185 protein-coding genes, 3 tRNA genes and 4 pseudogenes (1 of these 192 cut by a window edge) are annotated in these 197,046 nt (G+C 64.4%); 98 read left to right on the plus strand and 94 right to left on the minus strand.

Translation table 11 applies throughout. The features are described from left to right. Together G455_RS0106595 and G455_RS0106600 are read left to right on the plus strand one after the other, a co-directional pair. Window positions 1-852, plus strand: the 3' portion of a protein-coding gene (locus G455_RS0106595) for an acyl-CoA carboxylase subunit beta (RefSeq protein WP_028092966.1). It extends 765 nt beyond the left edge of the window; 852 of the gene's 1,617 nt are visible here — the last part of the coding sequence; its start codon lies off the left edge, out of view; the stop codon is at window positions 850-852. Window positions 853-871: 19 nt separating this feature from the next. Then, window positions 872-2,827, plus strand: coding sequence for an acetyl/propionyl/methylcrotonyl-CoA carboxylase subunit alpha (locus G455_RS0106600; RefSeq protein WP_028092967.1), 1,956 nt, complete (start codon window positions 872-874; stop codon window positions 2,825-2,827). Window positions 2,828-2,849: 22 nt separating this feature from the next. Here the strand turns inward: G455_RS0106600 and G455_RS0106605 are convergent, their stop codons facing one another. Both G455_RS0106605 and G455_RS0106610 read right to left on the minus strand, forming a co-directional pair. Further along, window positions 2,850-3,521: a GntR family transcriptional regulator gene (locus G455_RS0106605; protein WP_028092968.1), complete on the minus strand. Its 672-nt coding sequence runs from the start codon at window positions 3,519-3,521 to the stop codon at window positions 2,850-2,852. A gap of 115 nt (window positions 3,522-3,636) precedes the next feature. Then, complete coding sequence (locus G455_RS0106610) at window positions 3,637-4,677, minus strand: MBL fold metallo-hydrolase (protein ID WP_028092969.1); 1,041 nt, start codon at window positions 4,675-4,677, stop codon at window positions 3,637-3,639. 555 nt (window positions 4,678-5,232) lie between these two features. Here G455_RS0106610 and G455_RS0106615 point away from each other — a divergent pair. After that, entirely contained in the window at window positions 5,233-5,682 is a 450-nt protein-coding gene (locus G455_RS0106615; RefSeq protein ID WP_028092970.1) for an MmcB family DNA repair protein, read from the plus strand. Here the strand turns inward: G455_RS0106615 and G455_RS0106620 are convergent. After that, complete coding sequence (locus tag G455_RS0106620) at window positions 5,672-5,860, minus strand: DUF6324 family protein (protein WP_028092971.1); 189 nt, start codon at window positions 5,858-5,860, stop codon at window positions 5,672-5,674. The two genes, G455_RS0106615 and G455_RS0106620, sit on opposite strands and share 11 nt — an antisense overlap. Before the next feature lie 78 nt (window positions 5,861-5,938). Here G455_RS0106620 and G455_RS23530 point away from each other — a divergent pair. After that, a pseudogene (locus G455_RS23530) lies at window positions 5,939-6,371 on the plus strand (N-acetyltransferase family protein). Between the two features lie 46 nt (window positions 6,372-6,417). After that, window positions 6,418-6,494 (plus strand) — tRNA-His (locus G455_RS0106630). Window positions 6,495-6,815: 321 nt separating this feature from the next. Here G455_RS0106630 and G455_RS0106635 read toward each other — a convergent pair. Further along, complete coding sequence (locus G455_RS0106635; RefSeq protein ID WP_028092972.1) at window positions 6,816-7,145, minus strand: DUF6476 family protein; 330 nt, start codon at window positions 7,143-7,145, stop codon at window positions 6,816-6,818. Between G455_RS0106635 and G455_RS0106640 the strand changes: the two genes are divergently transcribed. Continuing rightward, entirely contained in the window at window positions 7,144-8,190 is a 1,047-nt protein-coding gene (locus G455_RS0106640; RefSeq protein WP_028092973.1) for an RluA family pseudouridine synthase, read from the plus strand. The genes G455_RS0106635 and G455_RS0106640 overlap by 2 nt on opposite strands. Here the strand turns inward: G455_RS0106640 and G455_RS0106645 are convergent. Next, window positions 8,141-8,812 (minus strand): DUF4386 domain-containing protein, encoded by a 672-nt coding sequence (locus G455_RS0106645; RefSeq protein WP_035366294.1) that lies wholly within the window; start codon window positions 8,810-8,812, stop codon window positions 8,141-8,143. The genes G455_RS0106640 and G455_RS0106645 overlap by 50 nt on opposite strands. Before the next feature lie 336 nt (window positions 8,813-9,148). On the opposite strand from G455_RS0106645, the gene rpoH reads away from it, so the two are divergent. The 3 genes from rpoH to G455_RS0106660 all read left to right on the plus strand — a co-directional run bounded on the left by rpoH (window position 9,149) and on the right by G455_RS0106660 (window position 10,961). Next, window positions 9,149-10,045 carry an RNA polymerase sigma factor RpoH gene (rpoH, locus tag G455_RS0106650; RefSeq protein ID WP_028092975.1) on the plus strand — a complete coding sequence of 299 codons (897 nt, stop codon included), beginning with the start codon at window positions 9,149-9,151 and terminating at the stop codon, window positions 10,043-10,045. Window positions 10,046-10,284: 239 nt separating this feature from the next. After that, window positions 10,285-10,449 carry a hypothetical protein gene (locus tag G455_RS26665; RefSeq protein WP_028092976.1) on the plus strand — a complete coding sequence of 55 codons (165 nt, stop codon included), beginning with the start codon at window positions 10,285-10,287 and terminating at the stop codon, window positions 10,447-10,449. A 242-nt stretch (window positions 10,450-10,691) separates the two neighbouring features. Beyond that, window positions 10,692-10,961 carry a DksA/TraR family C4-type zinc finger protein gene (locus G455_RS0106660; RefSeq protein ID WP_028092977.1) on the plus strand — a complete coding sequence of 90 codons (270 nt, stop codon included), beginning with the start codon at window positions 10,692-10,694 and terminating at the stop codon, window positions 10,959-10,961. A gap of 4 nt (window positions 10,962-10,965) precedes the next feature. Here the strand turns inward: G455_RS0106660 and G455_RS23535 are convergent, their stop codons facing one another. From G455_RS23535 to G455_RS0106690, 6 genes are all read right to left on the minus strand, one after another. Continuing rightward, on the minus strand, window positions 10,966-11,193 hold the full coding sequence (locus G455_RS23535) for a hypothetical protein (protein WP_035366297.1): 228 nt from the start codon (window positions 11,191-11,193) through the stop codon (window positions 10,966-10,968). After that, the gene (locus tag G455_RS0106670; protein WP_028092978.1) at window positions 11,190-11,678 is read right to left on the minus strand and encodes a GNAT family N-acetyltransferase; all 489 of its coding nucleotides are present in this window, start codon (window positions 11,676-11,678) and stop codon (window positions 11,190-11,192) included. The genes G455_RS23535 and G455_RS0106670 overlap by 4 nt, the downstream gene beginning before the upstream one ends. Window positions 11,679-11,701: 23 nt before the next feature. Beyond that, window positions 11,702-12,100 carry a hypothetical protein gene (locus G455_RS0106675; protein WP_028092979.1) on the minus strand — a complete coding sequence of 133 codons (399 nt, stop codon included), beginning with the start codon at window positions 12,098-12,100 and terminating at the stop codon, window positions 11,702-11,704. Continuing rightward, entirely contained in the window at window positions 12,097-13,932 is a 1,836-nt protein-coding gene (locus tag G455_RS0106680; RefSeq protein ID WP_028092980.1) for a M3 family oligoendopeptidase, read from the minus strand. Before G455_RS0106680 ends, G455_RS0106675 begins: the two co-directional genes overlap by 4 nt. A gap of 311 nt (window positions 13,933-14,243) precedes the next feature. Next, a complete protein-coding gene (locus tag G455_RS0106685; protein WP_028092981.1) occupies window positions 14,244-15,188 on the minus strand; it encodes an alpha/beta hydrolase in 945 nt (314 codons plus the stop codon). Beyond that, window positions 15,188-15,475, minus strand: a complete 288-nt coding sequence (locus G455_RS0106690) for an SCP2 sterol-binding domain-containing protein (RefSeq protein WP_028092982.1) — start codon at window positions 15,473-15,475, stop codon at window positions 15,188-15,190. Before G455_RS0106690 ends, G455_RS0106685 begins: the two co-directional genes overlap by 1 nt. A 73-nt stretch (window positions 15,476-15,548) precedes the next feature. Here G455_RS0106690 and G455_RS0106695 point away from each other — a divergent pair, with 73 nt between their 5' ends. The 6 genes from G455_RS0106695 to G455_RS0106720 all read left to right on the plus strand — a co-directional run bounded on the left by G455_RS0106695 (window position 15,549) and on the right by G455_RS0106720 (window position 21,621). After that, window positions 15,549-16,118, plus strand: coding sequence for a tetratricopeptide repeat protein (locus G455_RS0106695; RefSeq protein WP_028092983.1), 570 nt, complete (start codon window positions 15,549-15,551; stop codon window positions 16,116-16,118). A gap of 36 nt (window positions 16,119-16,154) precedes the next feature. Beyond that, the gene (locus G455_RS0106700) at window positions 16,155-19,094 is read left to right on the plus strand and encodes a helicase-related protein (protein ID WP_028092984.1); all 2,940 of its coding nucleotides are present in this window, start codon (window positions 16,155-16,157) and stop codon (window positions 19,092-19,094) included. Window positions 19,095-19,099: 5 nt separating this feature from the next. Next, window positions 19,100-19,486, plus strand: coding sequence for an RNA-binding S4 domain-containing protein (locus G455_RS0106705; RefSeq protein WP_028092985.1), 387 nt, complete (start codon window positions 19,100-19,102; stop codon window positions 19,484-19,486). Window positions 19,487-19,550: 64 nt separating this feature from the next. After that, the gene (gene fdxA, locus G455_RS0106710) at window positions 19,551-19,889 is read left to right on the plus strand and encodes a ferredoxin FdxA (RefSeq protein WP_028092986.1); all 339 of its coding nucleotides are present in this window, start codon (window positions 19,551-19,553) and stop codon (window positions 19,887-19,889) included. Window positions 19,890-20,165: 276 nt separating this feature from the next. Next, window positions 20,166-20,675: a CarD family transcriptional regulator gene (locus G455_RS0106715; RefSeq protein ID WP_028092987.1), complete on the plus strand. Its 510-nt coding sequence runs from the start codon at window positions 20,166-20,168 to the stop codon at window positions 20,673-20,675. A gap of 169 nt (window positions 20,676-20,844) precedes the next feature. Next, entirely contained in the window at window positions 20,845-21,621 is a 777-nt protein-coding gene (locus G455_RS0106720) for a potassium channel family protein (protein ID WP_028092988.1), read from the plus strand. Here the strand turns inward: G455_RS0106720 and cobS are convergent. Continuing rightward, a complete protein-coding gene (gene cobS / locus G455_RS0106725) occupies window positions 21,618-22,391 on the minus strand; it encodes an adenosylcobinamide-GDP ribazoletransferase (protein WP_035366299.1) in 774 nt (257 codons plus the stop codon). The two genes, G455_RS0106720 and cobS, sit on opposite strands and share 4 nt — an antisense overlap. 80 nt (window positions 22,392-22,471) lie before the next feature. Between cobS and cobT the strand changes: the two genes are divergently transcribed. Next, window positions 22,472-23,488, plus strand: coding sequence for a nicotinate-nucleotide--dimethylbenzimidazole phosphoribosyltransferase (gene cobT / locus G455_RS0106730; protein ID WP_028092990.1), 1,017 nt, complete (start codon window positions 22,472-22,474; stop codon window positions 23,486-23,488). Between the two features lie 176 nt (window positions 23,489-23,664). Here the strand turns inward: cobT and G455_RS0106735 are convergent, their stop codons facing one another. The 10 genes from G455_RS0106735 to G455_RS0106780 form a co-directional block, all read right to left on the minus strand. Further along, window positions 23,665-25,548, minus strand: a complete 1,884-nt coding sequence (locus G455_RS0106735) for a cation:proton antiporter domain-containing protein (protein ID WP_028092991.1) — start codon at window positions 25,546-25,548, stop codon at window positions 23,665-23,667. A gap of 21 nt (window positions 25,549-25,569) precedes the next feature. Beyond that, window positions 25,570-26,025, minus strand: a complete 456-nt coding sequence (locus G455_RS0106740) for an Lrp/AsnC family transcriptional regulator (RefSeq protein ID WP_028092992.1) — start codon at window positions 26,023-26,025, stop codon at window positions 25,570-25,572. A 242-nt stretch (window positions 26,026-26,267) separates the two neighbouring features. After that, the gene (gene tpiA / locus G455_RS0106745; protein ID WP_028092993.1) at window positions 26,268-27,017 is read right to left on the minus strand and encodes a triose-phosphate isomerase; all 750 of its coding nucleotides are present in this window, start codon (window positions 27,015-27,017) and stop codon (window positions 26,268-26,270) included. Window positions 27,018-27,315: 298 nt separating this feature from the next. Further along, a complete protein-coding gene (locus G455_RS23540; protein WP_051312246.1) occupies window positions 27,316-27,711 on the minus strand; it encodes a HesB/IscA family protein in 396 nt (131 codons plus the stop codon). A gap of 147 nt (window positions 27,712-27,858) precedes the next feature. Next, a complete protein-coding gene (locus G455_RS0106755; protein ID WP_028092994.1) occupies window positions 27,859-29,064 on the minus strand; it encodes a glycerophosphodiester phosphodiesterase family protein in 1,206 nt (401 codons plus the stop codon). 128 nt (window positions 29,065-29,192) lie between these two features. After that, a complete protein-coding gene (locus G455_RS0106760; protein ID WP_028092995.1) occupies window positions 29,193-29,555 on the minus strand; it encodes an SUF system Fe-S cluster assembly protein in 363 nt (120 codons plus the stop codon). A gap of 134 nt (window positions 29,556-29,689) precedes the next feature. Then, the gene (locus G455_RS0106765) at window positions 29,690-29,962 is read right to left on the minus strand and encodes an NfeD family protein (protein ID WP_028092996.1); all 273 of its coding nucleotides are present in this window, start codon (window positions 29,960-29,962) and stop codon (window positions 29,690-29,692) included. Continuing rightward, window positions 29,962-30,852, minus strand: a complete 891-nt coding sequence (locus G455_RS0106770) for an SPFH domain-containing protein (protein ID WP_028092997.1) — start codon at window positions 30,850-30,852, stop codon at window positions 29,962-29,964. Before G455_RS0106770 ends, G455_RS0106765 begins: the two co-directional genes overlap by 1 nt. 98 nt (window positions 30,853-30,950) lie before the next feature. Beyond that, window positions 30,951-32,357 carry a 30S ribosomal protein S6--L-glutamate ligase gene (gene rimK / locus G455_RS0106775; RefSeq protein ID WP_028092998.1) on the minus strand — a complete coding sequence of 469 codons (1,407 nt, stop codon included), beginning with the start codon at window positions 32,355-32,357 and terminating at the stop codon, window positions 30,951-30,953. Window positions 32,358-32,472: 115 nt separating this feature from the next. Further along, a complete protein-coding gene (locus G455_RS0106780; RefSeq protein WP_028092999.1) occupies window positions 32,473-33,645 on the minus strand; it encodes an MFS transporter in 1,173 nt (390 codons plus the stop codon). A gap of 133 nt (window positions 33,646-33,778) precedes the next feature. Here G455_RS0106780 and tgt point away from each other — a divergent pair, with 133 nt between their 5' ends. The 5 genes from tgt (at window position 33,779) to G455_RS0106805 (ending at window position 39,492) form a co-directional block, all read left to right on the plus strand. Then, window positions 33,779-34,909, plus strand: a complete 1,131-nt coding sequence (tgt, locus tag G455_RS0106785; protein WP_028093000.1) for a tRNA guanosine(34) transglycosylase Tgt — start codon at window positions 33,779-33,781, stop codon at window positions 34,907-34,909. A gap of 108 nt (window positions 34,910-35,017) precedes the next feature. Continuing rightward, window positions 35,018-36,106 (plus strand): alkene reductase, encoded by a 1,089-nt coding sequence (locus G455_RS0106790; RefSeq protein ID WP_028093001.1) that lies wholly within the window; start codon window positions 35,018-35,020, stop codon window positions 36,104-36,106. Between the two features lie 238 nt (window positions 36,107-36,344). After that, window positions 36,345-38,756 carry an endopeptidase La gene (gene lon, locus G455_RS0106795; protein ID WP_028093002.1) on the plus strand — a complete coding sequence of 804 codons (2,412 nt, stop codon included), beginning with the start codon at window positions 36,345-36,347 and terminating at the stop codon, window positions 38,754-38,756. Window positions 38,757-38,893: 137 nt separating this feature from the next. After that, window positions 38,894-39,316, plus strand: a complete 423-nt coding sequence (locus G455_RS23545) for an HU family DNA-binding protein (RefSeq protein ID WP_084437017.1) — start codon at window positions 38,894-38,896, stop codon at window positions 39,314-39,316. Between the two features lie 101 nt (window positions 39,317-39,417). Continuing rightward, window positions 39,418-39,492: transfer RNA gene (locus tag G455_RS0106805), tRNA-Val, on the plus strand. Between the two features lie 548 nt (window positions 39,493-40,040). On the opposite strand, the gene G455_RS25540 is transcribed toward G455_RS0106805, so the two are convergent. The 5 genes from G455_RS25540 to pepT form a co-directional block, all read right to left on the minus strand. Continuing rightward, the gene (locus G455_RS25540; RefSeq protein WP_028093003.1) at window positions 40,041-41,465 is read right to left on the minus strand and encodes a calcium-binding protein; all 1,425 of its coding nucleotides are present in this window, start codon (window positions 41,463-41,465) and stop codon (window positions 40,041-40,043) included. 221 nt (window positions 41,466-41,686) lie between these two features. Further along, the gene (gene pyrC / locus G455_RS0106815; protein ID WP_028093004.1) at window positions 41,687-42,727 is read right to left on the minus strand and encodes a dihydroorotase; all 1,041 of its coding nucleotides are present in this window, start codon (window positions 42,725-42,727) and stop codon (window positions 41,687-41,689) included. Between the two features lie 57 nt (window positions 42,728-42,784). Next, window positions 42,785-43,768, minus strand: coding sequence for a phosphoadenosine phosphosulfate reductase (locus G455_RS0106820; RefSeq protein ID WP_229861738.1), 984 nt, complete (start codon window positions 43,766-43,768; stop codon window positions 42,785-42,787). A gap of 166 nt (window positions 43,769-43,934) precedes the next feature. Continuing rightward, the gene (locus G455_RS25545) at window positions 43,935-45,299 is read right to left on the minus strand and encodes a M10 family metallopeptidase (RefSeq protein ID WP_051312248.1); all 1,365 of its coding nucleotides are present in this window, start codon (window positions 45,297-45,299) and stop codon (window positions 43,935-43,937) included. A gap of 161 nt (window positions 45,300-45,460) precedes the next feature. Beyond that, window positions 45,461-46,699, minus strand: a complete 1,239-nt coding sequence (pepT, locus tag G455_RS0106830) for a peptidase T (protein WP_028093006.1) — start codon at window positions 46,697-46,699, stop codon at window positions 45,461-45,463. Window positions 46,700-46,874: 175 nt separating this feature from the next. Here pepT and G455_RS0106835 point away from each other — a divergent pair, with 175 nt between their 5' ends. The 3 genes from G455_RS0106835 (at window position 46,875) to G455_RS0106845 (ending at window position 50,373) form a co-directional block, all read left to right on the plus strand. Beyond that, window positions 46,875-48,476, plus strand: coding sequence for a tetratricopeptide repeat-containing sulfotransferase family protein (locus G455_RS0106835; protein WP_028093007.1), 1,602 nt, complete (start codon window positions 46,875-46,877; stop codon window positions 48,474-48,476). A gap of 3 nt (window positions 48,477-48,479) precedes the next feature. After that, window positions 48,480-48,905 (plus strand): nucleoside triphosphatase NudI, encoded by a 426-nt coding sequence (nudI, locus tag G455_RS0106840; protein WP_028093008.1) that lies wholly within the window; start codon window positions 48,480-48,482, stop codon window positions 48,903-48,905. Window positions 48,906-49,005: 100 nt separating this feature from the next. Further along, entirely contained in the window at window positions 49,006-50,373 is a 1,368-nt protein-coding gene (locus G455_RS0106845) for an FAD-dependent oxidoreductase (protein ID WP_028093009.1), read from the plus strand. A gap of 62 nt (window positions 50,374-50,435) precedes the next feature. On the opposite strand, the gene G455_RS0106850 is transcribed toward G455_RS0106845, so the two are convergent. The 6 genes from G455_RS0106850 to G455_RS0106875 form a co-directional block, all read right to left on the minus strand. Continuing rightward, window positions 50,436-51,296, minus strand: a complete 861-nt coding sequence (locus G455_RS0106850; protein ID WP_028093010.1) for a 3-hydroxyacyl-CoA dehydrogenase — start codon at window positions 51,294-51,296, stop codon at window positions 50,436-50,438. Next, the gene (locus G455_RS23560; protein ID WP_035366303.1) at window positions 51,293-51,928 is read right to left on the minus strand and encodes a TetR/AcrR family transcriptional regulator; all 636 of its coding nucleotides are present in this window, start codon (window positions 51,926-51,928) and stop codon (window positions 51,293-51,295) included. The genes G455_RS0106850 and G455_RS23560 overlap by 4 nt, the downstream gene beginning before the upstream one ends. 248 nt (window positions 51,929-52,176) lie before the next feature. Beyond that, window positions 52,177-53,259, minus strand: coding sequence for a glycosyltransferase family 2 protein (locus G455_RS0106860; protein ID WP_028093011.1), 1,083 nt, complete (start codon window positions 53,257-53,259; stop codon window positions 52,177-52,179). Between the two features lie 3 nt (window positions 53,260-53,262). Further along, a complete protein-coding gene (locus tag G455_RS0106865; RefSeq protein WP_028093012.1) occupies window positions 53,263-53,973 on the minus strand; it encodes an FkbM family methyltransferase in 711 nt (236 codons plus the stop codon). Next, complete coding sequence (locus G455_RS0106870; RefSeq protein WP_028093013.1) at window positions 53,974-56,340, minus strand: glycosyltransferase family 2 protein; 2,367 nt, start codon at window positions 56,338-56,340, stop codon at window positions 53,974-53,976. Continuing rightward, window positions 56,340-57,368, minus strand: coding sequence for a glycosyltransferase family 2 protein (locus G455_RS0106875; RefSeq protein WP_028093014.1), 1,029 nt, complete (start codon window positions 57,366-57,368; stop codon window positions 56,340-56,342). The genes G455_RS0106870 and G455_RS0106875 overlap by 1 nt, the downstream gene beginning before the upstream one ends. Window positions 57,369-57,560: 192 nt before the next feature. Here G455_RS0106875 and G455_RS0106880 point away from each other — a divergent pair, with 192 nt between their 5' ends. The 9 genes from G455_RS0106880 (at window position 57,561) to G455_RS0106920 (ending at window position 68,199) form a co-directional block, all read left to right on the plus strand. Next, on the plus strand, window positions 57,561-58,469 hold the full coding sequence (locus G455_RS0106880) for an AAA family ATPase (RefSeq protein WP_028093015.1): 909 nt from the start codon (window positions 57,561-57,563) through the stop codon (window positions 58,467-58,469). Window positions 58,470-58,895: 426 nt separating this feature from the next. Beyond that, window positions 58,896-60,149 (plus strand): vWA domain-containing protein, encoded by a 1,254-nt coding sequence (locus tag G455_RS0106885; protein ID WP_028093016.1) that lies wholly within the window; start codon window positions 58,896-58,898, stop codon window positions 60,147-60,149. Window positions 60,150-60,975: 826 nt separating this feature from the next. Next, a complete protein-coding gene (locus tag G455_RS0106890; RefSeq protein WP_035366306.1) occupies window positions 60,976-61,446 on the plus strand; it encodes a DUF1203 domain-containing protein in 471 nt (156 codons plus the stop codon). After that, a complete protein-coding gene (locus G455_RS0106895) occupies window positions 61,443-62,417 on the plus strand; it encodes an XdhC family protein (RefSeq protein ID WP_028093018.1) in 975 nt (324 codons plus the stop codon). The genes G455_RS0106890 and G455_RS0106895 overlap by 4 nt, the downstream gene beginning before the upstream one ends. Next, window positions 62,414-63,424 carry a molybdopterin-binding protein gene (locus tag G455_RS0106900; protein ID WP_028093019.1) on the plus strand — a complete coding sequence of 337 codons (1,011 nt, stop codon included), beginning with the start codon at window positions 62,414-62,416 and terminating at the stop codon, window positions 63,422-63,424. Before G455_RS0106895 ends, G455_RS0106900 begins: the two co-directional genes overlap by 4 nt. 210 nt (window positions 63,425-63,634) lie before the next feature. After that, window positions 63,635-64,120: a (2Fe-2S)-binding protein gene (locus tag G455_RS0106905; protein WP_028093020.1), complete on the plus strand. Its 486-nt coding sequence runs from the start codon at window positions 63,635-63,637 to the stop codon at window positions 64,118-64,120. An 85-nt stretch (window positions 64,121-64,205) separates the two neighbouring features. Beyond that, window positions 64,206-66,569 (plus strand): xanthine dehydrogenase family protein molybdopterin-binding subunit, encoded by a 2,364-nt coding sequence (locus G455_RS0106910; RefSeq protein ID WP_028093021.1) that lies wholly within the window; start codon window positions 64,206-64,208, stop codon window positions 66,567-66,569. Window positions 66,570-66,663: 94 nt separating this feature from the next. Continuing rightward, window positions 66,664-67,455: an FAD binding domain-containing protein gene (locus G455_RS0106915; protein ID WP_028093022.1), complete on the plus strand. Its 792-nt coding sequence runs from the start codon at window positions 66,664-66,666 to the stop codon at window positions 67,453-67,455. Between the two features lie 384 nt (window positions 67,456-67,839). Further along, a complete protein-coding gene (locus G455_RS0106920) occupies window positions 67,840-68,199 on the plus strand; it encodes a phasin family protein (protein WP_028093023.1) in 360 nt (119 codons plus the stop codon). 75 nt (window positions 68,200-68,274) lie between these two features. On the opposite strand, the gene infC is transcribed toward G455_RS0106920, so the two are convergent. Continuing rightward, on the minus strand, window positions 68,275-68,895 hold the full coding sequence (infC, locus tag G455_RS0106925) for a translation initiation factor IF-3 (protein WP_322786460.1): 621 nt from the start codon (window positions 68,893-68,895) through the stop codon (window positions 68,275-68,277). Window positions 68,896-69,030: 135 nt separating this feature from the next. On the opposite strand from infC, the gene G455_RS0106930 reads away from it, so the two are divergent. Beyond that, a complete protein-coding gene (locus G455_RS0106930; RefSeq protein WP_028093025.1) occupies window positions 69,031-69,717 on the plus strand; it encodes a hypothetical protein in 687 nt (228 codons plus the stop codon). 92 nt (window positions 69,718-69,809) lie between these two features. Here G455_RS0106930 and G455_RS0106935 read toward each other — a convergent pair whose 3' ends face one another. The 6 genes from G455_RS0106935 to cobA all read right to left on the minus strand — a co-directional run bounded on the left by G455_RS0106935 (window position 69,810) and on the right by cobA (window position 74,732). Then, window positions 69,810-70,670: a ferredoxin--NADP reductase gene (locus tag G455_RS0106935; protein WP_028093026.1), complete on the minus strand. Its 861-nt coding sequence runs from the start codon at window positions 70,668-70,670 to the stop codon at window positions 69,810-69,812. Between the two features lie 69 nt (window positions 70,671-70,739). Next, window positions 70,740-71,120: a DUF934 domain-containing protein gene (locus tag G455_RS0106940; protein ID WP_028093027.1), complete on the minus strand. Its 381-nt coding sequence runs from the start codon at window positions 71,118-71,120 to the stop codon at window positions 70,740-70,742. Further along, window positions 71,117-71,884, minus strand: coding sequence for a phosphoadenylyl-sulfate reductase (locus G455_RS0106945; RefSeq protein WP_028093028.1), 768 nt, complete (start codon window positions 71,882-71,884; stop codon window positions 71,117-71,119). Before G455_RS0106945 ends, G455_RS0106940 begins: the two co-directional genes overlap by 4 nt. Before the next feature lie 4 nt (window positions 71,885-71,888). Continuing rightward, on the minus strand, window positions 71,889-73,556 hold the full coding sequence (locus tag G455_RS0106950; RefSeq protein ID WP_028093029.1) for a nitrite/sulfite reductase: 1,668 nt from the start codon (window positions 73,554-73,556) through the stop codon (window positions 71,889-71,891). A gap of 91 nt (window positions 73,557-73,647) precedes the next feature. After that, the gene (locus G455_RS0106955; RefSeq protein WP_028093030.1) at window positions 73,648-73,947 is read right to left on the minus strand and encodes a DUF2849 domain-containing protein; all 300 of its coding nucleotides are present in this window, start codon (window positions 73,945-73,947) and stop codon (window positions 73,648-73,650) included. Next, window positions 73,947-74,732: a uroporphyrinogen-III C-methyltransferase gene (cobA, locus tag G455_RS0106960; RefSeq protein ID WP_028093031.1), complete on the minus strand. Its 786-nt coding sequence runs from the start codon at window positions 74,730-74,732 to the stop codon at window positions 73,947-73,949. Before cobA ends, G455_RS0106955 begins: the two co-directional genes overlap by 1 nt. Before the next feature lie 145 nt (window positions 74,733-74,877). Here cobA and G455_RS0106965 point away from each other — a divergent pair, with 145 nt between their 5' ends. The 7 genes from G455_RS0106965 to G455_RS0106990 all read left to right on the plus strand — a co-directional run bounded on the left by G455_RS0106965 (window position 74,878) and on the right by G455_RS0106990 (window position 82,223). Next, window positions 74,878-75,345 carry an Lrp/AsnC family transcriptional regulator gene (locus G455_RS0106965; RefSeq protein ID WP_028093032.1) on the plus strand — a complete coding sequence of 156 codons (468 nt, stop codon included), beginning with the start codon at window positions 74,878-74,880 and terminating at the stop codon, window positions 75,343-75,345. Window positions 75,346-75,668: 323 nt separating this feature from the next. Continuing rightward, window positions 75,669-77,426 (plus strand): ATP-binding protein, encoded by a 1,758-nt coding sequence (locus G455_RS0106970; protein ID WP_028093033.1) that lies wholly within the window; start codon window positions 75,669-75,671, stop codon window positions 77,424-77,426. After that, window positions 77,423-78,652, plus strand: coding sequence for a sigma-54-dependent transcriptional regulator (locus G455_RS0106975; protein WP_028093034.1), 1,230 nt, complete (start codon window positions 77,423-77,425; stop codon window positions 78,650-78,652). The genes G455_RS0106970 and G455_RS0106975 overlap by 4 nt, the downstream gene beginning before the upstream one ends. 93 nt (window positions 78,653-78,745) lie before the next feature. Continuing rightward, window positions 78,746-79,057, plus strand: a complete 312-nt coding sequence (locus G455_RS26365) for a hypothetical protein (RefSeq protein WP_154664354.1) — start codon at window positions 78,746-78,748, stop codon at window positions 79,055-79,057. Then, the gene (locus tag G455_RS0106980; protein ID WP_028093035.1) at window positions 79,054-80,058 is read left to right on the plus strand and encodes a DctP family TRAP transporter solute-binding subunit; all 1,005 of its coding nucleotides are present in this window, start codon (window positions 79,054-79,056) and stop codon (window positions 80,056-80,058) included. The genes G455_RS26365 and G455_RS0106980 overlap by 4 nt, the downstream gene beginning before the upstream one ends. Before the next feature lie 94 nt (window positions 80,059-80,152). Then, the gene (locus G455_RS0106985; RefSeq protein ID WP_028093036.1) at window positions 80,153-80,842 is read left to right on the plus strand and encodes a TRAP transporter small permease; all 690 of its coding nucleotides are present in this window, start codon (window positions 80,153-80,155) and stop codon (window positions 80,840-80,842) included. A gap of 4 nt (window positions 80,843-80,846) precedes the next feature. Continuing rightward, window positions 80,847-82,223 carry a TRAP transporter large permease gene (locus tag G455_RS0106990; protein WP_028093037.1) on the plus strand — a complete coding sequence of 459 codons (1,377 nt, stop codon included), beginning with the start codon at window positions 80,847-80,849 and terminating at the stop codon, window positions 82,221-82,223. A 211-nt stretch (window positions 82,224-82,434) separates the two neighbouring features. On the opposite strand, the gene G455_RS0106995 is transcribed toward G455_RS0106990, so the two are convergent. Next, window positions 82,435-84,819 carry a hypothetical protein gene (locus tag G455_RS0106995; RefSeq protein ID WP_028093038.1) on the minus strand — a complete coding sequence of 795 codons (2,385 nt, stop codon included), beginning with the start codon at window positions 84,817-84,819 and terminating at the stop codon, window positions 82,435-82,437. Window positions 84,820-85,030: 211 nt separating this feature from the next. Between G455_RS0106995 and G455_RS0107000 the strand changes: the two genes are divergently transcribed. Further along, window positions 85,031-85,732 (plus strand): SIMPL domain-containing protein, encoded by a 702-nt coding sequence (locus tag G455_RS0107000; RefSeq protein WP_229861739.1) that lies wholly within the window; start codon window positions 85,031-85,033, stop codon window positions 85,730-85,732. Between the two features lie 134 nt (window positions 85,733-85,866). On the opposite strand, the gene G455_RS0107005 is transcribed toward G455_RS0107000, so the two are convergent. Continuing rightward, window positions 85,867-87,159, minus strand: coding sequence for an O-acetylhomoserine aminocarboxypropyltransferase/cysteine synthase family protein (locus G455_RS0107005; RefSeq protein ID WP_028093040.1), 1,293 nt, complete (start codon window positions 87,157-87,159; stop codon window positions 85,867-85,869). Window positions 87,160-87,345: 186 nt separating this feature from the next. Here G455_RS0107005 and G455_RS0107010 point away from each other — a divergent pair, with 186 nt between their 5' ends. The 18 genes from G455_RS0107010 (at window position 87,346) to cysE (ending at window position 101,704) form a co-directional block, all read left to right on the plus strand. Continuing rightward, entirely contained in the window at window positions 87,346-88,002 is a 657-nt protein-coding gene (locus G455_RS0107010; RefSeq protein ID WP_028093041.1) for a hypothetical protein, read from the plus strand. Between the two features lie 203 nt (window positions 88,003-88,205). Further along, window positions 88,206-89,414 carry a phage portal protein gene (locus G455_RS0107015; RefSeq protein ID WP_028093042.1) on the plus strand — a complete coding sequence of 403 codons (1,209 nt, stop codon included), beginning with the start codon at window positions 88,206-88,208 and terminating at the stop codon, window positions 89,412-89,414. Beyond that, complete coding sequence (locus tag G455_RS0107020; protein WP_028093043.1) at window positions 89,407-89,631, plus strand: GTA head formation protein, RCAP_rcc01685 family; 225 nt, start codon at window positions 89,407-89,409, stop codon at window positions 89,629-89,631. The genes G455_RS0107015 and G455_RS0107020 overlap by 8 nt, the downstream gene beginning before the upstream one ends. 29 nt (window positions 89,632-89,660) lie before the next feature. Continuing rightward, window positions 89,661-90,263, plus strand: a complete 603-nt coding sequence (locus G455_RS23565) for an HK97 family phage prohead protease (RefSeq protein WP_035366312.1) — start codon at window positions 89,661-89,663, stop codon at window positions 90,261-90,263. 53 nt (window positions 90,264-90,316) lie between these two features. Further along, window positions 90,317-91,441 (plus strand): phage major capsid protein, encoded by a 1,125-nt coding sequence (locus tag G455_RS0107030; protein WP_407636240.1) that lies wholly within the window; start codon window positions 90,317-90,319, stop codon window positions 91,439-91,441. 161 nt (window positions 91,442-91,602) lie between these two features. After that, window positions 91,603-92,196: a head-tail connector protein gene (locus G455_RS0107035; RefSeq protein WP_028093045.1), complete on the plus strand. Its 594-nt coding sequence runs from the start codon at window positions 91,603-91,605 to the stop codon at window positions 92,194-92,196. Beyond that, window positions 92,193-92,531 carry a phage head closure protein gene (locus tag G455_RS0107040; protein WP_028093046.1) on the plus strand — a complete coding sequence of 113 codons (339 nt, stop codon included), beginning with the start codon at window positions 92,193-92,195 and terminating at the stop codon, window positions 92,529-92,531. Before G455_RS0107035 ends, G455_RS0107040 begins: the two co-directional genes overlap by 4 nt. After that, the gene (locus G455_RS0107045; protein ID WP_028093047.1) at window positions 92,528-92,941 is read left to right on the plus strand and encodes a DUF3168 domain-containing protein; all 414 of its coding nucleotides are present in this window, start codon (window positions 92,528-92,530) and stop codon (window positions 92,939-92,941) included. The genes G455_RS0107040 and G455_RS0107045 overlap by 4 nt, the downstream gene beginning before the upstream one ends. A gap of 25 nt (window positions 92,942-92,966) precedes the next feature. Then, window positions 92,967-93,380, plus strand: coding sequence for a phage major tail protein, TP901-1 family (locus G455_RS0107050; RefSeq protein WP_028093048.1), 414 nt, complete (start codon window positions 92,967-92,969; stop codon window positions 93,378-93,380). 3 nt (window positions 93,381-93,383) lie between these two features. Further along, on the plus strand, window positions 93,384-93,704 hold the full coding sequence (locus tag G455_RS0107055) for a gene transfer agent family protein (RefSeq protein ID WP_028093049.1): 321 nt from the start codon (window positions 93,384-93,386) through the stop codon (window positions 93,702-93,704). Further along, entirely contained in the window at window positions 93,701-93,907 is a 207-nt protein-coding gene (locus tag G455_RS0107060; RefSeq protein ID WP_028093050.1) for a rcc01693 family protein, read from the plus strand. Before G455_RS0107055 ends, G455_RS0107060 begins: the two co-directional genes overlap by 4 nt. Next, complete coding sequence (locus G455_RS0107065; protein WP_028093051.1) at window positions 93,897-94,556, plus strand: phage tail tape measure protein; 660 nt, start codon at window positions 93,897-93,899, stop codon at window positions 94,554-94,556. Before G455_RS0107060 ends, G455_RS0107065 begins: the two co-directional genes overlap by 11 nt. Before the next feature lie 10 nt (window positions 94,557-94,566). Further along, window positions 94,567-95,199, plus strand: a complete 633-nt coding sequence (locus G455_RS0107070; RefSeq protein WP_028093052.1) for a DUF2460 domain-containing protein — start codon at window positions 94,567-94,569, stop codon at window positions 95,197-95,199. A 2-nt stretch (window positions 95,200-95,201) separates the two neighbouring features. After that, window positions 95,202-96,080, plus strand: a complete 879-nt coding sequence (locus G455_RS0107075) for a DUF2163 domain-containing protein (RefSeq protein WP_028093053.1) — start codon at window positions 95,202-95,204, stop codon at window positions 96,078-96,080. 14 nt (window positions 96,081-96,094) lie between these two features. Beyond that, window positions 96,095-96,544, plus strand: coding sequence for an NlpC/P60 family protein (locus tag G455_RS0107080; protein ID WP_028093054.1), 450 nt, complete (start codon window positions 96,095-96,097; stop codon window positions 96,542-96,544). After that, window positions 96,544-100,473: a baseplate multidomain protein megatron gene (locus G455_RS0107085; RefSeq protein WP_028093055.1), complete on the plus strand. Its 3,930-nt coding sequence runs from the start codon at window positions 96,544-96,546 to the stop codon at window positions 100,471-100,473. The genes G455_RS0107080 and G455_RS0107085 overlap by 1 nt, the downstream gene beginning before the upstream one ends. 17 nt (window positions 100,474-100,490) lie before the next feature. After that, entirely contained in the window at window positions 100,491-100,808 is a 318-nt protein-coding gene (locus tag G455_RS27235) for a DUF7742 family protein (RefSeq protein ID WP_456153978.1), read from the plus strand. A gap of 77 nt (window positions 100,809-100,885) precedes the next feature. After that, window positions 100,886-101,704, plus strand: coding sequence for a serine O-acetyltransferase (gene cysE / locus G455_RS0107095; RefSeq protein ID WP_028093056.1), 819 nt, complete (start codon window positions 100,886-100,888; stop codon window positions 101,702-101,704). Window positions 101,705-101,898: 194 nt separating this feature from the next. Here cysE and G455_RS0107100 read toward each other — a convergent pair whose 3' ends face one another. From G455_RS0107100 to G455_RS0107120, 5 genes are all read right to left on the minus strand, one after another. After that, window positions 101,899-103,107, minus strand: coding sequence for an MFS transporter (locus G455_RS0107100; protein ID WP_028093057.1), 1,209 nt, complete (start codon window positions 103,105-103,107; stop codon window positions 101,899-101,901). Window positions 103,108-103,401: 294 nt separating this feature from the next. Beyond that, window positions 103,402-104,712 (minus strand): pyruvate dehydrogenase complex dihydrolipoamide acetyltransferase, encoded by a 1,311-nt coding sequence (locus G455_RS0107105; RefSeq protein ID WP_028093058.1) that lies wholly within the window; start codon window positions 104,710-104,712, stop codon window positions 103,402-103,404. 11 nt (window positions 104,713-104,723) lie between these two features. Next, complete coding sequence (locus G455_RS0107110) at window positions 104,724-106,109, minus strand: pyruvate dehydrogenase complex E1 component subunit beta (RefSeq protein WP_028093059.1); 1,386 nt, start codon at window positions 106,107-106,109, stop codon at window positions 104,724-104,726. Window positions 106,110-106,123: 14 nt separating this feature from the next. Beyond that, window positions 106,124-107,113, minus strand: a complete 990-nt coding sequence (pdhA, locus tag G455_RS0107115; RefSeq protein ID WP_028093060.1) for a pyruvate dehydrogenase (acetyl-transferring) E1 component subunit alpha — start codon at window positions 107,111-107,113, stop codon at window positions 106,124-106,126. 108 nt (window positions 107,114-107,221) lie between these two features. Continuing rightward, window positions 107,222-107,521, minus strand: coding sequence for an FtsB family cell division protein (locus G455_RS0107120; protein ID WP_028093061.1), 300 nt, complete (start codon window positions 107,519-107,521; stop codon window positions 107,222-107,224). 240 nt (window positions 107,522-107,761) lie between these two features. Between G455_RS0107120 and G455_RS0107125 the strand changes: the two genes are divergently transcribed. After that, on the plus strand, window positions 107,762-108,244 hold the full coding sequence (locus G455_RS0107125) for a bacterioferritin (RefSeq protein ID WP_028093062.1): 483 nt from the start codon (window positions 107,762-107,764) through the stop codon (window positions 108,242-108,244). Window positions 108,245-108,412: 168 nt separating this feature from the next. Here the strand turns inward: G455_RS0107125 and G455_RS0107130 are convergent, their stop codons facing one another. After that, window positions 108,413-109,306, minus strand: coding sequence for a fructose bisphosphate aldolase (locus G455_RS0107130; RefSeq protein WP_028093063.1), 894 nt, complete (start codon window positions 109,304-109,306; stop codon window positions 108,413-108,415). A gap of 154 nt (window positions 109,307-109,460) precedes the next feature. After that, a complete protein-coding gene (locus G455_RS0107135) occupies window positions 109,461-110,654 on the minus strand; it encodes a phosphoglycerate kinase (RefSeq protein ID WP_028093064.1) in 1,194 nt (397 codons plus the stop codon). Window positions 110,655-110,787: 133 nt separating this feature from the next. On the opposite strand from G455_RS0107135, the gene G455_RS0107140 reads away from it, so the two are divergent. The 3 genes from G455_RS0107140 to G455_RS0107150 are packed head-to-tail and all read left to right on the plus strand — an operon-like array spanning window position 110,788 to window position 112,587. Further along, entirely contained in the window at window positions 110,788-111,303 is a 516-nt protein-coding gene (locus G455_RS0107140; RefSeq protein WP_028093065.1) for a peptidylprolyl isomerase, read from the plus strand. Further along, complete coding sequence (locus tag G455_RS0107145; RefSeq protein WP_028093066.1) at window positions 111,296-111,853, plus strand: peptidylprolyl isomerase; 558 nt, start codon at window positions 111,296-111,298, stop codon at window positions 111,851-111,853. Before G455_RS0107140 ends, G455_RS0107145 begins: the two co-directional genes overlap by 8 nt. Further along, on the plus strand, window positions 111,850-112,587 hold the full coding sequence (locus G455_RS0107150) for a DUF4336 domain-containing protein (RefSeq protein ID WP_028093067.1): 738 nt from the start codon (window positions 111,850-111,852) through the stop codon (window positions 112,585-112,587). The genes G455_RS0107145 and G455_RS0107150 overlap by 4 nt, the downstream gene beginning before the upstream one ends. A 171-nt stretch (window positions 112,588-112,758) precedes the next feature. Here G455_RS0107150 and G455_RS0107155 read toward each other — a convergent pair whose 3' ends face one another. From G455_RS0107155 to G455_RS0107170, 4 genes are all read right to left on the minus strand, one after another. Further along, the gene (locus tag G455_RS0107155; RefSeq protein WP_028093068.1) at window positions 112,759-113,247 is read right to left on the minus strand and encodes a bactofilin family protein; all 489 of its coding nucleotides are present in this window, start codon (window positions 113,245-113,247) and stop codon (window positions 112,759-112,761) included. Continuing rightward, window positions 113,237-114,556: a M23 family metallopeptidase gene (locus tag G455_RS0107160; RefSeq protein WP_028093069.1), complete on the minus strand. Its 1,320-nt coding sequence runs from the start codon at window positions 114,554-114,556 to the stop codon at window positions 113,237-113,239. The genes G455_RS0107155 and G455_RS0107160 overlap by 11 nt, the downstream gene beginning before the upstream one ends. Window positions 114,557-114,741: 185 nt before the next feature. Continuing rightward, window positions 114,742-115,575 (minus strand): ferritin-like domain-containing protein, encoded by an 834-nt coding sequence (locus G455_RS0107165; RefSeq protein WP_028093070.1) that lies wholly within the window; start codon window positions 115,573-115,575, stop codon window positions 114,742-114,744. 88 nt (window positions 115,576-115,663) lie between these two features. Further along, window positions 115,664-116,143: a peroxiredoxin gene (locus tag G455_RS0107170; RefSeq protein ID WP_028093071.1), complete on the minus strand. Its 480-nt coding sequence runs from the start codon at window positions 116,141-116,143 to the stop codon at window positions 115,664-115,666. Between the two features lie 100 nt (window positions 116,144-116,243). Between G455_RS0107170 and G455_RS23570 the strand changes: the two genes are divergently transcribed. The 5 genes from G455_RS23570 (at window position 116,244) to G455_RS0107195 (ending at window position 123,795) form a co-directional block, all read left to right on the plus strand. Then, window positions 116,244-119,651: an AsmA family protein gene (locus tag G455_RS23570; protein ID WP_051312250.1), complete on the plus strand. Its 3,408-nt coding sequence runs from the start codon at window positions 116,244-116,246 to the stop codon at window positions 119,649-119,651. A gap of 91 nt (window positions 119,652-119,742) precedes the next feature. Beyond that, complete coding sequence (locus G455_RS0107180) at window positions 119,743-120,549, plus strand: class I SAM-dependent methyltransferase (protein WP_035366315.1); 807 nt, start codon at window positions 119,743-119,745, stop codon at window positions 120,547-120,549. Window positions 120,550-120,607: 58 nt separating this feature from the next. After that, window positions 120,608-121,687, plus strand: a complete 1,080-nt coding sequence (gene queA / locus G455_RS0107185; protein WP_028093073.1) for a tRNA preQ1(34) S-adenosylmethionine ribosyltransferase-isomerase QueA — start codon at window positions 120,608-120,610, stop codon at window positions 121,685-121,687. A gap of 104 nt (window positions 121,688-121,791) precedes the next feature. Further along, the gene (locus tag G455_RS23575; protein ID WP_051312252.1) at window positions 121,792-123,102 is read left to right on the plus strand and encodes an MFS transporter; all 1,311 of its coding nucleotides are present in this window, start codon (window positions 121,792-121,794) and stop codon (window positions 123,100-123,102) included. A 108-nt stretch (window positions 123,103-123,210) separates the two neighbouring features. Continuing rightward, window positions 123,211-123,795 (plus strand): DUF924 family protein, encoded by a 585-nt coding sequence (locus tag G455_RS0107195; protein WP_028093074.1) that lies wholly within the window; start codon window positions 123,211-123,213, stop codon window positions 123,793-123,795. Between the two features lie 6 nt (window positions 123,796-123,801). Here the strand turns inward: G455_RS0107195 and G455_RS0107200 are convergent, their stop codons facing one another. Next, on the minus strand, window positions 123,802-124,239 hold the full coding sequence (locus G455_RS0107200; RefSeq protein WP_028093075.1) for a hypothetical protein: 438 nt from the start codon (window positions 124,237-124,239) through the stop codon (window positions 123,802-123,804). Window positions 124,240-124,490: 251 nt separating this feature from the next. Between G455_RS0107200 and lpdA the strand changes: the two genes are divergently transcribed. After that, window positions 124,491-125,885, plus strand: a complete 1,395-nt coding sequence (lpdA, locus tag G455_RS0107205) for a dihydrolipoyl dehydrogenase (protein WP_028093076.1) — start codon at window positions 124,491-124,493, stop codon at window positions 125,883-125,885. 69 nt (window positions 125,886-125,954) lie between these two features. Here the strand turns inward: lpdA and G455_RS23580 are convergent, their stop codons facing one another. Beyond that, on the minus strand, window positions 125,955-127,676 hold the full coding sequence (locus G455_RS23580; RefSeq protein ID WP_051312254.1) for a vWA domain-containing protein: 1,722 nt from the start codon (window positions 127,674-127,676) through the stop codon (window positions 125,955-125,957). 161 nt (window positions 127,677-127,837) lie between these two features. Beyond that, window positions 127,838-128,194, minus strand: a complete 357-nt coding sequence (locus G455_RS0107215) for a rhodanese-like domain-containing protein (RefSeq protein WP_028093077.1) — start codon at window positions 128,192-128,194, stop codon at window positions 127,838-127,840. A gap of 180 nt (window positions 128,195-128,374) precedes the next feature. Here G455_RS0107215 and uvrA point away from each other — a divergent pair, with 180 nt between their 5' ends. Then, window positions 128,375-131,239 carry an excinuclease ABC subunit UvrA gene (gene uvrA / locus G455_RS0107220; protein WP_028093078.1) on the plus strand — a complete coding sequence of 955 codons (2,865 nt, stop codon included), beginning with the start codon at window positions 128,375-128,377 and terminating at the stop codon, window positions 131,237-131,239. Then, complete coding sequence (locus tag G455_RS0107225) at window positions 131,236-132,129, plus strand: patatin-like phospholipase family protein (RefSeq protein ID WP_028093079.1); 894 nt, start codon at window positions 131,236-131,238, stop codon at window positions 132,127-132,129. The genes uvrA and G455_RS0107225 overlap by 4 nt, the downstream gene beginning before the upstream one ends. A 3-nt stretch (window positions 132,130-132,132) precedes the next feature. On the opposite strand, the gene G455_RS0107230 is transcribed toward G455_RS0107225, so the two are convergent. From G455_RS0107230 to G455_RS0107255, 7 genes and pseudogenes are all read right to left on the minus strand, one after another. Next, window positions 132,133-132,333 (minus strand): YgaP family membrane protein, encoded by a 201-nt coding sequence (locus tag G455_RS0107230; protein ID WP_028093080.1) that lies wholly within the window; start codon window positions 132,331-132,333, stop codon window positions 132,133-132,135. 307 nt (window positions 132,334-132,640) lie between these two features. Continuing rightward, entirely contained in the window at window positions 132,641-133,276 is a 636-nt protein-coding gene (gene catB, locus G455_RS0107235; protein WP_028093081.1) for a type B chloramphenicol O-acetyltransferase, read from the minus strand. A gap of 280 nt (window positions 133,277-133,556) precedes the next feature. After that, window positions 133,557-133,883 carry a hypothetical protein gene (locus G455_RS0107240; protein WP_028093082.1) on the minus strand — a complete coding sequence of 109 codons (327 nt, stop codon included), beginning with the start codon at window positions 133,881-133,883 and terminating at the stop codon, window positions 133,557-133,559. A 174-nt stretch (window positions 133,884-134,057) separates the two neighbouring features. Further along, window positions 134,058-134,930, minus strand: a complete 873-nt coding sequence (gene mmsB / locus G455_RS27155; RefSeq protein ID WP_028093083.1) for a 3-hydroxyisobutyrate dehydrogenase — start codon at window positions 134,928-134,930, stop codon at window positions 134,058-134,060. 42 nt (window positions 134,931-134,972) lie between these two features. Further along, window positions 134,973-135,980 (minus strand): annotated as a pseudogene (locus tag G455_RS27160) (enoyl-CoA hydratase/isomerase family protein); the annotation flags it as partial. Between the two features lie 11 nt (window positions 135,981-135,991). Beyond that, the gene (locus G455_RS0107250) at window positions 135,992-137,134 is read right to left on the minus strand and encodes an acyl-CoA dehydrogenase family protein (RefSeq protein ID WP_028093084.1); all 1,143 of its coding nucleotides are present in this window, start codon (window positions 137,132-137,134) and stop codon (window positions 135,992-135,994) included. A gap of 203 nt (window positions 137,135-137,337) precedes the next feature. Next, window positions 137,338-138,453 (minus strand): carboxylate-amine ligase, encoded by a 1,116-nt coding sequence (locus tag G455_RS0107255; RefSeq protein ID WP_028093085.1) that lies wholly within the window; start codon window positions 138,451-138,453, stop codon window positions 137,338-137,340. Window positions 138,454-138,611: 158 nt separating this feature from the next. Here G455_RS0107255 and G455_RS0107260 point away from each other — a divergent pair, with 158 nt between their 5' ends. Next, window positions 138,612-139,472 carry a class I SAM-dependent methyltransferase gene (locus G455_RS0107260; protein ID WP_084437020.1) on the plus strand — a complete coding sequence of 287 codons (861 nt, stop codon included), beginning with the start codon at window positions 138,612-138,614 and terminating at the stop codon, window positions 139,470-139,472. A 281-nt stretch (window positions 139,473-139,753) separates the two neighbouring features. Here G455_RS0107260 and G455_RS0107265 read toward each other — a convergent pair whose 3' ends face one another. The 3 genes from G455_RS0107265 to G455_RS0107275 all read right to left on the minus strand — a co-directional run bounded on the left by G455_RS0107265 (window position 139,754) and on the right by G455_RS0107275 (window position 142,523). Next, window positions 139,754-140,353 carry a L,D-transpeptidase gene (locus tag G455_RS0107265; protein ID WP_028093087.1) on the minus strand — a complete coding sequence of 200 codons (600 nt, stop codon included), beginning with the start codon at window positions 140,351-140,353 and terminating at the stop codon, window positions 139,754-139,756. A 170-nt stretch (window positions 140,354-140,523) separates the two neighbouring features. Beyond that, window positions 140,524-140,940 carry a hypothetical protein gene (locus G455_RS0107270; protein WP_028093088.1) on the minus strand — a complete coding sequence of 139 codons (417 nt, stop codon included), beginning with the start codon at window positions 140,938-140,940 and terminating at the stop codon, window positions 140,524-140,526. An 83-nt stretch (window positions 140,941-141,023) separates the two neighbouring features. Then, window positions 141,024-142,523, minus strand: coding sequence for a CoA-acylating methylmalonate-semialdehyde dehydrogenase (locus G455_RS0107275; RefSeq protein WP_028093089.1), 1,500 nt, complete (start codon window positions 142,521-142,523; stop codon window positions 141,024-141,026). 109 nt (window positions 142,524-142,632) lie between these two features. On the opposite strand from G455_RS0107275, the gene G455_RS0107280 reads away from it, so the two are divergent. The 3 genes from G455_RS0107280 to coaD all read left to right on the plus strand — a co-directional run bounded on the left by G455_RS0107280 (window position 142,633) and on the right by coaD (window position 144,696). After that, window positions 142,633-143,529, plus strand: a complete 897-nt coding sequence (locus G455_RS0107280) for a LysR family transcriptional regulator (RefSeq protein WP_028093090.1) — start codon at window positions 142,633-142,635, stop codon at window positions 143,527-143,529. A 137-nt stretch (window positions 143,530-143,666) separates the two neighbouring features. Then, complete coding sequence (locus tag G455_RS0107285) at window positions 143,667-144,101, plus strand: CBS domain-containing protein (protein WP_028093091.1); 435 nt, start codon at window positions 143,667-143,669, stop codon at window positions 144,099-144,101. Between the two features lie 97 nt (window positions 144,102-144,198). After that, window positions 144,199-144,696, plus strand: a complete 498-nt coding sequence (gene coaD / locus G455_RS0107290; protein WP_028093092.1) for a pantetheine-phosphate adenylyltransferase — start codon at window positions 144,199-144,201, stop codon at window positions 144,694-144,696. 70 nt (window positions 144,697-144,766) lie between these two features. On the opposite strand, the gene G455_RS26670 is transcribed toward coaD, so the two are convergent. Both G455_RS26670 and gap read right to left on the minus strand, forming a co-directional pair. Continuing rightward, window positions 144,767-144,910, minus strand: coding sequence for a hypothetical protein (locus G455_RS26670; RefSeq protein WP_028093093.1), 144 nt, complete (start codon window positions 144,908-144,910; stop codon window positions 144,767-144,769). Between the two features lie 80 nt (window positions 144,911-144,990). Next, a complete protein-coding gene (gene gap, locus G455_RS0107300; RefSeq protein ID WP_028093094.1) occupies window positions 144,991-145,992 on the minus strand; it encodes a type I glyceraldehyde-3-phosphate dehydrogenase in 1,002 nt (333 codons plus the stop codon). Between the two features lie 188 nt (window positions 145,993-146,180). Here gap and G455_RS0107305 point away from each other — a divergent pair, with 188 nt between their 5' ends. Beyond that, window positions 146,181-147,152, plus strand: a complete 972-nt coding sequence (locus tag G455_RS0107305; protein WP_028093095.1) for a DUF808 domain-containing protein — start codon at window positions 146,181-146,183, stop codon at window positions 147,150-147,152. A gap of 191 nt (window positions 147,153-147,343) precedes the next feature. On the opposite strand, the gene gltA is transcribed toward G455_RS0107305, so the two are convergent. Together gltA and gltX are read right to left on the minus strand one after the other, a co-directional pair. Continuing rightward, window positions 147,344-148,639, minus strand: a complete 1,296-nt coding sequence (gene gltA, locus G455_RS0107310) for a citrate synthase (RefSeq protein WP_028093096.1) — start codon at window positions 148,637-148,639, stop codon at window positions 147,344-147,346. Between the two features lie 112 nt (window positions 148,640-148,751). Further along, complete coding sequence (gene gltX, locus G455_RS0107315; protein WP_028093097.1) at window positions 148,752-150,170, minus strand: glutamate--tRNA ligase; 1,419 nt, start codon at window positions 150,168-150,170, stop codon at window positions 148,752-148,754. A gap of 78 nt (window positions 150,171-150,248) precedes the next feature. On the opposite strand from gltX, the gene G455_RS23585 reads away from it, so the two are divergent. After that, entirely contained in the window at window positions 150,249-152,318 is a 2,070-nt protein-coding gene (locus G455_RS23585; RefSeq protein WP_051312256.1) for a ComEC/Rec2 family competence protein, read from the plus strand. Here the strand turns inward: G455_RS23585 and lexA are convergent. The 7 genes from lexA to G455_RS0107355 form a co-directional block, all read right to left on the minus strand. Next, on the minus strand, window positions 152,312-153,016 hold the full coding sequence (gene lexA / locus G455_RS0107325; protein WP_028093098.1) for a transcriptional repressor LexA: 705 nt from the start codon (window positions 153,014-153,016) through the stop codon (window positions 152,312-152,314). The genes G455_RS23585 and lexA overlap by 7 nt on opposite strands. 115 nt (window positions 153,017-153,131) lie before the next feature. Next, on the minus strand, window positions 153,132-154,307 hold the full coding sequence (locus tag G455_RS0107330) for a molybdopterin molybdotransferase MoeA (protein ID WP_028093099.1): 1,176 nt from the start codon (window positions 154,305-154,307) through the stop codon (window positions 153,132-153,134). Further along, a complete protein-coding gene (gene moaC / locus G455_RS0107335; protein WP_028093100.1) occupies window positions 154,304-154,780 on the minus strand; it encodes a cyclic pyranopterin monophosphate synthase MoaC in 477 nt (158 codons plus the stop codon). Before moaC ends, G455_RS0107330 begins: the two co-directional genes overlap by 4 nt. Continuing rightward, window positions 154,777-155,595, minus strand: a complete 819-nt coding sequence (gene trpC / locus G455_RS0107340) for an indole-3-glycerol phosphate synthase TrpC (RefSeq protein ID WP_028093101.1) — start codon at window positions 155,593-155,595, stop codon at window positions 154,777-154,779. Before trpC ends, moaC begins: the two co-directional genes overlap by 4 nt. Then, window positions 155,592-156,257, minus strand: a complete 666-nt coding sequence (locus tag G455_RS0107345; RefSeq protein ID WP_028093102.1) for a uracil-DNA glycosylase — start codon at window positions 156,255-156,257, stop codon at window positions 155,592-155,594. The genes trpC and G455_RS0107345 overlap by 4 nt, the downstream gene beginning before the upstream one ends. After that, window positions 156,254-157,276: an anthranilate phosphoribosyltransferase gene (trpD, locus tag G455_RS0107350; RefSeq protein WP_028093103.1), complete on the minus strand. Its 1,023-nt coding sequence runs from the start codon at window positions 157,274-157,276 to the stop codon at window positions 156,254-156,256. The genes G455_RS0107345 and trpD overlap by 4 nt, the downstream gene beginning before the upstream one ends. Continuing rightward, window positions 157,273-157,854, minus strand: coding sequence for an anthranilate synthase component II (locus G455_RS0107355; RefSeq protein WP_028093104.1), 582 nt, complete (start codon window positions 157,852-157,854; stop codon window positions 157,273-157,275). Before G455_RS0107355 ends, trpD begins: the two co-directional genes overlap by 4 nt. Before the next feature lie 191 nt (window positions 157,855-158,045). Between G455_RS0107355 and G455_RS0107360 the strand changes: the two genes are divergently transcribed. From G455_RS0107360 to G455_RS0107370, 3 genes are all read left to right on the plus strand, one after another. Then, window positions 158,046-159,491, plus strand: coding sequence for a divergent polysaccharide deacteylase family protein (locus G455_RS0107360; RefSeq protein ID WP_308434068.1), 1,446 nt, complete (start codon window positions 158,046-158,048; stop codon window positions 159,489-159,491). A gap of 82 nt (window positions 159,492-159,573) precedes the next feature. Then, on the plus strand, window positions 159,574-160,398 hold the full coding sequence (locus tag G455_RS0107365) for a helix-turn-helix transcriptional regulator (RefSeq protein WP_035366320.1): 825 nt from the start codon (window positions 159,574-159,576) through the stop codon (window positions 160,396-160,398). 97 nt (window positions 160,399-160,495) lie between these two features. Beyond that, on the plus strand, window positions 160,496-161,044 hold the full coding sequence (locus tag G455_RS0107370) for a YbhB/YbcL family Raf kinase inhibitor-like protein (protein ID WP_028093107.1): 549 nt from the start codon (window positions 160,496-160,498) through the stop codon (window positions 161,042-161,044). A 78-nt stretch (window positions 161,045-161,122) separates the two neighbouring features. On the opposite strand, the gene G455_RS0107375 is transcribed toward G455_RS0107370, so the two are convergent. From G455_RS0107375 to G455_RS0107395, 5 genes are all read right to left on the minus strand, one after another. Then, window positions 161,123-162,616 carry an inorganic phosphate transporter gene (locus G455_RS0107375; protein WP_028093108.1) on the minus strand — a complete coding sequence of 498 codons (1,494 nt, stop codon included), beginning with the start codon at window positions 162,614-162,616 and terminating at the stop codon, window positions 161,123-161,125. A 93-nt stretch (window positions 162,617-162,709) separates the two neighbouring features. Beyond that, entirely contained in the window at window positions 162,710-163,195 is a 486-nt protein-coding gene (locus G455_RS0107380) for an NUDIX hydrolase (protein WP_028093109.1), read from the minus strand. A 98-nt stretch (window positions 163,196-163,293) separates the two neighbouring features. Next, window positions 163,294-164,103: a glycoside hydrolase family 25 protein gene (locus G455_RS0107385; protein WP_035366357.1), complete on the minus strand. Its 810-nt coding sequence runs from the start codon at window positions 164,101-164,103 to the stop codon at window positions 163,294-163,296. A 247-nt stretch (window positions 164,104-164,350) separates the two neighbouring features. Next, window positions 164,351-164,881, minus strand: a complete 531-nt coding sequence (locus G455_RS0107390; RefSeq protein ID WP_028093111.1) for a hypothetical protein — start codon at window positions 164,879-164,881, stop codon at window positions 164,351-164,353. Between the two features lie 362 nt (window positions 164,882-165,243). Next, window positions 165,244-165,621: a winged helix-turn-helix transcriptional regulator gene (locus G455_RS0107395; protein ID WP_028093112.1), complete on the minus strand. Its 378-nt coding sequence runs from the start codon at window positions 165,619-165,621 to the stop codon at window positions 165,244-165,246. A 124-nt stretch (window positions 165,622-165,745) separates the two neighbouring features. On the opposite strand from G455_RS0107395, the gene G455_RS0107400 reads away from it, so the two are divergent. Beyond that, window positions 165,746-166,657, plus strand: coding sequence for a PLP-dependent cysteine synthase family protein (locus G455_RS0107400; RefSeq protein ID WP_028093113.1), 912 nt, complete (start codon window positions 165,746-165,748; stop codon window positions 166,655-166,657). A 295-nt stretch (window positions 166,658-166,952) separates the two neighbouring features. Here the strand turns inward: G455_RS0107400 and trpE are convergent, their stop codons facing one another. From trpE to fabI, 5 genes are all read right to left on the minus strand, one after another. Beyond that, the gene (gene trpE / locus G455_RS0107410; protein WP_028093115.1) at window positions 166,953-168,464 is read right to left on the minus strand and encodes an anthranilate synthase component I; all 1,512 of its coding nucleotides are present in this window, start codon (window positions 168,462-168,464) and stop codon (window positions 166,953-166,955) included. A gap of 9 nt (window positions 168,465-168,473) precedes the next feature. Further along, entirely contained in the window at window positions 168,474-170,318 is a 1,845-nt protein-coding gene (locus G455_RS0107415; protein ID WP_028093116.1) for a peptidyl-prolyl cis-trans isomerase, read from the minus strand. Between the two features lie 84 nt (window positions 170,319-170,402). After that, complete coding sequence (locus tag G455_RS0107420; RefSeq protein WP_028093117.1) at window positions 170,403-171,578, minus strand: aminotransferase; 1,176 nt, start codon at window positions 171,576-171,578, stop codon at window positions 170,403-170,405. 119 nt (window positions 171,579-171,697) lie between these two features. Beyond that, window positions 171,698-172,198 (minus strand): xanthine phosphoribosyltransferase, encoded by a 501-nt coding sequence (gene gpt, locus G455_RS0107425; RefSeq protein WP_028093118.1) that lies wholly within the window; start codon window positions 172,196-172,198, stop codon window positions 171,698-171,700. 25 nt (window positions 172,199-172,223) lie between these two features. Next, window positions 172,224-173,030 carry an enoyl-ACP reductase FabI gene (fabI, locus tag G455_RS0107430; RefSeq protein WP_028093119.1) on the minus strand — a complete coding sequence of 269 codons (807 nt, stop codon included), beginning with the start codon at window positions 173,028-173,030 and terminating at the stop codon, window positions 172,224-172,226. A gap of 178 nt (window positions 173,031-173,208) precedes the next feature. Between fabI and pdxH the strand changes: the two genes are divergently transcribed. The 9 genes from pdxH (at window position 173,209) to G455_RS0107475 (ending at window position 181,821) form a co-directional block, all read left to right on the plus strand. Further along, window positions 173,209-173,814, plus strand: coding sequence for a pyridoxamine 5'-phosphate oxidase (gene pdxH, locus G455_RS0107435; RefSeq protein WP_028093120.1), 606 nt, complete (start codon window positions 173,209-173,211; stop codon window positions 173,812-173,814). Window positions 173,815-173,968: 154 nt separating this feature from the next. Then, window positions 173,969-174,559, plus strand: a complete 591-nt coding sequence (locus G455_RS23590) for a cold-shock protein (protein WP_051312258.1) — start codon at window positions 173,969-173,971, stop codon at window positions 174,557-174,559. Then, window positions 174,556-175,020, plus strand: a complete 465-nt coding sequence (locus tag G455_RS0107445) for a DUF192 domain-containing protein (protein ID WP_028093121.1) — start codon at window positions 174,556-174,558, stop codon at window positions 175,018-175,020. Before G455_RS23590 ends, G455_RS0107445 begins: the two co-directional genes overlap by 4 nt. A 43-nt stretch (window positions 175,021-175,063) precedes the next feature. Further along, window positions 175,064-175,140 (plus strand) — tRNA-Pro (locus G455_RS0107450). A 547-nt stretch (window positions 175,141-175,687) separates the two neighbouring features. After that, a complete protein-coding gene (locus G455_RS0107455; protein ID WP_028093122.1) occupies window positions 175,688-179,356 on the plus strand; it encodes a vitamin B12-dependent ribonucleotide reductase in 3,669 nt (1,222 codons plus the stop codon). Window positions 179,357-179,728: 372 nt separating this feature from the next. After that, window positions 179,729-180,691, plus strand: coding sequence for a calcium-binding protein (locus tag G455_RS25970; protein WP_051312260.1), 963 nt, complete (start codon window positions 179,729-179,731; stop codon window positions 180,689-180,691). Window positions 180,692-181,024: 333 nt separating this feature from the next. Beyond that, the gene (locus tag G455_RS0107465; protein ID WP_028093124.1) at window positions 181,025-181,273 is read left to right on the plus strand and encodes an EF-hand domain-containing protein; all 249 of its coding nucleotides are present in this window, start codon (window positions 181,025-181,027) and stop codon (window positions 181,271-181,273) included. Between the two features lie 39 nt (window positions 181,274-181,312). Then, complete coding sequence (locus tag G455_RS0107470) at window positions 181,313-181,555, plus strand: EF-hand domain-containing protein (protein WP_028093125.1); 243 nt, start codon at window positions 181,313-181,315, stop codon at window positions 181,553-181,555. Window positions 181,556-181,569: 14 nt separating this feature from the next. After that, window positions 181,570-181,821, plus strand: a complete 252-nt coding sequence (locus G455_RS0107475; protein WP_028093126.1) for an EF-hand domain-containing protein — start codon at window positions 181,570-181,572, stop codon at window positions 181,819-181,821. Between the two features lie 160 nt (window positions 181,822-181,981). Here the strand turns inward: G455_RS0107475 and G455_RS0107480 are convergent, their stop codons facing one another. Beyond that, complete coding sequence (locus G455_RS0107480) at window positions 181,982-183,169, minus strand: pyridoxal phosphate-dependent aminotransferase (RefSeq protein WP_028093127.1); 1,188 nt, start codon at window positions 183,167-183,169, stop codon at window positions 181,982-181,984. 449 nt (window positions 183,170-183,618) lie between these two features. Here G455_RS0107480 and cysS point away from each other — a divergent pair, with 449 nt between their 5' ends. The 3 genes from cysS to G455_RS0107495 all read left to right on the plus strand — a co-directional run bounded on the left by cysS (window position 183,619) and on the right by G455_RS0107495 (window position 187,615). Beyond that, window positions 183,619-184,986: a cysteine--tRNA ligase gene (gene cysS, locus G455_RS0107485; RefSeq protein ID WP_028093128.1), complete on the plus strand. Its 1,368-nt coding sequence runs from the start codon at window positions 183,619-183,621 to the stop codon at window positions 184,984-184,986. Between the two features lie 193 nt (window positions 184,987-185,179). After that, entirely contained in the window at window positions 185,180-186,829 is a 1,650-nt protein-coding gene (cimA, locus tag G455_RS23595; RefSeq protein WP_035366321.1) for a citramalate synthase, read from the plus strand. Window positions 186,830-186,832: 3 nt separating this feature from the next. Then, window positions 186,833-187,615, plus strand: a complete 783-nt coding sequence (locus G455_RS0107495) for a squalene/phytoene synthase family protein (RefSeq protein ID WP_028093129.1) — start codon at window positions 186,833-186,835, stop codon at window positions 187,613-187,615. Window positions 187,616-187,680: 65 nt separating this feature from the next. Here the strand turns inward: G455_RS0107495 and G455_RS0107500 are convergent, their stop codons facing one another. After that, window positions 187,681-188,901: an MFS transporter gene (locus G455_RS0107500; protein ID WP_028093130.1), complete on the minus strand. Its 1,221-nt coding sequence runs from the start codon at window positions 188,899-188,901 to the stop codon at window positions 187,681-187,683. Window positions 188,902-188,977: 76 nt separating this feature from the next. Here G455_RS0107500 and G455_RS0107505 point away from each other — a divergent pair, with 76 nt between their 5' ends. Then, window positions 188,978-189,610: a DNA-3-methyladenine glycosylase family protein gene (locus G455_RS0107505; RefSeq protein ID WP_028093131.1), complete on the plus strand. Its 633-nt coding sequence runs from the start codon at window positions 188,978-188,980 to the stop codon at window positions 189,608-189,610. After that, window positions 189,607-190,272, plus strand: a complete 666-nt coding sequence (locus tag G455_RS0107510) for an alpha/beta hydrolase (protein WP_028093132.1) — start codon at window positions 189,607-189,609, stop codon at window positions 190,270-190,272. The genes G455_RS0107505 and G455_RS0107510 overlap by 4 nt, the downstream gene beginning before the upstream one ends. A 28-nt stretch (window positions 190,273-190,300) precedes the next feature. Here G455_RS0107510 and G455_RS0107515 read toward each other — a convergent pair whose 3' ends face one another. From G455_RS0107515 to G455_RS0107525, 3 genes are all read right to left on the minus strand, one after another. Next, window positions 190,301-191,869 (minus strand): oleate hydratase, encoded by a 1,569-nt coding sequence (locus tag G455_RS0107515; RefSeq protein WP_028093133.1) that lies wholly within the window; start codon window positions 191,867-191,869, stop codon window positions 190,301-190,303. 67 nt (window positions 191,870-191,936) lie between these two features. Next, complete coding sequence (locus G455_RS0107520; protein WP_028093134.1) at window positions 191,937-192,365, minus strand: VOC family protein; 429 nt, start codon at window positions 192,363-192,365, stop codon at window positions 191,937-191,939. A 13-nt stretch (window positions 192,366-192,378) separates the two neighbouring features. Beyond that, complete coding sequence (locus G455_RS0107525) at window positions 192,379-192,960, minus strand: pseudouridine synthase (protein WP_028093135.1); 582 nt, start codon at window positions 192,958-192,960, stop codon at window positions 192,379-192,381. Window positions 192,961-193,177: 217 nt separating this feature from the next. Between G455_RS0107525 and G455_RS0107530 the strand changes: the two genes are divergently transcribed. After that, complete coding sequence (locus tag G455_RS0107530; RefSeq protein WP_028093136.1) at window positions 193,178-193,762, plus strand: HNH endonuclease; 585 nt, start codon at window positions 193,178-193,180, stop codon at window positions 193,760-193,762. A gap of 390 nt (window positions 193,763-194,152) precedes the next feature. Then, window positions 194,153-195,213 (plus strand): annotated as a pseudogene (locus G455_RS23600) (IS110 family RNA-guided transposase). Window positions 195,214-195,602: 389 nt separating this feature from the next. On the opposite strand, the gene G455_RS0107545 reads toward G455_RS23600, so the two are convergent. Both G455_RS0107545 and G455_RS23605 read right to left on the minus strand, forming a co-directional pair. Beyond that, window positions 195,603-196,133 (minus strand): RNA 2'-phosphotransferase, encoded by a 531-nt coding sequence (locus tag G455_RS0107545; protein WP_028093138.1) that lies wholly within the window; start codon window positions 196,131-196,133, stop codon window positions 195,603-195,605. A 70-nt stretch (window positions 196,134-196,203) separates the two neighbouring features. Further along, a pseudogene (locus G455_RS23605) lies at window positions 196,204-196,849 on the minus strand (IS3 family transposase); the annotation flags it as partial. Window positions 196,850-197,046: the final 197 nt, after the last annotated feature.

Raw genomic sequence — 197,046 nt, forward strand, 5'->3', positions numbered from 1 at the left:
GCCATCGGCCTGGCCCGCGCCATCCTGTCGAACATCGACTGGCTCGGCCCGGCAGAGGCGCCGCGCGATGTGGTGCCGCCGGCCTATGCCCCCGATGATCTGCTGGGCATCATGCCGATGGATCATCGTCACCCGGTCGACATGCGCGAGGTGATCGCGCGGATCGTCGACGGATCGGATTTCGTCGAGTTCGGCGAACGCTACGGCAGCGCCACGGTCTGCGGCACCGCACGGATCGGCGGCTGGCCGATCGGCATCCTGACGAACAACGGCCCGATCGACCCGAATGGCGCCGCCAAGGCCACCCATTTCATCCAGAGCTGCTGCCAGGCGGGCACGCCGCTTCTCTACCTCAACAATACCACTGGTTTCATGGTTGGCCGCAGCTATGAGGAGGCGGGGATCATCAAGCACGGATCGAAGATGATCCAGGCGGTGACCAATGCCACCGTGCCGCAATTCACCATCTATTGCGGCGCTTCCTTCGGGGCGGGGAACTATGGGATGTGCGGCCGCGGGTTCCATCCGCGGTTCTGCTTTTCCTGGCCCAATGCCCGCACCGCAGTGATGGGCGGCGAACAGGCCGCCGGCACCATGGCCGTGGTGCAGGAAGCCCGGGCCGCCCGGATGGGGGAGGAGGTCGACCAGGCCAGATTGGAGGCGATGAAGGCCAAGATCGTCGAGACCTTCAACAGCCAGATGGGGGCGACCCATACCTCGGCCCGGCTGCTGGACGACGGGGTGATCGACCCGCGCGATACCCGCGAGCTGCTGATCGAGCTGATGGCCATCACCCGGGACGAGGCCGCGCGCCAGCCCAATGCCATCCAGTTCGCCGTCGCGCGCGCCTGAGATCGGAGAGCTGAGAACCATGGACAAGAGCACCCCTTTCACCAAGCTGCTGGTCGCCAACCGCAGCGAGATTGCCCTGCGCGTCATGCGCACCGCCAAGGCGATGGGTTATGCCACCGTCGCGGTCTATTCCGAGGCTGATGCCGGGGCCGAACATCTGCGCGCCGCCGATCAGGCCATCTGCATCGGTGGCGCGGCGCCGTCGGAGTCCTATTTGCGGATCGACCGGATCATCGCGGCGGCGCGGGCCACCGGCGCTGACGCGATCCACCCGGGCTATGGGTTTCTGGCGGAAAACCCGGACTTCCCCGAGGCTTGCGCTGAGGCGGGCATCGTCTTTGTCGGCCCCTCTGCCGCGGCGATCCGGGCCATGGGGGACAAGGCCGGGGCCAAGGCGCTGATGATCGAGGCGGGCGTGCCTTGTGTGCCCGGCTATCAGGGCGCGGATCAGGCGGCGGAGAGGTTGCTGGCCGAGGCGCGGCGGATCGGTTTCCCGGTGATGATCAAGGCCACCGCCGGCGGCGGCGGGCGCGGCATGCGGCTGGTCGCACGGGAGGAGGAGTTCCCCGAGGCGCTGCGGTCGGCGACCTCCGAGGCGAAATCGGCCTTCGGCAGCGATGTGGTGTTGCTGGAAAAGGCGATCCTCAATCCCCGGCATGTGGAAATCCAGGTGATGGCGGATCGCCACGGCAATGCCATCCATCTGGGCGAACGCGACTGTTCGGTGCAGCGCCGTCACCAGAAGCTGATCGAAGAGGCGCCGTCACCCGCCGTCGATGTCGATCTGCGGGCGCGGATGGGGGCGGCCTCGCTCGCCGCCGTGCGGGCCATTGGGTACGAGGGGGCGGGGACGTTCGAATATCTGCTCGATGCCTCCGGCGCGTTCTATTTCATGGAAATGAACACGCGGTTGCAGGTCGAACACCCGGTGACCGAGGCGATCACCGGCCTCGATCTGGTGGCGCTGCAATTGCGCGTCGCCGCCGGCGAGGCGCTGCCGTTGCGGCAGGAGGATGTCACTTTCTCCGGTCACGCGATCGAGGTGCGGCTTTGCGCCGAGGACCCGCAGGCCGGCTTCATGCCGCAAAGCGGGGCGATGGCGCGCTGGGCGCCGGCGCCGGGCATTCGCGCCGATCACGCGCTGAGGGATGGGGCCCCGGTGCCGCAGTTCTACGATTCGATGATCGCCAAGCTGATCGCCCATGGTCCGGATCGCGAGGCGGCGCGGCGGCGTCTGATTGCCGGGCTGGAGGGGACGGTGGCGCTGGGGCTGCGCAGCAATCAGGACTTTCTGACGGCTTGCCTGGTTCAATCGTCGTTTCAAGAAGGGGCTGCAACTACGGGATTCATTGAGGAAAATCGTGATGACCTCTTGCCGGAAACCGATCCTGCTGAGGCGCGCGCCGCAATGATCCTGGCGGCGTTGCTGCGCGCAGGTCCCAGGACCGGGCTCGCCCATAGTTTCCCGACACCGCTGCGGCTTGAGCGCAATGGCACCCTCTATGACCCGCAGGTGCGGGCGTTGAAGGCGGGGGCCTGCCACGTCACCATGACCGGTCAGGAGTCGCTGGAGCTGACCGTTCTTTGCCGCGACCGGCACGCGGCGCTGATCGAATGCGACGGCATCCGCGAAGAGGTGGCGCTGCTGTCCGAGGCGGCCACCCCGGCGCTGCGGTTTGGCGGGCGCAGCTTCGATTTCCGCGATCTCAGCTTTGTGCCGACGGTGCAGGGGGCGGCACAGGGCGACGGCCGCGTGCGGGCGACGATGAACGGATCGGTGGTCTCGGTCGATGTGGCGGTGGGGGACCGGGTCGAAGCCGGGCAGAAGGTTCTGGTGCTGGAGGCGATGAAGATGGAGCATAGCCACACTGCCGCAGTTTCGGGCACGGTGTCGGCGGTCCACATCGCGGCCGGCGCGCAGGTGACAGCCCATGCGGTGGTGATCGAGATCGCCCCGGAGGCTGCCCCGGCCTGAGTCCGGGGTGCGCCTTTCCAGATCACTCGGGGAAATGCGGCAGCAGATAGGAGGCGGTCATCTGCACATAGGCACGGGCGGTCTTTTCGGCCTTGGCGCTGTCACCGCCCAGGATCGCCTGCGTCATCTTGCGATAGCCTTCCACGCGGTCCTTCACCGGCACCGCCAGACGGTTGCGGATCAGATGAACTTGCAGTCGGGGCAGTAGGCTGGCGATTTCGGGATTGCGGCTGATTTCGATCAGCGCGCGGAAATAGCGGTCACGGCGGCGGATGAATTCGAAACGGTCGCTCAGATCCTCATGGGAGGCGATGGCGTCGAAATGCGCCTGCAGTTTTTCGCGCGCGCCCGGCGCGTCGATATGTTGTGCCGCTTGCCGTGCGGCGAGGCCCAGCACCACCTCCATGATGGCAAAGTTGTTTTCGGCATCGCGGCGGGTCATCCGCCGGATGCTGGAGCCGCGATAGGGGTGGGACACGACGATACCGTCTGCCGTCAGTTGCTTGAGCGCCTCGCGCACAGTGCTGCGGCTGACCGAATACTGTTGCATCAGGTCGGGTTCGACCAGCCGCTGGCCGGCGACATAGCGCCCCTCGTAGAGGCCGCGGACAATGTCGCGCACGATCACGGTCGAGGAACTGATCGCACCGTCGCCCTTGCTGCCGCCCTCTGTGCCGCCCTGCGTCTTGTTCATAACCTGGTTTCGCGCCCTCTGGATGATCTTGCGGATATCCGTTCTAGAAGGATTGACGGCATTCGGCCAGACAGCTTGCGAAACAGGGTTCCGCACCGTGGGATTTCTGCACGGATCATGGTGCGGCCAGCCGGCGGTGGCCGGCGGTATCGATTTGCCAGACCAATTCTCCATCGGCGGCGAGGGAATTCATATGGGCCAGAACCTCGCTGAAGGCGAAGCTCATCTCATGCGGGCTCAGTGTCTGGGGGAACATCACCGGCAGCAGATCGGCCGCCGAAACCGGGCGCATCGCCGCCTCGTCGCGGATCTGATCACAACGATAGCCATGATGCGCGATCAACTCGCGGCAACGTTGATGCAGGCCGACGAACGGCAGCCGATGGCCGGCGAGCACCAGCGCATCCTCGGGGATATCCCGGATCAACCGCTGCAGCGAGCCGATGAAATCGCCCAAGGGATTGCCGTCCGGCTCGAAGGCCATGACCGAGATGTTCGGGCTGATCTTCTCGATCACCTGATCGGCGGCGAGCAGGATGTTGTCCTCGGCCGCGTAGAACATGAGCTGTTCGGGGCAATGGCCATCGCCTGACAGGATATCGAAGTGCCGCGCGCCGGCCTGCAGCCTGTCGCCGGCGCTGAGCCGGCGGTAGGTGAAGGGCGGTTTCGACAACATTCGCATGTATTGATGCCCCTGCACGCTGACGAGAGCGGCGAGTTCGTCGCTCATCCCGTGGCTGATGAAGAAATCGCTATAGGCGCTGGCGGCAAGGAGTTCGGGGGAATTGAAAAATGTGGTGGTCGACAGGAAGCCGGTGCGGCTGGTCAACAGCGGGATGTTCAGGGTTTCGCATAGCCAGCCGGCCAGCCCGATATGATCGGGGTGGTGATGGGTGACGATCAGCCCGGCGATCCTTTCGCCCCGCATCGCGCCCGACAGCATGGTGCGCCAGGCTTCGCGGGTTTCGGAATTGTCGATGCCGGTGTCGACGATCAGCCAGCCGTCATCGGTCTGGAGGAAATAGACATTCACGTGATCGAGCCGGAAGGGCAGCGCGAAGCGGGCCCAGAGCAGGCCGGGGGCGATCTGGATGAGCTCTCCCGGTGCGGGGGGCGCGTCGAAAGGGTGGTCGAGTGGGGCGCTGCTGGGGGACATTGGTCTTGCTTCCTTTGGGTCCGGCCATGGTGGGGCAGCCTGGCTGTCCGCGCAACAGTGTCGGGCGTGGTGTGGAGGCCGATGCGGGTAGGCGACGGAACGTCAGGACAGGACAGCGCTGGCTGTGGGAAGGGCGCGGCCCGGCGCGCTGCGCCGTGGGGCGCAAGATATGTGGCGGGACCACCGCAAACGTGCGGTGTGATTCCCGAGGACCTGTATATACAGGTGGGCGCCAGGTAATCAGGCCAGGACCTGAACAGAGCCAGCCCCCTCGGAAATGTTTAAGGCCGCCGGAATGCTACCAATCACAGGAAGGGCAGAACCCGCCACGCCGCAGAGGTAGGGCGCCGGACCGGTCTGCGCAAGGGGGAACCGTCATTTCCCGACCCCGACGGTGGCAGGGGGCTCTGCCCCCGTCTCCTGCGGAGCCTCCCCCGGGATATTTTCAGCCAGAAAAAGACCTGGGTAAAAGGATCGGGGCGCCTTTTCGTTTTTTCGGGCGGTGTGGCGCAGGGTGGGCTTGATTTTTGTTCTTGTAATGTTCACATTCGGTTCATGCTTGAGGACCTGCAACCAGGACAGCGATTGGCCCGGGGGGTGGCGCGTCATCTGACGCGGCTGGGGTTCGTGTCGGTCGAGGAATTCGTGCCGGCGCGCGGCCTGCGTGTCGATGTTATGGGGCTGGGCCCGAAGGGCGAGCTTTGGGTGATCGAATGCAAGTCCAGCCGGGCGGATTTCCAGTCGGATGCCAAATGGCAGGGCTATCTGGAGTGGTGCGACCGGTATTTCTGGGCGGTGGATCTGGCGTTCCCGACCGAGCTTTTGCCACAGGAGACCGGGTTGATCATTGCCGATCCCTATGATGCAGAGGTCATCCGCATGGCGCCGGAAGACCGGCTGCCGGCGGCGCGGCGCAAGGTCTTGATCCAGAAATTCGCCACCCATGCGGCGCGGCGCCTGCAGGCGCTGCGCGATCCGGGGGTGCTGGGGTTGGTCAGCCCGTGACGGCGCGCGCGGCTTGGGCGGCGGCGCGGATTTCCTCTGCGATCTCTTCGGCTTCTTCGGGGTCGAAATCCATCGGGATTTCCACTCCGGGGGCTTCGATGAACAGCCGCACCATGCCCTTGTCGGTGGGGCCGATCTGCAGGTTCGCTTCGATATCGCGTTCGGTGTTGATGCTCATGGCGGCCTCCTGTCTCAAGGCGCTTCTGCTAGCCTTTCGGGGATTGAGAATCAAGCGCCATCCAAGGCCATATAGGGAATGAGCGATGTGATCTTGCGCCCCTTCCACCCCGAGGATGCCACCTGGCTGGTGGCCCGTCATCAAGAGCTTTACGCCCGCGATGAGGGATTCGACGCGAGTTTCGGCCCGCTGGTGGCCGGGATTCTCGACGAGTTCATCGCCGATCACGACCCTGAACGCGAGCGCGGTTGGATCGCCGAGGAGGCGGGGACACGGTTGGGCAGCATCTTTTGCGTCGATGCGGGGCAAGGGGCTGGGCAAGCGGCTTCTTTCGACGTGCATGGCCTATGCGCGCGAGGCGGGCTATCGCGACATGGTGCTGTGGACCCATGAAAGCCACCAGGCGGCCTGCGCGCTTTATGCCGCCGCCGGCTGGACCTTGGAGCGCAGCGAGCCGGTTCGGTCCTTCGGTATCGACCTGGTCGAACAAAGCTGGAGAATAGTTTTGTAAAGCGCTTGCAATCCCCGGAGGGGTTGGATAAATCCCCCTCCACAGTGCCGCCTTAGCTCAGTTGGTTAGAGCGCTGGATTGTGGATCCAGAGGTCCCCCGTTCAAGCCGGGGAGGCGGTACCATCACCCAAGGCAAGCCTGAATAGACGTGTTGCGTGCATTGTCATGCGGGCAAGGCACTTGGTTTTCCTGTCAGCTCAGGTCGTCTTACTCGGCGGATGTGCCGGAGGAATGTCCGTGGGGTGCGGTGCCGCTGCTGAGATCCCGGCGCGGGTTTCCCGTCATTCCGGGGCGTCATGATCTGGGTGTCATATATTCGCGGCAGTGGGCGCAGGCAGGAGATATCCCAGCCCGTTCCCGGTCATTCCCCCTTTGATCGTCCGGGATCATCCGGAGGCAATGGGCGCGGTCAAATCTGCTTGACCTGTGATCCGTGACGGTGGGTCAGTCCAGTTGGATGGTCTGGCGCAGCTTTCCGCTATTGGCGTCATAGATCAGGATTTGCCGATCCCCGGTCACCACCGCGATCCAGCCCTTGCCCAGGGTCACCGCTTCGGGGGGGGCGCCTGCGGGCAGGGCGAGGTTGTCGGGCAGGGTTTCGGGCAGGGTGGGGGCGCGATCCGCAGAGAGCCGGGTGACAAGCAGGCCGACGATCACTAAAACCCCGAGGATCATCACCACCATCAGCGTGGCGACCAGACGGCGCAGCACCCTCAGCGAGGCGGGCTCGGTCTGGGGATCGGTATCGGAAGAATCGGGCGGGAAAGCGTTCATGGACAGCCGTTCAGTCGAGTTTGAAATCGCGGCCGACCCGCCGCCCCGCCTTGATAAGGCGCTTTCGCGCGATGTGCCAGCAGAGGCTGCGTTGTCGCGCACCCGTCTGGCCCGGCTGATCGCCGGCGGTGCGGTGCGGGTCAATGGTGCGGAGGTCGTGGATCCGAAGGCGAAGGTGGCCGCGGGTGCAAGGATCACAATCGTTCTCGAACCGGCGGAAGACAGTCACATCGGCCCAGAGGCGATACCGCTCGAGGTGGTCTATGAAGATGATGATCTGATCGTCGTCAACAAACCTGCCGGCATGGTGGTGCATCCGGCGCCGGGGTCGCCATCGGGTACGCTGGTCAATGCGCTGCTGCATCATTGCGGTGATGACCTGTCCGGCGTGGGTGGGGTCAAGCGGCCCGGCATCGTGCATCGGATCGACAAGGAAACCAGTGGCCTTCTGGTGGTGGCAAAAAGCGATGCGGCGCATCATGGGCTTGCCGCGCAATTCGAGGCTCACAGCGCCGAGCGACACTACAAGGCGATCTGCTACGGTGTGCCGGAGGCCAACGATCCACGTCTGCGCGGCGTCAAGGGCGTGAGTTTCGAGCCCGGCAACATCATGAAGATCACCACTCAGCTGGCGCGCCACAAGACCGACCGGCAGAAACAGGCGGTGCTGTTTCAGGGGGGGCGTCATGCGGTGACCCGGGTGCGGGTGGAGGAGACCTTTGGCACTCCGCCGGTGGTGGCGCTGGTCGATTGCTGGCTGGAGACCGGGCGCACTCATCAGATCCGGGTGCATATGGCCCACGCCGGCCATGGGCTGATCGGAGATCCCACCTATGGTGGCCGGCGCAAGTTGGCGGCGAAGGCGCTGCCCGACGCGACGCAGGCCGCGGTGCGTGATTTCCCGCGTCAGGCGCTCCATGCCGCGGTTCTGGGGTTCGATCATCCGGTGACGGGGACGCATCTGCGCTTCGAGGCACCTTTGCCGGAAGACATGGTCAGGTTGATCGCGTTGCTGCGCGGGCAGGTCGTAACGCCTGAAGGATGAACCAAAGGCACAGTGCGGTTTCCGCCACGAGCGGCAACAGATAGGCCGGTTGCAGCGTTGTGGCTAGCCTGGGGGCGATGAGCGCGGTGAGGCTGCCGGCCAGATAGACCAGGCCGGAGCCTACCAGCGCCAGCGGCAGGACCGGGCCCATCAGCCAGCGCAGCATCACCGCCATGATCAGGCAGTTCACACCGAAGAAGACCAGTGCGATATCATAGCCCAGCCGGTGCAATGCGACGGCTTGCATCAGTGCCTCTGGTCGGTCCAGCAGGGCAGGCACCAGAGCCAGCGGCATCAGCGCCGCTGCGATCACCGCCGCCTGGGCCAGCCGGAAGCCGAAGGCCATCGGGGCGAGCAGGGCGAAACGGGCGGCGAACAGGCGCAGGAACACCGCACCGATTGCCACATCGGCCAGGATCATCGCCAGATCTGCCGCCAATCCCAGCCGCCACCACGGCAGCGCCGCGCCGATGGCCCGGGCGGTCTGTTCCGCCTGATCGGGGAAGATCAGGCCGCCGCGCAGGGCTCCTTCGGACCAGACGCCGCAGAGAATGATGACAAGATAGAGCAGCCCGGCAGAGGCCTGAAGCGGGCGCGAGGGCAGGGGGGGGGAGCAGGGCATGACGGCTCTTTCAACGCTGGGGAGAGGGCCCACGCGGGCGGCTGATTTCACACTATCGTGTGTTCGGGAAATTGAAACGGGCGGAAGATACCGAAAAAACACGAGAAAATGCGGGAATATGGCGCTTCGTGCCGCAGTGAGGCCCATGTTACATGTTCTTGGCAGCAGACCACATGCGCGTGAGCGCGCCGTTGTCCGGGTTTCGTTGCGACGGAACCGGACGCATATTGCGTATTACCTTGTGAACAGCCCCTCTTGAAATGGCAGGGGCGCTTACCTACCTCGATGTTAAGTTGATAAACATAACACGACGTACAGACGGAGAGACAGAGGATCATGGCGAATTATGCTAACCTGCCGGCACCGACCCCTGAAGGGGGGCTCAATCGGTATTTGCAGGAAATACGCAAATTCCCCCTCCTGGAGCCGGAAGAGGAATATATGCTGGCCAAGCGCTGGGTCGAGGAGCAGGACGCTCAGGCGGCGCATAAGATGGTGACCAGCCACCTGCGGCTGGCGGCCAAGATTGCCATGGGCTATCGCGGCTATGGTTTGCCGCAGGCCGAGGTGATTTCCGAGGCCAATGTCGGCCTGATGCAGGCGGTGAAGCGCTTCGACCCGGAAAAGGGGTTCCGCCTTGCGACCTATGCGATGTGGTGGATCCGTGCCTCGATCCAGGAATATATCCTGCGGTCCTGGTCGCTGGTGAAGCTGGGTACCACCTCGGCGCAGAAGAAGCTGTTCTTCAACCTGCGCAAGGCCAAGGCCCGTATCGGCGCGCTGGAAGAGGGCGATCTGCATCCCGATCACGTCAAGCAAATCGCGCATGATCTGGGGGTGACCGAGGACGAGGTGACCTCGATGAACCGGCGGATGTCGGGCGGCGATGCCTCGCTGAACGCCACCGTCGGGAGCGATGGCGAAGGCACCATGCAATGGCAGGACTGGCTGGAGGACGAAGACGCCGACCAAGCCACCGACTTCGAGGAACGTGATGAGCTCGAAGCACGGCGCGAATTGCTGGCGCAGGCGCTTGATGTACTGAACGACCGCGAAAAGGATATCCTGACCCAACGCCGCCTGGCCGATCAGCCGGTGACGCTGGAGGAGTTGAGCGGCCAGTATAACGTCAGCCGGGAACGCATCCGCCAGATCGAGGTGCGCGCCTTCGAGAAGCTGCAAAAGAAGATGTGCGATCTGGCCAAGGAAAAGGGCATGTTGGCCACGGCCTGACATGGGCAGGCAATTGCGGCCTCTTGATGCCGGTCTATGCCGATCTTTATCACCCCGCCCTTGAAACAGGGCGGGGCTTTGTCGTGACAAGGGGCTTTTGCCGATCTTGTCTGCCGGCGTGAGCTGTCAGTCTGGCATGCCGGGGCCGCGATGTGGCATTGAGCGGCGCTCTGGCTTGTGCCAGCCTGTCATTTCGGGCATGAGCGCCCGCAAACCCCACCAGTGTCGAGAGAATGACCATGGATTACGGAAAATCCGGAGTACCGAAGCTGGGCACCAACGCACCGCGCCACAAGGAACATGACGCGGTCGGGCCCGGCAAGAAACCATCTGACGGGCGTGCCACCAAGGCCGAGCTTCTGGCCCGGATGAAAGCGGCGGCGGAGGCCAAGAAGAAGGGATAAGGACCTGTCTCATCAGGTCTTTCCGTCTTGCGATGCGGCGGAAATGGCTGGATGCCCGGGGCCGGCACGCGAAAGACGCCGCCCCGGCGCATGCGCCCGGTTCTGAGACGGCGCGTCGGCTATGGCGCCGCGCGCTGGTTCACCACCGCCTCTTGCCGGTCGGGTGGCCAGGGAAAGACAGGGGCACCCCCTAGGCAGGACGCTTTCCCGTCCCTAGATTTATAGGATCAGGAGGGTTGCCGATGGCTGGCGGATGGTCGCGCGATGGCGCGGTAAGTGAACAGATCGAAGCCTCGATCAGCGATGAACTGGCGCGGATGAAGACGCGCCGCGCGCCTGTGGGGGAAAGCCTGACCCATTGCGCCGAATGCGATGAACCGATCACCGAGGCGCGCCGGCAGGCGATCCCCGGCGTCAAGCTGTGCATCGAGTGCCAGCAGGAGCGGGACGGCGCCTATAAGCTGCGCGGTGGGATCAACCGGCGCGGATCGAAGGACAGCCAGTTGAAATAGGGACTTAGCGGCCTTTCTTCTGGCGCCGCCAGCGCAGGAAAAGCCGCACATCGAAGGCCGCGATCATCAGCCCCAGCGGGATCATCCAGAAACCCAGCACCGGCAGGAAGCCGAAGGTGCCGCCGATCATCAACAAAACCCCCAGTCCGAACCGCGCCCCGCGCGGGACGCGGCGGGCGATCCGCATCATCAGCGGGGACAGCCGGGCGCGGATATCGGCCCAGCGGGTCATCCCGCCGGGGCGTCCGCCAGCGTAAGCCGCAGGATATGCTGCGGCCCGACGCCGCCGCCGAGGTAATCGGCGCCGGTGTCAAGGAACCCGCCCGACAGATAGGCGGCGCGTGCCCGCGGGTTGCGGTGGTTGACGGTCAGATAACAGGCATGGGCCTGCAGATACTCTTGGCGCAGGTAATCGCGCAACAGCCGGCAGGCGGCGCTGGCGACGCCCCGGCCCTGGTGGCGGTAATCGACCGAGAACATGCGCAGCCCGATACTGCCGGCCTCGGCGAAATCATGCGCCTCCGGGTAATCCGGATCGATGGCGAAGAAGCCGACGACCTGGCCTCCATCCTGAATCAGATGCCCGTCCCGCCGCCCGCGCGCCTCGGCCAGCGCCTGCGCCGGCGGGGCGGAGAATTCATGTTGCTCGGGCGGTAGGGACAGATCGGCGATCAGATCGACGCGACCGGGCGGGAGGGGGGAGAGGGTGATGGTCATAGGGCTGTCCAATTTGCTTGGGGTCAGGGGGAGGACGGAACCGTGAAGGTGCGGTGCTTGCGCGGATCGGTCCCGCTCCAGTTTCTTGGCCCATTTTTCGGGCCGAACGACAGGCAATAGGCCTCCCAGGCGGCGAAGGTCCTGTCGAAGCCTGGAGAGCCTTCGCGCTCGATGCTCCAGCCCTGCGCCTGCAGCTCGGGCTCAAGCCGGCTGAAGGGCACCGGATCCTTCTGGGCAATCGGAAAGTCCAGGCCCGTGCCCAGTTCCCGCAACAGCCGGACGGGCGCGAAACGCGTGCCGTCCGGCGTCAGGAAATGCTGCGGCTGCCGCAGCAGGCGGCGAAACTCCTCCGGATGGGTGGACTGGAGGCGTTGAAACGCCTCCCAGCCCTGGATCAGCACCCATGAGGAGATCAGACTCATTCCTCCATCGCTTCCAGCTCGTCGATGAAGCCGGAGATCATGTCGAGTCCCTTGTTCCAGAACGCCGGGTCGCTGGCGTCGAGCCCGAAGGGCGCCAGAAGCTCCTTGTGGTGCTTCGATCCGCCGGCCTTCAGCATGTCGAAATACTTGTCCTGGAAGCCCGGCGCGCCCTCGGCGTAGACCGAATAGAGCGCATTCACCAACCCGTCGCCAAAGGCGTAGGCATAGACGTAGAAGGGCGAATGGATGAAGTGGGGGATATAGGCCCAGAAGGTTTCGTATCCGTCCATATATTCGAAGGCGTCGCCCAGCGATTCCGCCTGTACCGACATCCATAGCGCGTTGATGTCGTCCGGCGTCAGCTCACCGCCGCGCCGGGCCGCGTGCAACTTGCATTCGAAATCATAAAAGGCGATCTGGCGGACCACCGTGTTGATCATATCCTCGACCTTGCCGGCCAGCAGTACCTTGCGTTCAGCCTGATCCTTGGCACCGTCGAGCATCTTGCGGAAGGTCAGCATCTCGCCGAAGACGCTGGCGGTCTCGGCCAGGGTCAGTGGCGTCTGGCTGAGCATTTCACCTTGGCCAGCGGCCAGAACCTGGTGGACGCCATGGCCCAGCTCATGCGCCAGGGTCATCACGTCGCGCGGTTTGCCGAGATAGTTCAGCAGCACATAGGGATGCACGTCGGTGACGGTGGGATGGGCAAAGGCGCCGGGCGCCTTGCCGGGCTTCACGCCGGCGTCGATCCAGCCCTTGGCGAAGAAGGGAGCGGCGATGTCGCCCATGCGCGGGTCGAAGGCGTTATAGGCGGCCATCACGGTCTGTTCGGCCTCTGCCCAGGGCACCAGGCGGGTCGCCTCCATCGGCAGCGGCGCGTTGCGATCCCAGATCTGCAGCTTGTCGAGACCGAGCCACTTGCGTTTCAGCTCGTAATAGCGGTGGCTGAGGCGGGGATAGGCGGCGACCACGGCGCTGCGCAGCGCCTCGACGACCTCGGGTTCCACATCGTTCGACAGGTGCCGCGCGGTCTGGGCGGTGGGCATGCCGCGCCAACGGTCGATGATTTCCTTCTCTTTCGCCTGGGTGTTGTGGACGCGGGCGAAGGTCTTGATGTTCTTCTCGAACACCTCGGCCAGGGCGCGGGCGCCGGCCTCGCGCTGGCCGCGATCCTGTTCGGTCATCAGGTTCAGCGTCGCCTCGATACCGAGCGTTTCGCCATCGACCTCGAATTCCAGCCCGGCGATGGTTTCGTCGAACAGACGTTCCCAGGCATCGCCCACCACGCCCATGTCGTGGAGGAATTTCTCCATCTCGTCAGACAGCTGATAGGGTTTCATCGCCCGGATGCGGCGGAACACCGGGGCGTAGCGGGCCAGATCGGTATTGGCGGCGAAGAGCGTCTGCAGCTTGTCCTCGGCGATCCGGTTCAGCTCCAAGCTGAAGAAGACCAGCGGCGTGGTGAAATTGGTGATCTTCTCCTGACAATCGGAGAGGAACTTGGCGCGGCTCGCATCGGTGGTCTGCTGGTAATAGCGCAGCCCGGCATAGGACATGATGCGCCCGGCGATCTGGCTGATCTTCTCGTCGCGCAGCACGCAGGTGAGCAGCCCGTCGGCGTCAAGCGTATCGAGTTTACCTTCGTAATCTTCGGCGAAGCTGGCGCAGGCCTGTTCCAGCCAGTCGAGATCGCGTTTCAGCTCGGGCGCGTCCTGGCTGGCATAGAGGTCGCTCAGGTCCCAGTCGGGCAGATTGCCCAGCGGCGCGGCGGCGGTGTCGGTCTTGTCGAAAGCGGGGCGCGGCGCGAAGGGCAGGGCGGCGAAGGGTGTCATCGGGAACCTCTGTGTCTGTTCATACAAAGGATTAGGGGCGCGGGGCGGCAGGTTCAAGGCCGGGGCCTGGTCTTGGCTTCAGGTTTGGGGAGCGCCATGGGGGATCCGAAGGTGGAGAAGCTACGGGGTTGGGCAAGGATGGCTGGGGCGCTGCCCCTCTGCGCCTTGCGGCGCATTCACCCCGGGATATTTTTAGCCAGAAAAAGGGGGGTGAGCGGCGCCCGGAAAACGGGCGGAGCCCCTGGGAGGCGCCCGGAAAACGGTCCGGTGGACCGTTCGGCGGGGGCGGGCGCCTCCGGGGCCTGTGCGGTTCAGCTTGCGGCGTCGAACAGCGCTGCAATGCGGTCGAAGGTGCGGGCACGGGTGGCGGCGTCTTCCATCAATACCTCGTGGCGGCCGGCCTCGACCAGATCGAGTTCCCCCTTCGGCCAATGCTCCATGCGCGTCTCGATCGCGGTGCGTGAGACGATGGCGTCGGCGGTGCCTAAGAAGGTGAGGCAGGGCAGGTCGGGTGAGGGCTGGTGGGCGAGCCGGGCGGTTTCGCGCAGCGCCTCGCGCAGCCATTGCAGGCTGGGGCCGCCGATGCCGAGTTCGGGATGGGCGGCAAGCTGGTTCTGAAGGAAGCGGTACATTTCTGGATCATTGGTCAGCCCATTGCCCTCGAAGGGCTGGACCTGGACGTAATTCGCGCCCTTGGTGCCGGGGCTGAGACGGTGGGACAGGCCGAAAAAGGTGCTGAGCGCGGTGACCCCATGGGCGAAGGTGCGCTGCGCCATGGAGAGGGAGATCGCCCACATCGGCCCGCTGAAGGCGGCGGCGGCGACCGGCAGCCCCTCGATCAGGGCGCGCAGCCCGATGCAGCCGCCCATCGAATGGGCGATCAGGAACCAGGGTTTCGGCAGATCGAGCGCGGAGGCGGCCTGCACCACGGCGGCGACATCGCGCTGGTAATCGGGAAAGTTGACGACATGGCCCGGGCGCGGATCGGGTAGCAGACGGTCGGCCAGCCCCTGACCGCGCCAGTCGACCACCAGGGTGGCAAAGCCGCGTGCCGTCAGATCGCCAGCGGCGGGGCCGTATTTTTCGATATATTCGGTGCGGCCTGGAAACAGCAGCACGGTGCCCTTGGCTGTACCTGTCGGGGACCAGTGGGCGATGCGCAGGCGCAGACCGTCTTCGGTGGCCAGCCAATGCGCCGCACCGCCCGCGGGGGCGCCGGCCACATCGGTGAAGAGCGGGGCCGGCGACAGCTCCATCAGGCCAGGGCCGAGGCCAGTTTCATCGCCAGGCCCATGTCGCCGTCGATGCTGAGCTTGCCGGTCATGAAGGCCGAGGTCGGGTTCAGCTCGCCGGTGACGATGGCCTGCAGGGTCTCCGAATCGGCGGAGAGGGTGACGTCGGCCTCTTCGTCGGCGATGCGGGCGCCGGAGGCGTCCAGCATGATCGCACCCAGGTCGGTGATCGTGAGTTTGGCCGAGCCATCGAAGCCGCTCGCCAGTTTTTCGTTCAGTTCGGCAACGGCCGTTTCCAGAAAGTCGCTCATCTGATGTCTCTCCCGTCTCTGTCTTGGGCGGCCTCTGGTATTCGGCGCGCGCGACGTTACATTAAGGCCTGTTATGGCCATGAAACACCGCAATCTCAAAGGTATCGTGACGGCAACCGTGATCTTCACGGCGATTTGCGCGCCTGCGACCGCGCAGACGGCGGATTCGACCGACGAAAAGGCGCTGTTGGCCAGATTGGCGGAGGCCAGCGCCGCAGAGGCGCCGCAGCTGGACCGGCAATTGCAGGCGATCTGGAATCGCAGCGGATCGCCGGCGATGGATTTTCTGCTGACGCGTGGACGCGATGCGCTGGAGCGGGGCGACACCGCCGCGGCGATCGAACATCTCACCGCGCTGACCGATCATGCGCCCGAGTTCGCCGAAGGCTGGTTTCTGCGTGCAACCGCTTATTACACGGCTGGGCTTTACGGGCCGGCGCTGTCGGATCTGGAGCGGGCGCTGACGATCAATCCGAATAATTACGACGCGATCTTCGGATTGGGCACCTTGCTGGAGGCTTTCGGCAATCCAAAGCTGGCCTTCGAGGCCTATGGGCGTGCGCTGGCCTTGAATCCCCATCACGAAGAGACCATCAAGGCGATGGACCGGCTGAAGCCGGAGGTCGAGGGCAAGGCGCTCTGACCGCCGTTGTGGCGCGCGCAGGCAAGGGAATTCCAAGTGAGCAGTGCATCCCGCATCGTGGCCGTTCTCGGCCCGACCAATACCGGCAAGACGCATTACGCCATCGAACGCATGTTGGGGCACCGCACCGGGGTGATCGGCCTGCCGCTGCGTCTTTTGGCACGCGAGGTCTATGACCGCATCGTCGCGGCGCGCGGGCCCTCGGTGGTGGCGCTCGTCACCGGCGAGGAACGGATCGTGCCGCCGCGCAGCCAGTATTGGGTCTGCACGGTGGAGGCGATGCCAGAGGGCATGGGCGTCGATTTCGTCGCGGTCGATGAAATCCAGCTTTGTGCCGATCCCGAGCGCGGTCATGTCTTTACCGACCGGCTGCTGCGGGCGCGCGGGCAGCACGAGACGTTGTTTCTGGGCTCGGACACTATGCGGGGGCCGATCGCGGCGCTGGTGCCCGGGGTGCAGTTCATGCGCCGTGAGCGGATGAGTCAACTGGTCTATACGGGTTCGAAAAAGATAAGCCGGATGCCGCCACGCAGCGCGATCGTCGGGTTCTCGGTCGAGAATGTCTATGCCATCGCCGAGCTGATCCGGCGCCAGAAGGGCGGGGCGGCCGTGGTGATGGGGGCGCTGTCGCCGCGCACACGCAACGCTCAGGTGGCGCTTTATCAGAATGGCGAGGTCGATTATCTGGTCGCAACCGATGCCATCGGCATGGGCTTGAACCTCGATATTGACCACGTTGCGTTCTCGTCGCTTTCTAAGTTCGACGGCCGGCGGATGCGGCCCTTGCAACCGAATGAGCTGGCACAGATCGCCGGGCGGGCCGGGCGGGGGATGTCGAACGGCACCTTCGGGGTGACGGGGGACGCGCGGCCGCTGGACGAGGATGTCGCCCAAGCGATCATGGAACACCGCTTCACGCCGCTGAAAAAGCTCAACTGGCGCAATGCGGCGCTGGAGTTCGGTTCGATCGACCGGCTGATCCAGGCGCTGGAACAGAGTCCGAAGGACGAACATCTGGTCCGCGCCCGCGAGGCTGACGACCTGAGCGTGTTGAAGACCTTGGCGCAAGTCCCTGAAATCCGGGCACGGGCCAGTGACGGGCGCAGCATTCGGCTGTTGTGGGATATCTGTCGGATTCCGGATTTCCGCGGGATCAGCCATGCCGAGCATGCCGGCCTTCTTGAGGTGATTTTTAATCATCTGCATGAACGCGGTGCGATTCCGGATGACTTCATCGCGCGCCAGATCAAGCGAATTGACCGCACTGATGGCGATATCGACACATTAAGTAAAAGATTGGCGTATATTCGCACTTGGACCTATGTGGCTCAACGCAACGGGTGGCTGCGTGACGAAACCCATTGGCGGGAGGAAACGCGCGCTGTAGAAGACAGGGTGTCCGACGCGTTGCACGAACGTTTGACGCAGAGATTTGTGGACCGGCGTACCAGCGTGTTGTTACGGCGGCTCAAGCAGAAGGAGGCCCTTTTGGCCGAAGTGAACGACAAGGGTGAAGTGACCGTCGAAGGCGAATTCGTCGGTCGGCTGGAAGGGTTCCGGTTCTCTCCGGACAAGGCTGCTGCCGCAGGGGCTGAGGCCAAGGCGGTGAAAACCGTGGCGCTGCAGGCATTGGCGCCGCAGTTCCATCTGCGCGCGGACCGCTTTTATAACGCACCGGATACCGAGATTGATTTCACCGATCAGGGTGGTCTGATGTGGGGTGAACATGCGGTTGGCAAGCTGGTCGCCGGCGCCGATCCGCTGAAACCCCGGATCGAGGTCTTCGTCGACGAGGTCGCCGGCCCCGATGTGGCGCAGAAGGTTGAACGACGTCTGCAGCATTTCATCGACCGCAAGATCGCGGCGCTGTTCGAACCGCTGTTGAACCTTCAGCGCGATGAGACATTGACCGGTCTGGCCCGAGGCTTTGCCTTCCAGACGGTCGAGGCGCTGGGGATCCTGCCGCGCGCGCAGGTGGCGCAGGACGTCAAGGCGCTGGATCAGGAGGCCCGAGGCGCCCTGCGCAAGCATGGCATTCGCTTCGGTCAGTTCACCATCTTCATGCCGCTGCTGCTGAAGCCGGCGCCGACGCGGTTGCGGCTGCTGCTGTGGTCGTTGGCGAAGGGGCTTGATGATTTCCCCACGGCGCCGCCGCCGGGGCTGGTGACCGTGCCGGTCGCCACCGATGTGCCGGAAGGCTATGACACCATGTGCGGTTATCGCAACGCCGGCGAGCGGGCGATTCGGATCGACATGCTGGAACGGCTGGCCGATCTGCTGCGCGGTCAGGACAGCCGCGCCGGCTTCGAGGCAACGCCGGACATGCTGTCGATCACCGGCATGACGCTGGAACAATTCGCCACCTTGATGGAGGGGCTGGGCTATCGCGCCGAGAAGGGCGAGCGGGTCAAGGTGAAGGCGGCGGCAGAGCCGGCGCCTGCTGCCGAAGCCGCCCCGGTCGAAACCGCTGCCGAAGCTGCCCCCGAGGCGTCTGAGGCAACCGATGTCGCCGAGACGGTGGAGCCGGTCGTGGAGGCAGAAGCCGCCGAATCGCCGGCAGATGCCGCTCCAGCCACCGAAGTGGCTGAAATTTCCGAAGCTGCGGAGCCGGTAATCGAACCTGTTGCCGAGGCACCGGTGGCTGAGCCCGCGGCGGAAGATGCCGCTCCGGTCGCCGCCGATGCGGAGGGAGAGCCCGAGATGGAGGTGTATTACAGCTTCACCTGGGCCCGCACTCCGCGTCCGCGCCAAGGGGGGCAGGGCCGTGGCAAACCGTCAGCCGCCGGCGGCAAACCCGCAGGCAAGGGCCGGGGCGACAAACCGCGTGGCAAGAAACCGCAGGGCGGCAAGCCGCGCGGCGAGCGCGGTGGTCAGGGCGGGAAAAGCTTCAGCGCCCATTCGCCGAAGAAGGACAAGCCGATCGACCCCGATAACCCCTTCGCCGCTGCGCTGATGGGGCTGAAAACCGGCAAGTGACGCCGGTGCCGGACGAAAACGGTCCAGTCGCCGCCAAGCTGCGGCTGGACAAATGGCTGGTCCACGCGCGGTTCTGCAAGACCCGCAGCGTGGCCGCTGCACTTGTCACCGCAGGGCATGTCCGGGTCAATGGCGCCCGGGCCGAGAAGCCGTCCCATGCGGTGGCTCCGGGCGATGTCCTCACCCTGGTTCAGCCGCGCGTGGTGCGGGTGATCCGGGTCGAGGCGCTTGGCCTCAGGCGGGGGCCGGCGACCGAGGCGCGGACGCTTTACACCGAATTGCAGGAAACCCGGGAGGAAAGCCCGCCCAATCCTGCCTATGAGGGAAAAGGGCGCCCGTCCAAGCGCGATCGGCGGGCGCTTGATCTTTCCCGACACCCCGTGGACGATTGACGCCTTGAAGTGGCGCCGGCTCTGATTTAGCTAAGAGCCCGAACGCTCAGACGGAAGCCTGCCCATGACCTATGTTGTGACCGACAACTGCATTGCCTGCAAATACACCGATTGTGTTGAGGTCTGCCCCGTGGATTGTTTCTACGAGGGCGAGAATATGCTGGTCATCCACCCCGACGAATGTATCGACTGCGGTGTTTGCGAACCGGAATGCCCCGCGGATGCGATCCGCCCGGATACCGAGCCGGATATGGACGATTGGGTGGAGTTCAACCGGAAGTATTCCGAGCTCTGGCCGGTGATCATCTCCAAGAAGGATCAGCTTCCCGAGGCGGAAGAGCGCGACGGCGAGACCGGCAAGCGCGAGAAGTACTTTTCTGAGGCGCCGGGCGAGGGCGGCTGACTGATTCGACGTCCAGACGCTGAATTTCACATGAGTGAAATATTCTAGCGCATTGAAACTCCAGTGGTTTTTCTGGAGGTCTTCGGGTGCCCCTTTCAGAAGGGGCATTTTTGTGCTATATAGTCTCTTCAGATGGTATGAACGCCCGGATCCCCCTGTGAGGTAACATTGGGGTAAGTGTAATTTATCGGAAAACGCAGCTTGACGGGGCAGACAGTTTGGCCCGCCGCTGTGTTTTTGTCGCCTGAGATCCCGGCGAAAACAAGGAAAGCCTGAATGACCAAGTCCAAGAAACTCGAATTCCGCCCGAATGAGTATGTGGTTTACCCGGCCCATGGTGTCGGCCAGATCATGTCGATCGAGGAGCAGGAGGTTGCCGGCATCAAGCTGGAGCTGTTCGTGATTTCTTTCGAAAAGGACAAGATGACCCTGCGGGTGCCGACCAACAAGGCGACCGAGGTGGGGATGCGCTCGCTCAGCACGCCGGACGTGATCGACCAGGCGATGAAGACGCTGAAGGGCAAGGCCAAGGTCAAGCGCGCCATGTGGTCGCGTCGCGCCCAGGAATATGAACAGAAGATCAACTCGGGCGATCTGATTTCCATCGCCGAGGTGGTCCGCGACCTGCACCGCACCGACGATCAGCGGGAGCAGAGTTATTCCGAACGTCAGCTCTATGAAGCTGCGCTCGAACGTCTGACCCGCGAAGTCGCCGCCGTCTCCGGCGGGGATGAGGTGCTGGCCGCCAAGCAGGTCGATGACGTGCTGATGTCGCGCGCTGCCTGAGGCACCTATCCGGCAAATTTCAACTGCGCTCTTCATCCCGAAGGGCGCGGTTTTTCATGGCCGCTGCTCTGATGGTGCTGGCTTTGCAAGCTTCCGCTTGCCTGCACGACGGGCTTTGCAGTTAGCTTGCCTCAGCCGATGACACCTTCCGACAGCCCGCAGCCACGCCATGACCGACAGTTTCAAATTGCGCCTCGATCAGCTCTATACCAGCGATACCCGCTTGTCGGTCCGGTTCCGCTATGCGCTGATCCTGTTTGACGCAGTGAGCATCCTCTATTTCATCGTGACCGCCCCCTTCTCGGAAACGCTGGCGGTGCATCTGGTCAACTCGGTCTTTGGCGCGGTGATCCTGCTGGATTTCGCCGCGCGGTTCTGGCTTGCGCGCGATCGCTGGCACCTGCTGCGGCAGCTTTACACGCTGGCCGATATCGTGGTGATCGCGGTATTGATCCTCGATCCCTTCCTGTCTCACAGCCTGGCATTCCTGCGTATCCTGCGGGGGTTGCGGCTGATCCACTCCTATCACCTGCTGGGCGATCTGCGCCGCGACAGCGAATTCTTCCGCCGGCGCGAGGATGCGGTGATCGCGGCGATCAATCTGGTGGTCTTCCTCTTCACCACCGCCTCGGCCGCTTATGTGATGTTCTTCGATCACAGACCCGGGTTCAGCGCCTACATCGACGCGCTCTATTTCACCGTGGCGACGCTGACCACCACGGGCTTCGGCGACATCACCCTGGTGACGCCCGCCGGCAAGCTTTTCTCGATCTTCGTGATGGTTTTCGGCGTGGCGCTTTTCGTCAATCTGGCCCGCGCCCTGTTTCAACCGCAGAAGGTACGCTTCACCTGTCCCGATTGCGGCCTGCTGCGGCACGACCCGGACGCGGTGCATTGCAAGCATTGCGGCCGTCTGCTGAACATCCCGACCGAAGGGGCGGATTAACCGGGGCTCAGCACCAGAAAGGCCGCAAGCGCGGCGATTTCGGCCAATTGCTGGCTGGCGCCCAGAATGTCGCCGGTCTGGCCGCCGATCTTGGCCCGTGCCAGCATGGCCAGGCCCCAGACCATGGCCCCGGCGCAGAGCGCGGCGATCATTGCCGCGCCCCCGGCGCTCAGCAGCCCGAGGGCCAGTGCCAGACCGATGCCGCAGGCAGCCACCGCCGCCGGAGGGCGCCCGACTGATCGCGACAACCCGCCGGCACGCGCCGGGGGCAGGGTGGCCATCAGCCCGGCCATTCCAGCCCGCGACAGGATCGCAGCCCCGATGACCGCTCCCCACCAGCCCTCTTGCGCGACCAGCGCGGCCAGCGCGCTCCAGCGCAGCCCGGTGGCAAGGATCAGCGCCAGCACCCCATAGCTGCCGATGCGGCTGTCCTTCATGATCTCCAGCCGCCGCTCCGCCGTCAGCCCGCCCCAAAGCCCGTCAGCGGTGTCGGCCAGCCCATCCTCATGCATCGCGCCGGTCAGCATTACCTGCACCGCCAAGATCAGCCCGGCCGCCACCGTGGTGGGCACCCCCAGCGCCAGCGCTGCCGCCCCCAGCACGCAGGCCGGCAGCCCCACCGCCAGCCCGGCCAGCGGAAACGCCCAGGCGGCCTGCGCCTGACGGGCAAAGGCCGATGACGGAAGTCGGGGCAGCGGCAGCCGCGTCAGCAGCACCAGAGCCACGACGCCATCCAGCACGACCTGCCTGATCCAATCGGTTTTTCGCATCATCCGGCCCTTTCCGGGGTTGCCGCAGGGGGTCATCGGGTTAAACACCTTGGCCAGACCCGATGCAATGAGACTGGCCCATGCTTCCCGATTTTCAGACGCTCGATCAGTTCCGTGCCCTCCTGGCCGGAGCCCCCGGACCCGACACTGCCGCGCTGGCCCAGGCCAGGGCGCGCAATGGCCAGTTGACCAAGCCGCCCGGCGCGTTGGGGCGGCTCGAGGAGCTGGCGATCTGGTATGCCGGCTGGCGCGCCGATCCGAGGCCAAGCATCGCGGCGCCGCAATCCATCGTCTTCGCCGGCAACCACGGGGTGGTGGCGCAGGGCATCTCGGCCTTCCCGTCCGAGGTGACGGTGCAGATGGTCGCCAATTTCCGGGTCGGCGGCGCCGCCATCAACCAGCTTGCCGGGGCCGCCGGTGCGCAGATGCAGATCATCGAACTCGACCTTGATCGCCCCACCGCAGATTTCACCCAGGGCCCGGCGATGACCGAGGCCGAAACCGTGGCCGCGCTGCGCGCCGGCTGGCAGGCGGTCGACCCGCAGGCCGATCTTCTGGTGGTCGGCGAAATGGGGATTGGCAATACCACTGCCGCCGCAGCGTTGTCGCTGGCGCTTTACGGTGGCGATGCCGGCGATTGGACCGGGCGCGGCACCGGGCTGGACGATGCCGGTCTGGCCAATAAGACCGAGGTGGTCGCCCGCGCCGTGGCGCTGCATGCGCCGACGATCACCGACGGGCTCGATGCGCTGGCCCGCCTCGGCGGCCGCGAGATCGCCGCGATGGCCGGGGCGATGGCGGCGGCGCGGCAGCTTCGCATCCCGGTGATCCTCGACGGTTTCATCTGCTGCGCCGCGGGCGCCTGTCTGGCCTCGACCCAACCCGGCGCACTGGATCATGCCGTCGCGGGCCACTGCGGCGCGGAGCCGGGCCACGCAGGCCTTCTGGCGCGGCTCGGCAAGGAGCCGCTCCTGACGCTTGGCCTGCGGCTCGGCGAGGGGACGGGCGCCGCCCTGGCAATTCCGCTGCTCAAGGGGGCGGTTGCCTGCCTTTCCGGCATGGCGACCTTCGCCGAAGCCGGCGTCTCCGGTGGCTGACGCGTCGGGGCCTGGCCGGTCATGGGCCTTCGATCTGGCTCAAATATCCCGGGGTGAATGCGCCGCAGGCGCAGAGGGGCAGCGCCCCTGTTCTCGCCCCGGGGGCAAGCGCGGATCGGCCCGGTTCCGCAGCCCTCTCCTGCGCCGATATTGGGCCCAGCCGAGCGGCGTGGGGGTCAGGCGGACTTGCGCGCCTTTTCCTCCTCGCTCAGGGCAAGAAGCGCCGATTCCAGCTCTTTCTCCAGCTCCTTGGTACGCTGAATATAGGCGGCGTTCTGGCTTGCCGGTATCCCGGGTTGCCAGAGCTTGGCCAGCTCTCGCACGCTATAGCGGTCATGCGCATAGAAGGTCTGTTCGGCCTGCGCCGCCTCGTATTCGCTGAGCCCGACATTCTCCAGAACATAGCGTCCGGCGCGTAGCGAGCTGTCGAACATCTCACGCACGATATCATTGGCGCCGGCCTGATAGAGGTCGAACACATGGTTGCGATCGCGGGCGCGCACGATGATGTGCAGATCGGGCCGTTCGCGCCGGGCATAGGTCACCAGCTTGGTGGCGCTTGCCGGATCGTCCAGCGCCACCACCAGCACTCGCGCCTTGCCGAGCCCCGCGGCCTTCAGCAACTCGGGCCGGGTCGGATCGCCCAGAAATCCCTTCACGCCGAACCGCCGCATCAGCTGGATCGTTTCCATGTCGTGATCGAGCACGATGGTCTTGAAGCCGCTGGCGCGCACCAGACGGTTGACGATCTGGCCGAAACGGCCGATGCCGGCGATGATCACCGGGCCCTGATCGTCGATCTCATCGGCCTGTTGGGCGGGGTTCGCCTCTTTCATCCGCTTCGACAGGACGCCATGAAGGATGAACAGGAGCGGTGTGATCAGCATGGTCAGCGCCACCACCAGCAACAGTTTTTCCGACAGAACCTGCGGCACCACGTTCAGCTGGGTGGAGAAGGCCAGCAGGACGAAGGCGAATTCCCCCGCCTGCGCCAGCCCCAGGGTGAACAGCCACTGATCGCGCCCCCTGAGGCCGAAGGCCCGACCGACGAAATAGAGCACCACGCCCTTGACCAGGATGGTCAGCAGGGCCAGCCCCAGCAGGTCGAGCGGTTCGGCCAGGAAGGCCTTGTAGTTGATACCGGCGCCGACGGTGATGAAGAACAACCCCAGAAGCAGCCCCTTGAAGGGTTCAAGGTCGCTCTCCAGTTCGTGGCGAAATTCGCTGTTGGCCAGGAGAACGCCGGCCAGAAAGGCGCCGAGCGCCGGCGACAGTCCGACCAATGTCATCAGGAAGGAAATTCCGACGACGATCACCAGCGCCAGCGCGGTATACATCTCGCGCAGATGGGCGGCGTGGATATAGCGAAACAGGGGGCGGATCAGATACATGCCGGCCAGGATCACTGCGCCGACCGCGCCGATGGTGACCAGGGTCACCGCCCAGCCCGGCAGCCCTTCGACCAGCGACAGCCCGGCACCATGGCCGGCGGTCTCTTCCGCGACGCGTTGAATCGAGCCGTCGTGCCCCAGCAGCACGCCGGGCGGGGCGACCGCCAGCAAGGGCAGGAAGGCGAGGATCGGGATCACCGCGATATCCTGGGTCAGCAGCACCGAAAACACCGACCGGCCGCCGCCGGTCTGCATCAGCCCCTTTTCCGACAGGGTCTGCAGCACGATCGCGGTGGAGGACAGCGAGAACGCCATGCCGACGGCCAGTCCGACCTCCCAGGTCTCGCCGGCGATGATCGCGGTCAGCATGATCACCAGCGTGGTCACCATGACCTGTAGACCGCCCAGACCGATCAGCCGGTCGCGCATGTTCCACAGCGCTTTCGGTTCCAGTTCGAGCCCGATCAGGAACAGCATCATCACCACGCCGAATTCGGCGAAATGCTGCAGGTCCTGGGTTTCCGAGCCGACGAGCCCCAGCACCGGACCGATGACGATCCCGGCCGCCAGATAGCCCAGAACCGACCCCAGCCCCATGCGCGCAGCAAAGGGCACGGCGATCACCGCGGCGCCGAGGTAAATCGTGGCCTGGTAGAGAAATCCTTCCAAGATGACCGTTCCTTTCCGGGGTCAGGTGGGCAATGGCGCATCGGGCTTGAGCTGGTCCATGACGATCTGGCTCTGGACCCGGGCAACGGTGGGATGGGGCAGGATGACATCGTGCAGCAGGCGGTTCAGCGCCGGCAGATCGGCACAATAGACCCGCAGCAGGTAATCGGCCTCGCCGGTCATGGTCCAGGCGCTGATGATTTCCGGGCGCGACCGCACCAGCCGGGCAAATCCCTTCGCCTGCTCGGGGCCATGGGTTTCGAGATGAACCTGGATGAAGCCCTGGACCTGCAGACCCAGCTTGACCGGATCGAGCCGGGCGGCATAGCTGGTGATATAGCCTTCGGCCTCCAGGCGCTGGCGACGACGACCGGCCTGGCTGGGCGAGAGGCTCAACAGCTCACCCAGTTCCTGTGCGGTCAGATGCGCATTCTTTTGCAGCGCGGCCAGAAGTCGGGTGTCTGTCTCATCCAGCATATGCGTCAGATTTCCTCGCTTTCATTAGGTTAATGCGGGGATTTCGCATGTCAAACCGGGTTTGCACCAAAAGATGCGCAAATTTCTTCTTTAAGTCTGCTGTGCCGCGGGGCGGGCGGAAAGGCTGCTTCCGCAGCGGGAAACGACACCGACCGCAACCGCGATGCGATCGGTTCACGATTGTCTCTGTCCGAAATCCGTGTCGGATTTCGGACTGTCTTCCGGGCCGGAAAACGGCCGTGTCATGCCGCGTCGAGCGCCTGGATGATCGGAGCGAAATCCGCTGCCTTCAGGCTGGCGCCGCCGACCAGCGCACCGTCCACGTTGGAAACGGCGAAGATATTGGCGGCATTGCTGCCCTTGACCGATCCGCCATAGAGCAGCCGGATCGCATCCCCGATCTCGGCACCGAACCGGGCTTCAAGTTTTTCACGCATGAAATCATGCACTTCCCCGATCTGTCCCAAGCTGGGTACAAGGCCGGTGCCAATCGCCCACACTGGTTCGTAGGCGATCACCAGCGTCTCACCGGTCACTCCGGCGGGCACCGAGCCGGCAAGCTGGCCGGCGATGATGTCGAGTGTCGCCCCGCCTTCGCGCTGGTCGAGGGTTTCGCCAACGCAGACGATGGCGGTCAGCCCTGCATCGATGGCGGCCTCGGTCTTGTCCCTCACCACCGCATCGGTTTCGCCGTAATCGGTGCGGCGTTCGGAATGGCCCAGAATCACATAGCGCGCCCCTGCGTCGAGCAGCATTTCGGCGCTGACGTCGCCGGTATGGGCCCCGGCATGGGCCGCGTGGCAATCCTGGCCGCCGATCTGGATCGCGCTGGCCGCTGAGATGTCCGCCGCGCGGTGAATCAGCGGGCTCGGCGGGCAGATCAGAATCTCGGATTTCGGCGCAGGGGTGAGTGCGGCCAGCGTGCTGATTTCGCTCAAGGCAGCCCCGGTGCCGTTCATCTTCCAATTTCCCGCCGCCAGTTTCTGCCGCATGCCCGACCTCTTCTTGTCTTTGTTGATTGCGTTCGAATGTTTCGTAACATCGCCCGGAGGACGAGACAATTGCGCAAGCGGAGCGAAGCGCCGGCTGGGACGATGATTGCCGATTCGGCGGTGCCGGTGCTGAAAAGGCGGGAGCCCGGCGAAACGGTCCGGTCGGAGGGGCGAAAGAGGCAGGAGCGATGAGCGCGGATTGCCAAAAGGCAACCGGGCGCAGGCCCAATGGGCCTGCGGAAACGCTAAATCCGTGGGGAAGCCTTAGGGACAAGCAGGCGGTGAGGCTGTTGCGCCCTCAGAGCCGGGGAATGCTGTCGCCCGCGACCGGCGCCTCGCTTTCCGGGGTGTCCTTGAACTTGATCGACTCGCCGCAGCCACAGGCCTCGGCCACATTGGGGTTGTTGAACTTGAAGCCTGACTCCAGCAGGCTCACCTCATAGTCGATTTCTGTCCCGAAAAGGAACATCTGCGCCATCGGTGCGATCAGCACCCGGGCCCCGTCCTGTTCGACCACCTCGTCATGGGCGGCGGTCTCGTCGACGTAGTCCATGGTATATTCCATGCCAGCGCAGCCGCCTTTCTTCACGCCGATGCGCAGGCCGGCATGACCGCCCTTGTCCATCAGCTTCGCGATTTGGGCTGCCGCGCGCGGTGTCATGGTGACGGCTTGTTTGCCGGGAATGCCAAACATGGGTTTCTCCTTCACCATTAATCTAGGGCCGCGCGCGGCGGGGCTCAAGCCCCGGGGCGATCGGCGGCCGCGGAAATGAAAGAGAGGGCCGCCCGGGGGGAGTGGGCGGCCCTCGGGGCCAAGGGCGCGCCGGGCATCACGCTATGTTCAAAGGCCCATGCAATTGGCGTAATAGGTCACCGTGGCCGGCCAATCAGAGAATACCCCGTCGACCCCGACCTCCTGGGCGAGAACGTCGAGCGCGACCAGATAGTCGGCGTCCGTGTCGACGATGTCGTTGACCGGCTTGAAATACCACCCGCCGCCCTGGGCCAGCGGGCCCGAGCGTTCAAGTGACCAGGCGATCAGCTTCAGCCCGGCAGCCTTGGCCGCCCGGGCATAGGCCGAGGCGGCAATTTGGCCGTTCTCGGCTGTCAGCAGCATGTTGATCGAGGGGGCGAGATACTGCACGCCGCGGGCTTTCAGCGCCGCGAAATCTTGGGCCCAGGTTGTCGGATCCTGTTCGTCGAACCCCCGGCTCCATTGCACCAGATAGACCGCCTGCTTGCCGAAGTCGGGTTCGTGGTCGATCCAATAGAGGATATCGTCCAGGTTGAAGCTCTGGGCCCAGACGTCCGAGGCGGGCACGCCGGCCTCCTTGTATTCGTCGATCAGCTTCTGGGCATAATCCGCCTGGGTAAAGCCGTTGAAAGGCATCTCGACCGCCGGGGATTTCAGTTCGGGGGTGAATTTCGCGCCCAGGTCGCGAAACAGCGCAATGGAGTCCTTATGCGTCATCAACTGTGCGCCGTCGGTGTAAAGGTCGGTCCGGAACCGGGCGAGGCCACCCTGATAGCCTGCCGGGGTGGTGGCGGTTTTATCCCGGCTGTCCATTTTGGGGGACAGGGATTTGAACTGGGCCAGGGTCAGTTCAGACGTGCGGCATTCTGCTTTGGCCGGTGTCTCGGCCGTGGCGGCGGTGAAGGGGGTGACGCAGGTCTCGGCCAGATCGCTGGTCAGGATGTCGGTGGTGGTGTGCAGATCGTTCTGGGCATGGCGGCAGACCAGTTCCAGATCCTTGGTAAAGGTCACGTCGCATTCCAGGATGCCGGCCCCCATGCGCGCGGCGGCGCGGTTCGATTCCACCGTATGTTCGGGAAACATCAGGGGGCCGCCGCGATGACCGATCGAAAAGGTGGTGCGCTCAGGCGTCTGGCCCTCGCAGGCGGCCAGCTTGTCCTTGAGCGGCCCTGCCGGCAGCTTGTCGATCAGATAGGCCGGCCGCACGCCATAACTTATGGCGGGGCCGGTCGCTTGCGCCTGTGCCAGAATCGGGCAGATCAGCAGGGTGGCGGACAGAGCGAGATGTCGCATGGAATCCTCGGAATTTTGTAAGGTGCTGGATGCACCTTTTCCGAGCTCTGTGACATTGCGCGGACATTCGCATGACGCCCGCGTTAATGTTTTGCAACAAGTGCCTGAAATCTGTGGATAAGTTGGGCTTACATAAAGCCCAGTTCCAGGCGTGCCTCGTCAGACATCATATCCATGCCCCAGGGCGGTTCCCAGGTCAGTTCGACATCGGCGGACTTGACGCCGGGGACGGTCTCGATCGCCTCGATCACCCAGCCGGGCATGTCACCGGCCACCGGACAGCCCGGGGCCGTCAGCGTCATGACGATCTTGACCTCGTCGTCATCATTGATCTCGATCGTGTAGATCAGGCCGAGCTCGTAGATATTCACCGGGATTTCCGGATCATAGACGGTGCGGCAGGCGTTGACGATCTGATCGTAGAGGGGATGGTCCACTGTCGACGGCGCGATCAGCGGCGCGCCTTCCAACGGTTCGGGAGCTTGGGTCATCGGGGCCTCGGGTTCTTATCCTGAGAGATTATATAGGAAACCGCGCGGGAGAGGTAAAGGTGTGGCCGAAAGGTGGCTTTCCCCGTTGGACGGGACCGGGGAAAGCTGGGGTGCGGAGGATGGGCAAGCGGGCCTCAGTCGTCGTTGATGTCCCTGTCGATGATCTTCACCTGGCCCTTGGGCAGGGAAAACAGCCGACGCATCACCAGCCAGGCGGTCAGCGACAGCAGAGCGAAGATCAGCAGGAGCGGCGCGAGGGCGAGGACGTCGACCAGCAGCAGCAAGAGACCCACCCCCAGCGCGCCGAGCGCGAAGCCCAAAAAGACGAAGCCCGGCACCAGCACTTCGAGGATGGCGAGCCCCAGCGCCGCCGCCATCCACACCCACCAGAGCGTCCAGAGCAGCATCAACCGCGCCCCTTCAGCAGTTTGAAGGCGTCGCCGAAGGCCTCCAGTGCCTGGGCCGGCACTACGATGGTCTGCTTGCCGCTGCCGTTGCCAAGGGCGGTCAGCGCCTCGACCTGCTTCAGCGCGACTTGATATTGCGCCGCCTCAAGCCCGTTTTCGGCGATCGCCTTGGCGACCACCTCCGTGGCATAGGCCTCGGCCTCGGCCTGGATGCGGCGGGCCTTGGCAGTCTGTTCGGCGGCGTACAGCTCGGCATCGGCCTGCAGTTCGACCGACCGCTTGCGGCCCTCGGCCTCGGTCACCTGGGCGCGGCGGGCGCGTTCGGCGTTCAGCTGTTGCAGCATGGCGTCCCGCGTCGCCTGGTCCAGATTGACGTCGAGGATTTCGGCCCGCGTCACCTCGATCCCCCAGTCGTCCACCGCATCGGCGACCGAGGCCTTGATGGTCGAAATCAGCTGCGAGCGGTTCGATTGCACCTCGTCCAGATCCATCTTGCCGATCTCGGCGCGCACGATCCCGGCCACGGTGGTGGCGATGGCCGCGTCGATGTCACGGATGCGATAGACGGTCTTTTCCGGCTCGGTGATCCGGTAGAAGACCGAGGTTTCGACTTCGACCAGCACGTTGTCGCGGGTGATCGCGTCCTGGCTGGCGGTGGGCAATTGGCGTTCGAGGATGGAAATCTTGTGTTTCACCACATCGAGGAAGGGGACGATGAAGTTGATGCCGGGGCCCATCACCGCGCGCAGTCGGCCAAAGCGTTCGACCACATGTTTCTCGGATTGCGGTACGATGCGCACACCCTTGAGGATGACGACGATGATGAACAGCGCCGCCAGAAGATAGACGATATTGCCGGACAAAAGCTCTGCGATCTGATCCTCGTTCATGGGAGGCTCCTTAACTGTGGCGCTTTAACTGTGGCGCTAGATTGTGCCGCTTATATGGCCGGGGCGCCGGATGGCATCAAGCGTTACCGGCGCGAGGATCACCGGGGGCTTTTGCGGCGCGGGGCCGGGCGGGGGCGGGCACGGTGTTCGATTTCGTCATAGAGCCGGCCGATCAGATCCTTGCCGGTGGCGGCTTCGATCCCCTCGAACCCGGGGGAAGAGTTGACCTCGAGGACCTTGGGCCCGTCATCGCTGCGCAGCAGGTCGACGCCGGCCATGTTCAGGCCGAAGGCGCGCGCGGCGCGTACCGCGATGTCGCGCTCCTCGCGGCTGATGCGGGTGACGCTGGCTTGGCCGCCCTGGTGCAGGTTTGATCGGAAATCGCCCTCGGCGCCCTTGCGCTTCATCGCCGCGACCACCTTGCCGCCGATCACCAGGCAGCGCACATCCTCGCCCGCGGCCTCCTTGACGAAATGCTGGACCAGGAAATTGGCGCGCAGCCCCCGGAAGGCCGAGATCACGGATTCGGCGGCCTTCTTGGTCTCGGCCAGCACTACGCCTTTGCCCTGTGTGCTTTCCAGCAGCTTGACGATCAACGGCGCGCCGCCGACCAGTCCGATCAGGTTGCCGGTGTCCTTGGGCGAAGAGGCGAAGGCGGTCATCGGCATGCCGATCTTGTGCCGCGCCAGCACCTGATGCGCCTGCAGCTTGTCACGGCTGGCGGTGATCCCGGCAGAGCCGTTGACGCAATAGGTGCCGATGGTTTCGAACTGGCGGATCACCGCGGTGCCGTATTGGGTGACCGATGCACCGATGCGCGGGATCACCGCGTCATAGCGGGGCAGGCGTTTGCCGTCATAGTGGATTTCCGGGGCCAGCGCGTTGATCGCCATGTAACAGCGGGTGGTGTCGATCACCTCGACCGTATGGCCGCGCGCCTCGCCGGCCTCGACCAGCCGGCGGGTGGAATAATTGTCCTCGCGGCTGAGAACGGCGATGCGCAGATCGCGTTTCGGGGCGGCCTGACGCATCCGGGCCGAATGGTAGACGTCATAGTTCAGCACCGGTTGCAGGTGCCGTTCGGTCGGCAGGATCGAAATATGGTCCGTCAGGGCCTGACGTCCCAGCAGCATCCGGCTGGCCATGCCGGCGCGGTTGGTCAGGGTGATCTCGATCGGCCAGCTCTGGCCCGCGACCTCGAGCGCAGTGGTGATGACATAGCGCAATTCGGCCTCGCCGTTCGATGAGGTCACCTCGCGCCGGTCGATCACCGGGGCAGAGCAGGGGATCGCCAGATCGTCGTGGCCGGGGATCGGGTGGACCGAGAACCGCACCTTGGGGGCGGAGGCAGGGCCGAAGAGCTCGATATCATAGGCATGCAGCGCCGAGGTTCGCGCGCCGGTGTCGATCTTGGCGCTGATCGCCGGCAGCCCGAGGCCGGGCAGGGCGATCCATTCCTCCCAGCCGAAGGTCAGCCGGTGGGGCACGGTGGGGGAATCGGTCATGGTCCGGATCCTGCAGCAATCCTCTACCGCCGCCTCCCTAGCGGTTTGCCGGGACCGCGCAAGTGAATTTTCCGCAACCGCGCCGGGTGGCGGTTGGAGCTGGGGGCTGGGGCGATCAGCCAGCCGTCCGGGTCCGGGCGCGGCTGAGCCCGTAATGGGTGAAGAGCGCCGCCACATAGAACAGGGCGACAATCAGGCTCAGCCCCGGCTTGCCGGTGCCCTCATGGACCGCCAGCATCAGCGGCGTGCCGATCATGTTACCCAGATTGCCCATCTGCGCCAATGCGCCATTGGCCAGCGCCCGGGCTGCGGCGGTGTCGTTGAGCTGGGGGATGGCGGCAAAGCTTGCCCCCTGGACCAGGCCGAGACAGGCAAAAAGCGCGATGGCCGGCAGCGCACTGCCCGGCGCCAGCGGCAGGGTCAGGGCCAGGCAGAAGGCGAGGGCAAAGCCCAGCATCACCACCTTGACCGCCGGCCAGCGGCGCAGCAGCGCCATTCCCAGCGTCATCGAGACGGCGATCGCCGTCAGCGGTGCCAGCGTGGCGGTCAACGTCGCGGCGCGCGTCGGCAGCAGCGGCGGCCAGACCGCCAGCAGCGCGACGAAGGTGAGCGTGTAGAACAGCCAGCCCCAGGCCGGTGCCGCCAGAAAGGGCGAACGATAGAGGCTGATATGCCGGCGCAGCAGCCCGGCAAGCGTCAGCCGTTGATCGGCGGGCGGGATCGGCGTGTCGGCGGCGACAAGGCGGAGCAACAGCAGTGCCATCGCCGCCATCCATGTCGCATGGGCGGCAAAGAGTGTGCCGATCCCGTAGCGCTCGGCCAGCGGCACGCCGACCAGCGCCACCATCGCGAAGGCTACGCCGAAGAAGGTGCCCCAAAGCGTCAACGCGGCGGGGCGGATGCGGTCGGGGGCAATCTGTGCGATCAGCGTCGGCGCGGCCACGACGATGGCCAGATGGGTGGCCCCTTCGGCCACCCGCAGCGCCAGCATGACCGGCAGCGGTGGCAAACTCGTCTGCGCCAGCGAGATCGCGCAGCCCGCCGTCAGGGCCCAGATCAGGGTACGGCGGAACCCGATGCGGGCCACCAGCAGGCCGGCCACCAGCCCCAGCAACACCCCCATCAGGCTGAGCAGCGAGACGAGGAAACCTAGCAGCGTGCCGGCTTCGGGGTAGGCCCGGCCAAGCTCCGGCAGGATCACGGCCATCTTGGCGAATTGCCCGGCCGCACCAAGGCCGGTGGCATAAAGCGCAACGATTGCGATCCAGGGGGAGGTCGGACGGGTCATGGGGGGCAGGGTTGGCGCGCCATGAGGCAGATTGCAAGGCATCTGGCACAGGCGGCCATGGCGGGGCCTTGCCAGCGCGGCGTGTTTGCCGCAATACCGGCCGGATTGGCTCAGGGCAAAGCGGGAGGCCGCGATGACGACGAAATTCTCTTTCACGCTGAAGGCAACCGACGGCAAGGCACGCTTGGGCGTGATCGATACGCCGCGCGGTCAGATTCGCACCCCCGCCTTCATGCCGGTGGGCACGGCGGCGACCGTCAAGGCAATGATGCCCGAAAGTGTGGCGGCGACTGGCGCCGATATCCTTCTGGGCAATACCTATCACCTGATGCTGCGTCCCACTGCCGAGCGGATCGACCGGCTGGGGGGGCTGCACAAATTCATGAACTGGCAAAAGCCGATCCTGACCGACTCGGGCGGTTTCCAGGTGATGAGCCTCTCCGGCCTGCGCAAGCTGACGGAAGAAGGCGTGACCTTCAAATCCCATGTGGACGGGTCGAAACATCACCTCAGCCCGGAACGGTCGATGGAAATCCAGCGGCTTCTGGGCTCGGACATCGTGATGTGTTTCGACGAATGCCCGGCCTTGCCCGCGGACCGTGACCGCATTGCCGAGAGCATGCGGCTGTCGATGCGCTGGGCCGAGCGATCGCGCGAGGCCTTTGGCGATCGCCCCGGCCATGCCCTCTTCGGCATCCAGCAGGGCGGGCTGGAGCAGGACCTGCGCGAGGAAAGCGCCGAGGCGCTGAAGGTGATCGGGTTCGAGGGCTATGCCATCGGCGGCCTCGCCGTGGGGGAGGGGCAGGAGGCGATGTTCGACTGTCTCGATTACGCCCCCGACATGCTGCCGGTGGACAAGCCGCGCTATCTGATGGGGGTGGGCAAGCCCGACGATATCGTGGGCGCGGTCAAGCGGGGCGTCGACATGATGGACTGCGTGCTGCCGTCGCGGTCGGGCCGGACCGGGCAGGTCTTCACCCGTCATGGGGTTTTGAACATCAAGAACGCGCGGCACCAGGACGACCCGCGCCCCTTGGACGAACAGTGCGGCTGCCCGGCCTGCCGCAACTATTCGCGCGCCTATCTGCACCATGTGTTCCGCAGCCACGAGATCATTTCCTCGATGCTGCTGACATGGCACAACCTGCATTACTTCCAGGATCTGATGCAGGGGATGCGCGATGCCATCGCCGAGGGCCGCTTTGACGCTTGGGAGGCCACGTTCCACGCCCAGCGGGCCGAGGGCGATATCGCGCCGCTGTGATATTCCGAAGCGTGGGGAATCCTCCTCAGGGCTTGCCGCGGCGCAGAATGCGCTTAGCTTTCGTGTCTGACCCGCTTGCCTAGGGTGGGACCGAAAGGGAGTTTCCTCATGACACACAAGCTTTTCACGCCCTTCACTGCGGGCGATATCTCGTTGAAGAACCGCGTCGTCATGGCGCCACTGACCCGGAACCGGGCCGATGACGTGACCGGAGAGGTTAACGATCTGCACGTCGACTATTACCGTCAGCGCGCCACCGCCGGGCTGATCATCACCGAGGCGTCCCAGATTTCGCCCCAGGGCAAGGGCTATATCCAGACCCCCGGCATACATTCCGATGCGCAGGCCACGGCTTGGAAAATCGTCACCGATGCGGTGCACGAGGCGGGTGGCAAGATCGTCATCCAGCTTTGGCATGTGGGGCGGATCAGCCATACCTCGTTGCAGCCCGACGGGCAGGCGCCGGTCGCGCCATCGGCCATCCCGGCGGGAGTGAAGACCTTTACCCAGAACGGGTTTGAGGAAACCTCGGCCCCGCGCGCGCTGGCGCTGGAGGAATTGCCGGGCATCGTCGCGGATTACCGCAAGGCCGCACGGCTGGCGATGATCGCCGGATTCGACGGGGTCGAGGTGCATGGCGCCAACGGTTATCTTCTGGACCAGTTCCTCAAAACCGGCGCCAACCATCGCGATGACGCCTATGGCGGACCGGTCGAGAACCGAGCGCGCCTGATGCTCGAGGTTCTGGAGGCGGTGACCGATGAGATTGGCGGCGGCAAGGTCGGCCTGCGGCTGTCGCCTTTCAGTCCTGCCAATGGCATTTCCGATGCCGATCCGATGGCGACCTTCGGCTATCTGGTGCCGCAGTTGAACCGCTTCGGCCTAGCCTATCTGCATATGGTCGAGGGTGCCACCGGCGGATCGCGAGAGCTGGCCGAGGGGGAGAGTATCACGGCGCTGCGCGCGCTGTTCGAAGGGCCCTACATGGCCAACAACGGCTATGATCGGCAGATGGCGCTGGACGCGGTGGAAAGCGGTGCCGCCGATCTGGTGGCCTTCGGGCGGCCCTTTATCGCCAACCCCGATCTGGTGGCGCGGCTGGAACAGGATGCGCCCTGGAACGACCTCGATCGTGCCACCCTCTATGGCGGCGGAGCGAAGGGGCTGATCGACTATCCGACGCTTGAGCCGGTCTGATCGGCGCGCTGGCGTCAGGGGCGGGGGCTTGCCCCCGTTCCGCTTGGGTTTTCCACAAGAAAAGGTCAAATGATCTCTTGCGGCCCTGCTGCGCCCACGCCATGCTGGCCGACGCCCGAGTTGGGCGAGGTTGAAATGGCGGGGACGACGCCCCACGTAACAACTCGATGACAGGAGATGGTCGGGTGCCGCCTCGAAGAGGGGCCAGTGCCATCTTGCCAAGAACCAAGGAACGCACATGCAAGAGCCTCTCAACTCCTCCTACCCGGTCCTGCCGCTGCGCGATATCGTGGTGTTTCCCCACATGATCGTGCCGCTGTTCGTGGGTCGGGAAAAGTCCGTCCGGGCGCTGGAAGAGGTTATGGCGGACGACAAGCAGATTCTGCTGTCCAGCCAGATCGACCCTTCGGTAGACGACCCCGATGTCGACGGCATTTACAAGGCCGGCGTGCTGGCCAATGTGCTGCAGCTGCTGAAACTGCCCGACGGCACCGTCAAGGTGCTGGTCGAGGGGCAGGCGCGGGTGCGCATCACCGAATTCCTGCCCAACGACGACTTTTTCGAAGCCACGGCGGAATATCTGACCGAGATGCCGGGCGATGTCACCACCACCGAGGCGCTGCTGCGCACGGTGGAGGACGAATTCGAACGCTATGCCAAGGTGCGCAAGAACATCCCCGAGGAAGCGCTGGCCGCTGTCAGCGAAAGCACCGATCCCGCCAAGCTGGCCGACCTGATCGCCGGCCATCTGGGCATTGACGTGGAGCGCAAGCAGGAACTGCTTGAAACGCTGTCGGTCTCTGAACGGCTGGAAAAGGTCTACGGGCTGATGCAGGGCGAAATGTCCGTCCTGCAGGTCGAGAAGAAGATCAAGACCCGCGTCAAGTCGCAGATGGAGAAGACCCAGCGCGAATATTATCTGAATGAGCAGATGAAGGCCATTCAGAAGGAGCTGGGCGACGGCGAAGAGGGCGAGGGAGAGATTGCCGAGCTCGAGGCCCGCATCGCCGAGACCAAGCTTTCGAAAGAGGCCAAGGAAAAGGCCGAGGCCGAGCTGAAGAAGCTGAAGAACATGTCGCCCATGTCGGCCGAGGCCACCGTGGTGCGCAACTATCTCGACTGGATGCTGTCGATCCCCTGGGGCGTGAAATCGCGGGTCAAGAAGGATCTGACCCGCGCCGAGGAAATCCTCGATCACGACCACTATGGCCTGGAAAAGGTCAAGGAACGGATCGTCGAATATCTCGCGGTGCAACAGCGTTCGAAAAAGCTGAAGGGGCCGATCATGTGCCTCGTCGGCCCTCCGGGCGTCGGTAAGACATCTCTGGGCAAATCGGTCGCCAAGGCCACGGGGCGCGAATTCATCCGCATCTCGCTGGGTGGGGTGCGCGATGAATCCGAGATCCGCGGCCACCGTCGGACCTATATCGGCTCGATGCCCGGCAAGATCATCCAGGCGCTGAAGAAGGCGAAAACCACCAATCCGCTGATCCTGCTCGATGAAATCGACAAGATGGGCCAGGATTTTCGTGGTGATCCCGCTTCGGCCATGCTGGAGGTGCTTGATCCGGAACAGAACTCCACTTTCGTGGATCACTATCTCGAGGTCGAATATGATCTGAGCGACGTGATGTTCCTGACCACGGCAAACTCCTACAACATGCCGGGGCCGCTTCTCGACCGGATGGAGATCATCCCGCTGTCGGGCTATACCGAGGACGAAAAGCGCGAGATCGCCAAGCAGCACCTGTTGCCGAAGCAGATCAAGAACCATGGGCTGAAGGCTCAGGAGTTTTCGATGACCGATGATGCGCTGACCGCCATCATCCGCTTCTATACCCGTGAGGCCGGCGTGCGGAGCCTGGAGCGGGAGATCGCCAAGGTCTGCCGCAAGGCGCTGACCAAGCTGGTCAAGAAGGAAGCGCAGACCGTCACGGTGACGGCGGACAACATCGACGATTTCCTGGGCGTGAAGAAGTTCCGCTATGGCCTTGCCGAGAAAGAAGACCAGATCGGTGTGGTCACTGGGCTGGCCTGGACCAGCGTGGGCGGCGAGCTTCTGAGCATCGAGGCACTGCGGCTGCCGGGCAAGGGCCGGATGAAGACCACCGGCAAGCTGGGCGAGGTGATGAAGGAATCGATCGACGCGGCTTCGAGCTACGTGCGCTCCATCGCACCGCAGCTCGGCGTCAAGCCGACCAGTTTCGACCGGTGGGACATCCACGTTCACGTCCCCGATGGCGCGACCCCGAAGGACGGGCCGTCGGCAGGCTTGGCGATGGTCACTGCCATCGTCTCGGTGCTGACGCAGATCCCGGTGCGCAAGGATATCGCCATGACCGGCGAGGTTACCCTGCGCGGGAATGCCTCTGCCATCGGTGGGCTGAAGGAGAAACTGCTGGCGGCGCTGCGTGGCGGCATCAAGACGGTGTTGATCCCGGAAGAGAACGAGAAGGATCTTCCGGACATCCCCGACAACGTGAAAGAGGGGCTGGAGATCATCCCGGTCACCCATGTGTCGGAGGTGTTGAAACACGCTCTGGTGCGTCAGCCGGAGCCGATCGAATGGGATGAGGCCGCCGAGGAAGAGGCTGCCGCCGCCCGTGCCAAGATGACGTCGGAAGAAGGCTCCGGCGCCACCGCGCACTGAAGCACGGGAAACGCGTTCACATTCATCAGGCGGGCCTTAGGGCCCGCCTTTTTCATGCGCTGCCGGGGTGGCGGCTGGCGTTTCGCTCGACGTGGGCCTAGGGTCGAAGCAGCCGCAATTCGGGAGATGGCGCAGCGATGGACAAGTCCGGGAAAAAGGCCAAGAGAAAGAAGGGTGCGGCGCTGCCGCAGGACCGGTCCGAAGAGGCGCTGATCAGTGCCGAGGAAGCCCCGGGGCAGGTGCTGGTCGATATCGCGGAGGCGCCTGATGCGGATGCCGATACTGCCTCTGATCTGAGCAAGAAAGAACTGATCGCCCGGGTTCTGGCCAGAACCGATGTCAAGAAACGTGACGCCAAGCCGGTAATCGAGGCCGTCCTGGCGGTTCTGGGGGAGACCCTGGCCGAGGGGCGCGGGGCCAATCTCGCTCCGCTGGGCAAGCTCAGCGTCAACCGGACGGTCGAAAGAGGCGATCGCCGGGTGATGATCACCAAGCTGCGGCAGAAGGTGACGGCGGCGGCGCCCATGGACCTTGATGACAGCGATGGCGCGCCGGATTGAGACCTCCATTCAGGGGCCGGGCTGGGGATGTAATTTCCGCCCATAAACTTGCCGATAGGGGGTTGCACCCTGTCACGAGCTTCTATAAATCCCGCCCTCACGGGTGATTAGCTCAGTGGTAGAGCGCTTCGTTCACATCGAAGATGTCAGGAGTTCGAATCTCTTATCACCCACCATTCTCCCCTCTTTTCTGGAATATCTTTGGAGATGAGGTGGATGTTCGTCTTTATCTCTCAGTGTTGAAATCGACTTTTGCGATGCCTTGCGTTCCATTCGCATGGGCAGCGTGGCCTTTGGGGGCTGCTGCAGAGAGAGCAGGGCATAGGCCCATCGGGCTGGATATGGGGCGCCTTGGGGCCGCTCCTTTCCGTACTGCCTGACGTGAGACCGGCGCCGGAGCCGACAAAACGCTTTCATCTGGCTGGGGACGGCAGGGCAATGCGGCATGATCTGCGTGGCTTCCTGTTCCAGCAGGGCCGAACCGCCGCCATCGGCTGTAGCCTGGTGTGCGAGGCGCTGAGGTCTTGAAACATCAGGGGGCGCATCTGGTGATGCCGCCGCAGTCAGCGCGCCGACCATCATGGTGGGCCGCCATGGCCGTGCGTCAGATGGCAAGATGCCGGTGCAGGGGGGGGCGCCTGCGGCAGACCCCATGCGGCACAGAATAGACAAGAAAGCCGCCCGGCGCGGGACCGGGCGGCTTCGGGTCTGAAAGTCTGGCGGATCAGAAGATGAAGTCGTTCTTCGCCAGATCGTCCATGGTAACGCCATAAAGGTCGATGGTGTTGCCATTGAGATCGTCAATAACCGCGTGGCCGCCGACATCGGAGATGTGATTGTTCATCAGATCCTTGAAGGTCTTGATCTCGGTGACATCGGAGAGGTCGATTTTTTCTTTCAGGCCGGCGGTTCGGAAGTCCGTGACCATGTCATTGCCGAAATTGCCGGAGAAAATGAAGCGATCGAAGCCGGCGCCGCCGGTCAGTATGTCATCGCCGTTGCCGCCGTCCAGCTTGTCCCTGCCGTCGCCGCCTTCCAGCACGTCTTTGCCGCCCAGGCCCCGCAGAACGTCGTTGCCGGCCTCACCCTGCAGCAGGTTCTTGGCGCCCGAACCGATGATCTTGTCGGCATAGTCCGACCCGCGGACGTCTTCGATTCTTTTCAGCGTGTCGCGGTCGCCGAATCCGTCGATGGCAAAACCTTTGGCCAGGTTCACGGTGACACCTTCTTCGCCGCCATAGCGATAGTCGCGGTCATAGCGAACCGCGTCGACGCCCTTGCCGCCGTTGATCAGATCATCGCCCGCCAGGCCGCGGAAGGTTTGGCCGCCCTTGGCGCCGATCAGATTGTCGTCGAACAGGCTGCCGCGCAGGGCTTCGATGCTGATCAGTTTGTCGGTGTCGCCCCAGCCGTCGGTGCCGGTGCCCTTGGCCAGGTTGATGCTGACGCCTGCGGGATCGTTGGCATAGTTCACCTGATCCCAGCCGGTGCCGCCCTTGTAGGTGTCATTCCCCTCGGAGGAATAGAAATAGTCGTCACCATACCCGCCAGACAGCACGTCGCGTCCGGCGGTGCCCCAGATGTCTTCGTCGGCGCCCAGAACTTCGGTATCCACCAGGTCGGACCAGGGGATCAGCACGCCGGGGCCGAAGGCGCCGGTCGCGGGGTAGACGTCGTTGATATAGGTGTCGGTTTCGCTGAAGGCGACGAAATCGGACAGGGAACCGAAGTCGGGCAGATCGTCGCCGCCGAGAACGAAGTAATAGCGGGTGCCGTATTCGTAGCCATCTGCCGCGACTTCGCCCTTCACCACCTCGAGTTCCAGAACCACGCTGGAATGAGAGGTGCCGCCCATGGTCCAGTCGATACCGATGATGTTGGAGTCGATGTTCGACGTGTAGGCATTCATGCCGTCCAGCGTGAGGACATAGGTATCTGCGCTGGGGGCGATATCGACCCAGATCGTGCCGTCGGCCAGATCGACCTCTTCGATGGTATAGGTGAAACCGGCCTCGGGTGCGGCGGTCACATCCAGCGATACGCTGGCATCGAAGCGGGTGGGGGTGTCGTCGTCACTGTCCCAATAATAGCGGTAGTCGTAGGAAAAGCCGTTGATCGAATAATAGGTAGTGTTAGCCGTCGAAGCCATCTGTTTGCCTTTATGTCGATTATCTAGATCGAAACCACTGCCTGGGACAGATGGCCATATGTAATGCGAGGCTAGAAAAGACGGTGACGTATCGTCAAGTCACGAGCGTCTGAAGGCATGTGATGAACGATTGACGGTGGCATCACCGCAACGCGCCGAGCGCGGCGTGGCGCGGAAGATGGCAAGCGGCCGCGCTGCCCGAAAGCGGCGCGGCCAGGGGATCAGGCTACGCGCCAGTGCAGCGGGAAACCGGGATCGAAGACGGTGACCGGGCCGTCACCGCTGTCGATATGGTCGGGATAGCTGACCGGCTCGCCCTTTTCGAGCGTGATGGTCGTCTCGTTCGCTGGCAGCCGGTAGAACGCCGGCCCGTTGAGCGAGGTGAATCCTTCCAGCTTGTCCATCGCGTTTTCGCGGTCGAAGACCTCGGCCACCAGCGACATGGTGTTGGTCGCGGTAAAGCAGCCGGCACAGCCGCAGGCGCTTTCCTTGTTGGCATCGGTATGCGGTGCGCTGTCGGTGCCGAGGAAGAAGCGAGCATCGCCGGAGGTTGCGGCGCCGACCAGTGCCAGGCGATGGCTTTCACGCTTGGCCACCGGCAGGCAATAGTAATGCGGTTTGATACCACCCACCAAGATATGGTTGCGGTTGATGATCAGGTGGTGCGCGGTGATGGTCGCGCCCAGATCGTCGCCATCCTGCGCCCGCACGTAATCGGCGGCGCCCGAGGTGGTGATATGCTCCATCACCACCCGCAGCCCCGGGGTGGCGCGGCGGACGGGGTCGAGCACGCGGTCGATGAACACTGCCTCGCGGTCGAAGATGTCGATCTCTGGATCGGTGACCTCGCCATGGACGCAAAGCGGCAGGCCGATCTCGGCCATCTTCTCGAGCACGCCGCGCACCTTGTCGAAATCGCGCACGCCCGAGGCAGAGTTTGTGGTGGCCCCGGCGGGATAGAGCTTGACCGCCTTGATCAGCCCGCTGGCGGCGGCGGCGGCCACATCCTCGGGGTCGGTCTCTTCGGTCAGATAGAGGGTCATCAGCGGCTCGAACCGCATCCCTTCGGGCAGGGCGGCAAGGATGCGGTCGCGATAGGCGGCGGCCTGATCGCCGGTCACAACCGGGGGCACCAGGTTCGGCATGATGATCGCGCGGGCGAAATGGCGCGCGGTTTCGGGCAGCACAGCCTGCAGCATCGCGCCATCGCGCAGGTGCAGGTGCCAGTCGTCGGGGCGGCGAAGCGTCAGGGTCTGAGTCATGCCCTCCCGCTAGCACAGCGGGCGGGTTTCGACCAGTGGGATCGGTGCCGCCGCGGGCTACTCGGCCGGCAGTGGCGGGGCCTTGAACTCACCCGCCGAGGCGGCCTGCTCAAGCTGATCGAGACGTCGTTTCAGACGGCGCACCCACATGCGCGCGGTCACGGTTCGGCACAGCATGATATTCAGATAGGGCCGCGCCACCTGATCCAGATGCACCGAGAGGTTACGCAGATAGGCGGCATTGTCGCGCCGGGCGCGGTAGAGTTCGAAAAACTTTCCTTCGCTGAGCTTTTCGGCGCCGGCCAGCGACAGCATGCGATACAGCATCTTCATCTCGATCAGCCGGGTCTGCAGTGCGCTGCCCATGAAGGGCATCCGCAGCCGGGTGACATTGGCCCGGGCAAACAGTGAGGCATGCATGGCATCGAGGGTTTCGCGCGGATCGTAGAGCACGAAGGCGCGGTCTGCGGCATCCAGCATGTCTGGCGCATAGCCATAGCGCGAGGTGAAATCACTGCGCCGCATTTCGGTGAAACGGTCGTCCCATTCGGTCATCCGCGCTTCGAGCGTCGCCTGCGGTTGCACCGCGATCACCGTGGCGCCGGGGGAGGCGACCGAATAGGCCGCCGCCGCATAGCCGCAGGGGCCGGCGCCATAGAAGATTACCCGTTCGAAATCCTCGAAGAAGCCATCGTCTACCAGTTGGTCGAAAAAGGCATAGACCTCTTCGTCGCGGAACCAGGTGTCGCCATCCGACAGGATGCACAGATGCGACCAGCCCTGTGCCTTGACCATGTCGAAGCCCAGCGGCTGCGCGGTTTCCGACAGGGCGTGGATGCCCTGAATGGTCTCGAAGGTGACCAGCAGGATCGGCTTTTTGTCGATGAAGGTGGCGAAGTGGCGCGTGCCGAGCTGTTCGCTCATGCCATGTTCGTCCGCCTGCGCGATCAAGGCGGCTTTCCAGGCGGCCTTGTCCAGATCGGCGAGCGACCGGTCAAAGGCGGTATCGTCGTCTTCCGGCTGCATCGGGCTATCTTGCATCTTGCTGTCCTCAATCGTGTCCGGCCGCGTGTCTTTGGGGGGCGGGCCGGTTTGGCGCAGGATCAGGCTAAGCAGGGAATACGGCTAAAATTGGATGGTTTTCGGGTGGTTCTGTGAAGGCCGGGGTGGCAAGCGCCCCGGCCCGGAGATCAGATCAGCCCGGAGATCAGATCAGCACCATGTCGGCGCCCAGAATCTCAGGGCTGAGCCCGCTCAGCACCAGATAGGCCTCGCCCAGATCGAGATGCAGCGCCTTATCCGTCGCGGTCATCGTCGCCTGCACCGCCTCGAAACTGTCGAAGCCGAAGGCGCTGAGGTCGAGCAGATCTTTTGCCTCGAAGTCAGTGATCCGGTCGCGGCCGTCTCCCGACGCGATGATGAATGTATCGGCGCCGGGGCCGCCGGTCAGCACGTCGTGGCCCTTGTTGCCTTCCAGCACGTCGCGCCCTTTGCCGCCGATCAGCCGGTCCGCGCCGGCGCCGCCCTTCAACGTGTCGTTCCCGGTTCCGCCGACCAGCCGGTCGGCGCCCTTGCCTCCCAGCAGAATGTCGTCGCCTGCGCCGCCGATCAGCCGATCATCGCCGGCGCGGCCGTTCAGAAAATTGTCCGCCGCATTGCCGGTGATCGTGTCGTCGCCCCTGCCGCCGATGGCGCGTTCGATCACCACGCCGTTGGCGATGGTAAAGCCGCCGTGGATGCCCGCGACATGGCTGACCCAGCCACCGCCGCCTTCCTCGGCCAGAAGCGTGGCGGCGCGCAGGTCGATGGTGGCATCGGCCTTGCCATTGTGGCGGATGGTGTCCTGGCCGCCGACGTCCCAGATCGCCAGATAACCGGTGCCGGCGGTATTCTCGGACGGCAGGACATAGGTGGTCGCGCCCTTGCCGGTTTCCGTGTTCACCCCGTATTTGTCCTGGATCACCGCGATGTCGATGGCCGAGGGGCCGAGGTTCCAGCCCCAATCGCGTGCCGCCGGCAAACCTTCGGGCGCCTCGGGCCAGCCGTCGTTATAGGTCATCACCGTATAGCTCCCCTGATCCAGGCCGAGGCCATCGCCGATCTCGGGCATCACGGTCGAGCTTCCGTGTTCCTCGAAGGGATGCGCCAGCCCCAGACCGTGGCCGAATTCATGCAGGAAGATGGTGTACATATAGCTGCCCGCATCCAGCAGGCCGCTGTCGGCATCGCCCCAATAGGGCAGGCTGTTGAACCAGGCGATGCCCTGGGTGTCTCCATAGGCCGGATCGGGCGGGTTCATGAACCCGAGCGAGGCATAGGAGGCCTCGGACTTCGCCAGCCGGAAGGTGGCGCCCTCGGGATCGTCAACCTCGCCAAAGGTCAGGTTCGCTACTGCCGCATAGGTATCGAGTGCGGCCATCGCCTGCGCCTTGGCGTAATCGGACCAGTCGCCCTGGTTGGTGAAGAAATCGAATTTCTCCCCATCGGTGCCGAAATAGACGCTCACCACATTGGACGACAGCGCGACGTCCAGGTCGATGGAGGAAAGAACGGGATTGCTGGAAACGGACATGCACAGGCCTCTGATCGCCGGGTCCGGAGGACCGGACAGGGTTGCGAAAGGGCTGGCATCGGAAGGGAGGGCTGGCTGCGCCCAATCCATAGCGGTTGGTGGCGCACTGTCAACCGCCGCGCCGGAGAGAAGGCGCGGCGGTCGCGGGATTCAGCGGGGCATCACCCCTTGGCGCCGGCCTCGGCGATCGCCAGGCAAAGATCGGTTGCCACCGCCATGTCCTGGACCGAGATCCATTCCAGTGGCCCGTGGATGTTCTGCATGCCGGTAAAGAGGTTGGGGCAGGGCACCCCCATCTCGGTCAGCCGCGACCCATCGGTGCCGCCGCGGATCGGCACAGACACCGGGTCAAGCCCCAGCTTGCCGCAGGCCTCGCGCGCCAGCTCTACCGGTGTCATGTCGTTTTCCAGCCAATAGCGCATGTTGCGATATTGCGGCCGGATGCTGCAGGTGATCTTGGCGCGCGGTTCGGTCGCCTGGACGGCGGCGCAGACCTGTTCCAGCATCCGCCCGGTTTCCGCCAGCCCGTCGAGTTCGAAATCGCGCAAGATGAATTTCAGTTTCGTCTCGGACGATCCGCCCGACATCTCGGTCGCGTGCCAGAAGCCTTCGCGGTCGTCGGTGACCTCGGGCGTGCGGGTGGCCTGCGGCATCATCTCGATGATCTTGGCGGCCAGATGGATGGCATTGACCATCTTGCCCTTGGCAAACCCGGGGTGGATCGACACGCCGGTGATGATCACCTCGGCCGCATCGGCCGAGAAGGTCTCGTATTCGATCTCTCCGACCTTGCCGCCATCGAAGGTATAGGCGAAATCGGCGCCCAGATCCTTGGGCAGTTGCGCATCGACGCCGCGGCCGATCTCCTCGTCCGGGGTGAAGGCGATGCGGATCGGGCCGTGTTTCAGCCCAGGCGTGCTCAGCAGGTGCTGCGCGGCGGTCATGATGATGGCGACGCCCGCCTTGTCGTCGGCGCCCAGCAGCGTCAGCCCCGAGGCGGTGATCAGGTCGTGGCCGATCTTTTCCGCCAGATAGGGGAATTCGCTGGGCGAGAGCACCAGCGCCGGATCGTCGGGATAGGTGATCTCGCCGCCGTTATAGCCCTTGATCACCCGCGGCTTGACGCCGGTGGCGTTGAACTGCGGTGCGGTATCGACATGGGCGAGAAAGCCGATGGTCGGTGCCTCGACCGTGCCGGGGATGGTGGCCAGAACGGCGCCGTATTCGGTCAGCGTCACATCCTTGGCGCCGATTTCGTTCAGCTCGGCCTCCAGCAGGTTCAGCATGCCGAATTGCACTGCCGTGCTGGGGGAGGAGGGGGAATCCTCATCGCTCTGGCTGTCGATGGCCGCATAGCGGGTGAGCCGGTCTTCCAGCTCCTGATCAAATGTCTCTGGCATCTGCGCCTCCTGTCTTTGTGGCCCAGAAGGGCGCCGGAGCAGGGGAGAGTCAAGCCCGGCCAAGGGGTTGGCAGGGCTTGACCGTTGACGCATGCGGCTGACGCATTAAACAGGCAGCATTCGCCACCCGTCCCGGGCAGAGATGCTGCTCTGTCATCGTTTCAAGGAGCTACCGATGCCGTCTGCCGACTCTGCCGACAGCTTGCTGACCCGCGCCAAATCCGCCGCCCGCGCCGGGGATGTTGTCGGTGCCGTGACGCTTTATCGCGCGGTTCGGGAGCGGTTCCCGTCGAACAAGCGGGCCGGTCAGGGGCTTCAGGTGCTGAAGCCGAAGCTGCCGGAGCTTCTGACGGCGGCGCAAGCGGCACAGGGGGGAGGGCGCTGGGCCGAGGCTGAGCGGCTGCTGGTCGCGGCCTTTACCCTGGCTCCGGATGTGTCGCAGATCGGCACCGCGCTGGCCGCTTGCCGGCTGGAGATGGGGCGTGCCCCGGCGGCCTTGCGGGCGGTGGTCGCGGTGCTGGACCGCGATCCGGGGAATTCGGTGGCGCTGAACCTCAAGGGCCGGGCGCTGCGCGAGATGGGGCAGGGGGCGGCGGCAGAGGACAGCCTGCGCGCCGCGCTGGGTCACCCGGAGACCGAGGCACGCACGCTGAACAACCTTGGTATCCTCGCCCGCGCGCGCGGCGACCGCATGGCGGCGGCAGATCATTTTCGTCGTGCCTTGGCACTGATGCCGACGGATGCCGGGCTTCACCGCAATCTCGCCTATGCGATCACCTATACCGAGGAGGAACCGCATCTGGCCGAGATGCGCGCGCGGCTTGCCGCGATCGGCCCCGATGCGGCGGAGGCTGCACCGCTGCACTTTGCGTTGTTCAAGGCGTTCGATGATCTGGGCCGGCACCAGCAGGGCTTTGCCCATCTGCAGGCCGGCAACCGGCTGGAAAAGGCGCGGCTGGGCTATGATTTCCAGACCGATGCGCTGCCCTATGCGCTGAGCCGGGCGCTGTTTCGCTCGGTGCCGGAACCGGCCGCCGTGAAAACCGCCGCCCATCCCCGGCCGATTTTCGTCACTGGTCTGCCGCGGTCGGGCACCACGCTGGTCGAGCGGGTCCTGTCGCAGGCCGAAGGGGTGCAGCCCTGTGGCGAGCTGACGGTGGTGCAGCTTGCCGTGGGAGAGATGCTGCGCGAGATCATGGGCCGCGAAGCGCGCCAGATCACGGCAGCGGATATTGCCAACCTGAGGGCGCGTCTGCTGGAGGAGTTGGCCGAATATTCCGATGGCAGCCCGGTGATGATCGACAAGATGCCGCTGGATTTTCGCTGGATCGGCTATCTCTGCGCCGCGCTGCCCGAGGCGCGGATCGTCCATGTCGCCCGCGATCCGATGGCGGTGGCCTGGTCGATTTATCGCTTGTCCTTTGTCGGCCAGGGCAATGCCTTTGCCTATGATATCGGCGATATCGCCCGTTTCATGGTGCTGCACCGCGATCTGATGGCCCATTGGCGGACGCTTTATCCCGATCGGATCTTCGATCTGGACTATGCCCGGCTGGTCGAGGCCCCGGAACCGGTGACCCGCGATCTGGCCGAGGCGGTGGGGCTCGATTGGTCCGGCGACTGGCTGACCCCGGAGCGCGCCGAGGCCCAGGCGCTGACCGCGAGCGCCGAGCAGGTGCGGCGCCCGATCTATCAGGGCAGCAACGCCGCCTGGCGTGCCTATGAGACGGAGCTGGCCCCGCTGCAAGCGGCGCTGAACCAGGCGGGGCTGATCTAGCTCATGCGCCAGAGAGTCATCGTCTGTCCGTTGATCGAGAACGACGGCGCCTATCTTCTGTGCAAGATGCCGGCGGATCGCGGCGTCTTTCCCGGGCAATGGGCCTTGCCCGGCGGGGGGATGGAGTCGGGCGAAACCATGGAAGCGGCATTGCGGCGCGAAATCCGCGAAGAGCTTGGCGCCGGGCTGCGGATCGTTCAGGCGCGGCCCTGGACCTTTCGCGACGATCGGCGGATCAAGACCTATGCCGATGGCCGGCATGAGGAGGTTTATATGATCTATCTCCTGTTCGATTGTCTGGCCGACAATCGCGATGTGGTCCTGAACGAGGAGTTCGAGGCCCACGCCTGGCTGCGTCCCGAAGAGATCGGGGGCCTCGATCTGAACGAAGCGACGCGGATCACCCTGCGGGCGAAGGGCCTGCTCTGACGGGGGCGCGTGGGTTCCTGATGGTCTGGCGGCTTGCTTCGGCTTGTGGGCTCTGCCACTTCTGGTGGATGTTGACTGATGGTTCAATCAGGGAAATGCAATGACCCGCACTGTCATTACCGAGCCGGCGCGTGAAACGCCGGTGATCCACCGGACCGCTGTTCTGGTGGTGGGCTCGGGCCCGGGCGGGCTGGCCGCAGCACTCGCCGCGGCTCGGGCCGGTGCCGATGTCTGCCTGGTCGAACGCTTTGGATGCTTTGGCGGCAATATTACCACCGTCGGGGTCGAGGGCTTCGCCTGGTATCGCCATGAGGACACGGTGGAGGCCGGCGGGATCGGTCGCGAATTCGAAGACCGCGCCAAGGCGGCTGGTGTTGCGGTGCCCGAGAGCCAATCACTCAGTTACGAGCTCGACAGCGAGGGGTTCAAGCTGGTCGCCGACCGGATGGTCGAAGAGGCGGGGCTGCACGCCATGTTGCACCGCAGTTTCGTCGCCCCGGTGATGGAGGGCGATCGCATTGCGGGCATCATCGTTGAATCCAAGGCCGGGCGCGAGGCGATCCTGGCACAGGTGGTGATCGACGCCACCGGCGATGCCGATATCGCCCATCGCGCCGGCGCCCCCACCCGCAAGACGCCGGTGGAGGAGATGCAGGCGGCCAGTGTCATGTTCCATCTGGCCGGCGTCGACAAGGCCGCCTTTATGGCGGCGGTGCGCGCCGATCCGCAGACCTATGCCGACTGGTCCAGCGGCGAATGGACGGTCGAGACCTCGGGCAAGGAGGATGACATGTTCTCTCCCTTCCTGCGCAAACCCTTCGAGCAGGCGATTGCCGAGGGGTTGATCCCGCCGCATCTGAACACCATCGCCGGCACCTGGGGCGCGGCGCATGATACGGGTGAGCTGACCTATATGAACCTGGTTCATCTGGCCGGCGTCGATGGTACCGATCCCGACAGCATGACCAGGGGGGAGATCGAGGGGCGGCGCCAGGCGATGCTGGCGATCGAGGCGCTGCGCCGCTACATGCCCGGCTGCGATGGGGTGCGGCTGCGCAACTTCGGCATGACCATCGGCATCCGGGACAGCCGCAAGATCGACGCGGCCTATAACATGACCGAGATGGATGCGCGCCAGCAGGGCCGGTTCGACGACAGCATCGGCATTTATCCGGAATTCATCGACGGCTATGGCGTGCTGATCCTGCCGGCGACGGGGCGCTACATGCAGATCCCCTATCGCGCCATGCTGCCGAAGAAAATCAGGGGGCTTCTGGTCACGGGGCGGGCCATCGGCGGTGACCGGATCGCCCATGCGGCGACCCGCAACATGGCCTGCTGCGCCGTGGCCGGGCAGGGCGCCGGCGTGGCGGCGGCGCAGGCGGTGGTGCGTGGGTGCGATGTGGCCGAGGTCGATATCCTCGCCATCCAGGCCGAGCTGGAGCGGCAGGGGGTGCGCCTGCGCTAGGGAAAGGAAACAGGGGGTTCGCGCCCCCTGTGCCCTCATGTTCCGAAGCCTGAGGCGCCTTCTCAGTCGCGCGGGTACTTGTAGAACCCCTCGCCGGTGGCAACGCCCAGTTTGCCCTTGTCGATATAGTCTTCCTTCAGACGCGCGGCGAATTTCAACTGGGTGTCGTCCTGCGACATCAAGGAGATGTTATAGGCCGTGGTCAGCCCGACGATATCGTAGATCTCGAAGGGCCCCTTCGGCGCGCCGGTGGCGATGCGCCAGGTCTTGTCGATATCGGCGGGGCTGGCGATGCCATTAGTGAAAAGCCCGGCCGCCGCGCGCAGGAAGGGCACCAGAAGCGAGTTCAGCACATAGCCCGGCTGTTCCTTCAGAACCTCGATCGGCTCCATGCCGATGGCGCGGGCGAAGGCGACGACTTCGGCGTGCACCTTCGGGTCGGTGCCGGGGTGATCCATGATCTCGGCGATGTTGTGGGTCCAGATCTCATTGGCGAAATGCAACGAGGTGAATTGCGCCGGCCGCCCGGTCGCCTCGGCCATGGCAGAAGGAAGCAGGGTCGAGGAATTCGATGCGAAGATGGTCTTGGCCGGGGCTGCCTCGTTCAGTGCGGCATAGACCTTTTTCTTCAGCTCGATGGCTTCGGGCACGGCCTCGATCACCAGATCGGCGTCCTTGGCGGCCTCGGTCAGATCTGTGGCATAGCTGAGGTTGGCGAAGGCCGTGTCGATATCGGCCTGGGTGGCTCCGGGCAGATCCGCAAGATAGCGCGCGGCCAGCCAGTCCATGGTTTTCTTCGCCTTGGCGATCTGTTCGTCGCCGAGGTCATAAGCGGTCACCTGAAAACCGTGATAGGCGGTCTGGAAGGCGATCTGCGCGCCCAGCACGCCGGTGCCCAGCACGGTGACGGTCTTGATGGTCATGAGTGGTGTCCTTTTGGAAATGAGGAGAGGGGCGCGTGCGGCGCGATCATGGCAGCACGCAGGAAGGCGAGATAGATTTCCTGCCGGGGCAGGGCGGGATCGACCGCCTGCTGCAGCGCCAGCCCTGTCCAGAGTGCGTAGAGGCCCACGGAAAGGTCTTGGGCGGGCAGGATCGGTTGCAGCCCGTGGCGGTGAACTAGATCGCCCATCAGCACGGCAAAGGCGCGGTGGAAGGGTTCGGCCGTGGCGCGATAGCCTTCGGCAAAGGCGGGGTCGCGCTGGGCGTGCAGCTTGAAATCGGCGTTGATGCGTGACCAGCCCTCGGTCTCGCCATGATCGGCGAGCCAGCGGGCGATATCACGCATGTCCTGGTTCAGATTGCCCCGACCCATGCCGGTGATCAGGGCCGACAGATTGGCTGCCTGTTCCCCGATATGCTGTTCCATCAGCGCCAGCAGCAAATCGTCACGGCTGGCGAAGTTGGAATAGAAGGCGCCCTGGCTATAGCCCGCTGCCTCGCAGACCGAACGGATCGACAGTGCGCTGAGGCCTCCGGCAAAGATCGCCTCCGCCGCCGCGTCGAGCAGCCGGCTGCGGGTCTGTTCCTGGGTCTGTTTTCGGGTCAGGCGCATCGTTCACATCTCATTTGAAATTCAAATGTCGATTGATATGTGAAATGTCAAGATGACATCATGCGCCGTCCCGGCCCGGTGGCAGGTGACGTTGCTGGAAGCGCGCAGTTGCAGAGTTGAAGGCTGAGATGTCGTTGGCCGTCTGGTTTGCGCAGCGACAAAGGCTTGGCGTTGATAGACGTATCGGGGACGCAATCAGGAAAATGACGCCCCCCGAATTTCCGATGGTCTGAGAAACCGAGCTGGGCTCAGGAGCCGTTGCTTTCCGGCACGTCTTTCTCGGCGCCTTTTTCCTTCATCATCGCCAGATTGGCGAAGCCGGTCAGTGTGCGGGCGGAGTTCTGCGAAATCGGGCGCGACGGCGGTGTCATGAGCAGGCGCGCGAAGAGGGCGCGATAGGGCTCTTGCTCCATCAGTTCCAGGAACCGTTGCTGGCGCCATTGCACTGCCGCCAGATGCAGCCGGTGCAGGTCTGGGTCGGCATGCAGGTCCTTGCGCAGCGGCAGGCTTTTCGGCGCCAGCGCACGGATCGAGGTATCGACATCGGTGTTGAAGTTCCGCTCCACCCAGTAATCGACATCCAGCAGATGGTCGGAATGCACCGCCCGGCCGCGATCGGCCTTCAACACGAAGCTTTCCATCGCGCCCAGCGGGTAGTGATTGAGCTGCGCCAGCTTGTAGTTCGGCCGCCCATAGGCGCTGAACACGCGCGAGGTCTTGATCTGTTCGCCCAGTTCGCGCCCTTCGCCATCGAACCAGCGGGCCTGGTCCAGCCGGTCCGGATCGGGAGAGCGGGGCCGGTGGACCCCCAGTTTGCGATAGATACCGTCGTTGCGGTAAAGCGTCTTGAACATCGCGGCGCGCCAGGGCCAGAACATCACCGCCGGAGCGCAGCGCGGAAAGCTTTCCGTGATCAGCCGGTCGCGGTAGCGGATGGTGTCGGCATTGCCGAACAGCCGCCAGGTCAGGGTTATGGCGGTCGCGTCGGGCAGTGCCGCCCAGAGCGCGGCGAGAGTATGATCGCCCACGTGGATATTGACGAATTCGTCGATATCGAGCGTCAGGATCCAGTCGGCCTTTTTCACCAGCTTGTGTTTGCCGGCGGTTTTCATCGCGGTGAACTGGATGCCGCCCTTGTCGTGGGGGCCGTCATTGCGCAGATGGGTCAGCCAGCCCAGATCCTGCAACCGGTCGAGCATCAGGTCGGTGCCGTCCTGGCAGTCGTTCGATAGTACCAGAAAATCGGTGAAGCCCACCGCGCGGTGATGCGCCAGCCATTCCAGCAGGAAGGCGCCCTCGTTGCGGACAGTGAGGACGGCCAGCGCGCGCATCGCTCACCAGCCCCGTTTGAAGGTGACGACCTTGCCGTGCGAGGCCTTGGGAAAATAGGTGAGGCCGGCTTTTGACATCAGGCGAAACACCGCCTCGGTGCCCGCTTGGCCGAAGACTTGCGGATGCAGTTCCAGGATCACGAGACGCAGCCCGGAAAGATCCATCAGCGGCAGCAGGTGCTGTTCGGCCCCCTCAATGTCGCAGACCAGCGCGGTGGGCTTGATCTTGGCGAAGACCTCAGAAACTGGGCGCACCGGCACGGTCTCCCGTGCGATCACCCCGCCGTGCCGGTCGCCGAGGTTGTCCTCCATTGAGGAAGCAACGAAATCACCCCGCACATAGAAGGTGACCTCACCCGCCGTGTCGCCCAAAAGCGCGTTGTGCAGCGTCACCCCGGTGACCCCGTTCGCCTCGTGGACCGAGCGGATATAGGGGATCATCGCCGGGTTGGCTTCGAAGGCGTGGATTTCTGCGACCTTCAGCCTCTTCGCCATCAGAGTGGACATGTATCCCATGCCGGCGCCCAATTCGATCACCCGGTCGTCGGCTTTGATCTGGCTCAGCACCGCCTCGCTTTCCTTCAGCTCATAAGCATCCTTGTGCAGCAGGGTGCGGCGCTTGCTGTTGATCACTCGGACGTCATAGGGAAATTTCAGCCCGCGCGAGCGGATGAACTTAGGCGTGCCTTCAGGTTTGACGGAAACGTCCATCATTCAGCTCTCCAGATCCAGCGCCAGCGCATAGGCGGCGCGCTCCACTCCGTTCAGTTTGATCTCCAGCGCCTGCTGGTACAACTCCTGAAATTCTGGCGTGTCGTGCAGCTCCTGGGCCTTGGCGCGGTGCCATTCCAACCCGGTGCGATGTAGCCCGGCCAAAGTCTCGTCCGCCATCAGCCGGTCGTATTCGGCCCGCAGCCGGGGCAGGTTGCGCTGAATGGTGATGTCACGGGCGTCTTCCCAGTCCATCCGGATCCAGTAGTTCAGCCCGATCGAGCGGTCGACATGCAGCGCGCGACCGCGCTGGCGCTTGATCAGGAAGCTGTCGGCCGAGCGCAGCGCATAGTGGTTCAGTTGCAAAAGGTCATAGCCGATCGACCGGGTCGAGCTGCGCCAGCCGTTGTCGATCGCTTCCTTGGTCATGTCGCGGCCCGAGCCGTTGACCCAGAGCACCTGGTCGCGCTTGTCCTCCTCCAGCTTGTTGGGGCGGTGGCAGGACATCTTCTTATAGGCGCCGATGTTGCGGAACATGGTCTTGAAGCCCCAGACCGTATGCGGCTTGGGGCAGTATTTCGGGGCGCAGCGGTCGAATTGCTCGATGACGAAGCGATCCTCCAGACGGGTCACCCCGCTGTGGCCGAACAGCCGCCATGTCATCGCTACGTTGGTGGCCTCGGGCACGGCGGTGAAGAAATCTGCCAGAGTGCCGTTGCCGCAGCGCACGTTGACGAATTCGTCGACGTCGATGTGCAGGATCCACTCGGCGTTCTGCACCAGGGGGTCCTTCAGCGACAGGTTCAGCGCATGCTGCTGCGGTGACTTGCCCTTCCAGTCGTTATTATAGCGGTGCTGTACCACGCCCATCTCTTGCAGCCGGTCGAGAATCTCGTCGGTGCCGTCGGTGCAGTCGTTGGTGTAGATCAGGAAATTGTCGACGCCGATAGCACGGTGATAGGCCACCCATTCGACGATATAGGGCGCCTCGTTCTTCATGCAGCCGACGATCACCGTGCCGGAGGAGCCTTCAGGCAGTATTCGCGGCGGAACCGGTGCGTAGGGCGGCAGCACGGTCTCTTCGGCCACGTTGCCGATGCGGTCATGCGGCGCATAGGCTGTGGTTCTGAGATGGGCGAATTTTTCCTGCGCTAGCGGCGGCAGGATGCGGCGGGCGGTTTCGCTCAGCTCCGGGTCTGCCGGATGCTCTGGGTGCAGGCCCTCATGTCGGGCGGCTTCCAGATCGGCGACCTTGCCATTGGCCTCGAGATGAGAGGCCTTGTCGAGCCGGCCCATGAAAGTCAGCAGATATTGCGAGGCGCGATAGCCGAATTCGGGATCGGCCTCCTGCCAGTCGGGCAGGGGGGCATCGGCGGTGAAGGTCTGTGCCGTCAGCGCCGGCTGGGTCTCCCGCAGTGCCGCATTCGCCGGGGCGAAGCGCGCAGAGATGGCGGCGAGCGATCCCGCCGCCATCGGGGCGCCCTCGATCCGGATATCTTCCAAAAAGCTGTGCCAGAGCGGTCGGGGCAGGATGCGGGCGCGATGGTCCAGCACCTTCAGTAGCAGCTCATTCATCTGTCGGCTGCGTGTCAGCCAGGCGGCCGAGGGCTGCGGCGGTAACGGGGCGGGCTCTGCCCGGCCAAGCGGCGCGTTCAACTCGAAGCTTTGCACCACTTCGTCGGCCAGCGCCTCGCCATGAAAGCGCGCTGCGTCATAGGGGCGAAGCGTGACGCTGCCGGGCCCGAAGGTGCCTTCCCAGAAGTCCACCAGCGCAGTGTAATCCAGCCAGAAGGGCACGCCCTGGGTTTCCAGGAATTGCCCGCCGGCGGGATCGGACGCCGGGGCGCCCTCAAGTGCCGCCTGCCACCAAGGGGCGCCGGACTGGGCCAGGGTGATTTCCCGCGACAGCGGCACCGCGCGTCCCTCCATCACCTGCGCGGCATAGGTCCGCGCCAGCGCCCGGGCCGGGTCGTCCACATGGGCGATGATGCGGATGTCCTCCGACAGTGGCGCCAGCAGCTCGCGCAGCCGTTCCAGCTCCGACACCCGGCAGAGCGAGCTGCCAAGCTGCAGCGCCGTCAGGATCATTGCCTGCGGTTTCTCCCGTGCCACATCGGCGGCCAGGGTCTGCGCCAGCATTTGGCGCAGCTTCTTCTGCTTCGATGCGGGGATGAACCCGCGGTTGAAGCGTAAGGGGTCGATATGGTCGGGATCGGTGACCGCCATGTAAAGCCGGGTGTGATTGCGCCCGCCCGGCGCGCCGGGCAGCAGCACGCCCTGCGCCTTCAGCGCGTCGCGATGCAGATCAAGATGGGCCTGCAGCCGCTCACCGCCCATGTCCTGCGGCCCGATATGCAGATGGATACGCATCAGGCGATCCCCAGTGTCTTCAGCATCGCCTCTTCCTGCGGCGGCAGGGGCGAGGCGGTGCGCAATTGCATTTGCATCTGGCGATAGGCGGGCTTGGCCAGCAGCTCGTCCCGCTTGGCGCGATGGAGCTGCACTGCCTTGTCATGCAGTGCGCCGATCTCTGGATCGGCCTTCAGTTCGGCCAGCGCTGTCTCAAGCGCGGGCAGATACCGGCGGATCGACAGATCCTGCCAGGCCGGATCGTTGCGCTCGCGCCAGTAACTGTCGTCAAATGCACGGTTTTCCCGGTTCACGTCACCCCGGTCATTCTTGACCAGATAGCTGTCGAGCGATCGCAGCGCGTAATGGTTCAGCGTGGCAAACTCCCGCGCCCCCTTGGCCGGGAACTTGCGGATACGGTTCGGATTGGCCGCGACCAGGAACTTGTGGGGTACCGGCCGGCCCGATCCATCGGTCCAGCTCGGGCGCTCCTCCTTCGGCAGCCCCTTTTTCATGAACGGCCGATGGGCACCGAAGTATTGCAGGGGAAAGTCGCTCCGGATCAGCGTCTTGACCTCCTGCGCGGTCTGATCGCACCAGATGTCGGGGTTATGGCTGCGGGTGAATTGCCCGATCACCGGCGCGTCCTCGAAGGTCTCGATCCCGTCATTGGCGAAGAACTGGAAGGTGACGGATATCGCCTGCGGATCACCTGAGGCCGCGATCAGAGCCGGGATGGTATGATCGCCCACATGGATGTTCAGGAATTCGTCGACATCGGCGATCCACACCCAGTCGGCCTGGCGCACCAGAGACAGTTGGCCGGCGTGCTTCAAGGCCTCCATCTGGTAATTGCGCCCCTCCGCCGGGTTCGGCAGATGGGTGAGGATCCCGCGCGCCGCCAGCGCATCCAGAAGCCTGTCGGTGCCGTCGGAACAATCGTTGGAATAGAACAGATGATCGGTCACTCCGATCAGCCGGTTGAAGGCGATCCATTCCAGCAGGAACGGCCCTTCGTTCTTCACGCAGGTCACCGCGGTGATCCGCATGTCGCCTCCTTTGCTGGCCAGATGCGGCATGCCGCGGGAGGCCTCTGCTCACTCATCACCCCGGGCGGGGCTCGCCCCCGTCTTTGCTGTCGCGACAATCGCAGTTTGACGCAGAAGCGTCAACATCGCGTGATCATCCCCGACTTGACCGGCGGGGCCTGTTCGGCGTTCTCTGATGGCAGGAGGAGACCCATGCAGAACCCCAATTCGATCGAAGCGGTGCAAAGCCTGCTGGCGCGGCAGAACTATGTCTGCGACCGGGCGCTTGCTACGGTCGCTTTTCTGGCCCTGAAACTGGGCCGGCCGCTGTTTCTCGAAGGCGAACCCGGCACCGGCAAGACCGAGATCGCCAAGGCGCTGGCCAAGGGCCTGAACCGCCGGCTGATCCGGTTGCAATGCTACGAGGGGCTCGATGCCGCAAGCGCGGTCTATGAATGGAACTTCCCTGCCCAGATGATCGCCATCCGCACCGCCGAGGCGGAAGGCAACGCCGATCGCGATACGCTGCAGCGCGATCTCTTCGGCGCCGATTACCTGATCGAACGGCCGCTGCTGCAGGCGATGCGCCCCGATGAACACGGCGCCCCGGTGTTGCTGATCGACGAGATCGACCGCACCGATGAACCCTTCGAGGCCTTTCTCCTCGAAGCGCTGTCGGACTATCAGGTCACCATCCCCGAACTTGGTCCCATCGTGGCGCCCGAGCCGCCGATCGTGATCCTCACCTCGAACCGCACCCGCGAGGTGCATGATGCGCTGAAGCGCCGCTGCCTCTATCACTGGGTCGATTACCCTGACTTCGAACGGGAGATCGACATCCTGCACGCCCGGGTGCCCGAGGCGGCCGAGGCGCTCAGCCGCGAGGTGGTGGCCTTTGTCCAGCGTCTGCGCACCGAGGATCTGTTCAAGAAACCCGGCGTCGCCGAAACCGTCGACTGGGCCAAATGTCTGCTGGCGCTCGACGTGATCGGGCTCAGCCCGCAGGTGATCGCCGACACGCTTGGGGCGATCCTCAAATATCAGGACGATATCCAGCGCCTGCAGGGAACCGAGGCCAAGCGCCTCCTGGACGAGGTCCGCGCAGAACTGGCGCCGGCATGACGCGCTCTCGGCCTAGCAGATTGCGACAGCAGCAACGGATCCGCGACAACCGGCGGCAGATTTGCCAGCCTCGGCCGTCGCTGTTGCCGGCAGCGGATGCTCTGGCGATCGTTGCTGACGTTTCGCCCTCTCTCGTTGCCGCAACGCCTTGCCCCTTCGCCAGGGCGAGGGGCCGTAAAATCCGAACACTTTGCCCCGATAAAGGACGCGCGCGCGGCAATGGGGGGGCGCCCTCGGTTCACCCCGTGCGCGGCACGCCGCGACGATGCCGTTCGGCACCCCTCGAAAATGTCTCAGTCTGGAGAACGGCAATGAAAGCTGAGGGTCTTTTTCTGGCCCAAAATATCCTGCGGGGGCGCGGGGGTGCAAAACCCCCGCTCCGACAGCCGGACCGGGCGGGGGGCCGCGCGTCAGAGAGGCGTCGCCATGGCTGAATACGCCCCCCTCGATCTCCCCGACACTCCGCAGCTCAGCCGCAACATCACCTGGTTTGCCCGCGCCCTGCGCAAGGCCGGGCTGGCGATCGGCCCTGGCCAGGTGGCCGAGGCGATCCGCGCGGTCGTCGCCACCGGCTTCACCTCGCGGGAGGATTTCTTCTATACCCTGCGCGCCTGCTTCTGCTCGCGTCCCGAACATCTGACGGTCTTCGCTCAGGTCTTCCGCCTCTACTGGCGCGATCCGCGCTATATGGAGCATATGATGGCGATGATGCTGCCCGCCGTGCGCGGCGTGCAGGAAGAGCGTCGCGCGCGGCCGGCCGAGAAACGCGCAGCCGAGGCGCTTTTGGACGGTGCCACGCCCGATCTGCCCGAAACCCTGCCGGAGCCGGAGGAGGAGCTGAAGATCGAGGTCGACGCCTCGCGCACCATCTCGGGGCAGGAACGGCTCAGAACCCTCGATTTCGAACAGATGAGCACCGAGGAGATGGTGCAGGCCAAGCGCATGCTGGCGCGCCTCACCCTGCCGGTGCCGCCCTTGGCGTCGCGCCGGTTGCGCGCCACCTCCGCCGGGCGCCGCTATGACGCGCGCCGCACCCTGAGGCTGGCGTTGCGCCGCGGCGGCGAGATCCGCGATCTCGCCAGGGTCGAACCGCGGCTGCGCTGGCCCAATCTGGTGGTGCTCTGCGATATCTCCGGCTCGATGAGCCAATACAGCCGCATGGTGCTGCACTTCCTTCACGCGGTGTCGAATGCCAAGGGGCAGGGCTGGGCCCAGGTCCATGCCTTCACCTTCGGCACCCGGCTCACCAATATCACCCGCCATCTGCGCGGCCGCGATGTCGATGCCGCGCTCGCCGCCGCCGGGGCCGAGGCGCAGGATTGGGAGGGCGGCACCAGGATCGGCGCCTGCCTGCGCGCCTTCAATCGCGACTGGTCGCGCCGGGTGCTGGGGCAGGGCGCGGTGGTGCTCCTGATCACCGACGGGCTCGACCGTGACGATCCCGACCAGCTCGCGCGCGAGACCGAGCGGCTGCAGCTCTCCTGCCGGCGGCTGATCTGGCTCAACCCGCTGCTGCGCTGGGAAGGCTTCGCGCCCAAGGCACGCGGCATCGCCGCCATGCTGCCCCATGTCGACAGCTTCCGCGCCGGCCATTCCATCGCCTCGCTCGAAGCGCTCGCCACCGCTCTGTCGCGTCCCGATGATCCTGGCGAGAAAGCGCGCTTGCTGGCGCGGCTCTAGGGGGTGCCCCTGCAAAAGAGATTTTCGAAGACCATAGGTCTGAGATTCATGCCCCGCAATTGAGGACGATCGCGCCGCGTCTTGCCGGACTGGTGGTTCAGCACGAAAACCTGCCAGGAGGGGGGCCTCTTCCTTTAGGGCCCCCCGACAGGGCAAACCTCCAACAGAGCAAACCGCCGACAGGGCGGCGGGGGCATCCGTCTCGATCAGATCACCGCTCACGCCCGGCAGGGATAGGCCCCCAGCCAGTGACCTTCCGCCCAGCTCCGAACAGGTCGCATCCGAGGGCGAAGTGCTCTGCCTCATGTTCTTTTTCCGGCTGAAAATATCCCGGGGAGGGCGGGCGCGAGCCGCCCCGGGGCAGAGCCCCGTCCGAGCGCTATTCTGGGGGCGCCGGTGAAAAATCGCATCTGCGCGGTCACTATTTGATCTAAATCATTCCGAGTTTGGAATGCGTTTCGTAACCTGCCTTCCATGATGCTGTGTCGGGAAGGCGCATGGCCGGTGGGCGGGTCAAGTCGATCGGCACATCGTGTCAGTTCGGCATCTCCGTCGGTGTCATCGCCAATGCGCCCGGTCCTGAGCGTGTGTCTGGTGTTGGCGCTATGAGTTAATCTGAGTTTCCGGGGCTGGCGGGTCCCGGGACAGGGTGGCCGGTATCCCCGGCCATCTGCAAGCGGCCCGGTTCCTGTGTTCCTGCCGGGTCGCTCCTGCCTTTCTCGGCAGGCTTTTTGTGTGAGCGGCTTTGCGCAGGAAGCGGATCGCCCGGCCGGCGGTCGGCGGCCTAGGTCTGATCCGGTAAACCTCACCCGGAAAGGACATCGCCATGACCCTGCAGTTTCACCCCTATGACAGCGCCTTCGTCGCTGCGGTTCGCGCCGGCGGTCCCGATGCCAATGGTCAGCCCGCCGAACGGGCAGTCTCTGACGGTGCCGGCAACCCCTGCCGCCACTGCCTGCAGAATATCCCCGAAGGCGCGCCGATGCTGATCCTCGCCGCACGGCCCTTCCCGGCGCTTCAGCCTTACGCGGAAACCGGGCCGATCTTTCTCTGTGCCGCGGTTTGCGCGTCCTGGGCGGGCGAGGGCGTGCCCGAGATCCTGACCACCGCCCCCGACTATCTCATGAAGGGCTATGGAGCCAACGACCGGATCGTCTATGGCACCGGCCGGGTGGTGGCCACCGCCGATCTGCCGGCCTATGCGGAAACCTTGCTGGATGACCCGCGGATCGCCTATGTTGACGTGCGCTCGGCCCGCAACAACTGCTTTCAGGCCCGTATCACGAGACGATCATGACCCAGCCCTTCGACAGCATCCCCGAAACAGCGCTCGCCTGGCACCGGGAGGGGCGCGGCGCCGTCCTGGCCACGGTGGTGGAGACCTGGGGCAGTGCTCCGCGCCGGGTCGGTGCCCAACTCGCCATCTCGGGCGACGGGCAGATCGAGGGGTCGGTGTCGGGCGGGTGCGTCGAGGGCGCGGTGATCATTGAGGCGCAGGAGGCGCTGGAGCTGGGCGAACACCGGCTCCTCACCTTCGGGGTCAGCGATGGCGATGCCTTCGCCGTGGGGCTGGCCTGCGGCGGCACCATCCGGGTGCTGGTGGAGCCCGTGGGCACGGTCCTGTCCGAGGCGATGCTGGCCGATCTGGTCGCCGCCCGTGCCGCCCGCACGCCCGTTGCCTATGAGGTCAATCTCGAGACCGGCACCCGCCGGCTGCTGCGCGATGGCTATCCCGACCGGATGCGGATGGACCGCTCCGGGTTCGAAGAGGATGGCCAGACCTTTGTTGCCATCCACAACCCGCCACTGCGGCTGATCGTGGTGGGCGCGGTTCATATCGCACAGGCGCTGGTGCCGATGGCGCGGATCGCCGGTTATGATCCGGCGGTGATCGACCCGCGCGATACTTTCGCCTCGCGGGCGCGCTTCCCGGAAACGCGGATCCTGCACGACTGGCCGGACGAGGCGGTGGCGGAGCTGGGCCTCGACAGTCGCACCGCGCTGGTGCTTTTGACCCATGACCCCAAGCTCGATGATCCGGCGCTCGAGGCCGGGCTCAGGGCGAACTGCTTCTACATCGGTGCTCTGGGCTCGACCCGCACCCATGCCAAGCGGGTCGACCGGATGCGGGCGGCCGGCTTCGCTGACGTTCAGATCGCGCGCATCCACGGGCCGGTCGGGCTCGACATCGGCGCCGCCAGCCCGGCCGAGATAGCGGTGTCGATCCTGGCGGAGATGACGGCGGTGCTGCGCGGGCGGGCGCAATGAAGTTCGGCCCCCTGCCGCTGGCCGGGGCCGAGGGCGCGATCCTTGCCCATTCGGTCGATCTGGGCGGGACAATGCTGCGCAAGGGCATCACGCTGGAGGCGGCGCATCTGGATCAGCTTCGCGCCGTCGGCCTGAGTGAGGTGATCTGCGCCCGGCTCGACTCGGACGATCTGCACGAGAATGCCGCCGCCGCGCGCCTCGCCGCGGCCTTGGTTCCCGATCCCGTCACTGCGGGCCTGAGGCTGAGCGCGCCCTTTACCGGTCGGGTCAATGTGCTGGCCCGCGGCCCCGGGGTGGCAGTTCTGGACGTCGCGGCGATCGAGGCTTTCAACACGGTCCATCCGATGATCACGCTGGCCACCGTGCCGCCTTTCCGGCAGATGGCCGAAGGCGGTATGCTCGCCACCGTCAAGGTGATCTCCTTCGCGGTGCCCGAGGCAGATGTCGTCCGCGCCTGCGCCGCCGCTGGCGCGGCGCTGCGCCTTGCCCCGCCGGTCTTGCACCGCGCAGGTCTGGTGATCACCCGGGTGCCCGGCGGTCCTGATGACGCCAAGGCGCGCCGTGTGATCTCCTCTCGCCTTGCGGCGCTCGGGATGGATCTGGCCGAGGTGCGCGAGGTGCCTCATCGCAGCGCCGATCTCGCCGCAGCGCTGACCGATCTGCCAGGCGATCTGGCGCTGATCCTCACCGGGTCCGCCACCATGGATATCGACGATGTGGCGCCCGCCGCTCTGCGCCAGGCCGGGGGCAGCATCGAACGTTTCGGCATGCCGGTCGATCCCGGTAACCTCCTGTTTATTGGCGCGCTGCATGCCCGCCCGGTGATCGGCCTGCCGGGCTGCGTTCGCTCGCCGGCGCTGAATGGCGCCGATTGGGTGCTGTCCCGCGTCGCCTGCGGCCTGCCGGTCTTGGCCGCTGATATCGCCGGCATGGGGGTGGGCGGCCTCCTGAAGGAAATTCCCGGCCGTCGGCACCCGCGTGCCAGCCGCGCGCCCGCTGACGATTGATCGCCGTCAGGTTATTGTGACCGTTCTTTTGTCAGCTCTTTTGATCGTTGTTTTTCTGGCCGCAAATATCCCGGGGGAGGGCGGGCGCAGCCCGTCCGGGGGCAGCGCCCCCATTCCCCCGTGCGACGCCGCGTCAAAAATTGAGTTCTCAAGTCCCGGGTGGCGTGTTTAACTCTCCCCATAAGGTCCAGTTCATAAGGGGAGGTACCCATGACAGAGGTCACGATGACCGTGAACGGCAAGCTGATGCGTGGAGAGGTCGAAGGCCGCACGCTTCTGGTGTCGTTCCTGCGCGATCAGCTCGGGCTCACAGGCACCCATGTCGGTTGCGATACCAGCCAATGCGGCGCCTGTGTGGTCCATGTCGACGGCAAGGCGGTGAAATCCTGCACCATGCTGGCGCTCGAGGCCGACGGCGCCGAAGTGGCGACGATCGAAGGCCAGGCCGATGCGGATGGTTCGCTCAACGTCATCCAGCAGGCGTTCCAGGATCACCATGGGTTGCAATGCGGCTTTTGCACCCCGGGCATGGTGATGAGCGCGGCGGCGCTCCTGAAGGAGAACCCCAAGCCGACCGAGGATGAGATCCGTCATTATCTCGAAGGCAATATCTGCCGCTGCACCGGCTATCACAACATCGTCAAGGCGATCCTGGCTGCCAGCGGGCAGGAGGCTGCGGCCATCGCTGCCGAATGATCACGGGTTGAGGCCGCCCGCCGCGGTGCCCCGGAGGAGGGGGGACGGCGGCCAAAGGGGGCCAGCTCTCTGGGAGGAGAAAGACATGCCGAAAGACCATGGAATTGGCGCCAGCCCGAAGCGGCGCGAGGATCTGCGCTTCCTGACCGGAAGCGGCAGATATACCGATGACATCAACCTGCGCGGTCAGGCCTATGTGCACTTCCTGCGCTCCGATATGGCGCATGGCAAGATCAACGGGATCAACACCCGCATGGCCGAGGAAATGCCCGGCGTCATCCGCATCTTCACCGGTGCGGATTTCGAAGGCATCGGCGGGCTGCCCTGCGGCTGGCAGGTAACCGACAAACACGGCCAGCCGATGCAGGAGCCGGGGCATCCGGTGCTGGCCCAGGGCAAGGTGCGCCATGTCGGCGACCCGATCGCCGCTGTGGTGGCCGAAAGCCGGGAACAGGCCCGCGATGCCGCCGAGGCGATCGAGGTGGATATCGAGGAACTGCCGGCGGTGATCGACATGAAGGCGGCGCTCGAGGACGGCGCCGCATTGGTGCATGACGATCTGACCTCGAACCTCTGCTATGACTGGGGCTTCGTCGAGGAGAACAAGGCGGCGGTGGAGGAGGCGTTTCAGAAGGCCGCCCATGTCACCACGCTGGAGCTGGTCAACAACCGGCTGATCGCCAACCCGATGGAGCCGCGGGTGGCGGTGGGCGATTATGATCGCGCCGATGACGAAAGCACGCTCTATACCACCAGCCAGAACCCGCATGTGATCCGCTTGTTGATGGGCGCCTTCGTGCTGGGCATCCCTGAGCACAAGCTGCGGGTGGTGGCACCCGACGTCGGCGGCGGCTTCGGCACCAAGATCTTCCACTATGCCGAGGAGGCCTTCTGCACCTTCGCGGCCAAGCAGATCAACCGGCCGGTGAAATGGACCGCGAGCCGGTCGGAGGCTTTCATCTCCGATGCTCATGGCCGCGACCATGTGACCAAGATCCAATTGGCGCTCGATGCCGACAACAATTTCACCGCGCTCCGGACCGATACTTATGCGAACATGGGGGCGTATCTGTCGACCTTCGCGCCCTCGGTTCCGACCTGGCTGCATGGCACGCTGATGGCGGGGAATTACAAGACACCGCTGGTCTATGTGAACGTGAAGGCGGTCTTTACCAATACGGTGCCGGTTGATGCCTATCGCGGTGCCGGCCGGCCCGAGGCGACCTTTCAGCTTGAACGGGTGATAGACAAGGCGGCGCTGGAACTGGGGGTCGATCCGATCGCGCTCAGGCGGCAGAACTTCATCACCGAATTCCCCTATGCCACCCCGGTGGCGGTGGAATACGATACCGGCGATTACCACGCCACGATGGACAAGCTGGAGGAGATCGCCGATCTCAAGGGCTTTGCCGCACGCCGAGCGGAGAGCGAGACGCGCGGCCGGCTCAGGGGGCTCGGGATCAACTGCTATATCGAGGCCTGCGGCATCGCCCCCTCGAACCTGGTGGGGCAGCTTGGCGCCCGCGCCGGGCTTTATGAAAGTGCCACGGTGCGGGTCAATGCCACCGGCGGTCTGGTGGTGATGACCGGGTCGCATTCCCACGGCCAGGGGCACGAGACCTCCTTCCCGCAGGTGATCGCCGAGATGATCGGCATCGACGAGAGCATGGTCGAGATCGTCCATGGCGACACCTCGAAGGTTCCGATGGGCATGGGCACCTATGGTTCGCGCAGCCTTGCCGTCGGCGGTTCGGCCATGGTGCGGGCGACCGAGAAGATCATCAAGAAGGCCAAGAAGATCGCGGCCCATCTGATGGAGGCTTCGGAGGCTGATATCGAACTGAAGGACGGTCAGTTCAGTGTCGCGGGCACCGACAAGTCGGTGGCCTGGGGCGATGTCACCCTGGCGGCCTATGTGCCCCACAACTATCCGCTCGACGAGATCGAACCGGGGCTGGAGGAGACCGCCTTCTATGATCCGGCCAACTTCACCTATCCTTCGGGCGCCTATGCCTGCGAGGTGGAGGTCGATCCCGCGACCGGCAAGGTGACGATCGAGCGGTTCTCGGCTGCCGATGACTTCGGCAATATCATCAACCCGATGATCGTGACCGGGCAGGTGCATGGCGGGATCGGCCAGGGCATCGGTCAGGCGCTGCTGGAAGGCGCGGTTTATGACGAAAACGGCCAGCTGCTCAGCGCCTCCTACATGGATTACGCGATGCCGCGTGCCTCGGACGTGCCGTTCTATACGGTGGATCACTCTTGCCAAACGCCCTGCACCCACAACCCGCTGGGGGTGAAGGGCTGCGGTGAGGCTGGCGCCATCGGCTCACCGCCGGCGGTGGTCAACGCGGTGGTCGACGCGCTGCGCTCTGCGGGCAAAGATATCACCCATATCGACATGCCGCTCAGCCCCGCGCGGGTCTGGGCCGCGATGAACGGATAAATTCCTCTGGACCGGGGTCTTGTCTCCCGGTCCGCCGCAGGATTTGAACAGAGAGGAAGGGCCGGACGGGCCTGCCTTCTCGAAGGAGAGCGAGATGTATGAATTCGAGTTCGTGAAGCCCACCACGCTGGCCGATGCCATCGCGGCGCTGGGCGCGGAAGAGGCCCAGGCGCTGGGCGGCGGTCAGACGCTGATCCCGACGATGAAACAGCGGCTGGCGGCTCCGGCGGTTCTGGTCAGTCTGACCGGTATCGAGGAAATGAAGGGGGTCAGCATCGGGGATGGGATCATCACCATCGGCGGGGCAACCCCCCATGCCGTGGTGGCCGAGGCTGTGGCCGGAGCCTATCCGGCGTTGGCGGCGCTGGCCGGCAATATCGGCGATCCGGCGGTGCGCAATCGCGGCACCATCGGTGGCAGCCTGGCCAACAACGATCCTTCTGCCTGCTATCCGGCGGCTGCGTTGGCCTCTGGCGCGACCGTCGTCACCAGCAACCGCGAGATCGCGGCGGATGACTATTTCCAGGGCATGTTCACCACTGCACTGGAGGATGGAGAGATCGTCACCGCGGTGCGCTTCCCTGTGCCCGAGGTGGCGAGCTATCGGAAGTTCGAACAGCCCGCGTCGCGTTTCGCCCTGGTTGGCGTCTTCGTGGCGAAATATCCTGAAGGGGTGCGGGTCGCGGTCACCGGTGCGTCGGAGGAGGGCGTGTTCCGCTGGACCGAGGCGGAGGCCGCGCTGAGCGTCGAGTTTAGCCCGGACGCGCTGGAGGGGCTTAATGTCTCGCCCGAGGGCATGATCGGTGATCTGCACGGGACGGCGGAGTATCGGGCGCATCTGGTCAAGGTCATGACCAAACGGGCGGTGGCTGCCTGCATCGGCTGAAATTGGCCGTGTTTCCTGGGGATTGATCTGAGTCAATCCGCCGGTGCATGCATCATGCTAAGGGAAAGATGCGAGAGAGGCACGGGAGGTTCTTGTAAGGCAGAGCCTTCTACCGGGTCCGGTTGCGGAGGGATTTTAGGCGGTGGCATGGGGATGTGCCGTCTTTTCAATCCCTCCGCACTGGGACCAGATGGAAAATTTTGCATGAGATACCCGTATAGCGAGAATACCCGTTTTCCCCCGCAGTTTTCTGTGGCTTATTGACTGGGGAGCGGGGGGAGTTTCTGCAACAGCAACAGCAACAGCAACAGCAACAGCAACAGCAACAGGGTCGGGGCGCGGCAGGGTGCTCCGGACCGAACCTGATATCGAGAGGATGACGACATGGCTGCCGACGACAAACATGATGCCGCAATGAAGGACGCCACCGAGGCGGTGAATGACATCATGGTTCAGTATCAGAAAATGGGCCTGAATGCGCTGACGTTGATGGGCGGCGATCTGGCCGAGCGCATGAGCGACATGGGGGCGGAGATGCTGGATTTCTTCACCAAACGGGTGAAGGCGGATGTCGAACTGCAACATAAGCTGCTGCATTGTCGCGATCTGAATGAGATGCAGCATCTGCAGGCGGAATATATGCAGCTTGCCATCAACCATTACACCGAAGAAAGCAGCAAGATGTTCGAGATGGGGACAGCGTTCTGGATGAACGGTCTGTCTTCGCTCCCTCCGAAGAAGTAACCGCCGCGACAACGAGCCATAAAAAAGCCCCCGCGCAGGCGGGGGCGATTTGTCTGTCTGTTCTGCTATGGCGGCTTACTTGGCCGGAAGCGGCCCGATCATCATGATCATCTGACGGCCTTCCATCTTCGGCATGTTTTCGACCTTGCCGAGCTCTTTGACGTCTTCGGCCACCCGTTCCAGCAGCTCACGTCCGAGGTTCTGGTGGGCCATTTCACGGCCGCGGAAACGCAGGGTCACCTTCACCTTGTCGCCGTTCTCAAGGAACTTTACGACGTTACGCATCTTGACCTCATAGTCATGCGTATCGGTGTTGGGCCGGAATTTGACTTCCTTGACCTCAATGATCTTCTGCTTCTTCCGGGCTTCGCTTTCGCGCTTTTGCTGTTCGTATTTGAACTTACCGAAGTCCATGATCTTGCAGACCGGGGGGGTGGCATTGGGAGAGATCTCAACCAGATCCAACCCAGCTTCTTCCGCCAGAGCGATCGCGCGGCCAGGTGTCACCACGCCGATGTTTTCGCCTTCCGCGCCGATCAGTCGAATCTCGGGGGCGCGGATTTTCTCGTTGATGCGAGGGCCGGTATCGCGCGTCGGGGGCGCGTTGTGTGGTCTGCGGGCTATGGTATTGTTCCTTCGGTGGTTTACAAGGGGAATCCGAGTTCGCAACGTAAACGCCACCCGGGTTCGTTTCAAGCGGCAAAATCATGCCAAAAGCAAAGGGAATGGCGTGAGTTTTCCGTTTCGATGCGATATGCCGCTTTCTATGAGAGGTGTCTCCTCTGGGTTGTGCCTGCTCCCGCAAAAGTAGGTTTTCAAAGGGAACGTGAAATGAAGAAACTGATTTGGGTTGTGGTCGCTGTCATCGTCCTGGGCGCGGCTTACTATGTTTACAAAGGTCAAACACCGACGGAACCGGTCGTCTCGGCACCGGAAGCCAGCACTGGAAGCGCTGTCGAAACCGCCAAGACCAAGGCCGAAGAGGCCGCTAAGGCCGCAGCTGAGGCCGCCAAGGAAACTGCGGACAAGGCCGTGGATGAGGCCAGTGAGGCTGCAAGCTCGGCCACCGAGGCGGTGAAGGACGCCGCAAGCTCGGCTGTGGAAAGTGCCAAGGACAGCGCGGCAGCCGCGACTGAGGCGGCCGCCGAAGCCGTGCAGGACGCTAAGGAGACTGCCAGCGACATGGTCAACACTGCGACCGACACCGCAAGCGAGGCTGCGGCGACCGCGAAGGAAGCTGCAAGCGACGCGACCGGGGCTGCCGTCGACGCTGCTAAGGACGCCGCGACCGATGCTGTCGAGGCCACCAAGGATGCTGCTGGCAACGCTGTCTCCGGCACCAAGGATTGGTTGAGCGCTGCCGGCTTCGACATGGACAAGGCCGTCGAGGCGATCGACAATTCGAGCCTGGATGCGGCGCAGAAGCTGATGCTGAAAACCGGCCTGAAAAAGGCAGAGAGCGATCCCTCCCTGCTGCAGGCGGCGCTGGATCAGGTGAAAGCCGCATTGGGGATGTGATCCCCGGCCGGCAGGACCTGAGGTGAAACCGAAACCGCCCGGCTGCGGATGGCAGCCGGGCGGATTTCATTTTCCGGAAAGCTGGGGGACGATCAGTCCAGGAAGGCCTTTTCCACCACGTAATGCTGCGGGTTGGAATTGGCGCCCTCGACCAGACCGTAACCTTCCAGCATCTCCTTGATCTCAAGGTTGAAGGCAAGGTTCCCACAGACCATGGCGCGGTCGTTGTCTGGGTTGATCTGCGGCACGCCGAGGTCGGCAAAAGCCTCGCCCGAACGCATCAGATCGGTGATGCGGCCCATCTTGGGGCTCTCTTCGCGGGTGGTGGTGGGATAGTATTTGATCTTCTTCCAGAAGCCTTCGCCGATCAGCTCGTTCAGCATCTCGTCGGTCTTCAGGCTTTCGATCAGCTCGGCCCCATAGGTCAATTCCCCAACCTGGCGGCAGGTGTGGGTGATGATGACCTCGTCGTAATCCTCGTAGGTCTGGGGTTCGCGCAGGAGCGAGGCGAAGGGGGCGAAGCCGGTGCCGGTGGCGAAGAACCAGATGCGTTTGCCGGGCAGCAGCGCGTCATGGACCAGCGTGCCGACGGGTTTGGGGCGCAGGATGATCTCGTCCCCCGGTTGGATGTGCTGCAGTTTCGAGGTCAGCGGCCCGTCCTGAACCTTGATCGAATAGAATTCCAGCTCCTCGTCCCAAGAGGGGGAGGCGATGGAATAGGCGCGCAACAGCGGTTTCTGCTTGCCGGTCTTGGGATCGGGATCGCCCATCAGGCCGATCATCACGAATTCGCCCGAGCGGAACCGCATCGAGGCGGGCCGGCTCACACGGAAGGAAAACAGCCGGTCGGTCCAGTGTTTCACGAAGGTGACGGTCTGAGCGTCGGGCAGGGCGAGTGTTTTCACGGGGGCCGTTTGGGGGGCTGCTTCGGTCACGGGGCGCATCTCTGTCATCGGTTTCCTGCCGGCAATCTTGGCCGACACCTATGAATTAGTCTCTGATTGAGGTCAGGTGAAGGGGGATTACCCGCGGAGACGGGATTGATAGTCATGCGCGCGCCAATCTGCCCGAGAAAGCCACTCGGTCTCGGGTTGACGGGCCGCCAGGTCATCGGAGATTTCGACTTCGTCGAAGCCGGAGCGCCGGGCCATGGCATATTGGTCCGAAAGAACGTGACCCGCCGCGCGCAGCCGGCCGGTGAACCCCAGCCGTCTGAGATCGCGCGCCAGGGTGAAGCCACGCCCGTCGGCAAAGCTGGAGAAACTGACCCGGATCATGTCCAGATCGCTCAGCCGCTCGGTCAGATCGGCGGCGCGCTCATCCGAGGTCAGGGTGGTGGTGCGGGTTTCTTCCCCGCGCCAGTCATCAGGAGCGAAGCCCCGGTCGGTAACGATGACGGTCATTCGGATGCTCCTATGCGTACGAGTTTGCCGTTGACGAAATGGATGCCGCATTCTTCCTTTTGCTGACCACGCCAGCGCCCGGCGCGCGGATCCTCTCCCGGTTTCACCGGCGAGGTGCAGGGCGCGCAGCCGATAGAAGGATAACCCTTGGCGACCAGCGGATGACGCGGCAGGCGGTTTTCTTCCATATAGGCGCGAATGTCGTCGGGTGCCCAATGGGCCAGCGGATTGATCTTGATCCGCCCGGTGCCGTCCTCGATTTCGAAGAAATCGAGTGTGGCGCGGGTGCCGGCCTGAAACCGCTTGCGGCCAGTGATCCAGCCGTCGAAGCCGGAGAGCGCCTTTTGCAGCGGTCGGGTCTTCCTCAAGGCGCAGCAGGTGTCGGTATCGCGCAGGTGCAGCGTGTTGTCGGGATCCTCGAGCGCGATATCGGCGGCGCGGATGATCTGCACATTCGACAGATGCAGACGCTCCGTCAGCTCGGTCTGATAGACCAGCGTTTCGGTGAACAGCAGCTCGGTGTCGATGAAGAGCACCGGCACATGGCGGTCGATCACCGCCGCCATGTGCAGAAGTACCACCGATTCCGCGCCGAAGCTTGAGACCAGGGCAATATTCCCGGCCTCGGTCAGCGCCGCCTCCATCACCGAGGTGGCGGAATGGTGTCGGTAGCGGTCGTTGAGGTCCGCCACCTTGGCGGCGAGCGTCGCCGCGGCGTCGCCGTCGGAGCCTCCGGCGGCCGTATTTGGAACGAGAAGAACCATGGGATCAGGCGGCCTTCGTCCGGTCTGCTGCGTCGTAGAGCGCGGATTTGAAAGGGGTATCGCCAAGGCGGCGATAGGTGGAGAGGAAGCTTTCCCCGGGATCTTCGCGCAGATCGAGATAGGCGCGGACCAGCCGTTCGATGGCCGGCACGATTTCTTCTGCCGGGAAGCCGGGACCGGCACGGGAGCCGATCACCGCGTCGGGGCCGGCATCGCCGCCCAGCGTGATCTGGTAATTCTCGACCCCGGCGCGATCGAGCCCGAGGATGCCGATATGGCCCACGTGGTGGTGACCGCAGGCATTGATGCAGCCGGAGATCTTGATCTTCATCGGGCCGATGTCGTGTTCCAGTTTGAGCTCTTCGAAGCGGGTGGCGATCTCCTGCGCGATCGGGATCGAGCGGGCGGTGGCCAGCGCGCAGTAATCCATGCCGGGGCAGGCGATGATATCGCTGATCAGCCCGATGTTGGCGGTGGCGAGCCCGTGCTGCTTCAGCGTGGCGTGGAGCTGGGGCAGGTCGGATTTATGCACATGCGGCAGGATCACGTTCTGTTCGTGGCTGATGCGCAGTTCATCATAGCCGTAGCGCTCCGCGAGTTCTGCCATTGCGCGCATCTGCTCGGCGGTGGCGTCGCCGGGCGTCTGGCCCGGTGTCTTCAGGCTGATCGAGACGATGGTGTGATCTGCGCGGCGGTGTGCCGCCAGGTTGGTGTCGGCCCAGGCCCGGAACACCGGATCAGCGGCATAGGCGGTGTCATAGGCTTCGGTATTGCCGCCGCGGAAGGCGGGTGGGGCGAAATGCGTTTCGATCTGACCGAGAAGCCGTTGATCTTCGCCGGAGAATTCGGCGCGGGTTTCAAGGAAACGCGCCTCGACCAGACGGCGGATTTCCTCGATCCCGTTTTCATGCACGGTGATCTTGATCCGGGCCTTGTATTTGTTGTCGCGTCGGCCCAGCAGGTTGTAAGTGGAGAGCGCCGCTTCGAGATAGGGCAGCAGGTCGGCGCGCGGCAGGAAGTCGCGCAGCACCTGACCGATCATCGGCGTGCGCCCGAGGCCGCCACCGACCAGCACCTTGAGCCCCAGTTCGCCGTCCTTTTCGACGATGCGCAGCCCGATGTCATGGGCGGCGGTCACCGCGCGGTCGGCGGGGCTGCCGGTGATGGCGATCTTGAACTTGCGGCCCAGGAACTGGAACTCCGGATGGTCGGTGGACCATTGGCGGATCAGCTCGGCCAGCGGGCGGGGATCGGCGATCTCATCGGCGGCGGCGCCGGCGAAATGATCGGCGGTGGTGTTGCGGATGGTATTGCCCGAGGTCTGGATTGCGTGCAGCCCGACTTCGCCCAGGGCGTCAAGCATGTCGGGGATATCGGGCAGCTTCGGCCAGTTGTACTGGATGTTCTGCCGGGTGGTGAAATGGCCGTAGCCCTTGTCCCACTTTTCGGCGAGCAGGGCGAGCTGGCGCATCTGTGCCGCATTCAGCGTCCCATAGGGGATGGCGACCCGCAGCATATAGGCGTGAAGCTGCAGATAGACGCCGTTCATCAGGCGCAGCGGCTTGAATTCATCCTCGGTCAGGTGGCCTTTGAGGCGGCGGTCCACCTGGGCGCGGAATTGTGCGTTGCGTTCGGCCAGAAAGGCGCGGTCGAAGTCGGAATAGCTGTACATTTCGGGCTCCTTCTCCGGCGCTGGGGCCGGGGGAATTTTCCTGGAAGAAAATTCCCAAAAATCTTCGAAGATTTTTGGGGCGGCGCTGCGGTCAGAGACCCGTCTGCTTGCCGTGGGCGTAGTTCGACGGGCCGGTGGCGCGGAAGGCCTCGCGGAAGTGGGTGGGCTCGGGGCCATGCGGGCCCGGTTTCACCTCGGCCAGATAGGCGCCGACCACGCGATTGGGTTGGCTTTCTGCCAGGAGCAGGCGCAGTTGCGCATGGGCCTCGTCCTCGATCAGCTCGGCCTCGGCAAGATGGCGGGTCCAGTTGTCGGTGGCGGTGAGATAGATCACGTCACCTTCGAGGAGATCCGAGGCGGTGACGACCTTGGGGGTATAGGGGCGGGGCATCAGGCGCGTTCCTTGGTCAATTCGGCGAGAGCGGCTTCGGCTGCGCGCGGGGCGAGGCCGAAGAGGGTGAGGACGGGGCCGGAAAGCTCGGCCTGCGCCAGATCGTCGGTCAGCCGGTCGAGCGTAGTGGGCAACACCTGCTGATCGGGACGGGAGGCATTGGCGACGAGCGTGACCGGCGTGCTGCGATCGGCGCCGTGCATGATCAGGCGGCCTTGCAGGAAGCGGGCGGCACGCAGCCCCATGTAGATCGCCGCCACCTCTCCCGGGCGGGCCAGCACCGCCCAGTCGTGATCGGCATAGCCTTCGACATCGTGGCCGGTGATCAGCCGGACGGCGGAATTGCGACCGCGTCGGGTCAGGCTCTGGCCGATGGCGGCGACGGCGGCCGAGGCGGCGGTGATGCCGGGGACGATGGACCAGTCGATATGTGCGGCATCGCAGGCGTCGATTTCCTCGTCGAGGCGGCCAAAGACGGTGGCGTCACCGGATTTCAGCCGTACCACCCGGGCGCCGGAGAGCGCGTGTTCCACGATCAGCGCGTTGATCTCTTGCTGTTTCATTGCAGGGCCAAAGCCGGTCTTGCCGGTTTCGATCAGCCGCGCGGCGGGGCCGGCAAGCGCCAGGATATCGGGGCTGATCAGCCGGTCGTGCAGCACCACCTCGGCGGTTTGCAGGGCGCGCAGGGCAGCGATGGTCAGCAGATCGGGATTGCCGGGGCCGGCACCGACGAAACGGACGCTGCCGGGGGCGAAGCTTTGGCTGGGCTGGGGCGTTTGCATCATCGGTCTGATCTCTCGCTGGGTTTGACTTGGGGGTGAATATAGGAAATATTCCCTGTTTGTGACTATATAGTCAGGAGAATAAGGATATTCGTTCCGATGTGCGTGAGCGCTTGAACGCTTGTCCCGGAATAAGGAGACATTAGGAATGTCTGTGCGGATCGACGCGCTGGATCGGAAAATTCTGGTGGAGCTGCAGCGCGACGCCAGCCAATCGCTGGATGTGATCGCCGGGAATGTCGGCAGTTCCAAGACCCCGGTATGGAACCGGATTCGCAAGCTGCGCGATGCCGGGGTGATCGGCAAGCAGACGGTGATCCTCAACCCCGACGCCCTGGGGTTCGAGGCCTGTTTCTTCGTGCTGATCCGCACCTCGGAGCATGACGCCGGCTGGCAGGCCGATTTCCTGCAGGCCCTGCGCGATCGTCCCGAAGTGCAGGAGGCGCACCGGCTGGCAGGCGACATCGACTATATCCTCAAGGTGCGGGTGAAGAACGCGCGCGCCTATGATGCCTTCTATCAGGCGCTGATCTCGGAAGTGCGGGTGCATAATGTCACCGCGCTGTTGTCGATGGAGGAGATCAAGTCCACTACCGATCTGCCGCTGGAGGGGTGAGGTGGCACCTGCCCGGAGCCGGTCTGAGTGCGATGCCGGGCGGGAAGGCTGAGGCAAGAGGCGGGGCTGGATGCTGCGCGGCGTTTGCCTGTGCTGGATTTGCCGAGAGGCGGTTCAGCGGGCGGTTCTGTCCTGAACTTCCTCTCCAGCCCCGGGGGCATCCGTCTCAAGGACAAGCCGCGTGAGAGGCATGTAAGCACTTGACCCGGATTGATCCGGGGCGCCGGCACCGGATGCGGCAGGGCAGGCTGAGTGCCGGGGGAGGCGGTTCCTGTGTCGTGACCTCTGGTCAAGGCAAGCCCGGCTTTGGTATCCTGCCGGCTATGACGCGGCTTCCCCTGCAGACCCGGGCGATCATTCTGGCTTTCCTCCTTGGTGTGGGCGGGCTGACGGCGGGTGTCTGGCGGTATGGTTATCTGCAGGCTCTGGGGCAGCTCGAACAGCGGGGGGAGGCCGATCTGGCTCTGGCCTCGGACCGGCTGGTGCGTCAGTTGCAGCTTTATCAGGCGCTTGCGGTCATGACTGCGGATCGTCCGGCGTTGATGGGGTTGGATGATCCGGTTCGCCGGGCGCTGGCCGAGGCTTTATTGCGGCAGGTGGCGGATAAATCCGGGGCGCTGGATCTGATTTATGCCGATGCGGCCGGCCATGTGGTTGTTGCGGCCAATCCCGGTCTGACGCCGAAGGATCTGGGGCAGCAGGCCTTTTTCCGCCGGGCGTTGCACGGTGCGTTGGGACGTGGCCATGGGGTGGTGGGGGCGTTGCAGCGACGTGCCTATTACTTTGCTGCACCGGTCTTCGCGCCGGGGGGCGCCGTGAAGGGGGCGCTGATTGCGGTGGCCGATCTGGAGGGGATCGAACGCAGTTGGCGCGGTAATCTGCCACCGGTTTTCTTTACCGACAGCTCTGGGCTTTTGTTCATTTCGAACCGGTCCGATCTGCTGTTCTGGCATCGCGATCCGGGGCAACTGGGGCTGACGCCGCCGGATGGCGGGACGCTGGATTTCGCGGCGCGTCGGGTGGGGACACATGACATCTGGCGGCTGGGCTGGGGCCAGTACCTGCCGGAGCGCGCGCTGCATCTGTCGCGCGATGTGCCCTTGGTCGAGATGACTGGCGAAATCCTGATCAATGTCGCCCCGGCGCGGCGGCTTGCCGGGTTGCAGGCTGCTGCGGTGGCTGCGATCTGCCTGGCCTTCGGGGCACTTCTGTTTCTGGCCACCGAACGCAGGCGGACCCTGGCGCTGGCCAATGCGGCGCTTGAGGTGCGGGTGAAAGACCGCACCCGGGCGCTGTCGGAAACCAACGAGAAGCTGCGCCAGGAAGTGATCGAACGCGAAGAGGCTGAGGCGGCGCTGAAGCAGGCGCAGGCCGATCTGGTCCAGGCCGGCAAGCTCTCTGCGCTGGGACAGATGAGCGCGGGGATCAGTCACGAACTGAACCAGCCGTTGATGGCGATCCGGCAATTCGCCGACAATGGCGCTGCCTTCCTGAGCCGGGGGTGGACGGATCGGGCGGGCGAGAATCTGGAGCGGATTGCCGATATGGCGACGCGGATGGACCGGATCATCCGCAACCTGCGCGCCTTCGCCCGCAATGAACGCGAACCCTCAGGCAAGGTCGATTTGGCCGGGGTGCTGCGGCAGGCGGTGGAACTGACCGAGGCGCGGTTGAAAGCCGATGGCGTGCGGCTGGACTGGATCCCTCCCGCCGCGCCGATTTATGTCTGGGGCGGAGAGGTGCGTCTGGCACAGGTCTTTGTCAATCTGATCAACAATGCGGTGGATGCAATGGGCGGGCGCGACGACAAGCTGATCGGCATCGAGATCGGGGAACAGGGGGCCCGGCTGATGGTTCGCGTCACCGATACCGGCCCAGGCATCGCCGATCCGGAAAAGATTTTCGAGCCGTTCTATACCACCAAGGAAGTTGGCGGAGACGAGGGGATGGGGCTGGGCCTGTCGATCTCTTACGGGCTGGTGCAGAGCTTTGGCGGCAATATCCGCGGCGCCAATGCTCCCGGCGGCGGCGCGGTCTTCACGGTCGAGCTGGAGCGCTGGCAGGCGGAGCGGGCGGCATGACGCGCAAGGTGCTTCTGGTCGACGATGACGCGGCGGTGCGCGATGCGCTGGGGCAGACGCTGGAGCTGGCCGAGCTGGAGCCGATCATGGCCAGCTCCTTCGTGATGGCGAAGGATCACATCACCGAGGGGTTCGAAGGGGTGATCCTGTCGGACATCCGCATGCCGGGGCGCGACGGGTTTCACCTGCTGAGCTATGCCCAGGGCATTGATCGCGAATTGCCGGTGATCCTGCTGACCGGTGAGGGAGATATCCCGATGGCGGTTCGGGCGATGGGACAGGGGGCTTTCGATTTCCTGGAAAAACCCTGTGCCGCCGCCGATCTTCTGCCGGTGCTGGACCGGGCGTTGAAGACCCGCGCGCTGGTGCTGGAAAACCGTCGGTTGAAGCGACAGCTTGAGCGTGGCGATCCGGCGGCGCGGATGATTTTCGGCATCTCGCCGCAATCGAATGAATTGCGGGCCAGGGTGCGCAGCGTCGCGCCGACGGGGGCGGAGGTGCTGGTCACCGGTCCGCCCGGCAGCGGGATTTCGAAAGTGGCCGAGGTGATACATCTGATGTCTCCGCGTGCCCGTGGGCCGTTCGTGAAACGCCCTGCCGCCGGGCTGACGCCCGAGGCACTGGACGGTCTCTGCGCCCAGGGTGCCGGCGGGTCGATTTTTCTCGATGAGGTCTCGGCGATGCCGCAGGCAACGCAATATGCCGCGCTCGAGGTGTTGGAGCAGGGATCGGCGGCCCGTGTCATCGCCGGGACCACTGCCGATCTGGCCGGGCGGGTGGAGGAAGGCCTTTTCCACGCCGATCTGTTCTATCGGCTGGATGTGATGCGGGTGCGGATCCCGGCATTGAGCGAGAGGCGTGAGGATATCCCGGTGTTGTTCCGCCACTATGTGGCGCAGGCGGCAGAGCAATCGGGTATTCCCGAGCCGGAGGTCGGGCCCGAGCATCTGGCGGGGTTGATGGGGCAGGACTGGCCGGGCAATGCGCGGTCGCTGATGTCGGCGGCGATGCGGTTCGTGCTGGGCATGCCGGAGGAGGTCGGGCGCGAAAGCGGGCTGGGGCTGGCCGAGCAGATGGCACAGGTCGAACGCTCGCTTCTCGTCGCCGCATTGGGCCGGCAGAACGGCTGCGCCACCGAAGCCGCCAAGGGGCTGAAACTGCCGCGCAAGACCTTTTACGACAAGCTGGCCCGCTATGGCATCCGGCCGGGAGACTATCGCCGCTGATGCTCCGGTCGCAGGCCGGGACCGGCAGACAGGAATGAAGCGCGACGCCGATGGTGACGGCGCAGTGGTGGCGGCGGCCTGAGGGCACGGGTCATGGTCTTTTCGCTGGGCTTGCGGATCGGGCGCGTCCCGGTGCGGGCGTCAATGTGTGCGGATTATCGCACGGCGGCAGTGAGGCCTGTGTGGAAATCCGCACTGGTGATTTTCCTCGCATCTGGACGATGGTTCGATTCTGTCGATAATTCCATGAATTCGCGCAACAAAATGATGGGTGAAGTTTTGTTGCGGGCGACGCTTGAGCGGCCCGATTCGAATCGTTTCACTACGCGCAACGCATCGATTCCCGATGCGGGCCGGGTTTGGGCCCGGACGAAGAACAGTCAGTCGGGGAGGAGTATCCGATGAAATTCTTTGGTTTGGCGGGGATCGCCATCGCGCTGGGGCTGACCGCTCCTGCAGCTTTCGCAGAGGACTGCGATGATGGAGAGATTGTCATCAAGTTCAGCCACGTGACCAACACCGACAAGCACCCCAAGGGGATTGCCGCCACCTTGCTGGCCAAGCGTGTCAACGAAGAGATGAATGGCAAGGCCTGTATGGAGGTCTTCCCGAACTCGACCTTGTACAACGATGACCAGGTGCTCGAGGCGATGCTGCAGGGCGACGTGCAGATGGCCGCGCCCTCGCTGTCGAAGTTCGAACAATTCACCAAGAAGTTCCGCATTTTCGATCTGCCCTTCATGTTCAAGAACATCGAAGCGGTGGATGAGTTCCAGAACTCGGAAACCGGGCAGCAGATGAGGGAACTCATGGTGCGTCGCGGTCTTCTGGGACTGCAATTCTGGCACAATGGGATGAAGCAGATTTCGGCCAACAAGCCGCTGATCTGGCCGGCGGACGCCAAGGGGCTGAAGTTCCGGGTACAGAACTCGGATGTGCTTAAGGCGCAGATGAAGGCAATGGGCGCCAGCCCGCAGCCGATGGCCTTTTCCGAAGTCTATGGTGCGTTGCAGACCGGCGTGGTCGACGGCCAGCAGAACACCTGGTCCAACATCTACGGCCAGAAGTTCTTCGAAGTGCAGGACGGCGTGACCGAGGCCAATCTCGGGCTGCTCGACTATATGGTGGTGACCTCGGCAGATTGGTGGGACAGCCTGCCCGATGACGTGCGCGATCAGCTTGCCACCATCCTCAAGGAGGTGACCGAGACCCGCAACGCGGAATCCTTCAAGGTCAATGAAGAGGCCAAGGAAGCCATCATCGCCGCCGGCGGGGTGGTGCGCGAACTGACCCCGGACCAGCGTCAGGCCTGGGTCGATGTGATGAAGCCGGTCTGGGCTGAATTCGTCAAAGACGTGGGCCAGGACAATATCGACGCTGCCCAGGCGATCAACGCCAAACACTGATCGCGTATATCGACCGACGGGCCCGGCCACAGGGCCGGGCCCGCTGTCGTCACGCTGATTCTCGATGACAATCCGTAGCCGATGGGGGAATGCCATGTCGGTCCAAACTATGCCGCAGTCCGGTTGGGGCCGCGCGGTGGAAGAGTTCGAAAAGACGGCGATCGCCGTCCTTCTCGGGCTGATGACGCTGATCACCTTCGTCAATGTGGTTCTGCGATACGGCTTCAACACCGGTATCATCTGGGGGTTGGAGGCGACCACCTTCCTGTTCGCCTGGCTGGTGCTTTTCGGGGTCAGCTACGCAGTGAAAGTGACCGCCAATCTGGGCGTCGATGCGGTGCTGACGATGTTGCCGGCGGGACCACGCCGGGTGCTGGCGCTGGTGTCTGCGGCGGTCTTCATCGCCTATGTCTGCCTGTTGCTGAAGGGCGCCTGGGACTATTGGGCGAATTTCGCCAATCTTCCGCAGACCACCGGCCGCTGGTTTCCGACCGGTTTCGAAGAGATGAAGCGCACCTCTTTCCGTGGCTGGTACGAGGTGGTGGATATCCCGATGCCCGACTGGCTGCGCTGGATCGAACCGCTGATGAACGATGGAGAATCTTACGAGAAGATCCCGCGCTTCATCCCCTATTTCATGCTGCCCTTTGGCATGGCTTTGCTGCTGTTCCGGGTGCTTCAGGCGACCTGGCGGCTGGCCACGGGGCGTGCCGAAAGCATGATCGTCAGCCACGAAGCCGAAGACGCCATCGAAGACGTGGCGCATCTGAACCGGGAGAATTGAGCCCATGGAAGTCGTCTTTCTTTTCGTCATGATCATCGGGCTGATGCTGATCGGCGTGCCGATCGCGGTCTCTCTGGGCTTCTCGTCGATCATCTTCCTGCTGGCCGTCAGTGACACCTCGCTCGCCTCGATCGCGCAAAGCTTCTTTCAGGCGATGGCCGGGCATTACACACTGCTGGCGATCCCCTTCTTCGTGCTGGCCTCGTCCTTCATGTCGACAGGCGGCGTGGCGCGGCGGATCATCCGGGTCTCGATCGCGCTGGTGGGGCACTTCCCGGGCGGCCTGGCGATTGCCGGGGTCTTCGCCTGCATGCTTTTCGCGGCGCTCTCGGGCTCCTCGCCGGCCACCGTGGTCGCCATCGGCTCGATCGTGATCGCGGGCATGCGCCAGGTCGGCTACAGCAAGGATTTCGCTGCCGGCGTGATCGCCAACGCCGGCACGCTGGGCATCCTGATCCCGCCGTCGATCGTGATGGTCGTCTATGCCTCGGCCACCGATGTCTCGGTCGGGCGGATGTTCCTGGCCGGTGTGATCCCGGGGCTGCTGGCTGGCACCATGCTGATGACGACGATCTATATCATCGCCAAGATGCGCCATCTGCCCAAGGGTGAATGGCAGGGTTGGAGAGAGGTCTTTGCCGCCGGCTATGACGCGATCTGGGGGCTGTTCCTGATCGTGATCATCCTGGGCGGTATCTATGGCGGCATCTTCACGCCGACTGAGGCCGCTGCCGTCGCCGCTGTCTATGCCTTCCTCGTGGCCACCTTCGTCTATCGCGACATGGGGCCCCTGGCGCGCCCCGAGGGCCAGCGCAACCTGACGCTCCTGGACAAGCCGCTGGCCCTGGTGACCGCCTGGTTCCATCGAGATACCCGCGACACGCTGTTCGAGGCCGGGAAGCTGACCATCACGCTGATGTTCATCATCGCCAATGCGTTGATCCTGAAACATGTGCTGACGGATGAGCAGATCCCGCAGCAGATCGCCGGGGCGATGCTGGACGCGGGCTTCGGCCCGGTGATGTTCCTGGTGATCGTCAACGTCATCCTGCTGATCGGCGGCCAGTTCATGGAACCTTCGGGGCTGATCGTGATCGTGGCGCCGCTGGTCTTTCCGATCGCCATCGATCTCGGCATCGACCCGATCCATCTGGGCATCATCATGGTGGTGAACATGGAAATCGGCATGATCACCCCGCCGGTCGGGCTGAACCTCTTCGTCACCTCAGGGGTGGCGGGGATGCCGATGATGCGGGTGGTGAAGGCGGCGCTGCCCTTCCTCGCGGTGCTCTTCGTCTTCCTGATCATGGTGACCTATATCCCGATCCTGTCGACCTGGCTGCCGACCACCTTCATGGGGCCGGAGATCATCACCAAATAGCAGTATCAAAAGCCGAAACCTGAAACGCGCGTGGGCCCTCCCGCGCGCGTTTTGCATCGGTCCGCTCATCGGGCCTGCAGCCCTCTTCACGATGATGGGATGCCCCGCGAAGGTTGATGCACCACCTGTGCCTTCGATGTGGTACAAATATCCCGGGAAAGGGCGGGCGGAGCCCGCCCTGTGGCAGAGCCCCGAGGACGATCGGGCGATCTCAGCCCTTGGGCAGTTTCAGCGTCAGGTTGCGGCCGTTTTTGGAATAGCGCAACTCGCTGTCGCCGATGGCCACCACCTTGCCGCCATCTATGCTGTCGCCGACCTTGACCTTCTTGTAACGCCCGCTGGGCAGGCGGATCAGGGCGCGGCGGTTCGAAGCGCTGCCGTAAACGCCGATCAGGTTGAGATTGCGCAGGTTGAGCGCATTGTCGACCGTCGCTTGCCGGGCCACCGAGGCCGAAGAGGGGATCGGTGGCGCCACGGTGGCCGGTGCGGCTGGCGTAGTGGCGGTGCTGGGGATGCCGAGCGATGCGCTGGCAGAGCGGCGCGGCTGGGTGGAGAGGTTCTCCGGTCGGGAGCGGGGCGCGATGGCGACGGCGACAGCCTGGGCGGTGGCGCTGCTGACATCGTTTTCCGGCTCTGGCGGGGCGACGGGCGCGGCGCGTGCGGCGGCGGCCGCCGATACGATGGACTTGGGGCGCAGCCGGGGGCGGAACCCGCCCAATTCGCTGCGGCTGCGACCGCCAAGCTGGGCGCGTTCGGTCTGCTCGATCAGGTCGGTGGGGCGCGGGCGGGGCCGTCGGCCGGTCAGATATTCGCGCAGGGCATCTCGTTCTGCGGTGGCCTCGGCCTGGGTGGTCAGCCGGGCGGGCAGTGCCGGGGGAACGACCGGCGGCCGCCCCAGGGTGACGACAATGCCATCGGGGCTTTCGCTGCCTTCGGGGGTGGCGGTGACAAGTCCGCGCGCATCGAGTGCGAAGCGACCGCCGGCTGCCGCGGGAGAAGTCACCGCATTCAGGCCTTGGTCGGTGGCAAAGGTTCCGGCGCTCGGCAGGGCGACGGCGTCCTGCGACAGATCGGTGCGGTCGATCGAGGCGACATAGAGATCGTCCAGGCCGATGATCGAAGGCGTTTCAGGGGCTTGCGGGGCGGTCGGCCACAGGCCGGTCGCAGCATAGAAGGTTTCCGGGTCCGCCTCGGGCATATCGGACAGAGGAGCGTCCGGTTCGGGCTCGCCGGCGAGTTCGGGGTCGCTGTCGGCGGTCTCTGCGGTGCCGGCGGGGGAAAGCGCGTCGAGAACTGCGCTATCGGTGGCGCTCAGGTCGTTTTCGCCAGCCTCGGGAGCGGAGGAGAGCGTGCTGTTGCGCGGCGCGGACGCCGGCGGCGTCAGCAGGAGGGGAAGCTCCGTTTCCGCCGGGGCCGAGGCAGGGGCTTGTTCGGAAGGCGCAGGCGCATCAGTCTTCGGCGTGCCGTGGAAGAGACCGCCGCCGGTGTACAGCGTTGCCCAGGCGGCGACGCCGGCCAGCAGGAGAAGCAGCACCAGGGTGAGGATCAGCCCGAGAAAACGCGGCTTGCCGCGCCTGGCCGCGTCTGAGCGATCGCCGCCGAAGCGATTGAGGCGATGGGCGTCGGGGCGTTGCGTGGAGGCATCCCGGTCGGTCTGCGGGGCGGGATTGCTGGCGCGCCGCTGGAGCAGCCCGGCCAGGGCGCTTTGCATCTGGGTCTTGGTCGAGGCCGCGCTTGCCGAGACGCCTGAGGCCGCACTTGCTGCGGGCGGCGGCGTCACCGGTCTTGCAATGGCCGCCGCCTCGGGGCGGCGCTGGCCTGCAAGGGGCGTGACGGTCGTGGCCTCATCTTCGGTCGATTTTCCGCGGCGGCTGATGAACCCCGCCGCCGTCGGACCCGCCGCCGTGGCAGGTGCCGATGGGGACGCTTCGGGTTTGGCCGCGGGCTGGGCGGGGGCGTCTGGTTTGTGCAGGGCGGCGGCGGTGTCATCTTGCGCGGTCGAAAGGCTGCCGGAGGCGGTGGAGCTCGGCACCGGGGCGATGTCTTCGCGCTCGGGCTGGCTGACCTCTCCGGTGACCACCACGGCGATGCCGTCGGGGTCGATCTTGCGATCGCCGGCGGCTTTGGTGACGCCGAAGAAAGGTTCGCCCAGAAACGATTGATCGCCGGGAATGGCAACGAAGCTGACCGGCTGGAAGCCGTGGTCGACGGCAAAGGTTTCGGCCTCGGCAAGGGTGTCGCGGGCCACCGCAGCGACATGGGTGACGGCGCTCTCGGTCGAGATATCGAAGGCCAGATCGTCGACGGCGTAAGGCGTGGCGCCGGCCAGAGCCTCGCGGACCAGCCGCAGCCGAGTTTCGCCTTCGGCGGTGCCGGTGTCGATCTGCATGTAACGGATCTGGTCGTTGGGGATGATCAGCTTGCAGCTCAGCCCTTCGGGGTCGATCAGGCGGGCCCGGTCGCGTAGGTCGGCCAGCGCGGCAGAGAGGTCCGGGACGTCGAGCGCGACTTGGCCCACCAGGTGCCAGCCACCGGCGTTGCGATGCAACAGGGCGATCCCCTCAATAGACAGTGAGAGCGCAAAACTCGGTTTCATGCTGCAGTCGATTTCCCTAACCGTTGGCCCTGTCGTGATCGTTCCCAGCCATATTCGCCGGCCATGGGGCGCCCCCGGGCAGACCTTAATGCAGCAGGTTGCAGAGGAAAAGAAAAACAGCGGCGGCAGGTTGCGCGGTATTTTGCCGAGCCCCTTGCCGGCCCGGCGCCGATGCCCCCATGTAGGGCGGATGGAACAAGGAGAATTGCCCGTGACACAGAAACTGATTGCCACAGCAGCGCTGTTGGCGACCTTGATCGGCGCTCCGGCCTGGTCGGATGAGGCGCCGCGCCAGATCGTCGTGACCGGCGAGGGGGTGGTTCAGGCGGAACCTGACATGGCGACCATTACGCTGGGGGTGACGCATGAGGCCGAAGAGGCCGGGGAGGCGATGCAGGCGACCTCGGATGCCGTGGCGGCCATTCTGACCCGGCTGGGCGATATGGGGATCGCATCGCGCGATTTGCAGACCCGGCAATTGTCGCTGAATCCGATCTGGTCGGAGGACAAGGACGATGTCGGGGGGCGGCAGAAGATTTCGGGCTTCGTTGCGTCGAACACGGTTCTGGTTCGGGTCCGCGATCTGACCGCCCTGGGTGGAATTCTTGATGCGGTCATCGCAGACGGCGCCAATGATTTCAGTGGATTGCAGTTCAGTGTTCAGGAGCCCAAACCGTTGCAGGATCAAGCCCGCAAGGAGGCTGTGGCCGAAGCAATGGCACGGGCCAGGTTGCTGGCCGATGCCGCCGGGGTGACCTTGGGGCCAGTGGTTTCGATCAGCGATGCCGGTGGTGGCCGGATCGCGCCGATGGCCGAAATGTCGATGCGCATGGCGGCGGCAAAGATGCCGGTGGCTGCCGGTGAGGTTTCGGTCAGCGCTTCGGTGTCGATGGTGTTTTCCATCGGCAAGTGATCAGGTGTTCCCCTCTCGGTCCGGAGGCGGCGATCCTGCGGTCGAGACCCCGAGATGACGGCCTGTAACGAAAAACGCCCCGGCGGTTTGGCCGGGGCGTTTCTGTCTTTGCTGGGCGATGTGCCCGGGATGGCTCAGGCGGTGGCCTTGGTCAGCGCCTGGTCGAGATCGGCGATCAGGTCATCGGCATCCTCGATCCCGATCGACACACGTACGACATTGGGGCCGGCACCGGCGGCCTCCTGCTGTTCCGGGGTGAGCTGGCGGTGGGTGGTCGAGGCCGAGTGGATCACCAGGCTGCGGGTATCGCCCAGGTTGGCGACATGGCTGAACAGGTCCAGCGCGCCGACGAATTTCACGCAGGCCTCGTAACCGCCCTTCAGCGCCACGGTGAACAGCCCGCCAGTGCCCTTGGGATAGAGGCGCGCTGCCCGGTCGTGATAGGCCGAGGATGGCAGGCCGGCGTAAGTCACGTAATCGACCCGCGGATCAGCCTCCAGCCATTCGGCGATCTTCTGGGCGTTCTCGCAATGGCGCTGCATTCGCAGGCTCAATGTCTCGATCCCCATCAACGTGTAATGCGCGGCCTGAGGGTTCAGCGTCATGCCCAGATCGCGCAGCCCGATGGCGATGCTGTGGAAGGTGAAGGCCAGGGCCCCGAAGGTTTCGTGGAAGTTCAGCCCGTGATAGGCGGGCTCCGGCTGGCTGAGCGAGGGGAACTTGTCAGAGGCCGACCAGTCGAACTTGCCCGAATCAACCACCGCGCCGCCCATTACCGTGCCGTTGCCGGTCAGGTATTTGGTCATCGAATGGACCACCAGTGTGGCGCCCATTTCGATCGGCCGGCAGAGGTAGGGAGTGGCTGAGGTATTGTCGATGATCAGCGGGATGCCGGCAGCATCGGAGATCTCGGCCAGTGCCGGGATGTCGGTGACATAGCCGCCGGGGTTGGCGATGGATTCACCGAAAAGCGCCCTGGTGTCGTCGTCGATCGCTGCCTTGACTGCATCGAGATCCTCGAAATCGACGAACTTGGCGTTCCAGCCGAAGCGTTTGATGGTCTGGCTGAATTGGGTCAGCGTTCCGCCATACAGCCGGGTCGAGGCGACAACGTTCCTTCCCGGAGCCATCAGGGGGAACAAAGCCATGATCTGTGCCGCGTGGCCGGAGGAGCAGCAGACCGCCCCGGCGCCGCCTTCGAGCGTGGCGACGCGTTCTTGCAGAACCGCGACGGTCGGATTGGTCAGGCGGGAATAGATATAGCCCACCTCTTCCAGGTTGAAGAGCGCAGCGGCGTGATCGGCGTCGCGGAAGACATAGGCCGTGGTCTGATAGATCGGCGTCTGACGGGCGCCGGTGGCGGGGTCGGGCTGGGCGCCGGCGTGGATTTGCAGCGTGTCAAAGCCGTAGCTGGGGGTGTCGGACATCGAATGAACCTCCCTTTCTGGTTTGCGGTGTCGGCAAAAGGGTTAGGCCATCCCTCGGGGCGTGACAACTGTGCTCTGTCCGGTGGTTCGTTGGGGCGGAAGATGTTGGACATCATACTTGCGGAGTATGTTGATTTTCGCGGAGCCATCACATACAGAAGAAGTATGTGAAACTTGGGGTGCATCATGGCCACCAAACTTGACGTTGTATCGAAGAAGACCAGGCCGGGAGAGGCAGGGAAGAAGGCAGGACGCAGGGCAGAGCGGAAGGCGGGCGGGAACGCCGCGCCTGCATTGGCCGAGGGGGAGACCGCAGAGCGCCATAAGGTGCGGATGGAGCGGATCGCGGCGGCCAACAAGATCACCGTCATGCTGCAGACCAGCGTGCGTAAGGCCCTAGCCGCGCAGGCCAAGGCTGAAGGCATGGATATGGGCCATTTCATGCAGAAGCTGGCGGAAAACCATATTCTGGAAACCGCCCCTGCCGGCGATCCGTTGGCTGCGCAGATCGGCGCCCGTCGGGGCGTGGTCGATTATGTGATCGCTCTGGCCCGGACGATGGAGGCCGAAGGGGCGTTCGACGAGAACTTCATTCTCAACGTGATGAAGCGTGCCCATGCGGATGCGGACTTTGCCAAGATGTATGCCGCTGCGGTGACCGAGCCGGGCAAAACCAAATCGAGCGGTCGTGCCGGCGTGGCGCTGAACCAGCAGATCGGCCGGCTGATCAAACGCGCCGTTGGCGCCCGTAGCAAACGCGACGGAGCCGGCAAGATTTTGCGGGGGCAGGTGAAGGACGAGGTGATCACCTCTTACACGCTGCTGGAGAAAGCCGCGGCCTGATCCGCAGCCAGATCCGGGCCCGGATCGCCGCAGAGCCGGCCAGAGCCATTAGGGCCGTCCCCAAGGGGGCGGCCTTTGTCGTTCCTGCGTCTTGCGTCTCCTGCCGGGGTGTTGCCGTTCGGGCGCGCGCTGCGTTTCCGACCTGTTTCGATCTGACTGTCATAACCGCCCCATCCAGGACGGAGGCAGAAGGAGCATCCCCCATGGCATTTGATTTCCTGCGGCGGCGGGCAGAGATGGCGGCAAGCGGCGCGGCTGAGCGAAAGGCGAGTGCCGCGGGCCCGGTGCTGGCCTGGCACGGGGTGGGCCGGGTGGCCTGGTCGCCGCGCGATACCGCTTCGCTGACGCGGACGGGCTATCTGGGCAATCCGGTGGCGCATCGGTCGGTCAAGATGATCGCCGAGGCTGCTGCCGCCCTGCCGCTGGTGTTGCAGGATCGGCGGCGCCGGTTCGACACCCATCCGATCCTCGCACTGATCTCGCGGCCCAATGCTGGTCAGGGCCGGGCGGAGTTCCTGGAGGCGCTTTATGCCCAGCTTCTGTTGTCGGGCAACGCCTATCTCGAGGCGGTGATGCGGGGAGAGCCGGCGCCCGCCGAGCTGCCGCTGGAGCTGCACGTTCTTCGTTCAGATCGAATGCGGGTGGTGCCGGGGACGGATGGCTGGCCGGTCGCTTACGACTATGAGGTCGGGGCAAAGAAGCATCGCTTTGATCTGGCCGGGCCGGTGCCCGCGGTCTGCCATATCCGGAACTTCCATCCGCAGGATGATCATTACGGGTTTTCGCCGCTGCAGGCGGCGGCGATGGCGGTGGATGTGCACAACAGCGCCTCGCGCTGGTCGAAGTCGCTGCTGGACAATGCCGCGCGGCCCTCTGGCGCGCTGGTCTGGCACGGCGGTGATGGCCAGGGGGGGATGGCGGAGGATCAGTTCCGCCGCCTGTCGGAGGAGATTGAGGCGAATTATCGCGGTGCCCGGAATGCTGGGCGGCCGATGGTGCTGGAGGGCGGACTGGACTGGAAACCGATGGGGTTCAGCCCCAGCGACATGGAATTCCAGCAGACCAAGGAGGCGGCGGCACGGGAAATCGCCCTGGCCTTCGGAGTGCCGCCGATGCTGTTGGGAATTCCCGGGGATGCCACCTATGCCAATTATCAGGAGGCCAACCGGGCGTTCTATCGGCTGACGGTATTGCCTTTGGCCGGTCGGGTGGTGGCGGCGCTGTCGGATTGGCTGGCGCGGTTTGTCGGTGAGCTGGTGGAGCTGCGGCCCGATCTGGATCAGGTGCCGGCGCTGGCGGAGGAACGCGAGGTGCAGTGGGCCCGCGTCGCCCGAGCGGAGTTCCTGACCGAGGCGGAGAAGCGCGCGCTTCTGGGGCTGCCGGCGCGGCCGGGGACGGTTGCGGATGAATGACCCGCGCGAGGCGCCTTTCGAGTGTGCGCCGGGGTTGCGGTTGGCGGCGCATGAGCGGGTCAGCCAGATCCAGAACGACAACATCTGCCGCAGGCTCGATCGGTTGGAAGAGATGATGGAGCGGCTGGAGCGGCGGCTGTGGCTGACTGTCTATGGCGTGGTGGCGGTGATCCTGACCCAGGCCCTGCAGTCGATGCTGGTGGCCGGCGGCCACTGAAGGCGGAGAGACAATCCGAGGAGAGAGGGATGGATCAGGACTGGAGCCCCGGCCTGGGGCTGGAGACGAAATTCGCGCGCTTCGGAGAGGGGCTGAGCCTGCAGGAAGGCGCGGTGATCAGCGGATATGCCAGCCTGTTCGGCCAGGCCGATCAGGCCGGCGATGTGGTTCGCAAGGGGGCTTATGCGGGATCGCTCAAGGCGCTGGCGGCGGCGGGGCGCAGTGTCAAGTTCCTGTGGCAGCACGATCCGGCGCAGCCGATCGGCGTTTGGGAGGAGCTGCATGAGGATGCCCGCGGGCTCTGGGTCAAGGGGCGGTTGCTGATCGCCACCCAGAGGGGGCGCGAGGCGGCGGCGCTGGTCGAGGTTGGCGCGATCGACGGGCTGTCGATCGGCTATCGCACCAAGCGGGCGGAGCGTGCGGCGGAGGGCGGCCGGCTGCTGACCGAGGTGGAGTTGTGGGAGGTGTCGTTGGTGACCTTTCCGATGCTGCCCGAGGCGCGGATCGCCGCCAAGAGCGACGAGAGCGCGGAAGGTTGGCGTCAGTTGACCGAGATTCTGCGCGCCGCACGGATCGAGATGGCGCGGGGCGACCGCGTCGGGGAACAGGCCGAAGACGGGAGGCGGGAATGACGGAGATGCAAGGACCGGGGATGCCCGGTGGCGCGGGACGCATGATGCTGGAGATGAAGCGGGAGCTTTCCGGTTTCATCAGCGAAATCAGTGGGTTTCGTTTGAGTATTGAGAGAAAACTTCAACAAGCGGAAGAGCGACTGACCATGCTGGATCGTAAATCTCTTGCCGGCGGGCGTCCGCCCCTGGCGGTTGTGACCGAGGCGGGGGCACCGCATCGCAAGGCCTTCAACGCCTATCTGCGTCATGGCGATGACGATGGGCTGCGCGGGCTTGAGCTGGAGGGCAAGGCGATGTCCTCCGCCGTCAACAGCGATGGCGGCTATCTGGTCGATCCGCAGACCTCGGAGGCGGTGCAGTCGGTGCTGCAATCGACGGCTTCGATCCGCGCTGTGGCGAGCGTGGTGCATGTCGAGGCGACCTCTTACGATGTGCTGATCGACCACAGCGAGCTGGGTGCCGGATGGGCGTCGGAAACCGCCTCGACCGCAGAGACGGGTACGCCGCAGATCGACCGCATCGCGATCCCGCTGCATGAGCTGAGCGCATTGCCGAAAGCGAGCCAGCGGCTGCTGGACGACAGTGCCTTCGATATCGAGACCTGGCTGGCCGGTCGCATTGCCGAACGCTTCGCCAGGGCCGAGGCGGCTGCCTTTGTCGGAGGTGATGGCAGCGACAAGCCGACCGGCTTTCTGCATCACGACAAGGTGGCGAACGACAGCTGGACCTGGGGGGATCTGGGCTATGTCGTGACTGGCGTGTCGGCGGATATCACCGGCCCCGATCCTGTGGTCGATCTGGTCTATGCGCTGGGGGCCGAATACCGCGCAAATGGCACCTTCGTGATGAATTCGAAGACCGCGGGCGTGCTGCGCAAGATGAAGGATCTGGACGGCCGCTTCCTGTGGTCGGACGGGCTGGCCGCCGGGGAGCCGGCGCGGCTGATGGGGTATCCGGTGCTGATCGCCGAGGACATGCCGGATATCGCCGCCGAGTCCTATTCGGTTGCCTTCGGGGACTTTCGTGCCGGCTATACCATCGCCGAGCGGCCCGATCTGCGGGTGTTGCGTGATCCGTTCAGCGCCAAGCCGCATGTGCTGTTCTATGCCACCAAGCGGGTCGGTGGCGATGTCAGCGATTTCGCGGCGATCAAGCTGCTGAAATTCGGCACCGCCTAAGGCGGGCCGGATCGCGGGGCCGTAGGTGGCCCCGTGGCGGGCGTGCGCCGGGGATAACCGTTCCCCGTGTTGTCTAGCTGCTCCCCTCCGTCCGAGCGACACGGGAGCGCGGCGTGCGTCCGTGCCCGGGGGGAGCGGTGGCGAGTATCGGAGAGACGCGAATGATGTTGAGCGAAGTGAGCGGCTATGCCGACGTGGCGCTGCCGGTGGCGCAGTTCCGGACCCATCTGCGGTTGGGTCGTGGCTTTGGCGAGGACGGGTTGCAGGACGATCTGCTGCTTGGGTTTCTGCGTGCTTCTGTCGCGGCGATCGAGGTGCGGACCGGCAAGGTGCTGATCGCCCGAGGCTTCAGTCTGCGGGTGGACGATTGGCTCGACGGGGTGGCGGAGCCGCTTCCGGTGGCACCGGTTACCTCGGTGAGTGCGGTGGTTCTGGTCGATGTCGAGGGCGCAGAGGTGGCGCTGGCTGCGGGGTCTTACCGGCTGGTGCCGGACGCGCAGGTGCCGCTGCTGCAGTCGGTGGGAGGTTTGCTTCCGACGATTCCGACGGATGGCCATGCGCGGATCGGGTTTAACGCCGGAATGGCGGCGGATTGGGGCGGTCTGCCGGCCGATCTGGGCCAGGCGGTGCTGCTGTTGGCCGCGCATTATTACGAATACCGTGACGAGACCTCTCTGACAGCGGGTTGCATGCCCTTTGGAGTCACCAGCCTGATCGAGCGTTATCGCCGTATGCGGCTGGGGGCGGTGCGATGAGTACGCCGGTGCTGAACCGCCGGCTGGTGCTGGAGGCGCCGGTGCGGCTGTCGGATGGCGCTGGTGGCGCGATCCGGAGCTGGTCGACCCTGGGAGAGCTCTGGGCCGAGATCAGACCGCGAACCGGCCGGGAGAAGGCCGAGGCGGGGGCGGCGGTGTCGACTGTGGGGTATCGCATTGTGGTGCGCGGCGCGCCGGCGGGATCGTTGCAGCGTCCCGCGCCGGAGCAGCGATTTCGCGATGGGGCGCGGCTCTATCTGATCCGGGCGGTGACGGAATACGATATGGCGGGCCGTTATCTGACCTGTTTCGCGGATGAGGAGGTGGCGGCATGAGCTATGCCTTGGCGGGGCCGTTGCAGGCGGCAATCTATCAGGTTCTGGTGGCCGATAGCGCGCTTGATACGCTGGTGGCGGGGGCGATCTATGACGGGCTGCCTGCGGGCCCTATCCCCGAGACCTATGTGAGCCTCGGTGCCGAGGAGGTTCGGGACAGCTCTGACAAGAGTGGCGCCGGTGCGCTGCACCGTTTCACTGTCTCCGTGATCTCGGAGGCGGCGGGGTTCGCCACGCCGAAGGTGGTGGCGGCGGCGGTGAGCGATGCGCTGGAGGGGGTAACCCCGAGCCTGAGCCGGGGCCGCCTGGTTGGCCTGTGGTTCGAGAAAGCCGTGGCGAAGCGCAGCGGTAGCACGGGCCAAGGGCGGCAGATCGACCTGATCTTTCGCGCCCGGGTCGAGGACGCGTGATCAATTCAAACCTGAGAGGTGGCAGATGGGTGCCCAGAACGGCAAGGATCTTTTGATCAAGGTGGATATGAATGGCAGCGGTCTGTTCGAGACGATCGCGGGGTTGCGCGCCACGCGGGTGAGCTTCAACGCCGAAAGCGTCGATGTCACGAGTATGGAAAGCGCGGGCGGCTGGCGTGAGTTGCTCTCGGGGGCCGGGGTGAAATCGGCAACGATCTCGGGCTCTGGTGTGTTCAAGGACGCGGGCACGGATGAGCGGGCGCGGCAGATCTTCTTCGATGGGGAGATGCCGGAGTTCCAGGTGATCATCCCGGATTTCGGCGTGGTCGAGGGACCGTTCCAGGTGACCGCGCTGGAATATGCCGGCAACCACGACGGTGAGGCAACCTATGAGATGTCGATGGCCAGTGCCGGCGCGCTGGTGTTCACGGCGCTCTGAGCCATGGCGAACCCCTGGACGGGAGAAGTGGCGCTGGTGGTTGGTGGCGAGCGGCGGGTGCTGAAGCTGACACTAGGCGCCCTGGCCGAGCTGGAGGACCGTCTGGGCGCCGACACGTTGGTCGATCTGGTCGGCCGGTTCGAGGGCGGGCGGTTTTCCAGCCGCGATCTGATGGCGCTGATCCTGGCCGGGTTGAGGGGTGGCGGTGCCGATCTGGAGGCGGCGGATTTGTTGCGGCTTGAGATCGAGGGTGGCCCGGTGGCGGCGGCACGGGCGGCGGCGATGCTATTGGCGCGCGCCTTCACGGTGCCGGGGGACGGATGAGCAGGATCAACTGGCCGGTGCTGATGCGAGCCGGGATGCAGGGGCTGCGGCTCAGGCCCGAAGAGTTCTGGCGGCTGACCCCGGCGGAGCTGGCGCTGATGCTGGGGCAGGGCTCTGGCCGGCGACCGATGACGCGGGCGGGGCTGGACGCGCTTTTGGCGCGCTGGCCGGATCGGAAGAAGGATCAGGACGATGGCGGATGATGCGACGGTGGACGCGCTGAGCGCGGGGGCGGATGGGTTGGAGGTGAGCCTGGGCGCCGCGACGACCATGGCGGCGCAATTCGAGACCGAGCTTTCGCGGATGCGGGCGGCCTTGTCGGCGACGGGGCGTGATATCTCCTCGTTGGAACGGGGGTTCTCAAAGGGGCTGAGGCGGGCCTTCGAGGATGTCGTTTTCGATGGTGAGAACCTGTCGGATGCGCTGGACGGTCTGGCGCGGACGATGATGCAGACCACCTATTCAGCGGCGGTGAGGCCGGTGACGGATCGGTTCGGTGATCTTCTGGGATCGGGGGTGGAAAGCCTGGTTTCCGGCTTGTTGCCCTTCGCCAAGGGCGCGGGCTTTGCACAGGGGCAGGTGATGCCCTTCGCCTCGGGCGGGGTGGTGCAGAGAGCCACGGCTTTCGCGATGCGCGGCGGTACCGGGCTGATGGGCGAGGCGGGGCCGGAGGCGATCTTGCCGCTCGCACGTGGCGCGGATGGCAAGCTGGGCGTGCGGTCAGGCAGCGGTGGCGGGGTCAGCGTGGTGATGAATGTGACGACGCCGGATGTGGCCGGGTTCCAGCGCAGCCGCGGCCAGATCGCCGCGCAGATGAGCCGGGCCATGGGGCGCGGGTCGCGCAACCTGTGAGGGGGACGAGATGAATTTCCATGAGGTCCGGTTTCCTGCTTCGCTGAGCTTCGGTTCCGCCGGTGGGCCCGAGCGGCGGACGGATATCGTCACGCTTGCCAACGGGTATGAGGAACGCAACACGCCTTGGGCGCATGCACGGCGGCGCTATGACGCCGGGCTGGGGATGCGATCGCTCGACGATATCGAGACGCTGATCGCGTTTTTCGAGGCACGGATGGGCCAGATGTACGGGTTCCGCTGGAAGGACTGGTCGGATTACAAATCCGCCCGCGCCAGGGCAGAGGTGCGGTTCGACGATCAGGTGATCGCCCAGGGGGATGGGGCGACGGTCGATTTTCAGTTGGCCAAGACCTATCGCTCTGGCGCCTTCAGCTATCAACGACCGATCAGCAAGCCGGTGGCGGGCAGCGTGCGGATCGGGTTGGAACAGGACGAGCTGCAGGAGGCGGTGGATTACACCGTCGATACCGGCACCGGGCTGATCACCTTCGCCCATCCACCTGGCATCGGGCAGGATGTGACGGCGGGGTTCGAATTCGACGTGCCGGTGCGGTTCGATACCGACAGCATCCAGACCAGCGTGGCGAGCTTTCAGGCAGGGGACGTTCCGAATGTGCCGGTGGTGGAGGTGCGGGTATGAACATGGGAGAAGCGTTTCGCGTCCATGTTGCTGGCGGGGTCACGACGTTGTGCCGCTGCTGGGCGGTGACGCGGAAGGATGGGGTGCAATATGGTTTCACTGATCATGACCGCGATCTGGGGTTTGACGATATCACCTTCCGGGCCGAGACTGGGCTGAGCGCGGCGACCTTGCAGCAGGCGACAGGACTGTCGGTCGACAATACCGAGGCGCTGGGAGCCTTGACCGATGCGGGCCTGAGCGAAGCTGAGATCGAGGCCGGGCGGTTCGACGGGGCCGAGGTGCGGGCCTGGTTGGTCAATTGGGCCGATGTCTCGGTCCGCCGGTTGCAGTTTCGCGGTACGATCGGGGAAATCCAGCGGGCCGGCGGTGCCTTTCGCGCCGATCTGCGCGGGTTGACCCAGGCGTTGAACCGGCCATTGGGGCGGATTTACCAGAAGCCTTGCACGGCGGTTCTGGGGGACAGTCGGTGTCGGTTCAACATGGCAACCGCCGGCTATGCCGCCGAGAACGTGATTGGAAAGGTCGAAGAGGCGCAGGTGTTCCGCTGGGACGATCTGGCTGGCTTTGAACCGGGGTGGTTCGCGCGCGGGCGGCTGGTGGTGATCTCAGGCGCGGGGGCTGGGCTCTGGGGGCTGATCAAGCGGGACCGGAGCGATGGTGATGCTCGGGTGATCGAGCTGTGGGAGCCTTTGCGTGCCGGGATCGTTTCGGGCGATGCCGTGCGGTTGGAGGCGGGCTGCGACAAGCAGATGGAGACCTGCCGGTTGAAGTTCAATAACCTGCTGAACTATCAGGGGTTTCCTGACATTCCTGGCGAGGATTGGGTGGTGGCGGTGCCGAAGTCCACCAAACCCAACACCGGGGGAAGCCTGCGGTGAGCCTGCATCCGGGGATGCCGGCGCGGGCCGATGTGGTGGCGGCGGCCCGGGGCTGGATCGGCACGCCCTATCGGCATCAGGCGGCCTGCAAGGGGGCGGGCTGCGATTGCCTGGGGCTGGTGCGCGGTGTCTGGCGCGAGGTCTGCGGGCGCGAGCCGGTGGAGGTGCCCGCCTATACCATGGATTGGTCCGAACCGCAGGGCGAGGAACGGCTGTGGCAGGCAGCCGCACTCTATCTGCGCGAACGTCATGGCGCGGCGGTGCCCGGCGATGTGATCCTGTTCCGGATGCGGACGGGATCGGTGGCGAAACATCTGGGGATCGTGGCGGAGGTGGGCGCGGGGGGGCGCTTCATCCACGCCTATTCGGGCCGTGGCGTGGTGGAAAGCCCGCTGAGCGGCCCCTGGGCGCGCCGCGTGGTGGCGCGGTTCACTTTTCCTGAACGATCACAGGGGGACATGTGATGGCGACCATAGTACTTTCCGCCGCTGGCGCGGCAATCGGCGGTTCGATCGGTGGCACGGTGGCTGGCCTGTCCTCTGTGGTGATCGGGCGCGCGGTGGGCGCGACACTGGGCCGGGTGATCGACGAGCGGTTGCTGGGGGCCGGTTCGAAGGCCGTGGAAAGCGGCAAGGTCGATCGGTTCCGATTGCTGCAGGCCGGTGAGGGCAGCCCGGTGCCACAAGTCTATGGCCGGATGCGGATGGGCGGGCAGGTGATCTGGGCCTCGGACTTTCAGGAGAGCTCCACGACCAGCGGCGGCGGCAAGGGCTCTGCCCCTGGCACCAAGGTGACCGAATACAGCTATTCGGTGTCGCTTGCCGTGGCGGTCTGCGAGGGGGAGATCGCCAGTATCGGCCGGGTTTGGGCCGATGGCGAAGAGGTAGCGCGTGGCGATCTGAACATACGGGTCTATCCGGGCAGCGCCGATCAGTTGGCCGATCCGCTGATGGAGGCGATCGAGGGGGCGGGCATGGTGCCGGCCTATCGTGGCACCGCCTATGTGGTGATCGAGGACCTGGATCTTTCGCCCTATGGCAACCGGGTGCCGCAGTTCTCCTTTGAGGTGCTGAGGGCGGAACAGCCCGAGGCCGAGGGGTATGCCCGCGATCTGGGGCAGATCGTGCGGGGCGTGGCCTTGATGCCCGGGACCGGGGAATATGCGTTGGCGACCACGCCGGTCTATTACGGCAGTGCCGGTGCGCGTTGGGCGTCAAACCAGAACACGCCCGCCGGGATCGCCGATCTGCCCCGCTCCTATGAGCTATTGACCGAGGAACTACCCAACTGCGGCGCCATTTCTCTGGTCGTCTCCTGGTTCGGGAGTGATTTGCGCTGCGGGGAGTGCCGGATTGCACCGAAGGTGGAGCAGAAGGAATACGAGGGCAGCAACATGCCCTGGACGGTGTCGGGGATAACGCGGGCAAGTGCCGATCAGATCGCGGAGGTGGAGGACCGCCCGATCTATGGTGGCACGCCGGCCGATGCCTCGGTGGTGGAAGCGATCCGTCACATGCGCGAGGCGGGGAGCCGGGTGATGTTCTATCCCTTCATCCTGATGGACCAGATGGAGGGCAATACGCTGATCAACCCCTGGAGCGGGGAGGAGGAACAGCCGGCTTTGCCCTGGCGGGGGCGTATCACCTTATCGCTGGCCCCCGGGATAGAGGGGAGCCCCGACGGGAGCGTTCTGGCCGAGGGAGAGGTCTCGGCGTTTTTCGGCACGGCCTCGGCCAGTGATTTCACGGTAGGGGATGGCTCGGTTACCTATACCGGCCCCGAGGATTGGGGGCTGCGGCGGTTCATCCTGCATTATGCCGCGCTCTGTGCCGCTGCCGGCGGGGTGGAGGCCTTTTGCATCGGCTCCGAGCTGCGCGGGCTGACCCAGATCCGTGGGGCGAGTGGGTTTCCGGCGGTTGAGGCGCTGCGGGAGCTGGCGGCGGAGGTGCGGTTGTTGCTGGGGGAGACGGTGAGGATTGGCTATGCGGCCGACTGGTCGGAATATTTCGGCTATCAACCGCAAGACGGCAGTGGCGATCGGTATTTCCATCTGGATCCGCTCTGGGCCGATACGAATATCGACTTCGTGGGCATCGACAATTACATGCCGCTGTCGGATTGGCGCGATGGCAGCGATCATATGGATGCCAGGGCGGGATGGGAGAGCATCTATGACCCCGCTTATCTCGACGCCAATGTCGAGGGGGGAGAGGGCTACGATTGGTATTACCACTCCAGCGCGGCGGAGGCGGCGCAGATCAGGACGCCGATCACCGATGAAGACCATGGGGAAGCCTGGGTCTGGCGCTACAAGGACCTGCGTGGCTGGTGGGGAAACGCCCATCACGAGCGGATCGGGGGGCTGCGGCAAAGTCTGCCCACGGCGTGGGAACCGGGAATGAAACCGATCTGGTTCACCGAGCTCGGCTGTGCCGCCATCGATAGGGGAACCAATCAGCCGAACAAGTTCCTTGATCCCAAATCCTCGGAATCGCGCCTGCCGAAATACAGTAGCGGCTTGCGTGACGATCTGATCCAGCGCGCCTATCTGCAGGCGCAGTTGGGTCATTGGGCCGATGCGGGGAATAATCCTGTCTCAGGCATCTATGGCGGGCCGATGCTGGATCTGGAGAACGCCTATGTATGGGCCTGGGATGCGCGACCGTTTCCGGCCTTTCCGAACCTGACCGATCTGTGGAGCGATGGGGAGAATTACACCCGTGGTCATTGGTTGAACGGGCGGGTGGGGCAACGGACGCTCGCTTCGGTGGTGGAGGAGCTTTGCCGGCGCGGCGGGGTGGCGGAGATCGACACCGCGCGGCTGCACGACATGGTGCGCGGCTTTTCCATAGACCGGATCGACGATATCCGCGCCGCCCTGCAACCGCTGATGCTGCGCTATGGTTTCGATGCCATCGAACGCGACGGGGTGCTGCGGTTACTGACCCGCACCGGGCGGGAGGCGGAGGCGCTGGAGCGGCAACGCTTGGCGGTGCACGGCGATCTGGATGGTACGATCGAGCGGAGCCGCGAGGCGGATAGTGAGCTTGCCGGGCGGGTGCAGCTGCAATTCGTAGAATGGGGCGGCGATCACGAGATCGCGGCGGAAGAGGCGGTGCTGCCCGATGAGGAAACGCATGCGGTCTCGGTGACCGATCTGTCGCTGGTGATGACAAGGGGGGAGGCGCGGGCGGTGGCCGAACGTTGGCTGGCCGAGGCGCGGGTGGCGCGTGACAGTGCCCGGTTCGCCCTGCCGCCATCGCGCATGGCGCTGGGCGCCGGGGATATCGTGCAATTGCCAGGCGACGAGGGAGAGGGCGCCGGGCTCTTTCGGATCGACCGGGTCGAGCAGGCAGAGGCGCAGCTGATCGAGGCGGTGCGGATCGAACCGGCGGTCTATACGCCCTCGGAACAGATTGAGGGGCTGCCGGATGCGACTGCCTTTGCCGCCCCGGTGCCGGTACTGTCCTTGTTCATGGACTTGCCGCTGATCTCCGGGGACGAGGTGCCGCAGGCGCCGCATCTGGCGGTGACGGCCACGCCCTGGCCGGGGACGGTCGCGCTCTATGCTTCGGCTGCGGATGAGAATTACGCGCTGGATCAGGTGATTGCCGCGCGATCCGTTATCGGGCTGACCGAGACGCCGATGCGCGCAGCGAGCGCCGGCTTTTGGGACGAGGGCGACGCGCTGCAGCTGAAATTGTTGAGCGGTGCGCTGGAATCGCGCGAGGCGCTGGCGGTGCTCAATGGTGCGAACCTTGCCGCCATCGGCGACGGTACCCCCGGCAATTGGGAATTGTTCCAGTTCCGCCAAGCCGATCTGGTGGCGGGGGATACCTATCTGCTGTCGGGTCGGCTCAGGGGGCAGTCGGGGACGGATGGCATCGTGCCCGATGTCTGGCCGGTGGGGTCCTATTTCGTGTTGTTGAACGGGGCGCAGCCACAGATCGCCCTGACCTCGGCGCAGCGGCGGGTGGCGCGGCATTACCGGATCGGACCCGCGCGGCGGGGCTATGACGATCCGTCCTATCTGCATCGGATCGAAGCCTTCGACGGCATCGGCCTCAGGCCCTATCGGCCTTGTCATCTGCAACTGGCGTGGAACGGCGCGGGAGATGTTACCGCAAGCTGGATACGCCGGACCCGGCTGGTCGATGGCAGCGACTGGGCGCTGGAGGAGGTGCCGTTGGGCGAGGAGACCGAGGCATATCGTGTTCGGATCATTCAGGACGGGGTGCTGATCCGCGAGGTGCAGGTCACCGTCCCGGAATGGACCTATGGCGCGGCGGCGCAGGCGTCGGACGGGCTGGTGTCGCCGGCACTGCTGGAGGTGGCGCAGCTCTCTGCCCGGTTCGGGGCGGGACCGGCGGCGCAGATCACCTTGCCGGCCTGATACCGGTACGACCGGTCCTGCATGGCGATGTCAGCGCCGCCGCCCGGGCGCTTCTGGCAGTTGCCCCCGAGGCGAGGCGGGGGCTGAGTGCAAGGCTTCTGCTGGAGGCGGAAACCGCTGATATATATCGCCTTCGCACTGGCCGATTGCATCCGCGTTGGGGGAACGGATCCTTGATGGCGGCGGCGCGGCAGTATCGTCTGGCGCGGGAGCCGGGCTTCGACGATCTGGAATATTGCGCCTCTATAGTATTGATCTTGCAGGAATTAATGGCGCATCTTCGGAGCGGTTCCGGGAATAGGACTGTGCGAGAAGAGCCCTATCAGCGGGTGTGATCGGCCTCATCACAACTTTGCCTTTGGCCAAATCTGTCCTAAATGGCTATTCTAAGCGCAGGAAAGGACCATTCGCCATGCTGCAAACGCGCAAGACCCTCACCCCGATCGATCCGGTCTGGGACCGGATCACCGACGAGGCCCGGGATATCGTCCGCGATGCCCCGTTGATGGGGGGGCTGGTGCACGCCTGTATCCTGCATCATACGTCTCTGGACAGAGCATTGTCCTATCGCATCGCGGCCAAGCTCAATTCCAACGAGATGTCGATGATGGTGCTGCGCGAGATCGCTGATCAGGCCTATGTTGATCAGCCGGCGCTGGTCGAGGCCGCGCGCGCCGATCTTATGGCGGTGTTCGAACGCGATCCCGCCTGTCATCGGCTGGTACAGCCGGTGCTGTATTTCAAGGGCTACCAGGCGATGCAGGCCTATCGCATCGGTCATTGGCTGTGGCAGCGTGGTGAATATGATCTGTCCTATTTCTTCCAGATGCGGATTTCCGAGATTTTCGGGGTCGATATTCACCCGGCGGCGCGGATCGGTAAGGGCATCATGATCGACCACGCCCATTCCATCGTCATCGGCGAAACCGCGGTGGTGGGAGACAACGTGTCCATGCTGCATTCGGTGACCTTGGGCGGCACAGGCAAGGAAGAGCAGGACCGCCACCCGAAGATCGAGGATGGCGTGCTGATCGGTGCCGGGGCCAAGGTGCTGGGCAATATCCGCGTTGGCCATTGCAGCCGGATCGCCGCCGGGTCTGTGGTGCTGGAGGATGTGCCGCCCTGCAAGACCGTGGCCGGGGTGCCCGCCAAGATCGTGGGCGAGGCTGGCTGTGATCAGCCCTCGGTCAATATGAACCAGAATCTGAGCGGCTGTCTCTGCACCGACTGACGGAGCGTTGCAGGGGGATCGGGGAAAGGGGCGCGATAGCGCCCCTTGTCGTGTTGCGCGTCGATGGCGGGCTGGCCGGTGGCGAAACCCGTCATTTCCTCCAGCGCCTCGTTAAATGTGATGGCCCCTGCTCATTCTTGACAGAGGGTCGCCCGCGCCCTGCGCATGGGCTGGGCGACAGAGTATTCCAGATATTATCCCAGTGCTGCCGGGGTCGGGACCAAGACAACCGGGCGTGGCCGCCGGGCCTGGAGCCAGGCCAGCGCCAGCACGATCATCCCGCCGATGGCCAGCGCGGCACCGACCATCCCGGAGGAGGCCCAGCCATAGCCGGCGCCGAGCGCGGCTCCGGCCAAGAGCGGCCCCAGGGCGTTGGCGGCGTTGAAGGCGGCATGGTTCAGCGCGGCGGCCAGGGTCTGTGCCTCGCCGGCGACATGCATCAGCCGCATTTGCAGCGGGATCACCAGGCCGGACATCAGCCCCATGCCCAGCACGGCGAGTGCCATCAAGGGCCAATGTCCCATTACGGCGGCGTACAGAAGCGCCATGGCGGCCATTCCGATCAGCAGCATCAGAGCCGCACCGAATTGCGACCAGGCGGTCAACCGACCGGCGAGATAGCTGCCGGCGGTGGAGCCGATGCCATAGCAGGACAAGGCCAGGGGAATGCCCCAGGCCGGTGCCCGGGCGGCGTCGATCATCGCGGCGGAGAGATAGGAGTAGACGGCGAAGATCGCGCCCGAGCCGACGGCTCCGATGCCCAGCGTCAGCCAGATGGCCGGGTTCGACAGCGCCCGGATTTCGTTCAGCGGGCTGCGGCTGACATCATCTTGCAGCACTGGCGCGGTGCGTCCGATCGCCAGAGCGCAGAGGCCGGCAATCCCGGCGACGATCACGAAGCTCCAGCGCCAGCCGAACCATTGCCCGACCGCCCCCGCCAGCGGTACGCCGATCACATTGGCGACGGTCAGCCCCATCAGCACCTGGGCCACGGCCACGGCCACCGCACCGCGCCGGTTCGGCGACAGTTCGGCGGCGAGCAGCATCGCGACCCCGAGATAGGCCCCATGCGGCAGGCCGGCGGCGAAGCGTGCGGCGATCAGAAGGCCCAGACTGGGCGCAAAGGCCCCGAGCAGATTGGCGATGCCGAAGAAGGCGATCAGCAGGATCAAAAGCCGCTTGCGATCCAGTCGGGCGCCCAGAATGGACAGCACCGGCGCACCGACGACGACACCAAGCGCATAGGCGCTGATGGCATGACCGGCCTGCGGTTCGCTCACCCCCAGATCACTGGCATAGAACGGCAGCAGGCCCATGGTGGCGAACTCGGTGACACCGATGCCGAAGGCGCCGATGGCGAGAGAGAGAATCGTCAGTGACGCCTGACGGTCGGAATGAGCCATAGCGGTCTCCGAAAGTCTGGGGGCTGTGATGCAGCCGGGGAAAGCAGGTTGTCGGGGGCACATCTCCGGTCGCAAAATGGCAACCGAAAGTGCCGCGGGAATGCCGCATCGTGGACGTCAATACAATTGCTGGTATCGCAAGGGGGGCATGCGAAACCGGCATGGTTTTTGTGATCTGTTCGTTACATCTTTTGGGCTGTGCCGGTGGCGGCATCGGCGCATGGCAAAACGGGCCGCACAAGGCGGCCCGTCTGGTCATTTCCCAACGATGTCAGCTTGTTGATGCCCGGCCCCTCAGGCCAGCATCAACATCGGGTTTTCCAGGTTCTCGACAATCGCCTGCAGCAGTTGGGCGCCGAGCGCGCCGTCAATCACCCGGTGGTCGACACTGAGCGTTATCGACATCACGGTGGCCACGGTGATCTGGTCATTGGCATCGACCACCGGCTTCTTGACGCCGGCGCCGACCGCCAGGATCGCCCCGTGCGGCGGGTTGATCACCGCATCGAAATTGTCGATCCCGAACATGCCTAGGTTGGAAATCGCGAAGCTGCCGCCCTGATATTCATGCGGTGCAAGCTTGCGATCCCGCGCGCGGGTGGCTAGATCCTTCATCTCTGCCGACAGGGCAGAGAGCGATTTCATTTCGGCATCCTTCAGCACCGGCGTGAACAGCCCGCCGTCGATGGCGACAGCAACCGCCACGTCCGAGGGTTTCAGTTGCAGGATGCGGTCGCCAGCCCAGACCGCATTGGCGGTCGGCACGGCTTGCAGCGCCAGGGCGCAGGCCTTGATGATGAAGTCGTTGACGCTGAGCTTGACACCGCGCGGGGCGAGCTGCTTGTTCAGCTCACCGCGGAATTTCAGCAGCGCGTCGATCTTGATGTCACGGCGCAGATAGAAATGCGGGATCGACTGTTTCGCCTCGGTCAGCCGCGCGGCGATGGTCTTGCGCATGCCGTCCAGCTTGACCTCTTCGAACTCGCGGCCCTCGTACATCTTCAGCACGGTGTCGGTGGCCGGGCCCATGGACATGGTCGGCGCGGTGGTGGCCGAGACCGGTGCGGCTGCCGCAGCCGGTGCGGCGGCAGGTTTTGGCGCCGCGCTGGCGCCTTCCACATCGGCCTTGACGATGCGACCATGCGGACCGGATCCCTTGATCGCGCTCAGATCCAGCCCCTTGTCGGCGGCGATCCGGCGTGCCAGCGGCGAGGCGAAGATACGGCCGCCATCTGCCGCCACCGGGGCAGCGGGGGCCGCCACAGGTGCGGGCGCCTCGGCAGCCGTGGTTTTCTCAGCCGGTGCAGCGGACGCGGGCGCGGCAGCGGTGGCGGAGGGAGCGGCGATATCATCGGCGCTTTCGCCCTCTTCCAGCAGCACCGCGATCGGGGCGTTGACCTTCACCCCCTCGGTGCCTTCCGCCACCAGCAGCTTGCCGACGATACCTTCATCGACGGCTTCGAATTCCATCGTCGCCTTGTCGGTTTCGATCTCGGCCAGAAGGTCGCCGGATTGCACCGTGTCGCCTTCCTTGACCAGCCATTTCGCCAGTGTGCCTTCCTCCATCGTGGGGGAGAGGGCGGGCATCAGAATTTCAGTGGGCATCGCTCTGCTCCTTACCGATAGGTCACTTGCTTGACCGCCTCGATCACCTCATCGGTGGTCACCAGCGCCAGCTTTTCCAGATTGGCGGCATAGGGCATCGGCACGTCCTTGCCGGTGCAGTTGATCACCGGGGCATCCAGATAATCGAAGGCCTGTTGCATCAGCACCGAAGAGATGTAGCTGCCGACCGATCCCTGCGGCCAGCCTTCCTCGACCGTGACGCAGCGGTTGGTCTTCATCACCGACCGGATGATGCTGTCGGTATCCATCGGGCGCAGGGTACGCAGGTCGATCACCTCGGCGTCGATGCCGTCTTCGGCCAGCTTCTCGGCGGCTTCCAGCGCGAACTGCATGCTGGTGCCGAAGCTGACGATGGTCACATCCTTGCCTTCGCGCCAGATCTTCGCCTTGCCCAGAGGGATGGTGAAATCCTCCAGCACCGGCACGTCGAAGCTGTGACCGTAGAGCAGCTCGTTCTCCAGGAAGATCACCGGGTTGGGATCGCGGATGGCACTTTTCAGCAGGCCTTTGGCATCGGCGGCGGAATAGGGCATCACCACCTTCAGCCCGGGGATCTGCATGTACCAGGCGGCATAGTCCTGGCTGTGCTGGGCGCCGACGCGGGCCGCCGCGCCATTGGGGCCGCGGAAGACCATGGGCGAGTCCATCTGTCCGCCGGACATGTAGCGCGTCTTGGCGGCGGAGTTGATGATCTGGTCAATCGCCTGCATGGCGAAGTTGAAGGTCATGAATTCGACGATCGGTTTCAGCCCGCCGAAGGCGGCACCAACGGCGATACCGGCAAAGCCGTGTTCGGTGATCGGGGTGTCGATCACCCGCTTGGCGCCGAATTCGTCCAGAAGGCCCTGCGACACCTTGTAGGCGCCCTGATATTCGGCGACTTCCTCGCCCATCAGATAGACGCGGTCATCGGCGCGCATCTCTTCGGCCATGGCATCGCGCAGGGCTTCGCGCACGGTCTGGGCCTTCATCGGCGTGCCCTCGGGCCAGTCCGGGCTCAAGTCCACCTCGGGCGCCTTGGGGGCGGCGGGGGCAGGGGCCTCGGCGGCCTCTGTCGCGGCCTTCTCGACCGGAGCAGCCGAAGAGAGCGCGGCAGCGGCCGAGGTGGCGCTGGCGATATCATCGGCGCTTTCGCCCTCGTCCAGCAGCACTGCGATGGGGGTGTTGACCTTGACCCCCTCGGTGCCCTCGGCGATCAGCAGCTTGCCGACCACGCCTTCGTCCACCGCCTCGAATTCCATCGTGGCCTTGTCGGTTTCTATCTCCGCCAGGATATCCCCGGAGGAAACGGTATCGCCCTCTTTCACCAGCCATTTGGCCAGCGTGCCTTCCTCCATGGTCGGCGACAGGGCGGGCATCAGAATTTCGGTTGCCATCTTACTTCATCCCCTCAGGCGTAGATATCGGTCCAGAGTTCCGACAGCGCGGGCTCCGGGCTTTCCTTGGCGAAATCGGCGGCCGCGTTGACGACGTCCTTGATCTCCTTGTCGATCGATTTCAGATCGTCTTCACTGGCGTGTCCGCCGGTCAGCAGAAGCTGGCGCACATGTTCGATGGCGTCGCGTTCTTCACGCATCTTCTGCACTTCTTCCCGGGTCCGGTATTTCGCTGGGTCGGACATCGAGTGACCGCGATAGCGATAGGTCTTAACCTCCAGGATATAGGGGCCCTTGCCGGCGCGGCAGTGGGCGACGGCCTTCTCTCCGGCCTCCTTCACTGCCAGCACGTCCATGCCGTCGACCATCTCGCCGGCGATGCCATAGGCGGCGCCGCGTTCCCAGAAGTCGGGCGACTTGGTGGCGCGCTGCACCGAGGTGCCCATGGCGTATTGGTTGTTCTCGATCACGAAGACCACCGGCAGATCCCAGAGCTGCGCCATGTTATAGGTCTCGGCGACCTGGCCCTGGTTGGCGGCGCCATCGCCGAAATAGACGAAGGTAACCCGGTCGTTGCCCTTGTATTTGTCCGAGAAGGCCAGCCCCGCGCCGATCGGCACCTGGGCGCCGACGATGCCGTGGCCGCCGTAGAAGTGCTTCTCCTTGCTGAACATGTGCATGGAGCCGCCCTTGCCCTTGGAATAGCCGCTTTCGCGTCCGGTCAGCTCGGCCATAACCCCCTTGGGGTCCATGCCGCAGGCCAGCATGTGGCCGTGGTCGCGATAAGAGGTCACGCGCTTGTCGCCTTCTTCGGCGGCTGCCTCAAGTCCGACGACAACCGCCTCTTGGCCAATGTACAGGTGGCAGAACCCCCCGATCAGCCCCATGCCGTAAAGCTGGCCGGCCTTTTCCTCGAATCGCCGGATAAGGAGCATTTCGCGGTAAAAGGACAGAAGCTCTTCTGCGGAAACATTTGGTTTTGCAGAGCTTTTTCGCGTCGCCATAGCTGTGGCCTTCCTCCTGAAAAGGATAGTTCAACGTTAAACTATCTATTACAGGATTTCCTGCCCGGTGACGAGGGGATTTTGCCGGCGCGCGCCCGCAGGCTTGGTTCAGCGAATTACGATCTCATCGGCGCGCAGCATGCCGAGGACAGAGCGCGCTTGCTGGTCAAGCAGGTCCATGTCGAGATAATCGTCCGACAGGCGCCGGGTCAGGTTCTCCAACCGGGCGATTTCCTGATTCTGGCGGTCGAGTTCCTTCTGCAGCCCGTCCTGTTCCGCGAGGATCTCGATCCGGCGAAACAGCCCGTAATCGCCCTGCACGGCAGCGAAGGTGAAATAGGCGCCGAGCGCAAAGGCGGTTGCGAAGAAGATCAGGGGGCCAAATCCGGGCCGGTTGGAACGGGTCACGATCACTCTGCTTTTCAAATGGGTTGGTCTGCCTGTGGTGCGCCCTTGAAGACGTCTGATCACACTATGGCACAGGCGATTCGCGGTGTGAATCCCAAATCTTTGCAACAACAGACAAGTGAGGGTGTTGTGTCGCGCCATCTGGGGTTGCATCCGACGCCCAGGGCGCGCTCACTGTCGGGGCGAGCCAATCCCAGCCAGCAGGGCGGCCTCGTGCCGCCGGCACCGAAGGAGAGTGAAATGAGCAATACGACCACCAGCCTTGAAAACCTTCAGACGGCACTGTCGATGGAATTGTCGGCGGCGACGCAGTACCTGCTCCATGCCCATGTCCTGGACGATTGGGGGCTGAACAAACTGGCGGCCAAGATGCGCGAGGAGATGCAGGAAGAACTGGGCCATGCAGGCCGGTTTATCGATCGCATCCTGTTTCTGGGCGGCGATCCGGTGTTGACGCCGCAGAAGACGCCGGTGCGGGCGAAATCCCTGCAGGAGATGTTCGAGCTGGACAAGGTGGACGAGCGCGACGCCATCGACACTTATACCCGCGCTGCGCGCGCGGCTTTCGATGCGGATGACATCGGGTCCCGGGCGCTGTTCGAAGAGATCGTGCTGGATGAGGAGGGGCATTGGGCCTGGCTCGACCTGCAACTCGACCTGCTGGAGCGGATGGGTGAACCGGCCTTCACCGCAAAATACATGGATGTCGAGGACGAGGACTGAGGCAACTGCCGGGATCGGGGCCGCGGCCCCCATTTCCGTGACAGGAAAATGGATCGGATTTTTCAGGAAATTCCGATCGCCGGGACGATAAGACGGTGCGGTTCTGTCTGCGCAAAAGCAAAGGCCCGGGCAATTGCCCGGGCCTTGTCATGTCGGTTCCGGTCCGGCTCAGCCGGCGATCGAGGCGGTGAAGACCGTTTCGACTGTCGCACCCAGCGTGCCGTCAAAGTCCTCGGCGCTCTGTTGTGCGCTCAGCCCCTCGGTCAGCGCGCGCGAGAAGGAGGCGATCATGCCGGTGTTCTTCGACAGCCGGTCGTTGGCCTCGGCGCGCGAATAGCCGCCCGACAGCGCCACGACACACATCACGCGGGGATGATCGACCAGCGGTTTGTAGAGGTTGGCAACCTCCGGCAGGGTCAGCTTCAGCATCACCTGCTTGTCGCCGGGCAGCGCATCCAGGTGCTTTTGCAGCTCGGCCAGCAGGATGGTTTCGGCCTCGGCCTTGTCGGCGATGGTGATGGTCACTTCCGGTTCGATGATCGGGGTCAGCCCGTGGGACAGGATCTTTTCGCCGATCTCGAATTGCTGATCGACCACGGCGGCGATGCCCGAGGGGGAGGCCGCGTCGATGACCGAGCGCATCTTGGTGCCGAAAATGCCCTTGGAGACGGCTTTTTCAAGCAGCTTGTCCAGATCGGGCATCGGTTTCATCAGCCGCACGCCGTCGGCTTCGTCCGCCAGGCCCTTGTCGACCTTGAGGAAGGGGACAACGCCGCGCTCTTCCCACAGGTAGGTGGCGGTGGGGATGCCGTCGATCTCGCGGTCCATGGTCATTTCGAACAGGATCGCGCCGATGATCTTGTCGCCGGTAAAGGCGGGCGACTTGATGATGCGCGAGCGCATCGCGTGGATCAGGTCGAACATTTCGGCTTCCGATCCATAGGCATCCTCTTCAATCCCGTAGAGCTTGAGCGCCTTGGGGGTGGAGCCGCCGCTCTGGTCGAGGGCCGCAATAAAGCCCTGAGCCGCGCGAATCTGTTCGGTTTGCTTTTCTTTCGACATATGGTTTTCCGCCCAAATTGACTGTGATTTCGTAGGTATGGGGAGGCGCCCCGTTCCTCTTGTGCATAGGCAAGAGGGCGCCTTGTTGCAACGGGTTTGCGTGGCTCGGGCCCGGGCTCCCGCGGCCGCGGGAGCAGAGCCCCCGTCCGGTGGATTATTTGTGGTTCAGTGCGGCCACGCCGGGCAGGGTCTTGCCTTCCATCCATTCCAAGAAGGCGCCGCCGGCGGTGGAAATATAGGTGAAATCGGCGGTTGCGCCGGCCTGGTTGAGCGCCGCGACGGTGTCACCGCCGCCCGCGACCGTGACCAGGCGGCCGGCGCGGGTCAGCTCGGCGGCTTTCTGCGCAGCGGCATTGGTGGCCTCGTCAAAGGGCTCGATCTCGAAGGCGCCAAGCGGGCCGTTCCAGATCAGCGTCTTGGCCTCCTCCAGCACCTGGGCGATCTCGGCCACGGTTTCGGGGCCGGCGTCCAGGATCATCGCGTCAGAGGGGCAGGCGGTGACCGGCAGGGTTTCATGCGCGGCGCCGGCCTTGAATTCGCGGGCGATGACGATGTCCTTCGGCAGCAGGATATGACAGCCGGTCTTTTCCGCCTTGGCCAGGATATCGGCGGCGATCGGGGTCATGTCGCGTTCGCACAGCGATTTGCCGATGTCGATGCCCTGGGCGGCGAGGAAGGTATTGGCCATACCGCCGCCGATGATCAGGTGATCGACCTTTTCGACCAGATTGCCCAGAAGCTCCAGCTTGGTCGATACCTTGGCGCCGCCGACGAGGGCCACCAGCGGCCGCTGCGGTTCGCCAAGCGCCGCCTCCAGTGCCTCCAGCTCGGCCTGCATCAGGCGACCGGCGCAGGAGGGCATCAGCATCGCCACCCCTTCGGTCGAGGCATGTGCCCGGTGCGCGGCCGAAAAGGCATCGTTGCAGTAGATATCGGCCAGTTCGGCCAGCTCTGCCGCCAGGTCGGGGCAGTTCTTTTCCTCGCCGGGGTGGAAGCGGGTGTTTTCCAGGATAAGGATGGCGCCATCTTCAAGCGCACCGACGGCGGCACGGGCGGCAGGGCCGCGGCAATCGGCGCAAAAGCTCACCGGAGCGTCGAAGGCGTTCTCCAGAGCCGGGATCAAATGCAGCAGTGACATCTCGGGGATATGCTGGCCCTTGGGGCGGCCGAAATGCGCCAGCAGGATCGGCCTGCCTCCGGCCCGCATGATATCTTTCAGGGTCGGGCTCAGGCGGCGGATCCGTGTGTCGTCGGTGACGGCCCCGTCTTCGATCGGCACATTGATATCAACACGGACCAGCACCCGCTTTCCGGCAAGTTCCATGTCATCCAGAGTATTCCAGCGCATCTTACATCCCAAAATCAGTTGGCGATAATCCGGCTGTTGTTTCCCCGCATTTGCCCCGTTCGTCAATGCGTCACTTGGCTTTCCGGCCCGCTGCTCTTAGGTATCTTGTCAATTGCTTATCGAGGAGCGGAAAATGGCCGAAATCAAGGATCCCGAAAACACCATCCTGATCGAACTGAAGGATGGCACCGTGGTGATCGAGCTTTTGCCCGATGTGGCGCCGAAGCATTCCGAACGGATGAAAGAGCTGGCCCGCGCCGGCGCTTATGACAATGTCGCCTTTCACCGGGTGATCGACGGTTTCATGGCGCAGACCGGCGACGTGAAAAACGGCAATATGGAAAACGACTTCAACCTGCGCATGGCGGGCACCGGCGGCTCTGACCTGCCCGACCTGCCGGCAGAGTTCTCGCGTCTGCCGCATGATCGCGGCACCCTGGGCGCGGCGCGCAGCCAGAACCCGAATTCGGCGAATTCGCAGTTCTTCATCAACTTCAAGGACAACCACTTCCTGAACGGCCAGTATACCGTTTATGGCCGGGTGATCGACGGCATGGGCTTTGTCGATGCCATCGTGCGGGGCGAGCCGCCGGCACAGCCCGATCGCATGATCAGCGTCAAGGTCGCTGCGGATGTCTCCGATGCGTAAGCTGGCGCTTTCTGCGGCCCTGGCCGCGTTGGTGGCGGGCCCGGCGCTCGCCACCGAGCTGACCATCGAGATCGCAGGCGAGGGGGCCAATGGCACCGTCGTGATCGACATGGCGGATGATGTGGCGCCGAACCATGTGGCGCAGATCGCCAAGCTGGCGAAAGAGGGCGCTTATGATGGCGTAGTCTTTCACCGGGTGATCGACGGCTTCATGGCGCAGACCGGCGATGTGCAGTTCGGCAAGCTTGGCGGTGACATGCGGCGTGCCGGCACGGGCGGCTCCGAGCTGCCCGATCTGAAGGCGGAGTTCTCGGACAAGCCCTTCGATCGCGGCGTGGTCGGCATGGCGCGGGCGCAGAGCCCCGACAGCGCCAATTCGCAGTTCTTCATCATGTTCGAGCCGGGGTATTTCCTGAACGGCCAGTACACCGTGGTGGGACATGTGACCAAGGGCATGGATGTGGTTGATCAGATCAAGCGCGGCACCGGGCCGAACGGCGCCGTGATCGGCAAGCCCGACGTGATGACCAAGGTCACGGTCAGCGAATGACCTCGTCGCGCGCCACCGGCTACGAACCGCTGTTGACGCTCAAGCCGGTGGCGCGCGATCTCTGGATCGTCGACGGGCCGGCGATCGGGTTCTACCATCTGCCTTTCTCGACCCGGGCCACGGTGGTCCGGCTGAGGGATGGCGGGCTCTGGGTGCATTCCCCGGTTCGGTTGAGCGATCCGCTGCGGGCCGAGATCGCCGCGCTTGGGCCCGTGCGTCATCTGGTGGCGCCCAACTGGATTCATTATGCATTTGTCGCCGATTGGCAGGCGGCCTTTCCCGAGGCGACGAGCTGGGCTGCCCCCGGGGTGATCGCGCGCGCAGCCGATCACGACATGAAGCTGCGCTTTGATCACGAGCTGACCGGGGATGCGCCGCCTGCCTGGGACGGCGAGATCGACCAGACGGTGGTCAAGGGCAGCAAGGTTCACCACGAGGCGGTGTTCTTTCATCGCGCCAGCCGCACGCTGATCCTGACCGACCTGATCGAAAATTTCGAACCCCGTAAACTGCCCTGGTGGATGCGCCCGCTGGTGCGTCTGGCCGGGATCAGTGCGCCGCGCGGACACATGCCCCCGGACATGCGCGCCACCTTCGACAAGGCCCTGCTGGGAGCTTCGGTGCGGCAGATGCTGGACTGGGGGCCGGAGCGGGTGATCCTGGCCCATGGCGCCTGCTACGAGAGCGGCGGCAGCGCCGAGCTGCGCCGGGCCTTCGGCTTCGCGTTGAGCTAAGGGAAGGGGGCTGTCTACCCCCTCTTGTCCCGTGCCGGGACAATTCACCCCCGAGGATATTTTTGCCAGATCGAAGGCGCCGGGAGCGGCAGGGGCAAAGAAAAAGCGCCGCAGAAGACCGCGGCGCCGTTGCGGGATATCTGAAGAGAGCCCGCGATATGGGGGGGCCGGTCAGGCGTCGGCGGGTTTCGCTGCCGGGGCGGCTTTGGGGCCGGCGCTGAGCGGATCGTCTTGACGCTGCACCGAGCCTTCGAAATGGGCGCCGCTTTCGATCGCGATGGTCTTGTGGATGATGTCGCCTTCGACACGGGCGGTCGAGGTGAGGCGGACCTTGAGGCCACGCACGCGGCCGACGATCCGGCCGTTGATCACCACGTCGTCGGCGGAGATTTCGCCCTTGATGGTGGCGGTTTCACCAACGGTCAGCAGATGGGCGCGAATGTCGCCTTCAACGGTGCCTTCGACCTGGATGTCGCCAGTGGTCTTGAGGTTGCCGGTCACATGCAGATCCGAGGACAGCACCGATGCCGGCGGCTTGGCCTTGGGCGCGGTCGATTTGAAATCGCTCGGCGTCGGGGCGGCCGGGGTTGCCGGGGCGGAGGAGCTGGTGCTGTCAGAGGCCTTGGGACCGGGATCGTTGATTTTGCTCTTAGAAAACATTTCTCGCAGCCTTGATGTAAGTCATGGGATTCACTGGCCTGCCGTTTACGCGGACTTCGTAATGCAGATGGGTGCCGGTGGACCTTCCGGAGTTACCCATATCAGCAATGTGGTCCCCGCGCGAGACCCTTTGACCGACCTTCACGTGCAGCCGCGAGGTATGGGCGTAATAGGTCTCGATTCCGAAGGCATGGCGGATCTTTACCAGGCGTCCGAAGCCGGACATCCAGCCGGCGTAGGTGACCACGCCATCGGCCGTGGCGAAGATCTTGGTGCCATAGGGGCCGGCGAAGTCGGAGCCGTTATGCATCCGGCGGCCACCTGTCTTGGGGTCGCGGCGATAGCCGAAGGGGCTGGAGAACCGGACCGAGGCGTGCACGGGCTTGGCAAAGGGGGCTTTCTGTGCGGCCAAGCGGTAGAGATTGAGCTGATCCATCTGGCCGAGGATCTTGTTGGCGCGCAGCTCGTCCGGATCGGGTTGTTCGCCCCGGGTCGAGAAGGTGATCGGTGTCAGCGGTCCGCCCTGGCCCTGATAACCGCGGCGGACCTGCTCGAGAATACGGTCGGGCGCCATGCCGGCCTGGCGGAACATCTTGTTGAGCGGTTCGACCGAGACTTCCATCGCCTCTTCGAGCTGGCGGAAGATCTGGTCGTTGCGCTCGCGCATCAGCTTGATTTCTGTTTCCAGCGCGTCGCGTTCGTCGAGCGCGCTTTGCGCGTCGGCGCGGACCTGATCGCGTTCCTTGGCGGCCTCGCTCAGTGCGGCGGTCATGAAGGCCATCTGGGCCGGGGCGGCGGCCTCGGTCGCCGGCGTGGTGGCGCCGCTGTCTTTCAGGGCGGCCAGGGATTTGCGGGCGGCTTCGCGATCGCGCATGGTCTGGCGCAGGGTGGTCTGGATCACCTCGACGCCGGTCTCCAGCTCGCTGCGGCGGGTTTCCGAGCTGAGCAGTTCCGATTGCATCACCGAGATCTGTGCCAGGGCGCTGTTGAACCGGGCCTGGGCGGCCAGCGCTTCCTCGGCGCGGGCGTCGCGTTCGGCGGACAGCTGGTTCAGCCGTTGTTCGTACATGCGCTGGTCGCGGCGGGCCTGTTCGCGAAAATTACCGGCGCCGATGCTGTCCATCAGCACGATGGCGGTGGCGACGATGGCCCAGGCGACCAGGAGGAAGGCTCCTGCATAGGCGGCAAGCTGGGTTGCCGGCCTGAGGCGGATGAAGCGTGTATCCGAATCCGATTTCAGAAAGACGCGGCGTTCGGGGAAGTGTTTCTCCAATACCGCATGCAGCTTGATCGCGAATCTCGTGCGCAAGTCGTCGTCCTTGTCCCATCCCCAAACCGTCCGCGCTGGCGGTCCGGCCCATGGGCCGATTGCATAGCGGGCACCTGTCCCTTGGGCAAGTTTGTTGGCCACTGTTGCGCGGAATCATCGGCGGAGTATGGCCTTTGGGCGAAAAACCGCCGATTTCAAGGACGTGCCGGAGGCCGGGCTGGGGATCAGCCCTCAGTCGCGGGCTGATCGGTGAGCGGCCAGTAGAAATCCGGTGGCAGCCCGGCCTCGGCGCGCTTTTCCTCGTTGAAGGGCGGTTTCAGTGCGCCGTGGAAATACTTGCGCACCAGCGCGTGAAACACCTGTTTGGGATCGGCGTTTTCGCGGCCGCAGAGGAAATGGAACCATTTCGATCCGTAGGCCACATGGCCCACTTCTTCGGCGTAGATGGTGTCCAGCGCCGTGACGGCCTGGTCGATCTTCGCCTTGCGGAAGATCTCGATCATCCCCGGAGTGACATCGAGCCCGCGCGCCTCGAGCACCATGGGCACCACGGCGAGACGGCCCATCAGATCCTCGGCGGTGTCCTCGGCCGCGCGCCACATGCCGGCGTGCGCCGGCAGGGCGCCGTAGTGGCTGCCGAGCGCTTCCAGGCAATCGCACATCAGGTTGAAATGCTTGCTTTCCTCATCCGCCGCCTTGACCCAATCATCATAGAAGCCCATCGGCATCGGCACATCGGAAAACCGGGCGATGATGTCCCAGTGCAGATCGACGGCGTTCAGTTCGATATGCGCCACCGCATGCAGCAGCGCGATGCGCCCGGCGGGTGAGCCGGGCTTGCGTTTCGGCACCTCGCGCGGCGAGAGCAGCACGGGCTGCGCCGGGCGTGCCGGATGCAGGGGCGGGGTGGCGGCGCCGATCGCCATCGGTTCGGCGCCCTCGGCACGAGAGGCGAACCAGGCGGCGGCATGCTGGCGGGACAGGGCGGTCTTGGCGCGACCGTCTGCGGTGCGCAGCACGGCATCGGCGCGTTGCGCCAGGGTAAGGGGGGCGGTCATCTTGCGGTCTTCGGTTGCAGTGGGAACGGGGCGGAGGAGGGGCCGGGCGCGCGCAGAACGGCATGCGCCACGGTCCGGGGCGGGTGGCTCAGGCTTGAAGCGCCTTCACCGCCTCCAGCACCTCTTCGACATGGCCCGCCACCTTCACCTTGCGCCAGATGCGGGCGATCTTGCCCTCGGCGTCGATCAGGAAGGTCGAGCGTTCGATACCCATCGACTTGCGTCCGTACATGTTCTTCTCGACCCAGACACCATAGGCCTCGCAGACATGGCCGTCCTCATCGGACAGAAGCGGCACCGTCAGCCCATGTTTGGCGGCGAATTTCTCGTGTTTGGCGACGGTGTCCCGCGACACCCCCAGCACTCGGGCACCGGCATCGGCGAAGGCTTGCAATTGCTCGGAAAAGCCGATGGATTCCTTGGTGCAGCCCGGGGTATCATCCCGGGGATAGAAATACAGCACGACGATGTCGCCGCGCAGGCCCGACAGGCTTACTTCTCCGCCGCCGTCGCGGGGGAGGGTGAACTCGGGGGCGGTATCGGACAAAACGGGCGATTGATCGGGCATCGGGCACTCCGCTGGCAATGAACTGGACTGATGGGTTCCATATTAGGCCGTTTTCGGCAACCGGAAACCCCGGTCTGTCCCTCCAGAGGGGGGGCAGACGGTGACCGGAGCCGAGCCGAAGCCGCAGCCTGAACAGCAGCCTGAACCGCGCAAACGCCGGCGCGCCGTTCATGTGGCACGCCGTGCCGGAGTCTGGACCTTTCGCAGCAGCCTGCTGGCGGTCATTCTGGTCGGGCTGTCGGCCTTTATGATCGTGGGCACCCGGTTACATACGCCGGATTGGCTGCGCGCGCGGGTCGAGGCCCGGATCGAACGCAACCTGAACGGATTGCAGATCAGCTTCGGCGATATCGAGATGGTGATCCGCAAGGGGTGGCATCCGCGCCTCAGGCTGCGCGACGTGGTGTTGTCGCAACCCGACGGGCAGGTGGTGGCGCAGCTTTCGAACGCCGAGGCCAGCCTGGCGATGCGGCCGTTGCTGCGGGGGCAGTTGCAGCCGCACCGGATTTCGCTCAGCGGTGTGCTGGCAACCCTGCGGCGTGACAAGGATGGCGCGGTCTCTCTGGCGCTGGGATTGAATGCTGAGCCCGCGAAACGCGCCGAAAGCATTCCCGAATTGATCGCGGGCTGGAACCGGCAGCTTCTGAATCCGCAGCTTACCGCCCTGGTCAGCGTCGACGTCGAGGCCGTCGCCCTGCGGTATGAGGATATGGTGAGCGGCAAGGCCTGGACGCTGGACGGCGGGCGTATCCGGTTGGATCGCAGCGGCCGCGATCTACAGATCGGTGCCTCTTTCGCGCTGCTCAGCGGGCGGGATTACGCCAGCCTGATCGAGGCCAATTATTCCGCCACCATCGGTGAGAAACAGGCCGGGTTCGGGGTTTCGGTGCGCGATATCGACGCTTCGGATATCGCGGCGCAAAGTGTCGCTCTGGCCTGGCTCGATGTGCTCAGGGCGCCGATTTCGGGGGCGCTTCGGGGCAGTGTGGGCAGCGATGGTGCGTTCGGGCCGCTATCGGCGACGCTGCAGATCGGCGAAGGCGCGTTGCAGCCGACGGATGCGACCCATCCGATCCCGTTTTCCGGCGCCAAAAGCTACTTTACCTATACGCCGGCGACCAAGACACTGGTGTTCAACGAATTGTCCGTCGATAGCGCCTGGGGCTCCTCCTCGGGTGAGGGGCGGGCCTATCTTGGCAGCATCGCCGACGGGCGACTTCAGGATCTGGTCGGCCAGTTCACCGTCAATCGGATGAGGCTCAATCCCGCCGGCCTATATCCCGAGCCGCTCCAGCTCGACAGCGGGTTGGTCGAGTTCCGGCTCGAACTCAACCCGTTCCGGGTGACGCTGGGGCAAATGTACGTGGCCGATGGCGACAGCGGCTTTCATCTGCGTGGCGGGCTGGAGGCCGGCTCCGAGGGCTGGCGGCTGGCGGTTGATGCCAATGTCGATCGGCTGAGCCCCGAACGGTTGTTGATGCTCTGGCCCGGACGGGTGGCGCCGAAACCGCGTGAATGGGTGCAGGAGAATATCAGCGCCGGAGCCCTGTCCAACATTGATTTCGCGCTGCGCGTGAACGAGGGGCAGGCACCGGTGATCTACGGCGATTTCGAATTCGCCGGGGCGAAGGTCCGGTATAACAAGTACCTGCCGCCGGCCGAGCAGGCTGCGGGCGAGGTTACGCTGGACCGCAGCCGTTTCGTGGTCAGCGCCGATGCCGGGATCGTTACCCCGGCCGAGGGCGGGGCGGTCGATATCGCCGGCACGTCTTTCATCATTCCCGACATCGGCATCAAGCAGGCGGCGCCGGCGGTGCTGCGGTTGCGTGCCGACGGGTCGATCACCGCGATGATGTCGATGCTGGCGGGGCCGCCGTTGCGTGTGCTGAAGGACACGACCCTGCCGGTGAATCTGGCGCAGGGAAGGGCGCGGGCCGAAGGCACCTTGTCCTTCCCGATGCAGCCGAAGGTGCCCTATGAGGACATCAGCTTTTACGTCGATGGCCGGCTCAGCGATATTTCCAGCACGGTTCTGATCCCGGGGCAGCTCCTGACGGCCTCCGCGCTCAGGCTCGTGGCCGATACCACGCAGGTGCAGTTGTCGGGCACGGGGCGGGTCGGCCAGCTTCCCATCGTGGTGCGCTGGACCCAGAAGATCGGCCCCGGCGCGCCGAAATCCAGCCGGGTCGACGGCCAGGTGGAGCTGTCGCAAAAGGCGGTCGATACGTTTGCGCTGGGGCTGCCGGCGGGGATGATCAGCGGCCAGGGTACCGGACAGTTCGCTCTGGATCTGGTCAGCGACCAGCCGCCGCGGCTGACGCTCAGAACTGATTTGCGCGGTGTCGGGCTGTCGATCCCGCAGTTGGGCTGGCGCAAGCCAGAGGCCGGCACCGGAGCGCTGGAGGTGAGCGCGCATCTGGGCGAGCGCGCCGAGGTGGACCGGCTGGCGCTGAAGGCGGCCGGGCTCGAGGCCACGGGCAGCGTCACCACCGCGCCCGGCGGCGGGCTGGGGCGTGCACGGTTCTCGTCGGTCAAGCTGAACGGCTGGCTTGATGCCGGGGTGGAGCTGATCGGGCGCGGCAAGGATGCGGCGCCGGCGGTGCAGGTGCTGTCGGGAACTCTCGATCTCGGTCGGGCACGGTTCGGAAGCGGCGCGAGCGGGGCCACCGACGGGGGCAGCCTGCAGGTTTCTCTCGATCGGCTGCAGATCAGCGATGGCCTGGCGCTCACCGGATTCAACGGTCAGTTCACCACCGCCGGAGGTCTGAAGGGGCCGTTCACCGGCCGACTGAACGGGCAGACCGAAATCGCCGGTCGGATCGAGCCGCAGAATGGCCGAAGCGCCGTTTTCCTGACCTCGGACGATGGCGGTGGGGTGTTTCGTTCGGCGGGAATTCTCAAGCAGGCGCATGGCGGTGCCTTCAGCCTGGTGCTGCGGCCTGTGGGGGACAAGGAGGGGTATTTCGACGGCACCCTCAAGGTGACCGGGACACAGATCCGCGACGCACCGACGATTGCGGCCTTGCTGAACGCGGTCAGCGTTGTGGGGCTGTTCGACGAGGTCGCCGGAAACGGCATTCAGTTCTCCGAGGTGGCTGCCAAGGTCCGGCTCGAACCCGACCGGGTGGTGGTGCTGGAAAGCAGCGCGGTCGGCCCCTCGATGGGCCTGTCGATGGATGGCTATTACAACCTCAAGTCGGCGACGCTCGACATGGAGGGGGTGATCTCTCCGATCTATCTGCTCAACGCCATCGGCAGCGTGCTGTCGTCACGCAAGGGCGAAGGGATGATCGGTTTCAACTATACGCTGTCAGGGTCGGCCGCATCGCCATCCGTTCACGTCAATCCGCTGAGCGGTCTGGCGCCGGGCATGCTGCGTGATCTGTTTCGCGGAGAACGGCCGAAGCTGGAGGGGGACGACAATTTCGATCCGGCCCCCGCGACGCCGGAGCCGGCACGGAAGTGGCATGGTCAGGACATGCTGAACGGGGCAATGGGGGGCAAGTGACCGATCGCTCCTCAGGCATGGCTTGTCCGGTTTGACCCATCCGGACGGGTCGGTTAAGGGCTGTCGCGATCATGATGGGGGGGGGCGTATAATGGCCAAATCACAGACAATCGGTGACTTCACTGCTGCGAACCGGGCGGCCTGGGAGGCTTCGGCCCATCTGCACGAGACCGGGGCGGCCTGGGAGGAGTTGCTGGCGCAGGCTGCACGTCCGGGGTTTTCCGTTCTCGATCAGGAACTGACGGCGACGCTGCAGGGGCTGAAACTTGAGGGCAAGTCTGCGGTGCAGATTTGCTGCAACAACGCGCGCGAACTGCTGTCCCTGGCCGCGCTGGGTATTCGCCCGGCGCTGGGGATCGACCAATCCGCGGCGTTTTTGCGTCAGGGGGAAAAGCTGGCGGCGGCGGCGGGGCTATCGCCGCGTCTGGTTGCTGCGGATATCTACGATCTGCCGCCCGATCTGGGCCGTTTCGATCTGGCGCTGATCACCATCGGGGCGCTTGGCTGGATGCCGGATCTGCCGGAATTCTTCCGCAAGGTCGCGGAGCTTTTGCAGCCGGGCGGGCGGCTGGTGATCTACGAGACACACCCCATTCTGGAAATCTTCGATCCTGCGGGGGATACCCCCTTTGAACCGAGCCTTGGATATTTCGACAAGCGCCCGCTCGAGGTGACCGACATGATCGCCTACGACGGGGGCGATCACGGGGTCGGCGAGACGGGTTATTGGTTCATCCACACCTTGGGCGATATCGTTACCGCCAGCATTGCCGCAGGGCTCGATCTGCTGCGGCTTGAGGAATTCCCGCACAGTATTCGCGAGCCGGAATATGATATCTACGCAGGTCGTGAGGCGCAGCTTCCGATGAGCTATTGCATGGTTTCGCGCAAGCGGTGATCTGGAGCCGTGGTTTGACCCATGGTCAAATCTCCTGCATCGGCCTATAGCGCGGCGCATGAAACTCAGCGATTTTGATTTCCATCTGCCCGAGGCATTGATCGCCACCCGTCCCGCCCATCCGCGCAGTTCGGCGCGGTTGCTGGTGGCCGAAAGGGGGGCGATCACCGATTCCCATGTCTATGATCTGACCGACTGGCTGCGCCCAGGAGATCGGCTGGTGTTGAACGACACCAAGGTGATCCCGGCCCGGCTGAGCGGGCAGCGCCACCGCTCCGGGGCGCAGGGGGACACTGCCGCGCGCATCGAGGCTACGCTGCTGGAACCGCGCGCCGATGGCTGCTGGATGGCCTTGCTGAAACCGCTGAAGAAAATCAGGGTGGGGGAGGAGATCGTGTTTTCCGCCGATCTTTCCGCCAGGCTGGAGGCGGTCGAGGACGGCCAGGCGCGACTGCGCTTCAACCTCAAGGGCAGCGATTTCGATACCGCCCTGGCCGAGGCCGGCGCGATGCCATTGCCGCCCTATATCGCTGCCAAGCGCCCGGCGGACGATCAGGACAAGACCGATTACCAGACGGTCTGGGCAAAGAATTCCGGTGCTGTGGCAGCGCCCACGGCTTCGCTGCACTTCGACGAGCCGCTGCTCAGGCGGCTGGCGGCGATGGGGGTGGGGTTCACCTATGTCACGCTCCACGTCGGCGCCGGGACCTTCCTGCCGGTCAAGGTCGATGACGTGACCACCCACAAGATGCATTCCGAATGGGGCCATGTCGGTGAGGCCGCCGCGGCCGAGATTGCCGCGACCAAGGCCGCCGGCGGGCGGGTGATCCCGGTCGGTACCACCGCACTCAGGCTGATCGAGACGGCCGCGCGGGAGACGGGCGCCATCGCGCCCTGGGAGGGGGAGACCGATATTTTCATCTATCCCGGCTTCCAGTTCCGCGTGACCGACGCACTGATCACCAATTTCCACCTGCCGAAATCGACGCTTTTGATGCTGGTCTCGGCGCTGATGGGGCAAGAGACCATCCGCGATGTCTATGATCACGCGGTGGCCGGGGGCTATCGCTTCTTCTCTTATGGCGACGCATCGCTGCTGATCCCGGACAGACGAGCAGGGGACGACGCGCCGGTCTAGCGACAGAACCTGTCGCGAATGGAGAGGACGTGTTAGACAGGGGGCTCTAGCACATTCGGAACACCCCCGTCGCGGCGGCGGGACAAGGCAACGGAGGCCGCGCGATGAAACAAGTTCTGTCCAGCGCCTGGGCGCTGCTCCTCGGGGTGGGTTTGCTGATGATCGGCAACGGCCTGCAGGGGACGTTGCTGGGCGTGCGTGGCGAGATCGAGGGGTTTTCGACCCTGCAGATGTCCTTTGTCATGTCGGCCTATTTTGTCGGCTTCCTGGGCGGATCGCGGCTGACGCCTGAAATGATCCGGCGGGTCGGTCATGTGCGCGTCTTCGCGGCGCTGGCTTCCTTCATCTCGGCGGTGATGATCCTTTACCCGGTCTTCGCCGATCCGATCGCCTGGTCGCTGGGCCGGGTGGTGATCGGGTTTTGCTTCTCGGGCGTCTATGTCACCGCCGAAAGCTGGCTCAACAACGCGTCCGACAACGAGAACCGCGGCAAGGCGCTGTCGCTGTACATGATCGTGCAGACCGCGGGCATCGTCACGGCGCAGGCGCTGATGCTGCTGGGCGATCCGGCCGGTTTCGACACCTTCGTTCTGGCCTCGGTCCTGATCTCGGTGTCCTTTGCGCCGATTCTCCTGTCGATCAGCCCGACCCCGGCCTTTGACACCACCAAACCGATGAGCCTGCGGGAGCTGATGCGGTTTTCGCCGCTGGGCTGTGTCGGCATGTTCCTGATGGGGGGCGTCTTTGCCGCCCAGTTCGGCATGAGTGCGGTCTATGGTGCCCGCGTCGGTCTCAGCCTCGTCGAGATCTCGGGCTTTGTCGCGACCTTCTATGTCGGCGCGATCTTCATGCAATATCCGCTGGGCTGGTTATCGGACCGGATGGATCGGCGGGTGCTGATCTTCCTAGTCGCCATCGGCGGTGGGGTCGGGGCGCTGATGGGGATGCTCCTGGGCGGGGTTTATGCGTTGTTGCTGGCCTCGGCCTTCCTGATCGGCGGCATGACCAACCCGCTTTATTCGCTGCTGATTGCCTATACCAACGACTATCTCGAACCCGATGATATGGCGGCGGCTTCGGGCGGGCTGATCTTCATCAACGGGCTGGGGGCGATTGCCGGGCCGCTGATCACGGGCTGGTTGATGGCGGACGGGGTCTTCGGGGCGCCTGGGTTCTTCCTGCTGATGGCCGTGCTCTTGTTGGCGCTGGCGGTTTATGCGGCCTATCGGATGACGCAGCGGCCATCTGTCCCGATCGAGGATACCGGGACACTGGCTCCGGTGTCGCCGGCCTCGACCCCGCTGATGGTGGAGTTCGCACAGGAATATGCCATCGAAACCGACCAGGAGGCGCAGGATGCCCAGGAGGCACAGGAGGCAGAGGCCGCTGGGCAGAAAGACGCCAATGCGGCTTGAGCCCTTGCACGGAATATTGTGAACTGTCGTAAATCGTGACTGTTACAAGCGTGTCACAAAGCGACCGGGTGCGCTAGGGATCTGGAAAGGCGCAAGGGAGGAAGACCGATGGTTAGCCCCGAGGAGGTTCTGGAATTCTGGCTTGACGAGGTTGGGCCCGCGAAATGGTATATCCAGGAGACCGCCCTGGATGATGCGATCCGCAGCCGTTTCCTGCCCGCCTGGGAGGATGCGCAGCAGGGAAAATTCTCGCTCTGGCTGACCTGTCCCGACGGGGCGCTGGCCTATATCATCCTGACCGATCAATTCCCACGGAACATGTTTCGCGGCGATCCCCGGTCCTTCGCCAGCGACCGGGCGGCGATCACCGCGGCCAAGGCGGCGATCGCCAAGGGCTGGGACATGAAGATCGACGAACCGGCGCGGCAATTCTTTTATCTGCCGCTGATGCATTCTGAATGCATCACCGATCAGGACCGCTGTGTCCGGTTGATGCTGGAGCGCATGCCCTCTTCGGGGGAGGGCAACCTGACCCATGCCCGCGCTCATCGTGAGGTGATCCGCCGGTTCGGGCGGTTCCCCTATCGCAACGACGTGCTGGGGCGGGGCGTGACCCGGGACGAGCAGAGCTTTCTGGACGCGGGGGGCTATGGTGCGACCCTCAGGGACTTGCAGGACGCCTCATCGGGCTGAGTGGGATCAGCCCTCTTCGCGGGAGGGCATCACGCAGCCGCGCAGTTCGGTGGCCCGGGTCATGACCCGATCGACCCCGGTGGCGATGGCGCGGTCCATCATCTCGCCAGGCAGGTTGGCCAATCTGGTCAGGCGAGTCTGCGCCGCCTCCATCCGGGCATCGAGAGTGTCGAGGCGGCCGGTCATTGAGGCGAGCACGGCAGGCGCTGCGGCGCCGTTGTCCCATTCCAGCCGGGCCAGCGTGGCGCGCATGTCTTCGAGCTCTGCGGTGAGGCCTTGCAGATCGGCGCGAAGCGGTGCCACGATCTGCTGGCTGGCGGTGAAATCCTCGATCACGGCCTGGGTTGTGTTCGTAACCCGCCAGAACAGGAACAAGCAGATCGCCGCCAGGATCAGCGTCGCGTTCAGTAGGGCAAGCAGCAGGTCTTTAACGACTTTGGCCATGAATTTCTCGTACTCTTACTATGTGACTAAAGATGGTCCGTGCCGGGCGATCCGGCCCGACCACGCTGTTGGAATGGTTTCAGATGCCGGCGCCGCAGGGAAGAGAAAACGGAGGACCGGGTCGACAACCCTGGCCGCTGTTGCCAGTTTTGCCGGGGCGCGATTTCCGATGCGCGCGGCGGTTGCGGAGGCGGAATTGGTAGTTTAATGTTAAACTAGTTTTGGAACGCAACTGCGCCCGGGGGGTTACCATGGCCGCAAAAACTTTTGATCTGATTGTCATCGGGGCCGGTCCGGGCGGCTATGTCGCCGCGATCCGCGGGGCTCAGCTCGGGCTGAAGGTGGCTGTGGTCGAACGCGAACATCTGGGCGGCATCTGCCTGAACTGGGGCTGCATTCCCACCAAGGCGCTGCTGCGCTCGGCCGAGGTGTTCCATCTGATGGAGCGGGCCAAGGAATTCGGCCTGTCCGCCGACAAGATCGGCTATGACATTGACGCTGTGGTGAAACGTTCGCGCGGGGTGGCCAAGCAGCTGTCGGGCGGCGTCGGCCATCTGCTGAAGAAGAACAAGGTCACCGTCATCATGGGCGAGGCCACGCTGCCGGCCAAGGGCAAGGTCAGCGTCAAGACCGAGAAGGGCAGCGAAGAGCTTGAGGCGAAGAATATCATCCTCGCCACCGGGGCCCGGGCGCGCACCCTGCCAGGGCTTGAGGCCGACGGTGATCTGGTCTGGACCTACAAGCACGCGCTGAACCCGCCGCGGATGCCGAAGAAACTTCTGGTGATCGGATCGGGCGCCATCGGCATCGAATTCGCCAGCTTCTTCAACACGCTCGGCGCCGATACCACGGTGGTCGAGGTGATGGATCGGGTGCTTCCGGTGGAAGACGCGGAAATCAGCGCCTTCGCCAAGAAGCAATTCGTCAAGCAGGGCATGAAGATCATGGAGAAATCCATGGTCAAGCAACTGGATCGCGCCGCCGGCAAGGTGACCGCGCATATCGAGACCGGCGGCAAGGTCGAGAAGATGGAGTTCGACACGGTGATTTCCGCCGTGGGCATCGTCGGCAATGTCGAAGGCCTGGGGCTCGAGGCGCTCGGCGTCAAACTCGACCGCACCCATGTGGTGGTCGATGAATACTGCCGCACCGGCATCGAGGGGCTCTTTGCCATCGGCGATATCGCCGGCGCACCCTGGTTGGCGCATAAGGCCAGCCATGAGGGCGTCATGGTGGCCGAACTGATCGCTGGCCAGAAACCGCATCCCGTGCGGCCCGAAAGCATCGCCGGCTGCACCTATTGTCAGCCGCAGGTGGCCAGCGTCGGCTATACCGAGGCCAAGGCGAAAGAGCTGGGCTATGATATCAAGGTCGGCCGCTTCCCCTTCATCGGTAACGGCAAGGCCATCGCGCTCGGCGAACCCGAGGGGATGATCAAGACCGTTTTCGATGCCAAGACAGGCGAGCTGTTGGGCGCCCATATGGTGGGGGCCGAGGTGACCGAGCTGATCCAGGGCTATGTCATCGGTCGCACGCTTGAAACCACCGAAGCCGAGCTGATGAACACCGTCTTCCCGCATCCGACGCTGAGCGAGATGATGCATGAATCGGTGCTCGACGCCTACGGTCGTGCGATCCACTTCTGATTCCGCAACAATCGTTGAAGGACCCCGACCGGAGAGAACCCGGGCGGGGTCTTTCTTATTCCACCGTCCTTATTCCACCGTCACGCTTTGCGTCGCGAAGACACGTTCGCCCGCCACGGTCGAGACATAGCGCAGCTCGTAAGTGCCGGGCCGGTCGGGGACCGGCACGTCGACCGGGCTGCCGGCCGAGGTATAGGCATAGGTGACATAGCCGAGCGGCCCGTCGCCCGGGGTGACGAAGGCGATGTAGTCGGTGTCATAGGCTGGCCCCTCGAAGGCGACTGGCAGGGTGCCGCTGACCGGTGCGGTGGCTGCGGCGGTCAGGCTGGCGGCGATATCGGTCACCGTCACCACCTGCCGCGCGGCGATCGAGCTGTCCTGGCCGACGATATAGCGGATCTCATACTCCCCCGGTTTCAGCGGCATCCGCAGCGGCAGCGGGTTGCCGTCGCGGACATAGGCATAGGTGACATGGGCGTTGCCATCGCCCCCCGGGGCCGCCACGGTCAGGAAATCCTCGGCAAAGCCGCCACCGGTCCAGGTGATCTGTTGCAGGCTGCCGACCGGGGCCATCGCCGGCCCCTCGACCGAAAAGGTGCGTTCGGTCACGGTGATCGGGGTTTCTGCCAGCACCTGCATGCCCTCCGCCAGGATATAGCGGATGACATAGTCGCCCGGCTCTGCCGGCAGGCGCAATTGCAGCGGGCTGCCCTTCTGGGTGTAATCATAGGTGACATAGGCGCCACTCTCCGCCCCCGGCAGTGCGGTGTCGATGTAATCCATGCCGGCATCCGGGCCGGTCCAGTCCACCGGCACCATGCCTCCGGCGGGGCCGCTGGCGGGGGCGATCAGGCTGGCCTTGGGCAGCGGCGCGGTAAAGGGGATCTCGACCGGCACGACGGTGCCGGCGCGCAGGTTCACGCGGCGCTCTTCCACCGCCTCGTCGCTCAGCCGCAGGGCGCGGACGACATACTCCCCGGGCGGCAGCTCTGCCGCGCCGGTGGCGATCTGGGTGGCGTCCATCACCTGCTGCCCGTCGGCGGCGAAGATTTCCCAGACCACGCCGGGGTCGCGGGTTACCTCGCCAAAGGTTTCATGCGCCGCAAAGGTGATCCGCCCGGGCAGGGCGGGCGATGGCGGCGCGGGTGGGGCCGGGGGCTCGGCGCTGGCGATCTGTTGCAGGGCCGAGGCCAGCTCGGCTGCGTTGCCGGCGGTGCGGAAACTGCCGCCGGTCTCTTTCGCCAGGCATTGCATCTGCGCCAGCGCGTTCGGGTCGTCGACATCGAAGCCCACCACATGGGCGGTGAAATCGACGCCCGCCTGTTCCAGCGCCTGCGCCGTGGTGCAGGGATCGGCGTCGCAGGTCTCCACCCCGTCGGAGACCAGGATCACCACCGCCTTCTGCTCGGTATAGCGCAGCGCCTCGGCGGCCTGTTTCACCGCGTCGAGCATCGGGGTCTTGCCCTTGGGGGTGATGCCCTGGACCGCCTCGGCGATCCGGGTGCGGGTGCCGGGGGCAGGCGTGACGAGGGTTTCGATATCAGTGCAATCGCCCTTGCGCCGGTGGCCATAGACGGCCAGCCCCAGCGGTTGGTCCTCGGGCAGGGAGGCGAGCAGATCGGCCACCACCTCCTTGGCGATGACGATCTTGGGCGTGCCGTCGATCTGGCCCCACATGGAGCCCGATCCGTCCAGCACAAGAATGGTCGAAGCGGGGGAATCGGCCTGCGCGAGGGGGGCAAAGGCCAGCGCCGGCCCCAGGGCCAGCGCGGCGGCTGAAATGCGTCGCATCAATCTTGTCCTCTAAAAAATCCGCGCGAAACCGCGCTGATCCGTCCTGAAAAAATCTTGAATATAGGAGGCAATTAGAGCGCCGGGGACGGCGAAAATCAATCTCGATGTGACATCAGGGGGAACTGGCGGGGGCCTTTCCCCACCAGCGCCGCTTCCGATCAGATGCGTTCGACCTGGCCACCGGCGCGGACCCAGTGGCCCAGCCCGCCGATATTGCTGACATTGCTATAACCCAGGCGTTCGAGGATTTGCACCGCGCGACCGGACCGGCCGCCGCTGGCGCAATAGCAGGCAATCTTGCAATCAGGGGTGAGCTTGCCGCAGAAATCGGGGTGGCGCGGGTCGGCCAGATCCTGCAGGCGCATCAACGGCAGATGCAGTGCCCCCTTTGCCTTGCCGCTCAGCGCGACCTCACCCTGGTCGCGAACGTCGATCACGATCACATTGCCGGTCTTGGCGCCTGCCACGGCCTCGGCGGGGGTCATGCCGGGGGTACGCGTCTTTCTGAAAAACATCGTCTTTGCCTTTTCTGAGTCTCCGGGCCGGTCCGGCCGGTGCCCGCGATATAACATTCCATATTTCGAATACAACGTGCTGCGGCGGCAAAACGCAGCTTGTTCTCTTTCCGTTCGCTCTTTTGGGTTGGAGACTCGGCCATGCTCGCCTATCTCTGGGGCAGGTTTTGCGGGGATGTCATGGCCGAGCTGAAGAACATCGAGGTGCGCGGTGCGCGCGAGCACAATCTGAAGGGGATCGACGTGGATATTCCGCGCGACGAGCTGGTGGTGATCACCGGCCTGTCGGGCTCGGGGAAATCCTCGCTCGCCTTCGATACCATCTATGCAGAGGGGCAGCGGCGCTATGTCGAAAGCCTCAGCGCCTATGCGCGGCAGTTTCTCGACATGATGGAAAAGCCGGATGTGGATCACATCAGTGGTCTGTCTCCGGCGATTTCCATCGAACAGAAGACCACCAGCAAGAACCCGCGTTCGACCGTCGGCACGGTGACCGAGATCTACGATTACATGCGGCTGCTGTTCGCCCGCGCCGGTACGCCCTATAGCCCTGCCACCGGTCTGCCGATCGAGGCGCAGCAGGTGCAGGACATGGTCGACCGCGTCATGGCACTTGAGGCCGGCACCCGCGGCTATCTGCTGGCGCCGATCGTTCGCGACCGCAAGGGCGAATATAGGAAGGAATTCCTTGAGCTCAGGAAACAGGGGTTCCAGCGGGTCAAGGTGGATGGTGAGTTCTACGATCTGGACGAACCGCCGACGCTCGACAAGAAATTCCGCCATGACATCGACGTGGTTGTCGACCGTATCGTGGTGCGCGAGGGGATGGAAACCCGGCTGGCCGACAGTTTCCGCACCGCGCTGGACCTGGCCGACGGGATCGCCGTTCTGGAAACCGCGCCACGCGAAGGCGAAGGGGAGGTGGAGCGCATCACCTTTTCCGAAAACTTCGCCTGCCCGGTCTCAGGCTTCACCATCCCCGAGATCGAGCCGCGGCTGTTCTCGTTCAACGCGCCCTATGGGGCCTGTCCCGATTGCGACGGGCTGGGGGTGGAGCTGTTCTTCGACGAACGGCTGGTGGTGCCCGATCAGGCGCTGAAGATCGCAGATGGTGCGCTGGCACCCTGGCGCAAGGGCAAGTCGCCCTATTTCCTGCAGACCATCGAGGCCATCGCCAAACATTACGGTTTCGACAAGAACGCCCGCTGGAAGGACCTGCCGAAGAAGGTGCAGAAGGTCTTTCTCTATGGCTCCGGCGATGAGGAAATCCAGTTCCGCTATGACGAGGGCGGTCGGGTCTATCAGGTTTCCCGAGTGTTCGAAGGGGTGATCCCGAACATGGAGCGCCGCTATCGCGAGACGGATTCCAACTGGATTCGCGAGGAATTCGAACGCTATCAGAACAATCGTCCCTGCCACAGTTGCGGCGGGTATCGCCTGAAACCCGAGGCGTTGGCGGTCAAGATCGGCGGGCTGCATGTCGGTCAGGTCGTCGAGATGTCGATCAAGCAGGCGCATGCCTGGATCGACACCGTGCCGGAGAGCCTGAGCAAGCAGAAGAACGAGATCGCCCGCGCCATCCTCAAGGAAATCCGCGAGAGGCTGGGGTTCCTGAACAACGTCGGCCTTGATTACCTGACGCTCAGCCGCAATGCAGGCACGCTCTCGGGCGGGGAAAGCCAGCGGATCCGGCTGGCCAGCCAGATCGGTTCGGGTCTGACCGGGGTGCTCTATGTGCTGGACGAACCCTCGATCGGGCTGCACCAGCGCGACAACGACCGGCTGATCGAGACGCTGAAGAACCTGCGCGATCAGGGCAATACGGTGATCGTGGTGGAGCATGACGAGGATATGATCCGGCAATCGGATTACGTCTTTGACATCGGCCCGGGGGCCGGGGTGCATGGCGGCAAGGTGGTCGCCCATGGCACGCCAGAAGAGATCTCTGCGGATCCCGCCTCGCTCACCGGACAGTATCTTTCCGGCGCGCGCGAAATCTCGGTGCCCGCCGAACGGCGCAAGGGCAATGGCAAGGCGATCACCGTGGTCAAGGCCAGCGGCAACAATCTCAAGAACGTCACCGTCGATTTCCCGCTGGGGCAGTTCGTCTGCGTCACTGGCGTATCGGGGGGCGGCAAGTCGACCCTGACGCTTGAGACCCTGTTCAAGACGGCCTCGATGCGGCTGAACGGTGCCCGTCAGACGCCGGCGCCCTGCGAAACGATCAAGGGGCTGGAGCTGCTCGACAAGGTGATCGACATTGACCAGCGCCCGATCGGACGCACGCCCAGGTCGAACCCGGCCACCTATACTGGCGCCTTCACCCCGATCCGCGACTGGTTCGCCGGTCTGCCCGAGGCCAAGGCGCGCGGCTACAAACCCGGGCGGTTCAGCTTCAACGTCAAGGGTGGGCGGTGCGAAGCCTGCCAGGGCGACGGGGTGATCAAGATCGAGATGCATTTCCTGCCCGACGTCTATGTCGAATGCGAGACCTGCAAGGGCAAGCGCTATAACCGCGAGACGCTGGAAGTCACCTTCAAGGGCAAGAGCATTGCCGACGTTCTCGACATGACGGTCGAGGAGGCGCAGGAGTTCTTCAAGGCGGTGCCCTCGATCCGTGAGAAGATGGATGCGCTGATGCGGGTGGGGCTGGGCTATATCAAGGTGGGCCAGCAGGCGACCACCCTGTCGGGCGGCGAGGCGCAGCGCGTCAAGCTGTCGAAGGAGCTGAGCCGCCGGTCCACGGGCCGGACCCTCTATATCCTCGATGAACCGACCACGGGGCTGCATTTCGAAGATGTGAAGAAACTGCTCGAAGTGCTGCACGAACTGGTCGATCAGGGCAATTCGGTGGTGGTGATCGAACATAACCTCGACGTGATCAAGACCGCTGATCATATCATCGACATCGGGCCCGAGGGCGGCGATGGCGGCGGTACCATCGTGGCCGAAGGTACGCCGGAGGAGGTGGCCGCCAATTCGCGCAGCCATACCGGGCGCTATCTGAAACCGCTGCTCGATGCCAAGCGGGTGGCCGCCGAATGAGCCATCCGCAGCCCCTTGGCCTGGCGCTGGGGTCGGGCGGGGCCCGTGGCTGGTGCCATATCGGCGTGCTGCGCGAGCTCGAGCGCCTGGGGGCCCGGCCGGCGATGGTGGCCGGCTGTTCGATGGGGGCGCTGATCGGTGCCGCCTGGGCAGCCGGGCGGCTCGATGCGCTTGAGGATTGGGCGCGGGGGCTGACCACCGCCGGTTTCATGGGAATGATCGACCTGCGGTTCGATCGCAGCGGGCTGATGCGGGGCGGTGCGATCATGGGGCTGCTCTCCGATCTTGGCCTGCCGGAGCGGATCGAGGATTTGCAGGTGCCCTATGCTGCGGTCGCCACCGATATGGCGGCTGGTCGCGAGGTCTGGCTGCGCCAGGGATCTCTGGCCGATGCGGTGCGCGCGTCGATTTCTCTGCCGGCGATCCTGCGGCCGCACCGGGTCGAGGGGCGCTGGTTGCTCGACGGTGGGCTGATCAACCCGGTGCCGGTTTCCGCCGCCCGCGCGCTGGGGGCGGGGCGGATCCTGTCGGTCAACCCGAACGACAAGGGCGGCGGGCCGTTGTGGGAGCCGTCCGAAGGCCGGCTCTGGACCGCGCTCAGCGCGCCGGAGCTGTTGGACAAGATTCCCGACCCGCTGCGCCGCATGTTGCCCGAACGGAACAAGGCGGCGGCGGCGCCGGATTATTTCGATGTGGTCTCTGCCTCGATCGACGTGATGACGGAATATCTGCGCAAGACGCGCGAGGCCGCCGATCCGGCCGATCTGGCGTTGTCGGCGCAGCTGACCGACATGTCGACGCTGGAGTTCTATCGTGCCGCTCATGCCATCGACGAAGGCGCCCGCATCGCCCGTGCGGCCGAAGATCGTATCACTGCGCTGCTGCGTTAGGCGCTATTCGGTCTTGCGGGTGTTCAGCTTCAGTAGGCTGTAAAGTGGGCAATGGCCGATCAGTCCGGTCGCCATCGGCAAAAGGCCCAGCAGAAAGAATTCGCTGCCGCGTGCCGGGGAAAAGACCTGATAGCAGATCAACAGGGCGATCCCCAGAAGGATGCGACCGATGCGGTCGATGGTGCTCATGTTATGGGTAAACATTGGACTGGCTCCGTTACGCTAATGCACTCCCTGGATATCAGCGCGGATGGCTTAATGAAGCGTGAAGACCAGCCGTTGCGGCGGCGAAGAGTTCGGAAAATTCTCCGGATCGGGGCGACCGCACCTTGGTGGTGGGGGAAAATCCTTCCCCCCCGAACGGTGAAAACCTCCTTAGAACAAGGGGGAAACCCGCAGGGGGCGGGGATTTCCTTGCTGGCCCGGAGGATCACAACCTGCCGAGGCGATGCCGCTTGCCGCGCCTCGGCTGAGGCGCATGCCTCTGCCGCGCAGAGCGAGAGCTTTCCGATCACGTCGTACGGATATGATCGCGCCAATGATCATAGAGCTTTTCGACATCGCCACTGGTCAGCACCGGCATTGCCGTTCGCAACTGGTCATCGGACCAATCCCACCATCTCATTTCAAGCAGCAGGTCGACGATCCTGTCCTCAAACCGTCTGCGGATGGTTCTGGCCGGATTGCCTCCGACGATGGCGTAGGGGGCCACATCGCGGGTGACCAGGGCGCGCGTGCCGATCACCGCCCCATCGCCGATTTTCACGCCGGGCATGATGATCGCCTCGGCGCCGATCCACACGTCATTGCCGATCACGGTGTCACCAGTCGGCAGAAAGCCATTTGCGGCCTCTTCGAATGCCGGCACCTCTGGCATCCAGTAGAAGGGAAACGTGCTGATCCAGTCGTTCCGGTGTCCCTGGTTGCCTGCCATGATGAAGGCCGCGCCCGATCCGATGGAACAGAAGCTGCCGATCAGGAGGCGGTCAACGCCTTCGTCCGGCAAGAGGTATCGGGCGCAGTCATCGAAGCTGTGGCCATGATAATAGCCGGAATAGTAGCTGAACCGTCCGACAATGATGTTCGGGTTGGTGACCTGCGCGTCCAGCGTCACGCCGCGGAAGGGGCTTTCGAAGGCGTTTGTCATTTGCGGATCTCTGGTTGTCTTGACTGTTCGCACACGCGCGAAAACGACGGCTGTCGCCGGTGGCGACGCGTTACTGCCCCGGCTCGAAACGCGGGGCGTTATTCAGAGGGTTCGGTCCGCTGACGGCATGTGGGCCTGGGGCACTCCGCTTGAAACTGCCGCTGATCCTGCAACAGATGGGATCGGATGCAAACTCGGCGCCCTGCGGATGCTCTTCCCGAGCCGGATCCGCAGGACGCTCTGTGTTTTCGTTTCAAAAGCTCGCGACGGAAGGCGCGGCTCAGTTCAGTATCGCTGCCACGGCACCGATCAGATTCAGCACCTTTCTGGTATCGGGGTCGACACGATAGATGTAATCGCCCACTCGGTAATAGCTCTCGTTGGGATCGAGCCCATAGCGCCCGGGATTGCCGATCACGATATAATCGCCGCCGATGACATCACCCCGGCCATAGACCTTTTGTGCCTGGCCCGGTGGCAGGCAGCCATTCTGCTTTTTCGCCAGCCCCGGCGGGCAACCTTTGCCACCGCCGGCTGCGGCGCTCAGCGGGGCCAGTGCCAGCAGGGCGGCGGCCAGGATCGGGGAGAGCAGGATTGTCTTGCGCATGGCTGTACCTCCGTTAGCTGCCCCGGATCTGGCGTTGTTGCGGTGATCTGCCAAGGGGAAAGGACGGGGAGGGAGGGGCGCCGGCGGTCTGCCGCCGGGTTTCGCGCGAAACTCGGGGTGTTTTGGGCGAAAGGCCGCCGGTAGGCCTGTACCGGCGGTCTCTGTCTGTCGCGATCAGCCGCGATGGCGTTTTTCGAACCGGGGCAGCATGGCGCTGAAATCCATGCCCTTGCCGTCCTCGCTCTCGACGAATTGGGCGTAAAGCTGTTGCGCCAGTGCGCCCATCGGGGTGTCGGCATCGGCGCTTTCTGCGGCCTGTTGGCTGAGCCGCAGGTCCTTCAGCATCAGCTCCGAGGCGAACCCGGGTTTATAGTCATTGTCCGCCGGGCTTTGCGGGCCGACACCTGGGGCCGGGCAATAGGCGTTCATCGTCCAGCTATAGCCGGAGGAGGTCGAGACCACATCGAACATCTTCTGCCGGTCGAGCCCCAGCTTGTCGGCCAGCGCGAAGGCCTCGCAGGTGGCGATCATGGTGACGCCGAGGATCATGTTGTTGCAGATCTTGGCGGCCTGACCGGCGCCGGCCGTGCCACAATGCACCGCCTTCTGCCCCATGATGTCAAACAGCGGCTTGGCAACCGCAAAGGCCTGATCCGAACCGCCAGCCATGAAGGTCAGCGTACCGGCAGTGGCGCCGCCGGTGCCGCCCGAGACCGGCGCATCGACTGCCAGAAGGCCCGCTGCCTCGGCCTCTTCGGCGACGGCGCGGGCGCTGTCCACATCGACGGTCGAACAATCCACGAAGGTTGCGCCCTTGCTCATGGCCGGGATGATCTCGGCCGCGACCGACCGCAGAATCTGGCCATTGGGCAGCATGGTGATCACCACATCGGCGCCTGTTGCCGCTTCGGCAGCGGAGTCGGCCATGGTCACGCCGGCGATCTCAACCGGCGCCATGTCGAAGCCCGTCACCTCATGCCCGGCCTTGGCCAGATTGGCCGCCATCGGCCCGCCCATGTTACCGAGCCCGATAAATCCGATCTTCATCAGTCTTTCCTCCCCTTCGAATGTCAGAGTGTCTTCGCCCAGCGGGGCCAGCATGTGACGCACTGCCGTGTCGGGCAGGGGGCCATCGGCGTTACGCCATTGCGGATTGCGGTCCTTGTCGATCAGCTGCGCCCGGACGCCTTCCAGGAAATCGCTTTCCGGTTGCGACCGCCAGGTAAAGCGATATTCCAGTTCCAGCGCCTGACGGATCGTCGCCTGTTCGCTGCGTAGGCGCGCCAGCATCTCCAGCGTGCAGGCCATCGACAGGGGCGAGTTGCGGCGCACCGCATTCAGGGCGGTGGCGGCGAAATCGCCGTCCGCCGCTTCCAGGCTGGCGCGCACTGCTTCTAGGCTATCACCGGCGAAAAGCCTGTCGATCTCGTCAAGATGGGCGGCGAGGGCCGCATCAGGGGCGGTCTCGGCCAGTTCTGCGATCGGGGCGGTGTCGCCGGAGGCTTCCAGAAGTTCAATCAGGTCGGCCCAGCGGTCGCGGGGAACGTAATGGTCGGCAAAGCCCGCGAAGATCGCGTCGCCCGGACCCATCCGCGCCGCAGTCAGCCCAAGGTATTCGCCGACGCGCCCCGGTGCGCGGGACAAAAGATAAGTGCCGCCGACATCGGGGATCAGGCCGATCCCGGCCTCGGGCATGGCCATCTGGCTGGTCTCGCAGACTACCCGGTGGCTGCCGTGGCAGCCGATGCCGACGCCGCCGCCCATGGTGAAACCCTGCATCATGCTGACCACGGGCTTGGGGTAATCGGCGATACAGGCGTTCAGCCGATATTCGTCGCGCCAGAAGGTGCGGGCATAGGAGTAATCGCCGGTGATGCCGGTGCGATAAAGCTCGGCCACATCGCCTCCGGCGCAGAATGCCTTGTCACCCATGGCGTCGATGACTACCAGGGCCACCTCGTCATCATCGGCCCATTGCCGCATCACGGCCTCGATCGCCAGGCACATGTCATAGCTGAGCGCATTCAGCGCCTGCGGGCGGGTAAAGGTGATGCGACCGGCGCGGCCGGTGACGCGGATGTCGATATCGTCGGTCATGGTCGGGCCTTTCAGCGGTTGGCCAACAGGTGGCGCGCCACGATCACGCGCATGATTTCATTGGTGCCTTCAAGGATTTGGTGCACCCGCAGGTCGCGGACAAGCTTCTCGATCCCGTAATCGGCCAGATAGCCATAGCCGCCATGCAGTTGCAGGCATTGGTCGACCACCTTCGATCCCGCTTCGGTCACGAATTTCTTTGCCATGGCGCAGAACTTGGTGGCATCGGGTGCGCCCTGGTCCAGCTTCCAGGCCGCCTGGCGCAGGAAGGTGCGTGCCGCCTGCAGCTCGATCTCCATATCCGCCAGCCGGAATTGCAGCGCCTGAAATTGGTCGATCGACTGGCCGAAGGCCTTGCGTTCGGACATATATTGCAGAGTCTGGGTCAGCGCCGTCTGCGCCGCACCCAGCGAACAGGCCGAGATATTCAGCCGGCCACCGTCAAGTCCGGCCATGGCGTATTTGAAGCCGTCACCCTCGGTGCCGATCAGGTTCTCGGCCGCCACCTGGCAATCGTCGAACTGCACCTGCGCGGTGGGTTGGGCGCGCCAGCCCATCTTGTCCTCGAGCCCGCCGAAACTCAGCCCGGGGGCGCCGTCCTCGACATAAAGCGCCGACACCCCCTTGGGCCCGTCACCACCGGTGCGCACCATGCAGACATAGGCATCCGAATAGCCGCCGCCCGAGATGAAGGCCTTGGTGCCATTCAGTACATAACCGGCATTGGTCTTCTCGGCCCGGGTCTTCAGCGCGGCGGCATCCGATCCCGATCCCGGTTCGGTCAGGCAGTAGGACAGCACCGTCTTCATGCTGATGGCATCCGCCAGCACGCGCGCCTTCAAATCGTCGCTGCCGAAACTGTCAATCATCTTGGCGCACATGTTGTGGATCGACAGGAAGGCCGCGACCGAGGGGCAGGCCATGGAAAGCGCCTCGAACACCAGAGTCGCGTCCAGCCGGCTGAGCCCGGCGCCGCCGGAGGCTTCGGAAACATAGAGCCCGCCAAAGCCCAGCTCTCCCACCTCGGGCCAAAGGTCTTTCGGAATGGTGCCTGCGGCTTCCCAGTCGCGGGCATGGGGGGCGATTTTCTCCTGCCCGAAAGCCTGGGCCATGTCGAAAATCGCGCTCTGTTCCTCGCTCAGTGCAAAATCCACCCTACGCCTCCCCTCGGTCGTGTGAATTGAACAATCGTTTTATTCCTAGCCTTTGCAGGATCGCAGCTTCAAGTCTCATTGTCGCAAATCGGCTTTGCGCAAATACGGTCTTCTATCTCTGCCGAGGGCTGCATCCCGCAAAATTCTTGTGAAGAATTTTGCCAGGAAAATTCGAATTTTCTTGGCTTCCGGGTCCGGCCCCCTCACAGATCCACCTCGAACTCTTCGATCAGATGGCGCACCACGGCGTGCCTGGGATCCTCGCCGCGCGCCTCGGCCTCGGCGTGGACGCGACGTTGCCGGCTGGCACTGGTGTCACCCTCGGCCAGGTGCCGCAGGTGGGCCAGTTCGGCATGGGTCCCCAGCGCATCGGCATCCTCGGCCAGCAGGCCGGTCAGTTCCTCGATCATCTGCGCCATCGGTTTGATCCGCCGTTCGCCGAAGTCTATAAGCCCCTCCACGCCGCCATAGCGCTGTGCCCGCCAGCGATTTTCGGCGATCAGGAAACGGTCGAATTCGCGCCAGCCCAGATTGCGCGACCTAAGCCGCATCAGCATGCGCACCAGCGCCTGGGTCAGCGCGGCGATCGCCAGCGCGTCCTCCAGCCGCGGGCAGACATCCATGATCCGGGTCTCCAGCGTCGGGAAGCGGTGCGAGGGGCGCAGGTCCCACCAGATCTTGGTGGTATCCTCGATCAGCCCCAGTTCGATCAACGCACCGGTGGTGGCCTCATATTCTGCCCAGCTGGAGAACCGCGGCGGTAGCCCGGTGCGGGGCAGGTTGTCGAAGACGGTGAGACGATAGGAGGAGAGGCCGGTATCTTCCCCCTGCCAGAATGGGGAAGACACCGAAAGCGCCAGCAGATGCGGCAGAAAGAAACTGAGCTGCGGCATCAGCGCAATGCGCAGTGCCGGATTCGCGATGCCCACATGCACATGCATGCCGCAGATCAGCATCCGACGGGCGACGCCGCCCAACGCGTCGCGCAGGCTGTCATAACGCTGCTTGCGGGTATGATGCTGTGCTTTCCAATCGGCGAAAGGATGACAGCTCGCCGCCAGTGGCGCCATATTATGTTCGGCGGCGCGTCGTGCCACAACCGAGCGCAGCCGCTTCAGATCCTCGCGCGCCTCGGCGATGTTCTGGCAGACGCGGGTACCGACCTCGATCTGGCATTGCAGGAACTCCGGGCTGACCTGACCCTCCATATCCGCCTGACAGGCCCGCATCAGCGCCTCCGGCGCTTCCGCCAGATCCAGCGTGTCGCGGTCGACCAGAAGATATTCCTCTTCTATGCCAAGGGTGAAGGCCGTCTGCATCCGGGACTCCCTCTTTGCCGGAAACCAGTGAACCCCGACAGGCCGGCTCTGCCAAGAGAAAAGGCCACCTGCAGCGGTGATCGGTGGTTGCAGGGGCAGGGCTCGCGGGGCTATGGAAGCCTCCGCAACCAGCCCGCAACACGACGGAGTGCCCGAGCATGGCCAAGCCCATCCCCCCCGATCTGACCACATTGATCGACGGTCTCGATCCGGCCCGGCGCCGGCGGCTGGCGCGCGTCCTGGGTGAACAGGAGCAAGAGCAGGCGCGGCTGCGCGCTTTCGAGGCGCGCGGCGGATTGGATCGTCCGGCCTATGCTCTGTCACCGGGCATGGAGGGCTTCGATATCGCGGCCCAGGCCAAGGCCTACCAGAGCCACAAGGCTGCTCTTGCCAATCTGATGGCGCCCGGGGGAACGGCAACTGGTTATCGTGCCGGCAACGGCTATTTCGACCGCCCGGATGCCGAGGCGCTCTATCTGATGATCCGCCGCTTCGCGCCCAAACGGGTGGTCGAGGTCGGCTGCGGCAATTCCACCCGGATCACCCGGCAGGCGATCATCGACGGCGGGCTCAAAACCGAACTGACGGCGATCGACCCCTGGCCGCGCGCCGATATCGCCGGTGTCATCGACCGCTTCGAGCAGGCGCCGGTCGAGACCGCCGATCCTGCGATCTTCGCGGGGCTCGGGGCGGATGATATCCTGTTTATCGACTCGAGCCATCTGGTGCGGGTCAGCAACGATGTGGCGCATCTCTTTTGCCGGATTCTCCCGCAATTGGCGCCGGGGGTGGTGATCCACGTCCACGACGTGTTCCTGCCCTACGAATACCCCAAACGGTTCTTTTACGATTGCCCCGGCTGGGGAGAGCAATATCTGCTGCACGCGCTGTTGCAGGGCGGCGGCTACGATATCCTCTGGCCCGGCTACTACCTGCAACGCGCACGGCCCGACGCGGTGGCAGAGCTGCCCTTCCTGGCCGAGGGGCGGGCACAAAGCTTCTGGATGCGCAAGCGCTAGGGCCCGGGGCGCGCGGATGCGCGCCTTCGCCCTGTCCTGCGCGGCAATAGAACCCGCAGGCGCCTCCCCGAAAGCAGGTCGATGCGCGCCGCGACGCTCTCAACTGCCGGCAGCCGTGCATGACGGCGGTTTTCGCAAACCGCGCCCGGTCTTTTTCTGGTTGAAAATATCCCCGCCGGAGGCACGCGCCGCAGGCGCGTTCATCCTCGCACGCAGCGGGAAGAAATACGGGCGGCCCGATGGACCGCCCGCGCATGCCTGCATGATTGCCGTGATCGGGATTACAGCAGCCGCACCTGGGTGCCGATCTGCACCAGCGGGTAAAGCTGTTCCACATGTTGGTTATAAAGCCCGATGCACCCGGACGAGCTCTGACGGCCGATCTTGCGGGTGTCATGGGTGCCGTGAACCAGATAGGCCGGCCAGCTCAGATACATGGCGCGGGTGCCCAGCGGGTTGCCGGGACCGCCATCCATGCGCAGCGGCAGCGATGGGTCGCGTTCACGCATCGACTGGGTCGGGGTCCAGCTCGGGTTCTCTGCCTTGCGGACGACCTTGGTATAGCCCCGCCGCGTCAGTTCCTCGCTCATCGGCACGGAGGAGGGGTAGAGGCGATAGGTTTCGCCGTCGCCGCCCCAATAATGCACACAGCGGCTGCCGATGTCGGCCAGCAGACAGCCGACGCCGAGACTGTCGAAATGATCTTCCCAATGCTGTTCGCGGAACGCGGAGATATTCCGGCGCACCGGAAACTGGTCCCTGATCGGCTCCTCGCTCTGCGGGAAGGCGTCGGTCGATTGCGCGCGCAGCAGCGCCGGCGTCGCCAGGGTCACGGCGGCGCCCAGCAGGGCGCTGCGTCGGGTGATGCGGTTACTGGACATATGCTCGAACCTCGGAAAAAATCACGGTACGTGGAAGATGTATTCAATTTCCACGATGCAGGCCAGAGGGGAGGGCGGGCTTTGCCCGGCTTTTCACGCCATTGTTAGGAGCCGTGTTCGGCTCTGCAGCATTTGGTGCCGATGCAAGACGGGCCGATGCCGGGGGGGGGCTAGGCGTTTTGCAAAAGATCGCTGAAACTGCGTTCGGGTTGGCCCAGAAGCTCGAGAGATTGCGCTTCATCATTCTGGATCAGCGCCACAACTACGTCGAAGCTGTTCCAGGACCGCAGCGCCAGATTGGCGAAATCGCGGGCCAGCGGGGTCGGGGCGTAATAGACCATCAGGGTCTGCACGCCATTGGCGGCGAAGACATCCGCCTTCTGCGCCTGGATTTGCATCAGCTTGGTGAAATCCTGTTCGTATCCGGTGACGGCGGCGAGATCGACAAGCTGTTTCTGCCCGGGACGCGTGCGGGGATCGGCGGCATAGCGGGCGAAGGCCTGCAGCGTATCATCAAGTCGCGCGAACCCCTCGTAACGGACATAGACCAGGCCACGATTGGGGAAGAGCCGGAAAGAGAGTGACATGGAACACCCCGGACAGAGAAAGGGCCGGCGGAAACCGGCCCTTTCTGAAATCACGCTTTGACCATTCGGTCAATCGTCTGGGATCAGTCCATCGCCTTGAAGTGGAACTCGCCGCCTTCCTTCAGGCCCGACGGCCAGCGCGAGGTGACCGTCTTGGTCCGGGTGTAGAACTTGAAGGCGTCGGGGCCGTGCTGGTTCAGGTCACCGAAGGCCGATTTCTTCCAGCCGCCGAAGGTGTGATAGGCCAGCGGCACCGGGATCGGAACGTTGATGCCGACCATGCCGATGTTGATCCGGTGGGCGAAGTCACGCGCGGTGTCACCATCGCGGGTGAAGATGGCGGTGCCATTGCCCATCTCGTGGTCCATCGCCAGCTTCAGCGCCTCTTCATAGGTCTCGGCGCGGACGGTCGACAGCACGGGGCCGAAGATCTCCTGCTTGTAGATGTCCATGTCGGGGGTCACCTTGTCGAACAGGTGCGGACCGACGAAGAAGCCGTCTTCATAGCCCTGAAGCTGGAAGTCGCGGCCGTCGACGACCAGTTCCGCGCCCTGTTCCACGCCCGAGTTGATCAGGCCCAGGATCTTCTCCTTGGCGGCGGCGGTGACGACGGGGCCGTAATCGACATCATTGCCGGCGGTATAGGGGCCGACCTTCAGTTTCTCGATGCGCGGAACCAGCTTTTCGATCAGACGGTCGGCGGTTTCATCGCCAACCGGCACCGCAACCGAGATCGCCATGCAGCGTTCACCGGCGGCGCCATAGCCGGCACCGATCAGCGCATCGGCGGCCTGGTCCATATCGGCGTCGGGCATGACGATCATATGGTTCTTGGCGCCACCGAAACATTGCACCCGCTTGCCGTTGGAGCAGCCGCGGCCATAGATGTATTCCGCGATCGGGGTCGATCCGACGAATCCCACCGACTGGATCACCGGGTGATCGAGGATCGCGTCGACGGCTTCCTTGTCACCGTTGACCACTTGCAGCACGCCTTTGGGCAGGCCGGCTTCTTCCAGCAGTTCGACCAGCATCAGCGGCACCGAGGGGGCGCGCTCGGACGGCTTCAGGATGAAGGCGTTGCCACAGGCGATGGCCGGGGCGAACATCCACATCGGGATCATGGCGGGGAAGTTGAACGGCGTGATGCCGGCGGAGACGCCCAGCGGCTGGCGCATGGAATACATGTCGATGCCGGGGCCGGCGCCATCGGTGAATTCACCCTTCAGCATCTGCGGCGCGCCGATGCAATATTCGACGACTTCCAGACCGCGCTGCACGTCGCCCTTGGCGTCGGGGATGGTCTTGCCGTGCTCGCGGCTCAGCGCCTCGGCCAGCTTGTCCATGTCGCGGTTCAGCAGGTCGACGAACTTCATCAGCACCCGGGCGCGGCGCTGCGGGTTGGTCGCGGCCCAGCCGATTTGTGCGTCGCTGGCGATCTGAACGGCCAGCGCCAGTTCCTCGGCGTTGGCAAGCGGCAGTTTCGCCTGCACTTCGCCGGTGGCGGGGTTGAAGACATCGGCGAACCGGCCGGACTGGCCTTTGACGTGGGCGCCGTTGATATAATGTGTGAGTTCCTGCATGGGACCTCTCCTCCAAATCAGACTGGGCGCAGGATAGGCTTGCAAAAATCCCTTGAACAGGGGCAAGACGTCAAAGAGGCTTTGCAAAAACGCAAGAGGCAGGGGCTGCATGGAACCGCATTGGGACGATATGAAGGTCTTTCTGGCCGTCGCGCGCGAGGAAAGCCTGTCAGGGGCCGGGCGGGTGCTGAAGCTCGATCCGGCAACGGTGGGCCGCCGTATCGCGCGGCTGGAACAAGCCCTGGGGGCCGCGCTTTTCGTGAAGTCGCCGCAGGGCTATATGCTGACCGCCGCCGGAGAACGTCTGTTGACCCATGGCGAGACGGTTGAAACAGCGATGCGGTCGGTGGCCGATGCGCTGGAAGGGCCGGCCGATCGGCTGAGCGGCCAGGTCCGGATCGGGGCGCCGGACGGCTGCGCCAATTACGTGCTGCCGCAGGTCTGTGCCCGGATTGGTGCGGCCCATCCCGAGTTGGATATCCAGATCGTGGCCTTGCCTCGGATGGTGAACCTGTCGCGTCGCGAGGCCGATATGGCGATCACCGTCAGCGCCCCCACCGCCGGGCAGCTGCTGGTGCAGAAGATCACCGGTTACAAGCTGATTCTGGTCGGCTCGGAATTGTGGCTGAAGGATCATCCGGCCCCGCAGGACATTGGCGACCTGAAGACTGCGCGGATGATCGGCTATGTGCCCGAGATGATCTTTGACGAGGAACTCGATTATCTCTCTGATCTCGGGGTCAACCGTGTGGCGCTGGCGTCAAATTCGGTGCCGGTACAGGCGCGGCTGGCCGAACTGGGGGCGGGGCTCAGCATCGTGCATGCCTTTTGTCTGCCGTTCCATCCGGGGCTGCGGCGGGTACTGAGCGATCAGGTCAGCCTGGACCGCGCCTTTTATCTGGTGCGTCATCAGGGGGCGGAACGCAGCGCCCGGCTGAGCCGTTTCGCGCGGCTGCTGTGCGACGAGGTCCGCGCCGAGGTGATGCGGTTGGAGGGGGCGGACTGAGCACCGGGTCGGCGATATCGCCGGATCTTTTTGACAAAACAGGTCATGAAAGCTGTCATTATTCCCCGGCTTGACAGATTGCCGCACCTCGGCGACGCTTTTCTCATGACATCGTCTAGCGAGAGGAGGCGCCGGAAATGCTCGTTCAAACCATCCTGAAGTCCAAGGATTCCGCGGATGTGGTGACCATCCGGTCTGACGCCAGCGTGGCAGAGGCGGCTAAGTTGCTGGCGGAAAATCATATCGGCGGCGTCGTGGTGTCGGATGACGGTATCCATGTGCAGGGCATCCTGTCGGAACGCGATATCGTGCGCGAACTGGCCAAGGTCGGCAGTGGCTGCCTGGTGAACAATGTCGGCAGCTACATGACCCGTAAGATCGTCACCTGCACCAGCCAGTGTAGCGTCGAAGAGGTGATGCAGCGCATGACCGATGGCCGGTTCCGCCACATGCCGGTGGTCGAGGAGGGTACGCTGGTGGGCATCGTCACCATCGGTGACCTGGTCAAGGCGCAGCTTAGCGAGCTGGCGATGGAGAAAAACGCCCTTGAAGGCATGATCATGGGGCATTGAGCCGGGTAATTCTGTTTCGGCAGGGCCCAAGTCCCCTTGCAAATTGTTGCGCCGTCGTGTTGCTTGCGCTGAGAGAGCTAACAGGCAGGAGGACGCGATGCGCGTAGCGCTCTATCCGGGGACGTTCGACCCGATCACCCTGGGTCATATCGATATCATCAGCCGTGCCTCGGTGATGGTGGACAAGCTGGTGATCGGTGTCGCAATCAACCGGGACAAGGGGCCGCTCTTCACCTTGGAAGAGCGTGTCGAGATGGTGGAATACGAATGTACCGCTCTGTCTGAAAAGACCGGGACGGAGATCGTCGTTCACCCGTTCGAAAACCTGCTGATCGACTGTGCCCATGATGTCGGGGCGCAGCTCATCGTGCGCGGGCTGCGCGCGGTGGCGGATTTCGAATATGAATTCCAGATGGTCGGCATGAACCGGGCGCTCGATGCCTCGGTGGAGACCGTCTTTTTGATGGCAGATGCACGTCGTCAGGCGATCGCGTCTAAGCTGGTGAAGGAAATCGCCCGGCTTGACGGTGATGTGTCGAAATTTGTCACCCCTCGGGTGAACGAGGCGCTGCAGCGGCGGCTGGGCAAGCGCTGATCCGCTGTTTCTATCTCTGGGAATTCGTCAAGCGGCCCTCGGTGGGCCGCTTTTCTCATTCTGGCGCAGCTCAGCGCCAGAAGGCCATCCATTCCAGAAGCGCATAGAATTCCTTGCCCAGAAAGATCACATGTGTGGTGCCGAAGAACGCGATATCCGCGATCAGCGCCGCGGTGATGATCAGACCGAGAATGAGGGCGAGCCTGTCCGTCATGGCGACCTGCATCTAGTGAAACACCCGGTCAGATATGCCTGACCGGGTGTTTTCGTACAAGGGGAGGCTTTGAGGGAGGTTCAGCCCAGCTTGCCCATGGCAACGGCGACATCGGCCATGCGCACCGAGAACCCCCATTCGTTATCGTACCAGCTCAGCACGCGGACCATGCGGCCACCGACCACGCGGGTCTGATCCGGCGCGAAGATCGAGCTTTCCGGGCTGTGATTGAAATCGGTCGAGACCAGCGGTGCAGGCTCATAGCCCAGCACGCCCTTCATCGGGCCCTCGGCGGCGGCCTTCATGATCTCGTTGATCTCTTCCGCGGTCACATCGCGGCCGGCCTGGAAGGTCAGGTCCACGGCCGAGACATTCGGCACCGGCACCCGCAGGGCGGAACCGTCGAGCTTGCCCTTCATGTTCGGCAGCACTTCGCCAAGGGCCTTGGCGGCGCCGGTCGAGGTGGGAATGATCGACATCGCCGCAGCGCGGGCCCGATAGAGATCCTTGTGGCGGCGGTCCAAGGTCGGCTGGTCGCCGGTATAGGCGTGGATCGTGGTCATGATGCCGCTTTCGATGCCGACACTCTCGTCCAGGACCTTGGCCAGCGGTGCCAGGCAGTTGGTGGTGCAGGAGCCGTTCGACACCATCAGGTCGGCGGCCGTCAGGTCGCTGTCATTGACGCCGAAGACGATGGTCTTGTCGACATTCTTGCCGGGCGCCGACAGCAGCACCTTCTTGGCGCCGCGGTCCAGGTGGGTTTTGGCCTTTTCACCGTCGTTGAACTTGCCGGTGCATTCCAGCACGACATCGCAGCCGTCCCAGTCCAGTTCGTTCATGTCATAGGTGGAATACATCTGCATCGGGCCGCGGCCCAGATCCATCGTGCCATCGCCCAGGATGACCTCGCCGGGGAAACGGCCATGCACGCTGTCGTATTTGATCAGATGAGCAGCCGTGTCCAGCGGGCCGGTGGCATTCACCTTGATCACCTCGATATCGTCGCGGCCCGAGGCTGCGATATGCGACAGAGTGCAACGGCCGATACGGCCGAACCCGTTGATCCCGACTTTGATGGTCATGATAAGCTCCACTGAAAATTCTCGGCTGTGCTATATCTGCCGCGGGGCTTGCCCAAAAGGGGGAATAAGCCGAAATTCGAGACTGTTAGCGCAAAATCGGCCGTGTTCCGCCACGGTGGCGCTAACGTTTGCGGTGCAATGGCATTAAGTTGGGCTTTCCGGACAACAGGCAAGAACGGGAAATCGGGATGAGTGGGCTTCTGGCATTGCTGGATGATGTGGCCGGGTTGGCCAAGGTGGCGGCGGCCTCGGTCGACGATGTTGCAGGCTATGCCTCCAAGGCGGGGGCCAAGGCCGCCGGCGCGGTGATCGACGATGCCGCAGTCACGCCGAAATACGTCCATGGTTTCGAGGCCAGCCGAGAGCTGCCGATAATCTGGCGGATCACCAAGGGATCGTTCCGCAACAAGTTGGTGTTCCTGCTGCCGATCGCTCTTTTGCTGTCGAGCTTTGCACCGGGGGCGATCGCGCCGCTGCTGATGCTGGGCGGCGGATACCTGTGTTTCGAGGGGGCGGAGAAAATCCTCCATGCGATCCGACCGCATGGCGCGGCGACGCGGGATCAGGAACCGCCCGCCGATCCGGCCCATCTTGAGGAACAGAAGGCCACCGGTGCGATCAAGACCGATTTCATCCTTTCGGCCGAGATCATGACCATCGCCCTGTCCGAGATCCCGCAGGCCGGGCTGCTGGTCGAGGCTGCGGCCCTGGCCATCGTGGCGATCGGGATCACCGTGGTGGTCTATGGCGCGGTGGCGCTGATCGTGAAGGCCGACGATGTCGGGCTGCATCTGGCCGCCCGGGGGCGGCTGGCGGTGACCCGGGCCTTCGGGCGCGGGCTGGTGCGGGGAATGCCGGGATTCATGCGCGGGCTCAGTATCGTGGGGACGGCGGCAATGCTCTGGGTCGGCGGGTCGATCATCGTCCATGGGTTGGGGGAACTGGGCTGGCATCTGCCTGAAGAGCTGATCCACCAGGTTGCGCTCGCCGCCGGGGCGGTCGTGCCCGAGGCGGCCGTTGCCGCGATGGAATGGACCAGCAAGGCGGCGCTTGACGGCATATTGGGGCTGGCGCTTGGGTTTGTGCTGGTGCCAGTGATAACCGGGGCGATCGCACCGCTCTGGCGGGCTGTGACCGGCGCCAAGCCCGGCGCGCATTGAGCTTTGACGGGCAGGGGCCTGGCATCCGCCGATATCGGGCGCCGCCTTCCCCAGACGGCCAAGGGCGCGCGGGGCATCTTCCGGCCGGTCCGGAGCGGCCAGCAAGCGGGACAAGGCGCATTTGCGATCCGGTAAAACAAAACGCCCCGCGATATCGCGGGGCGTCTTTATTATGAAATCGAAGCCTTGGCTCAGCGCTTTTCGATATCCACGTAGTCGCGCATGGTGTGACCCAGATAGAGCTGTCGCGGGCGACCGATTTTCATTTGCGGATCGGCCAGTTGCTCTTTCCATTGCGAGATCCAGCCCACGGTCCGCGACAGCGCGAAGATCGGGGTGAACATCGAGGTGGGGAAGCCCATCGCTTCGAGGATAATGCCCGAATAGAAATCCACGTTCGGGAACAGCTTCTTATCGGCGAAATACGGATCTTCCAGCGCCTGCTTTTCCAGTTCCTTGGCAACTTGCAGGATCGGGTTGTCCTCGATCCCCAGCAGATCCAGGACTTCGTCCGCCGACTGCTTCATGACCTTGGCGCGCGGGTCGAAGTTCTTGTAGACCCGGTGGCCGAAGCCCATCAGACGGAACGGATCGTTCTTGTCCTTGGCGCGTGCGATGAACTCGGGGATGCGATCGACGGTGCCGATTTCCTTCAGCATCTCCAGGCAGGCCTGGTTGGCGCCACCGTGGGCAGGGCCCCAGAGGCAGGCGATACCGGCGGCGATACAGGCGAAGGGGTTGGCGCCCGAAGAGGAGGCCAGACGCACGGTCGAGGTCGAGGCGTTCTGTTCGTGATCCGCATGCAGAGTGAAGATGCGGTCCATGGCACGGGCCAGGATCGGGTCGACCTCATAGGGTTCCGCCGGCACCGAGAAGCACATGTGCAGGAAGTTCGCCGCATAATCGAGATCGTTGCGCGGATAGACGAAGGGCTGGCCGATCGAATACTTATAGGCCCAGGCCGCGATCGTTGGCATCTTGGCGATCAGGCGATGCGAGGCGATCTCGCGCTGATGCGGGTCCGAGATGTCGGTGGAATCGTGATAGAAGGCCGACATGGCACCGACCACACCCACCATGGTCGCCATCGGGTGGGCGTCGCGGCGGAAGCCCCGGAAGAAATACTGCATCTGTTCGTGCAGCATCGTATGGCGGGTGATGGTGTTCTCGAACTTCTCCAGCTCGGCCGCGGTCGGCAGTTCGCCGTAGAGCAGCAGGAAACATACTTCGAGATAGTGGGATTTGCTGGCCAGTTGGTCGATCGGATAGCCACGATGCAGCAGCTCGCCCTTGTCACCGTCGATGAAGGTGATGGTGCTGTCGCAGCTTGCGGTCGAGGTATAGCCGGGATCGTAGGTGAAAACACCGGCTTGGCCATAAAGCTTGCGGATATCCAGCACATCAGGGCCAACCGTCGGTGACAGGAGCGGCAGGTCATAGGAATTGCCGTCCAGAGTCAGCGTGGCGGTTTTCTTCTCTTCAGTCATTGAAGTCCCTTCCTGTTAATAGCACGGGACTTGGAATGCCTTGGCCCGTGCGGACGTCCCAGCGCAAGGGCGCGCAGAGACGGTCTTCGTCTTCGCTGGGCGCGTTGTCCGGTCACTCCGATCCAACGCGTCCGGCAGCATCCTTGAGGCGGGCGATCGTTTCCTCACGGCCCAGTACAAGCATCATGTCGAATACCGAAGGCGTCACCGCGCGACCTGCCAGCGCAGCCCGGAGCGGGCCGGCGAGCTTGCCGAATTTGGTGCCATGGTCTTCGGCGAAAGCGCCCAGAGTCGCCTCCAGATCGTTTCGCGTCCAGCTAGCACTTTGCAGATGCGGCGTCAATTCAGACAGTATACCATTGGATACCGTTTCCAGCGCCTTCTGGGCCTTGGCGTCCGGTTCAACTGGCCGTTCCGTAAGGATAAAATGCGCTTTTTCCAGCAGTTCAGGAAAAGTGCGCGCCCGGTCCTTCAAGCAAAACATCGCTTTTTCCAGCCCGGTTTCCTGATCTTGTGAAAGGGCGGGAAGGCCGGCTGCGGCCAGATAGGCCACGATTTCGTGCCGCAAAGCGGCGTCATCGCTAACAGCGATATGCTGGCCGCAGAGATTCTCCAGCTTCTTCATGTCGAAACGCGCCGGGCTCTTGCCGATACCGGTCAGATCGAACCAGGCCTTGGCCTGATCGTCGGTAAAGAATTCGTCATCGCCATGTGACCAGCCCAGCCGGGCCAGATAGTTGCGCATGCCGGCGGCGGGAAAGCCCATGGCCTGATATTCCTGTGCCCCCAGGGCCCCGTGCCGTTTCGACAATTTCTTGCCGTCCGGTCCGTGGATCAGCGGGATATGCGCCCAGACCGGCACCTCCCAGCCCATGGCGTCATAGACCATCTGCTGACGTGCGGCGTTGTTCAAGTGGTCGTCGCCGCGGATCACATGGGTGATCCCCATGTCGTGATCGTCGACCACCACGGCCAGCATATAGACCGGGGTGCCGTCGGAGCGCAGCAGCACCATGTCGTCGAGCTGATCGTTGCGAATCGTCACATCGCCCTGGACCTGATCGTGGATCACCGTGGTGCCATCCTGCGGCGCCTTGATGCGGATGACATAGGGGCGGTCGGGATAGGTCGCGGGATCGGCATCGCGCCAGGGGCTGCGGAAGAGGGTGCTTTTGCCCTCGGCGCGCGCAGCCTCGCGGAAGCCGGCGATCTCCTCCTGGGTGGAGAAGCATTTATAGGCCTTGCCTTCGGCCAGAAGCTGCAGCGCCACTTCGGCGTGACGGGGGGCGCGTTCGAACTGGCTGATCGGTTCGCCATCCCAGTCGAGGCCGAGCCAGGTCAGCCCCTGCAGGATCGCCGCGGTCGCCTCTGGGGTCGAACGTTCGCGATCGGTGTCCTCGATCCGGAGCAGGAACTTGCCGCCCCGGCCGCGGGCGTAAAGCCAGTTGAAAAGCGCCGTGCGCGCGCCGCCGATATGCAGGAAACCGGTGGGCGAGGGGGCAAAGCGGGTGACGACCTGATCCGAGGACATGAAGGTTTACCTTTCGGTAACTTTAAAGGGGGTAGCATTTCACGGTCTGTCTAGCGGCAGGCAGAGCGGGGGGCAAGCATGGGCGTTCTGAGCTTTTGGCATGCCCGGTCTGAGGCTGCGCTGGAAGGTCAGCGCGGATATCTGTTTCCCTGGGCGCCGGTGGCGCTGGGGCTTGGCATCGGGTTCTATTTCCTCTGGCCGGGGGAGCCGGGGGGCGCGATCTATGCGGTGGCGCTGGCCCTCGGGACGGCGGGCGGTCTCTGGGCGCTGCTGCGCCCAGGGGGGCTGTCGGTACTGGGCGCCGGCGCGGCGCTGATCGCGCTGGGGCTGGGGCTGGCCGGCGCGCGCGCGCATCTGGTTGCGGCGCCGGTGCTGGGGTTTCGCTATTATGGCCCGGTCGAGGGGCGGGTGATCGCGCTCGATCGTTCGGCCTCGGACGCGCTCAGGCTGACACTCGATCGGGTGCGGCTTGAGGACGTGGCGCCGGGGCGAACCCCGGCGCGGGTGCGCATCGCCCTGCATGGCGGTGCGGCTGACTGGCGCCCGCGCCCCGGGCTCCGGATCATGACCACCGCCCATCTCGCGCCGCCGGAGGGGCCGGCAGAGCCGGGCGGTTTCGACTTTCAGCGCCATGCCTGGTTCCAGCGGCTGGGGGCGGTGGGATATACCCGCGTGCCGGTTCTGATAGTAGCGCCGGCCGAAGGGGCGCGGTTGGCCGCCTTTCGGATGGCAATTGCGGCGCGGGTCCGGGCCGTGCTCCCCGGCGATCTGGGCGGTTTCGCCGCCGCCGTCACTACCGGAGACCGCAGTGGGGTGAGCCTTGAGACGCTGCAAGCGCTGCGCGACAGCAACCTGGCGCATCTGCTGGCGATTTCCGGCCTGCACATGGGGTTACTGTCGGGGTTTGTTTTCGCTGCGCTGCGCTTCGGGCTGGCGCTGATCCCGGCGTTGGCACTGCGGTTGCCGGTGCGTCGGATCGCTGCCGCGGGGGCGCTGGTGGCGGCGGCAGGCTATCTGGCGCTGTCGGGCGGCGGCGTCGCGACCCAGCGCGCCTTCGTGATGACTGCGGTGGTGCTGGGGGCGCTGATGGTCGATCGTCGGGCGCTGTCGCTGCGCGCGGTGGCGCTGGCGGCGCTGATCCTGTTGATGCTGCGCCCCGAAAGCCTGCTGAGCCCGGGGTTCCAGATGTCCTTTGCCGCCACCACCGCGCTGATCGCGGTCTTCGGGGCCCTGCGCGATGGGAGGTTGAGCCTGGGGCCGTCTTGGCTGGCGCCGGTCACGGGCGTGGTCCTGTCGTCTTTCGTGGCCGGGCTGGCCACTGCGCCGGTCGGAGCGGCACAGTTCAACACGCTGTCGCATTACGGGCTGGTGGCCAATCTGCTGGCAGTGCCGGTGATGGGGCTGATGGTGATCCCGGCGGCGGTGCTGGCGGCCTGTCTGGCGCCTGTCGGTCTGGCCGGTTGGGGGCTGTGGCTGATGGGGCTGGGGCTGCGCTGGATCCTCGCTGTCGCCCATGGGGTGGCGGATCTGCCCGGCGCCACCGGTCATCTGGTCACGCCAGGGCCCTGGGTGCTGCCCCTCTTCGCCGCCGGCGCGCTTGTCCTTTGCCTCTGGCGGGGGCGCGGGCGGCTCATCGGGGTGGGCCCGGTGGCGTTGGCCGTTCTGTTGTGGGCCGGGGCGGAACGCCCGGCGGTGCTGATTTCCGCGGATGGCGGGCTGGTGGGGGTGATGACGGAGCGCGGCCGGGCGCTGAGCAAGCCGCGCGGGGCCGGTTTCGTCGCGGGCATATGGCTGGAAAACGATGGCGACGGGGCCGATCAACCGGCGGCGGCGGCGCGCTGGCCCGCGGCGCAGGGCAAGCTGAGGGTGGCCGAAACCTCGGGCCTGCGCATCCTTCATGTCACCGGCAAGGGGGCGGCGGCGGAGCTGACCGCCTGCAACAAGGCAGAGGTTGTGGTGTCAGCGCTGCCCCTGACGCTCGAAGGGGATTGTCTGCAGTTCGACCCGATACGCTTGCGCCAGACCGGCGCGGTGGCGCTTGGGGAGACCGGCATGTGGCTGAGCCGCGATCCGACGCGTGCCCGGCTCTGGTCGGGCGCAGGCGTATCGGGTCGGAGACAGGCCCATAGCCCGGGGCGGGATCAATAGCTGCGGATCAATCCGACCAGCCGGCCCTGCACCTTGACGCGATCTTCCGGCAGCACGCGGGGTTCATACGCCGGGTTGGCGGCTTCCAGCGCGATCGAGCGGCCCTTACGGAAAAAGCGTTTCAGCGTCGCCTCGCTATCATCCACCAGCGCCACCACGATATCACCGTTCTGGGCATCCTCGGCCTCGCGGATGATCACCACGTCGCCATCGTTGATCCCGGCCTCGATCATCGAGTCGCCCTTGACCTCCAACGCATAATGCTCTCCCTTCGAGGAGAGCATCGCGCTTGGCACAGCGACATGGCTGCTGACTTCATTGATCGCCTCGATCGGCACACCGGCGGCGATCCGGCCCATCATCGGCAATTCGATCGCGTAATGTTCCACCGGTTCGGAATTGGCGGCGCGCGGCACGGCCTCACGGTCGCCCGGGATGACCTGAGGTGTGAAGCCGCCGCTCAGCGCCGCATCGCCGCCCAGACTGTCGGGCAGCCTGACGATCTCGATGGCACGGGCGCGGTGGGCGAGGCGGCGGATGAAGCCCCTTTCCTCAAGCGCGGTAATCAGCCGGTGGATGCCGGATTTCGAACGGAGATCCAGCGCCACCTTCATTTCGTCGAAACTGGGCGGAACCCCGTCGCGCTGCACGCGCTTATGGATGAATTCCAGCAAATCCAATTGCTTCCGGGTCAGCATCCGCGCCACCTCCCAAACCTGCGTTTCGTTTTGTTCTACGCATGTTCTTGTTTTGTGTCAACACACCGGGGTAACCCACGGGCATGGCGACACAAGTGGCCGGGCCTGCGGCCGGTCAGATCGGAAGATATTCCACCACCTCACCGGCGGCGCGGGCCGGATCGTTGCGGGGCCGGCGCAGCAACGCATTGGCGCCCGCCAGAATGGTGAGGAAAGAGCTGTCCTGATCGCTGGCGACACCGATCCAGCCCTGTTCGTTCACCTCGGCCCGCATGTAATGTTCGCGCGGGCCATTGGCCGGCAGATCCACGGCCAGTTCGGCCCGTTTCAGCCCCGGCGCCAACGCCCCGAGCCCCAGGATCGCCCGGATCATCGGCACCACGAAGACATGGCCGCAGACCATTGCGGAAACCGGATTGCCCGGCAGGCCGATCATGGCGGCACCGTTCAGTCGCCCGGCCATCAGCGGTTTACCCGGACGCATCAGAACCTTGTAGAAGGCGCGTTCCATTCCCAGAGCCTCGGCCACCTCGCCGACCAGATCGTGATCGCCGACCGAGGCGCCGCCGATGGTGATCACCAGATCGGCGCCCGCCGCCAGGTCGAAGGCCATTTTAAGGGCGGCATGGTTGTCGCGCGCAATCGGCAGCATGCGAACCTCGGCTCCGACCTCTTCGAACAGGGCCTTCAGCCCGAAGGTGTTCGAGGCGATGATCTGATCGGGGCCGGGGGTGTCGCCGGGCATCACCAATTCGTCCCCGGTCGAGATCAGCGCCACCACCGGCTTGCGATGGACCGGCACACGGTCGATGTTCATCGCCGCCAGCAGCGCCAGATCGTTCGGGCGCAGCAGGCGCGGCGCCGGCACCGTCAACCCGGCGCGGAAATCGCCACCCAGGGGGCGCACATTGTCACGGCTGCCCGGTTCATTGACGATGGTGATCAGATTGCCGCTGCGGTTGATATCCTCTTGGATGACAACGAAATCCGCGCCTTCGGGCATCGGCGCGCCGGTAAAGATGCGAACGGCCTGGCCGGCCTGCACATGACCGTCAAAACGCCGTCCCGCGGCGGCTTCTCCGATCACCTTGAACATGGCGTGAAGCTGCACCTCGGCGGTCTTGACCGCGTAACCGTCCATCGAAGAGGCAGCGAAGGGCGGCTGATCGCGCCGAGCGGCCACATCGCGAGCCAAGACCCGTCCTGCGGCCTCGATCAGCGCAACCTCTTCAACCGGGGTCGGAGCCGCCAGTTCGAACAATTTTGCGCGCGCTTCGTCTACCGTAATCATTTCGCTTCGTACCGTCCTGATTTGCCACCGTCTTTCAGGATCACCCGGATCCCGCCGATCTGCATGGCCTTGTCCACCGCCTTGACCATGTCATAGACGGTCAGCGCCGCAGTGCTGACGGCGGTCAGCGCCTCCATTTCCACGCCGGTACGGCCACTGGTCTTGACCGTAGCCTCGATCCTGAGCCCCGGCAGCATTGGATCGGCGCTGAGTTCGACCGCCACCTTGGTGACGGGCAGAGGATGACACAGCGGGATCAGATCGGGCGTCTTCTTCGCCCCCATGATGCCGGCAAGCTGCGCCACGCCGATTACGTCACCCTTCTTGGCTCGGCCTTCGGTAATGATATCAAGTGTTTGTGGAGACATCTTGATGTGGCCTTCGGCCACGGCCACACGGGCGGTTTCCGCCTTGTCCGAGACATCGACCATCTGGGCGTTGCCCGAGGCGTCGAAATGGGTCAGCCCGCTCACATCATCCCCCCGGGGGCCACCAGCGGATTGGCCAGTAGATGGCGGGTGGCATCGGCCACGTCGTCCTGCCGCATCAGGCTTTCGCCGATCAGGAAGCACCGGGCGCCATAGCGGGCCATCTCGGCCAGATCCTCGGGGCTGTTCAAGCCGCTTTCGCTGACGATGGTGCGATCCGCCGGCACCAGCTTGGACAGTTTGCGCGAGGTGTCGAGCGTGGTCTCGAAGGTATGAAGATTGCGATTGTTGATGCCGATCAGCGGGCTTTTCAACAAGGTCGCGCGCTCCAGCTCGTCTTGGTCATGGACTTCGATCAGCACGCTCATGCCCCAGTCCATTGCGGTCTGCTCCAGCTCCTGCGCCAGGGCGTCAGAGACCGAGGCCATGATGATCAGGATGCAGTCGGCGCCAAGCGCGCGGGCCTCGACCACCTGATAGGGGTCGTACATGAAGTCCTTGCGCAGGGCCGGCAGATCGCAGGCGGCGCGGGCCTGGGTCAGAAATTCCTTGGCGCCCTGGAAGCTGGGCGTATCGGTCAGCACCGAGAGGCAGGTGGCGCCGCCGGCCTGATAGGCCTGGGCCAGCGCCGGCGGATCGAAATCGGGGCGGATCAGTCCCTTGGAGGGGCTGGCCTTCTTGATTTCGGCGATCAGCCCATAGCCGCTGCGGCTAGCCTGTTGCAGGGCCTCGGCGAAGGGGCGCACGGGGCTGGCGGCATGGGCTTCGGCCTCGACCTCGTCCAGCGGTTTTGCAGCCTTGTCGGCGGCCACTTCTTCCAGCTTATAGGCCTTGATGCGGTCAAGAACGGTTTCGGTCATGATCCCTCCTGGTTCGCCCAATTTATGGCGGTCTCGCCGCGTGCCTGCAACCATGCATTGACCCGGGAAAACGGGTGCGAGCCGAAGAACCCGCGATAGGCCGACAGCGGCGAGGGGTGCGGCGTCTCGATCCTCAGGTGGTCGGGGTTGGTCATCCGGCCCCCGAGCTTTTGCGCCGGCTTGCCCCAGAGCAGCAGCGCCCGGGGGCGGTCATCAAGCCGGGCCAGGATCTGGTGAATGAGCGGTGTCCATCCGATCGCCTTGTGACCGTGGGCGCGGCCCTGTGGCACGCTGAGCGCGGTGTTCAGCAGCAAGACCCCCTGATCGGCCCAGTCCGACAGGTCGCTGGTGTGACGCTTCTCGTTAAGATCGGCCTCCAGCTCCTTGAAAATATTTCCAAGGCTGTCGAGGGGGCCGCCAAAGTCGGCGGGGATCGAAAAGGCCAGCCCATCGGCCTTGCCCGGGGTGTGATAGGGATCCTGGCCCAGGACCAGCACCTTCACCGCGTCGGGCTGGGTACGTTCCAGGGCGGCGAAGATGCGGTCTTCGGGCGGGAACACCGGATCGGTCTCGGCTGTCAGCCGCGCCTCTACCGCGGGAAGGTCGGCGCGGAAGAACGGCAGATCGGCCCAGGCCCCGAGGCGTGACAGGTCCAGTGTCATTCCGTCTCTTGCGTGATGCGGGCCAATTGATCGACCTTGCGCTTGGCGCCGCCGCTGTCAATGCTTTCGCGTGCCGCCATCACGCCGGCGCGCAGATCGGGCGCCGCGCCAGCGATCACCAGGGCGGCGGCGGAATTCAGCAGCACCGCATCGCGATAGGCCGATTGTTCGCCCGCCAGCAGTGCGGCGAAGGCCCGGGCATTCTCCTTCGGGGTGCCGCCGACGATCTCCTCAAAGGGATGAACGGGCAGGCCGGCGTCCTCCGGATGCAGCTCGACTTCGCGGACCGATCCGTCCTCTTCCAGCGCGGCGACCCAGCTCACCCCGGTGATGGTCAGCTCGTCCGTGCCGTCCGAGCCATGCACCAGCCAGGCGTGTTCGGACCCAAGCCGGCCCAGGGTTTCCGCCATTGGCCGGATCAGCGCGCGGGAGAATGTGCCGGTCAGCTGCCGCTTGACGCCGGCGGGGTTGGTCAGCGGCCCGAGGATGTTGAAGATCGTGCGGGTGCCCAGTTCGGTGCGGGCGGGGCCGACATGGGCCATTGCCGGGTGGTGCATCGGCGCCATCATGAAGCCGATGCCGGCCTCGGCCAGGGCGCGTTCGACGATGGCGGGGCCCACCATGGTCTTGATGCCCATCTCGCTCATCGCGTCGGCGGAACCGGATTTCGACGACAGGTTGCGGTTGCCGTGCTTGGCCACCGGCACGCCGGCGCCTGCCACCACGAAGGCGGTCGCGGTCGAGATGTTCAGCGTGCCCTTGCCGTCGCCACCGGTGCCGACGATGTCGATGGCGCCCTTAGGTGCTGCGACCATATGGCATTTGGCACGCATCGCGGCGGCGGCGGCGGTATATTCATCGACCGTCTCGCCGCGCGTGCGCAGGGCCATCAACAGGCCGCCGATCTGGGCCGGCGTCGCCTCGCCGTCGAACAGGATGGTAAAGGCGGTGGTGGCCTCTTCGGTGGTCAATGGCCGGTCGGCCGCCGCGCCGATCAGGGGTTTCAGGGCGTCGCTCATGCCGGCACCTTCATGTCGTTCAGGAAATTCTTGAGCATCGCGTGGCCATGTTCCGAGGCGATCGACTCGGGGTGGAACTGCACCCCGTGGATCGGCAGCTCGCGGTGCTGCAGCCCCATGATGGTGCCGTCTTCCAGCCAGGCGGTGATCTCAAGGCAGTCGGGCAGGCTGTCGCGATCGACCACCAGGGAATGATAGCGCGTTGCCTGGAAGGGCGAGGGCAGGCCGGCAAAGACGCCTTTGCCGCTGTGATGGATGGTGCCCATCTTGCCGTGCACGATCTCGCCCGCGCGCACCACCTTGCCGCCGAAGGCCTGGCCGATGGTCTGATGGCCCAGGCAGACGCCGAACAGGGGAATGCGGTGGGTGGCGGCGGCCTCGGTCAGCGGCAGGCAGATGCCGGCGCGATCGGGATCGCAGGGGCCGGGCGACAGCAGGATGCCGGCGGGCTTCATCGCCAGGGCGTCATCGACGCTCAGCGCGTCATTGCGGCGAATGGCCATCTCGGCCCCGAGATCGCCCAGATATTGCACCAGATTGTAGGTGAAGGAATCGTAATTGTCGATCAGCAGAAGCATGATGGCCCGGGCAGATTGGGGGCTGGTGGCAAAGCCGCCACCAGCATAATAATGGTGGTCGGGACATACATGCTCTGGGATGGCGGGCAGCGTCAAGGGCCGGGGGCGGGACAAATCGACCGCCGCGCCTGGCGCAAGACGCCGCAAAGCGGGGCAATTGGGCCTTAACCGGGTGGATCAGTGAGAGAGGCATGGCGGGTATGCGCGGATTTTTCGGGGGCTTCGGTCTGGGCGTTGTGGTCGCGGTGACCGGTGTCGCGGCGCTGTCTTTGGTGATGCCGTTGCCGCCACGACCGGATGTGGGGCCGGCGCCTGCCGCCGCGGTGCCGGAAACGCCGGCGGATCGTGGCGATGATCAGGCCGGGCTGGCCGCCAAGGGCAACGACGCCGATCTGGTCGAGGCGATGCCTCGGGCACCGTTGGCGGATCATCGGGCAGACGATCTGAATCCGCTTGCCAGTGCCGATACCGCGCCGGCGGAAAAGCCCAGCGTCGGCGGCGCGACGGAGATGCTCTCCGGTCCGCAGGAGGAGGCCGCCCCGCCCGCAGTTGATTCATCGGCCGCCGGCCCGGATGTGCCCAAGACCCCCGCCGCCGGGCCGGAGGCGCCGGGCGCTGACCGCAGCATCTCGATCACGGCTGATCCGGCGCAGCCGGCAGCACCGGCCCTGCCTGAGACGGATTCGGGATTTGCCGCGTTGGAAGAGGCGACGCCAGAGGTGGGCTCTGACGAGGACGAGGCTGCGACATCGGCGCCCGATGCCGGGACGATCGAGCCTATCGCCGGATCGGTTGAGGCGGCTTCGGGAGAGGGCAGTCAGGCGCCCCGTATCGCCGCCCTGCCGCAGGCTGGCACGGAGGCTGTGGTCAGTTCGGCACCGCTTGGGACACCGGTCAAGCCCATGATCGAGACCGATACGCCCCCGGATGCCGCGCCCGCTGCGGCCGAGACGGCGCTGGCGCTTTATTCCGTTCCGTTTGACAACCCCGATCACCGGCCGCTGCTGTCGGTCGTGTTGATCGACGACGCCCAGTCCATCGGGGCTGAAGCACTGGCCGATTTTCCCTATCCGCTGACCTTCGCCATCGACCCGTCCGAACCCGACGCGGGTGCCAAGATGCAACGCTATCGCGATGCCGGGTTCGAGGTGGTGATGTTGGCCGATCTGCCCGCAGCGGCGACGCCACAGGATGCGGAAGTCTCGATCGCGGTCTGGCGCACCGATGTGCCCGAGGCGGTGGCGATCCTGGAGGGCACCGGCAGCGGCATTCAGGGCAATCGGCAGCTTTCCGATCAGGTGACCGAGATCGCGCGCAGCGCCGGTCTGGGGCTGATCACCCTGTCGAACGGGCTGAACACGGTGCAGAAGCTGGCCGCGCGCGAAGGGGTGCCCTCGGCGGTGGTGTTCCGTGACTTCGACGGGGCCGGGCAGACGCCGACGGTGATGCGCCGGTTCCTGGATCAGGCGGCGTTCCGCGCTGGTCAGGAGGGGGCGGTGATCATGTTGGGCCGGGTGCGTCCCGACACCGTCAGCGCGCTGTTGATCTGGGGGCTGCAGGACAGGGCGCAGCGGGTGGCCTTGGCGCCGGTCTCTGCGGTGCTGACCTATACGCCCGGGGACGCGGCGCAGGAATAGCAGCCGCCGCAGGCGCGCCTCCGGTCCTGTCCCCTGTGGCGTGGCATTGGCGGCGCCTGCGCGGAGTGTCGGAGCAATGGTAATGGATCAACGGGTTACAGAGCTGGTGGGGCAGGACGCTGGCCTTGGGGCCGATGTCTCGATCTTCTCGATTACCCAGGCGACGGCGGTGACCTTCACCGATCTCTATCTTCGGCTGGCGCTTCTGGTCTTTGTCCAAACCGGCAGCAAGCTTGTGGTCTGCCCGCAGAATGGGGTGCTGATCGGCGAGGAGGGCGATCTGATGATCTTTCCGGCCGGGTCGCTGGTGACGCTGGAGAACCGCCCGGTGCTGAATGACAGCTATCGCGCTGTCGGTCTGTGTCTGTCGCATGATCTGGTCGATGCGGTCTTCGCCGATCAGCGGCTGTCGGCCGGGCCGCCGGGTATTCAGCTGCTGCGGCGGGACCTCGATCGTCCTGCGGAAATCCTCGGGTTGATCCGCGAGACGCTCGACAATCAGGCCCTGCCGCCCGAAATCCGGCGCCACCGTTTGCTGGAACCGCTGATCTGGCTACGCCAACATGGGGTGCGCCTGCCAAGGCGCGACCAGGACGAACCGCTGAACCGGGTGCGCGGTCTGATCGAGGCCGATCCCGGATATCCCTGGCGGATCGCGGATGTCGCGCGACGTCTCGCGATGAGCGAGGCGACCCTGCGCCGCAGGCTCACGGCCTCGGGCCATGGCTTCGCCAAAGTTCTGCTCAACACCCGGCTCGAGATCGGGTTGACCCTGTTGCAGACGACGGGGCGGCCGATCTCCGGCATCGCGCTGGACTGCGGCTTCAAGACGCCCTCGCATTTCTCGGATGCCTTCCGCAAACGTTTCGGAATTCGGCCACGGGCGATCCGGTCGGCGGGTGATTGAGCGTTTTTCGATAGTTTATGGCGGTTGTCCGGAAGCGGGCCGACGGGCTCGGGTCTATCTCTGCGGCATGATCAAACTCCCAGGAAAGGACTGTATCATGCGTCGCATTTCATTGATTGCCGGGGCCGTTCTGGCCGGCGCGCTGGCCGCCTCGGCGCAGGCCGAGGGGTTCCGTCTGACCAGTAGCACCATCGCCGAGGGCGCGCAGATGAACGAGGAACAGGTGTTTGCGGGCTTTGGCTGCGATGGCGGCAACCGGTCGCCGCAACTGTCCTGGTCGGGGGCGCCGGAGGGCACCAAGAGCTTTGCGGTGACGGCCTATGATCCCGATGCGCCGACCGGGTCCGGTTGGTGGCATTGGCAGGTGGTGGACATTCCCGCTTCGGTCACCACGCTCGAGGCGGGCGCCAGCGGGACCGCCGCCATGCCGGCGGGCGCGAAGGAGATCAGCAATGATTATGGTGTCACCAGTTTTGGCGGCGCCTGTCCGCCGCCGGGAGAGGTGCATCGCTATATCTTCACCATCTACGCCCTGCCGGTCGATACGCTCGGGCTGCCCGATGGCGCGCGCAATGCGCTGGCGGGCTTCATGATCAACAGCATGACGCTGGGCAGCGCGCGGATCACTGCCGTCTATACGCGCTGATCCGCCCTTGGTGGTCGGCCCGCTTGGGCCGGTCTCCGTTGGGTCTGTCTGCCGGGCCCAGGCCTCAGGTCTTAAGGCTCAGAGGAAGATCGCGCGCAGGGCCAGAAAGACCAGCGCCGACATGACCGCCGCCGCTGGCACGGTGATCACCCAGGCCGCCACGATGGTAAGGAAATGCGACCGTCGCACCAGTTTGCGGCGGCGGCGTTCCTCGACCGCGAGCCGCTTGCCCGGGCCGCTTTTCGACGGCACATGGCGGGCGGTGTACCATTCGCGGAAAAAACCGACGCCGAAGATCGCCCCCACCGCGATATGGGTCGAGGACACCGGCAGGCCAAAGCCGCTGGCCACGATCACCGTCAGTGCCGCCGACAGCGCCACGCAATAGGCGCGCATCGGGTTCAGCTTGGTGATCTGGCTGCCGACCATGCGGATCAGCTTGGGCCCGAACAGCACCAGGCCGAAGGAAATGCCGAAGGCACCGATGATCATCACCCAGGTGGGAATTTCGACCTTGCCTGAGATCTCGGCGAAATTGACCGAATGCACGATGGCGGCCAGCGGGCCGACCGCATTGGCCACGTCATTGGCGCCATGGGCAAAGGACAAGAGCGCGGCGGAGATCACCAGCGGCATGGCGAACAACGCCTTGAGCGATTTGTTGCGGTTCTCCATCCCCGCCGATTGGCGGCGCACGAAGGGGGCGGCGGCGGCATAGCTGAAAGCGCCGATCAGAACCCCGATCATCAGGGCGCTGCCGAGGTCGATATGGACGACTTTCTTCAGCCCCTTCAGCGCCAGATAGGTGGCGAAGGTGCCGGCCATGATCCCCACCAGCACTGGCACCCAGCGCTGCGCCGCGGCGATCTTGTCTTCGCGATAGATGATATAGATCTTGATGAAGGCCAGGAAGGCCGCCGCGATCACGCCGCCCAGCACCGGAGAGATCACCCAGCTCAGCGCGATTGCGCCCATGCTGGGCCAATTGACGGCGCCGAAGCCTGCAGCGGCGATGCCCGCGCCCATCACGCCGCCCACCACCGAATGGGTGGTGGAGACAGGCGCCCCGACCCAGGTGGCGAGGTTGACCCAGAGCGCCGAGGAAGTCAGCGCCGCCATCATCGCCCAGACAAAGATCTTGGTATCGGCGACGCTGGTCGGGTCGATGATCCCCTTGGAGATGGTCGAGACCACATCTCCCCCCGCCAGCAGGGCGCCGGCGCTTTCGCACAGCGCCGCGATCACGATGGCGCCGCCCATGGTCAGCGCGTTGGCTCCCACCGCCGGCCCCATGTTGTTGGCCACGTCATTGGCCCCGATGTTGATCGCCATATAGGCGCCCAGCACGGCGGCGGCGACGATGATCAGCCCCGAGGCCGATCCTGCCCCGGCAAGCAGCGCCGCCAGCAGTCCGACGATGACCATGAACGCGAGGGCGACGCCCAAGCCCACCATCGGCCGCGCTACATATTGCGCGGCGAGCTCAAGTTGGCCGATCCGGCCCAGATCCTTGTCGAGTGTCTTCCACTGGCGGGTGGTCGGGCTGTTGGTGTCGGGGCTGTCTTGGGGCATGGGCTCCTTCCGCCGCGCGCCGGGGGACCCGGCCTGCGCCCTGTCATGAAACTGTTACAGTCTGTTGGCGGATAGGATGGATCGGCGCGCAGATCAAGCGCGGGCCGCGAGTTCCTGTTCGAACTGTTGCAGAACACCGCGCAGGGCGGGTTCATCGACCCGGTCATGCGCCTGGGGAAGGCTGAGCCATTGGCGCTGGCGCCGGTCGGCCTCGGGGTAGTCCTTGCGCATTTCCTCGACCTCGACCGGATAGACCGAGACGCTGCAGCGCTGTTCGATCCCGTTCGGATGGCGCTTGATGCTGCTGAAACTGGTCAGCGGGTCCTGCCAGGGCTTGCCCCTGTGCACACCGGCCTCTTCCCAGGCTTCCTGCAGGGCGGTTTCCCAGCTGTGCAGCCCGTTGATCGGCCAGCCCTTGGGCAGGATCCAGCGCCCGTTAGAACTGGTGACCAGTAGAACCTCGGGCGTGTCCTGCCCCTGTGGCGTGCGAAAGCATAAGGCCGCAAGCTGCACCGGTTCGGGGCGGCTGATCATAAGCTTTATGCTTTCCAACCAGGGGATGGAGCGCGGGTTCATCATCGAGGGGTAGCCTTGCTGCTCTGTTTTGTTTTTACAACCTAGGGCAAATTGCCGCGATTTTCAAATGGGCAGCGCGATCTGCGCTTTCAAGGGGGCATTCAACCAGGCCAGACTGCCCATATTTCAGGCGGATGGGCAAAGACATTGATGTCCACAGGCCCATTGACGCCGGGCACCACGCCGGTGCCGGTATATTGCCAGAAGGCCCACCGGGCCCCGGGATAGGTCTCGGAGGGATGACCGGCGACCGAGCGCAGCCAGAACTGGGTGCCTTGCAGTCGGCCGATCCCGGTGTCGCGATAGAAATCCGGGGTGGTATAGATCACCGGACGCTTGCCGTAGTGGCGTTCCAGGATATCCAGAAATTTGCGCGCCTCGGCCCGGACGGTGGCGCCATCGGGGCGCTTGGGGCAGGTGCGCGACCGGTGGTTCCACTCCATGTCCAGCACATGGGGCAGGGCGTCGGGATCGCGCGGGACATGGCGGATGAACCAGCGGGCCTGTTCCGCTGCCGGGCGGCAGAAATAGAAATAATGATAGGCGCCGCGCCGGATACCGGCCTGTCCCGCGCCGTGCCAGTGGTCGCGGAATTTCGGATCGTCGTGATCGCCGCCCTCGGTCGCCTTGATATAGGCGAAGGAGACACCCGAGGCGCGTACCTGCTGCCAGTCGATATCGCCCTGATAGCGCGACACGTCGATGCCGTGGACGGAATAGGCGGCTGGGGTGGTCCCGGCCCAGTCATGCGGTTTCAGATCGCCGAAGCTTGGGGCGGGGAAGAAGCTCAGATGCGCCTCTGCGGGCGCAGTGGAGACCCGGCGCGGTGGTTCGGGGTTCGACTTGGGAACACGCGATCCGCAGGCAGTAAGGGCCAGCGCGGTGCAGAGAGAGAGGGTAAAGGCTTTCAGCACGAACGGCACCGGGGAAAAGAGAACAACAGCGTTGGGGGATTAACTCATGATGCGGGTGATTTGGCAATCGGTCACCGCGACCTTGGGCAGAGCTCCGCTTGGGAAAGGTTGAAGGGATGCTGATGACGTTAGGAGCGGGGGAAGCCGGTATTTCGACGGTTGCGGCGAAGGTCGGAAACGAGTCCAGTTTGCGGAATGCTGTATCGCCGCCAGATGGCAGCGAAGCGCAGAGAGCGAAGATTGATTAGTGCATTGCGAAACCGATTTTCGAGAAACCATGGCCATCGCCGGGGCGGTGCTGAAGCCATTCCATCACCTGGCCGAAGATCAGCTCATGGACGTTTTCAATCTCGGGGCAGTTCTTCCCGTCAAACGAGACGTCAAGAGCTTTCCCTGACACATCGACATTCACCTTGTCCCCGCGCCGCTTACACTCAACGTGCAAGATCAGGTTATGCTTTGGAAAAGCGCCCTCGGCCCTTTCGAGGATAACGCCAAAGGCAAACTTGAAAGAGCCATCGGATAGGTGCGACAGCGCATCCATGAAGAACTTCTCTTCTTCAGTATTGCCGTCTTCGTCCACGCTGAAGAGAGGCGTATAGCTCTGGCTATAGGTGGTGGTGCCTTCCTTCCGAGGGAAGTCTTTCGGCATGTCCAGATAATCATGCAGGCCGTTAACGATCAGCCGTGCCAGTGCCTCGTTTTCCTGCACGAATTGGCGTTCCGCATCTTTGTAGGAAGAAAATGCTGCGCGAAGTTCGTCGTATTTACTCATTATCGCCCCTCAAGCCATGTGCTTTTCTTCACGGTAGCCCGGCGCTTGGGTGTTGTCACCGCCTGAACATTTTCGGCGCAGCGATAGACGTTGGTGTTGACCAAATTCCTTGTCGCTATTGAGCTGATGGCACAATCCCGGTTGCTGACGGATGCGACGTTTTTTACGCTGCACAGCAGACGACCGGGAGACAAAGGGCCGCCTGCTGTCGTTACCGCCGGCGACGGGAGCGGCGGTTTGTCACGCAAAGCAGCCAATCGCATTCGGATGGGAAATGGCCTCTTTGTGCTGGAGCGTGGGTTCTCGTCCCCGTCGGCGGGGGGAGGGGCTGACATGTCCCTCAATCCGAACGCGGGGAAATCTCAGCCCGTGGCGTCGGTGACTGTCTTCGCCTGTTCCGGATCATAGAGGCCGCCGCCCAGATGCGCGTGCCCCCAGCTCATGATTTGCAGCAACACCGGCTCAAGTTCCTGCCCTCGCGCGGTCAGGGAGTAGCGATAGCGTACTGGCCTGTCCTGATAGGCCTCTCTTTCGACCAGCCCCCAGTCCATCAGCCGCTTCAACCGCTGCGACAGCAGGTTCGGCGGCAGGTGTTCCTCGCTGTTCTGCAACTCCTGAAACGTGTGCTTGCCGTGCCACATCAGGTCTCGCACCACCAGAAGGGTCCACTTGTCTCCAAGGATTTCGAGGCTGCGCGCAATTGAGCAGCGGGATCGGAATTCATGTTTCGGCGTGGTCATCTCATCCTCTGGTTCGGCATCGTTCGGGGCAGTCTAGCCTGGAGACTTAAGAAATGGAAGTTTGACTGGTTCTGTAACTTAATTTATGGAAGTGACTTGTGGAATACAGCGAAAGGTCCTTTCCATGATCGCCATCGGCAACACCCCCCTGATCAAATTGTCCCGTCTCACCGGACCGGATCACGCCGACATCTATGTGAAATGGGAGGGGGCGAACCCCACCGGCAGCATGAAGGACCGCATGGCGCTGTCGATGATCGAGGGCGCCGAGCGGAGGGGAGAGCTGAAACCCGGCGGGCGTGTCGTCGAATACACCGGCGGTAGCACTGGCAGCTCGCTGGCGATGGTCTGCGCCACCCGCGGCTACAAGGCGCATTTCGTGTCGTCGAACGGGTTTTCCGAGGAAAAGCTGCAAACCATGCGCGACTTCGGGGCTGAGGTCGAGATCGTCCATGCCGAGGGCGGGGTGCTGACCGCCGATGTGATCAACCGGATGATCGCCCGCGCGGGGGAGCTGACCGGGGAACCGGGCACCTTCTGGCCCGATCAGGTGAACAACATGGACAACAAGCTGGGCTATCACGGCATGGCGCAGGAAATTCTGGGCCAGTTGGACGGGCCGGTGGATGCCTTCGTCATGGCGGCGGGCGGCGGCGGCTGTATCTCGGGCAATGCCGAGGTGCTGAAGGCGCACAACCCCGACACCGAGGTCGTCGCGGTGGAGCCCTATTACGTGCGCAATGTCTCCGGCGGTGACACCAGTGGCACGCATAAGCTGGAAGGGATCGGCCTGTCCTTCGTGCCGAAGATCCTGCGGCTCGATCTGATCGACAGGGTGATCCCGGTGAAGGACGAAGATGCCTATCGGGGCGCCCGGTCGCTGGCCCGGCAGGAGGGGCTGCTGGGCGGGGTGACATCCGGCGCCAATATCTGGGCCGCGCTGCAGAAGGCCAGGGAGCTGGGACCGGGCAAGCGGGTTGTGACCGTGATCGTCGACACCGGTCTGCGTTACCTGAACGATGACCTCTATCGGTAGCGGTTCATAAATCCGGGGGGCCGGCCGGTTTCCTTGCCAAGCGGCTGGCGGCGTTCGACACGGCGGGTGAGTTCTGCGCGAGCTCTGCGATATCGCTGCCCCCGCGCAGCACTGCGGGCATTGGGACTGCGCTTTGTCTAGCCAGCCGGATGGCGATCTCAATCTGAGATTCCGCCATGGCGGCGACCGGCAGGTTCAGGCAGATCGCGCAAAAGGCTAACGCGTATCTCATGGCGTGTTCCAAGGCGCGTGGCGGTTGAGGCCGGCGGCCGGCTATCGCCCTGAGGTCAAGTCTTCAGCGGTTACCGTTGCCCGAGAATCGTGCGGCATCGGCCGCGGCGCGGCGGATGGCGTTCGATTTGTGCACCGTTTCCATATATTCGCTGTCCGGGTCGCTGTCATAGACGACACCGCCGCCGGCCTGGATATAGAGCTTTTGGTCTTTCACGATCGCCGTGCGTAGCGCGATGCACATGTCCATGTCACCGCCGGCGCTGAAGTACCCGACGCCGCCGCCGTAAAGGCCGCGCTTCTCGGGCTCCAGCTCGTCGATGATCTCCATCGCGCGGACCTTGGGTGCGCCCGAGACAGTGCCGGCCGGCATGCCGGCGAAGAAGGCGTCGAGTGCGTCCTTGTCCTCGGCCAGTTCACCCACCACGTTCGACACGATGTGCATCACGTGGGAATAGCGTTCGATGGTGAATTTCTCGGTCGGGCGCACGGTGCCGATCTTGGCCACGCGCCCCACATCGTTGCGCCCCAGATCGAGCAGCATCAGATGTTCGGCCAGTTCCTTCTGATCGGCCAGCAGATCCGCCTCGAGCGCGCGATCCTCCTCGGGCGTGGCGCCGCGGGGGCGGGTGCCGGCGATCGGGCGGATGGTCACCTCGCGGCCGAAGACGCGCACCAGTATTTCCGGGCTGGCGCCGACAACATGGAAACCGCCGAAGTTGAAATAGAACATGAAGGGCGACGGGTTGGTGCGCCGGAGCGAGCGGTAGAGCGCGAAGGGCGGCAGCGGGAAATCCTGCGTCCAGCGTTGTGCCGGCACCACCTGAAAGATATCGCCGGCCCGGATGTAATCCTTGGCCTTCTCCACCGCCGCCTTGTAGCTTTCGCGGGTGAAATTCGACTGTGGGTCCCCGCTCTCCTGCGCCTCGCCCAGTCCGCGGGATTCCGATGGCATGCCGCGATCGAGATCGCGGACCGCATCCATCACCCGTTCTGCGGCTTGGGCATAGGCGGCCCGCGCCGACAGCCCGTCATTGGCCCAGGCGGGAGAGACCACGGTGACCTCGCCCTTGACGCCATCCAGAACGGCGACGACCGAGGGCCGCATCAGAACCGCATCGGGCAGGCCAAGCGGATCGGGGTTCACATTCGGCAGATACTCGATCAACCGTACCATGTCATAGCCGAGATAGCCGAAGAGACCCGCCGCCGATTGCGGCAGATCCTCGGGCAGGTCGATCCGGCTTTCGGCGATCAGGGCGCGCAGGCTGGTCAGCGGATCGCTCGCCACGGGCTCGAACCCATCGGGGTCGAAACGCGCCTGTCGGTTGAGGAACGCCTGCTCGCCATTGCAGCGCCAGACCAGATCCGGCTTCATCCCGATGATCGAATAGCGCCCGCGCACCTCGCCGCCGGTGACCGATTCCAGCATGAAGGCATCCTTCTGCGCGCCGGTCAGTTTCAGCATCAGCGAAACGGGAGTGTCCAGGTCGGCGGCGAGCCGCATGTAGACGACCTGATTCTGCCCGGCCTCATAGGCGCGGGCGAAAGTTTCGAAATCGGGGGTGAGTGCCATGGTCTTGCCTTACTGGAAGTTCGCCTGGGCCGCGTTCAGCGCCCTTTGATCCACCGTAGGATGGGCCCGGAGCTGGGCATCCCGCGCGTAGGCGTTGAAAATCTGCTGCGCCAGCGACTGGTCGATCTGCTGCGCGATGCCTTTGCGCATCGCATCCAGATCCGGGGTCTCTTCGGGCGGCAGCACTTCGTTCAGGCGCACGATCTGCACCATCTGATCGCCGGGAATGATGCGGATTTCGCCAGGGGCCATGGTGAAGACCTGGGTCATCAGATCGGGTGAGCTGTCCTCGAGGAAGGCGGTGCGGGTCAGCCCGACCTCCTGCCGCACGGTCAGCCCGGCGCCGGCCAGATCGCCGGTGTCGCCCAGACCGTCGACGATGGATTGCGCCTGCGCGGCCAGCGCGGTGCGGGTTGCCTCGGCGGTCCAGCCTTCGACCACCCGGTCGCGGGCATCCTCGAAGGGCTCAGGGCGCGGCGGCAACAGCTTGTCGAGCTGCAGCGCGAACAGGCCACCGTCTTCAAGGAACTTGACCTCGGGGAAATCATCGGCGGTCACCTTCGAGGCCGCCGCGCGGAAAGCGTCATAGGCGGCCACACCGTCCGAACTTTCCGTGGTCCAGTCGATGGTTCCCAGTTCCATGTCGGTTTCGTCGGCCAGCTCCTTCAGGGTCGCGCCGCCGGCCAGCCGGTCGTTGATATCCTCGGCTTGCGCCTCGATCAGGCGGCGGGCGCGTTCCGAAGCGAGCTCGTCGCGCAGTTCGTCTCGGGCCTCCTCATAGGGGGTCGCCTGGGCGGCCAGCACGCCGTTCACACGGTAGAGCGCCGGGCCCAGGTTGCTGGGCAGCGGGCCGACCACATCATCGACGTTGGCGGCAAAGACGGCATCGGCCGCCTGGCCCAGATCGTCGCGCCCGAGATCGCCCATATCGACGTCGGACATCGCCAGACCGCGCTGGTCGACCAGTTGTTCGAACGTGGTGCCGCCGACCTCGATCTGCGCCATGGCGTCCTTGGCGGCCTGTTCGTCCGGGAAGACCAGCCGTTCGACCAGCCGGCGTTCGGGCGTGTTATAGTCGGCCTGACGCTCGTCATAGAGCCGGCGGATTGAGGCTTCGTCGACATCGACCTGATCCAGAATCATCTCGGGCGTCAGCAGCGCATAGGTGATGCTCTTGGTCTCGGGCAGGGTGAACTGATCGCCATGGGCCTCGTAATAGGCCTTCAGCCCGGCTTCGTCCGGCGCCGGCAGCGGATCGCTCAGCGCATCGGCTGTCAGCGTCGCGAAGGAAAAGCTGCGCCGGGCGCCGATGTAATCGACCAGGGCGTCGGTCATCGCCTGCGGCATCTTCACGCCGCCGACAATCGCGCTTTGGACCAGGGTCCGGGCGGCCTCGTGGCGCAGATCGGTCTCGAAATCGACATCGTTGAGGCCGGCTTGATCCAGCTGGAAGCGGTAGGTGTCGCGATCGAATTTCCCATCGGGCCCGTGAAAGGCCGGAATGGCGAGGATTTCCTTTTGCAGGGCCTCGTCGCCGATGCTGATGCCAAGCTGATCGACTTCATTGTCGAGCGAGGCCAGCGCGACGAGCTGCCCCAGCACCTGCTGATCCAGCCCCATGGCCTTGACCTGGCTCATCTGCAGCGCTTGACCGCCTTGCGCCTCGACGGCACGAATCTCGCGTTGCAGCTCCCGGGCATAGGCCTCGGTGCTGACGGTCTGATCGCCGACGGTGGCAACCGTGTGGGCGGTGCCGGTCAGATTGGTGGCGCCGAACCCCGCCAGACCCGCGACTAGCAGACCCATCAGGATCCAGACAAAGGTTTTCGATAGCTCTTTGACCCGCGCGGCCATGGCGCCCCCTATTCTGGCAATGCCGTTTGTATCGGCGCCCTCAATACGACGGGCGCCGGAGGGGGGCAAGCTCAGATGCCCGCCTCAGAGTCGGAGTGCGGCCAGCCGGTCGATCATTTCCGCGATACCGGCGCGATCGGTGTTGGCGAAGGCGATGCGCAGATGCCGCATCCCTGAGGGATCCTGCGCCGGCACGAACATGCTGGCCGGCAGCGCGAGGATCGAGGCCGCGTGAACCAACCGTTGCGCCAGCGCCTCGGAGGCCAGATCGAAGGGATGTTCGACATAGGCGAAATAGGCGCCCAGCCCCTTGAGCCGCCAGCCGTGATCGTCAAGCCGCGCGAAGCCCTGCGCCAGGGCGGCGCGCCGGGCCAGAATCTCGTCGCGTTCTCCCTTCACCCAATCGCCCAGGGTGCGAATGCCGGTCAGCGCCGCGAACTGGCCCACCTGGCTTGGGCAGATCGTCACGGTATCGAGGTATTTCTCCACCTCCAGCAGCATCGCGGGGGAGGCGACCAGTGCACCGACCCGGTGGCCGGTCAGCCGATAGGCTTTCGAGAAGGAATAAAGATGCACCAGGGTGCGGTCCCAGTCGGGATCCGTAAATAGATCATGCGCGGCGCCGTCGCGGCTGTCGAAATCGCGATAGGTTTCGTCGACGATCAGCTTGATGCCGCGCGCCTGAGCCAGATCATAGAAGGCGCGCAGGATGCCGGCGGGATATTCGGCACCGCTCGGGTTGTTCGGTGTCACCAGCACGATGGCCCGGGTGCGCGGGGTGATCAGCGCCGCCGCGCGGCCCGGATCGGGGATCAGATCGTCGCCGCAGGGCAGGGGCAGGGTGCTGACCCCGGCCATGTCCAGACACATCTTGTGGTTGAAATACCAAGGTGTCGGCAGGATCACTTCGTCGCCCTCGCCGGTCAGTGCGGCGATGGCAGCGCTAAAGGCCTGGTTGCAGCCCGAGGAGATCGCCACCTGGCCGGGCGCCACGGCGCCACCGTAAATCCCCGCGATCTGCGCTGCCAGGGCCGTGCGCAGCTCGGGCATGCCCAGCACCGGGCCGTACAGATGCGCCTGCGGGACGGTCAGGATGAATTCCGCCATCGCCTGGCGCAGCGCTTCGGGCGGCGGGTCGATGGGGGCGGCTTGGCTGACATTGATCAGCGGCCGGTCGGCGGGGAAGGAAACGCCCTCGATCCAGCGGCGCGAGGCGACGATGGGGGCGGGAAAAGTGGCCTCGGTGCGGGTGGGCGACATGGGGCTCGGGTCCTTGTTCGAGGGGCCCAAGCTGGGACCGGGCCCGCCTGTGCCCCTTGTTCTCTGTCCAAATGATCAAGTGTCGCCGGACGAACGGCCGCGCCGACGGCGGGTGCCGCTCAGTCGAGCGCGCGATAGGGCTTAACGTACTGCAGCGCGGTATCCCAAGGGAAGAAAATCCAGGTGTCCTGGCTGACTTCGGTAATGAAGGTATCGACCTGTGCCCGCCCCTTGGGCTTGGCATAGACGGTGGCGACATGCGCTTCGGGCATCAGGGCGCGCACCACTTCCAGGGTGCGGCCGGAATCGACCAGATCATCGACGATCAGGATGCCTTCGCCCTTGCCGACGATATCCATGTCAGGCGACTTGATCACCACCGGATCGCTCTGGGTCTGGTGGTCGTAGGATTTCACGCTGATGGTGTCGACGGTGCGGATATCAAGCTCGCGCGCGACGATCATCGCCGGCGCCATGCCGCCGCGGGTAATGGCCACGACCGCGCGCCAGCCGCCTTCTGGCGCGTGTCCCTGCAGCCGCCAGGCCAGCGCCCGCGCATCGCGGTGCAACTGATCCCAGCTGACGAGAAATCCCTTCTCATGCGGCAGCAAGTCGGTCATCGGCTTATTCCTCAGGCGGTTTGGCTCAGTTCTTGGCGATGTCGGGGGCGTCGACGGCCTTCATGCCGACGGCGTGATAGCCGGCGTCAACATGTAAAACCTCGCCGGTCACCCCTGCGCCCAGATCGGACAGAAGATAGAGCGCGGAATTACCGACATCTTCGATCGTCACGTTGCGCCGCAGCGGTGAGTTATATTCGTTCCACTTCATGATGTAGCGGAAATCGCCGATGCCCGAGGCCGCCAGCGTCTTGATCGGTCCGGCCGAGATCGCATTGACGCGAATGCCGTCCTTGCCAAGGTCCTCGGCCAGATAGCGTACGCTCGCCTCGAGCGCTGCTTTGGCGACACCCATCACATTGTAATGGGGCATAACCTTCTCGGCACCGTAATAGGTCAGCGTCAGCGCGGCGCTGCCTTCGGACATCATCTTTTCCGCCCGCTGCATCACCGCAGTGAAGGAATAGACTGAGATATCCATGCTCAGGGTGAAGTTGGCGCGGCTGGTGTCGACGTAGCGACCGCGCAGCTCGTTCTTGTCGGAGAAGCCGATGGCGTGAACGATGAAGTCCAGCTCACCCCATTTCTCCTTCAGCGCCTCGAACAAGGCGTCGATCGAAGCCTCGTCACCGACATCGCAGGGCAGGACGATTTCGCTGCCGAGTTGTTCGGCGAGTGGCATGACCCGCTTTTTCAGCGCGTCGCCCATGTAGGAAAAGGCCAGCTCAGCACCCGCGCCGGACAGCGCTTTGGCGATCCCCCAGGCGATAGATTTGTCATTGGCCAGGCCCATGATCAGGCCGCGCTTCCCGGCCAATAGTTGTGACGACATCTTGATCCTCCGCCTGTCGAACGGTCTGGATCAGTCCTTTAGGCGATTGCCATTCTCGCTTCAAGGGCGTGCAGTCACCGCAGAAGTCCGATGTCACGCGCGAAGAAGCGCTTCGGTCAGGCTTGCCCGGCGCGCGGGAGCGTTCTAGTGTCCCGACATATTCCATGATGGGGATACCATGGGCGACAGAAGCGGTATTTTTGCCGGCGATGATCCATTTGTCATCGCACGGCGGTGGCTTGCCGAAGCCGAGGCAAGCGAAGTGAACGACCCGAACGCGATTGCCATCGCTACGGTCGATGAAGAGGGGCTGCCGGATGTGCGGATGGTCCTGCTGAAGGAGATCGAGGATAACGCCTTCGTCTTCTATACCAATTACACCAGCGCCAAGGCGCAGGAACTGGACCAGGCGGGCAAGGCGGCATTCGTCATGCATTGGAAATCGCTGCGCCGGCAACTGCGGGTGCGCGGGCTGATCACCAAGGAGGACGGGCCCAAGGCAGATGCCTATTATGCCTCCCGCTCGCTGAAAAGCCGGCTAGGGGCCTGGGCCTCGCGTCAAAGCCAACCGCTGGAAAGCCGCACGGCGCTGGTGGCAGAGGTCGCCAAGGTGACCGCGCGCTTCGGCACTAATCCGCCCAGACCGCCGTTCTGGGGCGGATATCGGCTTACGCCGGTGCAGATCGAATTCTGGGCCGATGGTGCCTTTCGCCTGCATGATCGTTTCGTCTGGCGCCGCCAGACGCCTGAAACAGCTTGGGAAATTCAGCGCTTGAACCCGTGACGTCTGCGTTACGTGAATTGCAACGCCTTGAATTTTGGTGCGGAATTTTGGCCAATTCGACGTTTTGCGCTTGAAACTCTTCTTGGGTTTGTAGCAGACAGGCAGGCAAATCTCGAATATGTGCGTATAACGCAAGGACGCGGAAACAAAAGTAGTGGCGGAAGATCTGAGCAGCATGCAGCAAGTGGAAGGTCAGGTGAAATGGTTCGATCCGGCCAAAGGGTATGGCTTTGTGGTGTCGGATCTGGGCGGACCGGATATCCTCCTGCACGTGAATGTACTGCGGAATTTCGGCCAGAGCTCGGTCGCTGACGGCTCCAGGATCGAGATTGTAACCCATCGCACCGAACGTGGTGTGCAGGCGGTCGAGATCGTTTCGATCACCCCGCCGGCGCGGACCGAGGGGCCGGTGCTGTCCGATTTCAGTCATCTCGATATCGAAGAGCTGCATGGCCATCCGCTGGAACCGGCGCGGGTCAAATGGTTCGACAAGGCCAAGGGGTTCGGCTTTGCCAACGTCTTCGGCAGCGAAGAGGATGTGTTTTTGCATATCGAGGTGCTGCGCCAGTCCGGCCTGGCCGACCTGCAGCCGGGCGAAGCGCTGGCGATGCGGGTGATCGACGGGCGCCGCGGCCGCATGGCAGCCGAGGTTCTGGCCTGGGAGGCCGCGGTGGAGGCGCCCGCTACCCCTGCTGCCAGTGACGAGGCCGAGGAGCCCCGGGTGGAGAACGTCCAGGCGTCATGATCCGGCGTCTTGCCCTCGCGTCGATTCTGATCTGCGCTGCAGGTGCTGCGCTGGCGCAATGCCGGGCGGATCGGGTTGATCTGCGCGGCGATTGGGGGCAGGCGGGGTTTTCCGTCGAACTGGCCGTGACGCCGCAGCAACGCGCCCGCGGGCTGATGTATCGCCAGACCCTGCCGCGCGGCGCGGGGATGTTGTTCGTCTATGATCCGCCGCAACATGTTTCTTTCTGGATGAAGAACACCCTGATTCCGCTGGATATGCTGTTCCTCGACCGTCAGGGGGTGGTTCGGCGCGTGCATAGTGATGCCACGCCCGGCGATCTGACCCCGATTGACGGTGGCGAGGGCATCTTTGCGGTGCTGGAAATCAATGCCGGGCTGGCGCGCCGCTATGGAATTGCGCCTGGCACGGTGATGCGCCATCCGATTTTTTCCCAAGGACCTGCCGTCTGGCCTTGTTAGGGCTTTTCAAATCCGATTGTCGCCGCTAGACAGGCGCACGGTCCGGGGCGTGGCGCAGTCTGGTAGCGCACCTGTTTTGGGTACAGGGGGTCGTGAGTTCGAATCTCGCCGCCCCGACCATCCTTCTGAAATCGTCTGATCCAGCTCTCTCGCCTTGCTGTTTTTGCTTGCGGGCCGGGGTCGTGACCATCTTTCTCTCCACTTTGTCGATTTGCCTGAAATCTGGTCAACTTCGCTGCGCCTGCGGTGGCGATGGTGGGGCGATCCAGGTTTTTCCTTCTTGGAAAAGAGCTTCCGTCACCGGCTTCAGGCGAAGGGCGAGGTGCTGCCGCGCAGCATTCCGTGGAGGAATCGTGAGCCATCCGCAGGGGGCTTGCAGGTCAACAGGGTTTTTGCCGCAGGACGGAAAAAAAATCCGTTGACCCATGCCATTCACCTGCCTCAGATTGTGTGGACCGGAAGTGAGAACACTAAATCTAGTGGGTAGAGCTAGGGTTCGCATCCGGGGATGAGTGGCGGAAAATCAGCGTATCGCGACGGGCAAGGGACCGGACGCAGGGCTCGGGAGCGGCCTTGCGACCCGGGGAGGTCATGCGCAAAGCCACGGAAGGCGCCTGAGAGGGGAAAGACCCGGTTGCGGGAAACGCTTGGAAGGTCAGAGGCAGCGATGAAGATTGAACGGAAATTCACCAAGGCTGGGCAGGACGCATATGCCGATCTGGAGTTCGTCACCACGACCTCCGAGATTCGCAATCCCGATGGCACCATCGTCTTTCGTCTGGAAGAGATTGAGGTGCCCGCCGGCTGGAGCCAAGTGGCCAGTGACGTCATTGCGCAGAAGTATTTCCGCAAGGCCGGCGTCCCGGCGCGGCTGAAGAAAATCGCTGAAAAAGACGTGCCGAAGTTCCTTTGGCGGTCGGTTCCCGAAACCGCCACCACCGAGACGGGGGGAGAGACCTCATCCAAGCAGGTGTTCGACCGGCTCGCCGGCGCCTGGGCCTATTGGGGTTGGAAGGGTGGGTATTTCACCACCGAGGCCGACGCCCGCGCCTATTACGACGAGATGCGCTATATGCTGGCAAGCCAGCGCGCCGCGCCGAACTCTCCGCAGTGGTTCAACACCGGGTTGCACTGGGCCTATGGCATCGACGGGCCGAGCCAGGGCCATTTCTATGTCGATTACAAGACCGGCAAGCTGACCAAATCGAAATCCGCTTATGAGCACCCTCAGCCGCACGCCTGTTTCATCCAGTCGGTGGCCGATGATCTGGTAACCGAAGGCGGCATCATGGATCTGTGGGTGCGCGAGGCGCGGCTGTTCAAATACGGCTCGGGCACCGGCACCAACTTCAGCCGCCTGCGGGCCGAGGGAGAGCGGCTGTCGGGTGGCGGCAAGTCGTCGGGGCTGATGGGTTTTCTCAAGATCGGCGACCGGGCGGCCGGCGCGATCAAATCGGGCGGCACCACAAGGCGCGCCGCCAAGATGGTGATCGTCGATGCCGATCACCCGGATATCGAACAGTTCATCGACTGGAAGGTGAAGGAGGAACAAAAGGTCGCCTCGATCGTTGCCGGCTCCAAGATGCACGAGCAAAAGCTGAATGCGATCTTCGCCGCGATCAGGGCCTGGGACGGCAGTGTCGAGGATGCCTGCGATCCGGCCACCAATCCGGGGCTGAAAACGGCGATCCGCGATGCCAAGAAATCCGCGATCCCCGAGACTTACGTGAAACGGGTGCTGGATTACGCCAAGCAGGGCTATACCAGCATCGAATTCCCCACCTATGACACCGACTGGGATTCCGAGGCCTACAGCTCGGTCTCCGGCCAGAATTCGAACAATTCGATCCGGGTCACCGACGGCTTCCTGCAGGCTGTGCGCGAGGATGCGGATTGGGACCTGGTCAACCGGGTCGACGGCACGGTGGCCAAGACCGTCAAGGCGCGCGATCTGTGGGAAAAGGTCGGCCATGCCGCCTGGGCCTGCGCCGATCCGGGCATCCAGTTCCACGATACCATCAATGCCTGGCACACCTGCCCGGCGGATGGGGCGATCCGTGGGTCGAACCCCTGTTCGGAATACATGTTCCTGGACGATACCGCCTGCAACCTTGCCTCGATGAACCTGTTGACCTTCCTGAAGGACGGGCAGTTTCAGGCCGGCGATTACATGCACGCCACCCGGCTGTGGACGCTGACGCTGGAGATCAGCGTGATGATGGCGCAATTCCCGTCGAAGGAAATCGCGCAGCTTTCCTATGACTTTCGCACCCTGGGGCTGGGATATGCCAATATCGGCGGTCTGCTGATGACCATGGGGTACGGTTATGACAGCGATGAGGGTCGCGCGCTTTGCGGGGCGCTGACCGCGATCATGACCGGCGTCGCCTATGCCACCAGTGCCGAGATCGCCAGTGAACTGGGCGCTTTCGCCGGCTATGACCGCAATGCCGACAACATGCTGCGGGTCATTCGCAACCACCGTCTGGCCGCCTATGGCAAGGCCGAGGGGTATGAGGGACTGGCGGTGGCGCCGGTGCCGTTGGACCACGCCCATTGCCCGGACCAGCGGCTGGTCGATCTGGCCATGGCCGCCTGGGACGAGGCGCTGGAGCTGGGCGAAAAGCATGGCTTTCGCAACGCCCAGACCAGCGTGATCGCCCCCACCGGCACCATCGGTCTGGTGATGGATTGCGACACCACCGGGATCGAGCCCGACTTTGCCCTGGTGAAGTTCAAGAAGCTTGCCGGTGGTGGGTATTTCAAGATCATCAACCGCTCGGTTCCCGCGGCGCTGGAAAACCTTGGCTATTCCTCGGTCGAGATCGAAGAGATCATCTCCTATGCGGTGGGCCATGGCACCATCGGCAACGCGCCGGCGATCAACCACACCACGCTGGTGGGGCATGGGTTCGGCGAAAACGAATTGGCCAAGATCGACGCGGCGTTGGCAAGCGCCTTCGACATCCGCTTCGTCTTCAACCAATGGACCCTGGGCGAGGAATTCTGCACCAACGTTCTGAAGATCGCGCCCGAAAAGCTGACCGATCCCACCTTTGACCTGCTGCGGCACCTGGGATATTCCCGCGCCGATATCGAGGCGGCGAACGATCACGTCTGCGGGACGATGACGCTGGAAGGCGCGCCGCATCTGAAGGCAGAGCATTACCATATCTTCGACTGTGCCAACCCCTGCGGCAAGACAGGCAAGCGGTTCCTGTCGGTCAACAGCCACATCACCATGATGGCCGCAGCGCAGAGCTTTATCTCCGGCGCGATTTCCAAGACCATCAACATGCCCAACAACGCCACCATCGAAGAGTGTCAGCAGGCCTATGAGCTGTCCTGGTCGCTGGGGGTGAAGGCCAATGCGCTTTATCGCGATGGCTCCAAGCTCAGCCAGCCCCTGGCCGCCGCGCTGGTCGAGGATGACGATGACGCCGCCGAGGTGCTGGAAACCGGCACGCCGGCGGAAAAGGCCCAGGTGCTGGCCGAGAAGATCGTCGAAAAGCTGGTGATCAAGGAGGTTGCCCGCGGTCGGCAAAAGATGCCGTCGCGGCGCAAGGGCTATACCCAGAAGTCCATCGTCGGCGGCCACAAGGTCTATCTGCGCACCGGCGAATATGAGGACGGCTCTCTGGGCGAGATCTTCATCGACATGCACAAGGAAGGCGCCGGTTTCCGGGCGATGATGAACAACTTCGCCATCGCGGTCTCGGTCGGTCTGCAATACGGCGTGCCGCTTGAGGAATTCGTCGATGCCTTCACCTTCACCAAGTTCGAACCGGCGGGGATGGTGCAGGGCAACGACAGCATCAAGAACGCGACCTCGATCCTCGATTATATCTTCCGCGAACTGGCGGTGAGCTATCTGGACCGCACCGATCTGGCGCATGTGAAGCCGCAGGGCACCACCTTCGACGATCTGGGGCAGGGCCACGCGAACGAGGGGGTCTCGAACCTTAGCGAGATCAGCGAAAATGCCGCCTCGCGGTCGCTCGAGGTGCTCAAGCAGATCAGTTCCACCGGCTATCTGCGCAAGCGGCTGCCACAGGAGTTGATGGTGCTGCAGGGCGGCGCCGGCATGGGGTTTGCCGGAGCCGATCCAGAGGCGGCGCTACAAACCCTGGCGCCCGAAACGATTGCGTCGGCGACGGTGACCAGCACCACCACCACTGCCGTGGCCAGCGGAACCGTCACCATGGACGCCCGCGCCAAGGCCCGCATGCAGGGCTATGAGGGCGAGGCCTGCGGTGAATGCGGCAATTACACTTTGGTGCGAAACGGCACCTGCATGAAATGCAACACCTGCGGGGCGACCAGCGGATGTAGCTAATCTATCACGTCAAGATTGGCGTGTAGGGGATTGGAAGAAATATATTTTCATCCCCAACGAATATCGGGGCAGGGGTTTCCCTGCATCCCAACGCACCGGGTGGGACGGTCTGGCCGTTCCTCTCACTACCTCGCGGGGCGGGTGCGCTCGCCCCTGACGACGTTCAGGCCGCAGGCAGAAAACATAGGGCGGTGAACGAGATGAGCCTGAAGGTCGAAACTGAAGGGGGGCATTTGCCCCCCTTTTTTCTGGCGCCGCGGGGCTTGCTTTCCCGGGGGGCGGATCGGCGTTTGCAATCCCTGACTTGATATTTCACAGCGCCGCTCACAGACTTGCGGCGTTTGGGAGACATGTTTCAGGAAGGGGTTTGCAATGACGATCAAGGTTTCTCTGGCCGGCACCGGTTTCTCTCTCGGCGATCTGGTCGATATCGTCGATTTCATTTCCGTCGATGCCGATGTGGCCGGCACCAGTGCCACGGCGTTTTCCGGCCATGGCAGCTTTGGCGGCGTTCCGGCCAGCTTCAGCGCCACCGGAACGGGGTTTGGTCTCGGGGCGATCGGTGGCACTTATTATGTGACCTCCGGGGTGATCGACACCATCACCTTCGCGGCCGGGTCTTCCGAAATCGTTTTTGCCGCCGTCGATATCGACATGAGCGATTTCGCCCCGATCATCTATCGCGACGAATACGGCATCGAGCTCAGCGCGATCGAAACCTACCTGATGGCGCGCGACTGGGACATCACTCTGGGCAGCGATGACGATATTGCCGGATCCGGTCTCAAGGTGGGCGACGGGGTGCCCTTCAACCTGACCGGCAATGACCGCATCGCCGGCGGTGGCGGCGATGATGTGCTCTTTGCCGGGGACGGCAACGACAGGCTGTTCGGCGATGCGGGGCGCGATACGCTGGAGGGGGGCGCCGGCCGCGACAGGATTTTCGGCGGCAGCGGTGCCGACAAGCTTTATGGCAATGGCGGCAATGATCGGCTGGATGGCGGCGGTGGCAATGACAAGCTGTTCGGCGGCGCCGGGGCCGATGTGTTGATCGGCGGCAGGGGCAATGACCGGCTGACGGGGGGAGCCGGCCTTGATACCTTCGTCTTCGGCAACAAAGCGGGTCGCGACGTGATCACCGATTTCAACGCGGCCCACAACGGCGAGGATATCGACCTGAGCGCGGTGACCCGGATCAAGACCTATAAGGATCTGGTCAACAATCACATGGAGCAGCAGGGCAGCGACGCGGTGATCGACGATCACGCCGGCACCAGGATTACCGTGCTGAATGTTGATATCGACGATCTGGGCCGGGGCGATTTCCTGTTCTGACCGGATGATGTTGCGCTGAATGCCGAAAGGGGCCCTGCGGGGCCCCTTTTCACGTCCGGCCTCCCGGGGCTTGGCAAACTCTCGCACAGGGGCTGAGGGGGGCAAAATGGGCGAAACCGTGCCGTCCGGGCCGCGAGCCGGCGGAACCAAACCGCCGAGCGGATTTCCGCGCTCTTGCTCGGGCGGGTTTCCGCAAAGCCGTGGCGGCGAAAAGCGCGGCCTTTCGCCCGAAATCCTCTGTTCGCCCTTCCCCCGATGACACCGCAGCCGTGTCGCACTTTCTTCATGGTGTTCGCAAACGGGCGAACGACGATCCTTGAAGGAGGACAAGACATGAAACCGATGAAACTGACCACCCTGGCAGCCGTGGCGGCGATTGCGGCACCCGGCATGCTCTGGGCGCTGACCGAGGCCGACACAGACGGCGACGGTATGGTGAGCCTGGCCGAGCTTCAGTCGGTCTTGCCGATGATCACCGAAGAGGCCTTCACCCAGATGGATGTGAATGCCGACGGGGGGCTGGACGCCGATGAGATCGCCATGGCCCAGAGCGCTGGCCTGTTGCCGGCGAACGAAGGTTGAGGCCCGCCTCTTTCCCCCATCCTTAAAGGAGACCCAGAAATGACTTTGAAACATATGACCCTGATCGCCGCCGCCGTCGCATTGCCGGCCATGGCCTTCGCCGCCGACAGCGCCGATACCAATGGCGATGGCATGCTCGACCTGGCGGAGCTGCAGGCGGCGCTGCCCGACACCACCGAAGAGCTGTTCACCGAACTCGACGTGAACAAGGACGGCTTTCTCGACGTCGACGAGATCGCCGCCGGGCGCAAGGCCGGGCTGCTGCCCGCCGCGGGCAACTGAAAGGAGCTGATGCGATGAAACCGTTTTCCCGAACGACCCTGACATTTGCCGCTGCAACCCTTGCGTTGCCGGCGCTGGCCTGGGCGGCCGAGACCGCCGACACCGATGGCGACGGGCTGCTGAGCTTCGAAGAGGTTCAGGCCATTGCGCCGAAGGTGACCGAGGAGATGTTTCTCGATCTCGACGCCAATGCCGACGGTGGTCTTGACGCCGAAGAGCTGGCCGAGGCCCGCAAGATCGGGCTGATCCCGCTGGCGGAGGAGTGATCCGACCGGCTCCTTCGGTCGAGGGAAAGGCCGATCCGTCCCCTTGGGTGCACCTCAACCCCGGGTGGATCGGTTGCCTGCGGCGACCTGAGGGGCAGGCGCGCGTCCGGGACACCGGGCGCGCGTTTTGCCGTTTGTCGGTGGGGCCCTTCTGCAGGCGTCAGCTCGCCTTGGCAGCGGCCAGCCCGGCGGCAAAACCGCAGAGCCTTTCCAGCGCCTCGGCAAAGGCCTCGTCCTCGATGGTCATCGCCACCCGGATATGGCCGGCGGCGGCCTGACCGAAGCTTTCCCCTGGCATCACCGCGATCCGTTCCGCTTCGAGCAGCGCATCGGCGAAGGCATCGCCGCTCAGCCCGGTGGCGCGGACATCCAGCATCACATACATCGCCCCCTGTGGCGGCAGCATCCGCAGGGTGTTCTGCCCGGCAAGGATGCGCTGCGCCAGCGCCCGGCGACGGCGGAAGGGCGCGGCGATGCGCTCCTCCAGCTCGGAGCCCTGATCCAGCGCGAATAGCGCGGCCTCCTGCACGAAACCCGGCACCCCATAGGTGGTATGGGTGGCCAGGCTGATCAGTCGGGCGATCGCATGGTCCGGACCGACGATCCAGCCACAGCGCGACCCGGTCATCGCATGGGATTTCGACATCGACCCGATCACCAGCGTGCGCTCGGCCATGCCAGGCAGGGCGCGGGGCGACAGATGCGTCCCGTCCCAGACCTGGGTGTCATAGACCTCGTCCGAGATCAGCCAAAGCCCGGCCTCGTCACAGGCGCGCCCGATCTCCTCCAGGGTTTCACGCCCATAGATGGCGCCGGTGGGGTTGTTGGGGCTGTTGATCAGCAGCGATTTGGCATCCGGTGTCACGGCGTCAAGGATCGCGGCTTCGCTGGGCAGAAATCCGGTCTCGGCCCGGGTCAAGATACTCACCGGGCGGGCGCCGACCGCGCGCAGAGTGCCGGGATAGGTGACATAATAGGGGTCTATGAACAGCGCCGCATCGCCGGGATCGCAAACCGCGCAATGGGCGGCGAACAGCCCGGCCTGGCCGCCGGGGGTGATCAAGACGTTGTCCCGGCCGGTGGCCACGCCGGTACGTTCGGTGATCCGCGCTGCCACCTTGTCGCGCAATACGCCGATCCCCGGCACCTCGGCATAGCCGGTGCGACCGCCGCGCGCGCTGGCATCCATCGCTCCCAGGATCGTCGGATCCGTGCGGATGTCATGTTCGCCGATGGTCAGTTCGGTAACCGCCACGCCCTCGGCGATCAGCGCCTTCGACTTCACGAACACCTCCCATCCGTCCGCCCCGCCGGGCGTCAGGGTTTCGATGCGATGGGAAAGCTGCATGGGGCACCTCGATTGCTTCTACTCTATCGGGGCCACTAGGGGGGCAAGGGGACGGGAATTGTCAACCGGTAGCGTCCTTGTAACCTCGGGGCGCGCGCTCGGGCCTGGGGTCCGTTTGTGTGTTGATCCGGCGATCACGACACGCCCACCCGCTTTTTCTGGCTGAAAATATCCCGGGGGGAGGCCGCAGGCCGGGGGGCAGCGCCCCCTTGCCGCCGCGGCATGGCCAGTCTTCCCTCGACAAGGACCATCGCAGAAAGCCGCGCCACGCTTCCGTCTTCCCTCGGCGTGGCGCACATGCTATCTGCACGGCATGAACCGCATTCGCCGCATCATTACCTGCTGCATTATTCCCTGCTGATCTCATCTGCGGGCCGGTTTCTGTCGTTTTCATCTTCAAGACAAGTTGCTAAGCCCGCGCTGAGCGCCGCGCCTGTGAGGAGTCCGTCATGACGACGATCAAACTGCACAATACGAAGACTCGCCGGAAAGAGGTCTTCACCCCGATCGACCCGGACAATGTGCGAATGTATGTCTGTGGCCCCACCGTCTATGACCGGGCGCATCTGGGCAATGCGCGCCCGGTGGTGGTCTTCGATGTGCTCTACCGGCTGCTACGTCAGGTCTATGGCGCCTCTCATGTCACCTATGTGCGCAATTTCACCGATGTGGACGACAAGATCATCAAGCGCGCGGAAGACAGCGGCCGGCCGATCGAGCTGATCACCGCCGAGACGACGCAATGGTTTCTGGATGACATGGGGGCGCTCGGCGCGCTGGAACCCAACGCCATGCCGCGGGCGACGCAATACATCCCGCAGATGATCGCCATGATCGAGGCATTGATCGCTGGCGGCCACGCCTATGCGGCTGAGGGCCATGTGCTGTTCTCGGTCGACAGTTATAAGAAATACGGTGCGCTCTCTGGCCGCTCGGTCGAGGATATGATCGCGGGCGCCAGGGTTGAGGTGGCGCCTTACAAGCGCGATCCGATGGATTTCGTCCTGTGGAAACCCGCGAAGGACGATGAACCGGGCTGGGACAGCCCCTGGGGCCGCGGTCGGCCCGGCTGGCATATCGAATGCTCGGCCATGTCCTACGAGCTGTTGGGGGCCTCCTTCGACATTCATGGCGGCGGCAACGATCTGATGTTCCCGCATCATGAAAACGAGATCGCGCAAAGCTGCTGCGCCCATCCCGAGGGGCATTTCGCCAATTACTGGCTGCATAACGAGATGCTGCAGGTCGAGGGCAAGAAGATGTCCAAATCCCTGGGCAATTTCTTCACCGTCCACGACCTGTTGGCAAAGGGCGTGCCGGGCGAGGTGATCCGCTTCGTCTTTCTCTCCACCCATTACCGCAAGCCGATGGACTGGACTGAGAAGAAGGCCGAGGAGGCCGCGGCGACGTTGCGCAAGTGGCGGGCGCTGACGGCGGGCATCGAACCCGCCGCCACCGCCGCTGTCGCGGTCCAGGAGGCCTTGGCCGACGATCTGAACACCGCCGGCGCGATCACCGAGCTGCATCGGCTGGCCGGCGAAGACCCGGCGGCGCTGCTGGCCTCGGCCCGGATGCTGGGGTTGTTGACGCCCGAGCTGGGCGCCTGGGCTGAGGCGGGCCAAGTCGATCTTTCAGCTTATGAAGGGCGACTGTTCGAGGCGCGTCAGGCCGCGATGGAGAGCAAGGATTTTTCCGAGGTCGACCGGCTGAAGGCGGCCTATCTTGCCGCCGGCCTTGAAGTGCGGATGAGCAAGGCGGGGGTGGAGCTGGTCCCAGGGCCGGGTTTCGATGCCGCCAAGCTGGAGGGGGTGGAATGAGCCGTCTTCAAAGTGTTTTGCCCGGCCATAGGCCGGGCCGCGCCCGACCCTCCTCCCGGGAGGGCGCATATGTTGATGTTATGCACCGGACAGCTGCGGTGAGCACGACAGCGTCGCGCGCCGAACTGAGGGGGAATGCGCCCACCCAGGGTCGGGCGCGGCCCTTCTCACTCATGGTCCAAGGGAGGGGAAAATGAGAGAACGCCTCTACATCTATGACACCACGCTGCGCGACGGGCAGCAGACGCAGGGGGTGCAATTCTCCACCTCCGAGAAGACCCGCATCGCCGAGGCGCTGGACAAGTTGGGCGTCGATTACATCGAAGGCGGCTGGCCCGGGGCGAACCCCACCGACAGTGCGTTTTTCGAGGCCGCCCCCAAGACCCGCGCCCGGCTGACCGCCTTCGGCATGACCAAGCGCGCCGGCCGCTCGGCCGAGAATGACGATGTTCTGGCGGCGGTGATGAACGCCGGCACCGGGGCGATCTGCCTGGTCGGCAAGACCCATGACTTCCATGTCACCGCCGCGCTCGGCATCACGCTGGAGGAGAACCTCGAGAATATCGCCGCCTCGATCGCCCATCTGGTCGCGCAAGGCCGCGAGGCGCTGTTCGATGCGGAACATTTCTTCGACGGCTACAAGGCCAATCCCGATTACGCGCTGGCCTGCCTGAAGGCCGCGCTTGGCGCCGGCGCCCGCTGGATCGTCCTCTGCGACACCAACGGCGGCACCCTGCCGGAGGAGATCGCCCGCATCGTCCGCGCGGTGATCGCCGCCGGGATCCCGGGCGAAAACCTCGGCATTCACACCCATAACGACACCGAAAACGCCGTGGCAGGATCGCTCGCCGCGATCGAGGCCGGGGTGCGGCAGGTGCAGGGCACGCTGAACGGGCTGGGCGAACGCTGCGGCAATGCAAACCTGACGTCGATCATCCCGACGCTGTTGCTGAAGGAGCCTTTCGCGAGCGCCTTCGATACTGGTATCGACCTTGAGGCGCTGACGGGGCTGACACGGATTTCCCGCATGCTCGACGACATCCTGAACCGGGTGCCGATGAAGCAGGCACCCTATGTCGGGGCCTCGGCCTTCGCGCATAAGGCTGGGCTGCACGCCAGTGCCATCCTCAAGGACCCGACCACCTATGAACATATCGATCCGGGTGAGGTGGGCAATACCCGCATCATCCCGATGTCGAACCAGGCCGGCCAGTCGAACCTGCGCCGGCGTCTGGCCGAGGCAGGGCTTGAGGTCGCGCCCGGTGATCCGGCGCTTGGCCGCATCCTCGACCGCGTCAAGGCGCGCGAGGATGAAGGTTATGCCTATGACACCGCACAGGCGAGCTTCGAGCTGATCGCGCGGGAGGAACTGGGGCGGATGCCCGAGTTCTTCGAGGTCAAGCGCTATCGTGTCACCGTCGAACGGCGCAAGAACAAGCGCAACCGGATGGTCAGTTTTTCCGAGGCCGTGGTGGTGATCAAGGTCGACGGGCAGAAGCATATGTCGATATCCGACAGCGTGGATGCCAGCGGATCCGATCGCGGCCCGGTCAACGCGCTGGCCAAGGCGCTGGCCAAGGATCTGGGGCGCTATTCCGCGATCATCGACGACATGCGGCTGGTCGACTTCAAGGTGCGCATCACCCAGGGCGGCACCGAGGCGGTGACCCGCGTGATCATCGACAGCATCGACGGGCAGGGCCGGCGCTGGTCCACCGTCGGGGTCAGCCCGAACATAGTCGATGCCTCTTTCGAGGCGCTGCTGGACGCGATCCGCTGGAAGCTGGTGCGCGATGTGGCGCCGGGCGCGTTGCCCGATGTCGCTCCGGTCAGGGCGGTCTGAGCGATGGTCGAGGTTTCTACCGCCGATTTGAACGCCTGCGCCGATCTGGTCCGGCGGGGCGATCCTGATCGCTTTCTGGCGGCGATGGCCGCGCCGGTGGCGGCGCGCCGGGTTCTGTTCCCGCTCTATGCGATGAATGTCGAGGTGTCGCGGGCGCCCTGGGTGACGCAGGAGGCGATCATTGCCGAAATGCGGCTGCAATGGTGGCGCGACGCGCTGGAGGAAATCGCCACCGGTGGCGTGGTGCGGCGGCATGAGGTGGTCTCCCCCCTGGCCGTGATCCTGCCTGCGGCACAAGCTGAAGCGTTGGATCAATATGTCGCTGTAAGAAGCTGGGATATATACAAAGATCCATTTGGAGATGAGGCTGGTTTCGACCGCTACATTGATCATAGCGCCGGCAGCCTGATGTGGGCCGGCGCCGCAGCTCTGGGCGCGGCAGAGGAGCCCGTGGTGCGCGCTCTTGGCTATGCCGCCGGCGTCGCCAGTTGGCTGCGCGCGGTGCCGGAGCTGGAGGCGCGCGGTCGTGTGCCGTTGCTCGACGGAACCCCCGGCGGGGTGAAGGCGCTGGCAGAGAAGGCACTGGATCGGCTGTCGGATGCGCGGGCACGACGCAGGGATGTCAGCCCGGCGGCCCGTCCGGCGCTGTTGGCCGGCTGGGAGGCGGGCACCATCCTGAAACAGGCCCGGGCTGAGCCGGGGCGGGTGGCTGCCGCGGCCCTGGGGCAGAGCGATGCGAAAAAGCGTCTGTCACTGATGGCGCGGGCGGCGTCGGGCCGCTGGTAGCTGGTTGCGAAAACGGCGCCCATCGGGCGCCGTTTTGACATGGGGGCAGGCCCGGGCCGGGGCGGTCAGATCGGCTCTTCGCGGGTCTCTTCGGGTTGGAACATCAGCCACAACAGCGCGCCGCCGGCCAGCACCAGGAACGGGCCCATCGCCATGTTGACGGCGGTCCAGCCCTCCTGCGGGGTGCCGCCGGAGCAGTTCATCAGCCCACCCGAGGCGAGCGAGGCCATGGTGACGCCGCCGAAGACCAGCAGGTCGTTCAGCCCCTGCATGCGGCCGCGCTCCTCAGGCGCATGCGCGCCGGCCAGCATGGTGGTGGCGCCGATGAAACCGAAGTTCCAGCCCAGCCCCAACAGAACCAGGGCGATGAAGAAATTCTCCAGCTCGACCCCGCTCAGCGCCACCGCGCCGGCGCCGGCAAGGATCGACAAGCCGGCAGCGACCACTTTTTCGACGCCGAAGCGGGCGATCAGATGGCCGGTGAAGAACGACGGGATATACATCGCCAGCACGTGGCTTGAGACCACATCGGCGGCATTGCCCTGATCATAGCCGCAGCCGACCACCGCCAGCGGCGTCGAGGTCATCACCAGGTTCATCAGCGCATAAGAGACCATGGCGCAGATTACCGCCACGGCGATCCGCGGCGTGGTGATCAGCTCCCACCGCGTGCGGCCGCGCGGCGCGTCGGCGGCGGGGGCCTTGGGCTTCGGGATATTGATGAAGAGAAACAGCAGCGAGCCGATCACATTGACGCCGATGACCGCCAGATAGGTGCCCAGGAAGGGGATCACCATCGCCTGCGAGGTCACCTTGACCAGTTGCGGCCCGATCAGCGCCGACAGCAGCCCGCCGGCCATGACATAGGAAATCGCCTTGGGCCGGAATTCGTCCGAGGCGGTATCGGCGGCAGCGAAGCGATAGAAGCCCTGCGCGCTCATGTAAAATCCGGTGCAGAAGGAGCCGGCCAGGAACACCGGGAAGGAGCCGAGATAGAGCCCATAGGCGCCGATCGCCCCGCCGATGGCGCCGCCGGTGACCCCCAGCAGGAACCCTGCGCGGCGGCCCCATTTCTGCATGATGGCGGAAATCGGCGTCGCTGCCAGCATCGAACCCAGCACGATCAACGAGATCGGCAGGGTGGCCAGGCAGGCATTGGTGGCCAGAGATTGGCCGGCCAACCCGCCGACGGTGAAGATCATCGGCATCTGCGCGCCCAGAAACGCCTGGGCGGCCACCAGAACGGCCACGTTGCGCCGGGCCTTGCTGTCGTCAACTTCATACATATCGAATGCCTATCCGCGAATATGTCCTGCGACAAGATGGCTTGCCTGTATCGGTACATTTCCTATGGTTCGGCACATGACCCTTGGCCGTATCATCGAAACCCCCGACTGCGTCGCCGAAGGCGCGCGCTGGCTTGCCGCACAGGAGCCGCGCTTCGCGACCGCGCTGGAGCAGACCGGACCGCTGCCGTTGCGCCGGCGGCCCGACGGTTTTGCCGAGCTTCTGTCCGCCATCGTCAGCCAGCAGGTCAGCGTCGCATCCGCCAATGCGATCTGGGGGCGGATGCAGGACGCGCGGCTGACCGGCCCGCGCAAGATCCTCTGGGCCAGCGACGACGATCTGCGCGCTGCGGGCCTCAGCCGGCAGAAGATCCGCTATGCCCGCGCGCTCGCCGAGGCGCGGATCGACTATGCCGCGCTGTGCAGCACCCCCACCGATCAGGTGATCGCCAGGCTGACCGAGGTGCCAGGCATCGGCGTCTGGACCGCCGAAATCTATGCGATGTTCTCGCTTGGTCGTGCCGATGTCTTCGCCCCGGGCGATCTGGCCTTGCAGGAGGCCGCGCGGATCCTGTTCGATCTGCCCGAGAGGCCGCGCGAAAGGGCGCTCAGGCAGATGTCCGAGGATTGGGCGCCCTGGAGGTCTGTTGCCGCGCGGCTGCTCTGGGCCTATTACCGGGTGGCAAAGGACAGGGAAGGGATCAGATGACTCGTGTTCTCAATGCCGGCCGGGTTGAGCCGGTTTCGGGCGAAATCCGTTCGGCGGTGGTGTTTCTGCATGGCTATGGGGCCAATGGGGCCGATCTGCTGGGGCTGGCCGATCCGTTGGGCGAACACCTGCCCGATACGCTGTTCGTCGCCCCCGACGCCCCCGAAAGCTGCGCTGGCGCGCCCTTCGGCTTTCAATGGTTCCCGATCCCCTGGCTGGATGGATCGTCCGAGGACGCCGCCGAACGCGGCATGCAGGCGGCCGCCGCCGATATCAACGCCTTTCTCGACGCGCTGATGGTGGACGAGGACTTGCTGCCCGAACAGGTGGCTCTGGTGGGCTTTTCGCAAGGCACGATGATGAGCCTGCATGTCGCCCCGCGGCGCGAGGATCCGATTGCCGGCGTGGTCGGCTTTTCCGGCCGGTTGCTGAGCCCGGAAGCCCTGAAGGATGATGTGGTCAGCCGCATGCCGATCCTGCTGGTTCATGGCGATCAGGACGATGTGGTGCCGGTGCAATCGCTGCCCGAGGCGGCCGAGGCGCTACAGCAGGCAGGTTTCAAAGAGGTCTTTGCTCATATCGAGAAGGGCACCGCCCACGGCATCGCCCCTGACGGTCTGGGTGTGGCGCTGGCCTTCCTGCGCGACAAGCTGGGGTTCTGATCCGGCGCCGGCGGGTGTTGCAGCGACGTCAAAGCTCCAGCAGCACCTTGGCGGCGCGCAGCAGTGCCCTCGGGTTTCGGTCGCTGCGCACCATGGGCAGCGGCGCGGCTTGGCCTGTCAGCGCCTGCACCGCCGCCCGGGCGCTGCGCACCGAATATTCCACGGTGAAGACGGTATCGTGGGGCAGTTCGACGAATTGCCCCATCAGGGTGAAATTCCCGGCGCCCGCCGGCTGTGTCTTTGGCCGGTCGCCGGGGCTGCGCGGCATGAATTGGCTGGTGATAAAGGGCATCCGGCAGGGCAGCACCCGGGCGCCGTCGAACCATTGCCGCTGGCTGGGCGACAGCCGCAATTGCCAGCTCAGTTCGGCAATGATCTCCTCGCCGGTGGCCTGCCACATCGGTTTGGGGACGAAATCGCCGGGCCGGTCGCCGCGCAGCCCATAGCCCCAGAATACCGTACTGTCTTCGGGTTGGGTGCGGAAATGCGGCTGGTTGAACATCACGAAGGACATCAGCCAACCACTGTTGCGGATCGTCACCAGCCCGCCGGTGCCGGTGGCATTGCCGGTGAAGGCTTCGAGCCAGTCGCGAAACTCGGGCCGGTCCATGGTGACGGTGAAAGAGGTCCAGGCGCTTTTGTCGATGTCGCCGGCGAAGGCCGCCGGATTGCCGAAGCCCGGATGGCGCGCCGCCAGCGCCCGCCACAGATCCCAGGACGGCGTCGGACCGGGGGCGAGTGGCGGGGCGCTGTCGGTGCTGCCGTAGCTGGCGCCGTCGGTCATCGAGCCGAGCGTGAGGAACACCCGGTCCTCGGCCCGCACTGGGATATGGCTGCCGTCGGCCAGGGCGATGCCGGTGACGTTTCGGTGGCTCTCGTCCCCCTCGATCTCCACCGCCGCGACGGTAGCGCCGCTGTCGAACCGCACGCCGCGTGTCGTCAGCCAGTCCCTCAGCGGCGCGATCACGCTGTCATATTGGTTATAGCGGGTACGCAAGACGCCCTCGATCCGGGTGAAGCCGGGGAAGAGGTGGATGAACCGCCGCAGATAGCGCCGCATCTCAACCGCCGAATGCCACGGCTGGAAGGAGAACATGGTGGACCACATGATCCAGAAATTGCTGTCGAAGAAGGGGCGGTCGAAACAGGCACCGATGGTGCGGGCGCCCAAGCGGCCTTCGGGCGTCAGGATCAGCCGGTTCAGCGCCAGGATATCAGCCGCCGACAACCCCAGATGATCCATATCCGCAGGACGTCCGTCGGCGATCAGCCGGCAGGAGGAGGCGGCGCGGACCTGGGTGTTGAAGGCCAGGATATCCTCGGTCACCGAGATTGCGGGATCGTCGGGGGAGGGGATCTGCGACAGCAGGTCCAGCGTGTTGACGAAGTTCGGCTCGAACATCCGGCCGCCGCGGGTCAGATAGCCCCATTGCGCGTCCCCGGCGCCATCGAGCGCGCCGCCCGGGTGGGGTCGGTCGTCGAGAATGCGGATGGTCTCTGCCGCCACGCCGGCGTCGCGGATCAGATGGGTGGCGGCGGCCAGTGCGGCGATGCCGCCACCGATCATGTAATGCAGGCGGGGGGCAGGGATGGTCATCGGGGCCTCTCCTCAACGGCGTCGGTTGCAGCTTGGCAGTGCGGTGGCGGCGCAGCCTTGCGCTGGATCAATCGGCCTGCCATAGCCGCGGTTCGGCGAATTCGACCGAATTGCCCGCCGGGTCGCGGATATAGAGCGAATGGGCGCCATTCGGCCAGTCGAATTCGGCCTCGACGGCCACGCCGGCGGTAGCCAGCCGGGGGCGCAGCGCGGCGATATCCTCCCGCTCCATCGCGAAACAGACATGCCCCGCGCCTTGCGCTCCATGCGGCGGCACCGGCAGGGCGCCGGGATGCGGCGGTTTCACGGTTTCCTCGGGGTTGAAGATCAGCAGAACCCCGGCGCCGAGCCTATAGAAGACATGTCGATTGTCATGGCGGATGATCTTCGTGAGGCCCAGCAGATCGCCATAAAACCCCTCTGCCGCGTCGAGATCGCGGGCATAGAGCGCGGCTTCGAGGAGCGCGCCGGGAACGGGGGCAGGGGGCAGCGACATGCGCCCGAGGATATCACCGACGTGGGCGTCTGTCAGGCCCCGGCGGCGGCAGGTCGTCCCAATCGCCCGGCGCCAGCCCATCCAGGCTCCAGTCGCCGATGCGCCAGCGGATCAGCCTGAGGGTGGGATGACCCACGGCGGCGGTCATGCGACGCACCTGGCGGTTCTTGCCCTCGCGAATGGTCAGTTCGATCCAGGTGTCGGGGACGGATTTCCTCACCCGGATCGGTGGCGTTCGCGACCAGAGCGTTTCGGGTTCGTCAATCCGCCGGGCCCGGGCCGGGCGGGTGCGCCCGTCCTTCAGATCGACGCCCTCGGCCAGGGCCCTCAGCGCGGCCGCGTCGGGCAGTCCCTCGACCTGCACCAGATAGGTCTTTTCCATCTTGTGCCTGGGATCGGCGATCCGCGCCTGCAGCTTGCCGTCGTCGGTCAGCAGCATCAGCCCTTCGCTGTCGCGGTCCAGCCTGCCGCAGGGATAGACGCGCGGCACGTCGATGAATTCCGACAGGGTGCGGCGGGCCGTGCCTTCGGTGCCGCGGTCGGTGAACTGCGGCAGCACGTCGAAGGGTTTGTTGAAGCGGATCAGCCGGGTCATGTCGCGCGTCCTAGCGCAAAAGCGCGGCAAGGGAAACTGGCGCGCCTGTGGATAACGTCATCTGCCTGTCATCTGGGCGGCGTAACGATTGCCGCGACATCCGGTGGATCTATGGACTTGTCAGAGGTCGACCACGATATATAGTTAAATCATGGCTGGGGCGGGTTCCCCGCTCTGGCGCCGGAACGGCACTCAGGGCGAAGGCGGAGTCACGCAGATGGACGGCGATTTCAGAACCGAATTTGTACGCGAACCGGGGGCGCTGAAACAGCATCCCGCGCTGGTGCTGAACGCGGATTACCGGCCGCTCTCCTATTATCCCCTGTCGCTCTGGTCCTGGCAGGAGGCGATCAAGGCGGCTTTCCTCGACAGGGTCGATATCGTGGCGGAATACGACGAATACGTCCGAAGCCCCACGACAAGGATAAGGATGCCCAGCGTTGTCGTGCTGAAAGATTATGTAACACCTCAAAAGCGCGTGGCCTTCACGCGCTTTAATCTTTTCTTGCGGGACGAATTTCGTTGCCAATACTGCGGCGCCAAGGGCGATCTGACCTTCGACCATGTGGTGCCGCGGGCCTCGGGCGGGATCACCAGCTGGGAAAACGTCGTTGCGGCCTGTTCGCCCTGCAACCTTAAAAAGGGGTCGAAAAGCCTGCGCCGTGCCGGCATGTCTCTGTTTCGTCCGCCGCGACAGCCAAGTGCCGAGGAACTGCGCAACACTGGCCGCAAGTTCCCGCCCAACCACCTGCACGCGAGCTGGATGGATTTTCTGTATTGGGATGCGGAACTGGAGGCCTGAGCGGGACCAGGTCACTGTTCTGGACAGAGGACCTTGAAACTCACAAAACCGGGTTTCAGATGTCCGAAATGACGCATCGGCGTCTCAAACGCGGGTTTTGGGGTTCTGGCGGCTGCCTGCAGTAAGGTTTTGCATCGTGAAGCCAGGCTGTCTGTGGGCGGGCGGCATGGCAGGCGAGGCCACGGCAGAGAGAGTGGCCGCACCGCCCCGGTTGGGAATGCCGAACCCGACCCAAACGGTTGGTCGAGCCAGGCACCGGGCGCCGCCTCCTCGGCTCATTACTGCCGGTCGCAGTTGCCGGAAAGAAGATGGGGTGGATGGCTCCGGCTCCCGGCGTCGCGATGCGCCATAGTGCAGGTGTCAGAATCTGCAATTGAGAGGAGCCACCCCATGCAAGTTACCACTGTCGGCCTCGACCTGGCCAAGAACATCTTCGATGTCCACGGAGTTACCGAGGCCGGAGAGGTCGCCTTCAACCGACCTTTGCGCCGGGCGCAGGTGCTGGCGTTCTTCGAGCGACTGTCGCCCTGCCTCATCGGCATCGAAGCCTGCGCATCGAGCCACCACTGGGGCCGCGAGCTTACGAAGCTCGGTCATACTGTCCGGCTGATGCCGCCGATGTACGCCAAACCCTACGTGAAACGGGGCAAGTCCGACACGGTCGATGCAGAAGCCATTTGCGAGGCCGTGACGCGGCCGACGATGCGGTTTGTTGAGATCAAGTCGGAGGACCAGCAGGCGCTTCTCTCCTTGCATCGCGCGCGGGACTTCGTGGTTCGACAGCGCACCCAGTTGATCAACATGCTCCGCAGCCTGGCCGCGGAGTTCGGGATCACCATCGCTCGGGGCGTCGCGCGGGCCATCGATTTTGCGAAAGGGATCATTGAGGGCAAGCAGTCCGGGTTCCCCGCGCTCGCCCAGGACGTTCTGAGGGTTCTCAGCCGTCAGCTGGTCGAGCTGCACAACCGCCTTCGCTGGTACGAAATCACCATGCGTATCCAGGCCCGTCTCAGCCGCCAGGCGCAACTCCTGCAGACCATTCCCGGCGTCGGACCGGTGACCGCCTCGGCCGTGGCCGCCACGATCGGGTCCGGTCACCAGTTCAAGAGTGGGCGGGAATTTGCAGCGTGGCCTGGTCTGACACCGCGGAACCACTCCAGCGGTGGTAAGGAGCGGTTGGGAAAGATCACGAAGATGGGCGATCGGTATCTGCGCCAGCTTATCGTCGTCGGCATGACATCGCGTGTGCGGCAGGTCACCAATCATCCCGAGCGTGCCGATCCCTGGCTGACGAAGCTGTTGCAGAGAAAGCCGGCCCGGCTCGCGACCGTCGCCATGGCGAACAACCTTCTCGGGACATGCCTTCGGCATACCCTGCCAGGCAGCGGACTGTGCGGATCATGTGGGCGGTGCTGACCAAGAACGAACCCTACCGCCCTTACACAGCCTGAGACGTAGAGAAACAGCGAGAGAGCAAGACCGACGATGTGATGGTGTACCCTTCAGCCGCAATGATCAGGACGCTCCGCTGAATGTCCCGGGCGCAAATGCCCGCGAAGCAGATAGGAACCTGATCTGCGGAACCCATCAGGGCCAGCGGTGTGAACCGCGCAAATAGGCCGGACTCAAGACCGCTTCTGAAAATGGAGTGCCCCCACTGCGGCCAGGAAGGAAAGCGGGATTGCTGATCCGCCATATGACACGATCAGGGCTGACCCTTCGTATCCAGTGGCAGCTGATGTGTCAGGCGAATATTACTTTTGCCCCAACTGTTATGAGGCGAGCAAGCCATTACGTTCGTATGACACGGCTATTCTTTGCGATAGCTGCGGAACCATTTTTAATCTGAGATAACCTTTGGCGGCACGTTCTCGGTCAGCCAGACGCCGTTTGGGGCGAGGAAGAACTTGTGGCCTTGCTGGTGCATTTGCAGGGCGGGGATTGTCAGAACGACCGGTTTCCCATGGCGTTGCCCGACTTTGGTTGCGGTGCTTTGATCTGCGGAAAGATGGACATATTGGCGGTTCTGCGGAAGCAGGCCCTGATCTCGGATGCTTTCGAGGAAGCGTGTTGCGGTCCCGTGATAAAGAAACTCCGGGGGCTCAACAGGTTCCAGCCCGAGATTGACCGCGATGGAGTGCCCTTGATTGGCCCTGATGAACAGGCCATCGGCGGAAATTGCGAACCGCTTCTTGTCACTGGTGGAGACCACTTCGCGCAGGGTGTCGAGGTCGAGCGAGATATCGGATTTTGCGATCAGTTCCTCTATATTAGCCCATCCTTCCGGGTCGAGGTCGAGACCAATCGCATCCGGTTTGTGGCGCAGGATGTAGCTAAGGAATTTGCTGGTGTCTTTGAGATCGCGGTTCATTCTTCGCCCTCCAGTTCCACATACCCCAGCATAGCTATAGCGCATGACCTGCTCCCCATAGAGTCCGCGTTTATGAGTTAGCTCTGTTCAGGGTTTGGTCCTCTACTGACCGTTGGTGATACTCCCACGGGGTGAGCCCGTCGAGGCTCGTGTGGGGGCGGTGGTGGTTGTAGTCGTCGCGCCACGCCTCGATCAGGTCGCGGGCGTGGCGCAGATTGGCGAACAGGTGCTCGTTGAGGCACTCGTCGCGCAGGCGGCCATTGAAGCTCTCGACGAAGCCGTTCTGCATCGGTTTTCCCGGAGCGATGTAGTGCCATTCGACCCGGCGCTCCTCCTGCCATTTGAGGATGGCGTTCGAGGTCAGCTCCGTGCCGTTGTCGCTGACCACCATGCATGGATAGCCGCGCACCCGAGCGATGCTGTCGAGCTCACGGCCAACGCGCTGCCCTGACAGCGAGGCGTCCACGACCGCGGCCAGGCATTCCCGGCTGAAGTCGTCGATGATGCAGAGCACCCGTAAGCAGCGACCATCCCTTGCCCGGCAGGGCATTGCGAAGCAATGTCCCGAGAGGGGACAGGCTGTCTGACACGAAGTCCAGCGACCAGCGCTGGTTCGGCCCCTGCGGGATCGCCATGGGCGCCCTGGTCCCCAGGGCCCGCTTGCGACCGCCCCGTTTACGGACTGTTAGGCCTTCTTCTCGGTAGAGCCGGTAGAGCGCTACGCCCTACAAACGATCCCCCGGATCGTTTGCCCGACGGGCTTCGATCCAGTTCACCTTCCAGCCTTCGCGGCCAAGAAGCAGATGGGGTGGATGGCTCCCGCTCCCGGCGTCGCAATGCGCCATAGTGCAGGTGTCAGAATCTGCAATTGAGAGGAGCCACCCCATGCAAGTTACCACTGTCGGCCTGGACC

The sequence above is a fragment of the Pseudodonghicola xiamenensis DSM 18339 genome, assembly GCF_000429365.1.
Taxonomy (GTDB): Bacteria; Pseudomonadota; Alphaproteobacteria; order Rhodobacterales; family Rhodobacteraceae; genus Pseudodonghicola; species Pseudodonghicola xiamenensis.

Bases quoted from the DNA above. Each gene is read 5' to 3' on its own strand.
- G455_RS0106640 (WP_028092973.1), top strand. From the start codon at position 7,144: ATGGACAGCCGTTCAGTCGAGTTTGAAATCGCGGCCGACCCGCCGCCC.
- G455_RS0107530 (WP_028093136.1), top strand. From the start codon at position 193,178: ATGGACGGCGATTTCAGAACCGAATTTGTACGCGAACCGGGGGCGCTG.
- G455_RS0106970 (WP_028093033.1), top strand. From the start codon at position 75,669: ATGACGCGGCTTCCCCTGCAGACCCGGGCGATCATTCTGGCTTTCCTC.
- G455_RS0107285 (WP_028093091.1), top strand. From the start codon at position 143,667: ATGCTCGTTCAAACCATCCTGAAGTCCAAGGATTCCGCGGATGTGGTG.
- G455_RS0107420 (WP_028093117.1), bottom strand. From the start codon at position 171,578: ATGTCGCCCACCCGCACCGAGGCCACTTTTCCCGCCCCCATCGTCGCC.
- G455_RS23585 (WP_051312256.1), top strand. From the start codon at position 150,249: ATGGGCGTTCTGAGCTTTTGGCATGCCCGGTCTGAGGCTGCGCTGGAA.
- G455_RS0106715 (WP_028092987.1), top strand. From the start codon at position 20,166: ATGACCAAGTCCAAGAAACTCGAATTCCGCCCGAATGAGTATGTGGTT.
- gap (WP_028093094.1), bottom strand. From the start codon at position 145,992: ATGACCATCAAAGTCGGGATCAACGGGTTCGGCCGTATCGGCCGTTGC.
- lpdA (WP_028093076.1), top strand. From the start codon at position 124,491: ATGGCCGCAAAAACTTTTGATCTGATTGTCATCGGGGCCGGTCCGGGC.
- G455_RS0106975 (WP_028093034.1), top strand. From the start codon at position 77,423: ATGACGCGCAAGGTGCTTCTGGTCGACGATGACGCGGCGGTGCGCGAT.
- G455_RS0106675 (WP_028092979.1), bottom strand. From the start codon at position 12,100: ATGAGTCTGATCTCCTCATGGGTGCTGATCCAGGGCTGGGAGGCGTTT.
- G455_RS0107470 (WP_028093125.1), top strand. From the start codon at position 181,313: ATGACTTTGAAACATATGACCCTGATCGCCGCCGCCGTCGCATTGCCG.
- G455_RS0106690 (WP_028092982.1), bottom strand. From the start codon at position 15,475: ATGAGCGACTTTCTGGAAACGGCCGTTGCCGAACTGAACGAAAAACTG.
- G455_RS0107400 (WP_028093113.1), top strand. From the start codon at position 165,746: ATGATCGCCATCGGCAACACCCCCCTGATCAAATTGTCCCGTCTCACC.
- G455_RS0106770 (WP_028092997.1), bottom strand. From the start codon at position 30,852: ATGAACGAGGATCAGATCGCAGAGCTTTTGTCCGGCAATATCGTCTAT.
- G455_RS0107045 (WP_028093047.1), top strand. From the start codon at position 92,528: ATGAGCTATGCCTTGGCGGGGCCGTTGCAGGCGGCAATCTATCAGGTT.
- G455_RS0106880 (WP_028093015.1), top strand. From the start codon at position 57,561: ATGCAGAACCCCAATTCGATCGAAGCGGTGCAAAGCCTGCTGGCGCGG.
- G455_RS0107030 (WP_407636240.1), top strand. From the start codon at position 90,317: ATGAAGCGGGAGCTTTCCGGTTTCATCAGCGAAATCAGTGGGTTTCGT.
- G455_RS0106645 (WP_035366294.1), bottom strand. From the start codon at position 8,812: ATGCCCTGCTCCCCCCCCCTGCCCTCGCGCCCGCTTCAGGCCTCTGCC.
- G455_RS0107545 (WP_028093138.1), bottom strand. From the start codon at position 196,133: ATGAACCGCGATCTCAAAGACACCAGCAAATTCCTTAGCTACATCCTG.
- G455_RS0106720 (WP_028092988.1), top strand. From the start codon at position 20,845: ATGACCGACAGTTTCAAATTGCGCCTCGATCAGCTCTATACCAGCGAT.
- G455_RS0107145 (WP_028093066.1), top strand. From the start codon at position 111,296: ATGCGTAAGCTGGCGCTTTCTGCGGCCCTGGCCGCGTTGGTGGCGGGC.
- G455_RS0107415 (WP_028093116.1), bottom strand. From the start codon at position 170,318: ATGGCCGCGCGGGTCAAAGAGCTATCGAAAACCTTTGTCTGGATCCTG.
- G455_RS0107355 (WP_028093104.1), bottom strand. From the start codon at position 157,854: ATGCTTCTGCTGATCGACAATTACGATTCCTTCACCTACAATCTGGTG.
- G455_RS0106895 (WP_028093018.1), top strand. From the start codon at position 61,443: ATGACCCAGCCCTTCGACAGCATCCCCGAAACAGCGCTCGCCTGGCAC.
- G455_RS0107110 (WP_028093059.1), bottom strand. From the start codon at position 106,109: ATGGCAACCGAAATTCTGATGCCCGCCCTGTCGCCGACCATGGAGGAA.
- G455_RS0106980 (WP_028093035.1), top strand. From the start codon at position 79,054: ATGAAATTCTTTGGTTTGGCGGGGATCGCCATCGCGCTGGGGCTGACC.
- cysE (WP_028093056.1), top strand. From the start codon at position 100,886: ATGCTGCAAACGCGCAAGACCCTCACCCCGATCGATCCGGTCTGGGAC.
- G455_RS0107240 (WP_028093082.1), bottom strand. From the start codon at position 133,883: ATGCGCAAGACAATCCTGCTCTCCCCGATCCTGGCCGCCGCCCTGCTG.
- G455_RS25970 (WP_051312260.1), top strand. From the start codon at position 179,729: ATGACGATCAAGGTTTCTCTGGCCGGCACCGGTTTCTCTCTCGGCGAT.
- G455_RS0107195 (WP_028093074.1), top strand. From the start codon at position 123,211: ATGGTTAGCCCCGAGGAGGTTCTGGAATTCTGGCTTGACGAGGTTGGG.
- G455_RS0107265 (WP_028093087.1), bottom strand. From the start codon at position 140,353: ATGTCCAGTAACCGCATCACCCGACGCAGCGCCCTGCTGGGCGCCGCC.
- cimA (WP_035366321.1), top strand. From the start codon at position 185,180: ATGAGAGAACGCCTCTACATCTATGACACCACGCTGCGCGACGGGCAG.
- G455_RS0106635 (WP_028092972.1), bottom strand. From the start codon at position 7,145: ATGAACGCTTTCCCGCCCGATTCTTCCGATACCGATCCCCAGACCGAG.
- G455_RS0107260 (WP_084437020.1), top strand. From the start codon at position 138,612: ATGGCCAAGCCCATCCCCCCCGATCTGACCACATTGATCGACGGTCTC.
- G455_RS0106610 (WP_028092969.1), bottom strand. From the start codon at position 4,677: ATGTCCCCCAGCAGCGCCCCACTCGACCACCCTTTCGACGCGCCCCCC.
- G455_RS0106760 (WP_028092995.1), bottom strand. From the start codon at position 29,555: ATGACCCAAGCTCCCGAACCGTTGGAAGGCGCGCCGCTGATCGCGCCG.
- G455_RS0106670 (WP_028092978.1), bottom strand. From the start codon at position 11,678: ATGACCATCACCCTCTCCCCCCTCCCGCCCGGTCGCGTCGATCTGATC.
- G455_RS0107100 (WP_028093057.1), bottom strand. From the start codon at position 103,107: ATGGCTCATTCCGACCGTCAGGCGTCACTGACGATTCTCTCTCTCGCC.
- G455_RS0106945 (WP_028093028.1), bottom strand. From the start codon at position 71,884: ATGGTTCTTCTCGTTCCAAATACGGCCGCCGGAGGCTCCGACGGCGAC.
- cobA (WP_028093031.1), bottom strand. From the start codon at position 74,732: ATGATGCAAACGCCCCAGCCCAGCCAAAGCTTCGCCCCCGGCAGCGTC.
- G455_RS25545 (WP_051312248.1), bottom strand. From the start codon at position 45,299: ATGTCCGTTTCCAGCAATCCCGTTCTTTCCTCCATCGACCTGGACGTC.
- G455_RS0107445 (WP_028093121.1), top strand. From the start codon at position 174,556: ATGATCCGGCGTCTTGCCCTCGCGTCGATTCTGATCTGCGCTGCAGGT.
- G455_RS0106790 (WP_028093001.1), top strand. From the start codon at position 35,018: ATGACACACAAGCTTTTCACGCCCTTCACTGCGGGCGATATCTCGTTG.
- rimK (WP_028092998.1), bottom strand. From the start codon at position 32,357: ATGACCGATTCCCCCACCGTGCCCCACCGGCTGACCTTCGGCTGGGAG.
- G455_RS0106900 (WP_028093019.1), top strand. From the start codon at position 62,414: ATGAAGTTCGGCCCCCTGCCGCTGGCCGGGGCCGAGGGCGCGATCCTT.
- G455_RS23560 (WP_035366303.1), bottom strand. From the start codon at position 51,928: ATGCGCCTGACCCGAAAACAGACCCAGGAACAGACCCGCAGCCGGCTG.
- G455_RS0107505 (WP_028093131.1), top strand. From the start codon at position 188,978: ATGACCCTTGGCCGTATCATCGAAACCCCCGACTGCGTCGCCGAAGGC.
- G455_RS0107515 (WP_028093133.1), bottom strand. From the start codon at position 191,869: ATGACCATCCCTGCCCCCCGCCTGCATTACATGATCGGTGGCGGCATC.
- G455_RS0106985 (WP_028093036.1), top strand. From the start codon at position 80,153: ATGTCGGTCCAAACTATGCCGCAGTCCGGTTGGGGCCGCGCGGTGGAA.
- G455_RS0107360 (WP_308434068.1), top strand. From the start codon at position 158,046: ATGGCGGGTATGCGCGGATTTTTCGGGGGCTTCGGTCTGGGCGTTGTG.
- G455_RS0107510 (WP_028093132.1), top strand. From the start codon at position 189,607: ATGACTCGTGTTCTCAATGCCGGCCGGGTTGAGCCGGTTTCGGGCGAA.
- pepT (WP_028093006.1), bottom strand. From the start codon at position 46,699: ATGCCAGAGACATTTGATCAGGAGCTGGAAGACCGGCTCACCCGCTAT.
- G455_RS23540 (WP_051312246.1), bottom strand. From the start codon at position 27,711: ATGTTTGGCATTCCCGGCAAACAAGCCGTCACCATGACACCGCGCGCG.
- G455_RS0107520 (WP_028093134.1), bottom strand. From the start codon at position 192,365: ATGTCGCTGCCCCCTGCCCCCGTTCCCGGCGCGCTCCTCGAAGCCGCG.
- G455_RS0107225 (WP_028093079.1), top strand. From the start codon at position 131,236: ATGAGCCATCCGCAGCCCCTTGGCCTGGCGCTGGGGTCGGGCGGGGCC.
- G455_RS0107370 (WP_028093107.1), top strand. From the start codon at position 160,496: ATGCGTCGCATTTCATTGATTGCCGGGGCCGTTCTGGCCGGCGCGCTG.
- G455_RS0107060 (WP_028093050.1), top strand. From the start codon at position 93,701: ATGAGCAGGATCAACTGGCCGGTGCTGATGCGAGCCGGGATGCAGGGG.
- G455_RS0107165 (WP_028093070.1), bottom strand. From the start codon at position 115,575: ATGACCGCCCCCCTTACCCTGGCGCAACGCGCCGATGCCGTGCTGCGC.
- G455_RS0107065 (WP_028093051.1), top strand. From the start codon at position 93,897: ATGGCGGATGATGCGACGGTGGACGCGCTGAGCGCGGGGGCGGATGGG.
- G455_RS0106620 (WP_028092971.1), bottom strand. From the start codon at position 5,860: ATGAGCATCAACACCGAACGCGATATCGAAGCGAACCTGCAGATCGGC.
- catB (WP_028093081.1), bottom strand. From the start codon at position 133,276: ATGACAAACGCCTTCGAAAGCCCCTTCCGCGGCGTGACGCTGGACGCG.
- fabI (WP_028093119.1), bottom strand. From the start codon at position 173,030: ATGTCGTCACAACTATTGGCCGGGAAGCGCGGCCTGATCATGGGCCTG.
- rpoH (WP_028092975.1), top strand. From the start codon at position 9,149: ATGGCGAATTATGCTAACCTGCCGGCACCGACCCCTGAAGGGGGGCTC.
- trpC (WP_028093101.1), bottom strand. From the start codon at position 155,595: ATGACCGAAACCGTTCTTGACCGCATCAAGGCCTATAAGCTGGAAGAA.
- G455_RS0107010 (WP_028093041.1), top strand. From the start codon at position 87,346: ATGGCCACCAAACTTGACGTTGTATCGAAGAAGACCAGGCCGGGAGAG.
- G455_RS0107075 (WP_028093053.1), top strand. From the start codon at position 95,202: ATGGGAGAAGCGTTTCGCGTCCATGTTGCTGGCGGGGTCACGACGTTG.
- G455_RS0107305 (WP_028093095.1), top strand. From the start codon at position 146,181: ATGAGTGGGCTTCTGGCATTGCTGGATGATGTGGCCGGGTTGGCCAAG.
- G455_RS0106965 (WP_028093032.1), top strand. From the start codon at position 74,878: ATGTCTGTGCGGATCGACGCGCTGGATCGGAAAATTCTGGTGGAGCTG.
- queA (WP_028093073.1), top strand. From the start codon at position 120,608: ATGAAACTCAGCGATTTTGATTTCCATCTGCCCGAGGCATTGATCGCC.
- G455_RS0107455 (WP_028093122.1), top strand. From the start codon at position 175,688: ATGAAGATTGAACGGAAATTCACCAAGGCTGGGCAGGACGCATATGCC.
- G455_RS0106950 (WP_028093029.1), bottom strand. From the start codon at position 73,556: ATGTACAGCTATTCCGACTTCGACCGCGCCTTTCTGGCCGAACGCAAC.
- G455_RS0106940 (WP_028093027.1), bottom strand. From the start codon at position 71,120: ATGACCGTCATCGTTACCGACCGGGGCTTCGCTCCTGATGACTGGCGC.
- tpiA (WP_028092993.1), bottom strand. From the start codon at position 27,017: ATGCGGCAGAAACTGGCGGCGGGAAATTGGAAGATGAACGGCACCGGG.
- G455_RS0107015 (WP_028093042.1), top strand. From the start codon at position 88,206: ATGGCATTTGATTTCCTGCGGCGGCGGGCAGAGATGGCGGCAAGCGGC.
- G455_RS23565 (WP_035366312.1), top strand. From the start codon at position 89,661: ATGGATCAGGACTGGAGCCCCGGCCTGGGGCTGGAGACGAAATTCGCG.
- lon (WP_028093002.1), top strand. From the start codon at position 36,345: ATGCAAGAGCCTCTCAACTCCTCCTACCCGGTCCTGCCGCTGCGCGAT.
- G455_RS0106605 (WP_028092968.1), bottom strand. From the start codon at position 3,521: ATGAACAAGACGCAGGGCGGCACAGAGGGCGGCAGCAAGGGCGACGGT.
- fdxA (WP_028092986.1), top strand. From the start codon at position 19,551: ATGACCTATGTTGTGACCGACAACTGCATTGCCTGCAAATACACCGAT.
- tgt (WP_028093000.1), top strand. From the start codon at position 33,779: ATGACGACGAAATTCTCTTTCACGCTGAAGGCAACCGACGGCAAGGCA.
- cysS (WP_028093128.1), top strand. From the start codon at position 183,619: ATGACGACGATCAAACTGCACAATACGAAGACTCGCCGGAAAGAGGTC.
- G455_RS0106845 (WP_028093009.1), top strand. From the start codon at position 49,006: ATGACCCGCACTGTCATTACCGAGCCGGCGCGTGAAACGCCGGTGATC.
- G455_RS0107465 (WP_028093124.1), top strand. From the start codon at position 181,025: ATGAAACCGATGAAACTGACCACCCTGGCAGCCGTGGCGGCGATTGCG.
- G455_RS0107040 (WP_028093046.1), top strand. From the start codon at position 92,193: ATGAGTACGCCGGTGCTGAACCGCCGGCTGGTGCTGGAGGCGCCGGTG.
- lexA (WP_028093098.1), bottom strand. From the start codon at position 153,016: ATGCTGACCCGGAAGCAATTGGATTTGCTGGAATTCATCCATAAGCGC.
- G455_RS0106920 (WP_028093023.1), top strand. From the start codon at position 67,840: ATGGCTGCCGACGACAAACATGATGCCGCAATGAAGGACGCCACCGAG.
- G455_RS0106890 (WP_035366306.1), top strand. From the start codon at position 60,976: ATGACCCTGCAGTTTCACCCCTATGACAGCGCCTTCGTCGCTGCGGTT.
- G455_RS0107365 (WP_035366320.1), top strand. From the start codon at position 159,574: ATGGATCAACGGGTTACAGAGCTGGTGGGGCAGGACGCTGGCCTTGGG.
- G455_RS0106660 (WP_028092977.1), top strand. From the start codon at position 10,692: ATGGCTGGCGGATGGTCGCGCGATGGCGCGGTAAGTGAACAGATCGAA.
- G455_RS0107275 (WP_028093089.1), bottom strand. From the start codon at position 142,523: ATGCAGGAACTCACACATTATATCAACGGCGCCCACGTCAAAGGCCAG.
- G455_RS0107150 (WP_028093067.1), top strand. From the start codon at position 111,850: ATGACCTCGTCGCGCGCCACCGGCTACGAACCGCTGTTGACGCTCAAG.
- G455_RS0106990 (WP_028093037.1), top strand. From the start codon at position 80,847: ATGGAAGTCGTCTTTCTTTTCGTCATGATCATCGGGCTGATGCTGATC.
- G455_RS23545 (WP_084437017.1), top strand. From the start codon at position 38,894: ATGGACAAGTCCGGGAAAAAGGCCAAGAGAAAGAAGGGTGCGGCGCTG.
- gltA (WP_028093096.1), bottom strand. From the start codon at position 148,639: ATGACTGAAGAGAAGAAAACCGCCACGCTGACTCTGGACGGCAATTCC.
- pdhA (WP_028093060.1), bottom strand. From the start codon at position 107,113: ATGGCGACGCGAAAAAGCTCTGCAAAACCAAATGTTTCCGCAGAAGAG.
- pdxH (WP_028093120.1), top strand. From the start codon at position 173,209: ATGGGCGACAGAAGCGGTATTTTTGCCGGCGATGATCCATTTGTCATC.
- G455_RS0106905 (WP_028093020.1), top strand. From the start codon at position 63,635: ATGACAGAGGTCACGATGACCGTGAACGGCAAGCTGATGCGTGGAGAG.
- G455_RS26365 (WP_154664354.1), top strand. From the start codon at position 78,746: ATGGTCTTTTCGCTGGGCTTGCGGATCGGGCGCGTCCCGGTGCGGGCG.
- G455_RS0107050 (WP_028093048.1), top strand. From the start codon at position 92,967: ATGGGTGCCCAGAACGGCAAGGATCTTTTGATCAAGGTGGATATGAAT.
- G455_RS0106875 (WP_028093014.1), bottom strand. From the start codon at position 57,368: ATGCGGATCACCGCGGTGACCTGCGTGAAGAACGAAGGGCCGTTCCTG.
- G455_RS0107395 (WP_028093112.1), bottom strand. From the start codon at position 165,621: ATGACCACGCCGAAACATGAATTCCGATCCCGCTGCTCAATTGCGCGC.
- G455_RS0107280 (WP_028093090.1), top strand. From the start codon at position 142,633: ATGGAACCGCATTGGGACGATATGAAGGTCTTTCTGGCCGTCGCGCGC.
- G455_RS0106910 (WP_028093021.1), top strand. From the start codon at position 64,206: ATGCCGAAAGACCATGGAATTGGCGCCAGCCCGAAGCGGCGCGAGGAT.
- G455_RS0107170 (WP_028093071.1), bottom strand. From the start codon at position 116,143: ATGCCCGATCAATCGCCCGTTTTGTCCGATACCGCCCCCGAGTTCACC.
- G455_RS26665 (WP_028092976.1), top strand. From the start codon at position 10,285: ATGGATTACGGAAAATCCGGAGTACCGAAGCTGGGCACCAACGCACCG.
- G455_RS0107200 (WP_028093075.1), bottom strand. From the start codon at position 124,239: ATGGCCAAAGTCGTTAAAGACCTGCTGCTTGCCCTACTGAACGCGACG.
- G455_RS0107020 (WP_028093043.1), top strand. From the start codon at position 89,407: ATGAATGACCCGCGCGAGGCGCCTTTCGAGTGTGCGCCGGGGTTGCGG.
- mmsB (WP_028093083.1), bottom strand. From the start codon at position 134,930: ATGAAGATCGGATTTATCGGGCTCGGTAACATGGGCGGGCCGATGGCG.
- G455_RS25540 (WP_028093003.1), bottom strand. From the start codon at position 41,465: ATGGCTTCGACGGCTAACACTACCTATTATTCGATCAACGGCTTTTCC.
- G455_RS0106885 (WP_028093016.1), top strand. From the start codon at position 58,896: ATGGCTGAATACGCCCCCCTCGATCTCCCCGACACTCCGCAGCTCAGC.
- G455_RS0107070 (WP_028093052.1), top strand. From the start codon at position 94,567: ATGAATTTCCATGAGGTCCGGTTTCCTGCTTCGCTGAGCTTCGGTTCC.
- G455_RS0106740 (WP_028092992.1), bottom strand. From the start codon at position 26,025: ATGCTGGATGAGACAGACACCCGACTTCTGGCCGCGCTGCAAAAGAAT.
- G455_RS0106850 (WP_028093010.1), bottom strand. From the start codon at position 51,296: ATGACCATCAAGACCGTCACCGTGCTGGGCACCGGCGTGCTGGGCGCG.
- G455_RS0107255 (WP_028093085.1), bottom strand. From the start codon at position 138,453: ATGCAGACGGCCTTCACCCTTGGCATAGAAGAGGAATATCTTCTGGTC.
- G455_RS0106930 (WP_028093025.1), top strand. From the start codon at position 69,031: ATGAAGAAACTGATTTGGGTTGTGGTCGCTGTCATCGTCCTGGGCGCG.
- G455_RS0106935 (WP_028093026.1), bottom strand. From the start codon at position 70,670: ATGACAGAGATGCGCCCCGTGACCGAAGCAGCCCCCCAAACGGCCCCC.
- G455_RS0106780 (WP_028092999.1), bottom strand. From the start codon at position 33,645: ATGACCCGTCCGACCTCCCCCTGGATCGCAATCGTTGCGCTTTATGCC.
- G455_RS0107500 (WP_028093130.1), bottom strand. From the start codon at position 188,901: ATGTATGAAGTTGACGACAGCAAGGCCCGGCGCAACGTGGCCGTTCTG.
- G455_RS0106695 (WP_028092983.1), top strand. From the start codon at position 15,549: ATGGCCATGAAACACCGCAATCTCAAAGGTATCGTGACGGCAACCGTG.
- G455_RS0106870 (WP_028093013.1), bottom strand. From the start codon at position 56,340: ATGCGTATCCATCTGCATATCGGGCCGCAGGACATGGGCGGTGAGCGG.
- G455_RS0106860 (WP_028093011.1), bottom strand. From the start codon at position 53,259: ATGCGCGCGCTGGCCGTCCTCACTGTCCGCAACGAGGGCGCCTTCCTG.
- G455_RS0106685 (WP_028092981.1), bottom strand. From the start codon at position 15,188: ATGGAGCTGTCGCCGGCCCCGCTCTTCACCGATGTGGCCGGCGCCCCC.
- G455_RS0107055 (WP_028093049.1), top strand. From the start codon at position 93,384: ATGGCGAACCCCTGGACGGGAGAAGTGGCGCTGGTGGTTGGTGGCGAG.
- G455_RS0106600 (WP_028092967.1), top strand. From the start codon at position 872: ATGGACAAGAGCACCCCTTTCACCAAGCTGCTGGTCGCCAACCGCAGC.
- coaD (WP_028093092.1), top strand. From the start codon at position 144,199: ATGCGCGTAGCGCTCTATCCGGGGACGTTCGACCCGATCACCCTGGGT.
- G455_RS0107230 (WP_028093080.1), bottom strand. From the start codon at position 132,333: ATGTTTACCCATAACATGAGCACCATCGACCGCATCGGTCGCATCCTT.
- G455_RS0107125 (WP_028093062.1), top strand. From the start codon at position 107,762: ATGAGCAATACGACCACCAGCCTTGAAAACCTTCAGACGGCACTGTCG.
- G455_RS0107525 (WP_028093135.1), bottom strand. From the start codon at position 192,960: ATGACCCGGCTGATCCGCTTCAACAAACCCTTCGACGTGCTGCCGCAG.
- G455_RS0107140 (WP_028093065.1), top strand. From the start codon at position 110,788: ATGGCCGAAATCAAGGATCCCGAAAACACCATCCTGATCGAACTGAAG.
- G455_RS0107105 (WP_028093058.1), bottom strand. From the start codon at position 104,712: ATGCCCACTGAAATTCTGATGCCCGCCCTCTCCCCCACGATGGAGGAA.
- G455_RS0107130 (WP_028093063.1), bottom strand. From the start codon at position 109,306: ATGTCGAAAGAAAAGCAAACCGAACAGATTCGCGCGGCTCAGGGCTTT.
- nudI (WP_028093008.1), top strand. From the start codon at position 48,480: ATGCGCCAGAGAGTCATCGTCTGTCCGTTGATCGAGAACGACGGCGCC.
- G455_RS0107380 (WP_028093109.1), bottom strand. From the start codon at position 163,195: ATGATGAACCCGCGCTCCATCCCCTGGTTGGAAAGCATAAAGCTTATG.
- G455_RS23575 (WP_051312252.1), top strand. From the start codon at position 121,792: ATGAAACAAGTTCTGTCCAGCGCCTGGGCGCTGCTCCTCGGGGTGGGT.
- trpD (WP_028093103.1), bottom strand. From the start codon at position 157,276: ATGAGCGACGCCCTGAAACCCCTGATCGGCGCGGCGGCCGACCGGCCA.
- G455_RS23580 (WP_051312254.1), bottom strand. From the start codon at position 127,676: ATGCGACGCATTTCAGCCGCCGCGCTGGCCCTGGGGCCGGCGCTGGCC.
- G455_RS0106915 (WP_028093022.1), top strand. From the start codon at position 66,664: ATGTATGAATTCGAGTTCGTGAAGCCCACCACGCTGGCCGATGCCATC.
- G455_RS0106615 (WP_028092970.1), top strand. From the start codon at position 5,233: ATGCTTGAGGACCTGCAACCAGGACAGCGATTGGCCCGGGGGGTGGCG.
- G455_RS0106765 (WP_028092996.1), bottom strand. From the start codon at position 29,962: ATGCTGCTCTGGACGCTCTGGTGGGTGTGGATGGCGGCGGCGCTGGGG.
- G455_RS0107345 (WP_028093102.1), bottom strand. From the start codon at position 156,257: ATGACACTGGACCTGTCACGCCTCGGGGCCTGGGCCGATCTGCCGTTC.
- G455_RS0107375 (WP_028093108.1), bottom strand. From the start codon at position 162,616: ATGCCCCAAGACAGCCCCGACACCAACAGCCCGACCACCCGCCAGTGG.
- uvrA (WP_028093078.1), top strand. From the start codon at position 128,375: ATGGCCGAGCTGAAGAACATCGAGGTGCGCGGTGCGCGCGAGCACAAT.
- pyrC (WP_028093004.1), bottom strand. From the start codon at position 42,727: ATGACTCAGACCCTGACGCTTCGCCGCCCCGACGACTGGCACCTGCAC.
- cobT (WP_028092990.1), top strand. From the start codon at position 22,472: ATGCTTCCCGATTTTCAGACGCTCGATCAGTTCCGTGCCCTCCTGGCC.
- G455_RS0106755 (WP_028092994.1), bottom strand. From the start codon at position 29,064: ATGCGACATCTCGCTCTGTCCGCCACCCTGCTGATCTGCCCGATTCTG.
- G455_RS0106835 (WP_028093007.1), top strand. From the start codon at position 46,875: ATGCCGTCTGCCGACTCTGCCGACAGCTTGCTGACCCGCGCCAAATCC.
- gltX (WP_028093097.1), bottom strand. From the start codon at position 150,170: ATGTCCTCGGATCAGGTCGTCACCCGCTTTGCCCCCTCGCCCACCGGT.
- G455_RS0106820 (WP_229861738.1), bottom strand. From the start codon at position 43,768: ATGCAAGATAGCCCGATGCAGCCGGAAGACGACGATACCGCCTTTGAC.
- cobS (WP_035366299.1), bottom strand. From the start codon at position 22,391: ATGCGAAAAACCGATTGGATCAGGCAGGTCGTGCTGGATGGCGTCGTG.
- G455_RS0107270 (WP_028093088.1), bottom strand. From the start codon at position 140,940: ATGTCACTCTCTTTCCGGCTCTTCCCCAATCGTGGCCTGGTCTATGTC.
- G455_RS0106995 (WP_028093038.1), bottom strand. From the start codon at position 84,819: ATGAAACCGAGTTTTGCGCTCTCACTGTCTATTGAGGGGATCGCCCTG.
- G455_RS0107080 (WP_028093054.1), top strand. From the start codon at position 96,095: ATGCCGGCGCGGGCCGATGTGGTGGCGGCGGCCCGGGGCTGGATCGGC.
- G455_RS0107475 (WP_028093126.1), top strand. From the start codon at position 181,570: ATGAAACCGTTTTCCCGAACGACCCTGACATTTGCCGCTGCAACCCTT.
- trpE (WP_028093115.1), bottom strand. From the start codon at position 168,464: ATGGCACTCACCCCCGATTTCGAAACTTTCGCCCGCGCCTATGAGGCC.
- G455_RS0107005 (WP_028093040.1), bottom strand. From the start codon at position 87,159: ATGTCCGACACCCCCAGCTACGGCTTTGACACGCTGCAAATCCACGCC.
- G455_RS26670 (WP_028093093.1), bottom strand. From the start codon at position 144,910: ATGACGGACAGGCTCGCCCTCATTCTCGGTCTGATCATCACCGCGGCG.
- gpt (WP_028093118.1), bottom strand. From the start codon at position 172,198: ATGACCGACTTGCTGCCGCATGAGAAGGGATTTCTCGTCAGCTGGGAT.
- G455_RS0106680 (WP_028092980.1), bottom strand. From the start codon at position 13,932: ATGACACCCTTCGCCGCCCTGCCCTTCGCGCCGCGCCCCGCTTTCGAC.
- G455_RS0107135 (WP_028093064.1), bottom strand. From the start codon at position 110,654: ATGCGCTGGAATACTCTGGATGACATGGAACTTGCCGGAAAGCGGGTG.
- G455_RS0107495 (WP_028093129.1), top strand. From the start codon at position 186,833: ATGGTCGAGGTTTCTACCGCCGATTTGAACGCCTGCGCCGATCTGGTC.
- G455_RS0106865 (WP_028093012.1), bottom strand. From the start codon at position 53,973: ATGATGGACGTTTCCGTCAAACCTGAAGGCACGCCTAAGTTCATCCGC.
- G455_RS23535 (WP_035366297.1), bottom strand. From the start codon at position 11,193: ATGACCCGCTGGGCCGATATCCGCGCCCGGCTGTCCCCGCTGATGATG.
- G455_RS0106955 (WP_028093030.1), bottom strand. From the start codon at position 73,947: ATGCCCCGCCCCTATACCCCCAAGGTCGTCACCGCCTCGGATCTCCTC.
- G455_RS0107155 (WP_028093068.1), bottom strand. From the start codon at position 113,247: ATGTTTTCTAAGAGCAAAATCAACGATCCCGGTCCCAAGGCCTCTGAC.
- G455_RS0107330 (WP_028093099.1), bottom strand. From the start codon at position 154,307: ATGATTACGGTAGACGAAGCGCGCGCAAAATTGTTCGAACTGGCGGCT.
- G455_RS0107180 (WP_035366315.1), top strand. From the start codon at position 119,743: ATGGCCAAATCACAGACAATCGGTGACTTCACTGCTGCGAACCGGGCG.
- G455_RS0107480 (WP_028093127.1), bottom strand. From the start codon at position 183,169: ATGCAGCTTTCCCATCGCATCGAAACCCTGACGCCCGGCGGGGCGGAC.
- G455_RS0107215 (WP_028093077.1), bottom strand. From the start codon at position 128,194: ATGTTTTTCAGAAAGACGCGTACCCCCGGCATGACCCCCGCCGAGGCC.
- G455_RS0107085 (WP_028093055.1), top strand. From the start codon at position 96,544: ATGGCGACCATAGTACTTTCCGCCGCTGGCGCGGCAATCGGCGGTTCG.
- G455_RS0107390 (WP_028093111.1), bottom strand. From the start codon at position 164,881: ATGAGTAAATACGACGAACTTCGCGCAGCATTTTCTTCCTACAAAGAT.
- G455_RS0107035 (WP_028093045.1), top strand. From the start codon at position 91,603: ATGATGTTGAGCGAAGTGAGCGGCTATGCCGACGTGGCGCTGCCGGTG.